Genomic DNA, 230,686 nt, shown 5'->3' on the forward strand with positions numbered 1-230,686 from the left:
ACTGACTAAAACAATCCTTGATAACCCCTCAAACGACGCCTTAAATGAGTTAATAGCCTCATGTAGCCTCATTGATATTCAAGAAACAATTTCACAGCATGCTGGCTCGACAAATCAAATCAAGCAAAGCTTAAAAACCAATCAAGAGTGCGCTGTCTTACTAGCTGATACCTGTGAAGAGCTTGGACATGCTTCAAAAAAGATAAAAAGAAACAATAAAATTCAAGCTGACGCGTCAAATAACATGGCCGCAGCTGTCGAAGAAATGACAAATAGTATTTCAGTTGTAACCAATCAAGCACAATCAGCCGCTGAACATACAATGGAATCAAGTAAAGTCGCAGATGATAGTGCAAATGTTATTTTAAGCACCATTGAAGGAATAAGAGACATTTCAGAATCCGTAGAGAAAGCAGCAAATAACATCGCAGCGCTACGCAGTGACAGTGAAAGCATATCTGATGTAGCCAATATGATTAAAGGCATTGCCGATCAAACCAATTTACTGGCTCTTAATGCAGCCATTGAAGCGGCTCGAGCTGGTGAGCAAGGCAGAGGCTTTTCAGTTGTCGCCGATGAAGTAAGGCAACTTGCTGAACGCACTTCGCAATCTACCCAAGAAATTAACGAACTACTTGCTCGTATGTTAGATTCTGCCAAGTTAGCATCAGAAAGTATGTTAACCACTGAGCAAGCGGTGCAAAAAGGAGTCGAAAACGCTCAACAAGCCAGTGATTCAATTAAAGCCATTCGACAAGGTTCGTCTGCCGCAGTTGAAGAAGTTTCACAAATATCAGTAGCCATCAAAGAGCAAGAGTTAGCCAGCGCTGAAATCGCCAAAAATATTGATCAAATAGCGCAAATCAGTGCACAAAATAATGAAGCGGTTTCAAAATCAATTCAAGCTTCTGAAAGTTTATATGAAATAAGCCAAACTTTAACTCGTTCTGTAGAAAGCTGTTTGCTTAACACCAGCCAACAAGAATTGAGATTAAGATCAGCCGATGTTTTAGACGATGATTACCCCAGTGTAAAAGCATTGCATGATATGGCAAATCAACTCAATAAAAATAGCAATGGGAATATATCGTTAAAAATATTTACTCAAGGTGCATTTGGTACAGAAACCGACGCACTTGAACAAATGGCTAAAGGCTCTTTAGATATGGCACGGGTAAACATTGCCCAGTTAAATCATTCCTGCCCTGAATCATTGGTGCCAACCTTGCCCTTTTTGTTTAATTCGGTTCAACACCTACATCGCTGTTTAGATGGGAAACCAGGTGAAATACTAACTCAAGCCTTGTCCAAGGGTGACTTTATCTGTTTGGGCTTGCTCGATAGCGGCTCAAGAAATATGTACGCCAGTACGCCAATACGTTCAATTAAAGATATAAAAGGATTACGCCTTCGAGTTCCCCCTTCTAAATTATGGGAAGGTATTGCTCAAGCATTAGGTACAGTACCTCATGCCATTCCAATTGAAGATACGAAAACAGCATTACAAACTGGACTCATCGATATGGCTGAAAACAATATATTTGCTTATGAAAGTTTTCATCATTATGAGGCTTGTAGTTATTTTTCACGTACCGAGCACGTCATTACCCCAGACGTATTAATGTTTTCCAAAAAAGTTTGGGAAAAACTGTCGGATGATCAACAACAAATGATCTTAGCCGCGGCACAACATGCCGTATTGCAAAGCCGGTCTTATTGCAAAACATCTGAACGGCTCGTTGAAAATAAAGCACGGGAGCATGGTGCAATCTTTGTCGACAATATTGATAAAGCCTCATTCAGCCAATCTATTAAATCGGTATACGACAAATTCATCACTTCTTCAGCCCAGAAAAAATTAATTCAGGCGATAAGAGCGATACATTAATCAATATAGAGCTTGATGAAGATTTGTCAGGAACAAAATACTGTTGTCTTGCTCTTTTACTCAGAATGGTTTGCAGGCTCTGCAAGCATAAATGCTCGCCCACAAAAAATTGATCCTTCAAAGCAAATTTAATTAATCGCTACCTTTCCTTATTATTCAAATTGACTTAGCAACATTTTATTTGCCACAACATCGACCCCATTGTAATCAAATACACTTGAGCTATCCGTTATAAAACCTAATTTAGTGTAAAACGCAATAGCCTGTACGTTAGTGGCCACCACATATAATGAAATCGGTAAGGGCATTTTTGTCAGCACTTGGCGCAATAGCTTGGCACCTAATCCTTTTGAGCGAAAAGGTTTATCGACATACAATGCAATGACTGTACTGTCTTTGTAGGCACAAAACCCGTTAACACGTTCATCTTCCGCCAGTAAAATGTCAGATGAAAAAATAATTGGGGCTCTTTTGTTATCTTGCTCTAATGGCAATAGCGTCAACGGCTGTGGTTCGAAAACAAATTCATCTAGCTTGCAGCGGTTATACAAAGCAACAATGGCTTGATAATCACTATCGGTGGAGTGGCGAAATTTCATGGTAAAGCACCTTCCTTGCGTAAACTGACTAAAAAGAGATGTATCGCAGTCAATTTTTATAAAACCAAGCCAGTATAAAAAACTGTCGGCAAAAACGGTAGCATCGGAGTCTATAGTCTTGTCACTCTGGTTTTAACAATAATCAAAAACGCCGCTTAAAATGATTTTAAGCGGCGCGTTTTAAGCAGTTTTTAAGCTCTGTGCGAGATTAAATTACTCTCGCCCATACTTTTGCTCTAATCTTGCTTTACTCTTGCCCTTACTCTTGCCAATACTGCAACACCTCTTTTAGTTGATAGTAAGCGGCTTTCTTGTTGCGGTAGTGATCAACAACGCCCCACTCTCTAAACCCAGATTCAGGTGTACCCTTATAGTTACTGCGATAATCATTGTATGCCCACAACGAGAATCCCATTAAATAGGGGTAATCTTTTAACGTGCGTAAATCGGCCACTAGCTCGTCTTGTAAACGCGCATCTTTAGTGCCACCAAATTGCTTAAGGCCAATTTCAGATAAAAAGATCGGTTTGCCGGGAAAGTTCTTATGTGTTGCCTCTACTTTTTTGACCGCATTGCTGTAACTATTAATTGAAATAAAGTCGAGTTTGGCAAAGGGTTCATTGCTTAAATTGGCATACTGACTAAAAGCCGTTAACGATACATAAGTTTTTAATCGCGTTGGATCTAATTCAGCAACATAATCCAGCATCGAATTAATATAGCCAAACTGGTCAGGCGTTAAAGTTTTTTTGCCCCAAGGCGGCACAGGATCGCGTAACTCATTACCGACACTCCACCCGACAATAGAAGGATGATTAAAGTCGCGCTCAATCATTTCTTTTAACCACTGTTTAGTCAATGGGTTGTCTGGAAAGCTTTGTGGATCATCATCGCCCCAAACTGGGATCTCACCGATAATTAAATAGCCAAGACGATCACATATCTCCAGTAAATTCTTTGACAAAGGCGCATGCATTAACCGAGAAAAATGGCCACCCAAGGCTTTAATATCACGCATGTCACCCATCACTAAAAAGTCAGGCTCAGTATTACCATAGCTAGGATGATCATGAACACGGTTTATACCATTTAATCGAATCGGTTCATTATTAAAAAAGAACTGCTCACCTCGAACTTCAAACTTACGCACACCAAAATTATCAAGTTGGCTGTCGTAAACATAATTGTCATTACGAATAGCACTATTCAATGTATACAGATAAGGCTGATTAATGTGCCATAAATGATAATTTTCTAGTGGCTCGACAAATTTGACATTGGTTTTAGTGATTTGGTTAGGTGCTAAAGTAACCTGAGTATTTAATTGTTTCTTTTGCTTTTGGCCATCAAAAATAATGGTTTCAATGTTGCTTGAAATAGCTTGATTAGAATAACTTTGTAACTTGTAGTCGATTGAATAGGCGATTGTTTTAGTTGCAAAGTTTGGCTCTGCACTAATATGTTGATGCACAATCCGCACTTGGTTATCTGCCAGTAGTGTAACATCGCGACTAATACCGCCCCAAGCCCACCAAGCACCGCGTTGATAGCTGTTGTCTGCCATAACGACTAATGAATTAGCTTTATTAAAATTGACTAAATCTGTTATCGCAAATTCAAAAGGGGTATAGCCACCAACATGCTTACCCAAATATTGGCCATTAAGCCAAACTTTAGCCGTTTGATAAACGGCATCAAATTTAATACGTAAGTTTTTTCCCTGCCAAGATGAAGGTACAGCAAAGGATTTTTGATAATACGCTTTACCCGAATACTCACTGTATTTTTTAGTCGTATCCCAGTTACCAGGAACCGGCATTTTGTCCCAAGCTGCATAATGCGCCTGTATTAAGCTGTTATCAGATGCAAATTGCTCAGTGGTAAATTGCCAATCACCATTTAATGAAACCTGCTGATGGCTAGCGAAAAGGGTAAACGACAGCAAGGTGAGCATTAGCATCATCATCACCTTGGTCGTTAACATTCTTATCTGTGTAACGAGTTGAAAATTCATCATTTTTACCAATTCTTTTTGTTAATTCTGCGCGGGCGTAAATTTAATGGCATATACGCCCACTAGTAACACTCTCTATAACTTTATGTCAGGTTAACTTGAACCTGACACCTGCCTGACTCCTGTATTAGTAGCCCTTAACTACTGACCAAAACGACGTTGATATAAATTACGATTAACCTCTTGCGCCGCTTCCACTAATGGTGGATAAGGAATATCCGTGGTTGTTACAAAGCCTACGTTGTAATTTTCACCGTCATGCGCTCGCCCTGTGATTGGCGAGTCGATATACTGGAACCAGTGCGCACCAACCAAGGTAGGGTTATCAATCACCGTAGCCATGTAGTTTTTGTACATAGCCGCACGGCCTTGTTGACTGCTGGCTAAAATAATCCCTGGATGCGGGTTACCTGTATCGTCGCTACCAAAGTGAAACTCACCAATAATGGTTGGCATATCCAAGTCTTTTAGGAAGCCCCAAGTTAACTCATCTAAACCTTCACGATAGTAGTTATAGCTCATGACATCTACGTGCTTTTTAGCTGCCCAGCGTGCTTCCGGTGAAGTATTCCATGACGTAAATCGAGCGCCCATATACATATGGTTTGGCATGTAAGTTTTAATGGCATTTTTAACCACTCTAAAATACTCGTCTGCGTAGGCTTCTAGCAACCATGAAAAATCGGCCAGCATGTTTTGGTTATAATCTTGTTGCTTTTTATAATTTACGCCATCCGCGAGTGCCTGCCACGAGGTAATATCTCGTTGCCACGTATCACTTAATTGAGTAATGCTCTTATATTTATTTTTCAGTAACCGCACAAACTCAGCTTTCGTTGGGCTGTCTTGTGCATTCCGACTTAACGCGTCAATCACGATACCATAGCGGCTAATGGGTTTACCTTCGCCGCCCCAGCTCATTTCGTTATCAATAAATACCCCTACGCACCAAGGGCTGTTTTTAATTTCCTCGGCGATCACTTTAGTCGTCACTTTAGCTCGACGCACAAATTCAGGATCGAATGGATCCGGCATCGCTCCCCAGAAATCAGCGCCTGAACTGACCTTTTTAAAGTCACCAATAATCCAACCATTAGCGAAATAAGGCACTTGAGTATTGTCATAAAACATAGGATCGGTCCAGTTACCAAACGACGTAAATCCCCAGTGCTGCATACGATCCAATGTGACTTCGCGCCATTTTTCTAAATAAGATCGCGGTGACGACTCACCATAGCGACGCTCTAAATTCGCTTGATAAAAGCTATAAACTTCTCCATGTTTAATTGGCCCGCGATGAGATTTACGACGGTATCCATAATGTTCCGCTAAATCACTATCGTAGTCTGGCAGCCACTCAAACATGTTGCGCCGCGTGGCGTTGCTAACATAATGTGTTTTTTGCGCTTCTCGGTAATCACCACCTATACCTTGAGAATCTTCAGGCGTAACATCGTTAGGATCAATATAGCGCACCGAGTCATCTTTATAATCAATACCGGTAAACGTTGACGTATTTGACATACGCGCGTTAGCAATACCTGTTGAAAAATAAAGGTACCCTTCAGGGTCAACCATGGCCCATTTATCGCCGACTTTTTCAGTTCTAAAGTAGCCGGTTGCGGCTAACTTAGGACCTTGCTTCCAGCCACCAAATTGACTGCGCTCAGGCCAAGGCTGCATTTCACTTAATTCTTTCAGCTCTTTTGCGGCAATTTTACGTAACTCAGATTCTGATTTAACTTTTAACGGAAAATCAATATCAGCGCGCTGACCAAACTTATCGACAATTTTTGTTAAAAACTCGGTGTTTGGCTCACCCGTTGACGCAATGCGTAAGTTATCTACCACCACTTCATTCGCGTTAATTTGGGTTTCGGTATACAACTTAACGGAAAACACTTGTGAAAAATCGATGGTTTTTTTACCACCACGCACAATCATTTTGCGCTCATCCGATTTAAATGAAGGTGGCAAATCGCGCATACCAAAGTCGGCATCCAATCCAAAACCTGCTAAATCAAAATACGCTTTAGCTGTTTCACCCACATCCAAACCAATTGAGCGACGTTGCGTTTGACCATTGGCTCCTGTGACATCAGCTGTCAGCATTACAGGATTGTTACCCGTGTTTTTTACATCAAACTTAAACGCATAGTTAACTAAATTTTCTATTTGCCAAGGTGATTGCGGTTTAATACTAATACCCGACCGTAGCGTATTCGTTTTAAAGGAAATTTTTAATGCCGAAGTGGGAAACACGCCATTAACTAAAGCGACTTGAGCATTGAGTGCTTTAATTGAACTAGACAGCGTTTCGGTTGCAAAATTATCAATAATGACATCGTTTTTTGACGTTGCTTGACTATCACTCACTGTCACTTTTGAGTTTAGTTCACTGTTATTTTTTGACTCACCGCATCCTACAACAGCCATACAAGCCAAGCTTGCTGGAATCAATAATCGAGAAACTTTTGAATGTTCAAATGGCAAACAACCATTATTTTTATTAACTATTTTTGACATCGTAAAACACAAACCACCGTATCGGTTAACAATACACAATCTATAATAGCAACAAAATAACAAAAATCTATTAATAATCTGCAAAGAAGTGTAAGCCTAATTCGCTAATCAATTCATTGAAAAAGCAACCTTCGTCTTATTTAGCGTATTTTAATAAATAACATTGTTGATTTTAACAAGCTAAAAGCTTTAACAAGCGTCAATCTTAGACTTACAGCAAAGCTAAACGGCAGATATAAAATTAAAAGACAAAATAGAATGTATCTATATATGATACAAGATGGGTTAAATTATGAATTGAATGAAAAATAACCGTTTTAAACAATTATCAAAGTGTTCAGGTTTTAGGGGGTAGTTTCTAGTTCCAAACAAAATCTGCGCATGTGGGAAACAAGCAACCTTTGGTGAATAAACATAGTCTGGTTTAAGCAAAAGTCACAGGGTGACTGTCTGCATGGATACCGTGTATTCAGTATCTTGCTTGCTTGATAATTTAGGGTGGTAATTTTTAACTTGGCTGGCGGGTAAAGCTGGGCTGAAATACCAGCCTTGAATATAATCAACACCAAGATTTTGCACAAAGTCTAACTGTTCTTGTGTTTCTACGCCCTCAGCAACTAATTCAAAATCTAAACTTTGGCAAAGTCGACAAATTTCTTGATACAACACGGCCCCTTTTGGCACACACGCTTCATCGAGCATAGATTTATCTATTTTTATCGTTTGGGCACTGATTTTCGTCAACATAGAAAGGCAAGAAAAACCCGTTCCAAAATCATCAATTGACACCTGAATTCCAAATGTGCGTAATTCTTTTAACGCCAACTCTATTTCACTTGAAAACTCCATATAACTAGATTCAAGTAATTCTAATTCGACTTGCTCACCACAATCAGCCAATTGCTCGATTAAGTGTTTGACAAACGCTGGGTTGATTAAATTATTCGGGTCAATATTAATACTTACCTTGGGACAAAATTGCTCCGTTTGCCACTGTTTAAGTGCTTTGGCGACTTCGCTCACCACCCAGTTATCAATGGGTAAAGAAAACCCCTCCTTTTGCAACACATCTAAGAAGTAAGGACCGACAATAGAGCCATCAGGGCGTTGTAAACGAATTAGTGCTTCAAGCCCATACATACTAGCCGAGCTTATCGACACCTTAGGTTGGTAAAACATAATTAGCTCACCATTATTAACATCGTCAATAGCATTGTGTATCGCACTGACTGAACGGCGCTCAACGTGATGCTGTTTAACATGGCGTTGCTCACTCAATAAATCCATTCCATCACGCAAAGATAACTTTTTGTGTAAAGCCAACTCAGCCTCTCGCATGTGCTGCTCTTGGCTACTCGCTAATACAAAGGGTCGATAAATCATCATACCCAGTAGAATAAGGCTAAGCTGAAACAGTACGGCTAAATAACTACCGTCAGTCGCCAGAAAAACATTAATTAAGTCCGGCATAACCCAGGTGTGCTGATATTCAATAAATTCAATCCAACCTTGTGTCACAATTGCGAAACCAAGCCAGCAATTCAACAAGGGCACCAATAAAAACGGAATTAATAATCGAAAATTAAATGCAATAGGCAATGCAAAAATAATAATTTCATTGATATTAAAAATAGCAAAAGGTAAAGCAATCAACGCTATGCGACGCGCATGCTCGTCTTTTGAAAATAGCAATATAGCTAAAATTAAAGACCAAGTTGCTCCACCGCCACCAAAATTAACAAATAAGTCAGTGAATTGATGAATGGCTAAATGAGTAACGATTTCAATTTGATAATAATCAACCACACCATTTGCGGATTGCTCGAACAATAAATGAAACGTATTTGAGCCATGTAAACCAAAGCCCCACAGCAAATTGGAAATAAATACTCGTAAACTGATCAATACAATGTGATCACTCGTTGCTAAAAAACTCACTACAGGTTGGGTTAATACATTAGCTAACTGAGTAAGACTGATTAATAATATAGGCAAAACCAGAACGCAGGTTAAAGAGGGTAATAATAAATTGACGTGACGCTTTAAATGGTGGCTTACCGCATTAGATTGGATAAAAATCAGGTTAAACTTATCTTCGGCAGCCTTTAATAAATATGGTGTTATCAACATAACAGCAAGCAAGCGGGGATCATTACTAAGAGAAGCTAGATGCAAATGCTCAACCTTAGCTATACTGAATAGCTCAGCAATCAATAATGATGACAACCCTAAAGCCAACACAGCGATAGCGGGCACGTTAATATTTTTAGAAAAGTGAAACGCAATTGCGATAGCAGCCAATGGGGCAAAACAGATACCTAATGACTGAGAAATGCTAAATAGCAGACTAGACAAGTTTGGAGCAATATTAAGCAATTGCAGTACGGAAGAACACAGCGTTACAACAGAGCTAATGATCAAAAAAGGCAATAGAGAAATAAACGCTTCGCGGATTGAAATCATGAAAGTCGAACCTGCAGTTCTCTCAAGATATAACTTCACTCAACCCCCAAATGATTAGTTTTTTCTAATCTAACTTTTCTATCAAATCGCGTTACTTTACAACAATATCATACATTTTAATTCAACCATAATGGGGATCGACTACAAACTTCAAATTCTTAATTGAGCTTAGGTCCAAAAAAGTCAATACAATTAAGAGGAAATGTTAATTAAATCAAACAGATTTATAGACCTTATTCAGGAGAATATCTGTGAGGGAAAAGGTAAAATAATAATGGACGGGCTCCGCCAGTAAACAAGATTCAATTACCGGTAAACTTGAACTACTTTTTGTTCGTACTGGCCTTGCGATAAACCTCTTCAATCGAAAGATTATAAGCCCCGCGTCATTTCGTTTAAATAATAATAGATTTAAGAGTTGCCGTCGCTTTTCTTAATTCTCTATTATTCAGATGCGTGATCAATATTTGATAACGAGCAACCGACTCAGCAGTAATTGTCGATAAATCAAAATTAACGAAAGTTCGCATGGCTATTGAATGCCATACCCCAAGCAAATCATTACCACCTATCGCGACTAACTGGCGATGAAATGTAATGATTGAATCTAAAGTGCTTTCAGTGTCTTCACTAGCTAGTTTAGTTTCAATCTGTTTAACCAAGTTTGCCAGATCAGCTACTTGCCATTCATTTTTCTCATTGATTGCGTACTTAAGCGCTTTAGATTCAATATTTAACCGCAGTGAATGTAATGTCTCTTTCATTTCTTTCGGCAAGGACTCAACAACTTTAGTGCCAGCATTATCTTTACATTCAACAATACCTTCTTTATCTAGCTTTAATAATGCATACCTTACGGGTCCACGAGAAACACCAAATTGCTTAGCTAAACTATACTCATTAATTTTACTACCTGGCTTTAATCGTCCAGTCATTATTTCTGAGCGAATAATACTGGCTATTTGATGGCGAATTGAAACTATTATTGGTGTACTCATAGTCATACTCCCTACAATTATCGATAAACGGCGCGAAGAATAAATTTCTGTTTTACAAATAAAAACTAAGCTTTAGAAATTAAGGAATAAACTTCAAATCGAGCCATAACCTTTCATCATTAAATGGTGTTTTAGATGACATATTCGCGTTATTAATAAATATTTTTTTACGACTGCCCAATTTAGCCAGCTTTAATGCATTGTGGACCATAGGGTAGTTATAAAAATATTGATCAAAAGTACCGTCTTCGATCATGGCGTTCAGGCCTGTTTCGATTTCTTTGGCTAATTGTCGGTTGTCATTACTAACAAAAAAATAAACCGCAAGCGGGTAAACCAGTAACAAGTCTTTTTCAACAACAAGTGGCAACTCGGCGTAACGTTTAACTTCTTCAAACGGTTCATGCACTCCCCTAGGGTACATATCAAAACGCCCCCCATCTAACATGTAAAACAAGTTTTCATATTTTAGAGTCGTCACAACATTTAACCCTGCTGATTTTAATACCTTAGTGTCAGCCCACATAGCGCCTTGGCCCAACTTTAATTGTTGAAGATCATTTAGCGTATTAATATGGCTAAATTGACTCTGCTCCCCTTGACGTATAATAAACAGACGATGACCGATTAACCCTTTAAATAACGGCACACGAATCGGCAGCATTTTTTCTTCATAGGCTTGATTGGTTGCAACCCAAATAACATCTAACTGGTTGTTAGTAACAAAATGAACAAGCTGTGCTTCATTTAATTTGTTTTCCCGTTGCTGTAAGCGATAGCTTTTATTACTGCGCGCCAACGCCATTTTAAGCAACTCATATTGATAAACATCATTAGCTGAACTGGCATTATTAATACTCAATTCAATATCTTTTGCATTTAACTTAAGGTTTAGCAGTATCGTGATTATTAAAATAACCAGTTTAAAATCAAAGTTAAGACGAAACATAGTTAACTCGTTGCATGGGCGCTTGGCGGCAGCTAACACCTAACTGCCACCCAAGCTTTATAGTTTTGTTTGATCAATTTCCAGTACAAACGCGGTTGAGGTTTTATATTCGCCTCCCATCAGAGCCAAAAATAAGTATTTAGGTTTTCCATTCTCCATCAGCACTTGTGGACGTTCCATACGCTCTACTTTTTGCTCATCTGGTAGAAAATAGGTATTGGTTCGATAACCTAATTTAGGTTTAGACCAATTAATGCCATCGTATGAATCTAACATTAAGCCAACATGAGGATGGATAACCCCCATATCACGCATAATCATGTAAAACTTGTTACCCGAATGGTAAACATAAGCATCTTCAACCTGTTTTTTAATACTAGAAAAACTAACCAAGGGATTTTTTGGGTGTTTTGTGTAAGGGCCTTTAATGTCTTTAGCAATAGCCACACCCATTTTTCGCATGTTATCGTTGTATTTATCCCACGCTTTATAGTAAAGCCAATACTCACCATTTGGGTGTTGTAGTAGAGCTGGGTTAGTCGTTAAATAGCTATCCCACTGATTTTTATCTTGGCTGATATCTAAAATAGGGTCGTCACTCACGCGAACAAAAGGACCATATAAGCTGTCGCTTAACGCCAAACCAATACGTTGAGTCGACGCATGATGACCATCATAGTCAGCTGCGCGTTTTAAATTATTACCAATAAAAAACAAGGCATATTTATCACCAACTTTTTGAATAGTCGGATTATGAATGGTATCAGCATCCCAATGCTCTCCACCGCGCCCTGTGAGTACGGTACCAAGTACTTTATATGGGCCTTCTGGCTTATCAGCTACAGCGTGAGCGATTTCACTGTGGCTTAACCAACGACCATGGGTACCACGCCAGCGAGAAAAAAATACGTGAATTTTACCATCGTCGCCTTTAATAGGAGAAATTCCCCAAACATTCCAATTTTTTTCCTGCAGTATGCGTTTACCATTAGTCAGAGCCTGACTAAACTTCGACTCCACAATGTTATAAGCGCCAAGATCATCAGGTAAGCCATGATGGCTTTTTAAATCCGCAGAAGCTGTCGATAATATTGAAAATGACAAGCCAATAGCGAGTAAAGCTTTTATTTTAGTGATCATTTTTATTCTCCGAGAAAAATTGGGTTAATAACGGATCTTGGGTATCTAACATTTTCTGAAAAATCACATCATCAAATTGATTAATAACAACCTGTAAATCTGGATTACTGGTACGAATCAAGTTAGTTGATTCCTGTGGATCATTCTTCAAGTCATAAAATTCATCTCTGCCTTTATTGATGTAATCCTTCACTAACTTGAATTGACCGTCACTATACATACGCATACCGCTAATAGACTGATGTTTAGTCGTATACGCTGCATAATAATCAGTTGAAGAAATGGCTCTTTTACCCGTGAGTACAGGTAAAACATTGTTACCTCGAATTAATGTTTCAGGTTTAGCTTGCGCCTTTGCAGCAGCAATTAAGGTTGGAAACCAATCAAGATTTGAAACAGTCGATTGATTAACACTGTTCGCAGCAATATGATTAGGCCAGCGCACAATTGTCGGAACTTTAATTGAGTTATCATACATATTAGGTCGTTGATCATCCGGAATATTGTTAGAGTTATCTTGTACTCTATCTTTTAAGATCCAGTGCCCATTACCTTTGTGCCAAATACCATTATGGCCCATGTTGTAGCCATGATCCGATGTAAAAACAACCAAGGTATTATCAGCTAAACCTAAATTATCCAAAGCTTGCAGTATTAAGCCTAAATTGCGATCAATGCTGCGTACACTAGATAAATACTCAGCCATATAACGTTTAACACGTTTGACATCTAAATTAGGATAATCTGGATTAGGGATCACTAAATCAGCGTCTTTATAAGGTGCGGCGTCCTCAGGCGAAACAGGTAACCAAGTCGTATGTGGCGCTCGATAGTGTAAAGAAAGTGCGAATTTGCGATCTTTGTTTTCATTCAAAAACTTAAGTGCGTAATTAGTGAGTACGTCTGCTGTTAAGCCTTTCTCATCCACATTGCGTCCAGCAATTTCCAGCTTAGGGTTTTTGGTGTTTGCACCACCAGAACGAAAACCATTAAACTCACTATATCCCTGTTGTGTTGGGTGGTGAGCATCTGATATACCTAAATGCCACTTACCAACGAGCCCCGTGTAATACCCTGCTCGTTGCAACGCTTTAGGCCAAGTTTCTAATTTAGGATCTAAACCTAATTCAGGTTCCAATGGATTTAAACCAAACTTTTTATAATGGGTATTAATCCAATCATCTATTCCTAGCTCATAACCGTAGCGTGATGTCATTAAACCGGCACGAGAAGGACTACACACTGGCGTGGTAGTGTAAGCATTAGGTAAGCGCATACCTTGTGAGGCAAGCTTATCCATATTAGGTGTAATGGCTTGATTATTTCCTGATGCACCCAGTGCCCATGGCGCTTGGTCATCAGTATATATAAAGACAATATTGGGCGCTGACACAGCTTCATTTTCAGGGCTTTGTTGACACCCATTTAAAAATAGTTGGCTAATGGCAATTGCACTTAAAATAGCCCAAGAACGTATACGGGTTTGATATTGAATTGGCGTTTTTACCATATTTATTCCCCTTGTTAATAACTCGCCAAGGCAGAAATCGTTTCATCAATTTTACCCGGCATAAATATGCAAATATTGGATAAAAAAAGCCTATTACGCACTGGACATAATAGGCCTAAAAGAGGAGACCACTCGGAGAAGTGGCTTCTTTAAGAGATTTAAATACTACAGGTTTGAGCTTAATTAGCGTTATTGTAATAAAGGCGAAAAATAGGAAAATAGTGTCAGGTTTTGATATATAAAAACATTTATTTGATATTTATTCCTAAAAAGTACTTTTAATTATACTTTGTATAAAAGCCAAATAGAGTGCTGAAAAAATCAACACTAAACGTCAACACGCCCTAACAATACAAAAGTTAGATTAACAACAAACTTCCAAACAAAAAAAGGGGAAGCCCTAATTAGGACTCTCCCTTGACCGACAACACAAATGAGAAATTAATTAAGCTCTCTTATCGAGATATTATCCAAGAAAATATCAATACCACCACCATGAGCATTAAAATAAATATCAAATCTTGAATTTAGGTATGATTTATTTGGATCTTGAATATCTTTTACAGGTATATCTAAAGTCACTGTGGACCAAGTATTATTTATAGTAAATTTGGTAAAACTACGAGTTGGATTTTGGCCTTGCATGATCTGTTCTACAAAACCAATACGCGTGCCTACTTTGGTCTTAGCGTCAAATTTAACTCGATATGTTTTACCAAAATTAGATTTATCTTCCAATAGACCCAATAGTTGCGGTGCTTCGTCTGGGCTTAGCGTGATGCCTGTATTTTTGGTACCCGGAGATTGGATATGAATACCATACATTCCAGCACTTGCCGCTTCCTCTTTGACCGTCACTGTGGCACCCCCGCTTGCATTTTGCCAATAACCCACCCATGGGGCGATAGAATCAGCACTGAATTCAAAGTTACCGTTTTTGCTAAATAAAGCGTTGGAGTTAGGTACGACTTGAACTCGCACAATATCACCTAACCCTTGCTCTTCAGTGACCACTTTAACTGCAGTTGCTCCACGAGCACCAATCACACCTGTCGCTTTACCTTGTGCATCTACAGTTAGCTTCGTCTCATCATCAGAGCTCCATATCAAGTTGGTATTACTGCTATTGTCTTGAGATTTAAAATTAAGCAAGGCTTTTAAAGATAGCGTTTCACCTTCTTCAACTCTAATAACCTCAATTTCGCTATCTGCATCATCGACAATCGCCACACCTGTAGGTTTGTTCGAATCACTGACCACACTTAGGTCATTAGTTTTTACGACAAGGCCATCGGCAGAAGTTGCGGTTATTGCCACGTCACCGGTTGCTTTAGTGGTTAATATATCACCTGAAAAAGACGCAATATTATTATCGCTTGATGTCCAAGTGATTTCAGGAAACGTCGCGTCGACTGGTGATACCAATGCACGCATTTTAGTACTAATACCAACAGGTAATTCAAACGAATTGTCGGCAAGTACATCAATATCCGTGACTTTAGTTTCAGCCCCATTTACGGTCAAGTTAACCCAACGCTCTACTGTCGTATCCGACCCATTATCAAGGTCATAACGAAAACGATAACTTACCGTTTCACCATAAACTAATTGATCAGTCCATAAACTAGGGGTGATAATAATTTCTTCTAACTCTTTGGTTACCCCACCGTTGGGCAATGCTGGCTCTGTTGGTAATTTAATCCCGTCATCATCAGTTAAATACTTGTACTCAAAATTTCGGGCAAATACTCGACCACCGGTATTGACAATATCTGCCAATAAAGAAACACGCTTAATATCGTCATCTTCGCTTACTACGATATTGATCGACTCTACCTCAAGTGTTACAGGCTCTATTTGACTGCCGTCAACGTTACTAGAAAAATCTTCATTACAGCCAGCTGTTAGAGCGGCTATCAGCATGGCAAGCATGCTGGCTTTAATATTATTATTCATACGGTTACCTATTGTATTGTTGGCACTTGTTACAAGTGCCAAAACACGACTAAAAACTTAAATCCAACTATTTAGAATCTTACAGTGACGCCTAAACGTACTAAGCGACCTGTACTGTACTTTCTGACTTCACGCGAGCGCGTAACCGAACTGTCATCCATAGGGTTGCCTTCAACCAACAATACGGGAACATCGTTACCATCTTCGTCTTGTACAACTTGACCTAAATCCATACCTGTACTGGTATAAAAAGTACGAATAGGTTCTTTAGTTAAGTTAATTCCTTGCAATGAAATCGATATATTTTTATTCAGTTTGTAGTTAGCTGCGAAATCTAACTGGCCGCGGGCATCTTCCCATAGAGAACCGCCAGCTAAACCTCGTGATTGCAACTGAATCGAATTATATCGATGAGTAAAGCGCAGTGAATGGCCGTACTTTTCCCAATACAAAGCTGTATTAACAGTATGCTTAGGCGTATACAGTTCAGCCGATGGAGGTAAATAAGTTCCCGAATCTAACTGAACACCAGATGTCTTTGATTTAGAATAGGTATAGTTAATATTGGTCCCTAAACCAGACAAATCACCCGGTAAAAATGAGAAGTCATGACGATAGGTAAACTCTAAACCTTTGATACTTGAATCTTCGCGGTTACGATAAGTTGTAACAATAATAGGCTTACAACCCACTGATAATGCTTCTTTAAATTGAGTGACAGGCACACGATCAGGCATACAATTACTGTTTAACGCATCTTTTGTATTGTCTTCTGGTAGGACAATATCTTTTAAAGATAATGTAGTTAAATCATGTTGATGCCTAACATCGGTATAATAATAGTCTTCTGATACTCGCTCCGTTTTGTTTTTGATATCTTTCGAAAATAACGCCACTGACAATTGCGATGTTTTGTTAAAATACCATTCGTATGATAAATCTAAATTATCCGATGTTAAGCTATGTAAACTCGGGTTACCTGCAACTAAGGTACTTTCAGCATTCCAAATACGTTCGTTTAAGGTAAATCCAGCTAGCACTTCATTAAAACGCGGTCTAGCCATGGTACGTGATGCGGCAAATCGCACTATGGTGTCTGGAGTTAACGCGTAATTGAGGTTTAAACTAGGTAAATAAAAGTCTTCAGTATTTGTTCCTGTCGCTGTGAACACGCGTAAATCACGATCAAAGGCTCCCAGTGTCGATTGGTCTGCATGGCGAAAATGATCCCACTGGTTACGCCCATGTCGACCAACAGGGACAGCTAGGAAAGGATCTGCGACTTGTGGATCACTCCAACTACCCGCTGTGTTAATAAAGTGATGAGATAAGAAGTAGTCATAACATTTTTGGCTACCATCAATACTGTATTGAGAAGGTACCAGCGCCCCCTCTTCGAGCGTTACGCCATCACGCGTAGTAAATGTTTGACCTTCTTTTAAAACGTATGTGCCATCTAAGCGGATTTCTCGGTTATTATTTGCACCACCGCGTGTTAAATCAGTACAACGTCCACCATTAACGATATTGCCGTTACTATCAAATTCCGCTTTATTTTCTAAGCTCGCGTCAAACAATCCCGCTTGGATCAGCTCATGCGGGGTATAAACTTTGTCCTGATCATAATATTGAATACGACCTTGACCCAATGGCGTACTCGTTTCAGTATGAACATAGCGAATACCCACATTGCCGCTTAAACGCGAGTCGAAAAATTCAAAATTAACTTTACCGTATAATGAATAATTATCTTGATATGTGCCATTTTCTAACGGGATATCTTTGTTTTGCGATAAATCATCAATACTTTTGACTTGGCGTAAGGTCTTTTCTGCGCTGATTAAGCCCCAACCATTTAAAAAGTCATTGCTATATTGCGGTGAGCTAGCAACCAGATCCCCCATGAAGTCGTCAACACCTAATGGCCTGTCGTCAATAATATCTGCAATACGAATATCACTAACACTCGCTCCTTGGATCGGTTCACCATCAGGGCCAAATACCGTAATTTTTGCGCCCTCAAATATTTCAGTCTCACGCACACTGGTTTTATATCTTTCAGACCACTTCGCACCAAATTCAATATCGGTAATATTGAAATTATCAATCGTCCAATCAAAGTCTAAAAATACACTTTTATTAGTATCTAAATCTGAACGAAATATCTCATCATAAGCAGTTAAATGTGACGCATAAGGGTCAAGCGGGTTAAAACCCGCAGATTGGTTACCTTCTTTTGGCGTACCAATGGGCGTAGCAATAAATGGAGACGTTGCCACCACCATTTGACAATCACCCGTTGAGCAGTCATAACCCGTTGGCTGAATTTTATCTAGTGGCGTATTGCGGGTAGCGTCAAGCGGTGTAGTGGCCCAAGAAGCCGTGCGAATATTAGTCGAAGGCAAAGAATTCATTTCTGTGCGGCTATAGCCTAACTTTAAATCCATTTTTAAGTCATCAGTAATGTATTGTTGTAGACTTAATGTGCCAACTAAATTTTCTCTTTCGTCCCCGCCTTGGCTACGACCAAAGTTACCTGCCGCGTTACGATTTAATGCTTTGATTAACGTATTGGTATGGGTATCAAGCGTCCACCAATCATATTGAGGATCATCTAAATTATTGTCACGATCGTTAACGCCATTGCCGTCTGCATCAAAAATATCTGGGGTAACGTGTCGAATAAAATGATTGTCATTAATTAAATCTTGATCGGAATAACTTAAATCAAGCTTAATATCTGTGCTATCTGAAGGTCTAAATTGAATGGCTGAATTAACTGTAAATCGATCGCGTTTGTTTTGATGTAAAGAGTAAGCAATATTTCGGCGGATCAGCGCATTGGTTTCATCAGTAATAATATTACCTTCCGTATCTCGTGCACCTTGTGCTCTGACTTTAACCACATCATAAGGCTTAAAGTTATCGGCACTCACCTCATCGCGACGAACTGACTGGGTTTCTTTTGAAACGGTAAACAAAACACCTAACGTTTCATCAAATAATTTATGTGAAAACGTGCCTGATAATTTATAGTCATAACGATCACTATAGTCACTATAGCGACTCTGTAATGTTAGCTGTTTGCGATCTTGTTTAAGCGATAACGGTTTAGGTGTAGATAAAACAACATTGGCACCAAGCGAACCTTCATCTTGATCTGCACTTGATGTTTTATACACTTTAATTGATGAAAGAATATCAGACGAAAACGAACTTAAATCGACACCTTGGTCTGCACCTGAACTGGTTAGTGAAACGCCATTTACGGAAATATTATTAAATGCTGATGATGCCCCGCGAACCGAAATTTGCGTACCCTCACCATCTTCGCTCTGAACAGAAACACCCGTCACTCTCGATAATGCATCAGCAATATTTTGATCAGAGTTTTTACCAATATCTTCTGCATAAATAGCATCAACAATAGTACTACTATTACGTTTATCAAAAATAGACTTTAATACGCTACCTCGATAACCCGTTACTTCGATAACTTCAGCTTCATCGTCTTTTTGTTCAGTTTGTTGCTCTGCTGCCTGAGCAATATAACTAATGCTGCTAGCAGCAATAGCAAGTGATAACGCACTCAATTTAAATTGTGCTTTGGTACTAGACATAAGTTGTCTCCTAGAACATGGAAATCTACCCTAAGGCAATAACTTTTTATGTTGTTTTAGTTATAACTATTAAGCTGATAAAATCGCCATTCACCCTAATCAATGTAGTCAGTAAATAACTTTTCTTTAAACTTAATCCACGTACTAAATTTAACAATTAATCAACACTCACCTGTATGACAATAATGGCAATTATTAGGACAATAATTGCAACCTCACATTTAAAACAATAAAATCAAATGCAAATCACGTGTTATTTTAACAATTAGTCAATCGACTTGTTAAAAATCAAATATTCACAAATTATTTTAATGTCGATACAAATAAATACATTATTTTTACTTTTTCAAAGTAAAAATTAGACAGAATTGAAAGATAAAACACAGCCATTAATTGAAAATAAAAATTCAAATTTGATTTTAAAGTATAGAGTTATGAAACGAATTTTTATCAGTATGCTAATGTTTTTAGGATTTCAGTTTTGTTGTTTAGCCAATGAAAGACCAAATGTTATTGTTATTTTGGCTGACGATTTAGGTTACGCCGATGTTGGATACACTGGAGCCCAAGATATTTTCACCCCCAATATTGATCAATTGGCCCACAACGGGGTGGAGATAACAAACGGCTATGTTACTCACCCTTTTTGTGGTCCAAGCCGTGCGGGGTTAATGACAGGCCGCTATCAAGCTCGATTTGGCATGGAAATAAATATTTCCAATTCCTATTTTGATTTGTACAACGGTTTACCCTTAACTGAAACAACCTTCGCAACTCGCTTGCAGCGCGCTGGTTATCAAACAGGAGTGATAGGTAAATGGCATTTGGGTGGTTCCCATATATACCATCCGAACAACAGAGGCTTTGATTACTTTTATGGTTTTCTCGCTGGCGGTCACACCTATTTTCCTGATGAGATAAATTACACCAGACCATTACTCAATAAAAAAGGTCAACCTGCCTATGTGGCAAATGAAGGTGATTACCTCCCCTTAATGCGCAATAACAGAGATGCTGAATTCAATGAATACCTCACCACAGCATTAAGCAAAGACGCAGCTAGCTTTATAAAAAGAGCTCGCCAAGCAAATTCTCCATTTATGCTCTACCTCGCATACAACGCACCACATCAACCATTACAAGCGCCAAAAGCCACTATAGACAAATATAAACACATAGAAAATAAAGAACGCCGTATTTACGCTGCCATGATAGATGAAATGGATCAAGGCATTGGTAGAGTTATAGCTGCATTAAAAGAAACCAAACAATTTAACAATACTCTCATTTTCTTTTTATCTGATAATGGTGGTGCCGCGTCCTATCCTGGGCACAATAAGCACGCTAAAAGCGCATTTTCCAATAGTGGTCAATTTAGAGATGGTAAAGGAAGCATGCGTGAAGGTGGCTCACATGTGCCTTTTATTGCCCACTGGCCAAATAAGCTTAAACCACAAAAATATAACGGTTTAGTTTCAGCATTAGATATAGCAGCGACGGCTGTAGCCGTAGGAAATGGTGACCTATCAGGCAAAACCATGGATGGTGTCAATCTCATCCCTTACCTAACAAATCAACAATCGGGATCTCCGCACCAAGCGTTATTCTGGCGGACCAAAGAAAATAGATGGGCTGTACGAACGCAAAACGCCAAATACCTATTAGAAGATAAAGGCCAAGCAGAACTTTATAATATGATTGACGACCCTTATGAAACTCACAACATAATAGACAAAGACAGAAAATTACGCCAAGCGTTAGCTTCTCTTTGGAATCAATGGAATAAAGACAATATTAACAATCGTTATTTATCTCCAACTCAATATCAAAAACGCCGCATTGCGTTTTTCAAACAGATCTATGACGAATCGGAATTAAAAGCTCAAAAATCAAAACCGTTAATTATTAATTAACCACGCAAAATCCCCCAGTAAACATTAACTTTGCTGGGGGATAAATTGACTGTTTAGGCAACTGTCGACTTAGCCTGAATTTGATACTCCTTTGGCGACAAACCCGTTTGTTTTTTAAATACCGTTGAAAAATAAGCTGAGTTGTTAAACCCTACGTAAAAAGCCGTTTCGGTAACTGATTTGGATAGTAATAACTCCTTAGCTTTATTAATGCGTACTTCGATAATGTAGTTTTTAATGGTTTGATCGGTTACATTTTTAAAGGTTTTCATAACATGAGAACGACTTGCACCTACATCATCGACAATATCACTAATACTAATATCTTTATGGTATTGGCTTAAAATAAACGATTTAATACGATCCACTAGGGATTTATCAGCAAGCGAATCGGGAATTTCCCTTTCTGACGCGGTTAAAAATTGAGTTTCCTCAACCAAGATAGCATCAATTGCATGTATATCACTGGCGTTATCAATCTCCTGCCCTTTATTTTCAAGCCGGATAATGAGTTCTTCTCCGTTACCACACTTATAAATAACAGAGTCATAAAGCATAAATAAAACTTCTTTTGCTCTACTCCTGTATATAACTAAGTCTGCTTGAGTAAACATATTAAGCGCACTTAATAGTTTGCTTAGCCTAACATCAATCAAGCCAACACTACCGGTAATTACGGCTTCTAATAACGATTCTCGCTCTCTAAATGGATACGATTCGTTCAGTTGAGTTGGATAATACTGTGTAAAACCACTATTTGAAGGCGCTGCGTACTGCGCAATAGCCAGCGCATTTTTATATTGATAATGCAATTTAACTTTTTCGTTAGTCAACTGAATATCGCGATACACTGCCCAAGCCCAGACAAATGCCGTTAAACTGGAACCACCATAATATATAGTCCAAATTTTAAATATATTACCCAATGCAATAAAAATAAATAAAGCTAACACCCCGTATAAATGAATAACTACTTGCTTTTCTAGCTTTTTAGTCAACAACCATAAACTGGGTATAGCAAGCTGAATAGCAACTAATAGCACTTGCGAGTAAAAAATGTGATCTTGCTTAAGAGATTTGATCCGATAGATTGGAATTTCTCCCCACTGATATTGATAAACAGCAGGTGAAAACACAAATGCAATTGACCAAATAACGCCCAAACCTATTGGAATCGCTAACAGTGCCTTATTAATTTTAACCTTAGCTAACGTCAACAAAGCTAATAATAAACAGGGCATTCCTAAGCTAAACAACAATATATTTCGAGCAATATCATACCAACGACGGCTTAAGTCAACGGTCAAAACATTAATAATGGGCCCATATAAAAACAAAGTAAAACACGCAATAAATGCTGCATAATACGGAAACGCTTTACCTATACGGTGGCGTACTAAATAAAAGTAAACCAATAGCATGGCAAAAATATTGGCCGCGGCGAAAGGCACCACAGCTCTTATAAAAATTTCTAAATCTAACTCGCTAGTAACCATATTATTTTATGTCATGACCTCAAACCTAAAATTTAATAAACACACGCTTTTTAAGTGGAAAACAATAAATAACATTTAATATTCTCACAATTTAAAGAATGTTAGCTTCAATATAGTCCAAAATATCGTTTTTTAGATGTTATTTTTATTGATTGAAAAATGTTTTTATACACTAAAATACCAATTAAACCATTGATTATTAAAGATTTACTCTTTTTCAAACAACCTTTTGGATAAAATTGAAAGCTGAATGTTAATACTTTTTTAAAATTTACTCATCAATTTTTCAGATATGTAACAAGTGCTGGATAAGGGGACGCTAGCAGTCTACATCTGTCTTCTTGTCGAGGTAATATATGAACGGTATAACTTCTATTCAAAATGAATTTGTCGAAAGCGTTGGTTTTTCACAAGTACTGGATATGTATAACTTACTACCCGATGTCATGTTTTGGGTTAAAGATATTCACCATAGATTTATTTTTGCTAACAAAGTTTTTCTTGATCGCAATGGGTTAGACAATATAGAACAAATTGTTGGCCGAGTAGGTCATGACGTACTGCCCAATTCATACGAACAATTACTAAACTACGACGACGACATTGTGCTCAATAACAAACAAAATGTCGACCGTATCGAAAAAGAACCCATATCACAGTCGCAATGGCTGATGATGTCAAAACGCCCTATCTACAACCATAAGTCTGAAGTAATTGGCACTTACGGCATTGGCAGACAAGTGGATGAACCTCAGCCGAGCATGTCTGGCACGCATAGCATGAAAGAAGCGGTAGATTATATTAAAAGCAACTTTAAACAAGCCATTACGATTGAAGAATTAGCCGACTTAGTCCATTTATCAGCCAGCGCATTTCAACGCCGTTTTAAAAAAGTTGTCAAAAAAACCCCTTGGCAATTATTAACAGAAGTCCGCATGACCAATGCTAAAGCACTTATTGAATCAACCGATTTAAGTATTGCCCAAGTCGCATTTGAATGCGGTTTTTCTGACCACAGTTATTTTAGTAAACAATTTAAAGCTTATAGTGGTGAATTACCGACGCAATATCGTTTACATCACCAAAAAGCGCTGATGTAAAAGCAATCATTTGTAACGACACGTATTGCTGGTTAACACCTCAAATATAACGCCACATAAAACGGCCAACACCCATACAAATCAATTTTACGAGCCAACAGAAGAGATATTATGAATAAAAAAAATGCAGTGCTTAGCTTTTTCATTACAGGCCTGTTATCAGCATGTTCTGGAACAAGTAATGACCCAATGTCTGAGCAACAAACCGAGCAAAATGCTCCACAAACACCTAGAGATCCTGTTATTAAGACAACAGCAGCCGGAATTGAAACGCCATCTAGCACGGATAATCTATTTCCGACCATGGAACATGTTGTCAAACAAGATTGGCAATTAATCAGCTCTCTATCCGATGAGTTTAATGCAAGTTCTATCAATCACAGTAAATGGGGAACCGATATTGGCGATTGGGGACCTTGGTCATGGGAGCCAAGCAATACAAAGCAAGCTGACGGAAAATTAAAAATTACAATGCAGTACGCTCCACATACGACCAAGCGTCGGGCAAGTTCAGGCGATCGAGTAGATGTGGACTTATTTTATACCTCAGGTATTGCCAGAACAAAAGGCAAGCTAACCTATGGCTACTATGAAGCACGAATCAAAGGGATCCATACTTTTCCTGCTGCCAGTCCGGCTTTTTGGACATACAGTGTTGGTCAAGGCAACGATGGTATGGCTGAAGGCACAATTAAGTACTCAGAAGTTGATGTTATTGAAATGCAGCAAGGCGAATGGTCGAACGCAACTAAATCTTACAACGGCTCAGATGTACTCGATATGAACCTACACACTAGAGTGGTAGAAAATGGAAAAATAATTTGGAAGCGCCCCGGAAAATACCCTGAGTTAACCAAAAACGAAGTACATGTAAAATTTGATCCGAAAGATGATTTTCATATTTATGGCGCAGAAGTGACTCCTGAAACCATTACTTGGTATTTAGATGGCGAGCAAGTGGCCCAAAAACCTAATGTTTATTGGCATTTACCTATGCATGTTACTTTATCACTAGGGTTAAGAAGACCACACGTAACCTACAACAATTGCCCGCATGGTTTTGATAGATGTGCCGTTGCCAGTGAAGCCACTGCAATCGGCTTCCCCACAACAATGGAAGTCGACTGGGTTAGAGTTTACAAAAGAAAAGATTAAACCAACACCTGACCCAGTATCGCAACCATGTTCACTATGTACCCCAAGGACGGGGTCTTTTCATTTCGGCGATTACTTTGGCAACAATCGCCCAAAAATATAACGTGCGTTGGCTGGTAATTGGCTTTTTTCCTCTCGACTTCCATCTCGCCATGTCACGATGACTTGCTCGATAACAGTCTGGCGCCCCAGCCCAAAATGAGCAATATTAAGCAAACTTTGTGAATGAGTCGCACTGGTTGAGCCCACTAAATAAAAGCGTTTTTTATCACCTAGTTTAACTTCGATTGTCGCACTCATGGGATCAATTCCCGTGTGAGAATACCCCACATGTATTAGCCCATAATGATTCTTTGTCTGGGAAATATTTTTATATAAATGCCACCGACCACTATCATCGTCACCACTTAAAATATCCACTTTTCCATCTAAATTATAATCGAATACACTGCCCATATCGCCATGGGAATTTTGACCAATTTCAGTGGTTGCGCCATTATTTTCGGCTAACGAAAATGCTCCTTGGCCATCATTACGCAATATAAGATCATGGACTCTTTTAGTTAATTTACCAAATCGATAAACGATAAGATCACTAAAACCGTCATTATCAAAATCTCCAGGGGCGACTCCCCAGTTATTATGAACAGTGGCAATAGGCAATTGATGAGACATATCAACCAATTTGCCGTTATCGTTCTTCAATAATATATCAGGCAAATGTGGATTATTTGGCTGCCAATCTGTTTCAATTCGCCTAACGCCACTAACAGATGCTCGAATATCCCACGCATAGTTGCCTGTTAAATTCCATTCTAATCGCCATTTTTTACTGCCGAGGTATCCTAAATACCAACCAGTTTGCGATCTGTCTAGCGCAAAACCAGCTGCTTGTTGCGAGGTAATCAACAAAGGCTCTTGCGGTGGGGGTAACATCAATTGATTTTTGCCTATATACAAAGGCATAATTTTAAGTTTATTACCTCGTTTACGCCGCTTGAAACTTTGTAAGTGAATATCTTTGTCAGCGTAAAAGGTAATACCATCGTGACTTATGTTACCCTCATCACGAATGTCTAACCGCCCAGAGCCTTGATCAAATTCAACACTATTATTAGCTATTTGAAAATAAGTCTGGCCTCGAGCTAAATAGTAATCATAATCGCCGTCATTGTCGTAATCAAAATGTGCAACAGCCATCACCTGACTCAGATCAACTTGTTTTGATATCAATTTATCGGTGACATTCGTAAAGTTAAATTGCGGCCCACTTTGCCAAATACTTAATTCACCGGCAGGTGAAAATGTGAATAAATCTAAATAGCCATCTTGATCTACATCACTAATTAATAAGCGTTCTGCAGGAATGCTCTCAAATGCGGCAGACGGTCGATAGATAAATTGTTTACCATTTACGTTTTCAAACAAAATATTACGAGGAATATTTTCAGTCATGCGTGGCTGAGCATTCAACTGTAAGAAATCTAAATCACCATCATTATCGACATCAATCCAGCGTACTGTTCGACCTCTGGCCCCCATTTTAGACAAGCCGATAAGCTCTGTTATATCAATAAATTGCTGATTATCATTTCGATACAAGCGTTGCGGTTCAGGTTTTAAACCGCTGCCCCCACCCACTGAAATCAGCAAATCATGATCGCCATCCAAGTCATAATCCCCCAAGGCGATACCATGGACATCGCTACGAGGTTTGATTCTAGGTTGTAATTGATAGCTAAAATCCTGATTTGCCATAAACAAACGAATGGGCGTTTGATTATGGTTAGTCAAAACAAAATCATATATACCGTCATTATTAATATCGGCAACCGCTGGGCCGCCATATTTCCAGCTCGGCGCTGTCACCAAACCAACTTCTTTTGATACATCAATAAAAACAATGCTGGAGGGATTTGAATTAGACGCTAATGCCAAACATGGCATAAGCGAAAAGGCTAAAAACTGGCAGCCAAAGCCAGTATTAATGAGTTTAGTCATTTCATGTAAGGTATCATATTAAGTCAGTTGATTAAGCAACTCCTTTTGCTTAATGATAGTACACACAGCCAAAGGGCACTGCTTTTTCGCAATCTTTTTAGGCCGCTTGTGACACCTTAAACTGGTTAACATAATTATCTAGGCTGGTTTTTGAACGCCCTAAATGATCACATGCATTTGCCGAAATTTGCGCCTCTTGCGCCAACTGCTGAGTATCATCTTTAATCGTATGTATACGCTGATTGATTTCACTTGCTACCAAGGTTTGCTCTTCTGCTGCTGTGGCTATCTGAGTTGCCATATTTGAGATAGTATCTAGCTCTTGCTTTAGGCTAGAAAAATCAGCAACACTACTAACAACAACATCTACTGCACTTTTACCTTGCTCTTGCAAGCGCTCCATACTAAGACAAGCAGTTCGAGCGCCTGACTGCAATGACTCAATCTGCGTTCTAATCAACTTGGTCGATTCCTGTGTACGACTGGCCAACGTTCTCACTTCATCAGCAACAACGGCAAACCCTCTACCTTGCTCCCCTGCTCGCGCCGCCTCAATTGCGGCATTTAAAGCCAAAAGATTAGTTTGCTCAGCAATACCTTGAATGACCGTTAAGACATTGCCAATGACCGCTGATTCATCATTTAAATGATCAACCTGATTGCGAGTATTGGCCAGTTCAGCAAGCAAATTTTCCATCATATCCCGCGTGGTATGAGCTTTTTCTGCACTATTAATGGAGCTTTGGTGTACTTGTTGAACCACATCTGCTGTATTTTGCGATATTGCGGCAACCTCTTGAATGGTTGCTGTCATTTGTTCAACGGCAACTGACACACTATCCGTTTGCTCATTTTGATTATGGGTTCTTTGCAGGTTAGCTTGCATGGATGAAGCAACTGAATCAGTTAACTGGCTAATATCCAAAACTTCGCCCTTAACACTGCCCAAAGCTTGATTAAAGCTATTCAAAAGTAAATTAAAAGCATGACTAACATCCGCCAACTCGTCCTTGCCATTAACCGCTAATTTTGACCCTACATTTTTGGTTTTTGCCACCTCATCTAACTTATCAGTCAAGCTCTTAAGTGGTGACAAAATTGACGTTAAAATTAACCAAGATACGCCAATAATAAACACCAAAACAATCACTAAAAATGCGAAACTAAATGTCACCTGACTTTGCGCATCCGCCAGTAAGCTTTTCGTTTTTTGCTCAATTGTTTTATTCGTAAAATCAATCACGTTTTGTAAGCGCTGCATGTTATCACCGGTTATTTGTAACCAGTCATTAATAGAAACAATGTGGGTTTTCCCTAGGTTTTTAAGCAAGCGGGTTCTTAAATTATTAAGCTGCTGAGCTTGCTTTGATTGTAAGTATTGTTTGGTGTAATAAGTCCAAATTTCATCCGATGCGTAAGTTTGTAGCCGTGAATTAAAATCAGCTTTTTGATGCATAGCCGCTTTCGTTTCACCATGGGCAAACTCATTCCAAAACTTATTGTTTAAAGAACCGAGACCACTGGTCCTCTCTGATGACAATCGACTATTGATTTCAACTAAAGTTGCATACGCGCCAGCCAACATACTTAAAGCACGATCATTCGCTGCTAACTTAACAACCGAAGCTACAATACGTAACATTTGGCTCTCAATATCCAAGTAATGCATACGTACAGGTAACAACCTATTTTCATCATTGGCTAGGGTAAATTTAAGTTGCAGTACATCCACATTTTTTCGAATGGTTGGAATATCTGTAGTTAAACGCTGAACTATCTTGTCTAAAACGCTATTAAGCTTAACCTCATGCAAAAACGCTTTATTTTGCTCTAGGTGACTGAAATAAACCTCTCGTAATTGATTGACTTGAGCCCGACTTTTTTCTAAATCAGACTTAAATTGAGCACCTTTACTACCTGTAGGCTGACCACTCAAAAAACCTTGCGAAAAGTCTCTTTCTTGCTGAATAGCACCTAATAAATTACCCGTATGCTGTGCTAGCAGCATGGCCTGCGTTAACGACTTTAACGAATTTTGTTCAGCTCGCGCAGCCATTAACTGCTGAACACTAAAAAATCCAATCACCAGTGTGGGTAGCAAAGCTAAAATATAGATGCGGGTTTTTATAGTAAATTGATTAAGAAAGCTCATAAGTTGATCTCCGACTGAAATTGATTAACACCTCGTTAGCTTTATCCGCATTGTTTTTATGTCGTCCCTTAGTTGCACTAACTGAACGGCCTTTTTCTCTTAACGATAAAGAAATAAAACCAAATATTTTGCAAAACGTTAACCACTGAAAGCATCAATGCAATTGCAAATAAACAGACTGTATTGCATAAGCCAAATAACATTCAGCAAATAAGTTGTAACAATATTGTTAAAGATACAGTTCAAGATAATGAAAGGACTTTAAATAAAGGATTTTAATTGTTTTAAAAAAGGGTTTATCAATTAAATCAATTAATTAGAACTGAAAAGTCCCACCTTAATCATAAATTAAGGTGGGATTGTCGCTTTAAGCTTTCGCGTTTTTGAAAAATATTTTTTTAAAATAAAGCCATTCTTGGTGACTTAACGAACCTAGCTCTTGCAGCTGTTTCAAAGGTAAGTTAATACAGACTCCATAACTTTTACCTCGGCTTTCATCACACTGGCTTAATGCTTGCTCTAACTCAACACTAAGCGGAACACCGACTGAATTTGGACGATCGGCAACCTCAGTATCAATACCCTGAACAATAGCATTGCCGGCAATCAAACCTAAGTGCTGGTCAATAAGGTCATCCACGCCATCGTTATCGTCGTCGTTGTCAGCATTGTCACCAATTAAGTCTTGGTCAAAATCCGACCATTCAGCACTATTTAAAGGAAAAATATCTAGATGATCTAGTACGTTATCACCGTCATCATCTTCGTCTTGATTATTTCCTAAACCATCACCGTCAGTGTCTGTTGTTTCATCCTGGTTAAGAGGGAAAGCATCTTGTTGATCATTCACACCATCGTTATCGTCGTCTGTATCTGCGTTATTACCAACACCATCACCATCGGTATCTACAGATTCAGATGGATCGTAGGGAAATGCGTCTAGTTCATTAACAACACCATCATTGTCCCAATCATTATCAACATAATCTAAATCATGGACGACGCCCGTATCTGGTAAAATCCAAGATCCGCTAACCACTCCTGTATTACCGCGTATTTCAGTATTGGCAACGTTAGCATCAAAACAGTTTTCAGATAAACGAAACACTTTGTCACTTGGTGCGTTATCAGCATAGTCATTGTTAAAAAACGTCCAATTCGCAATACCATAAGCATAAACACCGTAACGATATATCCCATTACCGGTAAGATAGTTGTTATTAAAGTGAATATTATCTGATTGATATTGACAGTCAGTACCGCTTTGAAAACCTTGGATCCATTCGCTGCCAGAGCCGATAAATAAAATCCCTGCTTGCGAACGATCGCCTGGTTCACTCATATTAAATTCGTTACCTAATACACGAATGTGTTGAGCGCGGTTTTCAATATTAACTAATTTATAAACGCGTGATTGTGCGTATGTCACAGGTAATTGGTCATTAGTGAAAAACCGGTTGCGTTTTAATTTGTCGCTCGAATGTCCCACTAACACATTTTCGTATCTTGCAAAGGCCACACCTGAATTGATAAAAGTATTTCCTTGAATAATACCAGGGTTACTTGTTGTACCAATGGCAACACCTGGAGCTTGGCCGTCAGACACACCTTGAATTATACAATTACCGGCACGACTCCAGCCTTCAGTAGCAAGGCAATCGCTCATATCATTACCCGCGTCTAACGATATCGCGCGCATTCTATTTTTCGGTCCATTAATTGCTGCCATTTCCCATAATGCAGGCGCTTCAAAACGGTTTTTGGTGATTTGTAACGAGTTTATTTCGGTATAATGTTGATTACGGCGATTAATTTCTATTGCCTTGTGAATAAAATCGCGCACCGTATTATGGCGTATAACAATATCTGCATCTTGCAAATCCGTATTTGGCGCTGTCATGTCAATAAAACGAGCACTGCCATCAACTAAAACATTGTTAACTCTGATTGATTGATGGCGGCCATTAAACAAAAATATCTGTTTATTTTTACCAACAATATTGCCTGTAATGCTAGTGTCACGTAAAAAACGAATGGTTCTAGTGATATTATTAACATCTGAATGACCAGAAAAAATAAAATTGGCCGATAAAATATTTAAACGCGCATTTGGACCAAAAGAAATGTCGTATTGATTATTGAAGAAAGAAGTGACTTTTTTACTCCATCTCCGAATAGTTATATTTTGATCAAAGCTAAGATCATTGGTGATAACAACCTCGGCAACGTCATTGTTTTGAAGGCCATCCACAAACTGCTGAGTATTCGCTGCTCCACATTTACTTGCTCCACCTGTTGCTTGACAAGGCGCTGGAGCGGCAACTGCATTAGACATTGCCGCAAATGTCACTGCGGGTATAAAAAGCTTTTTAAGCAATGAATTTATTACCATTGTTTTACCTTTTTTACGTTATTGTTTGTTTTACGTTAAATCAGGTGATGATTGTGATTTTTGTTCGATTAAGTCGCTTTCAATATTGACTAAAAACACCTATAAAATCGTCCTAAATACAATTTCATAGGTGTCAAGAAGGAAGACAGAGCGCTTTGCAGCTAACTCAATACATGAAGTTTATAAGTCGTGAGTAACGCCACTACTTGGGAAAGCCCAGGTATTGGGTACTAAATTGGTATTGCCTAAAATAGTCACATTAACATCAGTTGAGTCGTAACATAACGAACTGCTGAGGGTTAGTGTTTTAGTGCTAACGGGTTGATTATTGAAATTGTTATTGTTTACGCTCCATTGTGCGACACCATAGGAATAAATCGCATAACGGTATAAAGCACTACCGGTTAATGTGTTGTTATTAAAAGCGATAAAGTTCGATTTATAGTTACAATCTTGACCGCTCTGAAAACCAGATATCCATTCACTACCCGCACCAATAAACATGATCCCCGCTTGTGATCTGTCACCTGGATTGGTGAAATTGAACTCATTACCTAATATATCAATATTACGCGATAAGTTTTCAACATTGACTAATTTGTATACAGGCACGTCGCTATATTCAACCGGTAATTGATTATTGGTAAAAAAAGCGGTTTCTCTTAGTCGTGTCAGTAGCATGCCCGACTAATATATTTTCGTAACGAGCAAAGGCAACCCCGACATTAATAAATGTATTACCCTGAATAAGCCCTGGGTTAACACTAGTCCCAACGTCGACACTAGGGGCAACACCATTAGATACTTTTTGCACTGTGCAATTACCTAAATGACTCCAACTTGGATTATTTAAACAGTCCGTCATATCATTTCCTGCATCGAGTGAAATCGCTCGAATTCTATTTCCAGGGCCATTAATCGCTTTCATTTCCCATAACGCAGGCGCTTCAAAGCGGTTATTAATAATTTGTAAAGAAGCGATATGCGTGTAATTTTGATAACGTCGATTAATACCAATGGCCTTTTGAATAAAATCACGCACCGTATTATGACGGATGATGATATTTGCATTTTGTAGATCGGTACTAGCACCAGTCATGTCAATAAAGCGCGCGCTGCCGTCAACTAATACATTATTAATTCGTACATAACTGTGTGCGCCATTAAAGTAAAATATTTGCTTATTTCTTCCGACAATATTGTTTGAAATTGACGTGTTACGTAAAAAACGAATGGTGCGAGTATTGTTAGTTGAGTCGCTATGACCAGAAAATGTAAATGAGCCGGAGGTAATATTCAGCCTTGCGTCGGGACCAAATAATATATCATAAGCACCATTGTTAAGTGACGTGACTTTTTTTGTTGAGCGACTAATTGGTATACTTTGGTTAAAACTTAAATTACTACCTATAACCACCTCTTCGACGCTAGTGTTTTTTAAACCATCTATAAATTGCTGGTTAGTATACGCGCCACATTTAGTAGAACCGCCAGTCGCAACGCAAGCACTTGGTGCGGCATAAACATAAGCCATATGAAAAACGGCCAAGCTAAGTACTGAAATTGATGTAATCATTTGTTTAAATTTCATAAACTCTGATCCTATGTGTATTTAGTGTTGAGTGATTTAATTTGTTGTTTTACTGTGCTAAATCCACGCCCCTCCCAGCATGTTAAAAATAATTTAATAAAGCGTTAATAAGTCACTCATTAATAATCGCAATTAGCTATCCACACCTATAAAAACGTCCAAAACTAACTTTAAAAAAGTAAATAAATAGAAAAATCAATAATTTAAAAATTAAAATGGTTTGTGATATTTAATAAAGCGTGAAGGTAACAAGGGTAAAAATAGGCTGCGGTAATTGCTACTAAGACGTCAATAAGCCCGTTTTTTTGTAACAAATAAATAATGATATAACGATTAGAGTATTAACTCGTAGCGACTCAGCATGCTTGTTAATAGATTGAAGTTTCTATCACTGGTATAAAAGTACCGCCTTTCTTGCAAAGGCAAAGCTACGGAGTCCTGCTTTCGCCCCTGCTTAAGCGAGGATGGCGAAGGTATTTTCCTAAGTCACCGTGATAACATTTCAACCCATTGACCTATAAGAGCACTTCTGAAACTTGTATTCAAGAAACAGACAGCCTGTAGGCACGACAAAAACGAGATAATTAGCAATACTAAGGCGCGAAAAAATTACGCTGAGTAAAGACATTAACGCTAAACTCATTGTGAGGATATTCAGGTCATATTTCTAAACGAAAACTAAATGCAATCCAGCTTGGAGCTCCATAAGCACAACCCAATATTATGAGGTTGGAATAATTAGCATGGCAATGAACCATAAAGCCTGAACGAAAAGACGATAACAAGACCTGAAACACACTGGGAAATTAATTAAAATATCAGTGTTTTAGCACGGTTATGAGGGTTTTATATAAATGTTCAATATCTAATGGTTTTCCTACAAAGTCCGCAAAGCCAAGCGACAAATACTTTTGCGTATCTTCCGTCATGATATTGGCTGTTAATGCGACCACAGGAATATTGGGGTTTATTTCATTTATTTTTAAATAAGCTTGCATACCGTCCATTACAGGCATTTGAATATCCATAAGTACCAAGTGGTAAGCTTTATTATTAAAAGCCTCTACCACTAATTTACCATTACCTACAATATCAATATTAGCTTGGGTTTTTTCTAGCATAGTACTGATGATAACTTGGTTAATTTCATTATCTTCAGCGACAAGTATATTAATACCTTGTAGGTCAGGAACTGATGGGGCTTTTGTGCTGCTATTCGATGAATTTAACGCCTCCTGTTGTAACGGCAAGATCACTTGAGCTTGCGTTCCCTGACCTTCTTGGCTATTTATTTGAATTTGACCTTGCATTAAATGAACTAGGTTAACCGTAATAGCCATACCTAAGCCTGTGCCGCCGTATTTTCTGGTGGTTGACGAATCAGCTTGGCTGAAGCGATCAAAAATTTGATCTAACGCTTGTTGGCTCATGCCAATCCCCGTGTCTACTACATCCAATTGAATAGCAGGTTTGCCATTGTGTTCAGCCAATCTTAAATGAATGTCTACCCCGCCCGATTCGGTAAATTTTACTGCATTTGATGCTAGATTAAGCAAAATTTGCCTAACCCTAACTGGATCACCTAGCCAGCCATCAATAAAACCGTCATGTACTTGAGCATGCAAAGATATCGATTTGTTAACCGCCACAACGTTTAAATCAGACTTAATTGACTCCAGCACTTCAAGCATAGAAAACGGCGCCAATTCTAGGGTGAGTTTATTGGCTTCAATTTTAGAAAAATCCAAAATATCATTAACTATGGTTAATAATGATTTGGCCGAATACAGTGCTTTTGAGACTAAATGCTTACCTTCTTTATCTAGCGCACCACGTTCTAATATTTGTAGCGTGCCTAAAATTCCATTCATTGGCGTGCGGATTTCATGACTCATATTAGCTAAAAACTCACTTTTAGCCTTTGAGCCCAATTCAGCTTTATCTTTGGCTTCTTCTAATTCTTGATTTTGTAGTTTGATTTTATCGCGCGAGCGCTTAATTTTTTTAGCGTATTGGCGGTTAAATACCCCAACGTTTATGCAATAAAGGTATATCGCAGAGGCAGCGATGACTTTAGTCAGTAAAGAGGATTCTTGTTGGTAATCAAAGCCAAAACCTAATCCTGCAAGCCCACCACCTATCAATAATATAACGGTACATTTTACATAAGTTTTGACACCGCCAATGATAAAACTGTTTAGCGAGTTAACTATGAGAAAAGCAAAGACTATCCATAATTGAAAGCCAACCGCAGCGCTCCAGAAACCATAGAAAAACGCATCAATATAATGATTAACATGCTCTGGACGCTTTTCAGGTAAAAGCTTGGTATGTAAACGAGCAAGATGGGGCCAAACAATACAATTTAGCGTAATACCCACAACCACCCACACAGGTATCGTTGGATAAAAGGCAACGAATAAAACGGTTGCCATCATTAAACAACCAATTACGCGCGGCGCATATGATATTTTGCCTAACGTATTATCACGGCGGACATTTTTACGACTGTTATCAACTAACGGCATGAAATCGTTAACCTAGCGCTTCACTTTATCTAAAGAAATACAATGAAATAGTCCAATAAAATTACACATTAAATTTTCTTATTGTTAGTAGCAAACCAACAACAGGAAGCAGCATTTGCGGAATATTGTTATACGTACAGTAGCAAACTTATTGAAAAATTGGCAAGAATCTGTAGTTATAGAGATGAGATAACCTGTCTATCGACGCTTATTAAATAACCACCAATTAAAAATCAGTGGTTATTTATTCTAGGCAAATTCAACTGGGAAAAATTTTACTATTTGTTCGGTACCGCGCTTTTGTAAAAATTGTCTCTCAGTTTATGATAGTCTTTGTAGCCATGCATATTCAGCGGAATATTGTTTTTATTCCACTCTAACCATTGTGAATATAGCTTATCCGCCAGCTCTGGCTGTGCTTTTACAAGGTCGTTAGATTCCGCTTTATCTCGGCTTAAATCATATAACTCAGGTTGCGTACCACGCCCTAAATACAAATGTTTATTACCCGCAGCATCAACAATACCCCAACGATCTTCCACATGGGCACCGCCTCGCCAAAAGGTGTATTGATGAGGCGCTGAACTCATTTTACCCGTAACGTAAGGTATTAAGTTTACCCCTTCTAAGCCTGTCTTATCGGCATTGGCTAGTGCCACCGAGGTTGCTGCAATATCTAACGAATTGATCGGCTTGCTATATCGCGTGTTAGGCTTAATTTTATTTGGCCAGTGAGCAATAAACGGCACATGAACGCCACCTTCATAAAAACTGCCTTTGCCGCCTTTAAATGGCTGGTTAGAAGAACCATTACCACCACGTGGATTAGCTTTATTTGGCACCGGACCACCGTTGTCACTTAAGAAAAATATTAAAGTGTTATCCAATACTTGATTGTGTTTAAGTGCTTGAACAACATCACCTATGCCTCTATCCATGACATCAACCATGGCAGCATAAACACGACGTTTAGGATCTTTGATATGAGCATAACGTTCAATATCCGCTTTGGGTGCTTGCAATGGACCATGTGGCGCATTGTAAGACAAAAATAAGAAAAACGGATTAGCTTGCTTTGACTGAGTATCAATAAATTGCACTGCATCTTGGCTTAATGCTGTGGTTAAATACCCTTCGAACCCTGCGGGTTGGCCGTTACGCATTAAACCGTCTAAATAACCTTCATATAAAGGCTTAGTCATATCGATACGGAAATAATCATGACCACCGCCTAAAAAGCCATAAAAATAATCAAAGCCACGATTATTCGGATGAAACACGTGAGAAGAACCCAAGTGCCATTTACCGATTAACCCTGTGGTATATCCGGCGTCTTTCAGGCGTTGGGGAAAGAGCTTTTCATTAACATCTATCCCCATTACAGTATTGCCACGGTCTAAAGCTGGATTAGACTCAAAACCGAATCTTGCTTGATAACGGCCAGCCATTAAACCGGCTCTACTTGGGCCACAAAATGGATGGGTCACATAACCTTGCTCAAACACCACACCATTGGCCGCTAGACTGTCCAAGTTTGGCGTTTTAATATCAGTCGCCCCTGTAAAACCCGCGTCAGCATAACCCATGTCATCAGCCATTATTAATACAATGTTAGGTTTTGCCGCTAACGCCAAACCAGACATTAAGGCACTGATGATTACTAAAAATTTAATCATAAAATACGAGTCTCTCATTAATGTATTGTGTAGGGCTTGAGCTCTTGGGCGGCTTGCTGACGACGCTTATATAAATCATCGTAAAAATCATCTCGTACTTTTTTGTATTCCCAAGACTGATCGAGAACGCTGTTGATATTGTGCTTATTCCAACGGTTCCATAACTCAGCCAGTTCAGCTTGTTTTGCCGGATATTGGTCGACAATATTGTGTTGTTCGGTTGGATCGTTTTGCATATCGAAAAAGCTACGACCCACTCCTGGTAAGGTTTGGCGCATGTACTTGGATTCCATGGTGCGCACGGCCCATAAATCACTTGCCTCTTCTAACCGCCAATATAAAGCCTGATGTGGGCTACCATTTTTCTGACCGGTAACATAAGGCAATAAATTAACCCCGTCGATTTCACTGGCAGGTGCTTTTGCTCCCGCTAAAGCCAAAGAGGTTGCGGCAATATCCAGTGCAGAGACTAAACCATCAAAGCGCTGACCTTTTTTAATTTTATTCGGCCAATGGGCAATAAATGGCACTTTAATACCGCCTTCCAACAATGCCACTTTACCGCGACGATAAGGCGAGTTATCCGCCCAATTCGCATTGGGCATCCACTCTTCAGGGTATACACCGCCATTATCAGATAAGAAAAAGATCAAGGTATTATCAAATTGCCCAGCTTGCTTTAATGACTCGACCACCAAACCAATACCTTCATCCATGGCATCGATCATGGCAGCATAAATACGACGCTTTTTATTTTTAATGTGCTTATATTTATCAATATAAGACTTTGGTGCCTGCAAAGGCGCATGCGGCGCGTTATAAGATAAATACATTAAAAAGGGCTGCGATTTAGGCTTTTGAGTTTGCTTTTGAATATAACGTGCCGCATCTTTACTCAGCGCTGTGGTTAGGTACTCATCAAATTCTGCCACCTTGGTATTGCGCATTAACGGCAATAAATATCCCTTACCGCCAACCGTAACTTCGCCCGGCATATAATTGTGGCCACCATCTAAAAATCCGTAAAAATAATCGAACCCGCGTTTATTCGGTTGAAAATGCGGCGCACCACCTAAATGCCATTTTCCAAATATGGACGTGTGGTAACCCACTTGCTGTAATCGCTTAGCAAAGGTTGTTTGATCTAAGGGTAACCCCATGTATTTGTCGTAAGGCGAATAGGAAACATTATTTTCCATACCAAAGCGCGCTTGATAGCGGCCGGTTAATAACCCCGCTCGCGAAGGGCCGCAATACGGGTGTGTTACATAACCGTTGTCAAAAATAATGCCGTCATTTGCCAATTTATCTAATACCGGTGTTTTGATTTCGCTTGAACCGGTAAAACCAAGATCTTTGTAGCCTAAATCGTCAGCTAAGATCACTACAATATTCGGGCGCTCATCTGCAAAAACACTAAAGTGAAAAAGTAGGGTAAGCACAAGTAAAACACTTTTATAAAATCTGGATAAAAACATGTAACTATTCCAATTCGTAAAAAATAAGGTGAATTAATCAAACTTAGGATTGCGGTATTTATCCATTCTGCGCATGGCTTTGCCTTCATATTCCCTTTTCAGTTGCCAAAGTGGTCGTTCAAGCGTTAGCTCCCAAGCAAACAATTTTTTGTATAATTGTTTAACGATTTCAGGCTCTTTGTTGGCTAAGTTATGTTTTTCAGAAATATCGTTAGCAATGTTATATAGCTCAGCCGGCCGATCAGGGAAACGTAATAGTTTCCAATCCATATATCGGATAGCCGCGCGGTTTTCTTTTTTCCAGAACAAGGTCTTATGTGGGCGGTGTTGTTGCTGTTTATTTAAATAAGGCAGTAAATCTACCCCATCTAAATACTCGAATTGATTCACGTTCGCCCCTGCAGCCGCCAAAAATGTCGGAAAATAATCTAAGGTACTAACTGGATGTGAGAAACGAGTATTACCCTTTACTTTATTTGGCCAGCGCAACAACATAGGTACGCGAATACCGCCTTCGAGATGATTAGCTTTTGTTCCACTCAGTGGATAATTGTTAGACAAATTAGTGTCACTTGGTCCACCATTGTCATTGACAAAAACCACTAGAGTATTGTCAGTAATATTGAGTTTATCGAGGTGTTCAAACAGTAAACCCAATTGTTGATCCATATTGTAAGTCATGGCAGCTAATATTTGCCGCTTGCCACTTAATTTGGGAAACCTTGCCAAATCTTCAGGTTTTGCTTCCATTGGCGTGTGCACTGATGTTAACGACAATACACTAAAAAACGGAATGTTAGCTTGCACACTTTGACTAATAAACTGTTTGGTTTCTTTAACTAACACATCGGTAAAATAACCTTCATGCTCTTTAAATTGACCAAAACCGCGTTCTAATCGTTTATTGGGATATTCGTTTAATTCTTTTTCTGTGTAGGCAAAATAGCTACGCGCACCGGTTCGCATACCGTAAAAGTAATCAAACCCACGGCGCATTGGGTGATACTTATCATGATCACCCAAATGCCATTTACCAAATAAAGCGGTTGTGTAACCATACTGACGAATATGATCGGCAATGGTTAACTCTGTGAATGGCAACCCCATTTCATCGCCAGTCTGCCCCGATTGACTCATGTAACCTGGAACGTTATTTTCTTCAAAGCCAAAACGCTGCTGATATTTACCGGTAAATAACCCTGCGCGAGAAGGACCACATACCGCCGCCGTGACATAAGCTTGCTCAAAAAGCACGCTTTGTTTCGCAAAATCATCTAAGCGTGGGGTTAACATGGTTTGACTACCGTGAAAACCAAAATCGTGGTAACCAGCGTCATCTGAAATAATCAGTAAAATATTGGGTTTTGACTGGGCATAGGCGCTGTTATGCCAAACACATAACAAAACAGTGGCAAGAAATATTCTTTTAAATAGAGGCGGTATCATCAACTAGCGACCTTATCGGTTAATAAGATTTTAGTCTTCTCGCTCAGGCCTTATGGTTCATTGTCTGCGCTTACTCTCGACTTTGGCTCCTGCGTCGTTCTACTACCTAAATCCATTTAGGCAGCCCCAATCACATAATAGAGCATATGCTCATGGGGTCTCGAAGCTTGACGGCTTTGCCTACATGGATGTAGGTACTTAGGTTTCGTCTGGAACTAGAAACCTGCCCCTAAAACCTGATCGCTTTGACTATATTAATGGTTAATTAAGTTGCTAGTTTTACAACAATGTTGAGATAGTGTTCTTTCAATATCCTATTTTTAAAGTTTTAAAAAAGTATTTTTATATATTTATCAATAAGTTAAAGCCCATTTAAATTGATAAAAAATCAGATAAAGTCGTTCTAAAAATACGTTACCATTAACAAATAAGTTTAGCACTACCACCTAGTAGTGTTTCAATAAAGAAATGATCAGTTGAATCACTCGTGATGTTTTTAACCATATTTAGATTAAATAAACAACTTCAGGCTGAGCTTGTCGAAGTCTTATTACTTTCTAATTTACCGACACTTCGACTGCTTCGCGCTCAGTGTGAAAGTGATCACCAATGCTTTTAACTAATCAAAATTAAATTGAAAAGGTACTTGTGTTACACGTTTCTAGGGTTTGATTTACAGACTCACAAACATAAATGTTTGTCTACAAAGATAAAAAGAGCCTAACGGCTCTTTTTAATGAGTTAGCGATTAAAAACCATGATTAACTAATTGCGAGTTACCGCCCGAGTTTGCGCAAAGTTTTGCAAGGTAACTGTACTCACACTACCGCCTGAATCAGGGAAGGTAACGCCTATACTATTATTGGTTTGCAATAATCCGTAAGGCACTGGAATTTCTAACACACCAAAGAAGCGATCACGACCTTTACCCCCGTGCTGTTGTTCATAACCACGATAGTCAGTCGGTACACTGACTGATGTACCATTGACTGTGACTGTCGGTGTTAATGATGCGCCGTGATTACGTCCAACACCAATGCGCAATATGGCTTCGCCATAATTACCTTTACTAACGCCATTAATGTTGAAGTAGTTAGTCACGTTAGCACTGATATATTGCACCGTTTTATTACCATAATGCTTGGTTTCTTGATTAACCTGATCAATCACCACATTGTTAGCATGGCTCACTTTTAAGATCATGGTGGACTCTGCACCTAAGGTAATCGAGCTTGGTACACCAGCTTGGTTATATTCCTGTAAAATTGGTTTACCCGAACCATCTGGATATAAGTGCTTAATTTTGACGTTAGTGACATTATTACCCGATGCACCTAAAAAGCTTAAATCAACATCCGTTGCGCCAAACTCTAAGCTATTCAGAATAACGTAAACATCTTTGCCGTCAGCGTAAGCGTCAACTTGAATATCTAAATCACTTGCCCAAGTGTCGATCCGCGTGCCTTTTACTTCCGACCATAATTGGTAAAACTTAACTTGCTCGGTATATACCCACTGGTCGCCGCTTTCACCTGCCCCCTCTTTGGCTTGGCGCATAAGTCGCCAATAATAAGGAATAGAATCACTGATCCGCCCCCATTCCGCTTTAACGGGTATAAATGGGATAGCTTTATCAATGCGGTTTGGGCGCTCCATAAAGTTCATGATCATCGAGTTCATGGCTTTTAAACATAGCCAGTCTCGCTCTGGTGACCAAGGTGTACCAAACGAACCTTGTAATTGTGAGCCATACTCTGAAACTAAAATAGGTTTTATAGCTCCCCATTTATAAGCCATGTAGTTCTCAAGTAAATCTAAGGTCGCTTCAATATTACTACCTTTACGGTACTGCTCGTGAATTGAACCATCGCTGTGTGGGAAATTAGGGAAGTCATATAAATGTACTGAAATAAAATCCATATTATTTCCGGCTAAATCCAAAAAGTATTTATCTCGGGTATTCCAATTTTCGAAAATATAACTGCCTTTTTCATAGTCAGGGAATGCCACAGTAAAACCGCCAATTTTCACATCCGGATTATTGGCGCGCACCACATTGGCCACCGAATTATGCATACGGAAGATATCGTGAATCGATTCAGCGTTGTAACCCGCATGCGGATAATCATGTAATTCGAACAAGGGTTCATTCATGACTTCAACATAGGTTGGCTTTTTTTGCCCGTAAGGATCATTCGGTCCTTGATTAAAGTACTTAGAAACATATTGCGAGATGTAGTCGCCAGTGGCCGTTCCTAATGGCTCAGCTGTTGTATCGGTTTGTGAGAATGACCAACTCTGACCATTAATAGTCGTACCGTCAGGATAATAAGGATGTTGCTGAGCACCAACAATCAGATCAGAGTCGCGATGAGCATGCGAGCGCATAACTTGAGCATTGGCGGTATTGGTTTCTGAATACAACCATTTTGCATTACCACCATTTGTCGTGGCATGTGATGCGCTAGCGTAACCTTGTTTGCTGGCATCTTCTGGCAATTGAGTAAGGTGATAAGCCATGCCACCCGTGTCTCGACCAAAGTAAACATCATAATCTTCAAGGAAATTGGTCATTAAATTAGGGTCGGCATTCGGCGCACCTAAACTTTGCGCATTGCCACCAAACCAGTCATTTTCAGTATGACTGGCATGCAGCGTAATAAATTTACGACGATCGAACTGATCAAACAAATCTACCGCATGTTTCATATCTAGGTTGATGTTAACCGAAACATCACCCGTACTAGGATTACCACCACCAGTGCTTTGATTAGCTTGCACAAACTTAAGACGATCTTCATTACAACCGTCCCATAACACTAACCCTGTGCCTTCGGCCGGATTAGCTGAGCCACCATTGGGATGAACACATTTTCCACCCGACACATGCTGCAAGCTGCTGTTCCATGTTGCATCAAATTTCACACGATCAGCAAAATCACATCCATCCCACAATACTAATTTTTGACCATTGTCTGGCGTTGCTGAACCCCCAGGATGAATACATTTGCCCGTCGCGATATGTTTAACACTGCCGCCGGATGTCCAACTAAAGCCTGCTGCACCACCACTACAGTTACTGCTTAGCACCACCTCTGTACCATTAGCTGGGTTAGCGCTACCATTTGCCGTATTAAAACACATACCTGATGTGTCTTGTTTAACAACCGTATTGGCCATCGCATTGCTTGCTAACAAACTCAGCGTAATAGCTTTACCTACCGCTAACGCGATTTGATTCATTCTTATTTTCATAGGGTTCTCTCGTGTTGTTGTGCTAATTAATAACAGTTGACGCTAATTATTATTAAATCGCCAAACGCTATGATTTACATTATATTGTTAACATTTAATTAAAATCAACACCCTTTATTAACAAAAATAAACATTAGTTAACCACTAATTTAAGTATTAAAAAATGAAAAAGCCGCGTTAAACGCGGCTTGTGTGTCGGTATTAGTTCAATAAAAAGTCGTTACTGCAAAAACTTAAACCTCTGGTTATTACCATTGAAGCAATTCCATTGCACAATATTTGCACCGTTATCGGTTGACTGCCCTGCTACATCAACACATTTACCACTAACTTTATTATGTATCTCAAAATAATCATCGCCTTTATCGTGTAGAGTCCAGCGCTGGTTATTATTCGCTGCATTACACACCCATTGATGAATAGTTGCACCATTGGCTGTACTGCCGTTAGCTAATTCTAAGCACAAACCGCTGCGCTCAGATTGAATGGTATATTCATTGTTGCCGCGATTAACTAGCTTAAATCCTTGGTTAACATTAGCCGTACTGCAACCCCATTGATGATACGTTGTGCCATTGGTCATTGCTCCATTAGCCACGTCAATACACTTATTGGAATGCTTAGCTTGTAGATTGTTAAAACCGCCTGGCACAGTGACTCCGCCTCCTGTCGCAACTGGCTTGTAAACACGGATCCAATCAACATACATTTTATTTTTGTTACCATTTGCTAAATCAGCATCGGACGCAACAATACCTTGGTTAGAACGCCAATCATGATCTTCCGTATCGAGAATGATGAACATTTCTTCATCCATGTTGTATTGGCTCTTGTCCAAGATTGCGCCGGTATAATCTTTATCTTTCATTACCGCTTGCGCCCAAGAACCATCAGACGTTTGCTGACCATTAATATAAAACGTCACTTCTGTTGGGCTTTTCCAGTATGCCCCAAAACGATGGAAGCCATCTCGCCAATAGGTGCCCCAAGGAGGGGTATTATGGGTTTGGTCGTTAAAATCACTAATGATGGCATTGGTTTGATTGTTACGGAAAAAAACGTGGAAGTTTGTCGACATATTTTTCGCAAACCAAGTATCTGAAGCCCCGCCATAGACTTCAAGAATATCGATTTCACGCTCATCATTTTCACTCAGTAACCAAAAGTTTGATGATAACTCTAAATTACTCACCTTGATCCGCGCTTCCATAAATATGGGGTATTTCACTTTGGTTTTTGATGTGATCACGCCAGCATTCACTTTATTGGTTCCTTGGCGTCGTGATGCGCTAATAATCAAATTACCGTCCGACACCCAAGATTCTGAACTAGACCAATGCGTTAAACCTGGGCCTGTCCAACCGTTAAAATAAGTATCTTTCCATTTATTGGTAAAACTTGATGGTTTACCCGTATAGTTAAACGAGTCTGAATAACTGTCTTGTAACTGCCAAGTTTTACCAGCACCAGCTGAAGCAGGAACTGGAATGCCATCCCAGTCTGCTGCGATACCCGATGTTGAAAAGACAGAGCTAATGGCTAATAGTGCGAGTTTTTTCATTATTTTTTCCTCAATTATATTTTGTATTGCATTTCCTTTTCACACATGAAATAACAATTTCATGCTAGTAAATAACATATAGTTTATTGTTAACTATTACCATTATCTCTTAATGCTATATTTCGCTAATTGAGATTATTATGTTCTAAAAAATAAATAAGGGGGTAACAAGCAAGTGAATAGATTAGTTAAGACAGGTTCAAACATACCGAGTGTAAACACTCGGCTGGAAAGATATTTATAATTGTCAACTCTCTACGGGAGACAGTGTAAATACGAGGGGGGAAATTCATTCCCCAACAGAAGTCACATAGACAAGAATTAAGAAACTATATTGATTAATTGGTCTATCAATTCCAGAGGATTAATAAAATACATAAATAATATAAGAATTATTATTTGTGTAATTAACGCCACCCAATATTCATTACTTTCTTTTTTTATGAATAAAGTGTCCTTTCATAAAGACCTTTCCTGTCAAGAGAGCGACGATAATTGAAATCAACAAGACACACTCAATTAATAAAACTACAACTTGAAGAATCATAATCTACTGGATTATGTCAAAACTCTTAAATAACATATAACTTTCGACAAAATTACTTATGTAACAAAAAAGCGGTGCAATACATTAGGTAGCAGATAGCCGTTAAGCCACCCAAAAATATCACTAAGCTGACGCTATGCATTAAGATCGTCATGTCAATATAGCTTCGCAACTCAATGCTCATTAGAATTGAGGCCACAACATTTGGAATAGTTGAATCAATTAAAAATTTTTTAGCTGAGGCTCCGTGTTTATCATAGTTCCCAAGGTAAACGTAAATCAAAACGGCTGGAGCCATAGCAATAAAGTTAAAGTTCCAACCGAATATAGAAAAGATAACAGTTACTACAAAAGTACCTATAATTAGGTGTCTTATCCCCATCTCACAGACTTAATTGGTAAAAATAAATAGTGAATGCAGCTTGCAACAATACCCCAAAAAATAAACTCGATTACTTGGTTTTCAAAGATAGAAAATCCAAGTAAATAAGGAACCGCAAATATTGCAGAGCAAAATAATACGTGAAAAAAGTAGTGAGTATGGTTGATCAATTCACTTTTACAATGTGGACATGCTAAATATATTTTGTTTTTTGCATTCACTTTTAAACGGTGAAAAAACGGTATTCTATTTAAACACTTCCAACATAAATTCAAAGTTATTTCCAGTAATTAGTTCTATAAAAACTGTTAAAATTTCAATTCTGTAAAGTAACATGACACGCTATTGATAACTTCTAATACGCATCAATAAATCCATGTCTTTAATAAATGCTGTATATAAAAATGAAAAAGTTACTATCACAATGTAACTTTCATGATACCTCATTAATATTGATATAGCCTGCAGAATTTTATCAATCAACGTCTAATCTCCCAAGCTTTGAAGAGCATTAATACACAAAGTAAGCAAAGTCGAAAGGAATAGCTGATAATGAATTTAAGCAACATCTAACAACTTGGGATCAAGGTACATACTTTGTGGGGTAATGGTTTGGCGATGCCAAGGAATACAGCCTAAAAACCAAAGTTTCCAAAATAATAGCGGCGTATTAGGGTTTTCAGTCAACAGTTGTTCAAAGGTTTTTAGCTGTCCAATATCAACATGCAACGCGGTTCGGTAGGCATCAAACACAAATTTAGAGCAAAACTGTTTGTCTGAATCATAGTTAAAACCTAATCCATACCATTCATTTAAATGTTGCTCGCAGTATTGCTGCATAGTGGCAATTTCACTGGCTGATAGCGTTTGCGGCAAGCGCTTAACACTGAACCAATGGTTTTTTGAACGATGAATAAAGGCTTCCAATGGCGTATAGCAACTCAACGGCACCCGACTTTCTGCCACCATCCATTGACCTTTAATGTTAAGTACTAACCCAACATGTGACGTAGGTGATTGTGTGGCTTGTTCAATAGCTTGATAAAGCACATTGGGGATCGAGGTAAATATAATATCGCCCGACTTTAGCTTGGGCGTTAATTGGCTTAAATCCATGGTAGCAAACTCATTTAATTGACGAAAACATCAATAAACTTAGCTCAAGCAGCAGCGGTAACAACGTCTTTGCTAAAAGTCATCAATAGTTAGACTGTCAGTATTAGTTGACGATACTTTTTACCTTATAGGCTTTGGCTATAGTAAGATTGAGTTAGTGAGATGGTATTTGCGCAATTGCTACCTGCGCATTAATATCGAAAAAAGTTCGGTTAAGAGAAATTTAACTTTGCAAAAACTAAAATTCATTCGCGCAGCCTGTATAGGCATTACCCTATTGTTAGCCGCCTGCACTTTGCAAAATCCAACGCAAAAACCTGAAATTAACGCGAATCAATACCGGCAATCTTTGTCGCTTCAGCCACTAAAAACCCCGAAAAAAGTAGACAATAACAAACTACGAGCAGCTTATGCTATTAAGTATGGTGAACACCCAAGGCAACAACTAGACATTTTACTCGCGCATAGTAAACAACAAAATCAACAGGCTACGCCTTTGGTGATCTATGTTCATGGTGGTGGCTTTGCCCGTGGTGACAAGTCATCGTTATACAAAAACAGAAATATTGATCGAGTTAATTATTTTCTTAGCAAAGGTATTTCTATCGCGAGTGTTAACTATCGTTTTTTAAAGCAAAGCCACAATGGCGTTTTAAGCTCAATGCAGGATGTTATGCGCGCTATTCAGTTATTACGGCATTTTGCTCAAAAGCTTAATTTACAAAAAGATAACGTCGCCTGCCAAGGTCACTCTGCTGGCGCTGGCACCTGTTTATGGCTTGCGGTAAAAGACGATATGGCAATGCCAACTAGCTCAGATCCAATCGCCCAACAATCGACACGAATTAAAGCCGCCGCCGTCAATGCCACACAAGCCAGTTATGATGTATTTAAATGGCAAAAAGAGGTGTTTTCTGACTATATAGACTACCCTATCATTCGCTCAATTCCTTTGAGTTGGTATCCGGGTGCCAGTCAACTTTTTGTATTTTATGGGATCAATAATAGCGAACAGCTATATCAACCGGATATTGTAAAATACCGACATGAAGTTGACATGTTAAGCCATATGAGCGCTGATGATCCGCCAATATGGGTACGCAACACACTTGCCGATAAGGCCCCTATCAATACCAATATGCTTTTCCACTCTCCCTTGCATGCCAAATATTTATGGCTGTATGCGAAAAAAGCCGGACAAGATTATGTAGTACAGGCACCATCAATAAAGTTAAAAAACCGCAGCCGTGATGATTTGTCGCTCGACAGAGAACAATTTACCTGTCAGCAACTATTAGGTTCGCGTAAAGCTTTTTGCCAGTAAACATTAAGATTGGAGGCATTAAAATTTGGGCTGTTACACTAAGTTTTTGTAAACCGAGTACCTTAAGAACGGTTTAAATTTATAACCTTCCAGCAATGTGTAAGGGTGATTTTACATCGACAAACCATGTGTTAGCCGAAATCAATTCGGCCCTTGTACAATGGTTTTAACGTTTTAATCTCACGCGCCAGTGCTGCAAGCATAAATGCCAATGCCATTAAGTTAACGATTTTTGGTAGGTTGGGCTGAAGAATGAAGCCCAACAAAACCGCTGCTTGTGTTGGGCTTCGCAAGCTCAGCACCAACCTACGTTGGCTTAAGTTAACGACATTGGCAGAAAGGCTCGCCCACAATTAATGACAAAACATACCTGAGATAAAATAGAAAAAGGGCAAGTATTAACTTGCCCTTATTGTGTTTACCAAACTAATTAATGAAGTGGTTTAAGGGTAAATTGATAGCTATGTTTACCCGGCTTCACTCGATATTTATCTAATGGTGCACCTAAAGCTGTCCAAGAGTCTGTGCCCCCTACACCCGATTGCAACATATCAATGTTAAGTGTATAGAAGCCCTGTTCAACCAGATCATAAGTGTGTAATGCCTCGTCTAAATTTTTCTGCGACCATGGCCACACCGACATACTTAAAGCTTGCTTGCCATCCACTTTCAAACCATAACCTTGCTGACTAGCCAATTGCCACCAATCAACATCAGTGCGGTTACCGTTTTCTTGCGGCACGATATAGTGATAAATTAAATCATTAGCTTGCGCTTGGTAAACAGCAATTTCAGCACTGGAATTTCTGTCGCTATAATTTTCAAATGGTCCTCGACCGTAGTAAGTTACGTCACTTAACGCACTGGCTACGCCCATTTGCATACCTAGGCGTTTTAGTGGCGGTAGCGATTTATCCGCTGTGAAATCAACATTGACTCGCACCTCACCGTTATCACTCACTAAATATTCGTGATTAAAGTTCACTTTATCTTGCACACTTTGCTTAATTGTTACTCGAACACCCTGTGGGGTTTTACGATAAGAAATAGCATCTAGGGTTAATTGCTCTGCCGCCGTTTTCCAAAATGCTAATTTATTATGTGACTTCCAAGCCCCTTTATCGTTATCTGTTTGAGCTCGCCAAAAGTTAGCCTTTAACGGTGCAGCCATTAAGTCTTTACCATTCACTTGATATTTAACTAAAGCGCCTTGTTGCTTATCAAACTTCACTTGAACTTGCGAGTGACTAATAGTGATATGTTGATTCGATTCGTTAACAACGAGATCACCTAGTGTTGGCGTTACAGCTTGCGTTGCTGTGTACCAAGGCATTTCGAATTTTTCTTTGGCAACTTCATGACCGGCTTTAGCCCAAATAAAATCCGTTGTCGTATTGGCAAAAATTCTTAACCAATAGCGAACACCTGCATCAATTTTTGGCGTCTTAATATTAACCTTAATTACCTTGCTCGCTTGCGGTTCGATATCAAGTTTGCCTAAAGTCCCTTGTTGGATAATGTCTCCGTCAGCAAACAACTGCCAAGCAAATTGATATTGATTCAAGTTAGTATGGAACAAACGGTTAGTGACTTTAATTTTACCTTGGTCTAAATCAACCGCGTTAAACCACGCGGGTTGAAAAACATACTTGGCATGTTCCAATTCTGGCGACGGATTACCGTACGCATCAACAATACCGTTTTGGTTAAAGGCTTTAGAGTTTGGTTTGTCGCCAAAATCACCGCCATAAGCTAAAAATTTAACGCCATCTTTAGTGGTATGCTCTAGCCCTTGATCCATCCAATCCCAAATATAACCACCAATCAAATCTTTACGTTGCCAAATTAACTGCCAAAATTCATCTAAGTTACCTAATGAGTTACCCATAGCGTGTTCATACTCACACATTAATATAGGTCGCTTAATATATTGGCTATCCGATAAGCCTTTTAAATAGTCCACACTTGGGTACATACGGCTGATAACATCAACATAAGTCGGATCAGTAGGGTTAGCCATAGGCGTTAATCGCCCTAAGGCATCCATAGTTTCTGGTACCCAATACCAACCTCTTGGTGGTTGAATAAAATCAGGATGTTCAGGATCACCTTGCGCACCTTCATAATGTACAAAGCGGCTAGGATCAAAGTCTTTTATCCAGCCAGCAGCAGCGGCGTGAGCCGGTCCCATACCAGATTCATTACCGAGTGACCAAGAAATAATAGACGGGTGGTTTTTGTCTCTTTGTACCATACGCATAATACGATCCATGATCGCTGGCACCCACATTGGATCGTTCGAGAACTGGCCACCAAATAAATGACTTTCTACGTTAGCCTCGTCCATCACGTACAGGCCGTACTCGTCACATAAATCAAGAAAATGCGGATCATTAGGGTAATGCGCAGTACGCACAGCATTAAAGTTATATTGCTTCATTAACTTAACGTCATTCTCCATATCCGCACGCGTTAAAGCTTTACCGCGAATAGCATGATGGTCGTGACGATTCGCACCAATAATTTTGATACTTTTACCATTGACTAACAGCTCGCCTGTCTCGCTGTTGATTTTTACATCTCTAAAGCCAACTCGGCTGCTTTTGGCTTCAACAACCTCGCCTTTATCATTGATCAAAGACAATACTAGCGTATACAAGTTAGGTTGCTCAGCCGACCACAATGCCGGTTTATCCACCGTTAAGTTTAATAAATCAAACTGGATATTTTCACGCTGCGGATATTGCTGCATGATCATATTTGCCTTAACTGATGCCGCTTTTGCTAGCACAGCGTTGCCATTGCGATATAACTGTGCGTCTAATCGCCAGCCCTTTAACTTGCTATTGTCACTAACCGTTAAAAATGGCCGAACCATTAAATGCCCAGTTTGATAGTTATTGCTTAATTTAGGTCGAGCAAAAAAGTCTTGTATGGCGACTTTAGGACGAGCCAGTAGTAACACTTCGCGGTGAATACCGCTGAGTTTCCACATGTCTTGCCCTTCTAAATAACTGCCATCACTCCAGCGCATCACTTGTAAAGCGAGTTTGTTGTTACCTGGCTTAACATAATCAGTTACATCAAATTCGGCTGGCAAACGACTACCTTGGCTATAACCCACTTTTTGGCCATTAACCCACACGTAATATGCCGATGAAATACCGCCAAAATGTAAAATAACCTCTTTATCTTGCCAATTTTTAGGCACATTAAACGAATGAATATATTTGCTAACTGGGTTTGCACGGGTAATTAACGGTGTCGTATTTGGTAGCGGATTAGCGCCGCCACCCGAGTAAAATGGCAACTGAGTATTAGTATAAAATGGAATATCGTAACCAAATAGTTCAACGCTTGACGGCACTGGTAGAGTTTTCCAATTGCTTGCGTCAAAGTCTTGCGCGACAAAGGACTGATCGATATTTTCATCATCATATTGAAATTGAAATAACCAATCGCCGTTTAAGTTTACATAATCACTTTTTTCACGATCTAAAGATAAAGCGGCTGAAACGCTGCTGTATGAATATGGTGCTGCGCGCGTCGGTAAACGATTGCGAGAAATAACCTCGGTCGATTCCCAATCTTTTTGTTGATAATCGGTAGTTAAATTGCGGGTTGTAGACTGATTGTTGTTAGTTAATGAGCAACCACTAATCATGGCAAAGCAAGTTAGCGCTATTATTTTAAACTTCATGAACATACCTATATAGTCTTCTCGCTCAGGTCTTATGGTTCATTGTCTGCGCTTACTCACCCCAATCACATAGTAGAGCATATGCTCATGGGGTCTCGAAGCTAGACGGCTTCCCCTAAAACCTGATCGCTTTGACTATTTGACTATAGTTATTGTTAGTTTTTTATATATCGTACGGCGAAATCACGTACAATTTATATAAAAATAACATTTATTATATTTGCTCAAGATTGTATACAAATGACAGTTAAAATCAAATAATTGTTATTAATGTAAAAGATAAGATTGGTTAACTTTTTTATTTCAATAAATAGGAAAATCATTTAGAACTGATTAGGGAAGTCACTTGGAAAGAACTAAGCGATATACTGTTTGATGACTTTCAACATATGTTCACGATTAATTGGCTTGGTCAAATAGTCATCCATTTGGGCATTTAGGCACATTTCTCTATCACCTTCCATCGCATTTGCTGTCATGGCCACTATAGGAATGCTACGTTTATCTGGGATCCCGCGGATCTGCTGCGTCGCTTGCAAACCGTCCATTACCGGCATTTGAATATCCATTAATACCAAATCATATTGGCCGAGTTTTACTTTTTCTACCGCGTCTAACCCATTGCTGGCAATATCCACTTCAGCGCCGGCCATTTGCAACATAACTTGGGCTATTTGCTGATTTATCTCGTTATCTTCTACCAACAAAATATGAGCAGAGGCCAACATACTGTCTGACGAGTCTTTATCTTTACGGCCGATTTCGCTAACCGTATCCTTGTTTTTTTGATCAATTTCGCTACTCCATTGTTGTTGCAACGCGTGCCGTTTTAATACCTGACGTAAGTTCTCGCCAATAAAAGGTTTATCTAAATTAAACGTCGCATTTAACGAAACGGGTTTAACCTGAGATTGCGGGATAATAAGATCTTGCAACAGCACAACTACACTTTGGGTTGATCTAATTTGTATATTTTCAGTTTGTAAAAGCAACCAAGATTGATCAACAAGGTATATTAATTTTTTGTCTGATGCAGTTGGTCGCTCTGTGGTTTGACTAAAATTGAGTTGGTAATACTCGCACCAATCTTCAATACTGGACGCTAACCTTATATCTTGCCCTACATAAACAACCTCAGTAAAAGGTATGGACCATTTAGCTTTGTTTTCACTTGGAGTTAGCGTACTTGGTGTTAGCGTACTTGGCGTTGGCGCTTGCAGTAAGCAATCAAAAGAAAACGTTGCACCTTTACCTAGCTCACTGTCCACACTCAATTGCCCTTGCATCAAATTAGCCAGCTTAGACGATATAGCTAACCCCAAGCCTGTTCCGCCAAACTTGCGGGTGGTAGATGTATCAGCTTGTGTAAACGCATCAAACAATTGCGCTTGCTTGTCCTTAGCAATACCAACTCCTGAATCGGTTACATAAAAGCCCAAATGGATACGATCTTGTTGTTGATTATTAATACAACGGCAACCCACCTCAATATAACCTTGGCTAGTAAATTTGATAGCGTTACCTAATAAATTTAACAAAATTTGTTTTAACCTTAATGGGTCACCCACTAAGGTGTTAGGAATACTCGGGTCAATGCGATAATTTAAACCTAGCTGCTTTTTTTCTGCCTTTAATTTGATAGTGGCTGTTATTTCGTTAAACAAACTGGTTAACGAAAATTCAGTATGTTCAAGCTCTAATTTTCCCGCTTCAATTTTAGAAAAATCTAAAATATCGTTGATAATCCCTAACAGTGAATTAGCTGACTGATGAGCCTTGGTAATGTAGTCAGTTTGCTTATCAGCATCTGTCTCTTCCAATGCCAATTCAGTCAAGCCGATAATACCATTCATTGGCGTGCGAATTTCATGGCTCATATTAGCCAAAAATTGACTTTTAGCTTGGCTAGCCGCTTGAGCTTGTTCTGCCATTGAGTTGGTTTTATTAATTTGCACGGCCAAATCCGCATTTAATTGCTGGGCGTGCTCGTTGGCGGCTTCCGCTTTTTGTTTAGCAAACTCGATATCTCGCGTTCGCTGCTGAACGATTGCCTCTAACTCTTTATGCTGTAGCTGCCACTGGCGTTGGGTCGCTTGAACGCTTTTGGTCACGTAATAGCCAAGCATTAGCGCTAACAAGCTGGCAAATAACACTAAACCAATAACAAAATTACGTTGCCATTGTAATTCAACCAGTTCTTTTTGCGCTTGCTGAGAAATTTCCGCCAGTACCCTATCGGTTAACTGAAAGGCCTGCAAAGTGAGTTTTTGCGCATGTGTCGTGATCACGGCTAAGCGGTGACTTGGTTCAACTGGGTCCACTTTTGTGCTTAATATATCGAAAAAAAGTAACTGCTCTAACGTTTTGAGCTCTTTATTTAATAGCCATTCGAAATCGCTAAAATGTTGATTAAAGTTATTTAAATTTTCCCTTGCTTGAGGATTGTTAAAAACCAGACTGTTTTGGCTTTTATTAATAAACTCCTTACGCATAGCAGAAAATTCACTAAGCTGGCGTTTAAGTCGTTTTAATCCTTCATTGGATAGTCCTTGTGGATTGGCCATCAATGCCAAAAATTCATTCACATTAATAAAATGTGACGTTAGCAAGGTTCGATAATCAGAAAATATTAAGGAAAATGCCCCTGTTTGGACATCAGCCAACACAGGATCAGTTTGATAAGCAATTTGCTGGTATACCGGTTCGACTGTTTTTTCAATCTGGATCTCAAGCTGGAAATTATTGTACGTCGTGTTACTTAACCTTGTATCCAACGTCTGATTTAATTGAGTTGTTGTTTGCTTATCAGGAGTTGGAAAGCGGTTAGTTAATTGCAACCAAACTTCACGCAAGGCTTTGTCTTGTTGTACCTGAGCGACATCTCGACTGTAGAGTAAAGATAAAAAATCATACTGCAAGCCTTCATACTGAGTTAACTTATCCAGTTTATTTAATGCGTGAAGCCGCACATTAACCGATTGCGTTACCGAACTGACTTGATAACAGGTTAACAAAAATAGAGGTATTGCCAGAATGGTGGCAATAATTGCCAGCCTGCGGCCCGTATGTGTATTCGGTATAAGATCAGTCGCCATGTAAAATTATCCTAATTTAATCGACAACTGTAACAACGTTTAGAACATCTGGATGCCAGCGTAACTGATGTTGCTTAGATTTAGCTAAATTCAGTAACACTCCTGGTACACCTTCGTCATTAAACAAAACTAATGCTAACCCTTTGTTAATCAATTCTGGTTGCTCACCAATTAAAACCACATTATGCTGACGACAATATTCGACTAGTTGAGCAAGGGCTGCATCACTCAATTTAGCGGCAAAAATCACATCAGGAGCCGTCTTCGGCATGCCATCTGCCATGGTAACAGCCCCAAGTTTTGCATTACCCACCGCATACCCGACTCGCGCTTTAGCAATATCAGCAACGTCATCACGGCCAATAACTTGAATGGTAATTTCATCTTGTTGAGATAAATTATCTTCTAACGACACCAGTTTGAGCATGATAGGTACCACTAATCCAGCAGGAAGCGGCTCGGCTTGACTATTTTCACTCGTTAATAGAACACCTAGCAATAAAATCTCGATTAATCGGCGCAGCACAATCATAGCTCCACCTCGACAAATAAAGTAGCGGTACGTGTTTTTAATTGCGGCAGCAATGAATTATGAAAACCATCATTGTCTTGAATAAAGCCATCTTGAGTAAAGTTATCACCAGCGCCAGCACCTTCAGGACCTGGCGAATAATATTCGGTTTCAAATAGGTTTTCGATTTTCAGACCTACGTCTATTCCTTCAGTGTCGTATCTTAGCGTAACATCTGTGGTGGTATAGCTGTCTAGTTTAATATCTTGCTCTCGGTTTGAATTTGAATCTTGGCGTAAAGGGTTTTGCGAGAACAATGCTTTACGACCAACCCAATTAACAATGGTATTGATATTCCAATGTGGTGATAACGGCCAGTTCAGATGCCAGCTTATTTTGTTGGCCGCGATATCTCCGGTTTCAGCTTTTTGTTCTAGCCATTGCCCTAACTGGTTGTCGTATTGCATATCTGACTGAGTGTCTGTGTAAGTATAATATATTTGCCCAGTAATGGTTGCGGCTTGAGGGATAGGATTAGCAAATCGGTAATGGCCTCTATATTCTACCCCCCAAATATCGCGCCCTTGCACATTAGACGAATCGGCTATCACATCAGTGTATTCAGATGCATATAAAGATACATCGTGTAACCAACTCTGAGTTTGATATTGAGTAATAAATTCAAAATTAGTGACTTTTTCCGGTTTTAAACCTTCATTGTTAATACGACCGTTCCAGCCGCCATATAAATTAACCGGAGCAGGCTCTTGAAACGCTTCACCGTATATCCATTTAAATGTCAGCTTAGGGCTATAATGATAAATCGCCGCTAAACGTGGACTCACCTGCTCTTTATATAAACTATTGTTATCCCATCGTGTACCTAAGCTAAAGCGCCAATCCTCTACATCCCAGATGAGTTGACCGTAAACACCCTGATCACGGGTCTTGAAAGTATTAAAATCAGGGTTGTCACTTATACGGGCATCTGGTGATAATGTTGTGTAATGATTGGAACTAATTTCATTTACATTGATCACGCCGGAACCATCTGAAGTAAAGCCACTTTCCGAATTAACACCTTGAGCAGGACATATACCTGAATTTGCCCAATAGTTACAAATCATATAGCCTTTCATCAGTTGCTTTTGTTCATACTTAATACCACCAGATACCATCAAAGTAGGAGACCAGCGATATTGATATTCTTGTTCAAAACGCCAAGCATCACTGTATGAGTTCCATTTGGAAATACTAACCCCCGTGCCATAAGACTCTATCCAGTCACCTGCAACCTGACTATTGCGATAAACAAATTGTGATTTAATATCCAGCTGTTTACTCAATTGCCACTGATGGGTGATAGCCACTTGTTCTGAACCATATACCCAGGAAGCATTTGGCTGGGCATCAGCAAAAGAATAATAAGGCCCATAGCCTTCATCTGTATGCCAATTAATATACTCAATCGCCAAGTTGTCATACGCTAGTTTAGCCAAAACCCCACGATTAAAACTCGGATCAAAATACTGACCTAATGCTTGGCCATTGAATAACTCACTTTGTTCAACCTCACCGTTGACATTAATGTCTCCTAGCGGACTAGTGCGACTCGTGACTGGATCAACACCTTGGCCTATACCTGGCCCCCATATTGTCGGGTCTTGTAGTAGCGCAGGATCCGTATACCCCCAAGGCGATAAATCATTAATGTGCGCTTCATCACTGTTAAATAAACGTAAACCCAGTGAACCATGCCACAAGCCGTATTTAAAACCCGTACTTAAATCAATACCTTGGGTATTAAAACTCCCCTTTTCAATGGCTATTTCGGCATAGACATCATCCTCGGCTAACATATTATTGGCATCTTTAGTGATGATATTGATCACACCTAAAAATGCATTTGGACCGTAAACCACGCTCGCAGGCCCATATATGACTTCAATCCGTTCTATTGCATTAAGTGGAAATTGTCGAGAAATAATTGCTGAATGAGTCCAGAGCGAGTTGTCTACTTTACCATCGATAAGCACCAACGTACGTTGCGTCCAGTTGGTGCGATAACCGCGTTGGTAAGCGATGGAATAAACTGTGCCATTGGGTATTGATGTATCAAACCCTGGTATGTCTTGCAGAATTTCGTCAATGCTGGCGTAGCCTTTTCGCTCTATGTCTTTATGGCGAATAACAATAATGGCCGCTGGGGCATCTTGAATTGATTCACTAATGCCTGAAACCGATGTAGACGACTGATGTAATTCGGTTTTTTGATTTAATAAATCTTGCAAGGACAAGGTTTGCACATCATTAGCCAAGGCCTGCTCAAGCAAGGCCAATAACACAAATACACTTTGTATTAGTTTAAAGGCTTTCAAATGAATTACGCTCATTACAAAAATCTAGTCGGAGTAATATGAAGTATAGCGGTAAATAGAAAATTGAAAGTGGAATCTTTTATTAATTAACGTTTACTTTTTAAGTACTTAGTCACAGATATTTCTCTACTGTAAGCCTTTTAACTTAATGTCGTTTTATTTTCTCGTTGCAACACACTTTATGTAACAGAATGATTAAGCGTAATGAAATTGATAAGCCATAGGCCGGTTTATACCTTCGAATAAGGTAATTAATCTAATGAGTTTAGTGAAAAATGCGGCTTTAAAGTACCAAGTTTTTGTGGGCGAGCATAAATGCCAATGCCATTAAGTTAACGATTTTTGGTAGAAACTATGAAGGACAGTATATCGACTAACCTTAAGGTGACAAAACCAAAAAAGGTGAATAAAGATGAATACTGTCCTTCAAGATAAAGATAACGCAAATTCAAATATTTTGTACCTTGCTTTTGAATTAAGTGCAAAAAGCTGGAAGCTAGGATTTAGTAATAAAGTTAAGCTCAGACAGAAAACGATTGATGCTGGTGATTGGAATAGCCTACTTGCAGAAATTGAACTGGCAAAAGAAAAACTAAAATGCACACCAGACTGTCCGGTTTTTAGCTGTTACGAAGCGGGTCGAGATGGGTTTTGGATACACAGAGCATTGGAAAAAGAAAATATCACCAATTATGTGATTGACTCAGCCGCTATTGAAGTGAATCGGCGTCAACGCCAAGTCAAAAGTGATGGTGTGGACGTAAAAGCCTTAAACAGACTACTCATTCGTTATTGTTCAGGTGATTTGACGGCAATGAGGCCTGTTAGAGTCCCGACTATTGAGCAAGAAGATAAACGACGATTACAACGCGAACGAGGGCGATTAATCGAAGAGCGAGGGGCGCATTCAACAAGGATAAAATCTTTACTTTTTCTGCATGGCATACGGCTAGCAAACATAAAAGATTTAAAAACATTACTGCCTAAACTTAAAGGCGCCGTCACGGGGTATGACATTCCAGTTGATACGAAGAACGAATTACAACGCGAATACGAGCGCTATGTCATGGTAGATAATCAAGTGAAAGAACTTGAAGCGTTACAAAAAGAGCGAGTTACCCAAGCCCAAGACGGCAGTATGGAAAAACAGATAGAGCAAATGATGCAACTCAAAGCCGTAGGATGGCAAACCAGTTGGTACTTAGTTGCAGAATTTTTTAGCTGGCGAGATTTCAAAAACGCTAAGCAAGTGGGGAGTTGTGCGGGATTAACTCCAACACCTTATGACAGCGGAGACAGCCAACGCGAACAGGGAATAAGTAAAGCAGGCAATAAGCGGGTGCGCAAGGTCATGATAGAGTTTGCTTGGCTGTGGTTACGTTACCAAAAAGGCAGCAAATTAAGTCAATGGTTTAAGGAGCGCTTTGACAAAGGCAGCAAGCGGATGCGAAGAGTGGGAATAGTCGCGCTCGCGAGAAAATTATTAGTGGCTCTGTGGCGTTACCTTGAGCATGGTGTTATTCCCGAGGGTGCACAATTAACGGAAGGTTAATTGCACAGAGGCAGTCACAAATGACAACAAACACATAAGGAATTAACGTTAACGATTGTGAGAAGGTGCTCGTGCCCAACCTTGGTAAGCCAAGCTTGACCGTTTTTGTAGAAGGGGCACCTTCAACCAGATTTCACTGCACATACGAATGCAGTTTGAGGTAGCCAGCTTAGGGCTGGAACGGATAGAAGGTGGTTGCGCTCACACTTGATGTTGAGTAGCACGAATAAATTAATCTGGGCAATTGATTAACTTCAAAAATGGGAAAAAGCTTATGGTTTGAAGAAAGAGCATAAGAGATTTTTATAAATTAAAGGTTGGGTATTGACTTCCTGTCCTTCATAGAAGGTTGGGCTGAAGAATGAAGCCCAACAAAACCGCGGCTTGTGTTGGGCTTCGCAAGCTCTAGGGATTTTTGTTCCAGACAAATCCCAGCTACTTATATCCATATAAGCAAGCACCAACCTACGTTGGCTTAAGTTAACGACATTGGCATAAATGCTTGCAGAGCCTGCAAACCTTTCTACCCAAAAGAGCAAGACTACAGAATTTTGCTCCTGACAAATTCTAAGTACCTGCATCCATACATGCACTAAAAGCAGGAGGAAGGAGCCTAGGCTTACAACTTAAAATGCTGATTAGTTACATGTAACAACTGTTTGGCATCGAGATATTTATACTTGTAGTGCCTGCAACACCACTAACACTTAATTAGCAATCCGCGCGACAAGTAAATCGATAAAACAACGTATTTTAGGCGATAAATGTTTACGGCTCGGGTAAACCACATAAACATCTATGTTGGGTTTAGGTAACTCATCAAACAATGTCACCAATAGCCCTGAATTCAATTCTTCTTGCATATTGAACGCTGGCATGCGACATATACCATGACCATCAATAACCATGGCTAACTCCATAGCAGCGCTATTGGAAAGCATGGCGGGTTTAACATCAACGGATATTTTGTCGCCATTAGTATCGTAATAAAACCAGCGTGTGGTATTTTTTAGATTGCTGTAGCAAATGGTTTGATGATCCGCTAATTCCTGCGGCGATTGAGGTTTACCAAATTTGTCAATATACGCCTGCGAGGTCACTGTCAATGCTTGGCTCGACATGATTTTTCGACAAATTAGACTCGACTCGTCAAGTTGATTTGTCGCGCGTATTGCTAAATCATAACCGTCCTGTACTACATCAACCTTTCTATCATTGACATCAAGTTCCAACGTCACATCTGGATATTGCTGGCGGTACTCAGACAATATAGGTTGTAATACATTAATGCCTAAGCTGGTTGGGCAGCTAATTTTTAAATTTCCTTTCGGCTTTACATTATGTGAATTCAACCTAGCAACAGCATGCTCGGCATCTTGCACTATTTGTACACATTGTTGATAAAAGTCTTTTCCTTCAGGCGTTAACCCCACAGAACGCGTAGTGCGGTTAAGCAAACGAACGCCCAGCCTTTCTTCTAGCTTATTGATCTCTTTACTGATGTAGGACGTAGAGTGTCCAAGCGTATCGGCAGCGGCAGAAAAGCCACCGGATTCAATAACCTGACGGAAAATAACAAACCCATCAAACAACGCATTATTAATAGCCATATGGAAATAGTGTATCAATTATAAACCTATTAATAGTTTAATGGTAATAAACTAAACTAGCCATATCAACTTAGAAACAAACCAGTTTAAAACGTGTTAGCTAACGGAGAATGTTATGAAATTACTTACCTTTGCCGCATCAAACAGCGCCACATCCATTAACAAACAACTAGCCGTTTACGCAGCCAACTTACTATCTAAGCAAACAGCAAATATTGAAATTGAAGTTTTAGATATTAATGACTACGAAATGCCGATTTATAGCCCTGAGCGTGAACAGCAATTAGGTCAGCACAAACTAGCGCAAAACTTTCGAGCTAAAATAGCGCACGCAGACGCAATTATTATCGCGTTTGCTGAGCACAATGGTTCCTACACAGCTGCCTACAAAAATCTATTTGATTGGACATCGCGCATTGATATGAAGGTCTATCAAAATAAACCTATGGTTTTATTAGCGACATCACCTGGCCCAGGAGGCGCCAAAAATGTATTAAATACCGCCGTAAACTCAATGCCTTATTTTGCTGGCGACGTAAAAGGCTCTTTATCTATTCCTAGTTTTTTTGACAACTTCGACGTTGAGCAACAAAAGCTACGTAATGAAGACCTAGCAAGCGAATTAGCAAAAATTGTTTCAACATTATTGTAATTCAACGCGATTAAAGTGTGACTTAGCGCACAAAATTAATCGTTTTGGCGAAATGTAACTAATGCGTATCGGGTCTGTTAATCAGTTGCAACTTATTCCAACTGACCATGGACCTGACATGAACTTAACAAAAATAAAATTAACTCAATTCTTAGGCATAATCCTATTGGCATTAACCTTAGCCGCCTGTGGCGGAGGCGGTGGTGGTGATTCAACACCAACCAATAATGATGGCGGCACAGGAACCGGTGACGGTGGTAATGGCAATGACGGCGGCTCTGGTGGCGATCAAACAACCCATACAGCAGCCAAAGGTAAACTGGTATACGAAAACAAACACCCCAAAGGCAACACATTCGCTTGTATGCACTGTCATGCCATCACAGAAAACGACATGATGCTAGCGCCCGATGGATTTAAACGCCCAGGTAATCCACTGTTTAATGCAATCAATCGAACCAGTTATAAAAATGGAGCATTAACCGAAATAATGGACGCAGCCAATTCTTGTTTAGAAGATTGGATGACCTTAAGTTCAGCAGATTTATGGACAGAGTCCAGCGACGACTGGTTAAACTTTAAAAAATATCTGGAAGAACAATCGAATAACTCTACTGAAGCAAATGTAACCTATTCGATTGTTAGTGCTCCGGGTGATATGTCTGGGGGAAATGCGACAACTGGACAAACTGAATTCAAAGAAACATGTGCAGTTTGCCATGGGGAAACTGGCTTAGGAACTGACGTATATAGAGCCCCTATAACCGGTAGAAACCTCAGTAAAACCTATATTGCCAGCAAAATACGTCGCTCTGGGCCTGATAGTAGTAATGTTTATTCAGGTTTAGATGGCGGTCAAATGCCGTTTTATTCAAAAGAAAGAATGACAGATCAAACGGTGAAAAATATTGCGGCATATGTTGCTGGTGAAGCGATATCTTCTTTTTCTTGTGGAGATAATGATCACCCTAAAGTTGGCCAAACAATGACATTTTCAATGAAAGCACATGATGTTTCTGGTAATGCTGAAATTATTGATAACTGTACTATTCGAGTCAGTAATTTTAATTATGATGGTGGCGGCCCACAGGTATTATTTTATGGCGGCGTAGACGGTGATTATAAAGACAGCACAGTCGGTTTTGCCATAGGTAGTCAACTAAACAGGTCATCAGCTTATGTTAACGAAACATTAACCCTTTCACTAAATTCGCCAAGTACTTTAGATATGATGAATGGCTTAAGTGTTTGGTGTGCAGCTGTAAACACCAGCTTTGGCGATGGTATTTTTAATTAATCACTTTTCATCAAATGCACATAAAAACGGCGCTTACGAAGCGCCGTTTTTAGAGTAAAAGTAAAAATCAACTTTAAATTTGTATTAGCCGCGTATAATTTAAGATTTAAAAATCTTCTCAGAGTTTTTAGCTTCACCGCACCAATCAACAGAATATATCCCTTTCTCTACTGCAAGATGAGAACTCGAATAAGGCCAATCTTTTACTTTTGCAACTAAGCCGTGTTTCATTGGGTTGTAGTGAACGTAATTAACGTGACACCAATAGTCAAGCTCATCACGTATATAGTCTTCTCGCTCAGGTTTTATGGTTCATTGTCTGCGCTTGCTCGCCCCAATCACATAATAGAGCATATGCTCATGGGGTCTCGAAGCTTGCCTGCATGGATGCAGGTAAGGGGCGTGAGCAGGACGCGGTAGCTTTGACGGCTTCCCCTAAAGCCAGATCGCTTTGACTATAGTATGCTCCCAAAAACGGCGTTGCCAAATTCCTCGTTCATTGTTTTTACTACGGCATGCGGAAATAAATTCCGTTTGAGGTAAGGCTTTAGAAAAACGCTTTTTGATTTCACGCCAGCGGTTTGAATAATTGCTATCACCTTTTGGCAAGGTTAATACGGCATGGATATGGTCAGGTAATACCACCCAAGCATCAATATGAAATGGAAATCGCTGTTTCACCCACCTTACCGATTCACGTAATTCATTAATGTGATCAACCAACAGTGTTTTATCACGCTCCAAAAAATTCACAGTAAAAAATAAGTTCCGCCAGCAACATAATTACGACGATATCTCATTCGCAAAACTCCATTTATTAAAATCCATATTGTTAGATACCGTAGGTCGGTTAAGTGACGAAGTCACGCCACCCGACATTAACTCACACCTCAATTAACCAGAATTGGTCGTTAGCCTACATACAAAAACAGCGCCATCAGGCGCTGTTTTTTCATTACTTTATAAAATTAAAACGGCATTTTAAAGCCAAGTGAAACGAGTATTATGATATGTTATGAAATCTTCTTAGGCCTTATTTTTACTGGCTTCTTGATTTTACCCATAACTGATAAACACTCATAATAACTCTCGATTTGTCCAATATTTGTCTAACCCTTTTGTGGTTAGATAACACCTGCTACATCCTTTAAAAGAAAGGGCTGTAACTCATTCATGTTAGACTAAATTATAAGCTTTATGTTGAAGCAAAGTACAAAGAAAGTCTAGTCAGGAGTGTCACCTTTTACATTTTGAACTCTGTTGGGACGTTCTGGCCTGATAATTCATCTTGTACATTTTTAAACAGCTTCACCAACGTATTTTTCAAGTAAATTTGGAATTTCTCTAGCGCCAACGTTCTATCAAACACATCTGTTGGCAAGAAGCGCTTCATTTCCTCAATAAACGCTTCGCTTGTCACAAGCTCTGGTAGCTTCTCTAGCAAGTTCGCTAATAATTCTTCGTACTGCTCAAGCTTATAGTCTGCCACCTTATTATTCACCAACTCCATATTCAATTTAGCACCTTGCTGCTGAAGCCATGCTAAGTCCCAAATATCTCTATGACGGACATACTTTGTCGTGGCTGGTAAAGAAATGATTTTGTCGGCCATAACTTCATCTAACGTTTCGGTTAGAATCAGCGTATCGCTATAACCATCAGGTAAAAAATCATAGTTAGCTTTTAGAGATAGAGGCTCTTTTGTATAAGCGGGAATATTTGCAACCTCTACTTTGATCTTTTGTTTTGGCAGATCCTTTCTTTCAGGAGACGTGACAACGGCAATTTGCCATTTATCTATGCTCAGTTCTGCATATTTTGGATCTTCTTTCAGCTCCTTTGGCTCTTTTACGTTGACTTCCAGCCCATACCTTTCGCCAATGTATTTCTCAATGCAAGACTTCATATCCGCCAACATTGCTGAGCTAAAGTCGATTCCTCCAGCAAAGTCTAGGTCTTCACTGAAACGATTACCACCATAGCATAATCGTAGTGACGTACCACCTCGAAAAGTTAGCTTGTCTAAGAGGCCTCCTTTTTCTAAGGCAAATAGAATGTCGTAATGCAAGAGTTCTTTTTCGATTACCGCTCGCATATGAGTCACACTTTCATCTTGCATGGCCTTATTAACCAGTTCTGCAAAATTATCCTGATCAATTTTCATATAATGCTCCCTCGCTAACTAAATGCGTGTTTCGCCCAACTCGTTTCAAATCTCTATATGCAGCTTGTTTACTTGCTAACCTTAGTGGGCGCCCAACTTGGCTTGTATTTGCAAGAATATCCATTGGTGCTCGTTTCGTATGGGTAAACTCAATGGTACCAAATGGTGTTTTGTATTCGGCTGATCGCCCCGTCGTCATGACTGTTAATCGATCAATAGGAATTTGAGAAATAGCACCAAAATCAGATAATGCAGATTCCAAGCTAACGTAATTATATTCTCCACGACGAATCGTTTTAGCAATTTGTTCCAGAGTATCGCTCCCCTTCGACTGCGCTAAGCTATATAAATACACACCATTGATAATACGAGTGAGAAGTCCGTCATCGATTAGGCGCTTAATACCAGCACGTAATGTTCGCTCGTTATCTTGATAGAAAATTTTGGCCAAATCTGAGTTGGTATAAACATAGCGGCCGCGCTTGTCATAATCTAAAAGCTTTTTGATTGCTTCAGCTTTTTTCATCACACCCTCTAGTTATCAAGAATTACACTTAAACATGTCATAATTGTAGACTTAACACCCAAAACAAGCAAGTACACAAAAACAACACCTTTATGTGTCATAATTGTGTACTTGATAATAAAGATTACGAACTACTAGATAACATTGTCTTTTCGCCAAACGAGAGAGGAATAACCAATCAAAGAAGTGCGCTCTTCGGCTTAATTGACAATGCTTAAGGAGGTATAGAGCAATAAATCGAATTAAACCGCGCGAGGTACTTTCTCTTTGTTCCAAGCAATAGCCTGTTGCCTGCAGTTTTCTGAGACATGTTTAAGTGTATCACCATACTTTTTCTGCAGGCGGATGATCCGCTTTGCCCTAGCTTGTTTGGCTTTATCAGTCATATTTCCTACTCAAAGTTCAATCAGTTTGTAATATCGTACCAGCTAAGTGAATGACGTCAAAAATAGCAGAGTAAGCTTCCCTCACAATCCAAGTTTATTCAGAGTCTTAAAAACTGGTGATTATTCTATGAATCACCAGTCGAATAACAATCGAGTACACTTGTACTCCGTAACCGATCAACTCTCTAGCGGTAAACTTCTTATCTGGATTATCTCGAAGCGTATCGATGATCATTTTGGGACGGCTTGCCATAAAGTAATCCTTTAAAATTATAATTTATTCTAATATCACATCTTGAAAAATAGGCGCAGTGCGCCTACTATAACCGCATCTCATCCACCATCCTCAGGTGTAAGTGTGGAAGGAGTTACGGTTCCGCCCTCGTTAGGGGGCGAGACTAGCTACTTAAATCTCAATCCCTTTGTTTCTTTCATAACGTTTATCATATTTTCTTCTTTGATGACTTCGTTCTATATAAAACGCAGTCCAAGGTAAGATAAAGTCGCGTCTATCGTCCAGCACCACCAAATAACCTTCTTGTTCAAACCAAATATGAATACGCTTATTGCTTCCTCGTTTTTCCGCCCAAACTTTGATAGCGGGATCAGCGTCATGCTCAATTATCGGCTTAGGCCACCTAATCCGCTCGCAACGTCTCATATCTGGAGTGCGCTCATCTTCAACAGAACCTTCACTTATCATGTGCCAAAACGTAGCTGACTTGCCGTCGTATTCAGGATGACGTTTTAATCCCAGTCGCTTTCCTCGAAATACAGGTTTATCATTCACAAAATCTTGTTCAAAGTATTGGTAAACAGTTTCAAAAAAGTCTTGCCAGTTTCCGCCAAAATCTTCGAGGGTTACTAGCTCAGGTAGCCAATCTGGTTGCTGATCATCTGACATTAATACGGCCGCCATACCAAAAGGTTAAATTTGTTTTCGCGTTGCAATGTATTGCAAGTAAGCTTATAGCCACTTCGTTCTTTAATACGATTAATAACCGCTTGTTTCGCTTCGCTGGTAGTTAAGCCTCTATGTAAATAGGCTAAAGCGCCAATCAATAAATCAGCAACTTGTAGATGTTCGCTTTCATCCGAGTGAATTTGTTGAACTCGCTCTACTATTTTTCGAGAGTAATCGTAAGCGTTGTTACACAGCACATCGTGCAGTGTTTTAATTTTGTCTGCACCTAGTGTGTCTTTGATATCAATGTAAACTCGGTAATGGGCATGAGGATCAAATATCACTTTCAGCATAGTGAAGTACATTTTGTAGTACCACTGATCGTGAATTTGCATGAATTTTTCGTGATCAAGTGTATTTTTATCTGGCGCGACTAAGCCACGAAAGTGAAAATCATCATCATCGAAGAAGTAATCTACGACATCTAAGTAGAATGCTAATTTGCTTTTACTTACCTTTGTCCATTTGATCTCAAAGTCTGGTCTGAAACCATGTTTTTGTTTTATCTCTCTAATGCGTTTAGCAATCTCTAAACGTTTATCAACAGAACACCAAACTGCACCAAGTACCATTGCCTTTTGACCATCATTCTCTAAATGACAAGATTCATCGCAATAAACGTTATAGGTTTCACTCATAGTGACACCTCGACTTTTGATTGATTAATTTCATTTTCTACATTTAAAGTGTCATTGCTTAGCAACTCGCCGCGAAAGGCTTTTGCCAGTATTGATTGAGTGAGTTTGTCTAATCGAGCTTTGGCTGCGTTGTATTGTTTTTCGACAGTGCCAGCTTGCTCAAACAACTGCTCAACTTTTTGCACGATAATTTTTTGTTCATCTAAAGGAGGAAGGTTTATATCTATGCTCTGCACAGTTGCTTTGTTAAGAGCTTTCTGATTATTACCAGCGCCTATCTTTCTCGTCTCTTCGTACCTTTCCCACAACAAATAGTAAAGATATTCAGGTAGTAAATGATATTCAGGAATGCGTAATGCCGCAGTATTTTGGTTGTGACAGGCTTCAGTTCTCAAGATCGCTGGTTGTCCACGAGTTTTACCCTGCCCAATCATTGCTAACATTACAGTTCCCGACGGATGTAATTTAGTAGACGAATTCTCTAATCCTTTAATGGTTATTGTTTCTTTGGTATCAAAAATTTCACAGAATGCTACCTCAGAACTACTTACCCACTTAACATCTCCATTCCAATAAGAAGGCTCTGTTCTTTTTGGAGTAGAGCCAACATGAACATCACAAATAGAACCAAGTTTTGAGGGAAGCCATCCGATGTCGTTCGTATCTTCAGTGTGGCTGGTATATGATTTAAATTTTCGATTTTGTTTTAGAAACTGCTCTTTCCAATAACTATCTATGTCATCAAGTCTAGGGAATTCAAAGTCATTCTCCTCACGCCAGTCTTTGGTGAGTTCACCTGAGGTGGCGGCGGCGAGGACGGATTGGCGGAAGCGTTTTAGGATGGTTGGAATTTTGTCTAGGCGTGCTTGTGCCGCTTCGACTTTAGCTAATATCGAATCCAGTTTATCTGCTATGCGTTTTTGGTCATTCTCTGGCGCCACTGGAACCATGTAATTTAGAAGATAATCTTTCGGCACACGTTTGTGACCAACAGAGCCAGACATATGCACCTTACAACTGTCTACAAACTCTTTTGTTTTCACAAAAGCATGTAAGTAACGAGAGTCGATCCCGTTTGGTCTCATTACAAAGTATTCTGTGCTGCCAGCACCGATACCATTAGGTAAATCAGTTACTAAAACACTTTTTCCATTTTCAAAGCAAGGAGTTATCTTTGCTAAGAGCACATCCCCGTTTTGAAAATGAGTAAACCCTTTCTTACAGTCTCCCCACTTTCTTGATTCATACGTTAGTTTTTCATTAAGCTTTGTTGGTACATTGGCCATTGGAACAAAGCCGCAATCCAAGTCATCTTCTAGGTCTTTAAATTTTTTATTTAGTATAATTAGTTCTTTAAGCTGAATAAATTCCCAACCCCGAGGCAACTGGCTCATACACCAACCTCTTCAGCTTCTTCTGCTACATCTAACTCTACCAAAATAGACTGTAAATCTGTGATGGCACCTGCTAGCTCTTCTATCGCTTCATTAATTAATACATCAGGCTCTGGCAAGTTGGCAGCATCTTCAATGCTGTCATCACGTATCCAAGCTAGGTCAAGTGAATCGTCTTTAGCAGTGATTTCTCCACGAGTGAAACAACGTAAACGACAAGTATCCACATCACCAACTTCGCTTGCTTTTTGGTTGTCGCCTTTATGTTGATCAATAAACGCTTGGCGTTTGGCTTCGTCAACTTGAGTTAGGTCGCTGCCAACCGCTTGATAGAATTCTTCAAAGTGCGCTTTAGTTAAAACAGTGCGCTTACCAAATTGCGGCATATTAGATCGTAGATCATATACCCATACTTTCTTCGTATTCCCCTTATCGAAAGAGCCTTTATCTTTATTGACATCGGTAGGCTTTTCAAAAAACAGCACATTGGTTTTTACACCTGCGGCGTAAAAGATACCCGTTGGTAGCCTTAAAATAGTGTGCAGGTTGCACTTTTCCATCAGGTCGTTACGGATTTTACGACCTGTTGAACCTTCAAATAATACGTTGTCTGGCAATACAACAGCGGCGCGGCCACCAGGCTTTAACATGCAGTGGTACATGGTGTGTAAAAACGCTAATTGCTTGTTAGAGGTGTAATGAACAAGGTCATCCCTTGTTGGTACACCGCCACCTTGTTTGGTGCCAAAAGGCGGGTTAGCTAATATTAAGCTAGCTTTTGGTAGGGCTTTACCTTCGTTTGATAGTGTGTCACCAAACAATACGCCTGCATTGGTATCGTCTACCGCTAAGTCGTGCAGCATTAAATTCATCATGGCTAGGCGGCGCGTATCAGGCACTAGCTCCATACCGAAGAATGTACCATGTTGATATTTGTCGTAAGCGGCTTCGTCTAGCAATTTGATGTCGTTATTCTTTTCGATTTCATGGTGTGCTGCAATTAAGAAGCCACCGGTGCCCGCAGTTGGGTCAACAATGACATCCTCAAGGGTTGGCTTCATTAGCTCGACCATGATTTCAATCAGAACACGCGGGGTAAAGTATTGACCTGCACCGGATTTTTTCTCGCTGGCGTTTATTTCCAACAAGCCTTCGTACATATCACCTAAACCTTCGTGCTTGGCTGAGTACCAATCAAGGTTATCAATCTCTGTTACGAGCTTGTTCAACGTGGCAGGTTTACGGATACAGGTCGAAGCATCGGCAAAAATGGCTTTGGTGATCAAAGAGCCATGAGTGCCTAAGTGAATCAGTAACTTTTTATATTCTTCTAAACGCGTCGCGGCATTAAAGTTTTCGATATCTGTCCAGCGGTAACCTTGTGGGATAAGTTCATCTTGGCCTGTTTCTTCGACCATCTTTAAGAAGATAAGATAGGTCAGCTCGTTGAGGTATTCATGGTAGGTAACACCGTCATCACGTAATAGGTTACATAGGTTCCAGAGTTTATTGATTAAATCTTGGGTGCTCATGTTTATTAGTTCTTTCTATATTGTTGCTGTTAATTAACTTGGCTTTAGTCTGTTTGCTAGCTAGCAAACAAATTAAATAATTCAGTATTCAGGTAATAGTTATCTTTGCCGAGTTTATGTTTGGTCAACACACCAATTTCCACCAGTTGGTTCAAATATTTACTGGCAGTATTACGGTGCACTCCTAGTTCGCTTACTAAGAACTCAACTTTAGTGTACGGGTGAATAAACAGGTTGTTGATTAGCTCATGACTATATAATTTCGGCAATTGCGTTTTTATGATTTGTTTGTGTTTTTGCATTAACGCCATAATGGCTTTTATCGTTTTTAGCGTATCTTGGCTGGTCACTTGCAACGCTCTTAACATGTAAAGTAACCATGGCTGCCAATTATTGGTATCTCTGACTTGTTGCAATAGTTGATAATATTCAGCTTTGTTGCGGTTGAGATAACGGGACAAATACAAAATTGGCGTACCTAACAAATTCTGTTTGCTTAAGAACAATATGTTCACAATACGGCCTGTTCTGCCATTGCCATCGTAAAAAGGATGAATGCTTTCAAATTGATGATGGATCAGCGCCATTTTAACTAAATCGTCGTAATCACTTAGCTCGTCGTTGTTGATGAAGGCCTCTAACTCGCTCATCAATTCAACAATTTCGTCCGCTGTTTGCGGTGGGGTGTACACCACTTCTTGCGTTTGCTGGTTACGCAGCTTTGTCCCACCTTGTTTTCTAAACCCTGCATCATTGTTTTCAATAATGCGTTGAATTTCGATTATGGTGTTATTGGTTAATAAGCCTGTTTTTTTTACCGTTTCGTATCCCATTTCTAAAGCTTTCGCGTAGCTATGCACTTCTTTGGCGCTGTGCGATGTAAATTGTTGAGACGGGTAATGACTGCGGTAGAGATCGTCTTGGGTGGTAATGATGTTTTCTATTTCTGAGCTTTCTTTTGCTTCTTGAAGCGATAGGGTCGCTAACAGTAAATATTGATTTGGTAAGGTTACAGCTAAGCCTTTTAATTCACCAAGCGCTTGATGTGCTTTGGCCGTTGCTTTTAAAACTTGCTTAGTTTCAATATCGCCAAGCTGCTCCAGTGGGGTAATTTGGTAGTGGGTCGTCATTATTAGAAGTCTTCAGCGATTGTCACTGGCTTAAGCTTTGTTGTTTTTTGTGCATGTTTTAATTACATGCACAAAAATTAAGATTATTTATGCGTATACTAGCATATATGCACAAGAAACTAGAGTTTTTTGTGTGTATGATTAAATGATGCACAAGATTATTATAATCTTGTGCATCAGCTGGCCCAGAGCGCTTGATTAAAATCATTCAAGATTTCAGCTAACGGTATATCAAATAGCTTGTTTGCTCTTTTCAAGCCACCCAATCTCTGTTTAAAGATACCTTGGTCTAGGCTAGGCTCATCGACAATAATATTCGCCTTCATTTGCGCGGCAATGGTGACTAACCACTCGCGTTGTGGTGTTTTCCATGGTTGGCTGGAGAGTATTTTATCAAGCGCCCTATCCACTCGTTGATCATAAGGCTCTAACGCTTCACCAATAGCGGCTTGGCGAATAAAGCCGATAATTCGAGCAGCGATATCTTCGTTTTTAACTTCTTTCCAAGCGACTTTTAAGTCTTGCTCACGAAATTCATTTTTCTCTAGTTCTAGCGCTAGCTCTTTAAGGCTATCGCGGGTTAATTCCCATGGCCTTTGAATAACAGTTTGGATTGCTACCATGCGGTTGCTATTAGCGCTGATAAAGTTATTAAACGCTGACAAATAATCTTCTGGCTTTTGGCCATTGCCGTAACCTGTTGAAGTGCCCGTAACAATGTCACCATGTTTTGAAATAACAATTTTATTATTACCACCTGTACCTGTTACTTTCATATCAAGTAACTCACCTAAACCAGGGTGTTTGATAAACCAATCTGCAACCTCGGTTAACTTCATGCTTTTTAGCTCTTTGGCAAACTCTTTAGGTGGTTTGCCAACAATGCGTTCAAAGTCTGAGTTTTGATTTGATGACAGATAGTTCTTCTTACTTTGTAGCTTGGCGAGAAATTGGTCTTTGGCTAACTGTTGTAATTTAGGATCTGAACTGGTAGTTATTTCGGTTTCTAATTCAGTAAACGTGATATCTACTTTGGTAACAACTGGCTTCATGCTGTTGACCTTTTCCAGCTGTTTGTAAATATCTACGGCGTCGAAGATACGGAAGCGCTCTTTGGCAATGTCATCACAGCGGCGGGTAGCACGCCCTAGCATTTGTTCAAACAAAATACGACTGTTTACCCGTCGCAAAAATACAAGGTTACAAATAGATGGAACATCAACGCCTGTTGTAAGCAAGTCGACGGTTACCGCTATGTTCGGCAGTCGGTCGTTTTTGAATAAGCGGATCTTCTCAAGCGGTTTATCCGAAGCACCAGTGATTTTTTGAATCATGTCGTCATCGACCTCACCATGATAGACCTCACAAGCATCTTTTAATGCTTCAACGACTTCATCTGCGTGTTTATCTGTGACGCAAAATATCAATGATTTTTCAGGAGAATACGGATCAAGTGAGTCGCTTTCAATTAGCCATTTGCATATTTCTTTGGTGAATTCTGGTGCGATGACTTTACGATTAAACTGTGCGACTTCAAAGTTTAGTTCGTCTGGGGTGTTAATTAAGTCTAACTGTTGCGTTTGAGGGTCGTATACCTGCACCTCCTCATTAACCGCGTACTTGATTCCATCAGTGTTCAACTTGGTATGAATACGAATTGGCGGTAAGTGATCGACCAAATAGCCATCAATAACCGCCTCCGTATAGCTGTAGCTAAACACGGGATCACCGAAAATATCTTTTGTATGCAGTGCTGGAGTGGCAGTTAAACCGACTTTAAATGCATCGAAATATTCGATCACTGCGCGATACTTGGACATGTAGTCTTTTTGATCGCGAAACTTAACTTCTGTTTCACTTAATTCACGATCTAACAAATAACCACGGTGGCATTCATCAACAACAATACAGTCATATTGACCAACGCCTGGTTTAGCGCCATCATCTGATGGGTACATAATACGTTTGACCAAACCTTGTACGGTGGCAACATGTACCTTGGTATCGTCATCAGGGTTAGGTTTTGGCGATTTTTCTGGCTCTATGCCTAGCACTTCAAACGTGTCAGCAAAGGTATTGAGGTTTTCCATACGCACCTCACCAAAATCAGTTGTTGCCTGTACACCTAAAGCACTGCGGTCGACCAAGAATAAAATACGACGAAAACGCTCTGCTTTTAGCAAGCGATAAACCAGTGCAATACAGGTTTTGGTTTTACCTGTACCTGTAGCCATAGCCACCATAGCTTTGTCTTTACCATCTTTGATGGCTTGTTCGACACTTAAAATCGCTTTCTTCTGGTAATCACGAAGTTTAAGCTCGTAATCAAACCCCATTTCATCAAGTTCACTGTTTGCTTGCTGCGGCGTTTGGCGAAGATAATCTTTTATTTCTTGTGGTTTATACCAACCTTTTAGTGCCTTTCGACGATTAGTATTGTCTCGAACATCTAGAAACCAAATGCCACTTTCCTGCTCTAGTTGTTTTAGATATGCACGGCCATTGGTGGCGAAAACTAGCGGTACGTTAAATTCCCCCCCTTCACCATTTGAATAGCGAGCAGTTTCAACACCTTCAGGTAATTGCTCAATGCCACTGGCGTAGCGCTTGGCTTGATCAATCGCTCCGTAAACATTCTTAGCGGTCTTTTTCGCTTCAATCACTCCAACCAAAGTCATTCCCATGAAAAGCGCATAGTCGGCTGGACCTGATTTTGTAGGCCACTCGGCAATGGCTTTATTTTTATTTGGCTCTGGACGAGATCCTTTTGCGTAACGTAAGTTTTCGGTATCGGCTTCCCAGCCTGCATCAACCAACTGTTGATCGATTACCACACGAGTTTCAGCTTCATCCATTTCAAATGGAGATTTTTCAATACGCTGAAGCTCGGCTGCTTGTTCTTCTTTTGGTTTGGCTTGGAATGTTTGGAAATAAATAACGTTAGCTTCGTCCATCTTCTTACGATAGGCCGCTAGCGTTTGTTCATGTTCCTCTGCAACTTGTTCCCACACAGATTTGTCTAAAGCCATTTGTTCTGCGCGTTCGTGTTCTGCTTTAGCTTTTTCTGCTTCGATTTTACTTAATGCTTCTGCGTGTTTAATACGCTCTGTACTGCGTAAGGATTCTGTTTGTAGCTGCTTTATCTGCTCTTCTAATTGGCGTACATATTCTGACGGATCTTTGGGTTTGACAAACTTTTTAACTTTAAACCCTTTAGCGGCGCTACCGCCAAAAGTGATATGAAACCACATAGATAACGCATGACCAACCATCAATGACTTGAGTGCATCTCGATGGCTGTTGCTATCAAAAGTATGGGTGGCCGTGTTGCCAAGTTTACGGATGGTGTGGAATGCATCGCGAACATTATCATCAAGGCGAAGGTTGTAATCAAGATCACGAAGCAAGTCGACCTGTTTGATTTTACTTCCTGCTTCAACCCCTATTCTCGCTGCAATGGTTTGTGCAATAGCTTCGCCTAGCTGGCGCATTTTAATTAATGAGGTGTTGGGATCTGAAGTGAAGTTTCGTTCGGCAGATTCAGCTAGTTGAAAGAGCCAATCATGATGCTCTTTTAGAAAGTCGAAATTGCTTGAACTCTCCATGTTATTTCCTTTTTAAACCGTTTCCACACAAGCACTTGTAGGCGGCGTACGACAACGAAAGTGCTTTCAAAAATTAACATTTTTTCTATCATTTGTATAGATATTACGCAGCTATTTATAACAACCTTATGAGAGGGAAATCAGCAACCACCGGCAAAGCCGGGGGTATGATGAAAGCCCCTAGAAGGGGCTAAAAAGTTTAAATATTCTCCAAGCGCATTTGCTCTTGGCGCTTTTCTTCTGTTTCCTGATTTTGGATGTATTCCCTCACGACTTTTTCTTCAAGTCCGACTGTACTCACGCAATAACCTCTTGCCCAAAAGTGACGTCCCGTAAAATTCCGTTTTACTTGAAGATACTCCCTAAAAATCCTGATGGCAGATTTACCTTTTAAAAATCCAACCGTATTTGCAACACTGTACTGACAATTAAGTTATTAATTGAGCAAAAAGAACACTCGTACGACGTAGCTCCAAAAAATGAAGTTGTATATCTGAAACACGGAAAAACTAAAGTAGTAAAACGTCGCCGTGTTTTTTTAAGCCGAAACAACCAACCATATAAGAGACCAGAGCTATCGACCACGCCTAAGCAATGGGCAAACTGGCTCCAAAAAGCGGGTGTTGAGCACCGTCCTCCTTATCAATTACGCCACACTTATGCTAGTCGTATGTTAAAAGCAGAAGCAAACCATGTGTGGTTAGCCAAACAGTTAGGCCACACTGACTGGGGAATGATACGAACCATTTACGGAAAATGGATCGACGAAGGAAATGACGAAATTGAAAAGCTGGCAAAGAACCTCGGTCAAATTTAACTTTGACCTTAAACAAAAAAGCTCAAGTATAAAAATACTTGAGCTTTTTTTATGCCTAAAGCTTGGTATCTATTTGGTATCCATGCATTTGATACTTCAAAACACCGCTACAGGCCTTTATATATAAGGGATTGAGATTAAAATGGCATTTTAAAGCCTGGGGGCATTTGCATACCGCCGGTAACTTCGGCCATTTTATCTTTGTTAGTTTGCTCAACACGACGTACTGCGTCGTTAATTGCCGCGGCAATTAAGTCTTCTAGCATGTCTTTGTCGTCTTCCATTAGGCTATCGTCAATTTCAACACGGCGTACGTTGTGGTTACCCAGCATGGTAACTTTAACCATTCCTGCACCGGCTTCGCCTGTGACTTCCATTTTGGCAATTTCTTCTTGCATCTTAGCCATGCGCTCTTGCATTTGCTGCGCTTGCTTCATGATGTTGCCCATTCCGCCTTTAAACATATCTTTTTACCTTCTTAACTGTTTTGACCTAGAGTGCATCGTACAAAGTCGAATAACTATAGGGGCTTAATCGATTCTTCATCTACCTTGGCATCAAACATTTGTTGCAAGGCGATAACATTAGGATCATTGTGAATTAATTCTTTTGCATAGGCGAGTCGCTCACCGTCTATATGAGATTGTATATTAAAAGGGGTAACCTGTGCTTGGTTGGCTATCATCACTTTTAAATTAATAGGCTCATGTAGCGCATTGTGTAAAGCGGCTGTAAGTTTTTGCCGATTATTTTCTGTATCAAGATGAGCGTGTTCGGCTTGTAACGAAAGTACGATATCTGAACCTTGCTTTTCTAAAGTTGAATGCAAGGCAAACTGGCGTTGTAAGCCAACTAAATCTGCGCTATCGACTAACTTTGCCCACAGATCCACCTCAGCCGATTTAACCACCCCCTCTCGCACCTTTTGCTGAAGTGATAATGATTCTAGCGATTCACTAGGTGCAAGTTGTGTTTCAGGTACGGCTGAAAACGGAGTTTCATCGTTAAGAGCTTCTTGTGTAGCAACTGCATGCGGTGGTTCTATAATCGCTGACTCAACCTCGGGCTCTTGCTGCGTTTGATTAACATGAGTTGCGTCACCTGCAGAATAACCCGTTGTATGAGTTGCGGAAATCAATAGTGGGTCGACTGACCCGTTTAAATTGTGTTCAACTGTGTTATCACTAGCGGGTTCAGCAAACATGTCGCCAGACAATTCATCCACCCAAGGCGGTGCGTCTTCATCAGGTTGTTCGTCACCAAATGGTTGCACAGCCGAACTCGGGTGATTAACTGGGTTAACCTCATTTTGAGGCGTTTGTTCGCTACGACTGGCGGGCGCTTGGTTTGTCAAATTTAACGCGCTGTCAGAGTCTTTTGTTTCTTTAACCAGCGCTTCTTTTTGCGCTCTTATACCTTGTAATGCGCCAAAAACATCAAAGCTGTCACTTATACTTGATTCTGGGTTTAATTCTGCTGCTGTATGTTGTGATTCATTAGGTTGTTCTTCAACCTGTACTTCCGAACCTATGTCAGGTGCAATAGATTTATCCCCAGTTGGTTGATTTTCACCTTCGTTATATTCACGATTAACACTGGGGTCGGTTGCGAACTCTTGGTAGCCTTGACTGGCGGCTAACGCTTCAATTTGAGTTTGTTGCGCGGCTAAATCATCGAGCCTGTAAGCTCTTTCATTGGCCGTCATTGGCTGAGCGTAGGCAGCATTGTGATCAGGCTCATAAGCATCATCATTGAACTGAGAGGCCATCGCCATTCCTAAATGATCTTCAACCATTAGGCCGACATTGGGTTCGCCGTCAACAACATTAGGTTCAGTTGCCGATTCAAGACTAGACTCTGCAATAATCGAACTTTGAGAGAACGCTTGTTCTAGCTGTTGTTCTTTAGAGGCTTCCGCACTCACTTCCAAACTAGCATTTTTATTCGCGTTTAAGCTTTTCTGTTGGTTAGTGGCTTGCGGGTCATCGACATATACACTTACATCAACTACATCAAGGTTTGCGTTTGCTTCTTTGTTTGATGACGGACCTAACTCAGCTGTTTTTTTTTCTTGTGTATTTAACTGTGAGTTATCAACTAGACTCGCTGGCTGTTCATTAATTATCACAGACGGAGCAACACCATTAACTGGCGTAAAGGATAACGCTCGCAATAACGTCATCTCAAGTCCTGAACGTGGATTAGCCGCAAATGGCAAATCTTTTCGACCATCCAACAATATTTGATAATACAGCTGGACTAATTCAGGATTAAGCTGTTGAGCAAGTGAAGTTAATTCGCGCTCTAATGCCGGATTTAACCCACTGTAACTCGGTAAAACTTGAACCAAAGCTATTTGATGAAAAGCATTAATTAACTCTAATAATGCTTGCTCCGGCTCTACCGCTGCTAACGATAATTGTTCGATTGCCGCCATAACTTGGCTAAAATCACCAGATGTGACCGCCATAAGTAAAGCGGCTATGTGGTGCTCATCAAGCATACCAAGCATAGTTCTAACAACTGACTCAGCAACTTGACCATTACCCTGAGCTACGGCTTGATCTGTCAAACTTAATGCATCACGCATACTACCATTAGCGGCATTGGCTAATTGTGTAATGCCTGCAGGTTCAAAAGGTAAGTTTTCCGCCGATAGTACATGGGCTAATTGTTGCTGAATTTGTTCAGCCGTCAGCGCCTTTAAGCTAAACTGCAAACAACGCGATAATATAGTTATAGGTAGCTTTTGTGGATCGGTCGTGGCGAGTAAAAACTTAACGTGCGGAGGTGGCTCTTCCAAGGTTTTCAGCAAAGCATTAAACGAGTGACGAGACAGCATGTGCACTTCATCGATTAAATAAACTTTGTAACGACCTTGGCTCGGGCTATATTGTACGTTATCTAAAATTTCTCGTGTATCTTCAACTTTAGTACGAGACGCAGCATCAACCTCAACTAAATCAACAAAACGGCCCTGCTCTATTGCCACACAATTCTGACATTGTCCACACGGCTCTGCTGTCACTCCGTTTATACAATTCAGACTTTTAGCAAAAATACGCGCTATAGTGGTTTTACCCACACCTCGTGTGCCAGTAAATAAATAAGCATGATGTAATCTGTCGTTATTTAGCGCATTAGATAACGCAGTGACGACATGGGTTTGGCCAACTAACTGACCAAATATTTGTGGCCGCCATTTTCGAGCAAGGGCTTGATAACTCATTAATTTTACTCGCCTTCAAAGGAGATAAGGCTAAAGGGTTTGACGTTCAACGCTGTCAATTTATCTTCACCACCTAAATCAGGTAGCGCGACAACAAAAGCGGCATCTGTCACAGTTGCGCCTAGCTGACGAACTAGATTAATAGCCGCAATGATTGTGCCACCCGTTGCTATCAAATCGTCGACTACCAGAACATTGTCATTACTAGATACCGCATCTTTATGAATATGCAATGCATCTGTACCGTATTCAAGTTGATATTCTTGACTAACCGTTTCTCTAGGCAGCTTATTCGGTTTACGCGCTGGAATAAAGCCAATATTTAAACGATGGGCTAATGCCGCCCCAAAAATAAAGCCGCGTGCCTCAGCACCCAAAACTTTGGTATATCCTTGATCTTGAAACTGAGCAACAAGACAATCTATGGTTTGATTAAACGCTTGGTTATTTTGGATCAAGCTGGTTATGTCGCGAAACATGATCCCAGCTTTGGGATAATCAGGGATAGTAGTAATGCTAGCCTTAATATTGGCTAATACTGCATCGTTCATTATGCAAAAGCGGCTTATAATTTGAATGCCAGCATTAAAACAAATTGCCAAATAAATGCAAGGTACAAAGGTAATTTAAGCGACTGAATCTGACTTTAACGAGGAATCGAGTAAATCGATTTTATCCTGCAATAATTCTTTACGAACCGGTTTACTTAATAAACTGACGTTTAACTTGGATAATTTTTTTTCTAAAAAGGGTTCGATTTTGGTAGACAATACAAGCAGTTGCTTAGCGCTAACCAAGTGTTTTTGCAGGGCATTTTCACAAAATTTGATGCCATCCATAATAGGCATAATATGATCAGAAATAACCATATCAAATTTGTGCTGTTTCAGCTTAGATAAACCGGAAAGCCCATTATCAGCTTCAACCACTTGGTGTGATTGCGAAGATAAGTAATCGCGAATTTCTTGTCTTACTTTTCGATTGTCGTCTATCAATAATACCAACATGTCTTTATTCCCTACGCATGTTACTGCAATATAATTATTAGGTAAGCTTTTAGACTAAATACGGTTGATTTAGTTCAAAGTAAATTCAACCGTATTATAGCGTTTTATGCACTAAGATGATTGATCCAAGTTAAAACTGCTGGCAATAGAGGTAATGCTAACGTGGCTAACGCAGCAAAAAATTGCCATACTTTTTCAGTTTTAACGTCGTCGTGATGACCCATAATTTGATCTCCATCAATTTTTGCGCGCTATGTTAGCAGTTTGGCGCGAAAGATCCATGACAAGCTAATAAAAAAGGCGGCTAAGCTTATGCTTGCCGCCTTTTAAAATCATTATGAAAACGTATCACTTGTAGTGCAGGTTTTACACCTGCATAGCCATACTCGAAAGTATGCAATTGGCAGAAATAAATTCTGCCCTACAAATTACCAACCAGTTTTCTCAGCTAACGCTTTACCAATCTCAGCTAGTGAACGAACAGTCTTAACGCCTGCTGCTTCTAATGCCGCGAATTTGTCATCAGCAGTACCTTTACCGCCAGAGATGATAGCGCCAGCATGACCCATACGCTTACCTGGAGGAGCAGTAACACCAGCGATGTATGAAACAACTGGCTTAGTTACATTTTCTTTAATGTAAGCAGCTGCTTCTTCTTCTGCAGTACCACCGATTTCACCGATCATAACGATAGCTTCAGTCGCTGGATCGTTTTGGAACATTTCCAATACGTCGATGAAGTTAGTACCAGGAATTGGGTCACCACCAATACCAACACAAGTCGATTGACCAAAACCAGCGTCAGTCGTTTGCTTAACAGCTTCGTAAGTCAAAGTACCAGAACGTGAAACGATACCAACTTTACCCGGTAAGTGAATGTGACCAGGCATGATACCGATTTTACATTCACCAGGAGTGATAACACCTGGGCAGTTAGGACCAATTAAACGTACACCTAACTCGTCACATTTAACTTTACAGTCAAGCATGTCAAGCGTAGGAACACCTTCAGTGATACATACGATTAATTTAATACCAGCATTAGCCGCTTCTAAGATTGAATCTTTAACGAAAGCAGCTGGAACATAGATTACAGACGCGTCAGCACCTGTTTCAGCAACCGCTTCAGCAACAGTGTTGAATACTGGTAGGCCTAAGTGAACTTGACCACCTTTACCAGGCGTCACACCACCAACCATTTGCGTACCATAAGCGATAGCTTGCTCTGAATGGAAAGTACCTTGTGAACCAGTGAAACCTTGACAGATTACTTTAGTATCTTTATTGATTAAAACAGACATTATTAGGCCTCCGCTGCAGCTTTAACAACTAATTCAGCAGCTTCTTGTAAGCTTGGAGCTGCAATGATATCCACGTCTGAGTTAGCTAAAACTTCACGACCGGCTTCTGCGTTAGTACCTTCTAAACGAACAACAACTGGTACTTCAACGCCAACTTCTTTAACTGCTGCAATAATACCTTCAGCGATCATGTCACAACGAACGATACCACCGAAAATGTTAACTAATACAGCCTTAACGTTTGCGTCAGATAGGATGATCTTAAATGCTTCAGCAACACGTTCTTTAGTAGCTCCACCACCTACATCTAGGAAGTTAGCTGGGCTACCGCCGTTTAAGTTAACGATGTCCATAGTACCCATTGCAAGGCCAGCACCGTTAACCATACAACCAACGTTACCGTCTAAAGCAACGTAGTTTAATTCCCACTTAGCTGCGTCAGCTTCACGCGCGTCTTCTTGTGAAGGATCGTGCATTTCTTTAATGTCTGGGTGACGACCAACAGCATTACTGTCGATAGCAACTTTAGCGTCAAGACAGTGTAAATCACCAGCGCCTGTAGTGATTAATGGGTTAATTTCGATTAACTCAACGTCTTTTTCTTTGAATAATTTAGCTAAGCCTAAGAAAATTTTAACGAACTGAGAAACTTGCTTACCTTCTAAGCCAAGTTTGAACGCTAATTCACGACCTTGGTAAGGTTGTGCACCGGCTAATGGATCGATAGTTGCTTTTAAGATTTTCTCTGGCGTTTCTTCAGCAACCTTCTCGATTTCAACACCACCTTCTGTAGAGGCCATGAAAACGATACGACGAGTAGAACGGTCAACAACCGCACCTAAATATAATTCACGATCGATGTCAGCAACGTCTTCTACTAAGATACGGCTTACAGGCTGACCATTTGCGTCTGTTTGATAAGTAACTAAGTTATTACCTAACCACTTTTCTGCAAAAGCTTTAATTTCGTCTTTAGTTTCAACTAGTTTAACGCCACCCGCTTTACCGCGGCCACCAGCGTGTACTTGAGCTTTAACAACAAATTTGTCGTAACCTAATTGATCAGCTGCAGCGACTGCTTCTGCAGGCGTTTCAGCAGCAATACCTTTAGAAACAGGTAGTCCGTACTGTGCGAACAACTGCTTGCCTTGATACTCATGCAAATTCATGACATTTTCCGTTTATTTAGAAGTGTTTGATTATTTGGTCTTACTATCTGTGGCAAAGTGCGCCAAATTGCCTAGATAGTCTAACCCGATAAGATAGCGATTTTGTTACATTCTACAAGCCTAGAATGCAAAAGGGCGGTGATAGTAACTATCACCGCCCTGAATAGGACTTAAATATCTAAGATAAGTCTTGTTGGATCTTCCAATAACTCTTTAATTGTTACTAAGAAGCCAACTGATTCTTTACCGTCAACCAGTCTATGGTCGTAAGATAAAGCTAGGTACATCATAGGTAAGATTTCAACCTTACCATTAACTGCCATTGGGCGCTCTTGGATCTTATGCATACCTAAGATAGCTGTTTGAGGCAAGTTAATGATTGGCGTAGAAATCAATGAGCCGAACACACCACCATTAGTAATAGTGAAGTTACCGCCGGTCATATCGTCCATGGTTAATTTACCATCACGGCCTTTAAGGGCTAATTCACGAATGCCTTTTTCAATTTCACCTAAACCTAATTGGTCAGCGTCACGCAATACAGGTGTTACAAGACCACGAGGTGTAGAAACAGCCATGCTGACATCGAAATAGTTGTGATAAACAATGTCATCACCGTCGATTGAAGCATTAATCGCAGGGTAACGCTTAAGCGCTTCAGTTACCGCTTTGGTAAAGAAAGACATAAAGCCTAAACGTACACCATGCTTTTCTTCGAATAAGTCTTTGTACTTTTTACGAATATCCATGATAGGTTTCATGTTTACTTCGTTGAAAGTCGTCAACATAGCCGTAGAGTTTTTAGCTTCTAACAAGCGATTAGCAATCGTTTTACGTAAACGAGTCATTGGAACACGTTTTTGCGTGCGATCGCCTAATACCGCAGCGACTTCAGCAGGTGCTGCTGGTGCTTTTGCAGCAGGAGCAGATGCTTTAGTCTTAACGTAAGCTTCAACATCTTCTTTAGTTAATCGACCATCAACACCTGAACCTTTGATGCTTGAAGCTTCTTCTGCACTGATACCATTTTCAGCTAATGCGCGACGAACCGATGGGCTTAATGCATCACCTTTATCTTCAGACGCAGAAGGCGCTGCTTCAGCTTTTGGAGCTGCCGCTGCCGGAGCTGCACCTGCTTTTAATTGACCGATGACTTGCTCAGCTGTAACCGTTGCACCTTCATCTTCTAAAATTTCCGCTAATACACCGTCTTCTGGTGCAACAACTTCTAGTACAACTTTATCGGTTTCAATATCGACTAAGTTTTGATCGCGTGATACTGATTCACCAGCTTGAACGTGCCATGTAGCGATGGTTGCATCTGCTACTGACTCGGGTAATACAGGAACTTTAATTTCCACCGTCTCACCTTCTACTTGTTGAGTTTCTTGTTGAGTATTTTGTTGTGGAGCTGCTGCTGGTGCAGCTGCTTCCGCTTGACCTTCACCAAGCAAACCAATGACTTGCTCGGCTAAAACTGTTTCGCCTTCAGCGAATTTAATTTCGCCAATAACACCATCTTCTGGCGCTACGACTTCTAAAACGACCTTGTCAGTTTCAATGTCAACCAAGTTTTGATCACGGCTAACCTTGTCACCAACTTTAACATGCCAAGTCGCGATGGTTGCGTCTGCAACTGACTCAGGCAATACAGGAACTTTAATTTCAACAGCCATGATTAATCTTCCTTAAGACCTAATGCATCTTTTACTAATGCTTTTTGTTGAACATTGTGAACTGATAAATAACCTACTGCTGGTGATGCTGACGCTTCGCGACCGGCATAAGTTAAGTTGGCACCGGCTGGAATTGAATTCCAGAAGTGATGTTGCGAACAGTACCATGCACCTTGGTTTTGTGGCTCTTCTTGACACCAAACAAACTCTTTAACATGGTTATACTTTTCGATAATTTCATCCATCTCTTTATGAGGGAACGGATAAAGCTGCTCGATACGCACAATCGCAACGTTATTTAACTCGTTCTTACGACGGGCATCTAGCAAGTCGTAATAAACTTTACCGCTACAGAAAACAACACGATCCACTTTTTCTGTTTCCAAAACATCGATTTCATCAATCACATCATGGAAAATACCAGAAGCTAGTTCTTCCATAGTTGACGTTGCTGCTGGATGACGTAATAACGACTTAGGCGACATAACCACTAATGGACGACGTACAGGACGAATGTGTTGACGACGGATCATATTGAAAACCTGAGCCGGAGTCGTAGGCACACACACTTGCATATTGTGATCAGCACAAAGTTGTAAGAAACGTTCTAAGCGGGCAGATGAATGCTCTGGGCCTTGGCCTTCATAACCATGTGGTAACAATAATGTTAAGCCACATAAGCGCCCCCATTTTTGCTCACCTGAACACAAGAACTGGTCAATTACGACTTGAGCACCGTTGGCGAAGTCACCAAATTGCGCTTCCCAAATAACAAGTGATGTTGGTTCCGCTGTTGCATAACCATATTCAAACGCCAATACCGCTTCTTCTGACAATACTGAATCATAAACTTCAAAGCGACCTTGCTTTTTATCAACATTTTGTAGAGGTTGATAACCTGAAGCGTCTTTTTGATCGTGAATAACCGCATGACGATGGAAGAATGTTCCTCGGCCTGCATCCTGACCGGTAATACGTATATTCGTACCGTTTTCAACTAATGAAGCATAAGCTAACGTCTCGGCAAAACCCCAATCAATTAACTTATCACCTGCGGCCATAGTTTGACGGTCTTGATAAATTTTCTTAACTCGAGATTGCGGTGTTACGTCCTCTGGGTAACTAGACACTCTTTTCGCTAGATCGGTAATTTGCTCAAGTGTTAAAGAAGCGTCATACGGAGAATCCCAATCATTGCCAACATATGGAGACCAATCTACTGAATGCTCCATCATAGGACGCCATTCTTCGACAACACAAGCACCGTGGTCTAGCGCAGCTCGATATTCATCGATAGCTTTCTTTGCATCTTTTTCGTCAAATAAGCCTTCGTTTGCCAATTGCTGCGCATAGATTTCACGCGGCACAGGGTGCTTTTTGATTTTTTGATACATTAATGGCTGCGTTGCATTTGGCTCATCAGCTTCGTTATGACCGTGACGACGATAACAAACTAAGTCAATCACAACATCACGCTTAAAGGTGTTGCGGAAATCAAGGGCAATTTGCGTTGCTAAAATAACCGCTTCAGGATCATCTGAATTAACGTGGAAAATTGGCGCCTGAACCATCTTAGCAATATCAGTACAATATTGAGTAGAGCGCGTATCTTCAGGATTAGACGTTGTGAAACCAACTTGGTTGTTAACCACAATTCGTACCGTACCACCAACTTGGAAAGCACGTGTTTGCGAAAGGTTAAACGTTTCTTGCACTACACCTTGACCTGCAATAGCAGAATCACCATGAATGGTAATTGGCAAGGCTTGAGTTCCGTCAGTACAACCACGACGATCCATACGTGCGCGTACCGAGCCCATAACCACAGGGTTTACAATCTCTAGGTGAGATGGGTTAAACGCTAATGCTAAGTGAACGTCACCACCTGGCGTGGCGAAATCAGACGAGTAACCCATGTGATATTTAACATCACCTGAGCCATTGCCTTTATCAAATTTACCGGCAAACTCATCAAATAATACCGAAGGGTTTTTACCTAATACATTAACCAATACGTTTAAACGACCACGGTGCGCCATACCAATGACGACTTCTTTTGCACCTTGCGCACCTGCACGCGAAATTAATTCCTTAAGCATAGGAATCAATGCATCGCCACCTTCTAACGAGAAACGTTTAGCTCCAGGGAATTTAGAACCTAAATATTTCTCTAAACCGTCTGCCGCGACTAGCTCTTTGTAAAGCTTCTTCTTAGCATCAGCTGTTAAATTCGCCGTTGCTTTTACCGATTCTAAACGCTGCTGTAACCAACGCTTCTCATCAGTTGAAGTAATGTGCATGTATTCTGCACCAATCGAGCCACAATACGTTTTAACTAACGCGCTGTGAATATCACGTAGTGGTAGCTTTTCTGCGCCAACTTTAAGTGAGCCAACGTTATAGACTTTATCCATGTCTTCTTGTGTTAGGCCATGATGAGATAGCTCTAAATCACGTACGCGCTCTTGCTTCCATAAACCAAGTGGATCCAAGTTAGCATGTTGGTGGCCACGAAAACGGAATGCGTTAATCAGCTGTAAAACTTTTACTTGTTTTTCATCTGAGCTTTCCGCTTGAACAACAACTTGTTTACGGTGGGTATTTTTGGCAGCTTGACGAAAATCTTCTCGCACTTCAGAGTGCTTAGTTTCTACGTCAACGCCTTCAACCTTGGGCAGTTGATCGAACAAAGCACGCCAGTCGGCATCTACGCTTTGCGGATCAGTCAAATAACTTTCGTATAATTCTTCTACGTAAGTGGCATTGGCACCGGCTAACTGGGTTGATTCTAGCCAGGCTTGCATGTTGCCATAGTGCATTATTGTTTCCTTTACCGTAGTAAGTTGTACAATTTAAGGTTTTAGGTAAAAAAATAGCCATTCTCAGCTAACTAAGAACGGCTATTCAGTAGTTCAGAAAGTTAAGTTCTAACGAACTTAATTAATACTAAACAGCCTGCTTAAGCAGCATAGACTTAATATGACCAATTGCCTTGGTCGGGTTTAAGCCTTTAGGACATACATTTACACAGTTCATGATACCGTGACAACGGAATACGCTAAATGCATCATCTAAGTTAGATAAGCGTTCTTCAGTTGCCGTATCACGACTGTCAGCCAACCAACGGTAAGCAGCTAGCAAACCGGCAGGGCCAATAAATTTGTCTGGGTTCCACCAAAATGATGGACAAGATGTTGAACAACAAGCACATAAAATACACTCGTATAAACCATCAAGCTTTTCACGATCTTCAATTGACTGCAAATGCTCACGCGCAGGTGGTTGCTTGTCATCGTTGATCAAGAAAGGTTTAACTTTTTCATACTGTGTAAAGAACTGAGTCATATCAACAACTAAGTCACGAACAACAGGTAAACCTGGTAATGGACGAATAACAATCTTCTTACCCTTTAAATCAGATAAAGGCGTAATACAAGCTAAGCCGTTTTTACCATTCATGTTAACGCCATCTGAACCACATACACCTTCACGACATGAACGGCGTAGCGATAAAGTTGGGTCTTGCTCTTTGATTAACAGAAGAGCATCCAATACCATGATGTCTTGACCATCTGGCAAGTCTAACGTGTAGTCTTGCATTCTTGGTTTAGCATCAACATCAGGGTTGTAGCGATATATTGAAAAAACTTGTTTCATTTGCCAGCGCTCCCCAATTAGTATGTTCTAACTTTTGGAGGGAAAGCTTCACGATGCTTAGGCGTCATATTAACATCACGCTTAGACATGCTTTCCGTCTCAGGGTTATAAATAGTGTGACACAACCAGTTAGCATCATCACGCTCAGGGTAGTCGAAGCGGCTATGTGCACCACGGCTCTCTGTACGGAAGTTTGCGGCAACGGCTGTTGCGTATGCAGTTTCCATCAAGTTGTCTAATTCTAAACACTCGATACGTTGTGTATTAAAGTCGCTAGATTTGTCATCTAAGCGTGCTGATTTAAGACGCTCACGGATAACTTTAAGCTCTTCAAGACCAGTAGCCATTGCATCACCTTCACGGAATACCGAGAAGTTAAGCTGCATACATTGCTGTAAGTCTTTACGGATTTGGAACGGGTCTTCGCCTTTATCTGTTGATTCCCAACGATTGTAGCGAGATAAGCTTTGTTCAAGATCTGAAGCGCTTGCTGCAACACCTTCTTGTGTATCGGCTAGGTACTCACCTAAGTACTTACCAGCAGCACGACCAAATACAACTAAATCCAATAATGAGTTACCACCTAAGCGGTTAGCACCGTGTACAGATACACAGGCAATCTCACCTACTGCGAATAAACCTTCAACAACTTGGTCGTTACCATTAGCATCCACAGTGAATGCTTGACCATTAACATTGGTCGGTACACCACCCATTTGGTAGTGACAAGTTGGGATAACTGGAATTGGCTCTTCAACCGGATCAATATGTGCGAAAGTACGAGATAAATCACAAACGCCAGGTAAACGACTTTCTAATGTTTCTTTACCTAAATGGTCAAGCTTAAGCTTGATATGTGGACCCCAAGGACCATCACAACCACGGCCTTCACGGATTTCAGTCATCATTGAACGAGCAACAACGTCACGACCCGCTAAGTCTTTAGCGTTTGGCGCATAACGTTCCATGAAACGTTCGCCATCTTTATTTAGAAGGTAACCACCCTCACCACGACAACCTTCAGTTACTAGTACACCAGCACCAGCAATACCGGTTGGGTGGAATTGCCACATTTCGATATCTTGCATAGGCACGCCTGCACGCACAGCCATACCCACACCATCACCAGTGTTAATATGCGCATTAGTGGTTGAAGCAAAAATACGGCCTGCACCACCTGTAGCCAGTACTGTTGCACGGGCTTTAAAGTAAACCACTTCACCTGTTTCGATACAGATAGCAGTACAACCCACAACAGCGCCAGTTTGGTTTTTAACTAAATCTAATGCATACCATTCGCTGAATACTTTAGTTTGGTTTTTAACGTTCTGCTGATATAAGCAATGCAATAAAGCGTGACCTGTACGGTCAGCAGCTGCTGCTGTACGAGCCGCTTGCTCTCCACCAAAGTTTTTAGACTGACCACCAAATGGACGCTGGTAAACTTTACCGTTTTCGAAACGTGAGAAGGGTAAACCCATATTCTCTAATTCGATGATAGCTTCTGGACCCGTTTTACACATATATTCGATAGCGTCTTGGTCACCGATAAAATCAGAACCTTTTACGGTATCGTACATGTGGAATTCCCAGTTATCGTCGTGGGCGTTGCCTAAAGCAACAGTAATACCACCTTGCGCAGATACGGTATGTGAACGAGTTGGGAAAACTTTAGAAATCAAAGCACAAGATTGGCCTGATTCAGAAATAGATAAAGCAGCGCGCATACCTGCACCGCCGGCACCGATAACAACGGCGTCAAATTCTCTAACAGTAATACTCACTTAAACACCCCACAATACGACAAGACCAGTTACAAAGTAACTCAATGCAGCAATATTCAATACAAACTGTAAGAACATGCGTAAGCGAGCGCATTTAACATAGTCGGTTAAAACCTGCCATAAACCGATCCATGCATGAGCTAACAAGCCAAACAAGGAAATAATGGTGAAGACTTTCATACCAACACCAGAATATAACTCAGACCAATCTTGGTAAGTTAATCCTGGGTTAGAAAATAAATAAACCAACAAGAATATTGCATATGCTGCCAATACTAAGGCAGAGGCGCGGATAATAAGGAAATCATGGACTCCGCTGCGTCCTAAAGTTGCTGCGTTAGTTACCATACTAATACTCCTGCACCAATCGAAAGAACAACAGTTAAAACGATAGTGGCTTTTGCACTCGCGTTACCTGATTCAAGTTCTTCCCAGTAACCCATATCCATAATTAAATGGCGAAAGCCACCCAGCATATGATAAAGCAATGCTGTGATTGTTCCCCAAATAATAAATTTAACGATAAAGGTATCGAAAATTGATTTCACCGTATCAAAACCTTCTTGTGAAGATAATGACGTCGCGAACGCCCACATTAATAACCCCATGGCTACAAACATGATAACGCCGGATACACGGTGTAAAATAGAAGCGATGGCACTTGCCGGAAAGCTAATCGTATTTAGCTCTAGATTGACAGGTCTTTGCTTTTTCACAGTTCTTCCCACTCGTCTCAACTGAGCAATTTTATAGTTGTGTCGTATAACAATAAGCGCGCTGAGCCGAAAAAATTGGTCAGGCAAATCGCCTATCGTTAATGCTTATTTTTATTGAAGTTTCGAGCTGACTTCAACGGATGAAAAGTATATGCATTCATGCCAATAAATACAATTTAAACGCCAAAAAATGCATTCATTTGCTGAATGACGACTATTTTTACCATTAGCCGCTTTAATACACTGTTCGCCAGCTTATAAATTGATTATTGACGTTTTTTGCAGTTTAATAATTACACCTTAGGTACATGCAAGCAAATTACCCTATGTTTGATGTGTACCGATCATAATCATGATAACTCTTTCGGAAGGAGAGCAGCTATGGCTGACAAGAAAGCCATCCTTACAGTTGATGGGAAAGAAGTCGAACTCCCAATTTACTCAGGAACTCTAGGCCAAGACGTAATTGATATACGTACTTTAGGTAAGCACGGTTACTTCACTTTTGATCCAGGCTTTTTAGCAACAGGTTCATGCGAATCAGCTATTACTTACATCGATGGTGCAAATGGTGTGTTATTACACCGTGGTTATCCAATCGACCAATTAGCGACTGAAGCTGATTACTTAGAAGTATGTTACTTACTAATGAATGGCGAAGCGCCAACTAGCGAAGAGTACAAAGAATTCGTTTCTATCATCAAAAACCACACTATGGTTCATGAAGGCATAGCATCATTCTTTAACGGTTTCAGCCGTGATGCTCACCCTATGGCTATGCTTTGTGCGGTTACAGGTGCTTTATCTTCTTTCTATCACAACGATTTAGACATCTCAGATCCTGACCAACGTAAGCGTTGCATTAAGCGCTTAGTGGCTAAAATGCCAACTATCGCAGCAATGTGTTACAAGTACAGCATTGGTCAACCGTTTGTTGGTCCTAAAAACAGCTTAAGCTACTCAGAAAACTTCTTAAACATGATGTTCTCTGTTCCAGCTGAAGATTACGAAATCAACCCTGCTGTTGCTAAGGCAATGGATCGTATCTTCACATTGCATGCTGATCACGAGCAAAACGCTTCTACTTCAACTGTTCGTTTATCTGGTTCTTCTGGTGCTAACCCTTATGCATGTATTGCAGCTGGTATCGCATCTTTATGGGGTCCAGCGCACGGTGGTGCTAACGAAGCTTGTTTAACTATGTTAGAAGAGATTGGCTCAGTTGATCGCATCGACGAATATGTTGCTAAAGCGAAAGACAAGAGTGATCCTTTCCGTCTTATGGGCTTCGGTCACCGTGTATACAAAAACTTCGACCCACGCGCTAAAGTTATGCGTGAAACCTGTCACGAAGTATTGGATTCATTAGGTATTGATGATCCACTATTAGACGTAGCAATGAAGTTAGAAAAGATTGCTTTAGAAGACCCATACTTCGTAGAGAAGAAGTTATACCCTAACGTTGACTTCTATTCAGGTATTATCTTAAAAGCTATCGGTATTCCAACTAGCATGTTTACTGTTATCTTTGCATTATCTCGTACTATTGGCTGGATCTCTCACTGGGACGAGATGCTTTCTCAACCAGGTGCTAAGATTGGTCGTCCTCGTCAAATGTATACAGGTTCAGACAAGCGCGATTTTCAACCAATCGAAAAGTAAAGCGTTTTACTGACCCCCAATCAATAAAGCCACTTTAATAAGTGGCTTTTTGTTTTTTAGCACTTAACTACAAGTTAACAGCAAATCAACGACTTTCCGTGTGATTTATGCGGATTTCATCACTCATAGTAGATTGAAAAAATAGCAAAATATCGCTATCCTCACCTTATACATATCCAGTTTCTTCGCTATTAAAATTTAAAGGAAAGCCAGTATGAGGATCGCCAAAACCGCAGTTGCCCTGTCAGCCGCTGTACTTATTGTATCTTGTTCAAGTACATCTAAAAATTCTGCCAGTTCATCGGCTGCTGCTTCAAATTCAACTCAACAAAGTGCCAAACAAAAATATTTAAACGAAGCACGCGAAGTATTAGATGGTTTTAAAGTCAAATTAGCAGACGATAGTTTAAATGATTTAAGCTATTTCGCGCCAAAACCCTTGGCTTTAGCTAAAAAGAAATTTAAAGATGCAATGGAAGAGTATGACGATATCGCTAAAGGCGGCGGCTCATTACTGAATATTTTCACTAGCGAAGAAGAGGAAGCACTCGAAGCTAAAAAAGAAATCATCAAATTAGTCGCGACTGCAGAAAGTGAACTAAATAAAGCGAAGAAGATAAGAGAATCAGCTAAAACAATCCTAGGCGACGTATTTTCTCGACGCGATTATCTAAAACAACTGAACGTAACTAAAATCTATCCAAAAACATTTCAAAAATTAAATAATGAAATTGATGGAATGGTAAAAGATATAGCCGAAGGTGAAATAGAAAGAGCGACTAAAGAACAAGCAAAAATGTCTGCTGAATTACTCGCTTTAGAAGTTAAAACTGTCAAATATATAGAACTTAACGAATTAAACGAACAAATTGCCAGTTACAAAAAAGCCAAAATCGATGACGCATTACCAAGAACCTTCCAAGGCTTAGTGAATGCAAGAAATACTGCGGATGCTGTGATCAGCGCGGATCCTCGCGCCAAAGAAGCGATTAAAACAGCCGTTGATAAAGTTAAGTTTGAAATTGCTCACTTAAAACACCTGCATAAAGCTTACAAAGAGCTCGCTAGCACGAAAAAAACTAGCTACGAGTTATACTTAATTGCGGCAGAAAATAATTTACATACGATAGCATCGGCTATGCAGTTAGGTGATTTACGCAATATTGCAATGAAAGATCAGGCTGACGCTATTGCTGACAAAGCCAATCAACTGTTAACAGAAGTTGAATTAGCCAAATCCAATGCAGCGGCGAAGCTTGATTCCAGCGCCAATGCTCAAGATAAGTTGCAACAAGAAAACGCAGCTCTAAAAACTGAATTAAATGGAGTTAATGCTAAATTAACTAAAATAAACGATGAGTTAAAAGTTTTACTTACTGAAAAGGCTGGCTTACAAAGCCAAGTAAAACAGCAACAAGTTGAACTGATAAAACTAAAAAGCATGAATGAAGTTTTACTGCCTTTAGCAAAAAAACAAAGTAATGAACAACAAGAGACACCACAAAATCAAGTGGTTGTTGTGACACCAGCAGCGACACAAGCTGAAACACCCGTCGCGGCATCTCAAGTTGTAGAACAAACCCAAGATTTAAAAGCTGAAACAGAGCAAGCTAAAAAAGAAGTGAAACAATTGCAGCAAGCAGTAGAAGATGCTGAAGAAGCAGCGGCTGAAGCGATTGAAGCAGCGCAAACGGCTGCTGAGAATGCCCAACAAGCAACAGATGATGCAGAAAGTGCAACCGAGGCTGCTTTAAAAGCTGCTGAATCTGCTGCAGCTAATTAATTATCACTTTTATTCATTATACGTGGTTTACCACTCATAAAAAAACCGCTTAGATGAATTCTCATCGAAGCGGTTTTTTATTCAACACCAACTAATTCTTAAGCCTAGATTAGCTAGCTAAGACTTAGTCAATATTTATATAACCTTCTGCATGATGATGGCGTCTTCTTTACCTATATCCGTTTTATAATAATTTTTTCGTATGTCGACTTGGCTAAATCCTGTTTTATTATAAAGATGAATAGCTTGGTTGTTTGATTCTCTTACCTCAAGCCACAGTGTGTCTATTGCGTTACGAGATAAATAATCAAAACAATAATTGAGTAACTGTTTTGCCAATCCCTGCCCTTGCTTAGCTTTATGAACAACTATATTCATAAGCGTTGCTTCATTTAACACTAAGTGCCAAATACAGTAGCCAACAAGTTGGTTATTGCAATGAATACCGAATACACGATAATGCTCACTAAAACAACTTTGAATAAGGCTCAGCTTCCACGGGAACATGTTACCGCTTAATTCAATCTGATGCAGGCGTGGGCTATCATGAGCAGTTAATAACGATATATTACTCACAAGCTAATTGGCTCAATATTTGCCACAAAGCGGCTTTACTCTTAATCGGCTGTTGTTGATCTTTTAATGCGTCGAGAAACTGCTTGGCTTGCTCCTGCTGCAATAATCTAATAACGCCATGTTCACTAGCATGATTAATATTCAGCACTTCCAAAGCAATTAAGACATCTGCATTATTGTAGCGAGATAAAATATCTGAGGTGCTTTTAATAGAATCTGATTCAACATGAGTTTGTTGCATAGCAACAACTTGTTCTTCTTGTATTGGTTCAGCCAGATTAATAGGCAGTGTTGGAGCAGACTTTATAACTGGCTTACTTGACTCGATAGAAGCACTCCTGCTTAGCACATTACTTTGGATGCTATTAGCCGATGATAAAATCTGAAATTGCGCTTCTGGTTTAATAGTATAAAGACTAATACCGATTTGCTGCAGAGTGGCTTGTTGATATGAAGATAATTTAGGCATGGTGTTTAAGTCGCGTCTTGGCAGGGGTGGAGGGACTCGAACCCCCAACCATCGGTTTTGGAGACCGCTGTTCTACCAATTGGAACTACACCCCTAAACGCGAATCGAATTATAACCTTGGTTAGGCAAAGGTAAAGCACTTTATTCAAGTTTCTGAACCGTTTGCTGGAATATTAAACAATGTGGTTAAATTATGATAACTTTTTACTGACTTGGTCAAAAATGTATTCTAAATCAGCATCTTCAAGATCTAAAAATTCAAGTATCGGATCTTGTACAGTATCCCATTCCGCCGTATCTGCTCTGTCCATATAGACAACATGACGAGCTATTTTTAAAATAGCTAACATCCATAATCCCACTTTACTTAATTCTGTTGAAGAGAATATACCACTCGTATCATGCTGGTAATAAATCACTTCCACTAAATCTTTGGCTAGCTTCCATTTTTGTCCAAGCAAGGCACCAATCGTTGTGTGGGTTGTACCAAACTTATCACGCTCTAACTGTAATATGTGGTAGTCCCAGCCTTCTTCTTCTGCTTGATGTAACACTTCTTTGTATTCTGGATAATTCTGCACCATCACTGGTACCGCAGCGGCGTGAAATAAACCTAACATATAAGCATTATCAGCAAGCTGTGGCTTTTCTAACTGAGCAGCCACAATGGCACATGCTTGGGCTATCTTATTTGCGTCATCCCAAAACTCATCCAAAATTGGGTCTTGCTTCATAGATGACTTTAAAGCGACTGCCTTTACAATGGGTAATATCCGGCGTAGACCCAAAATCATAACCGCCTGCTCGATCGATTCTATCTCACGAACACGTCGAAAAGCCGCAGAATTAACCACTTGCAGCACTGCCGCAGAAATACTAATATCGCCGGCAATAGCATGAGCAATCACACTTACGTCAGGTTCAGGTTTTCTAGCTTCTTCACTGACTTTAAGTAAAGCTTCTGGTCGAGGTGGGATATCGACATTCTGTAAGATTTTTTTCTCAGCAACCGTTACTGTAATCGCCATAAATAAAACAAACTCTCAATCAAAAATTACGACAATATTTAAAGTATATTATCGGCTAACCGGCTAATTTACTAGCAACAAATGAAAGACAATATAATACAGGCCCTTAGCACAGTTGACACAAAATCACGTTGCTTGGCAGCACGGGCAATTTTTATTTTTAACTAGCTTAAATTGTTTAAAATCCATTTGCCAAACATCAACTAGAGTTAATCTTGCTAAGTTTTCTGTCATACCTAAAATTAATCTTAAACATTCCGTCGCTTGTAAGCTGCCCATAATTCCAAGTAATGGGCTAATCACTCCTGCATTTGAACAATTTAAACCTGTGTCCATGGCTTCTGGAAAAAGGCAGGCATAACAAGGGCTATTTTCTTTTGCAAAATCAAAGCTCACTAACTGACCTTGACCATTAATACCAGATGCTGAAACCAGTTTAACTCCCGCAGTAAAGCAGGCTTGATTAATCACACTACGCGTTTGCGCATTATCCGTACAGTCTAATACAATATCTGTCGCTTGTAATTGAGCGGCTAAATCAACGTCCAAAATTGATTTCTCTATTGCTTCAACCTGAATTTCAGGGTTTGCCGCTAACAATTGATTTCGAGCGGTTTGCACCTTACTGGCTTTTAGGTGATTAGTTTTATAAAGCACTTGGCGTTGGAGATTACTCAATTCAATATGATCGTGATCTATTAATGTGATGTGACCAACACCGGAAGCCGCTAAGTATTGAGCAGCTGAACACCCTAATCCTCCAACACCCACAATCAGGATACGCGCATTTTTAAACGCTAACTGACCGCTTTCCCCAATTTTACTTAATAGTAAATGACGGCTATAGCGAACCTGCTCTTTATTATTCAGACTCAAATTTAATGACATGCTAATACCTTTTCAAATGCCGCTACATTTGCTTCGGGGTTTTCAGCTTGAGTTAATGCGGTCACCACTGCAATACAACCTACGCCTGTGGCGGCAACCGATTGAGCGCGTTCTAACGTAATACCGCCAATCGCCACCATAGGAATGGATTGATTAAGCTGACATAGCTGAGACAGGGTTTCGACACCTTGAATTTGCCCTGTCATATCTTTAGTTTGCGTCGGGAAAATAGCCCCAACAGCTAAATAAGACGGCTTATATTGCATGATTTTTACCATTTCGTAATGACCATGCGTACTGACCCCTAATCTGAGCCCTGCTTGCTTAATCGCTTGTAAATCGGCATCTTCTAAATCTTCTTGCCCTAAATGCACACCATAAGCACCGTGCTTAATAGCCAGTTGCCAATAGTCATTAATAAATACGCGAGCTTGATAGTGCTTACCTAACGCGACAGCTTGGCTAATTTCATTTTCTAATTCTTGGCCTTGATGTATTTTATCTCTTAGCTGAATCGTTTTAACACCTGCTTTTAACAAACGTTCAATCCAAGCAACTGAATCAACCACTGGGTATAATCCCAATTTATCGGTATCAACCGATGCAAAGCCCGATTCAAATACATCACTGGGTTTACTGTCGTCTTGCCAATCTACTTGCTGTGCCGATGGCGCATCATTAGTTAGTACTTGCGGAAAATCAGTTATATTATTTGGCCATTGACCTTGCCAAATAGGGCCATAAATACCTTCATATTGGCTTGCTCCTTTAATGCCTTGATTTATGTAAGCTTTAGATAAAATAAACGCATCTCGCAACAAGTACCCTTGGCCAATCAACGCAGCCATGCTGGATGCAAACGTGCATCCACTTCCGTGGCTGTGTTCAGATTCAATTCTCTCACTACTCAACCAATAATCATTAGCACCATCAGTGCAATAATCAACACACGCATGGTCAACTATATCGATATGTCCACCTTTAATAACAACAGCACCTACCCCCATTTTAATCAGCTCTATTGCAGCCTCTTTTAAACTCGACCAACCAATTAAATAGACACCTGTCACTCGCTGAACTTCATTGGCGTTTGGCGTTAATAAATCAATTAGAGGTAAAAGCTTTTGCTTTATTGTAGGTAGAATGTCTTCTTCGGTTAACTCGCCTCCACTAGAGGCAATTGCGACTGGGTCATACACAACATAAGGGGAAACTTGCCAATTTTGTTTAGCATTAGCTAAAAAGTCACTCACTAATAATACTTGGCGTTTATTAGCCAACATGCCTATTTTTATTGCGCTCGGCCGTTTATCTTCACTCAAAGCCTTGAGCTGACTAATCAATACATCGTCTGACACAGCATTGATTTCGTGTACACCTTGAATATTTTGAGCAGTCACAGCGGTGATGACTGAACACGCTTCTGAACCAAGATTATGAATAGTTTTAATGTCAGCCTGGATCCCAGCTCCACCTGTGCAATCCGAACCTGCTATAGTCCAAACAATATTTTTAAGCATAAGTAACGTATTAGAAGGCAACTGAAAGTGATATCAGTTGCTATAAAAAGAATAAATTAGTTTTGGTGCCAAAATGGCATACCCAAAGTCGGGGTACTAGGCTCTGCAACTTGTTTCTCTGGCATTCGCCCTGCCAAATAGCCTTGTCGCCCCGCCTGTACTGCATTGGCAAAAGCTTGTGCCATCAACACTGGATCCTGCGCTTGAGCTATTGCCGAATTAAGCAATATAGCATCATATCCTAGCTCCATGGCCTGGGCGGCATGAGATGGCAAACCAATACCCGCATCAACAACTAGCGTAATATCAGGCAAACGACTACGAATGCTTTCTAGCGCATGGGGATTTAACAATCCTTTACCTGTACCTATAGGCGCACCCCAAGGCATGACGACCTGACAGCCTAGGTCGGCTAAACGACGACACACTACTAAGTCATCAGCAACGTAAGGTAATACTTTAAAACCGTCTTTTAGCAAAATATCCGTAGCTTGCACTAAATCAATGGGATCAGGTTGCAAATTATATTCATCACCAATTAACTCAAGTTTTATCCAATCGGTTTGAAATATCTCTCGCGACATTTTGGCCAAATTTACCGCTTCTTTAACAGAGTGACATCCCGCGGTATTGGGTAATAATGTCAAACCCAGATCTTGTATTTGTTGCCAAAACACTTGCCCGCCTTTTTGTTCTGGTGACTGGCGGCGTAATGATAGAGTAACAATCTGCGAGCCACTGGCCTTAATTGAATCTGTCATTACTTTTGGAGATGGGTACAAAGCCGAACCAACGAGTAATCGACTATCGAAAGTTTGACCGTAAATATTTAAAACATCAGACATGGTTTTATTCGGTATTAACCGCCATAAATGGGCGAAACAATGTCAATGCAATCGCCCGGATTTAATTCTGTACTTTCATAATCTTGTTGAGCAACAAAATCGCCGTTAACTGCGACAGCAAAAGGTGGAGTCGCGCCGAAAGCTTGTAACGTAGCCGCAAGTTGAGCGGTTGGTGTCTCAAATTCCTGACTATTAATGATTAGTTTCATGATAGTGAATTAAAGAAGTAATTTCTGGTAGTTGTTGTTGGCTAAACCCTAATGAAAGATTAGTTTTAGCACTGATAACATTTAGCAATTGAGTCAGAATATAAGGTGTCAGCAAATAACCATGACGATACAAACCGTTAACTTGAATGTGATGCTGACTCACATCAATGCTCGGTTCGTTATCGTTTAGTGTTGGACGTAAACCCGATTGCATAGCAATTATATTAGCTTCGGCAAAGCCTTTGTGAACACTATATGCCGCAGAGAGAAGTTCAAGCGCCGAACGAACGGATGTCGGCCTATCATCTTGCGACTCTATTTCAGTTGCGCCAATCACATACTCTTGATTATCTTTAGGCACTATATAGATAGGATAACGTGGATGCATAAGGCGTACTGGACGAGTCAAGTTGACCTCAGGCGCTTTCACCCTTATTACTTCACCTCTGACACCTCTAAGCACTTTAAGCTGATTAATCATATCGCCTTTAGCGCCAAGGCCACGGCAATCAATCACTAAATCAAATTTTTGCTTTGGTCGTTCATCGTTAAAACTGATTTGCGCATCGTCAATTTTAACCTCAGTTTGGCAATAAACTTGGATTGAGCTGGCTAATATTGCTGAAGCAGTTTGCTGATAAAGCTGACTATTTTCTATTTGACCTTCATTCGGTAAAAATAGAATACGGCTAAAATGATTCGCCAATTCAGGTTCAATTTGATTAAGCTGCTGAGCATCTATCTCCAATAAGTCTTCGTCTTGCTGAAGATGAACGCGCTGCATAAAACTACGTAGGTCGGCTTCATCTTGTCGGTGTGCCAAAATAACTGAGCCCTGTCGTTGAAAATCTACCGTTAACTGCAATGCTTGCAATAACTCAGGCCACAAAGCTAATGATGCATGCCCCATGGTCACGATATCACGACTTGCAACAACAGATTCAGCCGTCGGCGCTATCATTGATGCTGCAATTCGCCCTGTGGCATCAGCATAATTCAGCGCGTTTTTTTCAAACAATGAAACATCAAATTGACTTTCTTTTGCCAATAACAGCGATAATAATCGCCCGACAAGACCCGCACCAACAATCGCTACTTTCACGTTTTACCGACCAATAACTTAATCTAACAAAAAGGGAGCATTGACAGCTCCCTATCACTAAACACTAATCCGCAACGTGATAGATTTCAGAGCCACGTGATTTAAATTCGTCTGACATTTGCGCCATGCCTTCTTCGGCTTCTTTAGACACATCAATCATTTTAATTTCAATATCACCCTCTGCACTTTCTAAACCCGCTGCGTAGTCACGTACTTCTTGTGTGATCTTCATTGAACAGAATTTAGGACCACACATTGAGCAGAAGTGCGCCACCTTACCAGATTCTTGAGGTAAAGTTTCATCGTGATACTCACGAGCACGATCTGGATCAAGTCCTAGGTTAAATTGATCAATCCAACGGAATTCAAAACGTGCTTTTGACAAGGCATTATCACGAACCTGTGCACCTGGATGACCTTTCGCTAAGTCGCCAGCATGAGCAGCAATTTTATAAGTGATCAAACCTTCTTTAACGTCTTCTTTGTTAGGTAAACCTAAATGCTCTTTCGGCGTTACATAACACAGCATTGCACAGCCGTACCAACCAATGTTGGCCGCACCAATACCTGAAGTAAAGTGGTCGTAACCTGGAGCAATGTCAGTCGTTAATGGGCCTAAGGTGTAGAAAGGCGCTTCATGACAATGCTTTAATTGCTCTTCCATGTTCTCTTTAACCATGTGAAGAGGAACATGACCAGGGCCTTCAATCATCACTTGCACATCATGTTCCCAAGCAATTTTAGTTAACTCACCTAATGTGCGTAACTCACTGAATTGCGCTTCGTCATTCGCATCGGCAATAGCACCAGGGCGTAAGCCATCACCCAATGAAAATGCCACATCGTACTGCTTACAAATTTCACAGATATCTTCAAAATGGGTATATAAGAAGTTTTCTTTATGATGCGCTAAACACCATTTAGCCATAATTGAACCACCACGCGAAACAATACCTGTTACACGTTTTGCAGTCATTGGCACGTAACGCAGTAAAACACCGGCATGGATAGTAAAGTAATCAACGCCCTGCTCAGCTTGTTCAATTAATGTATCGCGAAAAACTTCCCATGTTAAATCTTCAGCAACGCCATTAACTTTTTCAAGCGCTTGGTAAATTGGAACAGTACCAATAGGCACAGGCGAGTTACGAATAATCCACTCTCGCGTTTCATGAATATAACGACCGGTTGATAAATCCATTACCGTATCGCCGCCCCATTTAATTGACCAAACTAACTTTTCAACTTCTTCTTCAATTGAAGAGGTAACAGCTGAATTACCAATGTTTGCGTTAACTTTAATTAAAAAGTTACGGCCAATGATCATGGGTTCTGATTCAGGGTGGTTGATATTTGAAGGAATAATCGCGCGACCTTCAGCAACTTCTTTACGAACAAATTCTGGGGTAATTTCTTCTGGAATATTAGCACCCCAGCTTTGACCTGGGTGTTGCTGCTTTAAGATTTCATCTTTGACTTCTTTAAGCTTCATATTTTCACGAATAGCAATATATTCCATTTCTGGCGTAATAATGCCACGACGCGCGTAATGCATTTGAGTCACGTTTTGACCCGGTTTTGCACGACGTACTTTTGGTAAGTTTTCAAAACGAATATGATCTAAACCTTCATCAGCTAAACGTTGTTGGCTGTAGCCCGACGTTGCACCTTCTAATACTTCGGTATCTTCTCTTGCTTCTATCCAAGTTGCTCTTAGCTTATCTAAACCTTTATGTACATCTATGCTGGTTTCAGGATCCGTATACGGGCCAGAAGTGTCATAAACACGAACAGGCTCATTTGGCTCAAAAACTGGGTCTTCTTTTGTGCCGCCGACTAATGAATCACTAACCGAAATTTCTCGCATACCCACTTTAATTGGATGGATATCACCTTCTAAATAAATCTTTTTCGAGTTAGGAAAGTTTTGATTAGAACAATTTTTTAAAAATTCTTCCGCTTGTTCGCGACGCTCACGACGAGATAGTTTAGCCATTTTGTAGCCTTTTTAGTGTTTATACAGGTCGATACTGCTCAAATTACGGTTCGACAGGAGTTTATTGTCATTTATGGTCAACAGACCACGTAAAGTTGCTAATGAAGGAGTGTAGAATACGGATAGGAAAATGCTAACCTTGTTCCCTACGCAGAGGTTAATCTGAATCAGGTTCTACGGATCCCGCTAGTGCGATCTCAGCCTTTCCAATAAAAATGATAGGATTGGCACTCCGACAAGTGGCAACGATTATAGATAAATCATTGTAAGATGCTAGTGCTAATTGCAACATCAAGCTTACTAAAAACAAGGTTTGTTATACCTTTATAGCAAGTCATTGATAAATATACTTAATTAATAAACAAAGCGTGTTTTAATTTTTTACACTTCCATATTAATAACAAAAAAGTATAAAACTCTAACAACAAACAAACTGAATAAAGGAATAAATGTGAAACTAAAGGTTTAAAGCTAGGAAAACAAAACTAAGTTGTTACCATTAACCTGTTATAAATGGGTTAAGGGTAAGTATGTCTATTTCCAGTAAACTGATCGCCGCATTAATTTTTGCATTGACATTGTTAGTCAGTGCCATGTATGTGCTGATCCAATGGGGATTCGACCGCGAAATGCTAGAGTACGTCAATCAAAGAGAAGCGGCTAAACTGGATAGGCTAGTTGACAATATCGTGCTCTACCATAAAACATACGGTGTAGATTCATTATCTGAACACAGAAGTCGCTGGCATAAATTATTGCAAATTGCAGGCGCTGACCAAGTGATTAGTCAAGAAGAATTAATCTCTATTGACGACAACGATTACCGTCATCTAATACCCAGTAATGGTCGACGACCGATAAAAAAGCGAAATCATTACTCACCCAAAGGTTCAGATAGACAGCAGCACCGCCCTACTTACCCAGACCGACCTCCTCACATGAAACCAGGGCAAACAGAGAAAAACAGCCCTCAACGACGACGTCAAACAGCTCCTGGGCCTGCATTGTTAGACGCGAATAAACAAGTGATTGTTGGCAGCCTAAAAGAAGGTTTCCGCCCTGTCCCGATAAAAATGAACAACCAAACTATCGCTTATTTTACAGCGCCTGTAAAACGCAAAATAACCGATGAACTGGATGTCAGATTTGTTAACAAACAAACCGAAAGTTTACTGCTAATTTGCCTATTTGTGCTAGTTATCACCTTGGTAGTTGCTATTCCTATGGCTAGATTGCTTTCAACTCCTATTAAAAAATTAGCTCGGGCAACCAGCGAAGTTAAAAAAGGCAATTACGATATTCGAATTAAACCCAAAGGGCGGGATGAATTATCACAATTAGCTCGTGACTTTGTCGATATGGCCAAAGCACTCGAACAAAATGAAGAAGGACGCAAAAAATGGCTTGCCGACGTATCACATGAACTGCGAACCCCTATTGCCATTTTCAAAGGCGAAATCGAAGCCATGTTAGATGGCATTCGGCCACTCAATCAAGACAATATAAAATCACTCCAAGAAGAAGCCACTCATCTGCAAAATTTGATCGATGATTTACATGAACTCGCCAGTTCTGATGTTGGAGCGCTAAAATACAACAAAGAAGAGTTAGATTTAGATGAACTGCTAACCCTTGCCGTTAAACGCCATAGCGCGACCGTTACCCAAAACGCATTTACCATTGAATACCAAAGCGCAGACGACTGCGTTTGGGTTTGGGGCGACGCCACTCGCTTGTCGCAGGTTATCGATAATATTATTAAAAACAGTATCAAATACACTGACCAGCCAGGCAGAACAAGCATCACCTTGTTACAAAAAGCTAAAACCGTCGAACTTGTATTTGAAGATACACCACCGGGTGTGCCGGATATGGCGCTACCACACCTTTTTGATTACTTGTATCGAGTAGAAAGTTCACGCAATCGTTCAACCGGTGGTTCGGGATTAGGACTGGCCTTATGTCAAAAAATCGTTGAAAATCATCAAGGTGACATACAAGCTTACCATGCTCAATCTGGTGGCTTAGGTATTAAAATTACCTTACCGGCTTTGTTATAAGGAATATCATGAACAGCATTTTAATTGTTGAAGACGAAATTAAGTTAGCCAATTTATTACAAGATTACTTACGACTTGAAAACCTTGATACCCACATTATTAGTGATGGTGCGCTAGTGGTAGATTGGGTAAAAGAAAATAAACCTGACGTTATTCTATTGGATATTATGTTGCCCAACAAAGACGGCTTAACATTGTGCAAAGAAATACGCCAATTCTCTATGGTTCCAATTGCCATGGTTACCGCTAGAGTAGAAGAAATTGATAGGTTATTAGGTCTGGAAATTGGTGCCGATGACTACATTTGTAAACCTTATTCACCTAAAGAGGTCGTGGCCAGAGTTAAAGCGATAATAAGAAGACAAAGCGCGCTGAATCAGCAAGAGCTAACCCCGTCTATTCTCGAAATCGATGAACAAAAATTTACTGTCGCCGTTAAAGGAAATAAGCTTGAACTAACCGCAATAGAGTTCAATCTACTAAATGCCTTAGCTAAATCGCCAGGGCGCATATTCTCTCGTAACCAATTAATCGATACCATTTACAGTGACAATCGGATTGTCAGTGACAGAACCATTGACAGTCATATCAAAAAATTACGCAAGAAACTCAATCAAGCCTCACCTGAGCAAGAGATCGTGCAATCTGTTTACGGTGTAGGCTATAAACTAGAAATTTAAATCCATACACACTTGCTGAGCGCTAACCTTATATAAAGCAGCAGTTAACAAAACGAGCTGCTCTTCGCGTAAAGGCATGCGATTAGCACTACGATATAAATGGCCAATATGCTCGATCACTTTTGCGTAGGCTTGTAAGCTTTGTTGGCGCTGCTCCATCATTTGTATTAAACCGAAAAACGCCGAAAATTCATGTTCTGGCAAAGCGTGTATTTTCTTAACCGCAGCCAAAAAAACTTCCAATGGCGATAGCAACTGATTATTCAGAGTAGAAAGTGCTACCGCCAATGTTTGGTTACTTTCAAATAACGCCAGCGAACGGATATAGTTAAAAGGAAGATTTTCTTGAGTCTGCGCGGCCACGCTAAAAATATAGTGCAACACATTATTTTGCTGCACATCAACTTGGTCTAACTCAAATTTATCTTTAAATGGCGTTAATACAAAACCAAGCCTATTCACATCTTTTACAAAGCTAATGAATTCGCTAGTTATAGGTTTAACCTGCCACAATTTAGTGACAATTTTCTGAAACCAATCAAATTGGCTTTCGCCGCCACTGACATATTTTTGATACAAAAAATCAACCTGCGACAGGTTTTCATCAGTATTCGATTGTAGATATATTTCAACTAAAGCCTTGTAAGCTTGGCTTTCAAAAGCCTGTTGAAACTGTTGAACTTGAGTCATTTTTAACACATTTCGACTTAGTAATCGGCTGATACAGCTAACGCATCCAGTAATTTTTGATGTATACCGCCAAAACCACCATTACTCATAATTAGAATCGTATCACTAGGTTTAGCTTCAGACACCACAGCACTAATCAAATCAGCTAAATTGCCATACGCTGCCGCAGGTTGCTGACAAGCATCACAAACCTCGCTAACTGACCAGTTGATATTCTCCGGCTGAAATAAAAAGACATGGTCGGCTGCTTGCAGTGAGTTGGCTAACTCTTGTTTATGAACCCCTAGCTTCATTGTTGCTGAGCGAGGCTCCAATACAGCGATAATTCTCCCTTGAGCACTGCTAACCTCAGATGCCATTTCAATAGCACTTTTAAGGCCTTTTAAGGTCGTTTGAATCGCTGTCGGATGATGAGCAAAGTCATCGATAACACGAATACCATTCACCTCACCTTTTAATTCCATACGCCGTTTTACATTTTCAAAGCGAGCTAACGAATCAATCGCATCACTTGGCCGCACACCAACATGTTTAGCGGCGGCAATTGCCATTAATGCATTATTAGCATTGTGCTCCCCCATCAAGGTCCATTTAACCGTGCCTTGATATTCACCATTATGTATCACATCAAATTGACTAAAATCGGCACTATGTTGATGTAATTGCCAGGCTACCTGATGCGAGCCTTGCTCATGACTAAAACCTGTCGTTTGGGTTTCAGTCCAGCAGCCTTGGTCAATAACATCTTGTATCGCGTTTTCCTTGTGGGGATATAGCACTAAACCATTACCTGGTACGGTACGAATTAAATGATGGAATTGCTTTTGAATGGCGGCTAAGTCCGCGAATATATCAGCATGATCAAACTCAAGGTTATTCATGATCAACGTACGTGGGCGATAGTGAACAAATTTACTGCGTTTATCAAAAAAGGCTGAATCATATTCATCAGCTTCTATGCAGAAAAAGATAGAATCACCTAAGCGAGCTGAAATACCGAAATTATTGGCGATCCCACCAATCAAAAATCCTGGTTTCATGCCATTGTCATCTAACACCCAAGACAGCATACTTGTCGTTGTCGTTTTGCCATGGGTACCTGAAACCGCCAATACCCACTTATCCTTTAATACATGCTCCAACAACCACTGAGGGCCTGAAATGTAGGGGATATTTTTATTTAATACGGTTTCAACTGCTTCATTGCCACGTGACATCGCATTACCAATGATCACTAAATCAGGCTGTGGTTGTAAATGCTCAGCTTTATAACCTTGCATCAATTCAATACCGAGCTCTTGCAATTGAGTACTCATAGGTGGGTAAACATTCGCGTCTGAGCCCGTAACCTTATAACCCAATTGCTTAGCAATGACTGCCAAGCCCCCCATGAAGGTGCCACAAATACCTAATATATGAATATGCATAACAAAAATAGCAAAGATAAATAGGCGGTTAGGCTAAGACAGGACACTCACAAGTACAAGCCTGAAACGGTTTTTTTTAACTCTGTTTTTAAGTAATTCGTGACTAACTAGCCGAATCAACTGAATGCTAATACTAAAGTACTCATTTATATCGTTAAACAATACTGGTTATTGTTGAAAATAGCTGATCTTTGCTCGAACCTTTGCACGACAATCTATTTGTATTTAGTCAAAGCGATCGGGTTTTAGGGGAAGCTGGCAAGCTTCGAGCCCCCATGAGCATATGCTCTATTATGTGATTGGGGCGAGTAAGCGCTGACAATGAACCATAAAATCTGAACGAGAAGACTATAGTTAATAACCAAAATCAACTTGTAACTAAATGACAGCGTGCTATAAAACAAACTCAAACTTCAAATTAGAAAAACTCACTTTTACTACTTGCCAAAGTAAGGGGTAAAGGTAATACTGTTTGGTATCCAATCAAACATGGACTGTTTAATGACTTATCTAAACTACGTTAAATCATGGATTTTGTTTAACTTAACCCTCACCTTGACCTCTGGGCTTTACATTTACTATTACAATACCTCAGTCGACGGTGAATTCATGTCATCATTAGTTGTGTTGGCTAATATGATCTTTTTAATGACTTTATACTTTGCCAACAAAGCTCTTGCGCAAAAAGATCCACTCGACCAAATCAACATTGATCACACTCACTTGTTTATCGACGATTTTTGCATTGCGCTGAACGATATTGCATCAATCAATATTCAAAACCAAGGCGCCACAGCTAGTTTATCCATTGATAAAAAAGGCCAATTAACGCCTGTATTTGAGCTATCTTTTGATAAGCGATTTATCGTTAAAGTACAAGGTTTTGTCATTAAACACATACCGCATGCTGACTTACGAGGTGAACCTTTAAGGCTCAGTAGTAAATTAACTCGCCTAGTCGCCAACTATTAAGTTAATTCAATTTATAGTCCAAGCGATTCCGAGTCACTTAAAGCGCTCAATTCAAATAATATTTGCAAGCATGGGATATGAGTGGTGAGGATAGAATACGTATCTAAGCTTTAAGAATTGCATTGCCTAATACTGAGAAACACCGAATATTCACTATTCAAAAATTCAAATAAAAATGCCGAGCTAAGCTCGGCATTTTTGATCAATTTTAAAAGGTGTTACTCGTTAATAATCACGACTTTTTCCATTAACGAAGTCGCTAAGTTTTTATCATAATATGCCGCTTCATTAACAAATGCCGTGTAAACCGTTTTATCACCAGCATAAGTGATCGTTTCACCATTAAACAACTGAAATAAAGGATCACCAGGATTTAACGCTTTAAAGTCTGAGTCTTGCACTGACTGGTGGATCATACCAATACGTTCACCTTTTTCGTTCAGTGGCAAAGTTAAACTTTGCAAAAAACGAAACGCTTCAGTTTCTCGCGGTAAATCAGGTAAATTATTCTCATTGTACAGGTGAGCAAAATCAAGAATGGTATTAACCATTTGCTCGGTTTGTTGAAAAACATCATGTCGCAAAACAGCTTGCGGCACAGGACCTACTTCAACAATAACACCGTATTTACCAACCGTAGCTAAAAGATGATGTTCATCATTTGACTTGTGGTCTTCATCTCTAAAAATAGTGACACTTGGCATCTGCATTTTTATATAAGCCGCCAGCTTATTATAAAACTCGCCTGATTGAGGCATTAACAGCGTCGGCCCCATATTACTTGTGGTTGTATGTAAATCGATAACTAAATCAGACTTTGGGTTACCTTTTGGGCCAATTGCTTGATTTATTACTTTAGCTCGATTTTGCTCATAACCACCTAATGTTGGATCCTCTAGGTTATGACGAGCAAATTGACGATTTAAATCTTGGTCAACATAACGACGGCTAATTTCATACGCTTTGGGATTAGCGAGTAAGGTCGATGTATTTAAGCTGGGGCGCTGGATCAATTCTGGAGAATCTTGCCATTTTTGCAAAAGATAATAACCGGTAATTTCGTTTCCGTGAGTACCGCCGACAATGGCAACCTTATTTATAGACACTATTTAACCCTTGGTGCATTCCATAATAGACCAACCTAATTTATCAGAATAACAAATCGGTTTTTAATCACTAAATTATATATATTAGATGATGGCCTATTAGTTTCAAACTAACCTAGGGCGATTAACAGTAAAAACCTTTACCATCATAAATTGTTTTGTCACAAGATTTAGCAATTTTTCTAATTTATTCAATACTTAATTAACCAGCCCTTATTGAAACCTGAAATATGACCCGTCACTCTGCCGAGCCTACATCTCGTCACTTAAATTACATCTTACTGTTTGAACCCGACGGCAACATGATTTCAGATACCGCCAACTTAATGGCCAATATTGCAACTCATAGTCCGCATTTAACAAATAATGCTTTACCGACAAATTTACAACAATTGCTAGGCACTGAAAATTTCAAGCAGTTACAAAAAATAACCAAAAACTTTACTCATAGTGTCAACGAATTGAGCGTAGATTCCCCTACATTGGGTAAAGTTTATTTACACTTTTCCCCTAGTAACATTCACGGTAAACCGGTTGCTAGCCTACATGTAACAACCAAGCTTCAAACAGAATTTGAACATGAGTTAAGCCCGTATAGAGTCGCCGCTGATGGCACGCAACTTGGGGTTTGGGATGTCCATTTGCCCACCGCACAAGGGCGATACGAATTTATTGATTTTTTACATGATTTTTTACATAGCGAAGATTTGTACTTTTCCAGTAAATTTATTGCATTGCTCGATTTACCACGTGACGAGACAATAACTTGGCAACATATCAAGCAATTAATGTTTGAAGATGATATTGCAACATTTGATTCTTTATTAATGAATCACTTGGAATTCAAAGCCCCATTAAGTATTGAATGCCGAATAAAAAATAGAGAAGGCGTATACCAATGGTACGAAATACGCGGAGAGTCACAACGTAACCAACAAGGCTTTCCTATACGTGTGACAGGCAGTATACAAAACTGTACTTTCCACAAAGACATGATCAATTCCGTATTAGAATCTGAGCAGAGCAAACGTTTAGCCTTAGATGCGGCCAATATCGGTGTATGGACCTATCATATTAAAGATAACGCTTGGACCTGGGATAATATTTTTAATCAAATATACCAGTTTACTCCTGAGCAACAGGGTAATAACGACATTTGGAAAAACTGCATTCATCCAGATGATAAGGACAAAGTGATTCAAGCATTAGCACTCACAGCTACTGAAGGACATCCATTTCAAGTTGACTATAGGATCATCACACCTGACAAGCAAGTTCGTAATATTATCGCTCGAGGCCATGTCTCTAACAATGTATTCGGTCAAGCATGCCGAGTCGAGGGAATATGTTTTGACAATTCAACTATCACACACGCTAAAAACCAAATAAACGAAATTAAGTCCGAGTTAGAAAACAGAGTCAAACAGCGCACTAAAGAATTAGAAGCCTCTCGTGACCTTGCTGAAGCTGGCAGCCATTCAAAATCTAAATTTCTAGCCATGATGAGTCATGAAATTCGTACGCCAATGAATGGGGTTATTGGCGCTCTGGATCTAGTCGATAAATCGCAATTGAATACAGGTCAACAAGAGCTTATTTCAACCGCTAAAGAGTCCGCATTAAACCTTGTTTCTATTCTCAATGACATTCTTGATTTAAGCAAAATTGAGGCCGGGAAATTCAGTCTTGATCTAGCAGATATGTCAATTAGCGAGGTCGTAAACAGCGCTGTGGCTTTACATGCCAATTTAGCGCAAAGCAAAGGTATAAAATTTAGCATTAATGAATCACTAGACTATCACGACTTTGTTAATTCAGATCCTATTCGCTTAAGGCAAATATTGAGTAATCTATTAAGCAACGCAATAAAATTTACCGAGCCAACCTCTGAAAAGGCTGGTGAAATTAGTTTAACCATTAGTAAAGATGAACAGCAGTCGTTAGGCCCTGTGCAATACATCAAGTTTCAAGTTAAAGACAACGGTATTGGCATCAAAAAAAGTGCTCTCTCTCGATTGTTTAGTCCCTTTTCTCAAGCCGAGGATTCAACCACGCGAAAGTATGGCGGCACTGGATTAGGTTTAAGTATATGTGGGCGCTTGTCTGATTTACTCGGGGGTAATCTATCTGTAAATAGTGAGTTTGGCCAAGGCTCGACATTTACTTTGGGCGTACCTTTTTGGCCAGCCAAAACACAAGATGATTTAGTGAGTTATTGGGGGGAAGAGATCTTACTCGTAGGTAATTTTAGCGACGATCTACATTGGGTTGCGGATTACATGCAAACTAACGGCGCGTTTGTTGATAAAGCCAGTATTGCCTCGCTTGTTACAGAACAAGGCAAGCAACAGCTAAACGACGCTAACCATATTGTGGTGTCAGGGTTAACACTGAGCCAAACTGAAATTGAAAAATTATTGAAGTTAATCGCCCCCCAATATTATTCAAAAATAACCCTTTGGACGTCTCAGCAAAACCTTGCTTGGTTTCACCTGAATGCCAAGGAGCTAGCCTGCATCCAGTCTACACCGATCACCAGCTACAAAGTCAAACAATTAACTAAAAATGATGACGTCGATCTAAGTCAATGCGAAGTTACAACACCAACATCAGATACCGCTAACCAGTCTGCCCAGATGCAAACCATTAACAAACGTATTAACGAAGGCATACATAATGAATCGGACATTCTTGTGGTTGAAGACAATCCGATGAACCAAAAGCTATTACTACTACAACTTGAACAATTAGGCTATCACGCCGATGTTGCTGCGAATGGTTATGAAGGATTAAACATGTACAAACAACATGGCTACACATTAGTGATCACGGATTGCCATATGCCAGAAATGGACGGATATGACTTAGCTTCATCCATTCGTCAGTTAGAACGAACCAGCCAAAAACATATTCCCATTGTCGCCTTAACTGGGGCGGCCATGACGGGCGATAAAGAAAAGTGTATATCTGCGGGTATGGATGATTACTTATCTAAGCCCATTCAAACGCGGCAATTAAAACAAGCCATTGAAAAGTGGCTCAACACTCAGCATTAGCCATTAAAAATTTTCACAAACAACAAGTAAGGAAAAATATGTTTAAATTAATAGCCATTTTAGCCACTTGCTCCCTGCTACTCGCTTGCGGAGGGCCAACTCCCGTGGCCAAATCTGACTGCGACAAAGTTATTCAGCACGTTAAATCCGTTTTGAAAGACAAAGCACCTAGCCATAGTGAACTAACCGCACAATGTAAAAGTGCAACAGACGAACAAAGAGGTTGTGTAATGGCGGCTGACAAACCAATGAAAGTATTGCAGTGTCTGTAAATGTTAATTCATTGAACCAAAAGCGATAAGGCTAAGCGTTGTCATATTTTTAACACTTAGCCTTTTTAACCAACCCGAAATACTATTTTTTGAGTACCGCAGCTTTAAGCACTAGAGCTTATTCAGGCAGTTGTAGCAGCTTAGTCACCGCATTTTTTATACGTGTAACGGCTTGTTCTAATTGACTACGGGGACAACCAAAATTGATACGCGCAAATAGCGGTTCACCAAAATCTCTGCCAGGTGAAGGGCCGACACCTGCGTCTTCCCAAAACTTTTGTACATTATCGATACCCAGCTCAGAACAATCAATCCAAGCTAAAAAGGTTGCGTCCGATTTGACCATCTTCAGGCCTTTAATCGCATTAATTTCCTTGTATAAATAATCTTGGTTGCCACGCAAATAATCAAGTAAGGCTTCATGCCAAGCATGACCTTTTTCAAAGGCGGCTTCAGTGGCAACTAAGCCTAATATTTGCGCCCAAGGCACAATTCCCATCGCGGCGTTTCTGAATGCGTTACGCAGTTTAACGTTAGGAATGACTGAAAAAGACACACCCAGGCCGGCAATATTAAAGGTTTTGCTGGCGGCCATTAAACTGAACGAATTATCTTCGGCGCCTTTAATGGTGGGCATAGGAATATGTTGAGCATCTTTATTCAGTACTAAATCACAATGGATCTCATCCGAACAAATAATCACGTTATGCTTAGCACAAATATCGGCAATCGCTTGTAACTCAGCTTGAGTTAAAACAGAACCACAAGGATTCATTGGGTTACAAAACAGGAAAAGTTTAGTCTTAGGATCAGCAGCTAAATTGTCTAATGCAGCAAGGTCTAATTCGTAGCGCCCTTCGAGCAATATGCTAGGCACCTTAACCAATTCACATTGGTTTAGTTCAGGGGCCTTTAACATAGGTGGGTAATTAGGCGTTTGAACTAAAATTTTATCGCCGGCTTGGCAAAATGCTTTAGCCGCGACGTTAAAAGCGGGAACAACACCTGGGTTCCAAACTAACCACTCTGGTTTAATTTGCCAATCATGCTGTTTAGCAATCCAATCTACCGTCACTTGATTAAGCGAATCATAAGGTAAGGTGTAACCCAAGGGGCCATGCTGAGTGCGCTCACAAATCGCATCCAACACTTCTTGTGGTGGTGAAAACTCGGTATCTGCGACCCACATAGGCAAAATATCTGTGCCTTGGTATTTATTCCATTTAAATGAATGAGTAGGTTTGCGATCTATGACTCGATCAAAATCAAATGACATGCGTTGTCCAAACTAAAAGCTAACTTGTGTGCATTGTCTAATGAGTTAAACCGTTTGGCAAATGTGTTTTACGTTAAGCCAATTATTTTTCGAAGGTGGTATAGGTTTCAGTTGCTAACTTATGCAGTTCAGCGCTAAATTCGTAAAAACTGACTTCGTAATTGGCGTTCCCCCCATTCATAACTCCCAACGTGCTATCCTATATCCATCTACATTAATCGAAGCGATTAATTTATTAGAAATGAAATTTTTCATCATAGGTTTACCCCGCACAGCGACCACTAGTGTTTGTGTAGCAGCACTGGAATTGGGCTATAAAACGGCACACACGGCTTACACACAACAAGCGCTTGAACAGGCAAGTGTTATTGCCGACACCCCAGTGTTTGGCCAATACCCTTTGCTAGATCAAGCCTTTAGCAACAGCCGCTTTATTTATTTGCAACGCAAGCTAGAGAGTTGGCTACCGTCAATTCAACAATTACTCATTCGCATGCATGATAATGTGATCAATAATCGTGGCGGCTTTAATCCGCACATAAAGCAAAACTTTAAACAGGTGTTTTCCCCCTTTACCCTAGCTAACATTCAAAATGAAGATTTTTTGGCTACTTGCTATACCAAACATCAACAAGCGGTCAAAAGCTATTTTTCAGCTCGGCCTAATGATCTATTAACTATTGATGTTACAGAAAAAGATAGCTATCAAGCTTTTTGTCAATTTATCCTAGCCAAACCAACCAAAGATCAGCTAATACAAGGATTTAAGCCGATTAACATGGCAGGAAAAGTCACTGCTTGGAATCAAATCAAACACCCATTAAAAATAGCGTCAACTGACCAAGGTAAATGCACCCTGCCCTTTCCGCTAGCAATCGATAACCGCAATATCGTATAATCGCGCTGATTATAAAATTGTTTTTGTTAAGAGTTTCCTTTCAATGTTCGAACTTAAATACCATACACCGTTTGCATGGACCGAAGCTGTTTTAGCTGATTTTGACGCATTTTTACAAGACCATGCAGCTGCCGAAAAAAAGGCATCGGGTATGGCGATGTCCATGTTGTCGCACTACCCTGATCGCAAAAAATTAGTGCGCGCCATGACAGATCTAGCCCTAGAAGAACTGATCCACTTTAAACAAGTACTCAAGCTACTTGAAGCACGTGATGTCACTCTCGGTGATGACAAAGCTGACAGTTACATCAAACAAATTCGCAAACTATTTCGCCAAGGCAGTGATGTATTTTTGTTAGATAGATTGTTAGTGGCTGGTGTCATTGAAGCGCGCGGCCATGAACGTTTTTCATTGGTCGCCGAAGCTTTGCCACAAGGAAAGGATAAAGACTTCTACGTCGCCATTGCAAAATCAGAAGAAAAGCACAAAAACTTGTTTGTTGAATTAGCCCTAGAATACTTCGAAGAAAGTATGGTTTATGAACGCTTAGACGAAATCTTAGAAGCCGAAGCTAAAATTTGTGCCGACTTACCTTATCGCGCGGCGTTACACTAAGATCATCCCTAAATTCTTGACTAAGTTCTTAATAAGCACTTACTCAGTTAAACACTAATTTTGTTTTCTAGTCAAAGCGATCAGGTTTTAGGGGAAGCCGTCAAGCTTCGAGACCCCATGAGCATATGCTCTACTATGTGATTGGGGCGAGTAAGCGCTGACAATGAACCATAAGACCTGAGCGAGAAGACTATCATTAGGGTAATCACCCGCTTATGTATCAACTGCGACCATATCAACAAGATGCAGTAGACGCCACTCTAAATCACTTTCGGCAAAGCGATGACTCAGCGGTTATCGTATTGCCGACTGGCGCAGGGAAAAGTTTAGTCATTGCCGAGCTGGCAAGCCTAGCGAAAAGAAAAATACTGGTACTCACCCATGTTAAAGAGCTAGTTGAACAAAACCATGCTAAATACCAAAGTTACGGTTTACAAGCTGGTATATTTTCGGCGGGTTTAAAACAAAAAAATCTCACGCATCAGGTGACTTTCGCCAGTATTCAATCTTTAGCGCGAAATATTGCGCAGCTCAATTATCAATTTAGTTTAGTGATTATCGATGAGTGTCATCGTATTGGTTTAAAGCAAGATAAAGACAAAGGCGTCAATCAGTACCAACAAGTTATTAAGCATATTCAATCTCTGAACCCAAAACTAAAAATTCTGGGTTTAACCGCCACGCCCTATCGATTAGATACAGGCTGGATCTATCAACACCACTATTACGGCTTTGTTAGACGAGAAGAACAAGCGCAATTCGTAAAATGTATTTTTGAATTGCCGTTAAGGTATATGATCAAACACCAATACCTAACCCCACCTAAACTGATTAATCTCGCAACTAACAATTACGATTTCTCATCACTTGTGCCACAAGCCAATGGTGAATATCAAACTCAAGCTGTCAATGAATTACTTGCTAAATACCCAAGAGTCACCAAAGCCATTTGCGAACACATTGTTGAATTAAGTCAGGCAAGGCAAGGCGTTATGATATTTGCCGCGAGTGTTGCTCATGCCCAAGAAATAAAAGGCTATATCGACTCATTTTCACAACAAATCAGTCAGTTAGTGACCGGCGATACCGATAACAGCCAACGCGAAAAAATCATACAGGCATTTAAAGCCAAACAAATTAAATACCTGATCAATGTATCTGTGTTAACGACGGGCTTTGATGCGCCGCATGTCGATGTCATTGCCATACTACGCCCAACTCAATCTATTAGTTTATACCAACAAATAGTGGGGCGCGGGCTGCGCCTCGCAGACGGTAAACAAGATTGTCTGGTCCTTGACTATGCGGGTAATGAGTTTGATTTATTTCAACCCGAAGTCGGTAGCCCTAAACCAAACTCTGCTAGCGTGCCGGTTATGGTACCTTGTCCGGTATGCAACTTTGCTAACACCTTTTGGGGCAAAGTAGATAGCGATGGTGACTTAGTCGAGCACTATGGTCGACGTTGCCAAGGACTGGTTGATATTGCAGCCAATAAATCAGATAACCCACCCAAACTAAAGCCCGACAACAAACAACAATGTCAATTTCGTTTTGTATTTAAACAATGTCCCGATTGCATGGCCGAAAACGACATTGCGGCGCGCACTTGCCACCACTGTCAAAAAGTATTGGTTGACCCAGATGAACTCATCAAAAAAGCGCTCAAACTTAAAGATTTAACTGTGATCCGCTGTAGCGGTATGACACTAGAAGCCGAACAGTCAAAACTTAAAATTCGCTACTTTGATGAAGACGGTTTAGAAATAAACGAAACTTTTAATTTTGATTACCCAAAAGCCAAGCAAGAGTTTAACCGTTTATTTGGCCGGCGCTTTAAACAAACTACCCAGCCAACACTTTTTGACAAGGTGCAAGAAATCGTTAAACAAGCCGCTCATTTTACACACCCAGATTTTGTTATTGCTAAGCGCGAAAAACACTATTGGCAAATCAAACAACGTGTGTTTGACTATCAAGGAAATTTTCGGAAAGCAAATCAAATGTAAAACGGTCTATTTGATCGGGTTTAAAAACATCAACGTAAACCCTACAACCACATTAGCCTTTTGAGTAAACAAATGAAATTAATATCCAAAGCAATCACCATATTGAGCCTAACGCTGGCGATAAGCCCATTTAGTTTTGCAACTGAACAATGCAATAACATTTTAGATTTCGAAGCTAAAAAATTACGTTCTAGCCAAACAGTTAACTTTTGTGAGCAATATAAAAATAAAGTTTTACTTGTAGTTAACACGGCGAGTGAATGTGGTTTTACCCCGCAATTTAAAGAACTCGAAGCCATGTACAAAAAATACAAAGACCAAGGCCTTGAGATCGTAGGGTTTCCATCAGATAGCTTTTTCCAAGAACATGATGACGAAAAAGAAACCGCAGACGTTTGCTACATTAATTACGGGGTGACTTTTACCATGCTTAGCCCATCAAAAGTTCGCGGTAGCGACGCCAACGCCTTTTATAAACAACTCGAAGCGCAAGCCGATCGCTCAGTAAAATGGAACTTTTTCAAATACCTTATCGATAAAAACGGAAAAGTAGTCGATTCATGGAACTCACGTGAAAAACCACTTGGCGGCGAATTGGAAAAAGCCGTTGTCGCACAGTTGGCCAAATAGCTTTCACCCATTCACCGACTAGTCAACAAACCCATGCCCCTTAATAGCAAACGAATAAGTGAAAGGGGCTGGTTCTAAAGCATTGACTCTGCTAATTACCAAGCCAAGACAGTTCAAATATTAAGGGCCTATGATCAGGCCCTGTCATATCAAAAACACTGGGATGAAAACAGGTTGAGTTTTGTTCATCAACCACTCGCTCTAAATCAATAAAATTAACCACTGTGTCATAACCAGCAATAACCCAATCTAAGATATTGCCACTTTTTTGAGTTGCATCTGTCCAAAATGATAAAGTTTGGCTGTGAGCAGGAAGCGTTAAAGCTCCCGCATTACCATAATGCCAATTTAAATCGCCAGATATAGTCCATTTACCATTACTAACCGTGTTCAACCAAGATGCAGCTTCTTCTAGTTGGCTTTCTGTTAACTTAGTTTGCCCCGACTTAAAATGAGATAACAAACAGTAGCAACCATCAGAACAAAATATGGCCATGTCTCTGTTCAACCCTTTTAACGTATAATGCAAAACTTCTACATTTAATGCCTTGCGCCATAAAAACACAAAAGCATTACTATGGCCGCCAGCAATATAATCCACTTGGTACGAGTCACCATAAACCGACTTCAGAAAATCAACATAGTCATCAATTCTGGCTGAATGTACTTCACATAAGAACACGATATCGATATTCAAACTCGTACAACAAATATCAACAAAATGACTCACCTTACTTTGTTTATCAATTGAAGACGACTGGCCATTTTTCTCAATATTCCAAGAAGCCACCGTCATGCTTCTATTGGGCTTCTGTTGGTATAAATTTAAAGGGTTACTTGGCATAGCATCTATTCCTGAAATAAGCAGAACAGATAGCCTATAAATACTGACCAATTAAAACTCTGGATTTACTCTAAATTAATCGGGACTTTTCAGGAAATACGCACCTCAATTAACCATGAAGTGCGTTGAAATGTATAAAGAGGGTTTATAAAAAAATATAGCATTACCTTCACGGCGTTGTCTTACATTAATAACTAAGCTCTACACCATAAAATACTCCTTAAAACTTTAAGGTAAAATTTGCCCTCTAATTTCACCACCAGCGTGTGTAGCCGTGTGCACATTCACGTAATGCCCCTCTGCTAGTAAAGTATCAAGAATGGCTTGTTCAAGTTGAGTGTTTTCTGGCGCCATAAAATTATTCATATCACCACTATCTTGCTCTAATGCAATAACAACATCACCATTTACACCCAATAGGCCTTGATGAATATGCGCCGCTGTAATATCAGTTAACCCAGAAGTGACGACTTTCAACTCGAGCATATTGTTATTTTGATTAATGAGTCCATAACCACTACCCATAGCCGATGTAGTGACTGCCGGCACTTGTTGACTTCCTTCTAGTGGAAAAGTCAGTAATTTGAAATTAGAAGTTAAAATTTGACCTCTAATTTCACCACTAGCGTTAGCTGGCGTATGAACATTAATGTAATGGCCGCCTGAAACCAATTCAGTAAAAATTTCAGCAGTTAACATTGTACCTGTCGGAGCCATCCAAACATTCGCGTCATTGGTATCTTGCTCTAACCCGGCGAGCACCCCGCCATTATTACCCACACGGCCGGTATGAATATGCGCAGCGGTTGCATCAGCAACACCACTGGTCACTACTTTTAATTCAAGGGCATAATCATCTGTGTTAACTAGTGCATAACCATCCCCTTTTGCCGAAGTTGTGACAGCTGGCACTTCTTGTTCACCATCTAACTTAAATGTGACTAACGCCATATTATCAGTGATGATTTGGCCTCTTAACTCACCAGATGGCACACTGGTACTGTGCAAATTGACGTAGTGCCCACCCGACATTAACTCCGTTGCAGTGCTTACATCCAGCACAGCGTTGTCTGGTGTCATCCATTCTGTCACATTTTCCCCTTGAACCAATGCAATGACCACGTCACCGTTAGCCCCAATACGGCCAGCGTGGATATGTGCTGCACTGGCATCATCAACCCCCATCGCTTTTACTTTTAAATCAAGTTCTCTTGAGGTCATATTATACGTTGCATAACCATAACCCATGCCATCTGTATCTACTGCTGGTACTTCTTGTGTACCCGTTAAATTAAACGTCATTAACTTAACATCATCTGTTAGTACCTGCCCTCTTACTTCACCATTCGGATACTCTGTCGTGTGAACATTAATGTACCAACCACCATCTAGCATTTCGCTAATGGCTGTTTGCTCAAGATTAGTTGCCTCAATTTGATAAATGCCTGCGGTATCACTAGCTTCAAACATAAAAGCAACCGCCCCGTTTTCACCTACATACCCCTGATGTATATGAGCAGCACTGAAATCATCAATTTCACTTACATCAAGTTTTGCTCTGAATTGCATAAGGTTTTCATCATATTCGATGGTAGCACTAGCTTTGCTCATCGAATCTACAGCCGGCACTTGTTGAGATGAAGCTAAATCAACCGATAGAGTTAAGCTAGGCATAAATGTTATCGGGTCTGAATTGTCATCATCACTAGAATCAGATGAACAGGCAGATAAAGCGACAACCAGCAATGGTGTATATAAAAGTTTCATAATTTCTTCCTTTGAGTTAATACTTACAACCCAATATTGAGTTAATAAGTTAAGTATTGTGCGCCTGAAAACTCATCAAACACGGCAAGTAGTACGCCCTCTAAAAAACTAAGATCAAAATAAAATCTCATTTCGAATTGTGTTGGAAGAAACTGAGAGTTAGCTCACAAAGATACTTTTTAAATTGCAATTGGCGAGATGAATCGAGCAAGGTGGAAAATATTTAGAAGAACAAAGGTCGTGGGACACAGAAAAGTCTAAAGACGTACTTAGGGCAACACTTTTCGCTTTAACTCACAGGTCACGGTTTGTAATTTGCAATTTGCAAAAATTCGCTTTTCAAAATACAAACACGACTCGGTTCACTCTGCAACAAAAAAGCATAAGCAATTGATTAATATACAATTTAATTAATGGCATAGTTATTGAACTCTCAAGTGTAAATCCATCTTTATTTACAACTGGGTGTTACACTATGCAAAGAAACTTTACTCAATCTGCTACCGCCCTGCTTGCTTTGTCATTTAGCTATACGACAACGCTGCAAGCTACACCATTTGAAGACTGTCCAACTCAAGCTTTTTTAGTACAAAAACCATCGACTATTCCCAAAACGTTTGGCGTGGATCTCGCTACCGGATCGACCTCTGAGCTCAACAGCAATATGGGAACGCGCGCCTCATATAATGGCGTAGGGTTTAGCGATCACGACGATTACATCTATGGTTGGGATCATGCAAGCAGTACCATTGCCCAAGTTGGCAAGGACTATCAAATCAAAGCCATTCAGGTTAGCAAAGACAGTCTATCGGCTAAAGCCGGCAATTTTGTCGCTGGCGATGTGGCTCTTAGCGCTAACATTTGGTTTGGCTACAAACGCGGCAAAGGTTTGTTTAAAGTCTATCTCGACGGCGAACAAGCTTATCAAATGCAATATGTGGTTGGCAGTGCCGAACACGCAGCGGTTAATTTAACTGATTTGGCATTTCACCCCACAGACGGATTTATCTATGCCGTGACTAACGGTGAGAGCAGTGAATTAGTACGAATTGACCCAGCAACTGGCGAACAAAACCTTTTAGGGCAAGTTTACCAAGGTAGCAAAGCCACTTTTGGCGCCCAATTTTTCGACGTTAATGGCATGCTTTATGTCAGTAATAATGCCAACGGCTATGTTTATAAAATTAATGTCGACGAGCCACAGCCAGTTGAAGACGTATTTGCTTATGGTCCAATCTCATCGTCGAATGACGGCGCTCGTTGTGCCAATGCGCCAATTCCTGTTGGCGACAATATCGACTTTGGAGATGCTCCCGCCAGCTACGGTTCTCGCTTTGGCGACAACGGTGCGCGTCATGACATCAGCAGCGACTTAAAACTGGGCAGCTCAGCTGACAGCGAAAGCGATGCTAACAGTGGAACAGACAAGGATGACGGCGTGCAGTTTCCAACGGGTTTCGAGTCAGGCCTAGACACTGTGGTATCGGTAGACGTCAGCGGTTTAAACACTCAACCCGCTTACTTAAATGCTTGGGTTGACTGGGACAGAGACGGTACTTTTGAAACTGATGAGCAAGCAATAGTCGATCATCAAGTGACAGAGCAAAACCAAATCAATATACAAGTGCCTACATGGGCAGAAGAAGGCGAAACTTGGTCGCGCTTCCGATTAAGTAGCCAATCCGGCATTGGTCCAACGGGCGGTGTGAGTGACGGTGAAGTGGAAGATTATGCAGTAACCGTTACACAAACCGGTGTCACCATTAATTACTACCCTAGCTCGTCTACCTATACCACCCTAGCCTACGAAGATTTATATCCAACACTGGGCGATTACGACATGAATGACGTGGTTATGCAGTTGCGTATAGCTGAGTATGTCAAACAAGGCCAAGTTATTCGAATTAAGCTTGATGCCAAGCTAGCCGCTTTAGGTGCAAGCTACCACAATGGTTTTGCAGTCAATTTACCTGGGATCCGTAGTCAAGATATTCAACAAAGTGCTATCAGCATGCTTCTTGATGGTGTTCAGCAAACAACTCCAGTTTTAGAGGCCAATATGACCGAGGCTGTGATTTTAATCTCGAATGATTTAAAACAAACAGTCACAACACCAACCCCCTGTCATTACTATCGAACACAAAACAACTGTGTATATCAAGCGATGCCACAGTGGCAAATCGATATCCCTTTTGTTAACCCTATAGCAGAATCGCAAATGCCAGCGTTTCCTTATGATCCGTTCATTTTTGCAACCCCAGGGACTTATCATGGCGATGACGCGGTTGCCTTACTCGGTTCAGCACCAGGCCGCCGATTAGAGATCCACCTTAAAAATTCACCACCAACCTCAGCCTTTGACAGCGGGTTCTTTGGATTTGCCGATGATAAAACGTCACAAGCAGAGCAAAGCTATTTTGTTTCAGATAATGGCATGAGTTGGGCGTTAGAAATTCCAATTGATTGGCAACACCCAAAAGCTGGTGTGCGCCTAGACCAAGCCTATCCGCAATTTATTAATTTCGCAAAAGACAAAAGTGGTGTAACCAATCCAACTTGGTACATGCATAAAACAGCCAACCAGACATTCAGTGAACAGGAGTAATCGCCATGTATAAATCAAACCTGAAATCTATCTATTTGTTATCACTTGCCGGCCTGTTCAACTTAGCTGCCTGCGGTGGTGGCGGGGGCGATACTGCTAGTAATGACGCGAGTGACAGTAGTAAACAGCTCCAAAGCTCGCAAGCCGCTAGTACGAACACTACCTCGCCTGAAACAACACAAACGAGTACAACGCAAACGAGCACAACCCAAACGCAGCTTGCGACGCCTAGCAAAATTGACCAAGTGCCTGAAAAAAAATTAGAGACAATCGAAGATATTAATATTGAAGCAAAGCATAGCTTATCTTCAACGTTTAACTTAGATATTGAGATTAAATTAAAAGAGGTGCAAAGAGCCTACTTTTCGCTGTGCGACGACTATCGCACAAAAGGTGACAGCTATGTGGTCAACTATGATTCTTGCTTATATCGAGCACCGATTCAAAATGGCCAATTGCAAAAACGTTTAATGGTTGCCAACCATAACACCCAGCTAATTGGTGCCATCTGGTTTTATGATGGTAGCCAGCCCAAGTATCAAGTTTGGCAAAAGCAAAACAACCCTAGCGCCAACTTTACATTTTATTGATTCGCTAACCCACTTATCACCTACAGCCATTGCTCTGAGTTTGGAAGAAAGTGTAAAACAAATTCTTTTACCCTTTTACCCCTTTACCAAAGAGCAATGGCATAGTTCCTTCGTACTAGGCCTCCTGCCTAAAAACTCGCCGCTATCGCATCCATGCTAACGTTAAATACCAGCACCCTTTTCTCTTGATCATAAGTTTCAGAAGCGCTTTTTTAGGTCAATAGGTTGAAATTTTAACACCGTAGGTTATAAAAATACCCTCCGTCAGAGCGCATGCGGGGATCTAGCGACATTTTTGGATAAACATAGTCTAATTTAAGCAAAAATCACTGGGTTCCTTCGCAGGAAAAACGGTACTTTTATAACCACTAAATACTACTTAATAACCCGCATTTCTCTTCGACTTTTGGTGAGCTTAATTTAATTAATATTTGTGTAAAAGAGACAGGCCTATATCCTATAGGCATAGCAAAAACGAAGTAATTTGCAATAAGAAGACGCTTAAAACAAATTACGCTGAGTAGATACCCACAAAATTACCTTTATACATTTTCGAGACAATAGCTATGCAAGATAACGAAGAACTCAATGAACTGATTGCTGGATCTGAATTTTTGATGGAAGGGCTGGATAAAGGCTTTTGGCGTTTAATTAAGTTAATCGAGCCAGAAATCTGGACCAATATACCTGGTAGTACCTCAGAGTATGCTTGGGTAGTTGCAATTATGGGCAATTACTGTATCAGTTATGATGATGTTACTAATCATTTTTTTATTGCCAGCTATAGCTTACATGGTGAGCTCAGCACAAAATTACAATACCAACATGAATTGCATTATTTAATACCGCAAATTCTGAATTCACGATATGTGATCAACTAAAAACCTAACTAAAATATTAAACTGTTGAATTGAAAAGCATTCGCCAATTTATAGGGGCAATTTTACAGTGACAAGTCATGTGCTGGCCGAAATAAATTCGGCCTTTAAATTATTCTGAGGTTCTGTTTTTTAATCTTGGACGCTTTTCTATATAGATTATTAATAACCAAAAGATAAACAGTCGGCATCCTTGCATAGTGTTATTTTTAATATTCAATACGCTCTAATGCACAAACACATTAAAAAAGTAATCCCAGTCTTTTTGATATTGTTTTAATTTTCCAATAGTCACTAAATTAAGTTCGGTATCTTTGGTTAATAGCACAGCGCCTTGCTGACTTTTTAAATCGCGCGATAAGGTCATGCCTTCTTCCAGTAACTCAACGGTTAAACAGGTATCGGTATGGTATTCATCAAAGTCCAATAACAAGTCCAGTAATTCTATGTAAGTCGCCAAGGCGGTAGGATCATAATTTTTCGCTTGTGCTTGAATAGCCGCTATGGCTTGGTGTCTAGGAACAGGTGTACCTAAACTGCGGCCAATAATAAACTTGTCAAAGTCATTAACGACGGCCAAAATTCTTGCTGCCATTGGGATTTGCTCTCCCACCAAATGCTCAGGAAATCCACTACCGTCATAATGTTCATATTGATGCTTAACAGCCAAGGAGATCGGCCGTAAGTGCGGCACTTTTTTTAAAATCTCAGCTCCTTTCAATGCATGCATGCGGCTTTTTGTCCGTTGAGCTTTATCCATTTGATCTTCGGTTTGCTTGATCAACTCATCATCCAAAGTCACTTTGCCAATTTCATGCATTAGTCCAGCTAAGTAACAATGGGTAACGGTATGTCTATCCAACCCTAGCTTTTCTGCAAGTAAACGACAATGCGAAGCGACGCGTTTAATGTGACCGGCGTGCTCTTCAGTTACCTCTTCCACGATAAGATTGATCATCTCAATAATATCTTGAAACAACAGGCGTTGTTGGCGCTGCGCCTTTTTTAAGCTTTGCGCATATTTTTGAAGTTTAGCCGTACGATCAGCGACTTTTTTTTCTAGTAATCGGTTTTGCGCTTCAAGCTCGTTGTTTTTTAATTTCACTTCTTCTTGCAATTGGCCCACTGACCGTTTTAATTGGTATTGTTCAACCGCTTGTTCCACCAAATTTTTCAGCTCAACATTTAGCCAAGGTTTAGACACATAATTGGTAATTTTCCCTTGGTTAATCGCTCGAGTCGTATCGTCAACGTCAGAAAAACCGGTTAATAACAAACGGGGAATATCAGGTTTCATCGAATAAGCACTGGCGAGAAATTCGGCTCCTGACATGATGGGCATTTTCATATCAGAAATAATGGCAGCAAATTCATCTTTGGCCAGAGCTTCAAGCGCTTGGCGCGCATCTAAAAAGCAACTAACGTCATACTGACGACGAAACAAGCGCTTTAATGCATCCAAAATGGGTTGTTCATCGTCCACAATCATAATTTTGTTTTTGGCTATCACCTGGGGTTTTAACGCAACATTCATCTAATTACCTCGCTGTATTTGCAAATTGCAAAGCGGTTATTGCAATTTGATCAATATGCTTTAAACATCGCAAATATTGCGCCAGTTTGTGGTTTTCAGCTCAAATACAAGGGTAAAAAATTAGCGAAAGATCCAATCTGTCAACACTGCATATCCGCGCTTTTCTTAAAAATAAAAAGGCGATAAAAATCAAAACCTTGCTATAGTTATAAACAGTAAAACGCAATCGTTATAGATAGAGGGTAAGCCATGAAAGGTTTGGTATTTAATATGTTACAAGAGTATGTTGAGCAGAATGTTGGCTACGAAGCATGGGATAAAGCCATCAATAGTTGTGATTTACCCTCGCAAGGCATTTATATCTCTTCAGAAAGCTATAACGACAGTGAAATATTCAGCTTAGTCGGACACTTATCCGAAGCATTGGCTACCCCTGCAGCTGATTTAGTGCGTAGCTTTGGCCAATTTTTATTTTTTCATTTATTGCCATTAGCCCCGCAAGCAGCAAAAGAGGCTAAAGACTTAAAATCGTTTTTAGTTATGGTAGAAAATATTATTCACGTTGAAGTACTTAAATTGTATCAAGATGCCAATTTACCCTCGTTCGATTATTCATCAAAAAATAGCCAACACATGACCATGGTTTATCGTTCGCCACGTAAGCTTTGCCATCTATCCGAGGGGCTTATTCTTTCGGCCGCAGAACACTTTAAACAAAAAATTAATCTTCACCAAAGCCAGTGTATGCATAGTGGTGCGGAAGCTTGCCATATAGAAATAGAATTTTTATAGTCTTCTCGCTCAGGCCTTATGGTTTATTGTCTGCGCTTACTCACCCCAATCACATAATAGAGCATATGCTCATGGGGTTTCGAAGCTTGCCTACATGGATGTAGGTAAGGAGCGTGAGCAAGGATGCGGTAGCTTTGACGGCTGCCCCTAAAACCTGATCGCTTTGACTATATAAAAAGCGAAATATCGACGTTAACGGAATGATTTATGTCTGATCAACCAAACGAAAAGATCACCGCGCTGGAAAATATTCTTAAGCGCGAACGAGCTGCCCGCAAACAAATAGAACAAAAACTAGAAGAATACTCACGCCAAGCCTATTTCACTAATCAAGAGTTGGAAAATAAAACCAGCCAGACTTTAGCTAAACAAACCCAGCTAGAGTTTTTAACCGGTATTTCTGCCGAAACGTGGAAACAAGACAGTATTGACGCCATCATTCAAAATTACTTAGAGCGCAGCGCAACCTTCCTGCAATATCCGGTCAGTGTATTTTTTCATTTGGGGGCAAATTACAAACTACAAAATATAAAAATAATCGACAAACAAGGCACAAGTAATGCAACGCTAATCAGTGAATTATTTGCTAACCTCGACTGCTTACGCTTAAGTTTAGAACTAGAGCATTCCCGCGAGAGCCAACTTTTACCATTAAACGAATACTTAGATAGCCGGCGCTATCGCTTACCATTTTCGTTTGCTTACTTTGTTCCCCTATATTACCTGAAACAAGACCAGCAAAACGTATTAGGAATAACTTGTTTCTTGTATGCCAATGACGAGCAAATAGATATAGATAAACTGCAAACCATAGAATCAAGCCGCTCAACGCTTACAATGGCACTAGAAAGAAAGCGAGCTGAACAAGCCTTGCAAAGGCAACTAAAACAGTTGCAAGACACCAATAAAACCCTAGAACAAACTCAGCAACAACTAATTGAAACCGAAAAACTGGCTTCTTTAGGATTATTGTCGGCTGGGGTCGCTCATGAAATTAACAACCCTGTTGGCTATGTAACAAGTAATTTGCAAACCATGGCGGAATACGTCGAGCTATTTCAAGATATATTTGCGCCTTTAGAAAATGAAACGACACCTGACTTTGCAAAATTATTAGCTAAATGGCAAGAAGAAGACGGCTCATTTTTATTAGAAGACAGCAAAGAAATACTCACCACCTGCCTTGGCGGCCTCGATCGTATTAAAGAAATTGTCGCTGCTCTGCGGGCATTCTCGCGTATGGACAACCACGAGCTAGAGCCAACCGATATTAATCAAGTACTGACACACGCATTAAAAATGGTACAAAATGAACTTAAGTATGATTATCAAATCATTACCGAATTTAATGCTGAAAAACTAATATTAGGCAGCGAAAGCCAACTACAACAAGTGTTTATCAACTTATTTATTAATGCTAAACACGCAATGCCGGACGGGGGCAAATTAACAATTAAAACCTACCAACAAGGCGGTCGCATTAAAGTCAGTATTAAAGATGAAGGATGCGGAATTAGTGAAGAAAACCAAAAGCACATATTCACCCCGTTCTTCACAACTAAACCTCAAGGTCAAGGCACAGGTTTAGGCTTGTCTATCTCTTACTCAATTTTGCAACAACACCACGCTAAAGTTGAGATCAATAGTGAAATTGATGTTGGGACTGAGTTCATTCTGGCATTTTTTGTGTTTGAATAACCAATACAAGCTTTTTACTAAATAATTAACTAAAACGCGAAATCCGCTTATTGCTATTTTACTCATTAGCAATTTGCTAATGGCATTGTTGCATTTATTTGCATTTCGCAAACTCTATTCCCACATTCCATTTCCCACCCTGCTAAAAAACATATAACTTACTGTTTTTATTGAATTTAAATCATTTGGCACTTTATTCGCTATATCTGCTGTGTAACCAAGAATAATCGGATTGCCGACAATTAAAGAGGTGAAAATTATGTGTGGTATTTATGCAGCAGTAAGCACAACGTCAATCGTTAATGAGCTAATTTCAGGCTTAGACAATTTATCGTACCGCGGTTATGACTCAGCCGGTATCGCCGTCTATGATGGCGAACAAATTTCCCGCCGACGTGCACAAGGTAAATTATCTGAATTAGCGAGTTTACTATGCCGCGCCCCCGTTAGCGGTGCAATTGGTATTGCTCATACTCGTTGGGCAACGCACGGCTTACCTAACGAAACCAATGCTCATCCACACATGACAGCCAAAGTCGCAGTTGTTCACAACGGTATTATTGAAAACTACCCTCAACTACGCAAACAACTACAAAATGACGGCTATGTATTTGAGAGTGAAACCGATAGCGAAACCATCCCACTTCTTATCACACAATATTTAGATAAGGGCGAAACACCAGAAACAGCCATGTTAAAAACCATTAGCCAACTTGAAGGTAGCTTTGCACTAGTGGCTATTTTTCAACAGAGTCCTGACGAACTGTTTGCTGCAAGACAAGGAAGTCCTTTAGTCATAGGGCAAGCCGAACAAGGTTTCTATATTTCGTCTGACGAAAATGCCTTACCGGCCGAGATCCAAGCCAGTTGTTTTTTAGAGGATGGAGACTTAGCTCGCATTACCCAACAACAACTCACTATTAGTAATTTTTCAGGTCAAACCCTACAGCGAGCCTTAATTGCTCGCCAAGGGCAAAGCTCAGAAAGCAGTAAAAACGGCTTCAAGCACTTCATGTTAAAAGAGATCCACGAGCAGCCTCAAGTATTCAAGCGCACGCTACAACACTACATTGGTGGTCATCATCAAGATGATTCACTACTGCAATTAGCGCCAATCAGTCATTTAACCAACAACATTAGTCGCATGACTATTGTCGCTTGTGGTACATCTTACTATGCGGGCATGGTTGCCAAATATTGGATAGAGTCAATTGCGGGGGTACCGGTAGATTTAGACGTTGCTTCTGAGTATCGCTACCGTAAAACACCGGTTACCTATCAAAGCGCCGCTTTATTTATTTCACAAAGTGGTGAAACTGCAGATACCCTAGCTGCACTGCGCCATGCTAAACAACAAGGGCAAACGTGCTTCAGCATTGTTAACGTGACCAATAGCACAATGGCCAATGAAAGCGACGTAGTATTGCCAATATTAGCCGGTCGTGAAATCGGGGTTGCATCAACCAAAGCGTTTACTGCACAACTGGCAGCATTACTTGTGGTAACCATTCAACTTGCACGGCAAAACGGTTTAATGACCTATAAAGACGAGCACCTTTTACTGTCACAACTCGACAATATTGATGCTGTTATCGAAGGTGTACTCAGCCAAAGCCATATTATTAAAGATATCGCTAAATCAATTTGCGACTCAAGCAACGCCCTGTTTATGGGCCGAGGTATTGCCTTTCCTTTAGCGTTAGAAGGCGCCTTAAAATTAAAAGAAATCAGCTATATTCACGCCGAAGCTTACCCAGCAGGTGAATTAAAGCATGGCCCTATAGCGCTTGTAGACAAAGACATGCCCATTATCGTGGTTGCACCAAGTAACGAATTATTTAGCAAAACATTATCTAACTTACGCGAAGTAGCTTCGCGTGGTGCGCGCATCATATTACTCAGTGATAAAAACGGCTTAAACCAAGCTGAACACTTTATCGAACAAGGTTACGAGCTACCGGATATGCCTGAGTTAATGCAGCCAATCGCTTACAACATTCCTATGCAATTATTAGCCTACTACGTGGCTACCTTACGCGGAACCGATGTCGACCAACCGCGTAATTTAGCCAAATCGGTCACCGTAGAATAATTGCCGCCACTCAAAGGAGCTAACACTATGACAACCTTAACTTTGCAAAAAGCAAAACGCTGGCTTAAAGCCAGCGACACCCCACTGGCACGTCATTTATTTAATGCTGCTAAAGCCTGTATCCATTTTGAGCTGCCTAATGTTCGCTGGTTTTACGGCAGCTTATTCGCGAGTCACAAGTTAGTGACTAATAGCTTGGCTGCTCTTATGCGCATAATCTATTGGACTCCTTTATTCAAAAGCCAAACGCTCACTACAGGAAAACGCTTATATCTATATGGCGGCCTACCTTTTATGAGCGGTGGCGTGCAAGTGTCATTGGGTGATGATTGTCGAGTATCAGGCCAAACCACTTTTAGTGGTCGGGTTCACGGCGAATATCCAGCACAACTGATTGTAGGCGACAACGTTGATATAGGTTGGATGACCACAATTGCTTGCGGTCGCAAAGTCGCAATTGGCAACAACGTTCGCATCGCTGGTCGAGCATTTTTAGCAGGTTACCCCGGCCACCCAATTGATGCCCAGCAGCGCGCAGCAGGATCACCAGAAACCGAAGACCAAGTGGGCGATATTATTCTTGAAGACGATGTGTGGTTAGCAACCGGCGTATCAGTTATGGCCGGCGTTACTATAGGAAAAGGCACAATTGTTGCAGCAGGTAGTGTAGTGACCAAAAGCTTGCCTGCCAATGTATTGGCCGGCGGAGTGCCAGCAAAGGTCATTAAGACATTGTAACCAGTTTCATATGTTGTCTGATTTGTTGTCTCATTCGTTGTCTCATTTATAAAAAAGGGCGTTGTCATGAAAAACAAAGATTTAATTGTATTTGGCGAAGACTGGGGTGGCTTGCCCAGTAGTACACAGCACTTAATTAACATTCTGGCGCAAGATCGCAAAGTACTATGGATTAACTCGATTGGCTTACGTCAGCCACAATTATCTTTGCATGATATTAAACGAGCAACAGGTAAATTGACTCAGTTTATTAGTAATCAGATCAACCGTTTAGCTAATCAAACTCAACCGCAAGCCACTGCAAGTGAAAGCGATAATATACGGGTAATTAATCCTGCGACTATCCCTGCACCGCGTTCAAAAAACGCGCGTTTTATCGCAAAGCACTTATTAATAAAACAAATAAAGCCTGTTGTTGAAGAAATGCAGCTCAACGAGCCTGTGTTGTGGATATCACTACCCACCGCAGTTGACGTAATAGGACATCTCAACGAATCAGCCGTCGTCTACTATTGTGGTGATGATTTTTCTGCGCTGGCGGGCGTTGATCATTCAACCATTGCAAAACGCGAAGCTGAGTTAGTCAACAAAGCCGATTTAATCCTCACCGCCAGTCAAGCGTTAGCAAAAAAATTTCCTGCACACAAAACCAGCTGTATCGAGCATGGTGTTGATTTAAATTTATTTAGCACGCCAGTTACTCGAGCTTCTGACTTGCCTAACGATGGCAAACCAATCGCTGGTTTTTATGGCAGCATAAACGAATGGTTAGATACAAGCTTACTTATCGACACCGCCAAGCTAATGCCAAACTGGCACTTTGTATTAATCGGTAAACACCACATAGACACAAGCGAACTAAACGCAATCAAAAATATAACGCTTTTACCGCCCAAAGCGCATCACGAGCTGCCCAGTTATAGCCAACACTGGACTGTGTCACTGTTACCTTTTGTCTTAAACGAGCAAATATCCGCCTGTAATCCGTTAAAACTCACCGAGTATTTAGCGGCTGGTAAACCCGTAATTGCCACGGCATTTAATGCCAGTTTGGCTTATACAGGCTTTGTACAAATTATCAAAAATCCTTATGAGCTAGCCAAAGCCTTAATGGTCAGTTACGACGAACAACAACAACCTGAGTTTGCCAATTGCTTGTATCAACGTATTGCTCATAAAAGTTGGCAGCATCAAGCAAGCAAAGTCAATCAACTATTGGGGGCGATATGAAACCACTATCATATCAACTGTATTACATATTAGCGGGTGCATGGCGCCAGCGTTATATTATTGTGATCCCCATGCTGTTTTTACCCATCATGGGTGCTTTTGTCAGTATGACAAGTGCTAAACAATATAAAGCCCATACCAGCATGTTGATCCAAGAAACCGCTAAAATGAACCCGTTCTTGGAAGACTTAGCAGTTTCGACCATGTTAAAAGATCGCATGGCAGCCCTAACCACCCTGTTACACAGTCGGCATATCCTGCAATCTGTAGCGCTAGAGCGAGGTTTAATCGATCAGCATACAAGTGAAAGTGAACGCGATGCCATTGTAGGCTATTTATCTAGCCGTTTGACCATGATAATGGCCGGTAAAGACCTCATAAAAATAGAATTAAAAGCCAACTCACCAGCCGGTATGAAAGAAACGCTAACCTCAGTTAGTCGGCATTTTGTTGAGCAATTATTAGCACCTGAGCGTTCATCGATTCGTGATTCGGCTTATTTTTTAGAAAAGCACCTAGAGCAGCGCCGCGTTGAGTTAGATACAGCCGAAAATGCCTTAGCTGAATTTCGTAATGAACATGCCTACGCTTTACCCGAAATGCACACTAATAATGTCAGCCGCCTCAATAGCTTGCGCCAAGACTTATCAGAGCGCGAGGCTGAATTAGCCGGCAAAAAGCGTAGTTTAGGCGGTATTAGCCAGCAACTCAGTAAAACAAATCCGGTCATTGGCCGTATCGAGCAACAGATTATTCGCATTCGAGGTGAACTCGCGTTACTCAACACTCGCTATACTGCAAAACACAGTAAAGTGGTTGCGGCTAACCGTAAATTGCGCCGATTAGAAGCTGAACGCCAAGCCATTCTAGCGGCTACGGATGAAAGCCAAGCCAGTATTAATACCGATCAATTATGGGATATCGCCAGTAATGTTCAAATACCGGCCGGTTCGAATCAGCAGCCATTATTGATAAGTCAATTAGAAAGCCTGCAAGCAACCCGCAGTAAAGTCGCCGGTTTAGAAGAAGAAACCAAATGGCTTAAACAAATGATATCTCAACTCGAGCCACAGGTATCCGCCTATGGTCAACATGAGCATCAACTCAAAAAGCTAGAGCGTGATTTAAATGTTAAACGTGACCTTTATGAGGAACTATTACAACGTTACGAAATGGCACAAGTAACAGGTTCACTCAGTAAATTTGAAGAAAATAAGCGGATCAAAGTAATCGATCGGCCTTTTACGCCATCAGCACCTTCCAACTTACCGCTATTAATATTTGTCTTAGGCGGGTTATTTGGCGGATTGTTCTTTGGTTGTGGTTTAGCTTTAGTATTTGAACTAAGTGATACGGCTATTCGCCGAGCTGACAAACTAGAAGCGTTAACCGGCGTACCGGTATTGACCAGGCTACCTTTTACTAGCCAGCCTAGTACTAACCAGCCCTGTACTAGCCAGCCTTTTACCAGCACGCCGTAAAATAATTTAACAAGATTAAAATCTATCGTTAAACCTCAAAAAGCCAGCACTACACACTGGCTTTCCCTCTATTTTTTTCATCTGTGCTTTTTCACCTATCTCTTATCGGTTATTTGATTTCACTTGCTTGGTGTTTGGGCTTGTCATTCCTTACTTTTGGTATTCATATATAGTCAAAGCGATCAGGTTTTAGGGGCAGCTTCCGCATCCTGCTCACGCTAAGTACTTACATCCATGTAAGCAAAGCCGTCAAAGCTACCGCGTCCTGCTCTCGCCCCTTACCAGCATCCATGCTGGCAAGCTTCGAGACCCCATGAGCATATGCTCTATTATGTGATTGGGGCTGCCTAAAAGGATTTAGGTATTAGGACGACGCAGGAGCCAAAGTCGAGAGTAAGCGCTGACAATGAACCATAAGGCCTGAGCGAGAAGACTATAACTCAACAAAACCATCCTTGGCATTAAAGGCGAATAAGTTGGCAAGTTTTTCGCAATATCCCGTATAGCTTTTGTTTTTAGCAATTACGGAGTTGCAATATGCAAATCACAGTTCAAGTTGTACAGCGATTAAGCCCAGGTGGAATAGAGACAATGGCGCTCGATTTAGCCAATTCACAAGCCGCTGACCAGCAGCAGGCTAACTATATTATTAGTTTAGAAGGCAACTTATCTGAACTCATTAAAGATTGGCCTAAATTAAAACCGTATCGTCAGCAAATTATTTGCTTAAACAAACCGCAAGGCTGGTCCTACACCACAGTTAAACAGTTACATCAATTGCTGTTATTGCTAAAAGCCAATTGTGTTCACACCCATCACATAGGCCCGCTCATTTATGGTGGCCTTGCTGCACGCTTAGCCGGTATTCGTCACTTAATTCATACCGAACACGATGCATGGCATTTGCAGAATACTAAACGTCGTTGGTTACAAAACTGCATTTTGCAAATCACGCGACCGACTTTTGTCGCCGACTCAAACCTGGTTGCACAACAAGCTAAGCAATTACTTAATTATCAAAACATTAAAGTCATCTATAACGGTATCGACACCTCGCGTTTCACGTTTGGCGCTAAGCAAGCGGCACGTGAGCAATTTAACTTACCATCAAATGTCAGTTTAATCGGTTGTGCGGGACGCCTTGAAGCGGTTAAAGGCCAAGCAGTATTAATTGATGCCTTAAGCCAATTGCCTGAACACATTCATTTAGCCATTGCTGGGCAAGGTTCGTGTTTAGAAAAATTACAGCAACAAACTCAACGCCTCGGTCTGAGTCAGCGTGTTCATTTTGTCGGTTTAATCGACGATATGCCGCGTTTTTATCAGTCTCTCGATGTGTTTTGTTTACCTTCATTTAACGAAGGTTTTCCATTGGCTGCACTTGAAGCCCAAGCCTGCGGTATTCCTGTTGTCATGACGAAAACCGGTGCCACTAGCGAAGCGATTTGTCCAGAGTTTAGTCAATTAGTCCCCCCTGGTGACAGTTTAGACATGGCCAAAGCATTAAACGAGCTGATCACAAGGCTAAACGACTTCAATCCAGATAGTGTCGATGCCAATACTCGGGCGCAAATAAAAACCATTGCCGAAACGCACCGCCAGTTTGTCATGAAGTTTGCGTCTCTTAAACAAATGCTTAGCGCCTATCAAGCGTTAAAAGCCTAAACCACAGAGACTATATTTGTTGAGGTTAATTATGTTGCTATCTACTATCAATACATTTATTACTATCATGACAAATTTGGCCATAGCCTTGGTGCTTTATCATCACATTGGCTACCCATTATGGCTAAAGCGCCAAGGGCAAAAGTTAAAAAGTAATATTAAACGTACCGACAAACCAAGCCGAGCCTATCTAACATCTCAACAAGATAAGGATTTACCCAGTATTACGTTAATTATGCCGGCGTACAATGAACAAGCTTGTATAGCCGACAAACTGCGCAACCTTGCCTGTTTAGACTATCCAGCCAATAAACTTAATATTGTCATTGGCTGTGACGGTTGCACCGATAATACAGTTGAAGTGATTCGCGCTGTGATGCAAGAAACCAGCGTGGCCGATCTCAATGTGCAATTAATTGAATTTAGCGAAAACCGAGGGAAAGTCGCGGTTTTAAATGAGTTAATACCAAATGCCACTGGCGAGTTAGTCGCCCTATCTGACATTTCAGCCTTGCTATCTATTGATGCACTACTAACCGCAGCGCAACAGTTTAAGCAACAAGAGATTGGCGTTTTAACCGGACATTACCAATTTTTAAACCCAGGATCTGAGGGAGAAAAACAATACTGGCAATATCAATCCAATGTCAAAGCACTTGAAGCACAACAAGGCGCGACAATAGGTGTACATGGCGCGTTTTATCTATTTCGTCGCTCTTTATTCCAACCTTTAGCACCAGACACCATTAACGACGACTTTATCTTACCCATGCAAATTGTCGAACAAGGTTTTAAAGCACAATACAGCCAACAGATAAACGCAATCGAGTTAGAAAGTGCCAAATTAGCCACAGATCATAAACGCCGTCGCCGTATTGCTGCGGGCAATATGCAACAGCTTTGGCGTTTACGCGGATTACTGCACCCTAAGCACAAAGGCGTAGCATTTAATTTTGCATCAGGTAAAGCGCTGCGCAGCATCATGCCTTTTTTATTATTAATCAGCTTATGCGGAAGCTTATGGCTTAGCTCGGCAAGTATTGGGTTTTTATTAGCTTTTGTCGGTCAAGCGAGTGTTTATGCTGTTGCGCTAATCACGCTATTACTCAAACCTAACCAACGCCCAAAAGTATTAGCCACTATCGCCTACATCGTCAGCGGTTATACCGGCAGTTTAATCGGCGCTTGTCGCTATTTAATCGGCCTTGAAAAGGGTCGTTGGCACAAAATTAGCTAAGGTCTTTGTTACCTAGTGGCTTTATAGGCCCGCGCTTTAAACAAGATATTATATTTGCAAAACGGCTATGCAATTTGCAAAACGAATTTAAAATTACCCGAGGCTAACTTATGAACAGCAAAATTTATTTCAAAACTAATACAAGAGCCAATTCAAGTACCAATACCGTAACTAATACCCGCAAGTCGAGTACTCAGGCTAGCCTAAACCAGAGTACCAACGTGCAATCGAACTACGATTTTAGTGCCATCGACCCACTGACAAAAAACTGTAAAAGAAGCTTTGATATTGCCGTGGCCCTATTGGCATTAATCATTACTTTACCCTTATTTCCTCTAATTGCACTGGCAATCGCGTTAGAATCCAAAGGCGATATTTTCTTTAAACAAATGCGCATTGGTTTAGCAACGCCTCAGTTTACTCATATTTTTTATATGATTAAATTTCGCACTATGCGCCAAGATGCAGAAAAAGCTTCGGGAGCCGTTTGGGCAGGAAAAAATGACCCTAGGATCACTCGGGTTGGTAAGTTTTTACGTAAAACACGGTTAGACGAACTACCGCAACTGTTTAATGTTTTACGAGGCGATATGTCGCTTATTGGCCCTCGTCCCGAGCGCCCTGGTTTTTATCAAAAATTAGAAAGTAATATTCCTTATTTCGCCGAGCGTACTTTTAACGTGATGCCTGGCATAACCGGCCTCGCGCAAGTCAACCAAGGCTACGACACTTGTTTAGACGATGTACGCCGCAAAGTTGGTTTTGACCACAGCTATGCAATGGCGTTAACTCGACCATTAGACTGGTTACGCATGGATTGCTGGATAGCACTGAGTACCGTTAAAGTTATGATTTTAGGCCGTGGTCAATAGGCGTTTATTTACACCTAACTGATCTATGTTTTGCATATTATGGATGTTTTAGAGTTTGCAGCTGGCCGTTGAGTGCGGCTAAGCTTTGCAGGCTCACAAGCATGAATGCTCATCTACAAAGTTACTTAACACTGTTTCTTAAACCATCTTTCCTATACCTAACCTATTACGTGAGCGTTGCAATATAAAAAGCATCGTTTAGCGGTTGTTTGCAAATTGCGAAAAAGCAAATAAAAAAACCTATCACCCTCTTCAGCAAAACACATAACCCATTGTAATACATAGTAATTTTAAAATTGGAATACTCTTCGCACTATACCAAGCATGATTCATCATTTTAATTTTTCGAATGCCAATAAGCACATTAGCATTCGCCTATTGCAAAGAGGTTTGTAATGAAAATTTCAACTCAAGCGTTACCCCAAAACGAATTACTCATTTCAATTGAAGGTGAGTTTGATGCTCTAGGGTGTCAATCAACTAAAAACGAGTGGGATGCCATCAGTACTCAAGACAATCAGTTAGACATTGTGCTTGATCTGTCTGCTACCACTTTTTTGGATTCTTCTGGCGTGGGTGCCATCGTATTTCTATTTAAACGTATTCGTGCCAAACGCGGCAGCATGAAAATTTGTGGAGCCAATGGTCAACCGTTAGAGCTACTTGACTTATTACGTGTTCATCGGGCCATTCCTATTACCTCGAGTTTACATCATTAATCATTAGCTAGCAGAAATTGCCATCACATCGTTTTAGCAAAGGAAAAGTCATGAAAACTCTAGCAGCCATTTCAGTGTTACTAACAACCTTAACGACAGGTTGTGTTTCTTGGCCCGAGGCGGGTAATGGCGGTCTCGCCGAGCTTAGACCCGATAACTTTCGTACTGTCGAAGCTGACGGCCCAATTGGACCTGAACATGGTTTACGTTTTGATTTAGAGCTAACCGCTCGCCATCTTGACATGCTGGTGCTAGAAGGCGCTGAACTGTGTTTTCCTGCAACCGTTGTGCAAGCTAAACAACGCGAGGCGCGTATTCGTCGAGAACTAGCCGGAAAACTCGATTATGCCGCAGCAAACGATTTACTCATTCAACGCAAGGTTTTACAGCGTTTAGAGCAACAATTAGATTATGTGCAGCAACACAATATTTGCCAAATTCCGCAACACGTTCGTCAAGAAAAACGCCCTGGTGATTTAGCAAAGCAAATTGCTGAATTGCTTAATGCTGATAACCAATTTGCCCATGATTCATTTGAACTTAACCCTAAGTATGTTGGCCGCTTAGCAAAAGCCTCTCAACTGTTGCAACAAGCGCCGCTCATTCAGCTTAAAGTCATTGGCTATGCTGATGACACAGGCCAAGACAATTACAACCAGTCTTTATCGTTAAAACGTGCACAAAAAGTTGCGCGCTACCTACAAGTAATGGGCGTCGACGCAAACCGCATGCAAATTTCCGCACTTGGCGAGCAACACCCATTATTTCAAGGAAAAACTCCGGAAATACGTTTGGTCAACCGCAGCGTGAGCATTGAAGTTATTAGTCAACCGACTGCGAATGATTCAATCACTCCAGCGGCAAAAGTGATTAACCAAATTAAGTAACGAGGAACCCATCATGTTTAACCTAACTACATCCAATATTGCGCCCTTGTCACCGTTACTGAGAGTGTTAATTGCACTTTGCTGGTTGAGCCTATTTTGTACGCTTTCCTTAACCAGCCACGCCAGCGAATATCAAGTACAAGTTGGCGATTTAGTGCGCGTATCTTTACCGGGCGAAGAATCGTTAGACAAAAATTTTCCGGTCGATCGCCAAGGTCGAATTCATTTACCCGAAGTCGGTACCATTTCAGTGGCAAACTTAAGTGAAGATGCCATGCAAGCTCGCGTTAAGCGTCATTTAAGTACCGTATTTCAAGATTTACTTAATTTAAAAGTGTATGTCTATAAGCGCCAATTGCTGATCAATGTGTTGGGTTATGTCGAAACCCCTGGCGAAGTCATACTACCCGCAGGTACCAATATTCAAAATGCCTTAGGCCAAGCCGGTGGTATGCGCAAAGGCGCGCAACTGGATAAAATTCAATTACGCCGACGTTTAACCAACGCAGAAGGTGCCAGCCAAACTGAGTCGATTGTCTTTAACTACAAACAATATTTAGACACGGGGGATACCAGTTTACTGCCACAACTGCGCTCATTGGATGTGATCTTTGTACCTGCCTCGCCGATGACTGGCAATGTCGAAGTAGAATTCGACCCTTCAAAAATTGCTGACTCTGGTGATGCAGCCTCTAACCGTGATGCAATTAAAGTCTTTGGTGAGGTTAATAGCCCAGGCAGTTTTACCTACAAACAAAACTTAACCTTGCTCGATTTACTGATGCGTTCTGGCGGCGTCACACGTTACGCTGGGGTTGAAAAAATCCGTGTTATTAGCAACAACCAGCCTAAATTATTTGATCTAAAAGGCTATTTAGACAGTGGCGATGAGAGCCTACTACCGACCATTCAAGCGGGTTCGACTATCTTTGTGCCCAAACAAGAAGAAGAGATAAAAACCGGAGCCAAAATGGTTTACATCATGGGAGAAGTGGCGAAACCCGGTGCCTATGAAGGCAACGACAACGTGACCTTTATGGATATCTTAGCAAACGCTGGCGGCCCAACGCGTTATGCTGAGTCTCGCCAGATCCGCGTGCTAAAAAATAACGGCCAAGTTGTGCCCTTTGATTTGTCAGCTTATACCGAAGGTATTGGTAACGTTGTTCCACCTGTAATAACCGCTGGTGACGCGATTTTTGTTCCAGAAAAAACAGACATGAACGAAAAGTCTTGGCTAAAAGTCGCACCTAATCGAGCAGTACGTGTCATCGGCGAAGTTATCCGCCCAGGGCGCATAGAATGGTCAGATGAAATGTCGTTCTTAGATTTACTGGCGCATGTTGGGGGGCCATCGGCACGCGCCGATACGTCTAATATTGAAATTATGACGCCTAACGAAAAAGGCACTAACAATGTGTTTGTATTCAATTTTGATCAATATATGCAACAAGGGTTAACCGACCAAGCGTTACCCGTGATTAAAGCGGGCGCGACTATTCGTGTGCATGATTTACCGCAAGATCCGAGCGATAACAAAGCACAATGGGTGCGTCAAAGCTCGGAAAAATCAATTTATATTCTCGGCCAAGTGGTAGCGCCTGGACGCTATATGTTTACCGAAGAAATGCATTTTTTAGATATTTTAGCCGCTGCCGATGGCCCAAGTGCCGATGCCGATATTCACAATATTCGTATCAGCCATCGCGACAAAAAATACGCGCGCGTAACCAAACTCAATTTGGCGCTGTATTTTGAAACAGGCGATGAAAACTTGTTACCTAAAGTAACAATGGGAGACACTATTTATATTCCTGAGAAAAACCGCACGTGGTTAGATAAATCTAAAGAATCAACCATTCGCGTATTAGGTGCCATTAACAAACCGGGGCGCTACAAATTTAATGACACCATGACATTGCTCGATTTACTAGCAGAAGCTGGCGGCACGTCACCCGGCGCTTACTTAGAAAAAATTACCGTGGTTAACCTGACATGTTGTGAAAACCAAGCCAAAACATTTGATTTAACTGAGTTCAGTAAAACGGCTGACTTTACTATGCTGCCTGTCCTACGCGCCGGTGACACGGTTTATATTCCGCGTGAGCAAGACAGCACTCTCGCTCAGGCAAGAACCTTGTTAAAAGACATTGTTGAAGTTGCGTCAGTCGCCATTTTATTTGGAGGTTTATAATGCTTTCTCCACTACATAGTGAAATAGAAGCCGTTTATAGCCAAAGTTTTGCATTGGGTGTTAAAACCCTAGCGGTATGCAGCAATACCAGTGGCGAAGGTGCTACCAGTGTTGCCACTTTATTAGCACAACGTTGCTTAATGACAGGACGTAAAACATTGCTGGTTGACCTTAATTTTTTCCGGCCCAGTTTAAAGCCCATGTTAGATTTAGACTCAACTGACGCATCCCCTGTTCACGTAATAAACCAGGAGACAAATCAAGACATAAATCATGAAACAAGCCAAGAAGTAAAGCATCTTCAAACGACTAACGCGGCAGTCAGCAAACCCAGCAGCTCATCCAAGTACGATGATGGTTTAGCCTGTTTAACCACGCCACAATTAATCAATATAGATGAACATGCTTTGCTCGGTGTACTCGCTCCAACGCGGCGTGATGCGGTGTTAAAGCTACGTAGTAATCAAGCGTTGCCTAATTTTATTAAGCAATGGCAAGCCGAATTTGACTGCGTCATTATTGATACGACTCCATTGGATAGACGTAATCATAATAATGTCAGTGGTCAAGCCGTTGCCAAATTATGTGATGCGGCAGTACTTTTGGTTAAAGCTGGGGTGAGCAATGAAGAAATGGTCACGCAAAGTATGGCATTACTTAACCAACAACAAATTAACCTAATTGGTTGCATTATCAACGATCAACACAACCCAAGTTTAAAACAAGAATTACAGCGTAAGCTGCGCCAAGCGTATTACTTACCCGCTTTTGTGAAGCGTTGGTTATTTAATGTCACGAATAAGGCTAAGTTACTGAATTTAGGGTTATAATTAAAACCATATTAGCGGGTTAACAACCAATGACTATCATGCGCCAACTATTGTCTATAGAAAAAATCAATCTACTGCTCGTCGACGATGAAGTTGAAGTACTTAAAGCGTTAAGGCGTGTATTTCGCAATAAAAAGTATCAAGTATTCACTGCAGAAAGTGGCGCCGACGGGCTCGACATACTTGAACAGTACCCAATTGATGTGGTGATTTCAGATGTGCGTATGCCAAAAATGAGTGGAGCTGATTTTCTCACACAAGTTTATCAACGTTGGCCACAAACCAAACGACTGGTTCTAACCGGACATGCTGATATTGAAGATACATTACGCTTGGTTAATGATTGTGATTTATTCCGCTATTTTCATAAACCTTGGCACAAAGATGATATAAAGAATGCAGTGGAACAAGCCGCAGAGCAAAAGCGCTTAACTGAGGAAAATCAACAACTACAAGCCATTACACAAGAACAAAACCAAAAATTAATCACTCTAAACGAACAACTAGACCAGCACCTGCAAACCCGTACCGAGCAACTTAACGTGACCACGGAACGGCTTAACGATGAGTTAAAAGTCGAACAAGAATTGCGCCAAGCGCGGATCGCCGCCGACAAAGCAAACGAGGCTAAAAGTCGCTTTTTAGCCACCATGAGCCATGAAATTCGCTCGCCTTTAAATTCCATCATAGTGATGAATAATCTGCTTATGGAATCAGGCTTGGATGAAGAACAGCAACAACATGCCAAACTCGCCCATCAAGCTGGGCAACTGCTTTTATCCTTAGTGAATGACATTCTTGATTTTAGCAAAATAGAATCTGGCGAATTAAGCTTGGATCCTCAATGGTTCAACATGGCTGCGCTGGCTAAAAGCACCGCCGATATATTGTCAACTCAAGCAGAATTAAAAAACATTCGGCTTAACTGTAACATCGACTCCAATGTTCAAGGATTGTTCAAAGGTGACCAAGTCCGTATTAAACAAATTTTAATAAATGTACTAAGTAACGCAGTTAAATTTACCGAACATGGCTATGTCGCGTTAAATGTTTTTCGAGAAGAACCAACCGATAACCTAGTATTACAAATTGAAGATAGCGGCATTGGCATTGATGCTGACCAGCAAGACAGAATTTTTAATGAGTTTGTGCAAGTCGAAGATAATGCGAATAGGCGCTTCGGCGGCACGGGTTTAGGGCTATCCATAGTCAAACGATTGGTGATGAAAATGGGCGGCGCAATCAAGCTGCTCAGTACGCCTAATTTGGGCTCAACTTTTATCATTACTTTACCATTGGACTACAAAGCGATCACTCACTCCCCCAAAGTTGCCCAGCCAATCGACCCAACAATCAAACAAGATACAGCGCGCTGGCGGGGTGTAGACTTATTATTAGTTGAAGACAGTCCAGCGAATGTGGCGGTTATTCAAGCTTTACTAAAAAAATATGCATTTAAAATAGATGTTGCGCATGATGGCGAACAAGCCATTAATAAAGCACAAAGCAAACAATACCAAGCGATATTGATGGATTTATCCATGCCGAAAATGGATGGCATAGCCGCTACAGAATGGTTGCGCGCCAATGATAACATCAATCAACATACCCCTATCATTGCCATGACAGCCAACGCCTTTGTCGAAGATAAAATTCGCTGTTTTCAAGCGGGAATGAATGACTACCTCAGCAAACCAATTAATATTGATGCCTTTTTAGCCAGTTTAACTAAATGGTTAGCCGATGCTGTTGCTAACGATGAGCAGTCACAAATAACACCAAACGCAGCTCGTTCGGTCAAAAAATCAGATAACACTCACTCTCAATCTCACTCTAACACTGAAAGTAATAACGCAGATGCAACGAGCGTTAGTAAAAATAATTCAACTCAATCCAGTAAGCAGACACCGCCAGTAAAACTCATTGACCAACAAGTAATTGATGGACTGATCCGTGACATTGGCTTGGATACAGTTCCCACCATACTCAATATTTATCAAACCGAAACCACCGATAGATTACAAAAAATGCTCGAGGCGCTAGCCAATAATGATTGGTCAACACTGAGCGCCGAAGCCCATGCATTAAAAAGCAGCTCAGGTAGCTTTGGATTATGTCAGTTGCAGCAAAATGCACGTTATATTGAACTGGCTAAAACGGATGAAGAAAGACGCCACGCCAGCCATTTAGTGCGTGAATTAGCGCCTTTATACCAAACTTCAGTCAGCGCATTGCAAAGCTATTTACAGCAATGCCAATAGCCCGAACTTGAACATAGCTTAAACATGGCTTAACTGGCTGCTGACTAAAAAAACAAACGAACGAAAACTGACATGACTGACATGAAAACAACCAAGGCTACTACATATATAGCTTGCCCTCTAGCAACAAGCAGCGAGCGTAAATTGCTGGCATTGCAATGCCCAGCCAGTTTGGAACAAGTCAGCTATGTGCGCAAATTACTCAAACAGGTTTGCGAGTTATTGAATTTAGACAAAAGTTTAATCAATAAAATTAGCTTAGCTTTTTCAGAAGCTGCCAACAATATAGTAGAACATAGCCAAGCGAATTGTTTTTATAGCCAGTTTTCACACAATGAACATAGCTGGTGCTTAACGCTACTAGACAACGGCGCGTTATTTAACCCTCTCTCCTACACTGCGAGCATTTCGAACACGACAAGCAACAAAGCAGCAGTCTCCGATACATTCCCTGACACATTCCCTGACACATTCCAAAACAACCCAATCGCCAATGAACAGCCGTTCTCGCTCGACACTGAGTTTGACCAAGCCAACGGCTTTAATCTGGCAGAAGGTGGGCGCGGCATAGACCTGATAAAACAAACCGTCGACACAATAGAATATGAGCAAGTAACGCATGTAAACCAGCAACATAATCAACTAATCATGCGCTGGTCACGTAATACAGAGCAAAAACCTAAATTACTACTCGTTGAAGATGAAGGTTTTTTAAGAACCTTATATCGCACCTATTTAGAAAAAGACTATGTAGTGGTCGAAGCGGACAATGGCGAAAATGCCTTACAAAAGCTAACTCAACAAAGTATTGACTTAGTGATCGCCGATATTCAAATGCCGATCATGGACGGTATTAGCTTGTTACAACACATTAATCAAAGTGACGAAATTGCCGCCCTGCCATTTATTTTTTTGACTGGCCAAGACGATGCCAACACCCATAGCCAAGCCAGTTATTTAGGGATAGACAGTTATTTATCTAAACCCATTAATAAAGCCAATTTATTAAATAGCATTAGACAAGTATTGGCTCGACACCAGCAACTATGCCGAAAAATTACCCTTAATTTAGATCACAGCCTAAGTCAGCTATTAAAACCGGTTATTCCCGAGGCTATTCATCAGTTTCAATTGGCATTTCAAGTATTCTCAGCCCCACAAGGCGGAGGCGACTTTTTAATTTCTCATGCCCTCGACAATGGCGACGTGATTATTGCCTTGGGCGATGTCATGGGCCACAACAGCCAAGCCAAATTTTTTGCCCACACTTTTGTTAGTTATCTACGAGGTTTATTTGCCAGTCAAGCCGCTAACTTAACAGCAAATTCCATCGACATGGGGCAGTTAATGAGCCAATTGTCACACTTTATCCATACAGACGGTTTGGCTAGTCAAACTCTATTAACCTGTCAACTCATACGAGTAAATGCCACGGGTATAGAACTAGCCTCTGCCGGTCACCCCAACCCACTCATCATCAACCAAGCAGGTGATATTCAAACGGTTGATGTCGACGGCATGATCTTAGGTTTATTAGCAGAGCAAGAGTATCAGTGCCAAACATTGGATATAACACATAAAAATCTGTTGTTTTATACCGATGGTTTATTTGAAGCGACGCAAGATAAGTCGCAACTTGAGCAACACAGACAAGCCCTATTACGAAAATTAAAAGATTGCCGACAACAAGGTGCCCACGTCACACTAAGTGAACTTAGCCAAACCTTTAGTCAACTAGCGGGCTTGCCTGTTGCCGATGACACGTTATTATTAGTAATAAGTGGAAAAGAATGATGTATAGTCTTCTCGCTTTGACTATAGCTTTTTCGCTTTGACTCACTTACCTGTGCCGCATGGATTTAAGGGCGATGTAAACCATCAATAGAATATAAAGCATAATAAAGGATTTACACATGACCAAACCACACGTACTCCTGGTAGAAGACACCAGTACCTTGGCGGCGATTTATCAGGAATACTTGAAAAAAGAACCTATCGATTTAAAGGTCGCTTCAAGCGGTAAAGAGGCCTTAGCCGCTATTTGCGAGCGCCCACCGCAAGTTATACTGCTCGATTTAAAATTACCCGATATGCAAGGCCAGCAAATATTAAGCTGGTTAAAGCAACAAGATTATCCTTGTATTGTTATTGTGATCACCGCGCACAGCACGCTAGATGTCGCAATAGACGTAATGAAAGCTGGAGCCGAAGACTTTCTTGAAAAACCGTTTGATGCCAGTCGCCTTATCACTACGGTGCGCAACGCATTAAAACGCTATCAGCTAGAAAATATAGTTGAAGAATTACAAACCAGTTTAGGCCGAGAGCGCTATCATGGCTTTATTGGTAATAGCCTACCCATGCAAGCTGTGTATCGTATTATTGACGCGGCAGCGGCAAGTAAAGCCTCGATATTTATTACTGGTGAAAGTGGGACAGGTAAAGAAGTGTGTGCCGAAGCCATTCACAAACAAGGGCCAAGAAGAACCAAAGAGTTTATCCCTCTTAACTGTGCAGCTATTCCCAAAGATTTAATGGAAAGTGAAATTTTTGGCCATTTACGAGGTGCTTTTACCGGCGCGGCGAATGAGCGCAAAGGTGCAGCCGAATTAGCCGATGGCGGTACGCTGTTTTTAGATGAAATAGGCGAAATGGATATGGAGTTGCAATCTAAACTGTTGCGCTTTATTCAAACCGGAACATTTCAAAAGGTCGGCTCAAGTAAGCTCCAAAAGGTCGATGTCAGATTTGTTTGCGCAACTAACCGTGATCCATTAGAAGAAGTCAAAGCTGGCCGCTTTCGCGAAGACTTATACTATCGCTTACATGTTATTCCCGTTCATCTGCCCCCTTTACGTGAACGCGGCAGTGATATCAGTAAAATAGCCAAAAGCTTTTTAAACACCTACGCCAAAGAAGAAAACAAACCCTTTAAAGAATTCAGCCGCGAAGTAGAAACCCGTTTAAATCAATATGAGTGGCCGGGCAATATTCGTCAGCTACAAAATGTTATCCGCAATATTGTGGTTTTACACAGCGATACACAAGTCAAGTTAGAACACTTACCTCACCCGCTGAATGCTGAACCTGTAGCGAATTCACCCGTTCACGTTGACCAGCCAACATCAACTATTGCCCACAACGAAACACCAGAGATTAGTGCTGACAAGCCAATTAATGCCACTAATTTTGAAGCAACAGCGACTGACGCGACAGCACCAGTCAATTTAGTACCACCAGCTACAAGCCATTCAAATACGCCACAGGTGATAACGGAATCTGTGTATTCACCCCTTCCACAGTCAATTGATGATATTCAACCATTGGCATACATGGAAAAAGCATTTATCGAACAAGCCATTGAGCTATGCCAAGGCAATATACCAAAAGCGGCCAAGATACTAGAAGTGAGCCCATCAACCATTTATCGCAAAAAACAAGCATGGGAAGATCAAGGTTTATAAATCGATGTTAATTGCCGGGAGTGCTCCCGGCAATTAGTCTAAATATCAAATTGAGATTTATTGATAACAACGAACTTCAAATAACTTAACGTGCTCACAGCCATACGTTTCGGTGGCGTTAATTCTAAAGCCATCAATCGCCTGTGTGGCAAAGTTAACTTTAATTAAACGTCTTTGGTTGTCGTCAATTGATGCCAATTCAAGCCATTTTCCGCCTACTTTCAATTCAACATTGAGTGCCTTCAATAACTCAACTGGGATCTTAGTGGTGTAAGCTTCAGTCTCACGGGTATTTTTCAACATCATGATGTTTTTCTTCACATTGGAATCACATTTAATTTCAATGCTAGATAAGGTAATAGGCTTATCCCACTCAAATGTCACTGACGCATCAAGACCATTGGATTGCCAATGATGCACCTCGCCTCTTTCATCGCGCGACATACCATCAACCAATAATTTAACATCACCACTGGCGGTCGAAGACGCGGTAATGCTATCTGCCGTGGCCGCTAAGTTTGCAGTATCGTCAGCGTAGCGCTGTGGAATGTATGCATCGTCACGCAATAGCTGCTCTTGTAATTGCTTAATGTGGGTTTGAGCCACTTCACGCGGACTGGCGTCTTTTTCTACACATAATGCAGCGGCTGTACCGACAGCTTGTCCCATCACAGCACAGGTACCCATCACACGAGATGACGATAAGGCCACGTGAGTTTGGCTGACATTGCGCCCAGCAAACATCAAGTTTTCGATGTTTTTAGAGTAAAGCGAACGGAATGGAATTTGATAAACTTCATCAAAGTGCTCATGCCAAAAGCTTGGTGGCTCACTCAAGTTCTCAATACCACCCGGGTTATGCTCATCTAATGGCCACCCCCCAAACGCAACAGCATCATCAAATTGTTTTAACCCTAACTGATCCGGTTCAGATAAGATGTAATCACCGATAAAACGACGTGATTCACGACGGCCCGGTAATGAACCCACCCAATCTAATGCAAAATTATCAGCTTCAGGATATTTACCTGAGTTTTTCACATAATCCCAAACACCATAAGCAAAGCCCATTAAGCGGTGCATATCGGTTTCGGCCGTACCAATAATGTCGTCTTTGCTGCCAACTTCAACCCACCAGAAACCTTCAACAAAAGGAATGATACGACGGTCTGGATGCGTTTTGTCAGCATCGTATTTCAGCGTAAAAGGTGGTGCCTTATAGGGCATTGGCTTACCCATATCGCGTGACGACAGCAAAATAGTCGCGCCCATTTGCCAGCCATCAGCTTCTTCAGGGGCATATTTTTCATTAAATTCACTCGATGCTTCACGACCCGTGCGGTACATCGCACCTGATGTCGCGGCCATTAGGCCATCGCCCGAACAATCAATAAATACCTTAGCGTTAATGGTAATCAAGCTTTCGGTGCTCATTTGCCAACATAGCACCGATGTGATCTTATTGCCTTGCGTTTCAGACCTTACCGCTTGGGTATTTAGCATTAAGGTTAGGTTCTCTTCGCGGGTGACAAAGTCATATAACACATGATCCCAAACCGTAAAAGAATGTTGCTCATTGCTGAAGCGGTTTAACAATAAAATCTCTTCAAGAATGCCGGTTTCACGCTCAGGCAAACCGCTTTTTAACTTAGTCACACCATGCACGATAACGCGAATTTCACTCGATGCATTACCACCTAATACCGCCCGATCTTGCACCAGTAGAACTTTGGCACCGTTACGCGCCGCAGCAACCGCGGCACAAATGCCAGCCATTCCACCGCCAATCACCGCGACTTCAAAATCAACTGTTTTTTCACGCACTGGGAACTTACGTTCCTCGCTACCCATTTGGATCCAATGATCGTTTGAACGATCCGCTAAATTGACAAACTTACTCATGCTCACCACTCAATCTTAAACAATAGATTCAAAACTCTCTTAAGGCATAAACTACCATTAAATATCTATTATAGCAATTTAAAGCTAGAGAGAATCGTTAGTAAAAAGTTAAGTGATTGACAAATCAATACTATTTTTTGGACGACCGTTTATTCAAATTACGTGTTCGTATTGCATTAACAGCAATTTGAGTGAGTGTCGTGGTATAATCCGTGCCCAGAGCAGTCGTAATTAGTTAGTCAAACAATGAAATCAAAAGCCGGTGCGCAAATTAATCATAGTATTTTGGATGGGATCGCCGTATTACAAGCTATAGCGGGGGCTCCGGCTCCAATTGGGGGTAAAGAAATTGCCGAACGACTTGGGTTAGAAAACACCCGAGTCAATCGCTTGCTTAAAACCTTGGCATCTGTCGGTATTGCCCAGCAAACCACCAATCGTAAATATACCCCTGGTCCTGGCATTCACGTTCTTGCTACGCAAAGCCTTTACGCTTCGGGGTTATTAAGAAGTGCCATTCCCTCACTTGAAAAGCTCACTCAGTTAAATTTGACTGTCGCCATGGGTGTCCTGTGGTTTGATACCGTATCTTACGTATTTCACGCCAAACCCGGCATGAGCGCAGCCGAAGGCATAGGCCGTGTTGGTTTACGCCCCGCCACCATGAGCGGCATAGGCATGGCGTTGCTTGCTAATAGTCCCATCGAGTCTGTAATTGAGGTATACAAAGATAAAACCATTCCTAATTTTCCGGATGGTGTTGATAGTTTATTAGCTGAGCTAGAGAAAATACGTCAGCAAGGTTGGACACGGTTTCAGTTTCAACCTGACGGCGAAGTAACACCCAACAAAGCCTACACGGTATCGCTTACAGTGGGCCAGCCCGCCAATTCAGCAATAGCGCTACAAGGTGACATCAGCGAAGATGACACCCAAACCGTGTTAACCGCTCTACGTGAAGCGAAACAAGCCATTGAAATAGAGCTAGCGAAAATAAAGTCATTAACTTAGATTGGTAAAATTGTGCCCGTTTAAATGCTAATAACTCTAATAGAATAAATATTATGTCTTCAAAAGAAGTTGCTAGAATAATCCGTGTTGACCATGCCGGTGAGTATGGCGCCATCAGTATTTATAGTGCTCAATTATTCATTGCTAAGTTTTTCTACCGAGATATAGTGAATCAATTACAAGAAATGCTGCAACATGAAAAGCAGCATTTTTCCACATTTGATGACTGGCTTAAATGCAATAACACTCGTCCCTGCTACGCACTTTGGTTATGGCCATTGGGTGGATACATTTTAGGTTTAGTTACTGGGCTATTGGGTCGAAAATCAATTTGGGTATGCACAGGAGCCGTAGAGTCGACTGTACTTCATCATTTAGATGGGCAACTAAATTACTTATCTAGACATAGTAAAAGCGCGTATCAAACGGTGTTAAGCATTAAAAAAGATGAAGAGGAACATTTAAATTTAGGTTTACAAAAAGGTTCTGATTCAATTGTTTACTTACCAATTCAAATTATTGTCAAATACTCAACTAAATTCGCAATTTGGTTATCAATGAAGCTTTAAGATATCAAACAACTAGTGCTCGGCCACAAAAATTGCGACATATTGAACTCGCAATACCCATAAACTTGATGCATCGTAGATGCCGAATTTATTTCGGCTAACGCATGATTTGTCGATGTAAAATGGACCCTACGATTTTGCAATAATTATAGATGTAACGACCCAAAAATTTTGAGTGATAAATTTAGATTGGAAAAACAATAATGAAAGGCGCCTGTTTATGCGGTGACGTTCAATTTGAACTCAGCCTAACCAGTATTAATATGTACCAATGCCACTGTGAGCAATGCAGAAAGCAAACCGGCACGGCATCGAGTTGCGGCACGGTAGTCACTGAGGATAGTTTTCATTGGCTTTGTGGCGAACAAAAGATAAGTCAATGGCATAAGAGTACAGGGTTTACCTCGCATTTTTGTCAAACCTGCGGCTCTTCTGTGCCAAACAAATTTCGAGGCCATCCCTTTTATTGGGTGCCTGTCGGATCACTTGATCATCCCAACGTGACCACGGTAGCCAATCTATTTTTATGTGAAAAGGTAGAGTGGAGCAATGTCAATTCGGCAGACAATGCTTATGACACAAAGCCTTCAATCGAAAGTTTGATGGATATACTGATAGCTGACAATACATAGCTCTGGCTTAAACTAAGTGCTAGCGCACCGCAAAAAACAGGTCTAAAATAAGACTATAATTTAGCACTTAATTTACCAACATTATGAGACAAGTTCTAGCCGATTGTTCAGCAAGTATTTCTGAGCTAAAAAAAAATCCAACAGCTTTACTTAATGAAGCTGATGGTGCCGCAATAGCAATATTAAATCACAATAAACCCGCTGCCTATTTAGTTCCTGCCGAGACTTATGAATGGTTAATGGAAATTGTAGAAGATTATGAGCTAGCTAAAATAGTAGACGAACGTCGTCGTGATCTATCGAGCGCAGTTGAAGTTAGTTTAGATGACTTATAGATTAAAGTTTTTGCCTATTGCAAAAAAAGAGTGGGATAAGTTAGCAGAGCCTTTAAAAGTCCAATTTAAAAAGAAACTCGCAGAGCGACTCGTGAATCCACACGTACCCTCTGCCAAGCTGCGAGGGTTCGATTCGGTATATAAAATTAAATTGCGCACAGCAGGCTACCGATTGGCATACGAGGTCATTGATGACGAAATTGTCATCTACGTATTGGCCATAGGAAAGCGTGATAAAGATGCGATATATAAAAAGTTAGCATCTCGCTTGGGGTAAATTTTTGATCTATTAATAGAAAGAATAGATAAATCTAAAACTCATTACAGCAGGGCTTCTAGTCACCGTGATCATTGATAAAAAAACAAGGCTATTAGGCCGTATATTCAGCATTGCTTTTGGTGTAGCTCTGGTTCAGGCGTTATATGAAGGGGGCTTTCATTATTACGCAATGGGTAGCGAAAAAGGCTTTACGGCAGGTTCAAGCCCGATTAAGTATTGGTTATCAATAGCTTGGTACTTGGCAATATTTTGTGTTGCAACCTATTTTGGATTTATCGCTAAAGATAAAGCCGATTAGATATGTCTGGTATCAGGAAAATATTACAGTCATTGACGGTACGTCCCCACTCTTTCCTTAAGCGCTTGTTCACTGAGCGCTTGCTAGTGAACATGGCACCCAGAGTAAAGAACAGGGCTGTATAGCTAATCTAGTACCTTAACCCAAAAAGTTTTGAACGGTTTAATTGATAACCCATAGCTAAATTGTAGGGTCGATTTTACATCGACAAACCTTGAGTTAGCCGAAATAAATTCGGCCCTACAAATTCAGCCCAACATGTCATCACTTTTGTGTCGGAGTACTATTTTTCAAAAAAGCGCACATAGTCGACTTGGAACTGCTCAGGTAAGCGTGAGTCATCAATCGCTTGCGTTTTACCTAAGTAAGTGCCAATTACGGTTAACCAAATACTCACGTCGTTATGCTTGTAGCGGTCAGCCGCAAAGCTGGTTTCTTTCATCAACTTGCCATCAAAAAAGTAGCGTAATGTGGTTTCGGTAAACTCCATGCCTATCACATGGAAATCCGTTAATAGCGTGTCATCCTTAAAGTAAACTTGCTTAGTACCCACCTTGTTTTGTGTACGGCCTGGGTCTTCTGTACCCGGCTCTGGTTTCCATTGGTGCGCATCAATTTGAAAATGTTTGGGGTCGATTGAATCATTCTCAAACGGGTCTAATTCAATTTGACTGGTGACATCTTTGCGGGTTAATGGGTTTTGCGCAAGCGAGCTGGCATCTTGGCCTTTGGTTAAGTTGCGCATCATCCAGAATGAACTGTGCCACCCAGCACCGACTGGTGTTTTAAGGCGAGCTTCGTAGTAACCGTAACGAAATTCATCGTTAGAAATAATGCCACCTGCGGTATATTGCACAACGCCAGCCGGTTTATCACCTTTGCTTTGGCCTGGCTGTAACCAACGATTATTCGGACAACTAACGGTTTCTTTTTTCAAAATAGTGCGATACAAACCGCCATAAACCTTGTTATTTTCCGGTTTTTGTTGGCTCCAATGTTTACAGTCCACTCGATAATGCCAACGGTTTTCATCGACTTCTGTACCATTAAATTCGTCTGACCAAGTTAACTTGTAGCCACTTACCGCGGTGCCTTGATAAGGCTGTACATTGGGATCACTGGCAGGATCAACACCAGCAACACGATCTGTTGTATTTGATGTCATGTTGCAGCCAGATACACTCAACAAACCAGCTAAACTTAAGCTAATTGCACTCACTTTTTTGATAGAACAACGAGATAAAAACATAATTATATTCACTCTATTTTGATACTAACTCAATTCAGGTTTGGCTAAACAAGAAACACAACATTAGTGCTTAGGTTGAACCGGTTTTTCTTGCTTTAAAATAGTCGGCAAGTGATGACGGAAGATATCCAATAGCGGATCCTTGGTGCGCACCATTTCTTGCTCCAGTAAGCCCGACAACTTAACTAATTGTTGATGATAGTCGTGCTCAAAAATTAAGTTGTTTAGCTCTACCGGATCGTTTTTCAGATCATACAATTCATCTCGGTTGTCACCTGGATACCAGACAAACTTAGCCTCAGGTGTACGCAACGCACGCACGCCAAACCATGAGCCGTTGTACCATTCATAAGCATAAAGTGCGGTGTCTTCACGCCCTTCATCAGCGGCATCACCTTGTTCCATTAACGGTACGAGCGAACGGCCATCAACATCGCCATCGTTCTCTAACCCCATTAACTCTGCTAATGTCGGTGCAATATCGATCATCGATACTTGGCGATTAACAATTTTTGGCTCGGTATTAGGGTTACGGATAAATAATGGAATGCGCATTAATTCATCGTAAGCGTAGGGGCCTTTATCAAATAAGTTGTGCTCACCTATCATGCTACCTTGGTCGCCCAATAGCACAATGTGTAAATCATCGTACAAGCCCACTTCTTTCGCAGTCGCGATGAGCTCGCCAATGATGTCATCAACCATGGCAATCGCGCCGTAGTAAAAAGTGCGTGATTTACGGTAATCCATGTCTGTCATGTGTGATACGTCGTGCCAAGGCCATAATATTCTATCTTGCGCCATCGGCTTAAGTTCACGCTTAGCCATGTGGTTAGCTGGCACTTCGACTGTCTTCGGGTCGTACATGCTGGCATATGGCTCTGGTACACGATACGGTGGATGCGGCTGGTTAAAGCTAACGACACCAAAAAAGGGCTTGTCTTGCTTGGCAGCTTCAACCAACATTTGCTTGCCATAGCGCACCTTGTCATAGGCTGCGGTATCTTCAAATTTACCGTCTAGGGTTTTGAAATAAACGTGTTTCTCGCCATTAGCATCTAATTTGCCTTGTTTGTAGCCTTCAATGCTAGCGACATCATCGTAAGGTACATAATGACGAGGTTTACGCACACGGGTATCGGCATGCTCTTTAACAAAGTCAGCTCCACGTAAACGCGCGCCTTGTGGGCCAATATGCCACTTACCAACATAGCCTACATAGTAGTCTTGATCGGATGCGCGTTTTAGTAACCCGCCTTGGCTTAAATCCAGCTCATACTTGCGTGAATGAAATAGCTCAACGTTGTCGTCTAAGCCATTTTTATGCCCCCAGCGCCCGGTAAATAACGCTGCTCGTGACGGCGAACATAAGCCCGTGGTTGACATGGCATAATCAAAACGCGTGCTTTGCGCGGCCAATGCGTCAATGTGTGGGGTATTAACAGGACCACCACGATAAGAAAAACTATCAAAACGCATATCATCAAAAAACAAAATAAGTACGTTGGGTTTCTTACTTGTTTTTGTTGTACCGTCATCGGTAATGGTTTTGGTATTCGCGACAAGATCAGCACTTTGTGCTGATTCGCTGCTGTCAATTTGGCTGTCTTGGCCACACGCGGTCAAGCAAGCAGTTATAGCCGCTGCCGCTAGCCAAGTGAATTTATTTACTCTCAGTTTCATTTTATGCCCTTTCACCTTAATACTATATTACGCGACCGAAACGGGTTCTTTTTCTGATTGTCTCGCCCAAGGAAAAACCACAGCTGAACAAAGTAAAATCACCAGTCCGACAATGACAATTGTCATACCGCCTTTATCCGTCAGTAAGCCTAATGCCGCAATGAGCACACCAATAGCGAATACACCGCAGGCAATAACCTTGCGACCAAACACGTTAGCCGAGCTGTTTTGTTCAGGTTCGGCGCTTTGAGCCGCTAAACATTTTTGTTGATAATGTTGTTGGTACGCCGCGTATTGATTAAGCGATGCCTTGCTCATTCGTGCCCACGCTTCAAATACAAGCAAACACAAAACGGGCACCAGTACGCCAACCAGCATTTCTGCCGAGCGCCCTAATGAAAAATCAAACCAGCTTGGGCTGACAAACTTAAAGAAACCATTCACTGCCAAGCTAAATAGGGTGGTCAACACGACAGATTTTCCTGTCTGATATTTTGAAAACATGGACCAAATAGGCGGTAAAAATAACGCGACACCGGTAATAGCAGCCAAACTAAACGCGACTTCAACAATGCCGCCCATACTGGTTACCGACAGCGCAACACCGACTGACAATAAACCAAAAATAACCGTGGTGATGCGCGCAACTAACATTAATTCTTTGTCGTTTGGCGCTTGCCTAAACTGCTTGTATACATCGTTGGTAAATACGCCAGCCGCAATATTAAGCGTGGTATTAACTGAACTCGCCGTTGCAAACACCATGGCACCTAAAATAAGCCCCATCAATCCGTCAGGCACCACTTGCTGACTTATCATTAAATAAGCACCTTCGGCATCAACGGCACTGGTGTCTGGGTTCATCACCCGATAGATCATAGGTGGTAACATCCAAATCAAAGGGGCGATTAAATATAGACCACCAAATAGTAACCCGACTTTTTTCGCTTCTTTAGGGCTAGATACACTGGTATAACGTTGTACGTAAGCCCAACTACCACCAATGAACACCATATTATAAAAGCCAAATGCGGCCATAAATAACCAGTCGTATTCACTATTGGTTAAAGCGAAAAAATCAGTCGGCGCTTGATCAATAAATTGGCTTACACCGCCAACCTCACCCAGTGCCAACGGCACAACAATAAGAACTGCCGCCGTTAATACGACAAACTGCAATACATCAGTGACCAGAACAGCCCACAAACCGCCAGCTGTGGTGTAAATAATAATAAGTAAACCCAGAAGCATAATTGACATAGAAAGTGGAATGCCCACCGTCACCTCAATCATTTTGCCAACAGGGTATAAAAATGCACCGCCACTAAATAGCGAGATAAACAAAAAGACCAATGTATAAAACTTTTGGGTTTTGATACCTAATCGCTCAGCAATATATTCTGCTGCGGTTAGTGCTTTGGTGCGATTCCAGCGTGGTGCTATATAAAATCCAACAATAAAACCAGCAATAGACATAGTGGCTTGGATAACGACCGCAACCATGCCTGATTCATAAGCAATGGATCCCCAAACCACAAAGGTACCCACAGAAAAGAAGCTCATAAATAATGATAAGCCAGAGATCCACCAAGGCACGGCACCGCCAGCCGCAAAAAAGGATTTGACGCTACTGCCGCCACGTGAAAAAGATAAACCCAGTGCAAAAACGAGCAAAGAGAATGCGATAGCGATTGAAAAATCAAAGTGACTCAAACCAGACTCCTGACTAACTTATTTAATTTACTTCCCGTCCAATTCTGGTTTATTCAATAAAACGCTAAGTATTGGCACTAAAAAGTACATTAAAACATAATGAATAAATCCTACAATTAAATTGCTTTTATAGCAATTCCAATTTCCATTAACATAGATTAAATTCAAACATATTACTTTTATCGTAGTATTACTTACAATGCCAAAATATTGCTTTAAGAAATAAAAAGGTATTTAAAGGAGGCTTCTGCCAAATGAAATCTGAGCATGCGGGGATGACGAGGGTATTTTCCTAAGCCACGAAAGTAAAATGTCAACTCATTGATGTAAAAGCGCGTTTCTGAAACTTGTGTATAAAAACGTAAAAGCAGGAAACTAAGAGTTGTCTGGAATATAAAACCAGTGCCTATATAGCTGCAGGCGTTTTGCGTTAACGGGACAACGTAAGTGTCAACGTCAAAAGTAAGCACTAACAAAGAAAAATAAAATTTACGCGAAAAGGCTAAGTACAGGTATTCCGCCCTTAGATACCGCTAGAACGGAATACATTAACTATGGCCAAAATAGTTTAATCCGGCAAATTAAACGCTTGCTTCAGCTCACTGATTTCTTCATCTCCCATGGCATTAACATGACCTAATTGGAAAGAATCTAGCACCGCCTTGGCAGTAAATTCAGAGACTTCTAGCCTATCGTAAGCTTGCAACATATTATTCCCAGTAACAATGATGCCATTATTTTGCAACATGCAAATAGGGCTAGCCTCGCCCAATACATGCGCTATGGTTTGCATCTCACGCATTGAAGTCACAAACGAGACTTTTTTAATATCACGCATCAAAATGTAAGCTTCAGGAATAATTTTCGAATCAAGCTCAGTATCTGTGACATTAAACGCCATCAAATTAGGTGGATGGGCAATAATACAAGAATGAATATTGGGGTTTTCAGCAAACACAGCTTGGATCATAGCTAGTGCAAAACTGGGGACTTTACCCGTTTCACATTGACCATTTTTAACTAGAACCAAGTTATCTGGTGACATGTATTTTCTATCTTCGCCATGAGGGGTGATAAGAAATTCATGCTCTGATAAACGCTGAGCAAACGTGCCTTCCGTACTAGTAATCAACTTTTGTTGATAACTGCGCTGGATAAAACGACTCATCTCAAAGCGCAATTCTTTTTCAACACTATTGATATGACTCGGTGAAAAGGATTCAACATCATTTAAGTGGACCGGCTGAATTGCTAGTTCTTCTTGACTCAGTGGAGTAATTTTACCCAAAGCGGTTGCTTTAATTTGAATACGCGCCGTGTAGTCTAGCGTTTCAAACTGTTTAAATGCATCAAATAAATTGCACGATCCGGTCACAGTTCCATGATTTTCAAGTAATACTGTATCAAAACCCTTGTTAAATGATTCAGCGATATTTGCCCCTAACTGCTCACTACCTGGCAAGGCATACGGCACAAAATCGATTTCGCCACAAATATCTTTTACTCCGGCCATTAAACTAGTGTTAGGCACCATACCCGAAGCTGAAAAAGAAACTAATGCAGGCGGATGAGCATGTAAAACTGCCTTAATATCATCTCTGGCTTGATAGATGGCAAGATGAAATGGATATTCAGAAGACGGTTTATGCCGCCCCTCAATAGTGCCATCCGCTTTAACACAAACAATATCTTCTCGAGTTAACCCACCTTTATCTACGCCACTTGGCGTCACCCAGATATCACCATTTTCGTCCTTTATTGAAATGTTACCACCCGAGGTCGTCGTCATTTCGTAACTGTATACCCGCTCCATAATCAAAATTATTTGGTCTTTAGGATGTAAGTACTTAAAACCATCTTTAATAATAAATTCGTTCACAAGTCACCCCATTAATCACATTAGGTCAAAATAAATCATACATGATTAATTAGGCATTTTTTAGACAATTTTGAATTTTTATTAAAGCAGTCAAGCAAACCTTGATATAGATCAGGGCCGGTTGTTTATTGAAGTCGTTGTAGCGCTCAAACTTTTTATTCAGAGGTGAACTCGCTACACAAACGGATAATCAATTACATTTCGCAATTAAATTGTTGATTATTTGTTAAATATGATTAATTATGACTAAATATAGTTGATATTTACAGCTACCTACTACTGCAAATAGTACTGCAAAGACACTTACCTTGCCGTATAGAAGTAGAAAATGATTGCTCATCATCAAGAGTAACCAATGAAAATAGCAATAGAGCCAACAAGATGTTTAAAGCGCAAATAAACACAGCTATGCCTAAACCAGTTGGTAGCTTAATTTTATACAGTATTGGTTGTTTATTATTGCTCACTTGTGCTGGCTACTATTTCTATCAGCAAATGACTATCGCAGCGCAAGATCTCAGTATTAAGCAAGCAACAATCGTTAATAACCAAGCGACTAAAGCAAATAACTTATCCATTACCAATCTCTCAAACAAACCTACAAGCGTTTCACAGTCCTCGGTTCCTAGCACCCAAAAAGCACTGCCTATCTCGACTTCGACTCAATCAACCTCCTCTGCAATTTCCCCTGCAATGTCGCCAGAAGAAAATTGGCTAGTGGCATTAAAGCAAAGTTTAACAATCGAACAAGAAAATAGCTTACATGCAATGTCAGTCGAACAGCCTGCCGAATTACTCTCGCAAAACCAGCAACTACAATACAAGTTATTGAATAAACTACTTGAGCTTAACATTTCAGAGCAACGAGCATTTTTGATGCGAGTTGTGGCTGCCGCTTCACCCGAAACACGACGTATGTTTACCCAAGATTTACTTGCTTCTTCAAGGGCTATAGACCGTAACGCGGGCGTAACCTTACTTATGCAGGAGCCCGTCTTATCGGAGAAAAAATTTTCAACACAAATTTTGCTACAAAACGAGTCCGATCCCAGTGTACTTACACAGGTTTTATTATTTTTAAACCAAGCGCAACAACAACCATTAACAGAGTTACTTGTCGATGAATTGGCCTCACATGTGCAATTTAATGACTCGGCTAAAATCAGAGGACTGGCGTTACAAACCTTGATGAAAATCAACCCGAGTGATCCACAAGTCACCCTACAAGCCATTAACTTAATCTCTTCATCTCACTTTGAAGATCATAAAGTTGGGTTAAACGTATTAACTCAACAGCTCAATGATTATGGTATTGAACTTAAAACAGAACAGCGACAATCCGTACACGAGCAACTGACGTATATCATTAACGATACTTCGCAAACGGCCAACAACAAAAATCAAGCGCAGATGGCTATCGATTTGTTAAATAAACACAACTAATCGGATTGCTTTTCCACCTAATTACAAAAATTACACGCAAACAAAATATAAGAACAGTAACCATTAGTTAAAGAGCTCACATGACTCCTTAGGACTTAAAATGAACAATAACGACCAGTAAAGATTTTATATGATATAATATATACTCAATGTGCAGCGCTTTTAAATAAAATATCTGCTTTTAGGGGGTAGTAAATGTGAAGTTAGCTAGCTTTTCTTTTACAGCAACCCGTTTTATTGCGTAATTCAACAATACGAAGTAAGTGAAAATGATTAAGAGAAAAATCTACCCTGCCGCCTTAATTTCCAGTTTATTAGTCTTAGCTGGCTGTTCAAAACAGCCTGAAGTAGAAGAAGCCAAACCAATGGCAAAAACAGTGACAAAACCAGTCACTGCTCCTGCAACACAATCATTCAGCTTTTCTGTCACTATGGCACAAGACAACCTCACCTTTGCCAAAGATCAGTATTTAAAAATGATCAGTCACGTAGAAAACAAGCAGAACTTATATTACCGCCCTGAATGTAAGCAAGACCCAAGCATGCTTTGCATTCCCCGTTCGCAAGAGCACGGTGCCATTTTTGTCGATAAATATGGCAAATGGACCAATGGCTTCTTTCCAGGTGTGATGTGGAAGTTATTAAGTAACAAAGACAATATTCAATGGTCTAGCGGACAAGAGCAAAAACTATACGACAGTGCCAAGTATTTCCAACAAGCCCTAGAAAGTGACGTAGGCAGAACCTCTACTCATGACTTAGGCTTTTTATTATATGACTCATATGGTGAAGCCTTGCACTATGACGAGCTAGATAGCAAAACACGTCAACAATATAGTCAGTACTTGGATGTAGGTCGAGCGGCTTTAGCGACCCGATTTAGTGATGAAAAAGGTCTAATCCGTTCATGGGATTGGGCGCCACATATGAAGCTAACCACGATTGAAAATGGTGAGCAAAAAGTTGACCTTTATTCATTATCAAACCCTTGGCAGTTCCCTGTGATCATCGACAATATGATGAACCTAGAGTTTCTGTTCGACAGTGACGTAGAGCGCTATCACGAAATCGCTTTTAGCCATGCTAAATATACGCTGGAGAACCACTATTTTTACGATGAGGCGGACAAGGCGCAACAATACCCATTGTCGTATCACGTATTTGATTACGGCGAGAATAAGCCGGGTAACTGGCAAGGTTTAGGTAATGTTTCTGCTTGGGCGCGCGGTCAAGGTTGGTCTTTGTATGGCTATTTAACGGTTGTAGAAGCCATGGCTAAAACCAAGGTCGATTTAAGCAAATACCCTGATTTTGACAACCATCTCAATCGTTTGTTGGGCAGTATTGAGCATTTACTCGGTGATGAGTACGTACCTTACTGGGACTTTTGGGCAGCACGTGACAACGCCTATGAATACGCTGAAAACGTATCGCCAGATACTGCAATCTACTCGGGGATTTTAGAGCTTTGTGCAAAACGATTAGAAGACCACATCACACCTTATAAAGGTTACAAACCGCAAAGACTCGACGCATCTTTATTATCTGATGAATCGCTTAAGCGTCTGCAAGGCAAGAAAAACTGGTACGGAGAAGACGTAATACAAGGTGATAAAATTGTGCCTTGTGGCTCTAAACCATACCCAGCAAACCATCAAAAAATACCACGTGATACCTCGGCTTCTGCTCTGTTTGCATCGGCACTTTATCAATTCGCCATCATCACCAAAGATGATGCCAAGAGCCAAAAGTACGCAGATCTGGCAGATAAGATTATGCTTGAGTTAACAAATAATTACCGAACTGACCGTAACCAAACCCGCAAAGATAGCTTAGGTTTAGGTTTTGTCTTAGCAGAAGCAACGGGCAATATGGGCAGTGCCGGTGAAATTGATACACCTATTGTGTATGGCGACTTCTACTTTATTGAAGCCAATGCCAGAAAAATTGCTTACGAACAACGTAAGTAGAAGTAATAAAATTGAAGGCTGGTTTTATACCTGCCTTACAAGATAAACATTGGGCGTTCCAACTACAGGTTACAGAATGATTAATAGGCGACATTTTCTTTTAGGCGGCGCAAGTTTATTGACTGCGGCTTGTTCTACTCAATTTGATTGGTTAACCGATCTTAAAAAGCAATATCCAAATGTATTAATGCTGGCGGTTGATGATTTAAATAATTGGGTAGGCGCGTTAGGTGGACACCCCAATGCCAAAACACCCAATATTGACCGATTAGCTGCAAAAGGCACAACCTTTACCAATGCTCATGCCCCCGCTCCTTTGTGTGGCCCATCACGAGCTAGCATAATGACAGGGTTAGCGCCTTCAACTACTGGTATATATGGTCATGTGCACGACAATGATATTAAATCCGCCAATGATAAAGCAGCGCAATCCATCTTCTTAAGTGAATATTTTAAACAACACGGCTATTACACGGCTGCGGTTGGTAAAATATTCCATCAAGATGTGGCTGAAGGCAGCTTTGATGAGTTTGGCGGTCGCGTAAAAATGTTCGGCCCTTATGCACCTAAAGCCTTAAATTGGGATAAAAAAGGCACAAGTACCGACTGGGGAGCCTACCCTGAACGCGACGATCAAATGCCAGATTATGACTCAGCCAATTGGTTGATCGAGCAATTAGAACGGGAGCATGACAAGCCCTTTTTCCTTGCGGGTGGTTTTTTACGTCCACACGTACCTTGGACTGTGCCGCAAAAATGGCTCGATATGCATCCGATTGAGGACATCGAATTACCACCGTATTTGAAAGATGATATGGACGATGTTCCAGAAATAGCCAAACGGATCACCGAATTTAAAATGATGCCAACCACTGAATGGGCAAAAGAATCTGGACAATGGAAATATATAGTACAAGCTTACCTAGCCAGCGTTTCATTTGTTGATTCTTGTATTGGTAAAGTATTAGATGCGCTAGATAATAGCCAATATGCCGACAATACGGCTGTCGTGTTATGGGGCGATCATGGTTATGACATTGGCGAAAAAAACCGCTTTGCTAAAATGGCTCTGTGGGAAACATCAACAAAGACACCACTGATAATCAAGCCACCAAAATCATCGGGCAAACAAGTGAGTTCACGTCCTGTTAGCTTGCTGGATTTGTACCCAACTTTAGTCAAAATGTGTGGATTGCCAGAAAACACATACAACCAAGGTAATGATCTAACCCCGTTACTTTTCAAGCCTGATGCGCAATGGCAACACGCTGCAGTGACCACATTTGGTCCGAATAACCATGCGGTGAAAACCGATAGATATCGCTATATTCGTTACGAAGATGGTAGTGAGGAGTTATATGACCACAAAACTGATCCCAATGAATGGCACAACATAGCCAACAACAAAGATTACCAAGGAATAAAAGACCAACTCAGTCAGCACTTACCACGAGAAAACGCCGCTTGGTCGCCGGTTTCGCAATTTAGAAGTAATGATTACTTTAAAGCGATTACGGATGCGGTGCAAAGTAACAAGATGTAAAACATCGACTGAATTTAATGGCCGTAGGGCACAATGCATTTCAGCTAATGCTATGTATTAAACAGCATTAGCAGGTGTAAAACCTGCCCTAGCAAATACTTATAATGCTTATGGAACTGGCTTACGCCCGATCCTAATTAAGTGAGCTAGAAATTATGAAAAAATTAAGCGTCTTCCTATTTGTATTTTTTATCAATATTTTCCCTTCTTCAGCTGAAATTATTTGGTCTGCAGATCCAAATAAAAGTAATAAGGTTACTGACTTTTTTAAACGATTGGACGATGGCAATTACCCGCAAGATTATTGCAAGGTTAAAGGCGATGAAAAAGGCGTTGCCGCATCAACTGCCAGTATTGTGACTGATCCGCGCTATGGTAAGGTTTGGCATATTAATAAGCCGATTAACCGTAAACGCGGTGAGTTTGCGCGCTTTGAAGGTAAAATTAATCATTTATCGCCTAAAGAAGGCGACGATCTATATATTGCATGGAATTGGAAAATAGATACGGCAGACGGCACGAAAATTGATAAAGAGATCACGGTTTTTCAATGGAAATCGGCCAGCCCCCACAATCAAAATTACCCCATTAATATGGAATACGACGGTGATCTTACATTAAACGTGTTTGGCGCTGATTACAGCAAAAAAGTCGGGCAATTTAAGCGCCGTGCGATACTTTGGCGTAAAGCTATACCCCAAGGTGAGTGGGTGTCGTTAATCGTTCGCGTCAAAGTAAACAAGGATGATTTTGGTGGTGTTGTGCAATTCTGGTTTAACGGCGAGCTACAGCAATTAGACAACCTAAAAACCAAGTTGTACCAAGCCAAAATTTCAGACGACAAGAAAAGCGTATTTCATCGCACCAACGACGGCCGTTTTGTGTACCCTAAATGGGGTGCCTATAACAAAAAATCTTGCCAATACAACGTCAATATTTATTATCACGATATGAAAGTAGGAACAACGTTAGAGTCGGTCATGCCTATTCAAAACCATTAACCAGTAAAAATTATAAAAACCATGAATAAAATCATAGCACTAGCTTGTTTTACAATTATGCTTGTGGGTTGTTTATCAACCCCAAGCAAGGTATACCAGCAAAGTGAAGTTAATCAAATCAGTAAACCTATTGTTAGAGTCACCCCTAGGTTTCCTAAAAATACCTCAAATAAATCGCTTTCGGGTTATATAAAAGCTAAATATGTTGTCAAAGAAGATGGCAGGATCGGCGATGTTGTGATCCTTGAATCACAACCCAAAGGTTTTTTTGATGCTGAAGGGATTAAAGCAATCAAAAAATGGCGCTATCGCCCGGCGATATTAAATGGGAAACCGGTCGATTCTTGGCAGACTACGCAACTTAATTGGGGAAAATAGACAAGCATTCTTGCTTGTCTACCTACTAAGACTAGCTTCTAACTATAGTCAAAGCGATCGAGTTTTAGGGGAAGCCGTCAAGCTTCGAAGCCCCATGAGCATATGCTCTATTATGTGATTGGGGTGAGCAAGCGCAGACAATGAACCATAAAACTTGAGCGAGAAGAATATACTAGCTAAAAAATGCTCGTTTCAAACCTAACTCTAAACCGCGGATTTCAGCTAAACCTTTTAATCGGCCAATCGCCGAGTAACCAGGATTAGACGTTTTATTTAAATCATCCAAAATTTGATGACCGTGATCGGGACGCATCGGGATCAGTAATTCCTGACCAGCACTTCTGCGGCGGTTTTCTTCTTGAAGCAAGGCATAAACCACGTTGTACATATCCACATCACCATCAAGATGAGCGGCTTCATAAAAACTATCGCTGTTTTCTTCTCGTTGCGTAGCGCGTAAATGCGCAAAATAAATCCGCTCACCAAAACGTTTGATCATTTCAACTAAATCATTATCCGCGCGCACACCATACGAGCCGGTGCACATAGTAATGCCGTTTTCGATTGCATCAGAAACTGTGGTTAACCACTCTATGTCTTCAATAGTCGACATGATACGTGGAAGCCCCAAAATTGGACGCGGAGGATCATCTGGGTGGATCGCCATTTGCACACCAAACTCTTGGCAAACTGGCAATATTTCGCGTAAAAAATAGGCCAGATGTTGGCGAAATTGCTCTTTATCTATTCCTTTATAGGCGTCTAATTGAGCTTGAAACTCTTCCAAGGTATAGCCCTCTTCTGCCCCTGGTAAACCCGCAATAATATTGTTGATTAGTGTTTGCTTTTCAACGCTCGACATAGTGTCAAAATACGCTTTGGCACGAGCTTGCTCTTCGTCACTATATGTGAGTTCTGCGCCTGGGCGCTTTAACTGAAATAACTCAAAGGCCGCTAGTGCGTCTGCATTAAAACGTAAAGCGCGTGAACCATCTGCCAGCTCATACGATAAATCGGTACGAGTCCAATCAAGAACAGGCATAAAGTTATAACAAATAGTCTTAATGCCCTGCTGCGCTAAATTCACTATGGTTTGCTTATAGTTGTCAATGTACAACTGAAAACCAGGTGTTTGACGCTTAATGGCTTCGTGAACAGGAACACTTTCAACAACAGACCAAGTTAAAGATTTTTCTTCAATTATTTGCTTACGTTGCGCAATTTCTTCTGAGCTCCACACCTCTCCGTTGGGGATATGATGTAATGCAGTGACGATACCTGTCGCCCCTGCTTGTCGAATATCGTCTAAGGTAACGACATCATTTGGGCCGTACCAACGCCATGTTTGTTGCATGAAAATTCCTACCGAGCTTGTAAAGAATATGAATCAAAAAGATAACCATCAAATGCTGGATCATCGACATCTGACAGTTCTAATAAAGTTTGTTTAACGCTTTCTAAGTGCTGCCACATCGCACGTCTCGCTTGCTCTGGTTGCTTACGCTTTAAAGCGGTAAAAATGGCGTGATGTTCACCCAGCCATTTTTGCCTATAATTCAAATCGGCTAAGCGTTTGTGTAACACTTGCCAAGGCTGACTAGATTGGCGCTGCAACCACAAGCGATTAGCAATATCGACTAACGCACTGTTTTGGGTTGCCTCAGCAATCGCCATATGAAACGCTTTGTCACCTGTTTCATTATCTGCGTTATTAGCGATAGCATCCTGCTCTAATTGCAAAGCTTCTTGTAAGCGAACCACGTCGTTTTTAGTCACTTGACTAGCAGCAAACTCAGCAATGTGGCTTTCAATAACCTGACGGGCTTGCAGCATTTCAAATACGCCCATGTTATCGGCAATCGTAAATACGTTTTCATTGGCCGCACTAGGCGCTGGCTTTTGGCTTGGGACTTCAATGACATAAATTCCTGAGCCCTTGCGCACTTCAACTAGCTCTTCCAATTCAAGCATGATCATAGCGTCACGCACTGTCGCTCTACTGACATTTAACCGTTCAGCAATATCACGCTCTGGCGGTAAACGGTCACCAACTTTGTAGTTACCTTTAAGCAACTCTTCCCTAAGTTGTTCACCAATTATTTGATAAGGTCTTTTATTCACGACACTGCTCTATATATGTGTTAAGCGCAACACTCAACCAAGTCTATTTTTATTCTATTGTGCGCACCATTAGCAAAGTTGTCAACCAATTAAACTTTGGTTGACCAATATGGTTAAGTGTGCATAATGGGAACTGATTGAATATAAGGTTTATTGCCTGTTTATCTTGTATATCTAATAAAATCCGTGACTTAGCGTAATAAAAGCGATTTTATTTAATGAGTTTTACACTCAACACAAGGTCAAATGACGCGTAAATATGATTAAAAATAATTGGTTTACCAATAATTTAATCCATTAATAAACCATCAACGACAAACTGATACTCAAAATTTTATAAATAATAAAGTGCTGTATTAGCACACACTGAGGTACAACAATGTTTTCTATCGTTAGAAATAAGGGCAGTCAATTAATCACTGCACTTGCTATCAGCTTAAGCTTGAGTGCTTGCGTTTCAACTCAATCCAGTCAACGTTTAGACAACAATTTAGATGCTTGGCAAAATGTTTATAAATATGGTGAGGCAAGAATTGTTGACGACGAAATTCACCTAATTTCTACCGGTAATTGGTTTTTATTAAGCAAACAAAAATACAAAGACTTCATTTTAGAAGCCGAAATCAAAATGCCTGACGTTAAGGAATACTCAAACTCAGGTATTATTTTTCGCGCTGACGTGGCCTACAACGAAAAGAAAAAAAGCAACTATGCATTTGGCTACCAAGCTGAGGTTGACCCAAGTGACCGTAAGTGGAGTGGCGGCCTATATGAACAAGGCACAAAACGCCAATGGTTACACCCACTGCACGACAAACGCTCGGCACCAGATGCGGACTTCAAACAAAACATCACCAAGCAATGGGATGAAACCAAAGCCAATGCCTATAAACATTTAGAGTGGAACAAATACAAAATCCAAGCCAAGGGCAGTGAAATTAAAATTTGGGTAAATAATGTATTAACGACTCATGTTATTGATGAAAAAACCGCTGAAGGTTTCATTGGTATTCAACATCACGGTAGTTGGGCATTCAAAAAGAACGGTGATCGCACCAATACAGTTAAATTCCGCAATATTCAGATCACTGAAATATAACAGCGAGACAAACCGTGACTCAACAAAACATCAACCAAGACGAACAACGAATTCTCGCGGCTAAGCAAGCTGGAACAGGCGCAACCATAAAAACCTATTTGGGTATGTCTGGACCCGGTTGGTTGCAAAGCGGTATCACGCTTGGCGGCGGTTCACTGGCTAGCGCGCTGTTTATCGGTGTTGTTGGCGGCGTCGAATTTTTATGGGTACAAGTACTCGCCATGTTAATGGGTGTCGTCATGCTATCTGCCATTGCGTACGTTACCCTAAGTTCTGGCCAATCGCCCTACAAACTCATCCGTGACCAAATCAACCCCGTACTGGCTTGGGGTTGGTTATTTGCCTCGTTACTCGCCAATTTAATTTGGGTAATGCCGCAGTATGCCCTGTCTTATTCGGCAATCACTGACAATTTGGGTTTAAGCTTTGGCAGTGAATTAACCAATAAAGTGGTTATTTCTTTAGCCATTTTTGCTATTTGTACCGCGGTAGTTATGCAGTTTGGTCAAGGCGGAAAAGGCCAAAAAGTATTTGATACTGTGTTAAAGGTGATTGTTAGCGGTATTGTGGTGACCTTTATGGCCGTCAGTATCAAAATTTTATTTATCGACCACACTATTAGCCTGAGTGAAGTTTTTGCAGGCTTCATTCCTAGCTTAAGCCACTTTACCGATCCCGTTGGGGCTTTGGGCGACCAATTACACAAATTACCAGAAAATGTGCAAGCCTACTGGCGTGATGAAATTGTTAGTATTCAACAAACCGTATTGATCTCAGGCGCGGCATTTGCCGTAGGGGTAAACATGACGTTTATGATGCCCTATTCCATTATTTCTCGCGGTTGGAATAAAAACTTCCGTGGCTTAGCCGTGTTCGATTTATCAACGGGAATGTTAATTCCATTTGTTTTGGCGACCTCTTGTGTGGTCATCGCCGCCGCGGCGACTTTCCATGGTAATCCACAAGATGCCTTAATCGAACAAAATGGCGTGTATCAAGTTAATCAGCAAGCCTCAGCCAAAGTGCAATCTGGCTTGCAATCAATACTCGATAAACGCCAAGCTGCAGTGGATGCTCCTTTGGATAATCAAGAAATGATGATGGCCGCTTACCTCATTAAGCGTGACACAGGCTCATTTACTAAGGCACTCGAAGGTGTAGTTGGGGTTGACATGGCTAACTTGATCTTCGGCTTAGGTATATTGGCCATGGGGATCTCAACCATCACCATTCTCATGTTGATATGTGGGTTCTGTGTGTGTGAATTTTTTGGTTATGAACACGGCGGACGTCAGCATAAATTAGCCACCCTAATGGGCGCTACTGGATTGCTTTGGTTCGTGGTGTGGTCTGGTGGATCAGCCTCTTACCTGGCAACCATTACTGGCACAATTGGCTTTATTTTTCTACCAACCGCTTATATCGCCTTTTTACTACTATTTAATTCAAAACGTGCAATGGGCGACAACCGACCTAGCGGTAAACAACGTGTTGTGTGGAATGTATTAATGGGCGTGTCGACTGTCGCGATTAGTTTAGCGGCTTTTGGCCCTTACGGCGCTTGGAACAAATCAGTCGATGGTATTCCACTCGGTCGTTATTTTGTAATTAGTTTTATTGTCGCCGCCATTGCTGGGCAAATTTACATGATGATCAAACGCCAAGCGACCCCAGATCCTGTCGCCTGTAAGGAATAAATAAATGTCAAACAAGATACATAAAATCGGCATCATAGGTGCGGGCATGATCGCGCAATTTCATGCTGAAGCAATAAAAGCCATGCCAAACGCTGAGCTAGTCGCCGTTTATAACCGTAACCTAGAAAAAGCAACGGCGTTTGCTGAACAGCATCAATGCCAAGCGTACAATGATCTTGATACTTTTTTAGCCAATGACGACATGCAAGTAGTGACGATTTGCACACCAAGTGGCGCGCACTTAGATCCTGGTTTAGCTGCAGCCAAAGCCGGTAAACACATTATTGTTGAAAAGCCGATTGAAGTCACCACAGATAAAACAGATGCATTGATCCAAGCCTGTAACGATCAAGGTGTGCAACTGATAGGGATTTTACCCCGCCGTTTTAATCAATCAACCCAAATTTTAAAAGACGCGGTTGATAATGGCCGCTTTGGGCAGATCACCTTAGCCGAAGCATCAATTAAATGGTTCCGCACTCAAGAATATTACGATAGCGGTGCTTGGCGAGGTACTTGGGCACTAGACGGTGGCGGCGCGTTAATGAATCAGTCTATCCACACGGTTGATTTGTTATTACACGTCATGGGCAATGTCACACGGGTGTGTGCTTTTGCTGGGCTTGAAGGCCACAAAGATATAGAAGTCGAAGATGTCCTAGTCGCCATATTGCAATTTGAAAATGGTGCGCGTGGCGTGATCCAAGCCTCTACAACTTGTTACTCTGAAACCGGTCATCCGGCTCAGGTACAAATTTGTGGTATGCAAGGCTCGGCCTTTATGGTCGACGACAAATTCTCAGTTTGGGACTTCCAAGACAAACAAGACAACGATGGCGAAATATTAAAAACCTATGGGGTTAACGCCTCAGCCAAAGGTGCCGGTGCAGCAGATCCTAAAGCGATTGACTTCTCGTGGCATCAACGCAACTTTGAAGAAGCATTAGCCGCCATCGATGAAAACCGCCCTTCAATTGTTGATGGCCAAGAAGGCCGCAAGGCAATCGAGTTAATTGGTGCGATTTATCAATCCGCAGCGAATGGTGGACAACCGGTAAGCTTACCTTTGCAAAGCTGGCCGCAAGCCGAACAACTAACCCAAGCCTTTACTGGCAAGTCTTAACGTTTACAGGAACTCGCAATGTATTTAACCGGATTTGCTGACGAAGCCTCGCAAGATCTCGATTTACAAATCAAAGCCACCAAAGCATTAGGCTGGAACGCTATCGAATCGCGTAATATTAATGGCAAGAACATTCATGATTTAACAGAAGAAGACTTCGAAATTGCCGTAGGCAAATTAGAATCTGCTGGGGTACATATCAACTGTTTTGGTTCGGCGATTGCCAATTGGGCAAAGAGTGTTAACGATCCATTTGATATCACGCTGGCCGAAGTCGAACGTGCAATACCGCGCATGAAGCGTTTAGGCACCAAACTGATCCGCATAATGAGTTATCAACGCTGTGAAGGGCAAGAACAATTTGCCCAAGAACGTTTTGCGCGCTTACGCGAAATTGTTAGCCTGTTTCACGCGCATGACCTAACACCTGTGCATGAAAACTGTATGAATTATGGTGGCATGAGCTGGCAACACAGTTTGGAACTTATCGACAATGTGCCTGGCTTAAAGCTTATTTATGACACTGGCAATAGCCCTTTCATGAAAGATTACGCCAAAGGCGGTGATGTATGGCAAGACGGCTGGGAGTTTTATAACCAAGTTAAACCACACGTCGCTTATATTCATATTAAAGACACGTTAAACCCTAAACCAGGTGAAAAAGAAACTTACACCATGCCGGGTGAAGGCCAAGGTTATGTCAAAGAAATTCTGGCAGACCTACAAGCCAGTGGTTATGACGGAGGGATCTCCATTGAGCCACATTTAGCGGCTATTTTTCATGATCCAGCAGCACTCAATACGCCAAACGATAAAAGCTATGACTTATATGTCGAGTATGGCCAAAAACTCATGAAAATATTAGCCGATATGGGTTATCAGCATAGTCTTTACCGTAGATGAGACTTTAGTCTTACTTTTTTGGGTGGGTAAATTTACATACTTTGTAAGCATAAATGCTCACCTACAAGGGTGGGTAAATTTACATGCTTTATAAGCATAAATGCTCACCTACAAGGGTGAAGTGATTTATAGGCTTCAGAAGTATAAATACTCGCCAATTTAGATAAATTATTTTGCAAGCTCAGCAAGCATAAATGCTCGCCCACAAAAGCGAAAAAAAAGAAACACAATATGATGAAAGCAATGAATTTAGGATTAACACTGGCAATTGCCACCACTGTGACTATCACAGGTTGTCAATTATTCCCGCAGAGTCAATCTTCAGCCGATCAAGTTACCGTAGTCGTAACCGCTCCGCCTCGTGCTGCGACACCCGTTGTGCCCACGCCTAAAATTGACGAAACCACGCACAAAAATAAAGGGGATCGCAAGGGTCATAATATGACAGATAAGATCCCAAAAAGTGAAGTTCCCCCCTCGCCTATTCTTAACGTTGAGCAAGCATTAAATTCCATTCAAGTACAAGACGGGTTTGCTGTCGAAAATGTGGTTGCCGAACCTTACATCTTTAATCCTGTTTCATTAACCTTCGATGCTAATGGCCGCATGTGGGTTTGTGAAATGACACGCTACATGCCAGATACATTTGGTACAGGCGAAAACATCCCTGAAGGCAACATAGCCATACTAGAAGATAGAGATGGCGACGGTAAAGTTGATAAACGCACGGTTTTCTTAAATGACGTTATCTTGCCACGAACTATTACCCTAGTGAAAGGCGGCATTTTGTATGCCGATCACACTCAATTATTCTTCACCGAAGTGCTAGAAAAAGACGGCAACTTAGTACCAGGAAAACGCGAGGTCGTCGACCCAACCTATGCTAAAGGCGGCAGTTTAGAGCATAAAACCAACACCATGTTTTATGGTATGGACAATTGGTACTACAACGCCAAAAGCAATAAAAAATATCAAACCATCGCACTCGATGCTGAAGTGCCAAGAGGCGCTAAAGAAATATACCGAAACCAATATTGGAAACTTGTGCGCGGCATTTCGGATTACCGTGGTCAATGGGGCGTTACCATGGATGACTATGGACGTTTATACCACAATGGCAACAGTTCACCTGCGCAAGGCGAATATTTGTTGCCGGGTTCATTGCTACAAAACCCTGAATTCTGGGCCAAAATGGGCGCTAACTTTATAGGTAATGGCGATATTTATTCAATCCGTATGAATACCGGGATCAACCGTGGTTACATCGAAGATATGCTGCATCAAACAGGCCCTAATCGCGGTAAGTTAAAACGTTTTACCGCCGCCAGTGGCAGTGTAATTTACCGAGGCGACAACTTCCCAGATAAATTCTACGGCATGGCCATTACACCAGCACCTGCTGCCAACCTAATTAGCGCCCGTCATGTTATTGAAAAAGAGGGTGAACTAACAGGTGAAAACGTTTATCCAAACGCAGAAATTCTTGCCTCGACCGATGAGCGATTCCGTCCGGTAAACCTTTATACAGCGCCCGATGGTTCATTGTACATAGTTGATATGTACCACGGAATTTTGCAGCATAAAGAATTTTTAACTACCTACTTAAGTGAGCAAATTAAAGCGCGTAACCTCGACCAAGGCAATAACACCATGGGTCGAATTTATCGCTTACGCTGGGCAGAAAAAGCGCTGGGGGCACAACCTCAGTTAGCTAATTTAAGCCCTAGTGAGTTAGTGCCATTTTTGAGCCATGCTAATGGTTGGTGGCGCGACACGGCCCGCCGATTAATTATAGAGCACGCAATACACAACGAAGTCACCACTGCGGCAGCTAAAATTCAAGCATTAATAGTAAACAGCGATGACGAAAAAACGATAATTAATGCGCTTTGGACTTTACACGGTATTGATGTGGTAAACTTAGCCACGCTGCAACCCTTACTAATCAGTGGTAGTCAACAAGTCAAAGTGGCTGCGATTGCCGTCAGTAATAAACTTGATGTATCTGAACACCAAGCATTTGCTAAACATCTATTCGCCTTAGCCGATTCTGACTACCGCGTAGGGTTACAAGTCGCTTTAAATGCGGGCAGTATTCAATCTCCATTAGCCTTACAAGCATCGAAAAAAGTGCTAGATACCTATATAGGCAAACCTTTTGTTAGAGAAGCTGTCATGAGTGGTGCCGGCTTGCGTAGTAAGGAACTAGTCGCCTTGTTAGGTCAATACCCAGACAACGACATGATGTATATCGTCAATAACCTAGGTAAAAAACCAGCTGATAGAACCAATCGTGCGCAACTATCATCCCAAGGCAAAGCCTTATACGATTTAGGTAAACAACACTTCAACGGCGCCGGTGCGTGTTTTGGTTGCCATGGGGCCGATGGCGATGGCATTAAAGGCATGGGACCAACGTTTTGGGATAGCGAATGGGTTGTTAAAGATAAAGAAATACTCGCTAAAGTCATGCTACATGGTTTATCTGGCCCGATTAAAATGAAATGGCAAACTTGGAATACCTCCATGGTGATGCCTGGAATGGCAAATAACCCAAGTATGACAGATAAAGATTTAGCCGCGATTGCCACGTATATCCGCAATAGCTGGGGTAATGCGGCTGATACCGGTAGTGAAGTTAAGCCAGAGTTTTTTAGCCAAGTTAGGAAAAAAACCGCTGGCCAATCCGTACCTTATACACAAAAAGATTTTAAATTTTAAATTTTAAATCAATCATTCAAGGTCGGGCCTAACGTCCGACCAAGACCCATAACAACAATAATAACCACAACACACAACAACCCATAGAGAGCTTCAACATGAAACCGTTTTTAGCCGATAACTTTTTACTTAACTCTCCTGTTGCCGAGCAATTGTATTCTGACTACGCCGCCAAGCAGCCTATCTACGATTATCACAGTCACTTAAACCCAGCTGAAATTGCTCTGGATATGCGCTTTGATAATATTGCGCAAATTTGGTTACAAGGTGATCACTATAAATGGCGAGCGATGCGTGCAGCTGGCGTCGACGAAAATAAAATTACCGGCACCGCCAGTGATAAGGAAAAGTACCTAGCTTGGGCTAAAACCGTGCCTTTGTGTATCGGCAACCCAAGTTACCACTGGACACACATGGAACTAAAACGACCTTTTGGTATTGAAGGTGCATTATTTGGCCCAGAAACAGCAGAACAAATTTGGCAGCAAACCAGTGACATGTTAAGTCAGCCTGAATTTAGTGCGCGCGGTATTCTTAAACAAATGAATGTAAAATATATCGGCACGACAGATGATCCTTTATCGTCATTAAGCCATCATCAAACGATGCTGGACGATGCCAATTTTGATATATCGATCACCCCGAGCTGGCGTCCAGATAAAGCGTTTAAAATCGAATTACCTGATTTTGCCGATTATATGCAACAGTTAGGCGAAAAAACCGATATCGAAATCCACCGTTTTAGTGATTTACTAGCCGCATTAACTCAGCGCATCGAACATTTTGAAGCCCATCAATGTCGTACAGCCGATCATGGTATTGAAAATATGCGCTTTGCTGAAGTGCCAAGCGAAGCGATACTCGACAGCATTTTACAAAAACGCCTTGCTGGTGAAACCTTATCTGAGCTTGAAACCGACCAATTTTTTACCGCCGTCAACGTTTGGCTAGCCGAGCAATATTGTCGCTTGGGTTGGGTATTGCAAATGCACATAGGCCCGCAACGCAATAATAGCTCGCGAGTATTTGCCAAATTTGGTGCGGATGCGGGTTGTGACTCAATGAGTGATAAACCGTTTTCTGCACCACTTGGCCGATTACTCGACACCATGGATATCAACAACACCTTGCCAAAAACCATACTATACGCAATTAATCCTGCCGCTAACGAAATGCTCGCCACTATGGTGGGTAACTTTAACGACGGTAGTGTCGCGGGTAAAGTGCAATTTGGTTCAGCTTGGTGGTTTAACGACCAAAAGGACGGCATGCAGCGACAACTAGAGCAAGTGGCGCAACTTGGCTTGCTTAGCCAATTTGTCGGTATGTTAACTGACTCTCGTAGCCTGTTGTCTTTTACTCGCCACGAGTATTTCCGCCGCATTTTGTGTAACAAATTAGGTGATTGGGTTATGGATGGCGAAGCCCCCCATGACATTGAATTGTTGGGCAATATGGTAAACAACATTTGCTATAACAATTCAAAACAATTTTTCGCTAAACCCCACGAATAACCTAATTAAACCAATAAGACGCTTGAGCTTACGCCAAGCTTAAGCGTTGTTTAAATCAACAAAAGCCAATACCTTGAACAAGATCAACCTTGGTAAACTACGATGAATTCACTACACACGCCGCACCAAGACAACACAGACTCAATAACACCCATCACAACGATGCGCGATTTTAACGCTAATCGCTTAACGCCAATATCAGAATTTGATGCTCAGCAAGTGCGTACATTACGAGAAGGGTTAGGCTTGTCACAAGCTGTATTTGCCGAGTATTTAAATGTCAGTACTAAGCTCATACAAAAGTGGGAACAAGGGTTAAGTAGCCCGCGCGGTGCAGCGGTGAAATTGTTATCCATGGCAAAAAAGAAAGGCTTGAAAGCCATAAAATAGCAAGATAAAAAATTTAATAGGGTCAATTCTACATCTGCAAGCCTTGCGGTTGGAACTGTCTGGAAAACTTCCCCAGTACCCAAAGCTAAAGAACGTATATTGAGAATTATTAAACTCTACCGCAGGGATTTAATACTTGAAGCTTATGATGAGATCATGGAGCTACAAGCAAAGAAAAACGCTTAGACTGATCATCTAAGCGCTCCTCAAGTCGAATAGGTAGCCAAATAGTTTTGGCGACCGGATTGGCTACCTCATTCAAAGTAACTTCATAACCATATAGCTTCCACAAAACAAATATAGACCGTTTTAATATCTTCTTAAAACCATCAATTATGGTACAAATTTGTACCATACCACTTAAAAACAGAATAAAAACCCAACTACTGACTTGAAAAATAGAAATTATCTTTTTATTTTCATATAGTTAAGATAAATTCAAGAAAAAACAAAAAAAATAAAATAAAGCCTTCAATTTAAAACAGTAATCCGTAAAAAACTTATTAAATTGAGCATCTAAACTTACATACCTTCCTTAACGGTCATTTTTCAACTTTACATGATTAAAGGTATGTTCTAGCATAGATTTAACGCTATAAATTGAATGTTTATTAAGCAGTTTTAGCGGAGGGGCTACAAAGTCGAGAGCCTGAGAAACTTAACGACTTTGCAGCATGTACATAGAATATACGCTCTGAGTTTAACTCAGGGCTAGGAGTATTTTCAATGAATAAGATTGAATTGTTCAATGAAGTGGCTCGACTTTTACTTAAGGCCAACTGGCTAAGTGATGAAGAACGCTACAGCATCCTTTCCACCATTATGGATGGCGAAAGTTAACGTTCCAACTTAGGCCGCTTTACCACAACTGCGGCCTTACACATCACTTTCATTGATTGATGCCAAATAGTTGGCTTTAGCCTCGCTTTGTAGATTTTGCATCATTCGTTTATCATATGGCATTATTTCGGATATAGTTGACTCAGCTCATTCAACGTTCAAAAGCGATGAGTCGTATATCAAATTGTTACAGTTTGGCACACGAAATAAAAGGTAGAACGATGAAAGTAATAAAGGTGGTTTCAATATATCTATTCGGTTCTTTGGTGAAGCTTAACAAAATTCCCAGTGACATAGATATTGCTGTTATCAGTAAAAATATATTTAAACTAGCCACACATCTAAAAACTATTTTTGAGAAACTAAAAATACCATTTAGTATAAAGTTAGATGCCTACAACGCCCCTCTACTGTACTCAAATATAAAATCTAGTTGCACTACACCTTGGCTTGATATGCAGCCATAGATAAAGTAACAGTAGATTAAATAATATCTACCAAGTCAATTCTTTGGTCACAAGTATATGTAAATTTGCTCAGTCGAGCTGAAACATGAAAGAGTTCTGATTTAAAGTAACAAGGCACCCCTTAGATGCAAAACCCAGCCTTATTGTATTTTAGACTTCATGACTTACTGATAAAAATAGGGAACAACTATCGTGAAATTTTATTTTAAATTATTAGCTATAATTTTTGCTTTTAGCATATTTAATGTGTTCGCAAGCGAGCAAAGTGAGTTGTATAAGTTACTAGAAAGTAAAATAACTGCAGACTACAAAGAACAAAGGCGTTTTATCGAACTGGGCTTTAGAGATGTAAGAGAGCTAAAGTATGAATATCAAACTTTCAAAGCAATCCATTCCATTTCAGACTTCAGTGCCGATCTATCTAAACTTTCTTCCCCTACTAGTGATGCTCTTGGAAAATCTTATGTTTCCGTTGTTAAACAATTAGCGGAAGAAATGGGCTCTGAATTGGACGCGAAACCCAAGGGATTGTTTACTAGTTTACTAGACGTCCTAATCCCTCCCCAAAATAATTCACCAGACTCGGCCTCTACTCCTCCAATGTTAGATGGATTAGATAGTTTACTCGGTGCAAGTCCTTACGCTTCACTTATAAATGGAGTAGGAACAATGGCACTTCAGTTCTTGGACGTAAGAGGAGGCGGAGGATTAAGTGCGCCAGATAAACACCGAATCGGAACTAAAAAAGTAGAAAAATTTTTCAACGAAACTAAACCATACTTAGTATTTTACGAAACTCTAGCTCAAGGCAATAAGCATTTTAAAATGGAACTAGAATCAATAATCCCGAGAAGCAAGCAATTTGAACAGCGAATTAGCCTTTTACGAAACAGTATTAAACAAGAATTTGATATTGACGTGACTAAAGAGAATTGGGATGAATTGTTTGACAAAAAATTTATAGCTGTAAACGAAAACTCCTCTAATTCAATCAAAGAAGTATTAAAAGAATCTAACAAAAAATCTTTCAAGACAGCATTGCAATATGCAGAATCTGCAAAAACGCTTAGAAATGACATAGCTAATGAGCAAGATTTATTAATCTCAAACCTGATAGCCAACATCGACGTTATAATTACAGGCCTTAATTCAGCTAAAAAACAAGCTATAGAATGTAGCACTAATACTGGAAACACTTGTAAATTTAAGGAATCTACAATTAAGAACCAAATTACAAAGTTTCAAACGCATAGAGCGAACATCCAAAACATCAACCTCAAAGGTTTAACAGAAAATATAAACCAAGGTGAAAGCTTTGGTCGCCGAAATCTGCGCTGGTAAGCTCACAAGGAGCTATTAACTGAAACAGCAATACTTAAGTACTCAAAATTGCGTAGACCTCCTTTTAATCCAAAGGTGGTCTTTCTAAAAAGTTAGCAAACTCCTGTGGTTAATAACGAACACTCTCAACCAAGGCGAGGTCATTGTATTAGATGTACGACGAATAGAACTTTGTATTGAAGGTTGAAGAATTGGTTCAGGGATAGTGACTTCTTGCTTATTGCGCTGGACAAAAGAATCTAAAGATTCTTTAGCTAGCTTAACAATCCGATTTATATCTATAGAACGAATTGAGCTAGCAACAAATAGCTTAATTTCAGCTGCAAGTGCTTCAGCATAGAGTTTTGCAGTCTTTAAGCAGGAAGTACCAAGACTAAAACGAATGAGTTGTTTATTGATTCGTAACCTAAAATAGAAAGTCCGTTTCCTAAGGTAGAAATACTTAGAAAGTATCACACTCAAGTAGCACACCTCTCGATTCAATTAATAAAATCAAGAATATTTCCTTTACATTCAGCTACTTAAACGTATTTAATTAGGAGGGAAAGTTCGCCGATAAGCCGGGTTCTGTGTCTCTAAAAGAGTTGCAATCATTCGTCTAGGCCTTAAATCGCTCTAAGGCTCAAGCAACCTACCCGGTTCCAACGCGGGCCACGCCGAATGGAACCCTATTTGGTCTTGCTCCAAGTGGAGTTTACCTCGCCACAAACTGTTACCAGTTGCGCGGTGCGCTCTTACCGCACCCTTTCACCCTTACCATCACAAGTGATGGCGGTCTTCTCTCTGCTGCACTTGTCGTCGGCTCACGCCGCCCAGATGTTATCTGGCACTCTGCCCAATGGAGCCCGGACTTTCCTCCCCTTTACCCGTCTACCGCAAGCGGTACAACGATAAAGCAGCGATTGCATAGCGAACTTTCCGGCGGCCATTGTAGGCGTCTAATAAAAAGAGTCAACCTTCTTTTTATTGCATTGCTCCATAGTCGATTAACTCAAAAGTTTTGAAGGGTTGAATTGATAACCAGTAGCTAAATTGTGGTGTCGATTTTACATCAACAAATCTTGTGTTAGCCGAAATAAATTAGGCTCTACAATTCAACCGACAATAGAACTGGACTTTAAGCTTGCTCGCACCTCTCTTGCTCTCTTGTTAACCAACCGAATAAATCCACAATTCAGCGAAATTGACTGAACTGACAAATGCAAGGTGATAAATTTTTCCATCAAGAGCTGCATTGATTGTTGTTTCTTCTTCCCTCCCCCGTAAACGCATAGATGACTTTGACTAGGCAATTATTATTGAATATTGACCTTTGTCATGATCTAGCGATAAAGCCGTTCTATACTGGATAACAGCAGAAAATATTAGTGCTATTTGTCCGTAACCCGTATTGGTATTGAAAATAATATGTACAAACAACTTACTTTATTACTCGCTTGTTTTGTTATTAGTTGCAGCAAACAAACGCAACCGCCAACAGAGCATATTCGACCAATAGACTGGATGCGGGTACAAGCCACTGATGTTAAACAGGTTCGTCGTCTCTCAGGGCAACTAACCGCAGTTGAAGCCACTCACTTGAGCTTTGAAGTTAGCGGTAAAGTCGCAACTGTATTTGCCAAATTAGGCGATAAAGTCAAAAAGGGTGAACAATTGGCGCAGCTTGAACAAAAAAGCTTTAACTTGAGCCTGCAATCTGCCCAAGCACGCTATGAGCAAGCACAAGCATCACAAGCCGAAGCCCGCAATACTTATAAACGCTATGCTGATCTGGTTGATAAAGGCATGGTATCTCAATCAGGATTTGACAACGCAAAGGCTGCTTTTGAAGCATCTAACAGCGCCGTTGAAGTAGCAAAAGCTCAACTGAATATTGCCAAGAAAAACCTAGACGACAGCTTACTTAGTGCCCCCTACAACGGCGTGATCACCAAACGGTTAATTGAACCATCTCAGCATGTTAATGCTGGTATTCATGCATTTGAAATAGAAGGCAATCATGGATTAGAAGCCCAAGTCATGGTCCCCGAAAATCTCATTCAAAAGCTAGAAAATGGTTCTAGTATGCCGATTAATATTCCGGCATTTCCGCAACTAAAGTTATCCGGTGTTGTTACTGAAATAGGCACTCGCGCCGAACTAGCTAACGCCTTCCCTGTAACCTTAATGCTACAACAAAGTGATGAGCACCTAAGGGCGGGTATGACAGCTGAAGTTGATATCACCTATCGTGAGGTCTACAGTGCCACGCAGGAAAAATTATTTAAAGTACCAGTTTCCGCTATCGGTGCAGATATTGGCCAAAGTCAGTTTGTTTATGTCTATGATCCAGAAAAACACACAATTAACAAACGTACCGTTAAACCGATCACTATTTTAAATAATGAAGCCTACTTAGCAGAAGGCTTAAAAGATGGCGATATCATTGCCATTGCTGGCGTCGCGTTTTTACGTAATGGGCAAACTGTTTCGTTACTCGAAAAACAAATTCAATTATTTAATTAAGGCGGCGCCATGAACTTAACCGAGCTAGCCTTTCGCTATCGAAAGGTAGTATTAACCATTTTATGTATTCTGCTGATTAATGGCGTTTTTGCTTACTTCACCATGCCGGCACAGGAAGATCCGACAATCACCATTCGGGAGGCCATTGTCAGTACCTCATACCCTGGTATGTCACCGCAACGGGTTGAGAATTTAATAACTCGCAAGTTAGAAGAACAAATTCGCCAAATTCCTGAAGTTAAAACCATTACCTCTTCCTCTGCGACTGGCTTGTCGACAATCCACGTTAAAATTGAGGATAAATACTTTAACTTAGATAGCATCTGGCAAGATCTCCGAAATAAGGTGGAACAAGCGCAATCCTCGTTACCACAAGGCACCCGTCCGTCTTTTGTGAATGATGAATTTGGTGACGTTTCTGTCGTGACAGTCGCCATGACTGCTGACGGCTTTGCAATGGCTGATATGTATGAAATGGCAAAACATGTGCGCGACAATATTTACTTAGTCAATGGCACAAAAAAAGTCGATATCTTAGGTAATCAGCAACAAAGAATATTTTTGGAGGTAGAAAATGCCAAACTCGCGCAGCTTGGTATATCACCGGCGGCCCTCATCAACGAATTGCAATCACAAAATATTATTAGTTCCGGCGGTGAAATCGACACGGGACGTAAAAGCTTTATTGTTGAGCCCACTGGCAATTTTAATAGCCTAGAAGAAATATCAGCAACCCATATTAGTATTGCCCATACGCAAGAGTATATTGCCTTAACCGACATAGTAAAGATCAGTAAAGGCTATATCGATCCGCCTTATCAGCCTGCCTATTTTAACGGTCAACCCGCTTTATTTATCGCGATTGCCATGCTGCCTGAATTTAATATTCTTGACTATGCGCCACGTATAAAAGCCAAACTAGCCCAATTAGAACACAGTATGCCAATTGGCTACCAACTAAATATTGCGACCTTTCAAGCTGACCAAGTAGAAAAAACCGTCAGTGGCGTTTCAATTAATGTACTGCAAACCTTAGCGATCGTACTTGTTATTGTCATTCTATTTCTCGGCATACGCACAGGATTAATTGTTGGTTCTATTGTACCCTTTGTCATGTTGGTAACACTATCCATTATGCAAATGAGTGGCATTAAATTAGAACGAATGAGCCTAGCCACCCTAATTATTTCACTCGGGCTACTGGTTGATAACGGTATTGTGATTGCAGAAGATTTTAAACGACGGCTCGAAGAAGGCACAGAGCGTTACCAAGCCATGATCCAAGGTGGTAAGGAACTCGCTTTACCTTTGCTAAGTTCATCGGTTACCACTATTTTGTTTTTCTTACCCTTAATGCTAGCTGAGCATGTTGCAGGCGAATATACCCGTTCGATCTCCTTGGTGATCCTCATCACCTTACTATCAAGCTGGCTATTGTCTTTGTGTGTCACCCCCACTCTCAGCTATTTTTTTATAAAAGCGGACAATACCCCTGATCAAGCAAATAAAGTTGCGGTATTTGATCGAGTTAACACTTTCTACGAATCCATGCTGCATACTTTATTAAGCCATAGAGCCATGTTTTTAGTCGCTATGTTTATGTTGTTAATATTCGCCAGTTACTTAATGCGATTTGTGCCTAATCAATTTTTTCCTGATTCGGATAGACCACAAATCATGATCAATATTGACTTACCCAATGGCACCTCGTCAAAAGAAACGAATCGACAAATGCAGGCCATATTTACTTGGTTAGACAATAAGCCTGAACTGGATTTTATAGAAAACTACTCTGGATACGTAGGCTTTAGCGGGCCTCGCTTTGTATTGTCACTGAATCCAGAAGATCCCGCTGTCAATAAAGGATTTATCGTACTAAACGTCCAGCCTGGGTTGGATTTAAAGCAAATCACATTGGATTTAGACGCTGAGCTCGAGTCACAATTTCCTAATATATCCGCGCGGGTTAATAAAATGTTCCTCGGCCCTTCTGATTCAAACACGATTAAAATCCAAGTTAAAGGCCCAGATAAAGATGTGATCTACAGCAAATCCCAGCAAATTATGGATTTACTGCACCAAATCCCCAATACCTTAGACATACGTAATAATTGGGAAAATCGGATAGTCAAAGTAGAAGTGCAAGTAGACCAACTACGCGCTCGACGAGCTGGTGTCACGTCATCCGATATTGCTTTGGCCATGCGCAGTTATTTCTCCGGTACTGAAATAACTCAGTTCCGTGAAGATGACACGATCATCCCTGTTATTATGCGGGCCGGAGATGGCGAAAGGCACAATTTAGATAGGTTAAGAACACTCAATATTTATTCACAAAAAACCGGTAATACTGTACCTCTGTTGCAGGTAGCTGACTTTAAAGGGATTAATCAATATTCCATCATTCAACGAGAAGATATGTATCGCACTGTGAGTGTTGAAGCGCGCAATACCCAAATGGCAGCGGAAGATTTAAAACGTTTAATTGATGATCAAATCAATAGTTTAAAAAACGATTTACCGGAAAATCACAGTATAGAATACGACGGTGTAGTTAAAGAGTCTGTCGAAGCACAAAAGGCACTCAGTGCCAGTATGCCTGCCGTCATTGCGGTCATTTTAGTGCTTTTTATTGCGCAGTTTAATTCTTTTCGCAAAGCTTGGATTATTGTATTAACCATACCGCTTTCACTGATTGGCGCTGTGATCGGCTTGTTAACCATGAACGCCCCCTTTGGTTTTATGGTATCGCTTGGGTTATACAGTTTAGCGGGAATTATTATTAACAACGCAATCGTGCTAATAGATAGGATAGATATCGAACGCAACAATGGAATAGCCGCTTATCAAGCTATAATCAATGCCAGCTTAACGCGCTTGCGCCCTATCACTATGACAACAGTCACCACTATGTTAGGGCTAGCACCATTAATTATCAGCCAAGATCCATTATTTTATGGTATGGCGTGTGTAATCGCTTTTGGCTTGTTTGTCGGCACACTGCTGACCCTAGGCGTCGTACCTGTGCTGTATAGCTTGTTTTATCGAGTTAACCGAGTGGTGTAATGCAATTCGGTTAACTTGGCATGCCAGTCAATTTAACGTTAGGCAAAACATTAGATTTGTAGACGAGCATTCATGCTTGTGAACGTGCAAACCAAACCTTTTGAAAACGAGCATTTATGCTTGTAGAGCCTGCAAACTAAATCATTGTAGATGAGCATTTATGCTTGTAGAGCCTGCAAATCTAACCTTTTGTAGACGAGTATTTATGCTTGTAGAGCCTGCAAATCTAACCCAAAAGAGCAAGACTAAAGTCTCGCCTACAAGCTGCAAACTTCCTACACCTTCCGACTAGCTTGTTTTAAAACCGAAAACATGCGTAACCATTGGCCTAAAGGCCAACCTACAACAAAACACAAAAAAAGCCGCATAACTGCGGCTTTTTTCTAAACGAGTAAAGGTAGATTAACTAACTTGTCGCTTTGCGTTGTTCCTCGTCATCCGTAATGAGGCTTGCTGACTTCTTTGGCTCACCGTCCTTATGTTTACCTGCCATCATATGCTCAATCTCTTCAATTGTACGACCTTTGGTTTCAGGTAAGTAACGGTAAAGTAAAATAAAGCCAATACCACCGGCGATAACAAACGACATAAATACATCCGCACCACCCATTTGATTTAGCATCCATGGGAAGAACTTTTGCATAAAGTAACTAATGGTACTCGAAATTAGAGCAAATAACGGAATGGCTACACCACGAATTTGCGTCGGCACAATCTCAGAAAATACGACCCACATAATTGGGCCAATTGAGATATGGAAAGCGGCAATAAAACCAACAATGCCCACTAAAACTAAGGTTGCATTAATAGACACCGCAGCTTGAATAAATTGATTTTCAACCGCTTTAAATTCTTGCGCCCCAATAATACCCGCTAATGCAGTTTTAAATTGCGTATCGTCAGAGTAAGTAACACCAATCACTGTCTGCAAGCTATCAGCACTTAACGAACTATTAGCAGCCACTAAGGTTGCAATATCTTGCGCATCAAGCGTATAAGTTGCTTGTTGGAAGGCAATTACACACATTAACAAACAGGCAACCGAAGCGGCTAAACCAAAGTTAACTAGCGGACGTCGACCAATTTTATCAACAAACACAATAGCTAAAACGGTAAAGATAAAGCTAACCACACCAATAATTAAAGTTTGAGCATATGCGGCATTAGCACCAATACCGGTTTGTTCAAACACCATAGGCGCATAGAACAAAATAGGGTTAACACCCGTTAGTGGCTGTACAGCGGCAAATATAACGCCAACCATAATGGCAAGACGGAATTTAGGTTCACCTAGTATTTTAAGTTGGTCAATAATACTCAGTGATTCACCGCCATCCGCTTTTAAGTTATTGCGTACTTCTTCAACTTCAGCGTCAATTTTTTCAGGAGCCATTAAACGCGACAACGCTTGTTTAGCTTCTTCGATACGCCCTTTAGAGATCAACCAACGCGGGCTTTCTGGTACTGTTAATAATAAGATACCCCACAACACAGCTGGGATAACCTCAACACCTAACATCCAACGCCACTCGTTGCCTAATAAGCCAATTTCTTTGGCAAATTCAGGATCATTTGTCGTTAAACCAACCAAGAAGTAATTAGCGAAATACGCCGTAGTTAGGCCTACTACTATCATTATTTGATTAGTCGAAACCAGTTTACCGCGCTGTTTAGCTGGTGCTATTTCGCCTATATACATTGAAGCCATAGATAACGACGCAAATGCCAAACCACCTAAAAAGCGAGCAGCAACTAGCGCTTCATAACTGGGCGCAATAACAGACGTTACTGCCGAGACAATATATAACGCAGCAATTAATATTAGCGTTTTTTTACGACCAATCGATTCACAAATTGCACCTGTCACCACTAGGGCTAATAACACCCCAAGTGCTGGTGCACTCACTACATTACCTAATTGCAGATCATCCAAGCCAAATTCTGACGTTAAATAACCTGTTGTACCTGATATCAATGCCGCATCTAAGCCAAACACAAAGCCGCCGAAAGCAACAATTGCAGAAAACATGATCGCGGCTTTTGTAAATTTATCCATGCGAATTACAACCCAAACATTTTTGTTAACAACATACATTAAATTTACAACATGGATTAACAAAAGCCAACCTATAAATTCTAAAGAAAGTGGTATAAATGTTAATATTTTGCATTAATTTACAAATCACTCGCACTTGCCATACCTAAATACCTAAAAACTAGATAATCTATTAAGTCTAAATATAAGCTAAAATAATGTGATCCCGACTGGCCTATCCCCCGTACACTTCACCATGACTAACAATTGCGGATCTGATTAACGGAGAGTCTGGTGCAAATAATGTCAACACCGACGGGGCAAACTTCAAGAAAATCGACTATGACGATAGAAGAAAGCCTAGATTTACGAGATTGCCTAGTCGCCATTGGTGAACAAAGGTGCAAGAAATCTTTTGCCATTTTATTTAAACGCTTTGCGCCGAAAATAAAAGGTATTGCGATGCGCAAATACAACAGCGAAGCGTTTGCGATGGAAGTGGTTCAAGACACTATGACTAATGTGTGGCGTAAAGCTCATTTGTATACACCAGACAAAGGAGCCGCAACCACATGGATTTATACTGTCATGCGGAATGTAACCTTTGATCTATTGCGAAAAAGTAAAGCGCAATACGAAACCAGTCTTGGCGATGATTTATGGCCATTAGATGAATATGCAGCTCAGGAAGAAGATGTATTTAATGACCATCTACTCGATAAAACCCTGTTAAGTCATATAGACAAACTGCCTGAAAAACAAAAACAGGTTGTACAAGGTGTCTATTTTTCTGAGCTTTCACAAGAGCAGTTAGCTGAACAACTTGGGATCCCGCTTGGTACTGTTAAATCACGCTTAAGGCTCGCTCTTGAAAAGCTTAAGCAACAATTAGGAGAGCAACATGATTAATCATCATCCTAAAGCCGAATTACTCAATGCATTTGTTGCTGGTGATTTACCATTAGCCATTTCAGTGGCCGTTGCCTGCCACGTTGAAATGTGTGAACAATGTAAACACAAGGTGCAACGGATGAATCACAACCAAGCACAAGAAATATTCGCTGATCATTCATACCAAAATACTGCGACATTGTTTTCGATAGACGACAGCGAAGCGGATCTTGACGATATGATGCAAAGCATCATGCAGGACGACACTATCGATATAATCGGTGACTTCCCACAACCAAAGGCGTCACTTAAAGGCCATTCGTTTTTATTACCCATGGCGTTGCGGCAAATAGAGCAAAGCAATTGGTTTAAAGTCGGTAAGCTAGCGCGTGCTAATTTAAGCAGCTCCGAAGGTTCAATACACAGCCATTTATTGCGTATTGAAGCCGGTGGCGAAGTCCCTAAGCATACCCATAAAGGTTTTGAGCTAACATTGCTGCTTGACGGTAGTTTTGAAGATTGCTTAGGTAAGTACAGTAAAGGCGATTTTATTTGGCTAGATAAATCACATGAGCATCAACCCTACACTAAAGACGGTTGTTTATGCCTGACTGTCGCCGATGATGCCCTGCACTTCACCCAAGGTTTAGGAAAATTATTAAACCCTATTGGAAATTTAATTTATTAATTTGATCCATTTTTAAAATTGCTCCGTATAAGTCAGTAAGTACGGTAATCACATTGACTCATACGGGGTGAAACATGTTTAAATCAGAACAAATTCAGTTAGGTATTAGTGCGTGTTTAATGGGTGAGAAAGTGCGCTTTGACAGTGGTCATAAACGCTCCCATTTTTGTGTAGAGGAACTAGGCAAACATGTTAAGTACCAAGCCTTTTGCCCAGAAGTCGCTGTTGGTATGCCAGTACCCCGCCCCACCATCCGACAAATACGCAAACAAGACATGATCCACGTTGCACGCCCCGACGGCTCTGGCGACGTGACCGAAGCCATGCAAGCTTACGGCAAAAAAGTCGCAGCCAAAATGCAGCATTTAAGCGGTTATGTATTTTGTGCGAAAAGCCCTAGCTGTGGCATGGAACGAGTCAAGGTTTATCATGAAAATGGCTCAGGCAGCGAATCAGTTGGCGTTGGCGTATTTGCCGCCGAAGTGATGCGCGCTAATCCATTAATGCCTTGTGAAGAAAGTGGCCGGCTCAACGACGCTATCATACGTGAGAATTTTGTGATGCGGGTATTTACCTACCATAAATGGCAATGCCTCGTCGAAACCGGTTTAACCAAAGGCAAAATCATTCAATTTCATAGCCAACATAAATACTTGCTGATGGCTCATAGCTTAAAAGCTTATAAGGAACTCGGGCAATTATTAGCCCAAGCCGATTTTGATGTGCAAACTACAGCCAGCTTATACATAGCAGGTTTGATGGCTGGGCTTAAAAACAAAGCGACTCGCCGTTCACACACCAATACATTGCAACATTTGCAAGGCTACTTTAAAAAAGAGCTAAATAAATGGCAAAAAGCAGAGCTAAGCGAACAAATTAGGGATTATCGCAATGGCCTTGTCCCCTTGCTTGCACCCTTGACCCTACTTAAGCATTATTTATTGGCTCACCCGAAAGCCTATTTGCAAAGCCAAGTATACTTAGATCCGTATCCAGCAGATTTAAAGCTACGCTACGCATATTAATGTAGCGAAGTTGATTAAAGCACTCATGTAGGGTTGTGCCGAATTAATTTCGGCCAGCACAAGAATTGTGGGTGCAAAATAAGCCCAACAAATAAAAAGGACATCCATTTTTCAATGTTACTTTGGTTTCGTAATGACTTAAGGCTGGACGACAATCCAGCTTTTCAAGCTGCCTTAAACAATAACTGCACTCAGGCAGTTTTTCTTGCCACTAGTGAGCAATGGCAACAGCATGATTGGGCTGGTATAAAGGTAGACTTTATTTTGCGCCATCTCGCTTTGCTACATCAGCAACTGGCTGAGCATGGTATCAGGCTTGATGTTATTGAAGTTGGCAACTTCAAAGGGCAAATTGATTGGCTAAACCAAACCGCACAACAACAGCCAGATCTGCAAATTGTGGCCAACAGTGAACCGGAATTAAATGAGGTTCAGCGCGACAAAGCAATCATCAATAGTCAGCTCAATTTAACGTTATTTGAAAGCGACGTTATCGTAAAAAAAGGCCAAATTCTTAACCAACAAGGCGAAATGTTTAAAGTATTTACCCCCTTTAAACGCCAATGGTTAAAATATGTATTGCAGAACGGATTTGAATGGCAAGCGTCTAATATGTCTAGCAAATCGAGTGAATCTAGTACGGATAATATAAGCTCCAACCACGCCCCTTTTAACAACGACGGCAGCCAGCTTGAATCACTTTATCAACAATATCGTCAAACCGTGAAATTCCCCCTTGCTAATTCCAGTAAATGGCCGCTAGCCGACATTTACACGCGCGATATACTGCCAGCGTTTTTACAAGGGAAAATGGCACAATATGCAGATAACCGCGACATTCCAAGCGTTAAGGGTACTTCTGGGCTGTCACCTTATTTAGCCATTGGTGCTATAAGCTGTCGCACCGTACTGCAACAAATTTTGCAATATTATCCGCACATATTAGAGCAAGACAAACAAGCACATTTTAGCTGGCTAAACGAATTAATTTGGCGAGAATTTTATCGCCACCTTATCTATCATTACCCTAAGCTTTGTCGTTATCAAAATTTTAATGACAAATACGATAATTTAGCTTGGTCAAACAGCCCTGAATTATATTCAGCATGGCAACAAGGTAAAACTGGCTATCCTATTATCGATGCTGCCATGCGCCAATTATCGCAAACAGGTTGGATGCACAACCGGCTGCGTATGATAGTCGCAAGCTTTCTAACCAAACATTGTTTAGTCGACTGGCGGCATGGCGAACGCCATTTTATGCGACACTTAATTGATGGCGATTTAGCCGCCAATAATGGTGGCTGGCAATGGAGCGCCAGTACAGGATGCGATGCCCAGCCTTACTTCCGCATTTTTAATCCTGTTAGCCAAAGTAAAAAGTTTGATCCAAACGGTGATTTTATTCGTAAATATATACCAGAACTGGCTGATGTACCGAGTAAGGAAATTCACTTTCCGCACAAGTACTTAGCCGAAAAAAACCAGCAAGATCGTTATTGGTCTGCTATTGTCGATTTAAAACATGCACGCGAACAGGCTTTAGACTTTTATAAAGTATAGGTTTAGCTACTGACGTACCGTGTGCGATAATCTAAGGCGTTAAATGTCACAGCTAACCCAAACATATTGGTTAACGCAATTCATCGAGTGCTACGAAGCACTCGGTGTTGAAGACTTTTCGTCGTTAACTCAGGTTTACCATGCTAATGTCCACTTTCAGGATCCGATCCATCAAATTAACGGCATCAATGATCTCACCCAGTATTTTCAGCAACTTTACACGCAAGTCACAGCATGCCAATTTAAAGTCATCGAAGTATTGGAAAGTAAAAATAACCAACAAGCCGCTATTTACTGGCAGATGACTTATCAGCATAAACAACTCAATGCCCATAAGCCGATCACGGTTGAAGGCCATTCTTTGCTCAAAACCGAAAACGATAAAGTCATCTACCACAGAGATTACTTAGATGTAGGTGCTATGCTGTATGAGCATATTCCATTATTAGGTTCTTTAGTCAAAACCATTAAAAAAAGAGCCAGTCGCCATGAGTAAAGATAAAACCGTGCTGATCACTGGCGCTAGCTCGGGTATTGGCGAGGCGGTTGCCAAACAATACGCAAATGCTAATTATCAGGTTTACGCTTGCGGGCGAAATAAACAAAGACTGCAATCACTGGCCGAATACCATAAAAATATCAAACCACTGGCTTTTGATTTATCCGAGCATGAGCAATTGCCAGTTATTGCCAGCCGATTGCCAACAATTGATATCGCAATTTTCAATGCCGGACATTGCGAATATATCGACAATGTGGTTAATTTTGATGCGGATCTGTTCAAACGCGTGATCAATGTCAATTTAATTAATCTCGCTTATTGCATTAAGTTTTTTTTACCTAAACTGACCAAACAAGGGCGACTAGCTATTGTCAGCTCTAGTGTCACCTTATTGCCATTCACGCGCGCTCAGGCCTATGGTGCTTCCAAAGCTGGCGTCGATTACCTAGCGCAAAGCCTAGCTGTAGACATAGCTGCCAGTCCGGCTTTACAAGGTATTTCCGTTACCTTGGTCCAACCTGGGTTTGTTAAAACACCACTAACCGACAAAAATACTTTTGCTATGCCCTGTTTAATGCCGGTTGAACAAGCTGCACAGCGAATGATCAAAGGTATTGCAAAACGACAAGCCGTTGTGCGCTTTCCTAAACGCTTTATTTGGCTAATGCAATGTTTATCTTGGCTGCCAAGCACTTGGTGGCAGGCTTTAGCAAGCAAAATGGCAAAAGCTCATCAAACGCAGATTAACAATAACAAAGCAAATAAGCAGGCAGCGCAACCCGCGCTTAAGGATGATGAATGTTAGATAACACCCAAGCCCAGCAAGAAAAACCACTCGACATTGCAATCATTGGCAGTGGCATTTCTGGTTTAACCACAGCTTATTTACTCAACCAAAAACATAACGTCACCGTATTTGAAAAGAATGACTATATAGGCGGGCATACGGCAACTGTCGATGTAGAGGTCGATAACAAACCTTACGCCATAGATACTGGCTTTATCGTATTTAACAACAAAACCTATCCCAACTTTTTAAAGTTACTGGCGCAAATTGGTGTGCCCCGTCAAGAAACTGAGATGAGTTTTAGTGTTCAAAACCTAGATTCGGGCTTGGAATACAACGGTCATAACTTAGATACCCTGTTTGCCCAACGCAGTAATCTGTTTAATCCTAAGTTTTATGGGTTAATCAATGATATTTTACGCTTCAATAAAAAGTGTAAACAGCTATATGCCGCAGGCAATATTGATAGCAATTTGACACTGGATGACTTTTTAAAGCAAAACCATTTTAGTGATTATTTTGCCCAGCATTATATTTTGCCCATGGGTGCAGCAATTTGGTCGAGTAGCCTTGATGAAATGGCACAATTTCAACTTAAGTTTTTCATTCAGTTTTTTCATCATCATGGATTACTCAATGTGAATGATCGCCCTCAATGGTATGTCATTCCTGGCGGTTCTCGTAGCTATATTGCCCCCTTAACCAAGCGATTTGCCGACAACATAAAATTGAATAGCCACATCAGCCGTATTGAACGCCAAAGCCCAACAGACCCTAATACTAATATTAAAGGAAAACCCGTCACCTTATTTTTTGCCGATGGTAGCCAACAAGCATTTGATAAAGTGGTATTTGCATGTCATTCAAACCAAGCGCTAGCATTACTAGGTGAAAACGCCAGTCAAGCGGAACAAAGTGTGTTGGCTGATTTACCGTATAGTAAAAACCAAGTCGTGTTACATACCGACATTAATTTATTACCCAAAAGACAAAAAGCGTGGGCTAGTTGGAACTATCAATTAAATGGGGATAGGCAGCGTCCAGCCAGTGTCACCTACAACATGAATATTTTGCAAGGCTTAGCGCAACAACCACAAGATCCTGTGTTTTGCGTAACGTTAAACCAAACCCAAGCCATAGCGCCGAGTAAAATATTACGCCAATTTGAATATTGGCACCCAGTATTTAACTGTACCAGCTTAGCAGCGCAGGCACGGCGACATGAAATTAATGGCTTAAACCACAGCTATTTTGTTGGCGCCTATTGGTACAACGGTTTTCACGAAGATGGCGTAAAAAGCGCAGTCGATGTCGGTGATATGTTAGGTTGTCCACTAGAATGAATAAGCCGTCAACAAACATTTCATCAACGAATGAGCCATTAGCAACAAACAACTCTGGCATTTACGTTGGCCAAGTTCGCCACCGCCGATTTTCGCCGACTTTTCATGGTTTTAACTACAAGCTTTACATGATGGGGCTGGACATTGACGAGCTTGAAAATACCTTGGCGCAAAGTGGCTTGTTAGGCACAAGTTGGTACAACCCAATACGCTTTAAACAAAATGATTACGTAAAAGGTGATCTAGCCGACTTAAAAGCGCGTATAGCCAATAAAGTTAATGAATTAGGCGGCGATTACGCTAATTGGCAGCATAAGAAAATATTTATGCTGGCGCAGCTGCGCTGTCTTGGTTTGTTTTTCAGCCCTGTTAATTTTTACTTTTGTTTTAATGATGACACCAATAGCAATTGCCTTTACATGCTGGCTGAAGTGAGCAATACGCCATGGAATGAAAAACACTATTACTTGGTTGATTTGCACAATATAAGCGATACACAAAAAGCGTTTCATGTTTCACCGTTTATGCCAATGGACATGCGCTATCGCTGGAAAATAAAACCACCTCGCAACAAAGCGCTGGTGCATATTGAGAATCATCAAGGTCAGCAACACACTAACAAAGTATTTGATGCAACCATGGCATTAAGTAAAAAACCGATTAATGCCAATAACTTATTTAAAACATGGCTAAGCTTACCAGCCATGACATTAAAAATTTGCTTAGCCATTTATTGGCAAGCGCTGAAGCTATTTATCAAACGTATTCCGTTTGTAGCGCATCCTAGCCGTTAAATTAAAAATATTTTTAAGCATAACCGATAGTCAAAAATAGGAGTTAACCATGGAGCAAGTACAAGCCAATCAAGTCGTTAGCTTGAAAAGCCAATACCAGAACTGGATCCAACAACGTTGCCGGCAAATGGTGTTCAACATACTTGGCTCATTAGATTTTGCTCATCTTAAGATCATTGAGTTAGGCAAAGAGTTTAACTTTGGTCAACAAGACAGCGAGCTAAAAGCGGTTATCGAAATTAACGACCCTAATGTTTATGCTATTTTTGTTAAGAAAGGCAGCATTGGCGCCGCCGAGGCCTACATAGACCAACAATGGTCGTCACCCAACTTAACCCAAGTCATTCGCGTATTTGCTCGCGGCCAATCGCAACTCGACGCGCTCGAAAAAAAAATGGCTTGGCTCACTCAGTTTAAAAACGCGTTATTTCACAAACGCAAACGCAACAGCCAACAAGGTTCCAAAAAGAATATTCTGGCCCATTACGATTTAGGTAACGACCTTTACACACGTTTTCTTGACCAAGAAATGATGTATTCCGCCGCCATCTATCCGCAACATGACGCTAATTTAGAACAAGCACAACTGCATAAGCTCGACACCATATGCCAAAGGTTAGAGCTAAAAGCAGGTGAACACCTAATAGAAATTGGCACCGGTTGGGGAGGCATGGCGATTTACGCAGCTAAACATTATGGGGTTCACGTTACCACTACTACCATATCTGACGCTCAGTACGAATATGCCAAAGCGCGCATTGAAAAACTGGGCCTGACTAAACAAATTACGTTACTGAAAAAAGACTACCGCGAGCTAAACGGCCAATTTGATAAGTTAGTGTCTATCGAAATGATTGAAGCCGTGGGTTACCAATACTTACCTACGTTTTTCAAACAATGTAATGCCTTGTTAAAGCCGCAAGGTAAAATGCTGATCCAAGCTATTACTATTGCTGATCAACGATTTGATCATTACTTAGCTAACGTCGATTTTATTCAACGTTATATCTTCCCCGGTGGTTTTCTGCCTTCGGTTACGGTTATGACTCAACAACTAACTCAACATACCAACATGGTTAGCGAGTCATTACATGATATTGGCCTAGATTACGCCAAAACGCTGCAACATTGGTTTCAACGCTTTAACGCCAACTGGCTAGAGCTAAAGCAATTTGGCTATGGCGAAGACTTTAAGCGCTTATGGAATTACTACCTGTGTTACTGTGAAGGCGCATTTCTTGAGCGCGCGATTAGTACCGTACATTGGGTGGCGAGAAAACCATCATAATATCTTATTAATTAACTCAATAAGCTGTGGTTCATCAGGGTTAAAGGTTCGAGTTGTTCCCATCAACTCGCCTTTGCGGTTTATAAAGAAAGTGGCGGGCGTGCCCTTCACTCCGTACAACTTAGCTACCTTGTCACCAGCCAATAGGGTCGTAAATTGAATACCTCTTGCTTGCAATAATGCCTGCGGTTTATCTCCTTTATCTTCATTAAAGCTAATCCCTAATACTTGCACACCTTGTGGCTGATAAGTTTTAGCCAGTTGATCCAGCCTTGGATGCAATTGTTTACAAAAACGACACCAAGTTGACCAAAACGTAAGTACCAATGGCTTACCACGAAAATCATGCAAACTCACCAACTCGCCATTGGCATTATATAAACTAAAGTTTGGCGCTTGGCTAACCGGCGTACAGGCACTTAACATCAACCAACATATCAAAGTGACCAGCGTGTTCTTAATCAGCAACCCCATGTTTTTCTCCTTAACAACAAACCCTAATATTAGATCTAGGGTTTGTTCATCGTTACATAATTGATAAGACCGCTATGATTAAAATCACACTTCAAAAAAATGCCCTAATATTTAAGAAGCGTTAAATTAATTGCTAAAAGTTATTTTGTATCTATAATCGATACAATTATATTTTCAGTAAATACCTAACTTTATGGCAACTCTCGACTACATTGTTTTATTTTTGTACCTACTCGGCATATTAGCCGTCGGTATTGTTTTCGCGAATAAAAACAAAAATGCGAACGACATGTTTGCTGCGGGAGGTGAATCTCCGTGGTGGGTATCCGGTTTAAGCGCTTTCATGACCATGTTTTCGGCTGGTACTTTTGTGGTGTGGGGGAGCATTGCGTTTAATAGTGGTTTTGTCGCGGTGGCAATTAACCTCTGTTACGGTATATCAGCAGTGCTGGTTGGTTACTTTATCGCTGGTCATTGGAAAAAGCTTGGGGTTAGTACACCGGCTGAATTTATTACATTACGTTACGGCCAAGCAGCGCTAAAGTTTTATACCTTTGCAATGATGGTTTTTCGTATTGTCGGCACCGCTGTTGCTTTATATTCGTTAGCTGTTGTTGTCGTTGCGTTGATGCCACTACCAGACGGCCACTGGTTACAAGATCCAACAACAGGTAATGTCGCCATATTTTGGGCCATCTTATTATTTGGCTGTATTGTGGTTGCTTATACCGTGCTAGGCGGCCTATGGGCGGTACTGATGACAGATGTACTGCAATTTATTGTGCTTAACCTCGCCGTTATTTTTATGGTGCCGTTAATGCTGATGAAAGTCGGCGGCTGGGGCGAGTTTGTTAATTTAGCACCAGAAAGCTTTTTTGATGCCACCTCAGTACAATACTCATGGTATTTTCTTATGGGTTGGGTGGCTATTCACTTCTTTATGATTGGTGGTGAATGGGCGTTTGCCCAGCGTTTTATCAGTGTACCATCTGAAAAAGAAGCTAAAAAAGCTACATACCTATTCGGTGCTTTATACCTATTTAGCCCTTTCCTTTGGTTGTTGCCACCCTTGGTCTATCGAGTGATCAACCCAGATGCCAATGCTGAGCAAGCTTATGTATTAGCTACCCAAGCTGTATTGCCTGTTGGTATGGTCGGGCTGATGATAGCAGCCATGTTCTCGGCTACTGCCAGTATGGTTAGCTCGCAATTAAATGTGTTTGCAGGTGTACTTACGGAAGACATTTATAAAAAAATCACTACCAAAGCTAACCCTGATCTTGTTTTAGTCGGCCGCTGGTTTACCGTGTTACTGGGTGCAATATTAGTTGTGGTAGCACTAGCCATCCCTTATTTAGGCGGTGCAGAAAAAGTCGTGGTGAGTATTACTAGCTTATTGGTTGGGCCATTATTGGCCCCCACCATATGGGGACTATTTAGCCGCAAGGTTGATATTTCAGCCATTTGGTGGACTGTCGGTTTATCGTTTTTTGCAGGTGTAGTACTTAAATTTGGCCTAAATGAACAAGGCTTCTTAGCTGATATTAACGCATTCAGCGCGGTTGCACAGTGGGTGCAAACTCAAGCGAATTTGGTTAACTTAACCATAGGTGTGATTATTCCTGTCAGTGTGCTAACGGTTATTCACTTAGGTAAATCACAAGATGCACCCGGCGCCATTGCTATTGACAAAGTTGAACAGGTACAAGCAAGCAAACCACAAACTCAAGCCAGTAATCTACCTGGGCTTATTGTCGCCGTTGCTTTAGGGCTTTGTGGATTACTCATGTTTGGTTTAGCTATTGCCAACTCAGCAGATGCCATTATTTTAGGCTTATTTGGTTTGGTTTTAGCTGTCTTAGCTTTTATCGTTTACCTGTTGAATTCACCCAGAATCCATTTAAAGCTGAGTAAGACAACTTCATAACACGAATATCATGCAAAAAAATCGGTTAGCTTATAATTACTGTAGGGTTGATTTTATAATCGACAGCTTATGGGTTAGCCGAAAAAATCGACCCGACAATAGCTCAACCATAAGGGTTAAATGCAAGAACTGAATGAAGGTATTCAACTAATTGAATACCTATTTTGTTATTCGGTATTTGGTAGCATTATAACTTAGCTAGCGCCTTAATATGCGCTACAACACTTCTGCCTAAAGCCGACAAGTTATAACCGCCTTCCAACATAGACACAATCCCAAGACAAGAACCTGTCCTGTCTTTGATTGCTCGTAGCTCACTAGACAGCCAAGCATAGTCAGACTCAGTTAACTGAAAATTGGATATATCATCTTCTAGGTGCGCATCAAAACCCGCTGAGATAAAAATCATCTCTGGCTGAAAAGCCGCTAATTTGTCGAGACAGCCCTTTTCTAGCGCCTCTCGCCACTGTTGACTAGTGCAAGGCGCTGCCAAAGGTAAGTTAACGATGTTTTCGCCGTAGGAGTGATACGTCGTCGCAGGAAAAAGCTTATCTTGATAAACCGAGCTGAACCACACTCTGGGGTCATCTTCAAAAATATCTTGCGTACCATTGCCATGATGAACATCAAAATCAACAATCGCAATGCGTTGTAAGCCATACGCATCCATCGCATATGCAGCGGCTACGGCAATATTGTTATAAAAACAAAACCCTAACGCTTGCTGACGTTCAGCGTGATGCCCAGGCGGGCGCACATTGCAAAATACGCCTTTAGCTTTCCCCAACATCAGTAAATCGACCGCTTGCACTCCCGAACCCGCCGCATATTGCGCCGCTAATAATGTTTTGGGGCTTAACGGCAAATCGTCACTGAGCATATTAATGCCTTGCGTTGGAACCTGTTCAGCAAGAGACGTTAAATACGCTTTATCATGCACACGTTCCAATTGCTGCGGTGTAACTTTTTTCGCATCAAGGTGTTGCACCCCAAACTCTAAGCCACTGGCAATAATTTGATTATTTATGGCATCTATTCGCTCAGGGCACTCAACAAACCAATCTGGCACCTTATGTTGACGACATTGGTGATGGCTAATAATGGTAAATGACATGGTTAAAACTTTCCTTAAAGCAAAAAAAATCGGGCGATATTGGCCCGATTTTTATAAAGATAACTTAACTATTTATCTTCATACTCGTCGTATTCGTCATTTTCATATTCGCCGTCATCATCAGGGTCGATAAATTCTGTACCCCAACCATCGTATTCAACGCCAAACTCTTTGGCTAATTCCGCCATTTGCTTAGTTTGCGCATTGATTGCTTCGACATTCAAAGGTGCCTCAGCTATTACATCAAACGACAAAATTTCAATATCATCGTCAGTAATAAACTCTTCGGCATCAGTTGCTTCAAAACCTTTTTTATAGGCAGCAACGGCGGCTTTCTCAAGTAAATCAAAATCTTCTGAAGAAAAATGATGCTCAATAACATAAGTCGCGTCTGGGTCGCTACCATCCTTAAGTAAGGATTCAACAACAAATTTGTTAAACGCCAGTGGATTATCATGAAATTCCATACTCTGTATCCTTAAGCCGTAATGCCTTGGTTAATTTGATCAACTTCTGCGTCAAGTTGCTCTAGCTTGTCTTTAAGTAAAGCATGATATTCATCAGCCGCCACTCGTGAATTTTTCTTTTGCTCTGCAGTCAGTTCGCGCGGCGCCATAATATCAATAATCACGGTACCATTATTCCAGCGGTTCAGTTTAATTTTACCTGTTGTGGTACTCATACAAATAGGCATCACCGGCACATTGGCTACGTTAGCCAATTCAAATGCGCCACGCTTAAACTTTAATAAACCTTTGCCATAAGAGCGCGTTCCCTCAGGAAACATCCAAACCGATACATTTTGCTGCGTGATAATATCTGCCGTTTGCTGTAAGGTTTTTTGCGCCGCCCGTCTATCGTTACGATTGATTAATATATTGCCACTTAACCAATATAACCAACCAAAAAATGGGATCCATTTCAGGCTCTTTTTACCTATAGTGACGCCACGAGGTGGTAACGCACCGCTAATTGTAAAAATATCATAACTGTTTTGGTGATTCGCAATAATCAAACAAGGTGACGAAGTCTCCGCCCCTGGCGCGCGCCGGATCAACAAATTAACGCCCAGCACTTTGGCCATTTTAGAAAAAGTTTGCGCAAAAAAATGTACGTTTTTAGGATTAAACGGACGAAACAAACAAAAAATAGTGCCAAAAACACCAAAGATAACCACAAATAAAGCGATTAGAATCAATCGAAATAATGCGAGCAAGGGATCCCTCAACAATCTAGCCATTACCCAACCATCATTATATTTAGAGAAATATGGGCAATCGCGTTTAAAATTTGCCGCGGATTATATACAAAAAATGAAGTTAACGGCAGGTACTAATCAAATTTTGTTATTCACGCTCTTTATCAAAATGTCCATTGTTTGGCCATTTTGCTTCATCACGTGCTGTTGCGGTTTCTTGACATTCGCCCCAAAAGTAAAAACTGTTAGCGGTTTCAACCTTGTCCAACTTAATAAATCCTTCGCGACAATAGGCTGCACTATTTAAATACAACTCCAACATTTGATCAAACCGACCGCTTGATACTTGATAACGTTGTCGCTGCTGGCGGCCGTTCATTGGTTGCTCACCGCCCTGTCTATCGCCTTTCCTATTACGTGATTGACGCTGATCACCTTTAATATCACGGGCAATTTGTTTATTAATTTGTGAGTTTAAATTTTTGACAGGTTTAACCTTATATAAAAACCACTTACTACCATCATCAGTAATTTTAGTTAAAAATTGCTGTCGATAATCGTTTGGATTAGGTTGGCTACTACAGCCAACAACAAGCAAGGTAATTAGGATTAAGCAAGGTGCAATGATATTGCTAACGCGCGGCTGATAGGGGAAAAAATTAAGCATGCTCGATTTCATATTATTATTGTGCAAAAGTAATATAGCGACAATAACAGCTAGCTATTCAAAAATTCAAATAAAAATCGCTGCACAGCGCTCGAAAGTCACAACTATATTGACCATTTTCGGCATGGATAACCAATTCAGTTTGCTCACAAGCATACGGTTGATTCGCTTCATTTAATCGAAACCGCAACAACACCCGCTTAGCCGACTTTTGTGCTTTGGTTTTAATACAACAATAAGCCACTAAGCTTAGATTAAATTGCTGCGCGAGCGCTAACATCTTTGTCTTACCGTCTGCTGGTATTACACATTCAAAATAGCCGTCTTGACTTAATAAACTCGCGACATTAGCCAATAAAGTAAACCAGCTAAGTTGGCCTGTATGTCTAGCTTGTTGGCGAGTCGCTTCAAACTCTTGCCCTGCAACAAAATATGGCGGGTTAGACAAGATAAGATCATATTTTTGTTGACTGCCCTGAGCCTCAACAAACGCCTGAATACTCTGCTGATAAACGTGAATACAATCTGACCACGGACATTGCTCAACGTTGCTTGTCGCCTGCGATGCAGCATCGGCATCTAGCTCTACCGCGTGAATACAAAATGGCTGCTGTTGCAAACTGAGCTTTTGCGCCAGCATAATGGCAAGTAAGCCACTACCAGTACCAATATCCAATACCTGTTGTTGAGAATGCGCACAACTCCAACTCCCTAATAAAATGGAATCGGTTCCCACTTTCATCGCACATTGCGTATCATCAATATAAAACTGCTTAAAGGTAAATGGCATAAAATGTTTAGCTCCACTTAGTTGCCGACAAGTCTTAAGTCCTTCCCCGTTAGAAAATGCTTACCCAAAACAGCTTGGTTCTGCTTGGCGTTTTTTGCCGTTTCTCTGGTTTAATGATTATCACAAAGCCACATTAGGCCACTATCAATTAATTTTATACTTGATTGATTAATATACAGAAAATATGACAATTTGCGTAAATTTAACGATTAAAGCGCATTATGCTAAATCGTACGTTTACAAAGTAAAAATTTTGAGTATGTTTAAACAGGTATTGTGAACTAGGTGATAAGGTAAATCATGATAGATATTGATGATAAGGTGATTAAGGATATTTCTAAAGGTTTTCAGATACCAGCTAAACCAGAAATATTAACTGAACTGAACGACATAATTAAATCGCCTGAACCCGACCTTAACGCCATTGGCGAACTGATTGCACAAGACGTAGCCACTTCGGCTGCAATATTAAAAACCATTAACTCACCTTTTTACGGCCTAGCGCGTTCAATATCTGATATTCGCCAAGCGGTGATGTTTTTAGGACTTGACGGTGTGCAAGCACTCGTTACAGCCATTCAATTACGCCAAGCCTTTGACCAAAGTAAATGCTGTATCTCGTTAGAACGCTTTTGGGATAGTGCATCGGAAGTGGCGCAAATAGCGACTTTTATCGCGCAAAAATTTAAAAGCCAAGTGGCGCTTGAAACTGTTTATACCTTAGGCTTATTTCAAGACTGTGGTATTCCTGCATTAGCAACTAATTACAGTGACTATAAGCGCATATTGGTTGAATCAAACAAAAATTATGAACTGAGCCCAACTGAACTCGAAGAACAAGCTTATAAAACCAATCACGCGGTTATTGGTTATTATTTAGCAACCAGTTGGCACTTACCTAAAGATATATGTCAATTAGTACTGCGTTCACACGACAGACAATATTTAGAATCAGAACAAGATGAGCGCTTACAAATTTGCTATTCCGCCGTAAAAATGGCTGAAAATATCATTTCGACTAATAAACGTTTTATCGCTTCACCTGACTGGCCGCATATCAAACACCATGTATTAGAAGTGGTCGACATTGAGGAAGATGAATACCAAGATATTAAAGACGACGTTGAAGAGTTACTAGAGGATTGGGATTAACTTGTCAAAGCTTGTCGCCCCTGAGCCCTGCCCTTTATGTCAAACGCAATGTGATGAGGAATTTAGTCGCGATAAAAAAAGGCCATACTTACAGTGCCCACACTGCAAGTTAGTGTTTGTACCTCGCCATTTCCACCTTAGCGCACAACAAGAAAAAGCAGAATACGACAAACATCAGAACCAAGCTGATGATATGGGTTATCGACGCTTCCTTGCTCGCACGGTAACGCCATTAATCAAACAGTTACCTAAAAATGCACAAGGGTTGGACTTTGGTTGCGGTCCTGGCCCAACCTTATCACTCATGATGCAAGAAGCCGACTTAGCCTGCGATAATTATGATCTCTATTATTTCAACCATCCCGAGCTTTTACAGCGCCAGTACGATTTCATTACCATGACGGAAGTCATTGAACATTTAGCCACACCAATCAACCAACTACAACAGCTTGACCAACTACTCAAACCTAGCGCCACATTAGCAGTCATGACAAAGCGAGTTCTAAGCGCTGATAAGTTTAAAAATTGGCACTATAAAAACGATCCAACCCATATTTGTTTCTATTCTATTGAGACATTCGAGTACATATCTGACCAATTTAATTGGAAATTAGACATCATAGACCAAGATGTGGTCTTTTTTGAAAAATAAACTTCACATCAATATAGTCAAAGCGATCAGGTTTTAGGGGAAGCCGTCAAGCTTCGAGTCCCCATGAGCATATGCTCTACTATGTGATTGGGGTGAGTAAGCGCTGACAATGAACCATAAGACCTGAGCGAGAAGACTAACTAACCAAAACGACTCTCCCCTTCTCAGCTACTAAGCAAACACTGCGCAACCCGACTAACAATAACTCTCGTAATATCAAACACTTATAAAAACAACCAAACAACATCAATAGTTAATACCAATTTCAAAATAAAAATAACCATTGGCTTTACATTAATATTTGACAAACAAATAAAAAGAATCCATCATTACATACCAATAGGTCTTACAAATCTGAGGTATCATATGAATGAAGTTTATGAAAGCCAAAGCTATGCCCAATCGCTGACGAATAAAGCTAGGCTTAACCTCAGGGTATCTGATGCTTTAACTGAACGGTTTCCCTCGGTCCAAGCATTACATGTAATGGCTAACGAAGTTGCGGAATTATCTAATGGTGAAATTCAACTCACCGTTATTGCCAATGGCGAACAAGGCGAAGAGCATGAAACACTCAAAAAGCTAGCCACAGGTGAATTAGCAATGACGCGAGTCAACTTGGCGCAACTTAACGACCCATGTCCAAAAACCTTGGTGATGAATCTACCTTTCATTTTCGATTCAAAAGCGCATTTGCACGCCTGTTTAGACAGTCAAGTCGGCCAAACATTACTACAGGCAATTAATGAAACCGGATTTGTTGGGCTCGGATTTTATGAAAGTGGAGAACGTCACTTTTATACTGACCGCCAATTTAATCACCCCGATGACCTAAAGGATGTTCAGCTACGCGTACCCAATTCCGCTATCTGGCATGCCATTGCCAACGCGTTAGAAGCAAAAATGATCTTAGCTGACATCCAAAATGTCGGGATCGCCTTACGACGTGGTGGGATAGATGCAGCTGAAAATAACTTGTTTACTTACTTAGGTTTAGAGCATTACCAATCTAGCCCTTATTGCTTATTGACCCAGCATGTAATGGCGCCTGACGTGTTACTTTTTTCAGGTGCTCTTTGGCAGCAGTTAAATAACCAAGATAAAAACATAATTCAACAAGCGGCACAAAAATCAGTAATGGCTAGCCGTGAATTTGCCGAGCAGTTTACCGCCAGTGCCAAAAAACAACTGATCCAACAAGGTGTTCACTTTATCGAAAATACTGAACAATCAGCTTGGATAGAAGCCTTACAGCCCGTTTATCAAGCATTTATCGGCGAAGAACAGCAACCGCTGTACCAACAAATTTTAGCGCTTAAAAACGCTGCGGTTTAATCGTCAAGCAAATTAAACCGCAATATTAGTTAGTGTGTGTGATACACAAGGACGTGTACTTTTTCGACTTAGGTCGACTTTAACGGAAATATCAACTTAGTGTGTGTACTTGATATCAGGATGTATCATTAAGGCGAGTCGTTGTATACGAATTCGACTACACATGGATGTGTAATTTTTTTCCCGTCAGGTTAGTTGTTGCTGTTAGCTTATTAACAAGTTTGCGCGATTAAACCTTTAACTTATACCACTGCCTTAGAGCAAGGTTTTAAACGATTAAATCTATAGTCATCCGTCAATCAATAAAGACAGGTTTACACCGGCATACCTTGTGCTAGCCGAAATAAATTTGGCCCTTGGATCTAATATCTAGGTTGCGAACCTAAGGCAACACCGCTACGGGAAGAAAATACGTAGCAACTCCGCTGCTATTGTCGAAATAAATTTCGACCTACATAAATGTAGGAAATGCCATTCAACAGTTAGAACGGCGACTAACAAAAGTTTATTTCCTTCATTAACAAAAAAGCCAGCGGCAATGGCTGGCTTTTATGAGTTGATCAGATAACGCTATAGTCAAAGCGATCAGGTTTTAGGGGAAGCCGTCAAGCTTCGAGACCCCATGAGCATATGCTCTATTATGTGATTGGGGCGAGTAAGCGCAGACAATGAACCATAAGACCTGAGCGAGAAGACTATATTTATAGCGTTTTAATCATAGTAGCTAATACAGGTTTCAACTTCGTTGGCTGAGCCCATTTGTACGGGTACGCGTTGATGTAACTCATCTGGCATAATATCCAGTATGCGTTGTTTATTGGCGTAAGCTTTACCGCCCGCATTTTCAATTAGCATCGCCATCGGGTTTGCTTCGTATAGTAAGCGTAGCTTAGCGGGTTTTTTCGGATCACGATTATCATTCGGGTACATAAATATGCCACCACGAGTCAATACTCGATGAATATCGCCAACCATAGCTGCATTCCAACGCATATTGTATCGCTTACCTAATGGCCCTTCTTCACCTTGAATCAAGTCGTTAACGTACTGAGTTGTTTCATCCGCCCAAAAACGGCTATTAGCCATGTTTATTGCAAACTCTTTGGTATCAGTGGGTACGCTAAGTTCTTCTTGAGTTAATAAGAAACCACCATGAGTTAAATCAAGTGTATAACAACGCGTTGGGCCGCCAGTGGTCATGACTAACATAGTCGCTGGACCATATAGTACATAACCTGCACAAAGCTGATTTTTACCCGGTTGCTGAAATTGCAATGGACTATCAGCCGGCACGTCATCACGCGCTGGATATATAGTAAAAATGGTGCCAATTTGACCATTAATATCGATATTAGACGAACCATCTAAGGGATCAAATGCAACAATGTAAGGTGCGCCTTGTGTACCGACTACCACGTTATCTTCTTCTTCAGAAGCAATAGCACGAACCTGATCATCAGCTAATAGCATGTCTTTAATTAACTGATTAGATAACACATCTAACTTCTTCTGGGTTTCACCTTGAATGTTTTCATCCAACGTTGAACCTAAAATACCTGACAATTCACCTTGGCTAACTCGGAACGCGATCTCTTTTGTCGCGGCTAGCACAGTTCGGATCAACATAATAAATTCTATGCTGACGCCATCGCCTTTAAGAGTTGGTATTAATCGTTTCATTTGCGCTCCCTTTTTTTAATTCTTGCTTTAAAAATTCTTACTTTTAAAATGTAAAAAGGGCTGGAAACCAGCCCATTTAAACGGTTTGCTGTTACCTGTAACGGTCTAAACAGTTAAGGTCTGCAAAAGACTGCTCTAAGCGGGCTACCATTGACTCTTCTGCTTTGCGTAACCAAACGCGTGGGTCATAATATTTTTTATTCGGTTTATCATCACCTTCAGGGTTACCAATTTGTCCCTGCAAGAAATCTGACTTTTCAGCATAATATTGCTTAATACCATCCCAAGATGCCCATTGCGTATCGGTGTCAATATTCATTTTGATAGCACCGTAACTAATGGCTTCGGCAATATCTTTAGGATCAGAGCCTGACCCCCCATGGAACACAAAATCAAGCGAATTATGGGGTAAGCCAAACTTTTCAGATACATAGGCTTGAGAGTTTTTCAAAATTTCTGGCGTTAATTTTACGTTACCCGGTTTGTATACACCATGCACATTACCAAACGACGCAGCAATAGTGAACTTATCGCTAACCGCACTTAATACTTCATACGCATAAGCAACATCTTCAGGTTGAGTATACAAAGCTGAGCTATCGATACCTGTGTTATCAACGCCATCTTCTTCACCACCTGTGCAGCCAAGTTCTATTTCTAACGTCATACCCATTTTGGCCATACGCGCTAAGTACTTTGCACATATTTCAATATTTTCTTGCAGTGGCTCTTCTGATAAATCAATCATGTGTGAGCTAAACAAAGGTTTACCGGTTTTTTCATAATGCGCTTCACCCGCATCTAGCAAACCGTCAATCCAAGGTAATAATTTTTTAGCCGCGTGATCCGTATGCAAAATAACCGGTACGCCATAAGCTTCAGCAACGGTATGAATATAATTAGCCGCGGCAACAGCGCCTAGTACAGCTGAACCTTGGCCTTCTAATTTAAGGCCTTTACCTAAAAAGAAGCCAGCTCCGCCATTAGATAATTGCACAATAACCGGTGAATTAACTTTAGCTGCGGCTTCTAGTACCGCATTAGCTGAATTTGTGCCTACAACATTAACCGCTGGGTAAGCAAAATTACCTTCGCGTGCTGCATTAAACAAAGTTTGAACGTCGTCGCCGGTGACGATGCCTGGTTTAATTGTGTCTTTCAATGTTGGTGTTGTCATGGTGGTTTCCCTGCTGTTGTTATAATGATTGGAGTTGTTCTGCATGCGAATTAGCATGTAAACAAATTTGCATAAAATGCTCAGGATCTAAGCTGGCGCCGCCAACTAATAGACCATCAATATCCGTTTGACTTAATAACTCATAAGCATTGTTTTTATTAACGCTACCGCCATACAGAATGTGAATAGATTCGGCTCGCTCTTTACCAAATAACACAGTTAACTCACTGCGAATATACTCGTGCACCAATTGCGCTTCTTCTGGTGTCGCGGCTTTACCTGTGCCAATTGCCCAAACAGGTTCGTAAGCAACCGCGATGCGTTTATCGCCTAAATCAAGGCCATCTAACGCGTCATGTAATTGACGAAATAAAACATCATTGGTAATTCCTGCTTCACGTTGCTGTAGATTTTCCCCTACACACAAAACGGGCATTAGGCCACTATTAAGCACACGCGTAACTTTAATTTTGCAGCTAGGATCATTCTCATGAAACATCTGACGGCGTTCACTGTGACCAATCAAACAAAGACTGCCACCAGCTTCTTTAATCATTTGAGCCGACGTTTCACCTGTGTATGCGCCAGATTCATACTTACTGACATTTTGTGTTCCGATCATGATCTCTGAATGTTGTAAAAAATTCAGCATGTCACGTAAATAAAGATAGGGAGGGCAAATCGCAATTTTTGCCGAAAAGTGCTTGCCAATAAAGGCTGCAACTGAAGTACATAATAAATCGATCCCGCCATTTAACTTCCAGTTGGCGATCACGATAGGGACACGTTTATTCATGGCTAATTTCCTGTTGGAACACTAATGTGGTTGCAGATACTAAGCTCGATACGACAGGATCCATTTTCCTAAATCGCACGCGAGCGCCTTCATCATCGTTGATGAAACCGTATACCCTAGCGTTTAAACACGGGTATTTATAACTTTAGTTCAACACGAACAAGCTAGCTTTAAATCTGTCCTTTATTGCTTGTGAGCCGTGTAAAGCTAAAGTCAAAAAATCTTTACTCTTAGTGTGTGAAATATAGCCTGTGCAAGGTTGTGTGAGTTGCCCTTGCTCAAGGTTAAATAACCTAAATTGTTTTGCTTTTTTGTATTAAAAATGATGTGTTGTGTGCAAATCATTTATAACCATAATTAACCTTATTCAGCCATTTGTCCACTAAAAAGTTATTAAAATTTAATTATATTTTTAGCTGTTTTCGCTCTTAAAAGTACAAAAAACAAACAGAAAAGTAGGCGAATGATAAAACGGCTTTAACGATTAAACTCGCTAAAAGCCGCTTGAATAAGGCAAAGCGGTTAGCCAATGTTATATTGACCAACCTTAAATGTTATACGAGTTACACGTTACTTGTATTTAACTCTTCGTCGTCGCTACCCTTCTGCTGAGGGTTGTTAGCTTGCGACTTTTTTGGCTTTAATGCCTCCACCTTAGGAATTAATAGCCAAATTGCAGCCATGGCTGTAATGGCTAAACTGGCACCAATAACAAATGCTGGCGTATAGTTACCGTCTGCCGTTAACCAAGGTACTAATGCTGTTAAGCCAACTGCGCCTAATTTAGCAGCCATACCAGCTAATCCTGCTAATGTACCTACAGTTTTACCACCATATAAATCTGCTGGTAATGTTTGTACGTTACCAATTGCCGTTTGAAAACCAAACAAGATAACCGCCATAATTAAAACCGCTGTTGTAGGACCACCAGGGTTAGCCATGGCTAATAATGAAGGCAACATGATCAAACAGCCTAGTGTAATCGTTAGTTTACGGGTTTTATCAACATTCCATCCTGCTTTTAAGCGGTTTTGCGCCAGTAAACCACCAAACCATGCACCAAACATGGCACCAACATAAGGAACCCAACCATAGATACCAATGGTTTTAACATCCATTTGATACACTTCGTTAAGATAAATAGGGATCCAGAAAACGAACAACCACCATATAGGGTCTATCGCCGCTGACGCTATTATTACACCCCAGCTTTGTTTACGACTTAGTAACTCACCCGTGCTTGGGTTGTACTCTTCTTCTTCGTTACCTGTTTCAGTTGAAGTAGGACGGCGTTGGCCGGTTAAAATATATTCACGCTCTTGCTCTGTGATCCAAGGGTGTTTACCCGGAGGCGCTTTAACTAAAACCATCCAAGGAATAAGCCACAATAAACCAGCAGCACCAACAATAATGAATACCATTTTCCAGCTAAAATAGACGGTTAAAAACGCAATTAACGGGATGGCAATAATACCGCCAATGGCCGCGCCAGAGTTGAAAATGCCTTGCGCTAAGGCGCGCTCTTTAGTCGGAAACCATTCCGCATTACCCTTGGTTGCACCTGGCCAGTTACCGGCTTCTGCTACACCCAGCACAGCTCGGAAAATACCAATACTTAACATACCTTGAGCAAAGGCGTGAGCAACAGTGGCTAATGACCAAACACCAATCGATAAAACAAAACCAATACGCGTGCCAACCCAATCGAAAATCTTACCAAAAATAGCTTGGCCGAATGCATAAGCAAAAACGAACACAATTGAGATATTAGCGTAAATCTGTTTACGCTCTAATGCTGATTCGTCAGGAAACAAATCTTCGACAATATCAGGCCACAGCACACTAAGCGCTTGACGGTCGATATAGTTAATTACAGTAGCTAGCGCAATCAGCCCTACCACCATCCACCTAAGGTTTTTTATTTTCATGCTGCTTTACTCCTAAATACTAAATTCTTTCAAAAAGCTGGAAGCGACTATTAAATTGATAGGTTTTATCGCGATACGAAAACTGTGCAGGCTCAGTTAATGCAATATCATGATTAATCGCCAATATAATTTGGCTATTATCAACTAAGGTTACGACAACAAACTCGATATTGCCCTGCTGACTGTGCTCAATATTTTGCACTGCACTGTAACTGTCTAAGGTATATTCTTTACTTGGGTTATATTCACCGTGTGGCTCTAACACACTAACAAAATTATGTTGTTTTTTGCCTTTAACACGAAAGATAAAACCATTTTCATTGCGCAAGTTAAACAGCGGATCATTAGCACCTATTTGGGTTAACATGACGCTTTCGCCATTGTTAACTGAACTATGAGTATAGAAGCGACCGTTGTCATTCAACCAAGTCAGTTGTGTCATGCTGCCTTTAGGTTGAGCGTGCGACTTTTTCCAAAGGTGCTGATAACCATTAGCTTTACCTAAAGCCGACAAGCCATTAGTAGTCGTTCCTAAATCAAAATTGCTATTAATAACATGTCCTTGGTAATGCACAGGTAAATCATACTGATGCGCTGAATCAGATTTAACATTCAGCAAATCAAAAACCAAAGACTGACTATTATTGTTGAAATTAACCAAAGCTAAAGTACGTTTAAATACAACATCGTCATAGGCTGTAGCGATTTGGGCCGATGCCAACTTAACCTGAGGCGTATTTTCAAAAAACAATAGTTCGGGATGGTTAGCATTCGCCACATCCAAATTCATATTAAAGTGACTGGTTTCGTCGACCACTAAGGTATTGTGCGCAACAGTTTGTTTAGCATAGGTTTCGTTTTCAGGTAGATAACGACCACCATACTTAGACTCAACATTTAAAAAGCGTGCTGCGCCATAATCGGTAACGACTTCTGCCCCTTTATCGTAAAACTGCCAAGTCAATTTATCAAAATGACCATGACCTAAACCTTGAGCGGTGGCTTTTAAAATGGCGGCCTGCTCACCTGCGACATTTTGGCGCATAATAACAAATGCCCCTTCATCGGCATTTTTACCGTCGCCATAGGCAATAGATTTAAATTGATAGGCTTGGGCTTTACCCGCTTCTAATGCTTGTGCCACTTTAAAACCATCGCCGGTTAGCAATATTTGATTCTGTTGCTGAGCTATGTCTAACAATCCAGCTTCAGCCGTTAGCCCATAAGCAATAGCCACGCCATTAACTAATTCTATGGTGTCGATACCTTTAGATTTAATCGCGTCATTGATTGGATAAAATAAACCGTTGTAGCTCAATTCAACGGTCGCTTTTATCGCTTTAAGCAACACGCCGTTACGGTATTCAAATATTTTTCTATTGGGTTCATTAACGTCAATAGCTTTAGCAAAAATGACAAATGGCATTAATGCATAGCGTTGATAATATGGGCCTTCGTTGTAATACCCCTCAGGCGAAAACAGTTCGTCCATTTGGCGTAAAAAGCCGCCCTTGCCTGATTTATCTAAATCCAATAAAGCCTTTTCAACCCAATCTTGTTCACCCAAAACATAGCCTGTTAACCCCACAGCGGCGGTGGCCCATGTTCCGTGATTATGTACTTTGTTAAACGTATGAGGTGATTGCTCAGATAAAAACAACGCGACGGGGCGCAAAGCATTCGTTTCTATATGCTTTTGATCTTGTTCATTAAGGGCTAACTTAACAAAGTCATAAGCTTGCGCTGTGTGCACTAACCAAACGGCTTCATTTAAACCTTGCCAAAACAAGCGCCCTTCATTGGCACTTTTACGCTTAGGGTGTAAAGGCAAGCTAGGGTATAAATCGGCATACTGTAACAACATATCACGCACAAAATCGGCGTACTTTTGCTGCTGAGTTAACTGATAAATAATCCCAGCTTGATACATTTGTGCATAATTTTTCTTGTGTCGTTCATGAGTATAGCCACCGCCTGCATCTTTAGGCATTGGCACATCAATTGGCTGACTTATCACCTTATCAATTTCAGCTTTTTGCTGTAAAAAGGCCGTTCTAAATAAACCTTGTGTTGCAATACCTTCACGCATAGCCAATACGTCTTGTGCAGTCACCACTAGTTTAGGGTGAGCAACTTCCACTTGTTTGACTAGGCTACTAACACCAGAGCTAGAGCTATCAGTAACAGGCTTTATATCATTGCCTGTGGTATTAGCTGCGGTGTTAGTTGTGGTGTTTGTTGACGATTGCTCGCTGTTACAACCCACAACTAAAGCTGTGCTGATTGCCAACCATAAAGATGTTATTAATTGATTACGCTTTAACATGCATCAGCCCTTACAACACTTTATTATTTTTTAACTGAGCAGTATGTGCACCACCCGTATGTAACTCAACAACACTCGGTGCTGGCGTAGCTTTAAACGAATTGTCTTGCACAACAGAAATAGGCTCACCAACGGTATGTTCAATCACCACACCGGCCGAGTTTTCAACTGTATTGTTAGCAATATTCGTAACCTGAACACCGTGTAAGTAAACGGCTGATTTCGACTTATTACGTTTACCTTTACCTACATTACTTAATACATTACCTTGCATATCAAGATGAGGGCCAAAGGTACTTTCATCACGGCCACCACGATAAATTTTAGCCAACGCACCTTGCACATCAGAAAACTGGTTATTGCTTAAAGTGACATATTCGGCGTTGTAAATACCTAAATCATCGGCCTCTTTATTTAAACGTAAAATGTCGCCGGTAATATTGTTAAACACACTGTTTTTAATGGTAATTTGGCTAGCAAAAGCACGAGCGCCTGAGTCAAATACCGAGAACGAATGATTTACATCTAAGTCACTGATTTGCGTGTCTTCAATGCTTAAACGATAGTTTTTATACATGCCCCACTTAGCAGTACGAATTAAAGCATTGCCAGAATAGTCTGGTGCTTCTTTACCATTAATTGTTAAGCCAACTAGGCGTAAACTGCCATTGTTGGCAATGACAAATAAACTGGTTCCTAAAAACTCAATCGTCACTTGCCCTTTAGTGGCAGCAACAATGCTAATCACCTTATCAAGCTGAATTTTTTTCGATTCAACATAGTGTCCAGCCGCCAAGCTTAATGTGTCGCCACTTTTTGCTTTGCTAAGCGCACTAAAAATTTGTTCGTAACCTGGCGTGACTTGTAATGTTTTACCTGAATCAAATGCGACTTCTGGCTCTGTTTTTTCATACCAACTCACACCTGTAGCTTGTTTAGCAATTGGCTTAAGCGATTTATCCGCACCAACACCGGTTAAATTAGTTGGATAAAGTAAGCCATTAGCCGCACGTTTAACTTTAATAACTTGATTGCTAAAACCCTGACTAATTTTAGGAGAAGATACTTGGTTATAAGCATTACCTTTAAAACTAATACCACTGATGTCGTCAAATAAACTGAATGGGTCTTGATTGTTTTGGTTAAAAACTAAGTTATTGCTAAATTGGCTATTAATCGGTGGGGCTGAACGCTCGGCATCGGCACCGGCAGCAAAATGAATATGATCTAAATTAATAAAGCTATTTTGCGTAATAGTGACATTATTCACTTGATGATAGCGGTTGATCGGTGAGTTAGGTACGCCATTCATTACCGTAAAACCACTACCAAAGCGATAGCCAGTTAAACCTTCCATATAATTATTGCGGATCATGTGTTCTGCGTTAATAACGCGAATACCACCGGTATGATCAACACCATTGCCAAAAAACACATTATTTTCAATGATATTGCCATTACCATGTCGCATGGTTAACGTGCCGCGAGACTCAAAAAACACATTATTGCGGACTTGGTTTTTACCCGACTTAATCGAGATAATTTCAACTTCACCGTTACAGCGATCAAAGTAGTTATTTTCAACCACGGTAAACGAATTAGATAGCGAGAAATGGCTAGTGCCAATACGCAAGGTTTCGCCACCATTTGAACCAAAGATAGGGCGAGGACCGAAATAGTTGTGGTCAATTTGGTGATAATTTTCACGGCTTTCTTCAGTATTTAACCGCACGGCCATTGTCACGCCTTTATTACGCTTGCCCACTAAATGGCTATGATCAAAACGATTATGTTTACCAAACATAGCCACCCAATAGTCCGCTTCAAAGCGATCAGGGTTAGAATAGTTATCAATGACCACTTGAGTCACTCGACTGTGATGAGCTAACAACTGTTTGTTAACACGATAGGCGATAACCTCACCGGTAGGCGTAAAGCCATTTTTAAAAACTAGGCCTTCAACGTGCAAATACTCACCACCTAAGCGCAGATTAGATTGGCCAGTTAATGTTACTTTACCTTTGGTTTGTGCAACCAAACTAATTGGCTTACCTTTTTTACCTTTTCCGGTAAACACAATTTCAAAATTACGCCACTCACCATTGGCTAACACAACCGTATCACCCGCTTTTAACGACTGGCTAACCTGTTGATATTCAGCTTGGCTTTTAACGAGGTATTCTTTAGCGCTGATTTCGACAGCAAACAAAGCGACAAATAGAAACGACCAAAGATAAGTAAACTGCATACGAACTGAGTTTTTAAACATGGATCTATCCAAATACAAAACAAGATAAGAAAAGAGGAGTACCCAAAAACACTGAGTACTCCTTAATGTCACTAACTAAAACAGGGTTTAGAACTTAGCTTTAACGCCGACGAACCATTTAGTGCCTGAACGTGAGTAATCAGAAATTATGGAATCTCCAGCTCTCGTTTGAACTTGAGGTTCATCTAATAAATTCAATGCTTTTAAGTTAATTGATACGTTCTTACTAACTTTATACTTAGCAGAAAAATCTAAATAATCTTGCTCTTGTACATATCGATGTGAACGATATGGGAAAGGCAGGTTATTTGGTTGGAAGTACTTAGAGCGATACTTATATAGTAATCTTAAAGTTACAGCATCACCTTCCCAATATACTGATGCATTAGCTACATTTTTTGAGAATCCAAACAAGTTCGCATCTGGTGCTAGTCCTAAATTAGCTTCTTCAGGCGTAACAAATGACGAATCAGCCCAGTTGTAAGCACCTTTAACGCCTAGCCCATCAAATGGAGCTGGTAACTCTGTAAAGTGCTTTTGTGCTGTTAACTCAAAACCTTTAATCGTAGATTTCTCATCTGAAACTTCAACTGTTCTGAATGGTTTCAATCCAACACTCGTTTCAACTCCATCAACAAAAACAAATGCTTCTCGCTCTTGTGTTAAGTTTTCCCAGCCACCTGTAAAATCTTTTTTGTATAACGCTAATGTTACGGCTGCATCTTCACTTGGGTAATATTCCAATGAAATATCGTAGTTAACAGCTGTGAAAGGTTGCATTTGGTTACCGTGTGCAGTACCACTGCCAACTACTTGATTTAAGTCATTTGTATAACAACCTGATAATGGTTCATCTTCTGCTTCAACCTGCACTTCACAGATAGAATAACTATTCCCTGCTGCCATGGATTGTAAAGAGAAACGAGATAATGATTTATATACAGACGTTCTTAACATAAACTCATCAGTTAAATTAAATGTTAAGTTTAGACTTGGTAATACCTCTGTATAATCTCCAGAGCGCGCAATAGCTGTAACGGCTGCTGCTCCATCTTCGACGCTTTCTGCTATTTCTGCTTTATATTCAAAGCGAGGATCATCAGAGTCTGTAACTTCAACAATTTCAGCCCACCCTTGTGATGAAGTTTCAGTTTTCACAACTCTAACACCAACATTACCAGTCACTGGGATATCTCCAATCTCAGTGTTTATATTGGCCATAAAATAAGCTGATGTCACATCTTCTTGTACGTCAACATCCCCTCCTGAACGACGATCGGCTCTTTCACCAATATCATAGAATGTCGGATTTCCAGTACCATTTGCTAATCCATTAAAAGCACCAATCATACAAAGTGCATCATAAGTCGCAAATGAGCTTGCATCACCAGCATCTTCTTGATCAAACAATCGATTATTTTGATGATCGTTCAAGCAATTAGTCTTTACATAAGCAGTCAATATAGAGCTTTCTAAAGCCCAGTTGTCATCAAAGTCATCATATTTATTGGGGTGTTGGTAATCATCTTCAATGTCGGTTTTATCATAATGTTGACCTGAACCATCTAGATGTAATGAAACCGCTGTATCGTCATCATCAAGCATAGTTTCAGTAGATAAACGAATTCCTGCTTTAACAGAACTAAATATATCGTTGTCTAATTGATATTCAGCATCAAATCTAAATGATAAGTTTTCATTTTCTCGGTGATCATGCTCACGTTTATATTCCATATAAGCTTGATTGAAAACTTCTTGTTCAGCAGGATCAGCAGCTAACCACTTACCGTCATCTAAGATAATTGGCGCACCATTTTCATCGTACTGATAAACGTAACCTTTTTGCGTACTTATAAATGAATCAATATTCGTAGGGTCGAATACAGTCGTTTGAACATCATCCATTGCACTGGCACCATGGATATATGCATCATGGTCATCAAAGTCATAAGTGGCTGCGTCGATAAACGTTAATTTAGGAACGTTAGTTCCTCTGTAATCCAACTCATAAAAATAACGATTTTTTGAGCCTAACTGACTACGCTGCTGCAAACGATAACGCTCACTGTATGAATAACCTAAATCAAATGACAGCTTTAAATCATCATTAGGTAAATACTCAACATTTAACCCAAAGCCCAAATAATCGTCTTTTTGATTACGCCAATCAGAAGCTAGGCGAGGTCTAGCAGCACCTTTAACATAAGCTAAAGCATGATCATCAGTAATCAAATGATCTTTCAGCATTAACCGTTGGTTATCTAGCTTCAACTCCATTCTTTTTTCTGTGTACTCAAGTTTTGAATATTGTGCGTCTAAATTAATATTCCACTGGTCGTTGGGTACCCATTGAACTGTAGCAACAGCGTTTGTACGTGTGTCTTCGTCTTCACCGGTACGCCAAGTTGAATTACTAGGTGTAAAGAAAATAGAGCTTTGATCAAATTGAGCTAGGTGATCTGGGTTTGATAAATCTATACCTTCACTAGAGTTTTGGTTAATGTCACCCATACTAACTAGCTGTCCTTGGTCATCACATTCATCAGCTTTATTGTTACGAATACTCGAAATAAGCTGACCATCCGCACTTCTTAATGCGCAAGCATATAACTGAGAACTATTGGTGTAATTTTCTTCAGGGTTAGATGTATCTTGATGATTTACACCTAAAGTAAATCCAAAATCGCCTAAACTATCAGTTTCAAACTGTTGAACAGTCGAAATTACAGCTTTACCGCCCCAAGGGGTAACATCACCTTCAACATCTTTGTAGTATTCATTGTAAATACCAGATAATTCGACCGTTGTTCTACTTTTTCCATAATCAACGGGACGTAAAGATGAAACCTCTATAGTTCCAGAAGTACCACCTTCAACTAGATCAGCTTGTTGTGACTTATATACAACAACTTTATCTACTAATTCAGATGGGAATTTTTTAAAGTTAACCGCGCGACCATCACCGGCGTTGGTAATAGTACGGCCATTAAACGTTGCGTACCCCCAGTATGAGCCCAAACCACGAATAGAGATTTCATTCTGGCTACCTTTTAAGCGGTGACCAGATGCACCCGACACATTTTCGATAATATCTGAAATAGACAAACCAGGTAGTTCACCGAAGTCTGACGCGGCGATAGCGTCAACAATTGCGACTGTATTTTTCTTCTCGTTTAATGAACGAGTCATGGTGCCGCGCATGCCTGATACTTGGATTACTTCAACTTCTTCATCTTCAGCGGCTTCTTCAGCGGCACTGGCGTTCATAGCGGTTGCTGATAAAGCAGTTAACAGTGCTGTGGTGTAGATTGTGCTTTTGCTCAATAACTTAGTTTCATGAGTCAACAATGCGTTGCTAATCTTATTTAGTTTCACCTTTCGGATCCCCACTCTGTTGTCTTGTTCTTATATTAGTTAATTTTTTGTTAATTTCGAGGTTACTCTTATTAACAGCTTGTATTAAAGTTAACCAAACGATATGACCATTGTCAAATAATTATTTGACCAATTTAAAAACCAAAACTATAAAAATGAATGACCAAACATTTTTAGCCAATGCTTTTTAGTTTTAGATATAAAACCAACACTGGTCTGACAAAAAATGTTCTTTGCTAAAGCTGTCAAACATAAGGTAAACTGGTCTTAAGGAGATTGGTCAATTAACATATCCAATCTCGCGTAAATTTTGAGGAAAGGTAAAAATATGAAAAATCGTCGTTTGTTTTGGCGCATCGTAGAAGAAATTGAAAACATGATTAATCGTGGTGATTACCCGCCAGGTAGTCGATTACCACCCGAGCGCGAACTAGCTGAGCGCTTTGAAGTTAGCCGTCCAACCGTGCGTGAAGCCATTATTGCGTTAGAAGTACGCGATATGGTTGAAGTTAAAACCGGTTCAGGTGTTTATGTATTAGAGACATCAGAGAAAGTACCTGAAGTGAAAAAAATTAGCGCCTTTGAACTGACTCAGTCTCGTGCATTAATTGAAGGCGAAGTCGCTGCATTAGCTGCAACGAGTATTACTGAAGAAGAGCTAGACGCTATCCACCAGACATTAGTTGATATGGAAAATGGTCATATGGAAGAAGCTGACAAAGCCTTTCATAAAATTATTGCCCATGCCACTCGTAACACAGCCATGATCATTACCGTTGAAAATTTATGGGAATTAAGATCCAGTCAGGCTGAAATTATTTCTGATTACGCCAGTGTGTGTAAAAAAGAGAATGCCGCGCAAACACTAGCTGAGCACACAGCTATATATAACGCACTTAAAACCCGTGATTCATCTGCAGCCCGTAAAGCCATGCATGAACATTTTAATCGCTTAATCAATGCATTATTTGATGCCATTGAAGCCAGAGCATTAGAAGAAGTACGCCGCAAAAACAGTGAAAAACGCGGCTTATATTCATTAGATAACCTAGTGAAAGCTCGCGCGTAATAAACCAAGGTCATAAAACTTAGCTGCTTACCAACCAACACAAACCAAGCGTCCCCTTTCCGCGTTTGGTTTGTGCTTGTCTTTAATTTTTTTCCACTCTCGTCATATCGTTTGCAATAAATAACAATCGCGACTTTGTTGTTTGTAGGCGAGACTTGGCTTCCAAGCCCCTACTTTTGGTAGTCTTGCTCTTTTGGGTTGGGTTTGCAGGTTCTACAAGCATAAATGCTCGTCTACACGGATTATGCTTACTGTTGTAGGCGAGACTTGGCTTGCAAGCCCCTACTTTTGGTAGTCTTGCTCTTTTGAGTTCTGCTTGCAAGCTCTGCAAGCATAAATGCTCGCCACAGAGAGAATGGTTTGCTGGCTCACAAGCATAAATGCTCGTACAAGAGAATGGTTTGCTGGCTCACAAGCATAAATGCTCGTCTACAAAGGGGGGGATTTACGGCCACATAAAAAAACAATTGGTTATACCAATAAATAAAAAAGCGACAATACAAACGCATTGCCGCCTTTTGTCTAACCGTTTTATCTTTTTAACTCAGTTTACATATATTTTCGCTCACGCTTAGTCGTAACAGCGTCTATGTATGCATGCCAACTTGCAAAACCGAGTAATGGCATAATCACTAAGAAGGCGAAAAAGTAAGTCACAAATCCAATGGCAACGCAGGCCAAAATAATAAAGGCCCATAGCATCATGACTCCTTTATTTGACCATACTGCATTAATGCTAGTTAACACGGCTGTCATTAAATCCACTTTGCGTTCTACCAATGTAGGTTGCGTAAAGGCACTAATGGTAAATACAAAGGTTGCTAAAATTGCACCTACGGCTGTGCCTACCGCCAAAAAGGGGATCAATTCTGTTAGGTCATCGCCCACATAAGGCGGATATAAGGCATGTATTATTGAGGCAACTCGTAACCAAAATATCATGGTCACTAATAATAATATGGCAAATGCCCATTCGTGCACACTATTACGATGCATAGCTTTAATCGAATGCCATAACGAAGGGGTATGACCTTTTTCAAATTCCCAAGCTGTATCGTATAAACCTGCGGCTAAAAAAGGCCCTAGCATCATAAACGCCACCAGTGCAGGTGCAATAACCAAGTGATTCTCAGTTAATGAAACTAGGTAGGTTATAAGCAATGGAATTATGGTAAAAACCAGTCCATAAAATAACGAAATTAGTGGCGCTTTAACCATATCATTTAGGCCAAGGCGTAACCATTTTATTGGATCACCCCAGTCTAATTCGTTACATGGGATCACACGGCCGAGATCATTGTCATGTAGCGCATTTTCTTCCTTTCTCATCGCGTGGGACATAAGCGTTTCCTCAATTTTTCTATCAATTTAGCGGATGTTAACGGGTTTTATATTGCTTCTTTTGTTGCCAACATTTCACTCTTGGGTGTTTATTTGACATCATTTTGAGCACTTTGGGTTCATCCTTGGTTCGCCAATAAATCATTAAAAGCGAGTTTCCTTTTATTAAGTATTGATGAAAATCAGGAATTTTGTAGTTTTAGTAGCCAAATTTAATCAATCTTCCAAACAAATACATAACCCTACAAATAAAAAGGTAATTAAAACAAAGCCATACCGCCAATGTGCCTTACAAAATAATGTAAAAAAAATGTTACACCTGACAGAAAATCAATTTATTGACGCGTTTCGAACCCCAAAGACCACAATAAACGCCTATATGCTTGGTAAATACAAACAGCAAATTTTGCGTTAGGCAAAAATAAATTTGGTTCAATAAACAGTATTAATTTATCTCAATAAAATGGGGGTTTAGGGGGTTAGGATTAGCCGCTAAACCAATAAATTGTATTACCTACCCCATGTTTCAGTAAATTAAGCGTAATAATGTTAATTTTCGCTTCACATGTGCAGGCCATTGCGTTAGTTTTGCGGCTTGATCAAAAAGAAATATTTCCAGCCAAAATCAGGTATTAGAGTGAACGATATAAAGCAATCCGATAAGTTAAGACATGTGTGCTATGAAATCCGTGGGCCAGTAGCCAACGAAGCAAAGCGCTTAGAAGAAGAAGGTTATAAAATTCTTAAACTTAACATCGGTAACCCGGCCCCGTTTGGCTTTGATGCTCCTGATGATATTTTAAAAGATGTGATCCGCAATTTACCGCAATCACAGGGCTATTGTGATTCGAAAGGGATTTACTCAGCCCGCGTTGCTGTTATGCAGTATTATCAGCAAAAAGGTATTCGCAATATCGATATTGAGAATATCTATATTGGCAATGGCGTATCAGAGCTGATTGTCATGGCAATGCAAGCTTTGCTAAATGCCAATGATGAGGTTCTCATACCCGCTCCGGATTATCCACTGTGGACTGCCGCTGTTGCACTTTCTGGTGGTAAACCTGTGCACTACATGTGTGATGAATATGCCGATTGGTATCCGGATATTGAAGACATCAAATCGCGTATTACCGACAAAACGAAAGCACTGGTTTTAATTAACCCAAATAACCCAACTGGTGCTGTGTACGATAAAGCTATTGTCAAAGAATTATTAGAAGTTGCCCGACAACACAACCTGATTGTATTTAGCGACGAAATTTACGATAAGGTACTTTATGGTGATATTCAACACCATCCAACCGCCAGTCTTGCTGACGATTTGTTTTTAGTCACCTTTGGTGGTTTATCAAAAAATTACCGTATTGCTGGTTTTCGCGCGGGTTGGATGATGCTAAGTGGCGCCACTCATAAAGCTAAAGACTACATTGAAGGTTTAAACATGCTGGCCTCGATGCGTTTATGCGCCAACGTGCCGTGTCAACATGCCATTCAAACAGCGTTAGGTGGCTATCAAAGTATTAACGAACTCATTGTGCCTGGTGGCCGTTTATACGAGCAAAGCTTATACGCATGGGAACGTGTCAACCAAATTGAAGGGTTAAGCTGCGTAAAACCTAAAGGTGCGATGTACATCTTCCCTAAACTGGATCAAAAGAAATTCAACATCAAAGATGATCAAAAAATGATTATCGACTTCTTACGTCAAGAAAAAATATTAATGGTACACGGTACTGGTTTTAATTGGCCTAGCCCTGATCACTTCCGCTTGGTCACATTGCCACACGTCGAAGTACTAGAAGAAGCCTTTAACAAGCTAGAGCGTTTTTTACATAGCTATAGTCAGTAAATAGTTACAGCCTGTAAAGCTGTTATAGCGAAAGGATTAACCCAATGGCAGTCAGTCACTTTTTTGCTCACATGGCGCGATTGAAATTGATCAATCGCTGGCCATTAATGCGTAATATTCAGATTGAAAACGTGCAAGAGCACAGTTTACAAGTTGCGATGATTGCCCACGCCTTGGCTATTATTAAAAATGAATATTTTGACGGCAATGTTAATCCTGAAGCTATTGCCACATTAGCGCTTTATCATGATGCTTCTGAAGTGTTAACCGGTGACCTACCTAGCCCAGTTAAGTATTTTAACGACACCATTGCTCGTGAATATAAAAACATAGAGCTTATCGCCGAGCGTAAATTAATTGATATGCTACCCGAGCGCTTGCGCCCTTATTACGAGCCATTGGTTTGCTCTGATAAGCATAGCAAGGCAGATTATCAATTAGTCAAAGCGGCCGATATTATAAGTGCTTATTTAAAAACCATTGAAGAATTAACCGCAGGTAATACTGAGTTTAAAAAAGCGCACAAGAAATTAGAAAGCCAGTTAGATAAATTGGACTTACCAGAAGTGGATTTATTTAGAAAAACCTTTATCGCTAGTTTTAAATTGAGTTTAGATGAGATCACTGATTCTGAATTATGATCTCATTATTTAGCAAGAAACAGGGAAAATTAAAAACAAATAGCTACAAACGCTTCGCGACAATTACCATTTTGCCTAAAGTAGGTTCAAATATTTCCGAACCAATAGCGTTATAGCCACGTTTTTGATAAAACAATAACGAATTGGCAGTTACGCTACTCCAGATCACATCATACTTCTGTGCTGTTAGCTTTTTCTCTATGTCCTCTAATAGATGGCTACCAACTCCCTTATTACGCAAACCAGGATCCGTAGCAAAGCCGCGTAAGCGAGCATGTGTTCCCCCCTCTATCAAATCACTTTGTTGGGCGTAAACCGAACCAATTGCCAAAACTTCATCATGATGCATTGCCGCATAATGTTGAGTATCTGGCTTATCATCCCCTTCAAAAGAAAAAGTGTTAACTTCTAGGTTGGGATTTAATACTAAGCTGCGCAGCGGATAGGTTTGATCCACCGAAATTAATTTAACGTCTATCATGAGGTATCTGTGTGTGTTGCCTGATTTAAGTTTTAAAAACATAGTGTTAACTATCTGAAAGCCGTTGATTTATTGTTATATATTGGGTGTAACCCAAAGTGAAATCGGCAATTTCATCTCAAACAACTTAGACCACAATTGAGAATTTCGCCAATATTCAATCACATTTTCAATTTTTGATTATTCATTAAAATTAATTAGCAACAGTACAATTGCCAAACTTTCATTTTATAAATTATTGTTTTTGAGTATAGGCTTCACGGAAGTCTGAAGGAAGTTCACCAAAAAACAATCGGAACTGTTTACTAAAATAACTATGATCGGCAAACCCCGTTTCGTAGCCTACTTGCGATATTGGCATTTGAGTTTCAACCAACAATCGTCTGGCGTTTTCTAAGCGTACCTCATTAATAAATTGCTTAGGCGTTTTGGCTAAATATTTTTTAAAACGTCTCTCCAACGCGCTAACCGACAAATGGGAGATTTCAGCAAGTTGCTCAACCGATATGACTTGACGATAGTTTTTACGCACGTATTCCACCGGCAATTTAACCGCCTCTATGCCCGAAAGCGCCTTGGACATTTTTTGCAGATGCCGTGTAATACCATACGAACCAATAAACTCGTTATCTTCACTAAATAAAGGCCGCTTAGACGTTGAATACCAAGCAAGCTCGCCTGAGCTAGTCATGTTCATTTCCAAGCGTTCGTTTATTTCTTGCCCCTGTTGTACTTTTTCATCGTCAATTACATATTGTTTTGCCAAATAATCAGGAGCAAAGTCATAATCATTTTTACCGACGATCTGCGATAAATTACGTTGTCCAAAATGCTCAATAAAGGCTTGATTGGCATACACAAATCGTCCTTGTTGATCTTTTATCCAAAAAATAATATCCGGCATCAAGTCAAACATGCTAATTACTTTTGTTAAACCAATTTGTTGTAAAAACTCAACAGGCTTATTCACTTGGCTCATTAACCTTTACGCTCTCATATCTACCTTTTATATAAAATAGCATAAACGCCGAATTTGTTGCATACAAAACCGAATTATTAATAACGTTTATTGCTGACCTAGGTATAAATTAATTAACAATGTGTTAACTCCAAGTAGGGGAACTTTTCATGGGCAAAATTCGCATGGGTATGGTCGGCGGCGGCCAAGGTGCATTTATCGGCGCAGTACACAGAATAGCCGCAGCAATCGATGGACAAATTGAACTTGTATGTGGGGCATTTAGCTCAAATGCCGAGCGCAGTGTAGCATCTGGTGCTGCACTTTTCTTACCTGAATCAAGATGTTATCAAAGTTATGAAGAAATGTTTCAGCGTGAGTCACAATTACCAGAAGACCAACGCATGGAGTTTGTCGCTATCGTTACGCCGAATCACTTACACTTTCCGGTAGCCAAGATGGCCTTTGAATACGGCTTTCATGTCATGTCAGACAAACCAGCAACATTTGATTTAAATGAAGCACTTGAACTTGAAAAGTTGGTGACAAAACATGGCCGCCTGTATGGCTTAACGCATACCTACAACGGTTACCCATTGGTTAAGCAAGCCAAACATATGGTGGAATCAGGTGAGTTAGGCAATGTCGTTAAAGTGATTGCTGAGTACACGCAAGGTTGGTTAGCAAGCAAAGATGACGAAGGCGGCAAGCAAGCGGCTTGGCGTTTAGACCCCAAACAAGCGGGTATCAGCTGTTGTATGGGCGATATTGGTGTTCACGCGGCTAACTTAGCGGAATACGTGACAGGCTTAGAAATTGCTAACATCTGTTCTGATTTAACCGCCACGGTTGCTGGCCGCACCCTAGATGACGATGGTACTGTTTTATTAAAATTTAATAATGGTGCCAAAGGCGTATTGCTGTCGAGCCAAATTCAAATTGGTGACGAAAACAATCTACGCATTCGTGTGATTGGCGACAAAAAAGCCATTGAATGGCAACAAATTGAACCTAACACCCTTTGGGTAAAAGAAAACGGTAAACCAACCCAACAAGTTCGTACCGGTGTAGGTGAGTTTTGTGAAGCGGCACAAAAAGCCATGCGCACTCCTCCTGGCCACCCTGAAGGTTATTTAGAAGCCTTTGCCAACATTTATGTCAACTTTGCAGATCAAATTAGCGCTTTTAAAGCCGGTGAAACCTGCGACAACCAAACATTTGATGTACCCGGTATACGTGAAGCGATCCGTGGCATGGCATTTATCGAAAATGTGGTCGCAGCTGATAAGTCTGATAGCAAGTGGCAAGAATTCACTATTTTGCCAAGCGCATAATCGGCAAATAGATTCAAATTTAGGAGATTAAAAATGAGCCAAATTAAAGGTCCCGGTATCTTCCTCGCGCAATTTTGCGGCGACGAAGCACCGTTTAATTCATTACCAAGTATATGTAAATGGGTTGCAGATTTAGGCTACAAAGCAGTGCAAATTCCAAGTTGGGACAAGCGTGTATTCGATTTAGATTTAGCTGCAGAAAGTGAAGCTTACCTTGATGAAGTACAAGGTATAGTCAAAGACGCTGGACTAGAAATAAGTGAGTTATCGACTCATCTTCAAGGTCAACTTGTCGCATCACATCCTTGTTATGATGTTCAGTTTGATGCTTTTGCACCGCCAGCTGTACACAATAATCCATCAGCACGAGCCGAATGGGCAACAGATCAAATGTTAAAAGCAGCCAAAGTTAGCGGCAAGTTAGGATTAAAATCTCATGCTAGCTTTTCTGGTGCTTTATTATGGCAAACCGTTTATCCATGGCCACAGCGCCCTGCAGGTTTAGTTGAAGAAGGGTTCGCCGAACTCGCTCGACGTTGGGTTCCTATCCTAAATGCGTTCGACGAAGCTGGCACAGATGTTTGTTACGAGTTACACCCTGGTGAAGATTTACATGATGGCGTGACGTTTGAGCGCTTCCTTGCAGCCACTAACAATCACACTCGTGCAAATATTTTATACGACCCAAGCCACTTTGTTCTGCAACAGTTAGATTACCTTGAGTTTATCGACATTTACCATGAACGCATTAAAGCTTTCCATGTTAAAGATGCTGAGTTTCGTCCCAATGGCCGCAGTGGTGTTTACGGAGGTTATCAAGATTGGCAGCAGCGTCCTGGCCGCTTCCGCTCACTAGGCGATGGTCAGGTTGATTTCTCACAAATTTTCAGTCGCATGACTAAATATGGTTACTCAGGCTGGGCTGTGTTGGAATGGGAATGTTGCTTTAAACACCCTGCAGACGGTGCAGCAGAGGGTGCTCCTTTCATTACTAAGCACTTAATCCGCACACCGGATCACGCTTTCGATGATTTTGCATCAAGCGGTAAAGACGACGCACTAAACCGCCGTATTTTAGGTTTATAAGCTAACTCTTATAAAAAGATTCTTAATTTTATCGTTTTTATAGATAAATTGAGTCTTGGATTGTGAGCTTTTAACAATGTTATAAAGCTCACAATTAAAAATCATAATTTAAATATAATTAACTAAATTAGCCAACAAGCTAATACTGGAGCGTAACAATGAGCACTAATACAACTCCGGACAAGGATCGCCTCTATCTATTCATCGCTAGTTGCATATCGTTATGTGTAACCTCGATGATATTCATCATTCGTGGTGATGTAGAAGGTTCTTTGACCACTGAATACCATTTAACTAAAGAGCAAATGGGTGAAATTTGGGGCCCCGCATTTTTAGGTTTCACTATTGCCATTTTCTTTTGTGGCGCACTTATCGATAAACTTGGAATGAAACGCATGCATGTATTGTCTGCTGTTGGTTTTATTGCAGGTACATTAATGATTTTATTCGCTCCACAACCAGACATGGCGGATGGCACGACTGTTAGCGGTATTTTCTCAACTACTGGTACGACTATGCTTTATGGCGGCTTCCTATTAATGGGCTTGGCGCAAGGTACAGTAGAAGGTGTTATCAACCCATTAATCGCCACCATGTATAAAGATCGTAAAGCCCACATGCTTAACGTTCTTCATGCATTCTGGCCACTTGGTTTAATCATTGGTGGTATCTTAGCGTTAATTATGGGCGCACTCGATTTAGCGTGGCAAATCAAGATCGGTATCATTATTGTTCCTTCACTTGTCTACCTATTCATGGCACTGCAAAAGGAATACCCACAAACCGAGCGTGTTGCAGCTAACATCTCAACTGGCAGCATGTTTAAAGCTTGTTTAAACCCGTTATTTATCCTTCTTTGGTTCTGTATGTGGTTAACTGCGGCAACTGAGTTAGCTCCAGATCAATGGTTCCCATCTATCATGAAAGAGTTAACGGGTCTTCAAGGTACTATGTTCCTTGTTTATACCGCTGGCTTAATGTTTGTTTTACGCTTCTTCTTCGGTGGCGTAGTTCATAAACATTCACCGTTCTTAGTGTTGACTATTTGTGCTGTACTCGTA

General features: G+C 40.7%; 169 protein-coding genes, 1 tRNA gene, 1 other RNA gene, 2 pseudogenes and 1 riboswitch (2 of these 174 only partly in view). Of the genes and pseudogenes, 80 read left to right on the plus strand and 93 right to left on the minus strand.

From position 1 onward, the window contains the following. Positions 1–1,888, plus strand: partial view of a TRAP transporter substrate-binding protein DctP gene (gene dctP / locus C2869_RS01950; RefSeq protein WP_108601360.1) — the 3' portion only. Its footprint begins 167 nt before the window's first position; the window shows 1,888 of its 2,055 coding nt (coding positions 168–2,055); its start codon lies beyond the left edge, outside the window; its stop codon occupies positions 1,886–1,888. Positions 1,889–2,040: 152 nt separating this feature from the next. Here the strand turns inward: dctP (C2869_RS01950) and C2869_RS01955 are convergent, their stop codons facing one another. The 10 genes from C2869_RS01955 to C2869_RS02000 all read right to left on the minus strand — a co-directional run bounded on the left by C2869_RS01955 (position 2,041) and on the right by C2869_RS02000 (position 19,663). Further along, a complete protein-coding gene (locus tag C2869_RS01955) occupies positions 2,041–2,487 on the minus strand; it encodes a GNAT family N-acetyltransferase (protein WP_108601361.1) in 447 nt (148 codons plus the stop codon). Positions 2,488–2,746: 259 nt separating this feature from the next. Then, complete coding sequence (locus C2869_RS01960) at positions 2,747–4,504, minus strand: glycoside hydrolase family 2 protein (protein WP_228710737.1); 1,758 nt, start codon at positions 4,502–4,504, stop codon at positions 2,747–2,749. A 138-nt stretch (positions 4,505–4,642) separates the two neighbouring features. Then, positions 4,643–7,027 (minus strand): beta-galactosidase, encoded by a 2,385-nt coding sequence (locus tag C2869_RS01965; RefSeq protein WP_228710738.1) that lies wholly within the window; start codon positions 7,025–7,027, stop codon positions 4,643–4,645. Positions 7,028–7,462: 435 nt separating this feature from the next. Beyond that, positions 7,463–9,490, minus strand: a complete 2,028-nt coding sequence (locus tag C2869_RS01970; RefSeq protein WP_108601363.1) for an EAL domain-containing protein — start codon at positions 9,488–9,490, stop codon at positions 7,463–7,465. A 395-nt stretch (positions 9,491–9,885) separates the two neighbouring features. Beyond that, a complete protein-coding gene (locus C2869_RS01975; RefSeq protein ID WP_159083992.1) occupies positions 9,886–10,488 on the minus strand; it encodes a GntR family transcriptional regulator in 603 nt (200 codons plus the stop codon). A 79-nt stretch (positions 10,489–10,567) separates the two neighbouring features. Beyond that, positions 10,568–11,437: a type 2 periplasmic-binding domain-containing protein gene (locus C2869_RS01980; protein ID WP_108604921.1), complete on the minus strand. Its 870-nt coding sequence runs from the start codon at positions 11,435–11,437 to the stop codon at positions 10,568–10,570. 57 nt (positions 11,438–11,494) lie between these two features. Next, entirely contained in the window at positions 11,495–12,577 is a 1,083-nt protein-coding gene (locus C2869_RS01985) for a glycoside hydrolase family protein (protein ID WP_108601365.1), read from the minus strand. Then, a complete protein-coding gene (locus C2869_RS01990) occupies positions 12,567–14,087 on the minus strand; it encodes a sulfatase-like hydrolase/transferase (RefSeq protein ID WP_108601366.1) in 1,521 nt (506 codons plus the stop codon). Before C2869_RS01990 ends, C2869_RS01985 begins: the two co-directional genes overlap by 11 nt. A 441-nt stretch (positions 14,088–14,528) precedes the next feature. After that, a complete protein-coding gene (locus tag C2869_RS01995; RefSeq protein ID WP_108601367.1) occupies positions 14,529–16,043 on the minus strand; it encodes an Ig-like domain-containing protein in 1,515 nt (504 codons plus the stop codon). A 71-nt stretch (positions 16,044–16,114) separates the two neighbouring features. After that, positions 16,115–19,663 (minus strand): TonB-dependent receptor domain-containing protein, encoded by a 3,549-nt coding sequence (locus tag C2869_RS02000; protein ID WP_108601368.1) that lies wholly within the window; start codon positions 19,661–19,663, stop codon positions 16,115–16,117. Positions 19,664–20,097: 434 nt separating this feature from the next. On the opposite strand from C2869_RS02000, the gene C2869_RS02005 reads away from it, so the two are divergent. Next, a complete protein-coding gene (locus tag C2869_RS02005) occupies positions 20,098–21,576 on the plus strand; it encodes a sulfatase family protein (protein WP_108604922.1) in 1,479 nt (492 codons plus the stop codon). Positions 21,577–21,629: 53 nt separating this feature from the next. Here C2869_RS02005 and C2869_RS02010 read toward each other — a convergent pair whose 3' ends face one another. Further along, the gene (locus C2869_RS02010; protein ID WP_108601369.1) at positions 21,630–23,072 is read right to left on the minus strand and encodes a helix-turn-helix transcriptional regulator; all 1,443 of its coding nucleotides are present in this window, start codon (positions 23,070–23,072) and stop codon (positions 21,630–21,632) included. Between the two features lie 356 nt (positions 23,073–23,428). Here C2869_RS02010 and C2869_RS02015 point away from each other — a divergent pair, with 356 nt between their 5' ends. Together C2869_RS02015 and C2869_RS02020 are read left to right on the plus strand one after the other, a co-directional pair. Continuing rightward, positions 23,429–24,172, plus strand: coding sequence for a helix-turn-helix domain-containing protein (locus C2869_RS02015; RefSeq protein WP_108601370.1), 744 nt, complete (start codon positions 23,429–23,431; stop codon positions 24,170–24,172). A gap of 111 nt (positions 24,173–24,283) precedes the next feature. Then, positions 24,284–25,327, plus strand: a complete 1,044-nt coding sequence (locus C2869_RS02020) for a kappa-carrageenase (protein ID WP_108601371.1) — start codon at positions 24,284–24,286, stop codon at positions 25,325–25,327. Between the two features lie 72 nt (positions 25,328–25,399). Here the strand turns inward: C2869_RS02020 and C2869_RS02025 are convergent, their stop codons facing one another. The 12 genes from C2869_RS02025 to C2869_RS02085 all read right to left on the minus strand — a co-directional run bounded on the left by C2869_RS02025 (position 25,400) and on the right by C2869_RS02085 (position 47,452). Further along, entirely contained in the window at positions 25,400–27,328 is a 1,929-nt protein-coding gene (locus tag C2869_RS02025) for a CRTAC1 family protein (protein WP_108601372.1), read from the minus strand. A gap of 97 nt (positions 27,329–27,425) precedes the next feature. Continuing rightward, positions 27,426–29,480: a methyl-accepting chemotaxis protein gene (locus C2869_RS02030; RefSeq protein ID WP_108601373.1), complete on the minus strand. Its 2,055-nt coding sequence runs from the start codon at positions 29,478–29,480 to the stop codon at positions 27,426–27,428. Positions 29,481–29,847: 367 nt separating this feature from the next. Further along, entirely contained in the window at positions 29,848–31,872 is a 2,025-nt protein-coding gene (locus C2869_RS02035; protein WP_108601374.1) for a thrombospondin type 3 repeat-containing protein, read from the minus strand. 180 nt (positions 31,873–32,052) lie between these two features. After that, positions 32,053–32,553 carry a hypothetical protein gene (locus C2869_RS02040; RefSeq protein WP_108601375.1) on the minus strand — a complete coding sequence of 167 codons (501 nt, stop codon included), beginning with the start codon at positions 32,551–32,553 and terminating at the stop codon, positions 32,053–32,055. Then, positions 32,510–33,463: a hypothetical protein gene (locus C2869_RS02045; RefSeq protein WP_108601376.1), complete on the minus strand. Its 954-nt coding sequence runs from the start codon at positions 33,461–33,463 to the stop codon at positions 32,510–32,512. Before C2869_RS02045 ends, C2869_RS02040 begins: the two co-directional genes overlap by 44 nt. 818 nt (positions 33,464–34,281) lie before the next feature. Next, entirely contained in the window at positions 34,282–35,991 is a 1,710-nt protein-coding gene (locus tag C2869_RS02050) for an ATP-binding protein (RefSeq protein WP_108601377.1), read from the minus strand. 278 nt (positions 35,992–36,269) lie between these two features. Continuing rightward, complete coding sequence (locus C2869_RS02055; protein ID WP_108604923.1) at positions 36,270–37,667, minus strand: sulfatase family protein; 1,398 nt, start codon at positions 37,665–37,667, stop codon at positions 36,270–36,272. 17 nt (positions 37,668–37,684) lie between these two features. Next, positions 37,685–39,145, minus strand: coding sequence for a sulfatase family protein (locus C2869_RS02060; protein ID WP_108601378.1), 1,461 nt, complete (start codon positions 39,143–39,145; stop codon positions 37,685–37,687). Positions 39,146–39,178: 33 nt separating this feature from the next. Continuing rightward, positions 39,179–40,591, minus strand: a complete 1,413-nt coding sequence (locus C2869_RS02065; protein ID WP_108601379.1) for a sulfatase-like hydrolase/transferase — start codon at positions 40,589–40,591, stop codon at positions 39,179–39,181. 765 nt (positions 40,592–41,356) lie between these two features. Beyond that, positions 41,357–43,846, minus strand: coding sequence for an agarase (locus C2869_RS02070; protein ID WP_228710739.1), 2,490 nt, complete (start codon positions 43,844–43,846; stop codon positions 41,357–41,359). 220 nt (positions 43,847–44,066) lie between these two features. Continuing rightward, positions 44,067–45,407: an RICIN domain-containing protein gene (locus C2869_RS02075; protein ID WP_108601380.1), complete on the minus strand. Its 1,341-nt coding sequence runs from the start codon at positions 45,405–45,407 to the stop codon at positions 44,067–44,069. 1,487 nt (positions 45,408–46,894) lie between these two features. Then, entirely contained in the window at positions 46,895–47,452 is a 558-nt protein-coding gene (locus C2869_RS02085) for a YiiX/YebB-like N1pC/P60 family cysteine hydrolase (protein ID WP_108601382.1), read from the minus strand. Positions 47,453–47,681: 229 nt separating this feature from the next. On the opposite strand from C2869_RS02085, the gene C2869_RS02090 reads away from it, so the two are divergent. After that, positions 47,682–48,776 carry an alpha/beta hydrolase gene (locus C2869_RS02090; protein WP_159083993.1) on the plus strand — a complete coding sequence of 365 codons (1,095 nt, stop codon included), beginning with the start codon at positions 47,682–47,684 and terminating at the stop codon, positions 48,774–48,776. Positions 48,777–49,206: 430 nt separating this feature from the next. Here C2869_RS02090 and C2869_RS02100 read toward each other — a convergent pair whose 3' ends face one another. The 4 genes from C2869_RS02100 to C2869_RS02115 form a co-directional block, all read right to left on the minus strand. Then, the gene (locus C2869_RS02100; RefSeq protein ID WP_108601385.1) at positions 49,207–52,476 is read right to left on the minus strand and encodes a glycoside hydrolase family 2 TIM barrel-domain containing protein; all 3,270 of its coding nucleotides are present in this window, start codon (positions 52,474–52,476) and stop codon (positions 49,207–49,209) included. Positions 52,477–52,832: 356 nt separating this feature from the next. Continuing rightward, the gene (locus tag C2869_RS02105; protein WP_108601386.1) at positions 52,833–55,571 is read right to left on the minus strand and encodes a response regulator; all 2,739 of its coding nucleotides are present in this window, start codon (positions 55,569–55,571) and stop codon (positions 52,833–52,835) included. A 16-nt stretch (positions 55,572–55,587) separates the two neighbouring features. Beyond that, complete coding sequence (locus C2869_RS02110) at positions 55,588–56,103, minus strand: YfiR family protein (RefSeq protein WP_108601387.1); 516 nt, start codon at positions 56,101–56,103, stop codon at positions 55,588–55,590. Then, positions 56,100–58,475, minus strand: coding sequence for a TonB-dependent receptor plug domain-containing protein (locus tag C2869_RS02115; RefSeq protein ID WP_108601388.1), 2,376 nt, complete (start codon positions 58,473–58,475; stop codon positions 56,100–56,102). The genes C2869_RS02110 and C2869_RS02115 overlap by 4 nt, the downstream gene beginning before the upstream one ends. A 397-nt stretch (positions 58,476–58,872) precedes the next feature. Between C2869_RS02115 and C2869_RS02120 the strand changes: the two genes are divergently transcribed. Next, a complete protein-coding gene (locus tag C2869_RS02120) occupies positions 58,873–60,012 on the plus strand; it encodes an IS110 family RNA-guided transposase (protein WP_108601389.1) in 1,140 nt (379 codons plus the stop codon). 707 nt (positions 60,013–60,719) lie between these two features. Here C2869_RS02120 and C2869_RS02130 read toward each other — a convergent pair. Further along, entirely contained in the window at positions 60,720–61,622 is a 903-nt protein-coding gene (locus C2869_RS02130; protein ID WP_199915618.1) for a LysR family transcriptional regulator, read from the minus strand. A 115-nt stretch (positions 61,623–61,737) separates the two neighbouring features. Here C2869_RS02130 and C2869_RS02135 point away from each other — a divergent pair, with 115 nt between their 5' ends. Together C2869_RS02135 and C2869_RS02140 are read left to right on the plus strand one after the other, a co-directional pair. Continuing rightward, on the plus strand, positions 61,738–62,274 hold the full coding sequence (locus C2869_RS02135) for an NADPH-dependent FMN reductase (RefSeq protein WP_108601391.1): 537 nt from the start codon (positions 61,738–61,740) through the stop codon (positions 62,272–62,274). A 118-nt stretch (positions 62,275–62,392) separates the two neighbouring features. Beyond that, positions 62,393–63,571, plus strand: coding sequence for a DM13 domain-containing protein (locus C2869_RS02140; protein ID WP_159083994.1), 1,179 nt, complete (start codon positions 62,393–62,395; stop codon positions 63,569–63,571). A gap of 435 nt (positions 63,572–64,006) precedes the next feature. Here C2869_RS02140 and C2869_RS02150 read toward each other — a convergent pair whose 3' ends face one another. The 11 genes and pseudogenes from C2869_RS02150 to C2869_RS22430 all read right to left on the minus strand — a co-directional run. Then, positions 64,007–64,324: an REP-associated tyrosine transposase gene (locus C2869_RS02150; protein ID WP_228710740.1), complete on the minus strand. Its 318-nt coding sequence runs from the start codon at positions 64,322–64,324 to the stop codon at positions 64,007–64,009. Between the two features lie 490 nt (positions 64,325–64,814). Next, a complete protein-coding gene (locus C2869_RS02155) occupies positions 64,815–65,735 on the minus strand; it encodes a nucleotidyl transferase AbiEii/AbiGii toxin family protein (protein WP_108601393.1) in 921 nt (306 codons plus the stop codon). Next, a complete protein-coding gene (abiEi, locus tag C2869_RS02160; RefSeq protein WP_108601394.1) occupies positions 65,725–66,261 on the minus strand; it encodes a type IV toxin-antitoxin system AbiEi family antitoxin in 537 nt (178 codons plus the stop codon). The genes C2869_RS02155 and abiEi overlap by 11 nt, the downstream gene beginning before the upstream one ends. A gap of 242 nt (positions 66,262–66,503) precedes the next feature. After that, positions 66,504–66,647, minus strand: coding sequence for a hypothetical protein (locus C2869_RS22425; protein ID WP_159083995.1), 144 nt, complete (start codon positions 66,645–66,647; stop codon positions 66,504–66,506). A gap of 406 nt (positions 66,648–67,053) precedes the next feature. Then, complete coding sequence (locus tag C2869_RS02165) at positions 67,054–67,551, minus strand: hypothetical protein (protein WP_108604926.1); 498 nt, start codon at positions 67,549–67,551, stop codon at positions 67,054–67,056. Further along, positions 67,551–68,249, minus strand: a complete 699-nt coding sequence (locus C2869_RS02170) for a DUF3800 domain-containing protein (RefSeq protein ID WP_108601395.1) — start codon at positions 68,247–68,249, stop codon at positions 67,551–67,553. Before C2869_RS02170 ends, C2869_RS02165 begins: the two co-directional genes overlap by 1 nt. Continuing rightward, positions 68,246–69,643, minus strand: a complete 1,398-nt coding sequence (locus tag C2869_RS02175; protein WP_108601396.1) for a restriction endonuclease subunit S — start codon at positions 69,641–69,643, stop codon at positions 68,246–68,248. The genes C2869_RS02170 and C2869_RS02175 overlap by 4 nt, the downstream gene beginning before the upstream one ends. Beyond that, a complete protein-coding gene (locus C2869_RS02180) occupies positions 69,640–71,175 on the minus strand; it encodes a class I SAM-dependent DNA methyltransferase (protein WP_108601397.1) in 1,536 nt (511 codons plus the stop codon). The genes C2869_RS02175 and C2869_RS02180 overlap by 4 nt, the downstream gene beginning before the upstream one ends. Before the next feature lie 56 nt (positions 71,176–71,231). After that, positions 71,232–72,305, minus strand: a complete 1,074-nt coding sequence (locus C2869_RS02185) for a Fic family protein (protein ID WP_108601398.1) — start codon at positions 72,303–72,305, stop codon at positions 71,232–71,234. Between the two features lie 176 nt (positions 72,306–72,481). Further along, positions 72,482–75,910, minus strand: coding sequence for a type I restriction-modification system endonuclease (gene hsdR / locus C2869_RS02190; protein ID WP_108601399.1), 3,429 nt, complete (start codon positions 75,908–75,910; stop codon positions 72,482–72,484). A 199-nt stretch (positions 75,911–76,109) separates the two neighbouring features. Next, a pseudogene (locus C2869_RS22430) lies at positions 76,110–76,334 on the minus strand (transposase); the annotation flags it as partial. Between the two features lie 69 nt (positions 76,335–76,403). On the opposite strand from C2869_RS22430, the gene C2869_RS02200 reads away from it, so the two are divergent. Continuing rightward, the gene (locus C2869_RS02200; RefSeq protein WP_228710812.1) at positions 76,404–76,727 is read left to right on the plus strand and encodes a tyrosine-type recombinase/integrase; all 324 of its coding nucleotides are present in this window, start codon (positions 76,404–76,406) and stop codon (positions 76,725–76,727) included. 137 nt (positions 76,728–76,864) lie between these two features. On the opposite strand, the gene C2869_RS02205 is transcribed toward C2869_RS02200, so the two are convergent. The 12 genes from C2869_RS02205 to sdhC all read right to left on the minus strand — a co-directional run bounded on the left by C2869_RS02205 (position 76,865) and on the right by sdhC (position 91,266). Then, a complete protein-coding gene (locus C2869_RS02205) occupies positions 76,865–77,191 on the minus strand; it encodes a YbaB/EbfC family nucleoid-associated protein (protein WP_108601402.1) in 327 nt (108 codons plus the stop codon). 56 nt (positions 77,192–77,247) lie between these two features. Then, positions 77,248–79,956: a DNA polymerase III subunit gamma/tau gene (gene dnaX / locus C2869_RS02210; RefSeq protein ID WP_108601403.1), complete on the minus strand. Its 2,709-nt coding sequence runs from the start codon at positions 79,954–79,956 to the stop codon at positions 77,248–77,250. Between the two features lie 5 nt (positions 79,957–79,961). Continuing rightward, a complete protein-coding gene (gene apt, locus C2869_RS02215) occupies positions 79,962–80,507 on the minus strand; it encodes an adenine phosphoribosyltransferase (protein ID WP_108601404.1) in 546 nt (181 codons plus the stop codon). Positions 80,508–80,582: 75 nt separating this feature from the next. Beyond that, complete coding sequence (locus tag C2869_RS02220) at positions 80,583–80,963, minus strand: response regulator (protein WP_108601405.1); 381 nt, start codon at positions 80,961–80,963, stop codon at positions 80,583–80,585. Positions 80,964–81,391: 428 nt separating this feature from the next. Further along, a complete protein-coding gene (sucD, locus tag C2869_RS02225) occupies positions 81,392–82,264 on the minus strand; it encodes a succinate--CoA ligase subunit alpha (RefSeq protein ID WP_108601406.1) in 873 nt (290 codons plus the stop codon). 2 nt (positions 82,265–82,266) lie between these two features. Further along, a complete protein-coding gene (gene sucC / locus C2869_RS02230; RefSeq protein WP_108601407.1) occupies positions 82,267–83,433 on the minus strand; it encodes an ADP-forming succinate--CoA ligase subunit beta in 1,167 nt (388 codons plus the stop codon). A gap of 170 nt (positions 83,434–83,603) precedes the next feature. Then, positions 83,604–85,109 (minus strand): 2-oxoglutarate dehydrogenase complex dihydrolipoyllysine-residue succinyltransferase, encoded by a 1,506-nt coding sequence (gene odhB / locus C2869_RS02235; RefSeq protein ID WP_108601408.1) that lies wholly within the window; start codon positions 85,107–85,109, stop codon positions 83,604–83,606. 2 nt (positions 85,110–85,111) lie between these two features. Beyond that, positions 85,112–87,928 carry a 2-oxoglutarate dehydrogenase E1 component gene (gene sucA / locus C2869_RS02240; protein WP_108601409.1) on the minus strand — a complete coding sequence of 939 codons (2,817 nt, stop codon included), beginning with the start codon at positions 87,926–87,928 and terminating at the stop codon, positions 85,112–85,114. A gap of 127 nt (positions 87,929–88,055) precedes the next feature. Beyond that, positions 88,056–88,766, minus strand: coding sequence for a succinate dehydrogenase iron-sulfur subunit (locus tag C2869_RS02245; RefSeq protein ID WP_108601410.1), 711 nt, complete (start codon positions 88,764–88,766; stop codon positions 88,056–88,058). A 17-nt stretch (positions 88,767–88,783) separates the two neighbouring features. Beyond that, positions 88,784–90,550, minus strand: coding sequence for a succinate dehydrogenase flavoprotein subunit (gene sdhA / locus C2869_RS02250; protein WP_108601411.1), 1,767 nt, complete (start codon positions 90,548–90,550; stop codon positions 88,784–88,786). After that, the gene (gene sdhD / locus C2869_RS02255; RefSeq protein ID WP_108601412.1) at positions 90,551–90,898 is read right to left on the minus strand and encodes a succinate dehydrogenase, hydrophobic membrane anchor protein; all 348 of its coding nucleotides are present in this window, start codon (positions 90,896–90,898) and stop codon (positions 90,551–90,553) included. Beyond that, positions 90,892–91,266: a succinate dehydrogenase cytochrome b556 subunit gene (gene sdhC / locus C2869_RS02260; RefSeq protein ID WP_408011883.1), complete on the minus strand. Its 375-nt coding sequence runs from the start codon at positions 91,264–91,266 to the stop codon at positions 90,892–90,894. The genes sdhD and sdhC overlap by 7 nt, the downstream gene beginning before the upstream one ends. Before the next feature lie 381 nt (positions 91,267–91,647). Between sdhC and gltA the strand changes: the two genes are divergently transcribed. Together gltA and C2869_RS02270 are read left to right on the plus strand one after the other, a co-directional pair. Then, entirely contained in the window at positions 91,648–92,928 is a 1,281-nt protein-coding gene (gltA, locus tag C2869_RS02265) for a citrate synthase (protein ID WP_108601413.1), read from the plus strand. 214 nt (positions 92,929–93,142) lie between these two features. Beyond that, positions 93,143–94,711 carry a hypothetical protein gene (locus C2869_RS02270; RefSeq protein WP_108601414.1) on the plus strand — a complete coding sequence of 523 codons (1,569 nt, stop codon included), beginning with the start codon at positions 93,143–93,145 and terminating at the stop codon, positions 94,709–94,711. A gap of 135 nt (positions 94,712–94,846) precedes the next feature. Here the strand turns inward: C2869_RS02270 and rimI are convergent, their stop codons facing one another. From rimI to thiC, 10 genes are all read right to left on the minus strand, one after another. Further along, the gene (rimI, locus tag C2869_RS02275; RefSeq protein WP_108601415.1) at positions 94,847–95,287 is read right to left on the minus strand and encodes a ribosomal protein S18-alanine N-acetyltransferase; all 441 of its coding nucleotides are present in this window, start codon (positions 95,285–95,287) and stop codon (positions 94,847–94,849) included. Next, a complete protein-coding gene (locus tag C2869_RS02280) occupies positions 95,280–95,756 on the minus strand; it encodes a hypothetical protein (RefSeq protein ID WP_108601416.1) in 477 nt (158 codons plus the stop codon). Before C2869_RS02280 ends, rimI begins: the two co-directional genes overlap by 8 nt. Positions 95,757–95,774: 18 nt before the next feature. Further along, a tRNA-Trp gene (locus C2869_RS02285) sits at positions 95,775–95,851 on the minus strand. Positions 95,852–95,947: 96 nt separating this feature from the next. Beyond that, the gene (locus C2869_RS02290) at positions 95,948–96,784 is read right to left on the minus strand and encodes an HDOD domain-containing protein (protein WP_108601417.1); all 837 of its coding nucleotides are present in this window, start codon (positions 96,782–96,784) and stop codon (positions 95,948–95,950) included. Between the two features lie 126 nt (positions 96,785–96,910). Further along, the gene (locus C2869_RS02295; RefSeq protein ID WP_108601418.1) at positions 96,911–97,672 is read right to left on the minus strand and encodes a HesA/MoeB/ThiF family protein; all 762 of its coding nucleotides are present in this window, start codon (positions 97,670–97,672) and stop codon (positions 96,911–96,913) included. Further along, positions 97,663–99,192: a thiamine phosphate synthase gene (gene thiE, locus C2869_RS02300; RefSeq protein WP_108601419.1), complete on the minus strand. Its 1,530-nt coding sequence runs from the start codon at positions 99,190–99,192 to the stop codon at positions 97,663–97,665. The genes C2869_RS02295 and thiE overlap by 10 nt, the downstream gene beginning before the upstream one ends. Before the next feature lie 56 nt (positions 99,193–99,248). Further along, the gene (locus C2869_RS02305; protein WP_108601420.1) at positions 99,249–100,037 is read right to left on the minus strand and encodes a thiazole synthase; all 789 of its coding nucleotides are present in this window, start codon (positions 100,035–100,037) and stop codon (positions 99,249–99,251) included. A 14-nt stretch (positions 100,038–100,051) separates the two neighbouring features. Further along, positions 100,052–100,246 (minus strand): sulfur carrier protein ThiS, encoded by a 195-nt coding sequence (thiS, locus tag C2869_RS02310; protein ID WP_108601421.1) that lies wholly within the window; start codon positions 100,244–100,246, stop codon positions 100,052–100,054. Continuing rightward, entirely contained in the window at positions 100,230–101,348 is a 1,119-nt protein-coding gene (locus C2869_RS02315; protein ID WP_108601422.1) for an FAD-dependent oxidoreductase, read from the minus strand. The genes thiS and C2869_RS02315 overlap by 17 nt, the downstream gene beginning before the upstream one ends. A gap of 64 nt (positions 101,349–101,412) precedes the next feature. Beyond that, the gene (gene thiC, locus C2869_RS02320) at positions 101,413–103,344 is read right to left on the minus strand and encodes a phosphomethylpyrimidine synthase ThiC (RefSeq protein ID WP_108601423.1); all 1,932 of its coding nucleotides are present in this window, start codon (positions 103,342–103,344) and stop codon (positions 101,413–101,415) included. Between the two features lie 126 nt (positions 103,345–103,470). After that, positions 103,471–103,589: riboswitch (TPP riboswitch) on the minus strand. 285 nt (positions 103,590–103,874) lie between these two features. On the opposite strand from thiC, the gene C2869_RS02325 reads away from it, so the two are divergent. Beyond that, positions 103,875–105,404 (plus strand): ATP-binding protein, encoded by a 1,530-nt coding sequence (locus C2869_RS02325; RefSeq protein WP_108601424.1) that lies wholly within the window; start codon positions 103,875–103,877, stop codon positions 105,402–105,404. Between the two features lie 8 nt (positions 105,405–105,412). Beyond that, complete coding sequence (locus tag C2869_RS02330) at positions 105,413–106,084, plus strand: response regulator (protein WP_108601425.1); 672 nt, start codon at positions 105,413–105,415, stop codon at positions 106,082–106,084. On the opposite strand, the gene C2869_RS02335 is transcribed toward C2869_RS02330, so the two are convergent. Next, complete coding sequence (locus C2869_RS02335; RefSeq protein ID WP_108601426.1) at positions 106,073–106,774, minus strand: hypothetical protein; 702 nt, start codon at positions 106,772–106,774, stop codon at positions 106,073–106,075. The genes C2869_RS02330 and C2869_RS02335 overlap by 12 nt on opposite strands. Before the next feature lie 17 nt (positions 106,775–106,791). Further along, positions 106,792–108,201, minus strand: a complete 1,410-nt coding sequence (gene mpl / locus C2869_RS02340; RefSeq protein WP_108601427.1) for a UDP-N-acetylmuramate:L-alanyl-gamma-D-glutamyl-meso-diaminopimelate ligase — start codon at positions 108,199–108,201, stop codon at positions 106,792–106,794. Positions 108,202–108,810: 609 nt separating this feature from the next. On the opposite strand from mpl, the gene C2869_RS02345 reads away from it, so the two are divergent. After that, entirely contained in the window at positions 108,811–109,173 is a 363-nt protein-coding gene (locus C2869_RS02345) for a hypothetical protein (RefSeq protein WP_159083996.1), read from the plus strand. 218 nt (positions 109,174–109,391) lie between these two features. Here C2869_RS02345 and C2869_RS02350 read toward each other — a convergent pair whose 3' ends face one another. Beyond that, complete coding sequence (locus C2869_RS02350) at positions 109,392–110,279, minus strand: aspartoacylase (RefSeq protein ID WP_329604287.1); 888 nt, start codon at positions 110,277–110,279, stop codon at positions 109,392–109,394. A gap of 230 nt (positions 110,280–110,509) precedes the next feature. On the opposite strand from C2869_RS02350, the gene C2869_RS02355 reads away from it, so the two are divergent. Next, positions 110,510–113,335, plus strand: coding sequence for a hybrid sensor histidine kinase/response regulator (locus tag C2869_RS02355; RefSeq protein WP_108601430.1), 2,826 nt, complete (start codon positions 110,510–110,512; stop codon positions 113,333–113,335). A 38-nt stretch (positions 113,336–113,373) separates the two neighbouring features. Next, the gene (locus tag C2869_RS02360; RefSeq protein WP_108604928.1) at positions 113,374–113,607 is read left to right on the plus strand and encodes a hypothetical protein; all 234 of its coding nucleotides are present in this window, start codon (positions 113,374–113,376) and stop codon (positions 113,605–113,607) included. A gap of 118 nt (positions 113,608–113,725) precedes the next feature. On the opposite strand, the gene C2869_RS02365 is transcribed toward C2869_RS02360, so the two are convergent. After that, on the minus strand, positions 113,726–114,883 hold the full coding sequence (locus tag C2869_RS02365) for a MalY/PatB family protein (RefSeq protein WP_108601431.1): 1,158 nt from the start codon (positions 114,881–114,883) through the stop codon (positions 113,726–113,728). 241 nt (positions 114,884–115,124) lie between these two features. On the opposite strand from C2869_RS02365, the gene C2869_RS02370 reads away from it, so the two are divergent. The 4 genes from C2869_RS02370 (at position 115,125) to C2869_RS02385 (ending at position 119,036) form a co-directional block, all read left to right on the plus strand. After that, positions 115,125–115,781 (plus strand): sulfotransferase, encoded by a 657-nt coding sequence (locus C2869_RS02370; protein WP_108604929.1) that lies wholly within the window; start codon positions 115,125–115,127, stop codon positions 115,779–115,781. Positions 115,782–115,824: 43 nt separating this feature from the next. Next, on the plus strand, positions 115,825–116,397 hold the full coding sequence (gene miaE, locus C2869_RS02375; protein WP_108601432.1) for a tRNA-(ms[2]io[6]A)-hydroxylase: 573 nt from the start codon (positions 115,825–115,827) through the stop codon (positions 116,395–116,397). A gap of 215 nt (positions 116,398–116,612) precedes the next feature. Continuing rightward, entirely contained in the window at positions 116,613–118,406 is a 1,794-nt protein-coding gene (locus C2869_RS02380) for a DEAD/DEAH box helicase (RefSeq protein ID WP_108601433.1), read from the plus strand. A gap of 72 nt (positions 118,407–118,478) precedes the next feature. Further along, positions 118,479–119,036 carry a glutathione peroxidase gene (locus C2869_RS02385; RefSeq protein ID WP_108601434.1) on the plus strand — a complete coding sequence of 186 codons (558 nt, stop codon included), beginning with the start codon at positions 118,479–118,481 and terminating at the stop codon, positions 119,034–119,036. Between the two features lie 91 nt (positions 119,037–119,127). Here C2869_RS02385 and C2869_RS02390 read toward each other — a convergent pair whose 3' ends face one another. Together C2869_RS02390 and C2869_RS02395 are read right to left on the minus strand one after the other, a co-directional pair. After that, positions 119,128–119,880 carry an exonuclease/endonuclease/phosphatase family protein gene (locus C2869_RS02390; RefSeq protein ID WP_108601435.1) on the minus strand — a complete coding sequence of 251 codons (753 nt, stop codon included), beginning with the start codon at positions 119,878–119,880 and terminating at the stop codon, positions 119,128–119,130. 228 nt (positions 119,881–120,108) lie between these two features. Beyond that, positions 120,109–121,647, minus strand: coding sequence for a CHRD domain-containing protein (locus C2869_RS02395; RefSeq protein ID WP_228710741.1), 1,539 nt, complete (start codon positions 121,645–121,647; stop codon positions 120,109–120,111). Positions 121,648–122,122: 475 nt separating this feature from the next. Here C2869_RS02395 and C2869_RS02400 point away from each other — a divergent pair, with 475 nt between their 5' ends. From C2869_RS02400 to C2869_RS02410, 3 genes are all read left to right on the plus strand, one after another. After that, a complete protein-coding gene (locus C2869_RS02400) occupies positions 122,123–124,252 on the plus strand; it encodes an LruC domain-containing protein (RefSeq protein ID WP_108601436.1) in 2,130 nt (709 codons plus the stop codon). Positions 124,253–124,257: 5 nt separating this feature from the next. Further along, on the plus strand, positions 124,258–124,842 hold the full coding sequence (locus tag C2869_RS02405; RefSeq protein WP_108601437.1) for a hypothetical protein: 585 nt from the start codon (positions 124,258–124,260) through the stop codon (positions 124,840–124,842). A gap of 566 nt (positions 124,843–125,408) precedes the next feature. After that, positions 125,409–125,723: a hypothetical protein gene (locus C2869_RS02410; RefSeq protein WP_108601438.1), complete on the plus strand. Its 315-nt coding sequence runs from the start codon at positions 125,409–125,411 to the stop codon at positions 125,721–125,723. Positions 125,724–125,946: 223 nt separating this feature from the next. Here the strand turns inward: C2869_RS02410 and C2869_RS02415 are convergent, their stop codons facing one another. Next, positions 125,947–127,254 (minus strand): HD domain-containing phosphohydrolase, encoded by a 1,308-nt coding sequence (locus tag C2869_RS02415; protein ID WP_108601439.1) that lies wholly within the window; start codon positions 127,252–127,254, stop codon positions 125,947–125,949. A 249-nt stretch (positions 127,255–127,503) separates the two neighbouring features. On the opposite strand from C2869_RS02415, the gene C2869_RS02420 reads away from it, so the two are divergent. From C2869_RS02420 to C2869_RS02495, 16 genes are all read left to right on the plus strand, one after another. After that, on the plus strand, positions 127,504–128,046 hold the full coding sequence (locus C2869_RS02420) for a heme NO-binding domain-containing protein (RefSeq protein ID WP_108601440.1): 543 nt from the start codon (positions 127,504–127,506) through the stop codon (positions 128,044–128,046). A 207-nt stretch (positions 128,047–128,253) separates the two neighbouring features. Further along, positions 128,254–129,744 (plus strand): sensor histidine kinase, encoded by a 1,491-nt coding sequence (locus C2869_RS02425; RefSeq protein WP_108601441.1) that lies wholly within the window; start codon positions 128,254–128,256, stop codon positions 129,742–129,744. A gap of 259 nt (positions 129,745–130,003) precedes the next feature. Continuing rightward, complete coding sequence (glmS, locus tag C2869_RS02430; RefSeq protein ID WP_108601442.1) at positions 130,004–131,836, plus strand: glutamine--fructose-6-phosphate transaminase (isomerizing); 1,833 nt, start codon at positions 130,004–130,006, stop codon at positions 131,834–131,836. 27 nt (positions 131,837–131,863) lie between these two features. Further along, positions 131,864–132,574: an acyltransferase gene (locus C2869_RS02435; RefSeq protein ID WP_108601443.1), complete on the plus strand. Its 711-nt coding sequence runs from the start codon at positions 131,864–131,866 to the stop codon at positions 132,572–132,574. Between the two features lie 66 nt (positions 132,575–132,640). Continuing rightward, a complete protein-coding gene (locus C2869_RS02440) occupies positions 132,641–133,804 on the plus strand; it encodes a glycosyltransferase (RefSeq protein WP_108601444.1) in 1,164 nt (387 codons plus the stop codon). After that, entirely contained in the window at positions 133,801–135,285 is a 1,485-nt protein-coding gene (locus tag C2869_RS02445) for a GumC family protein (protein WP_108601445.1), read from the plus strand. The genes C2869_RS02440 and C2869_RS02445 overlap by 4 nt, the downstream gene beginning before the upstream one ends. A gap of 537 nt (positions 135,286–135,822) precedes the next feature. Next, positions 135,823–136,950, plus strand: coding sequence for a glycosyltransferase (locus tag C2869_RS02450; RefSeq protein WP_108601446.1), 1,128 nt, complete (start codon positions 135,823–135,825; stop codon positions 136,948–136,950). A 31-nt stretch (positions 136,951–136,981) separates the two neighbouring features. Next, the gene (locus C2869_RS02455; RefSeq protein ID WP_228710742.1) at positions 136,982–138,187 is read left to right on the plus strand and encodes a glycosyltransferase family 2 protein; all 1,206 of its coding nucleotides are present in this window, start codon (positions 136,982–136,984) and stop codon (positions 138,185–138,187) included. A 110-nt stretch (positions 138,188–138,297) separates the two neighbouring features. Then, positions 138,298–139,059, plus strand: coding sequence for a sugar transferase (locus C2869_RS02460; protein WP_108601447.1), 762 nt, complete (start codon positions 138,298–138,300; stop codon positions 139,057–139,059). Between the two features lie 395 nt (positions 139,060–139,454). Next, positions 139,455–139,778 carry an STAS domain-containing protein gene (locus C2869_RS02465; RefSeq protein ID WP_108601448.1) on the plus strand — a complete coding sequence of 108 codons (324 nt, stop codon included), beginning with the start codon at positions 139,455–139,457 and terminating at the stop codon, positions 139,776–139,778. Positions 139,779–139,828: 50 nt separating this feature from the next. Continuing rightward, positions 139,829–140,665: an OmpA family protein gene (locus C2869_RS02470; protein WP_108601449.1), complete on the plus strand. Its 837-nt coding sequence runs from the start codon at positions 139,829–139,831 to the stop codon at positions 140,663–140,665. A 13-nt stretch (positions 140,666–140,678) separates the two neighbouring features. Then, positions 140,679–142,859, plus strand: coding sequence for an SLBB domain-containing protein (locus C2869_RS02475; protein WP_108601450.1), 2,181 nt, complete (start codon positions 140,679–140,681; stop codon positions 142,857–142,859). Continuing rightward, on the plus strand, positions 142,859–143,689 hold the full coding sequence (locus C2869_RS02480) for a P-loop NTPase family protein (RefSeq protein ID WP_108601451.1): 831 nt from the start codon (positions 142,859–142,861) through the stop codon (positions 143,687–143,689). The genes C2869_RS02475 and C2869_RS02480 overlap by 1 nt, the downstream gene beginning before the upstream one ends. Positions 143,690–143,718: 29 nt before the next feature. After that, positions 143,719–145,950, plus strand: a complete 2,232-nt coding sequence (locus C2869_RS02485; RefSeq protein ID WP_108601452.1) for a response regulator — start codon at positions 143,719–143,721, stop codon at positions 145,948–145,950. 72 nt (positions 145,951–146,022) lie between these two features. Beyond that, on the plus strand, positions 146,023–147,744 hold the full coding sequence (locus C2869_RS02490) for a SpoIIE family protein phosphatase (RefSeq protein WP_108601453.1): 1,722 nt from the start codon (positions 146,023–146,025) through the stop codon (positions 147,742–147,744). A gap of 119 nt (positions 147,745–147,863) precedes the next feature. Next, on the plus strand, positions 147,864–149,414 hold the full coding sequence (locus C2869_RS02495) for a sigma-54-dependent transcriptional regulator (RefSeq protein WP_108601454.1): 1,551 nt from the start codon (positions 147,864–147,866) through the stop codon (positions 149,412–149,414). Positions 149,415–149,471: 57 nt separating this feature from the next. Here the strand turns inward: C2869_RS02495 and C2869_RS02500 are convergent, their stop codons facing one another. Continuing rightward, positions 149,472–151,316, minus strand: coding sequence for an FAD-dependent oxidoreductase (locus C2869_RS02500; protein WP_108601455.1), 1,845 nt, complete (start codon positions 151,314–151,316; stop codon positions 149,472–149,474). Positions 151,317–151,562: 246 nt separating this feature from the next. Here C2869_RS02500 and C2869_RS02505 point away from each other — a divergent pair, with 246 nt between their 5' ends. The 6 genes from C2869_RS02505 to C2869_RS02530 all read left to right on the plus strand — a co-directional run bounded on the left by C2869_RS02505 (position 151,563) and on the right by C2869_RS02530 (position 154,441). Then, entirely contained in the window at positions 151,563–152,327 is a 765-nt protein-coding gene (locus C2869_RS02505; RefSeq protein ID WP_108601456.1) for an IclR family transcriptional regulator, read from the plus strand. Positions 152,328–152,380: 53 nt separating this feature from the next. After that, positions 152,381–152,896 (plus strand): demethoxyubiquinone hydroxylase family protein, encoded by a 516-nt coding sequence (locus C2869_RS02510; RefSeq protein WP_108601457.1) that lies wholly within the window; start codon positions 152,381–152,383, stop codon positions 152,894–152,896. A 203-nt stretch (positions 152,897–153,099) separates the two neighbouring features. Next, positions 153,100–153,528, plus strand: coding sequence for a GFA family protein (locus tag C2869_RS02515; protein ID WP_108601458.1), 429 nt, complete (start codon positions 153,100–153,102; stop codon positions 153,526–153,528). Positions 153,529–153,611: 83 nt separating this feature from the next. Next, entirely contained in the window at positions 153,612–153,863 is a 252-nt protein-coding gene (locus C2869_RS02520) for a type II toxin-antitoxin system Phd/YefM family antitoxin (protein ID WP_108601459.1), read from the plus strand. Continuing rightward, positions 153,853–154,140, plus strand: coding sequence for a type II toxin-antitoxin system RelE family toxin (locus tag C2869_RS02525; RefSeq protein WP_108601460.1), 288 nt, complete (start codon positions 153,853–153,855; stop codon positions 154,138–154,140). Before C2869_RS02520 ends, C2869_RS02525 begins: the two co-directional genes overlap by 11 nt. Positions 154,141–154,207: 67 nt before the next feature. After that, entirely contained in the window at positions 154,208–154,441 is a 234-nt protein-coding gene (locus C2869_RS02530) for a hypothetical protein (protein ID WP_108601461.1), read from the plus strand. A gap of 283 nt (positions 154,442–154,724) precedes the next feature. Here the strand turns inward: C2869_RS02530 and C2869_RS02535 are convergent, their stop codons facing one another. The 4 genes from C2869_RS02535 to C2869_RS02550 form a co-directional block, all read right to left on the minus strand. Continuing rightward, positions 154,725–155,690 (minus strand): glycoside hydrolase family 16 protein, encoded by a 966-nt coding sequence (locus tag C2869_RS02535; protein WP_159083997.1) that lies wholly within the window; start codon positions 155,688–155,690, stop codon positions 154,725–154,727. A gap of 63 nt (positions 155,691–155,753) precedes the next feature. Further along, on the minus strand, positions 155,754–157,373 hold the full coding sequence (locus C2869_RS02540; protein ID WP_108601463.1) for a sulfatase-like hydrolase/transferase: 1,620 nt from the start codon (positions 157,371–157,373) through the stop codon (positions 155,754–155,756). Between the two features lie 27 nt (positions 157,374–157,400). Continuing rightward, positions 157,401–159,086, minus strand: coding sequence for a sodium:solute symporter family protein (locus C2869_RS02545; protein ID WP_108601464.1), 1,686 nt, complete (start codon positions 159,084–159,086; stop codon positions 157,401–157,403). 568 nt (positions 159,087–159,654) lie between these two features. Continuing rightward, positions 159,655–160,965 (minus strand): class II aldolase/adducin family protein, encoded by a 1,311-nt coding sequence (locus C2869_RS02550; RefSeq protein ID WP_199915619.1) that lies wholly within the window; start codon positions 160,963–160,965, stop codon positions 159,655–159,657. 381 nt (positions 160,966–161,346) lie between these two features. On the opposite strand from C2869_RS02550, the gene C2869_RS02555 reads away from it, so the two are divergent. The 5 genes from C2869_RS02555 to C2869_RS02575 all read left to right on the plus strand — a co-directional run bounded on the left by C2869_RS02555 (position 161,347) and on the right by C2869_RS02575 (position 167,300). Further along, positions 161,347–162,408, plus strand: coding sequence for a hypothetical protein (locus tag C2869_RS02555; RefSeq protein ID WP_108601465.1), 1,062 nt, complete (start codon positions 161,347–161,349; stop codon positions 162,406–162,408). A 269-nt stretch (positions 162,409–162,677) separates the two neighbouring features. Then, the gene (locus C2869_RS02560) at positions 162,678–164,378 is read left to right on the plus strand and encodes a hypothetical protein (protein WP_108601466.1); all 1,701 of its coding nucleotides are present in this window, start codon (positions 162,678–162,680) and stop codon (positions 164,376–164,378) included. A gap of 76 nt (positions 164,379–164,454) precedes the next feature. Beyond that, positions 164,455–165,921 carry a sulfatase gene (locus C2869_RS02565; protein WP_199915620.1) on the plus strand — a complete coding sequence of 489 codons (1,467 nt, stop codon included), beginning with the start codon at positions 164,455–164,457 and terminating at the stop codon, positions 165,919–165,921. A gap of 155 nt (positions 165,922–166,076) precedes the next feature. Next, a complete protein-coding gene (locus C2869_RS02570) occupies positions 166,077–166,922 on the plus strand; it encodes a heparin lyase I family protein (RefSeq protein ID WP_108601467.1) in 846 nt (281 codons plus the stop codon). A gap of 21 nt (positions 166,923–166,943) precedes the next feature. Next, complete coding sequence (locus tag C2869_RS02575) at positions 166,944–167,300, plus strand: energy transducer TonB (RefSeq protein ID WP_108601468.1); 357 nt, start codon at positions 166,944–166,946, stop codon at positions 167,298–167,300. A gap of 172 nt (positions 167,301–167,472) precedes the next feature. Here C2869_RS02575 and uxuA read toward each other — a convergent pair whose 3' ends face one another. Next, positions 167,473–168,654: a mannonate dehydratase gene (uxuA, locus tag C2869_RS02580; RefSeq protein WP_108601469.1), complete on the minus strand. Its 1,182-nt coding sequence runs from the start codon at positions 168,652–168,654 to the stop codon at positions 167,473–167,475. A gap of 8 nt (positions 168,655–168,662) precedes the next feature. Continuing rightward, the gene (locus C2869_RS02585) at positions 168,663–169,421 is read right to left on the minus strand and encodes an FCD domain-containing protein (RefSeq protein ID WP_108601470.1); all 759 of its coding nucleotides are present in this window, start codon (positions 169,419–169,421) and stop codon (positions 168,663–168,665) included. 379 nt (positions 169,422–169,800) lie between these two features. Here C2869_RS02585 and C2869_RS02590 point away from each other — a divergent pair, with 379 nt between their 5' ends. The 9 genes from C2869_RS02590 to C2869_RS02635 all read left to right on the plus strand — a co-directional run bounded on the left by C2869_RS02590 (position 169,801) and on the right by C2869_RS02635 (position 181,516). Further along, positions 169,801–170,520, plus strand: a complete 720-nt coding sequence (locus tag C2869_RS02590; protein WP_108601471.1) for a 3-keto-disaccharide hydrolase — start codon at positions 169,801–169,803, stop codon at positions 170,518–170,520. A gap of 14 nt (positions 170,521–170,534) precedes the next feature. Beyond that, positions 170,535–172,217, plus strand: coding sequence for a divalent metal cation transporter (locus C2869_RS02595; RefSeq protein WP_199915621.1), 1,683 nt, complete (start codon positions 170,535–170,537; stop codon positions 172,215–172,217). Between the two features lie 4 nt (positions 172,218–172,221). Then, a complete protein-coding gene (locus tag C2869_RS02600) occupies positions 172,222–173,340 on the plus strand; it encodes a Gfo/Idh/MocA family protein (RefSeq protein WP_108601472.1) in 1,119 nt (372 codons plus the stop codon). Between the two features lie 18 nt (positions 173,341–173,358). Beyond that, the gene (locus tag C2869_RS02605; protein WP_108601473.1) at positions 173,359–174,243 is read left to right on the plus strand and encodes a sugar phosphate isomerase/epimerase family protein; all 885 of its coding nucleotides are present in this window, start codon (positions 173,359–173,361) and stop codon (positions 174,241–174,243) included. A gap of 231 nt (positions 174,244–174,474) precedes the next feature. Continuing rightward, entirely contained in the window at positions 174,475–176,964 is a 2,490-nt protein-coding gene (locus tag C2869_RS02610) for a PVC-type heme-binding CxxCH protein (RefSeq protein ID WP_228710743.1), read from the plus strand. 98 nt (positions 176,965–177,062) lie between these two features. Further along, complete coding sequence (gene uxaC, locus C2869_RS02615) at positions 177,063–178,478, plus strand: glucuronate isomerase (RefSeq protein ID WP_108601474.1); 1,416 nt, start codon at positions 177,063–177,065, stop codon at positions 178,476–178,478. A 102-nt stretch (positions 178,479–178,580) separates the two neighbouring features. Beyond that, a complete protein-coding gene (locus tag C2869_RS02620) occupies positions 178,581–178,868 on the plus strand; it encodes a helix-turn-helix domain-containing protein (protein ID WP_108601475.1) in 288 nt (95 codons plus the stop codon). Positions 178,869–179,875: 1,007 nt separating this feature from the next. Continuing rightward, a complete protein-coding gene (locus C2869_RS23095) occupies positions 179,876–180,175 on the plus strand; it encodes a hypothetical protein (RefSeq protein ID WP_408011895.1) in 300 nt (99 codons plus the stop codon). A 192-nt stretch (positions 180,176–180,367) separates the two neighbouring features. Continuing rightward, positions 180,368–181,516 carry a hypothetical protein gene (locus C2869_RS02635; protein ID WP_108601478.1) on the plus strand — a complete coding sequence of 383 codons (1,149 nt, stop codon included), beginning with the start codon at positions 180,368–180,370 and terminating at the stop codon, positions 181,514–181,516. A 540-nt stretch (positions 181,517–182,056) separates the two neighbouring features. Here the strand turns inward: C2869_RS02635 and rnpB are convergent. Further along, positions 182,057–182,434: RNase P RNA component class A (gene rnpB, locus C2869_RS02640), an RNA gene on the minus strand. A 489-nt stretch (positions 182,435–182,923) separates the two neighbouring features. Here rnpB and C2869_RS02645 point away from each other — a divergent pair. Further along, on the plus strand, positions 182,924–184,021 hold the full coding sequence (locus C2869_RS02645; protein WP_108604936.1) for an efflux RND transporter periplasmic adaptor subunit: 1,098 nt from the start codon (positions 182,924–182,926) through the stop codon (positions 184,019–184,021). 9 nt (positions 184,022–184,030) lie between these two features. Further along, positions 184,031–187,087, plus strand: a complete 3,057-nt coding sequence (locus tag C2869_RS02650; RefSeq protein ID WP_108601479.1) for an efflux RND transporter permease subunit — start codon at positions 184,031–184,033, stop codon at positions 187,085–187,087. A 406-nt stretch (positions 187,088–187,493) separates the two neighbouring features. Here C2869_RS02650 and C2869_RS02655 read toward each other — a convergent pair whose 3' ends face one another. After that, on the minus strand, positions 187,494–189,143 hold the full coding sequence (locus C2869_RS02655; protein ID WP_108604937.1) for an MFS transporter: 1,650 nt from the start codon (positions 189,141–189,143) through the stop codon (positions 187,494–187,496). Positions 189,144–189,425: 282 nt separating this feature from the next. Here C2869_RS02655 and C2869_RS02660 point away from each other — a divergent pair, with 282 nt between their 5' ends. The 9 genes from C2869_RS02660 (at position 189,426) to C2869_RS02700 (ending at position 198,003) form a co-directional block, all read left to right on the plus strand. Beyond that, positions 189,426–190,031 (plus strand): sigma-70 family RNA polymerase sigma factor, encoded by a 606-nt coding sequence (locus C2869_RS02660; protein ID WP_108601480.1) that lies wholly within the window; start codon positions 189,426–189,428, stop codon positions 190,029–190,031. Next, positions 190,024–190,701, plus strand: a complete 678-nt coding sequence (locus tag C2869_RS02665) for a ChrR family anti-sigma-E factor (protein WP_108601481.1) — start codon at positions 190,024–190,026, stop codon at positions 190,699–190,701. The genes C2869_RS02660 and C2869_RS02665 overlap by 8 nt, the downstream gene beginning before the upstream one ends. Before the next feature lie 74 nt (positions 190,702–190,775). After that, complete coding sequence (locus C2869_RS02670) at positions 190,776–191,726, plus strand: YbgA family protein (protein WP_108601482.1); 951 nt, start codon at positions 190,776–190,778, stop codon at positions 191,724–191,726. 114 nt (positions 191,727–191,840) lie between these two features. Next, a complete protein-coding gene (locus tag C2869_RS02675) occupies positions 191,841–193,289 on the plus strand; it encodes a cryptochrome/photolyase family protein (protein ID WP_108601483.1) in 1,449 nt (482 codons plus the stop codon). Between the two features lie 43 nt (positions 193,290–193,332). Continuing rightward, entirely contained in the window at positions 193,333–193,785 is a 453-nt protein-coding gene (locus C2869_RS02680; RefSeq protein ID WP_108601484.1) for a nuclear transport factor 2 family protein, read from the plus strand. Continuing rightward, entirely contained in the window at positions 193,778–194,596 is an 819-nt protein-coding gene (locus C2869_RS02685) for an SDR family NAD(P)-dependent oxidoreductase (protein WP_108601485.1), read from the plus strand. Before C2869_RS02680 ends, C2869_RS02685 begins: the two co-directional genes overlap by 8 nt. Continuing rightward, positions 194,590–195,921, plus strand: coding sequence for an NAD(P)/FAD-dependent oxidoreductase (locus tag C2869_RS02690; protein WP_108601486.1), 1,332 nt, complete (start codon positions 194,590–194,592; stop codon positions 195,919–195,921). The genes C2869_RS02685 and C2869_RS02690 overlap by 7 nt, the downstream gene beginning before the upstream one ends. Continuing rightward, a complete protein-coding gene (locus tag C2869_RS02695; protein WP_108601487.1) occupies positions 195,918–196,715 on the plus strand; it encodes a DUF1365 domain-containing protein in 798 nt (265 codons plus the stop codon). The genes C2869_RS02690 and C2869_RS02695 overlap by 4 nt, the downstream gene beginning before the upstream one ends. A 49-nt stretch (positions 196,716–196,764) precedes the next feature. Further along, positions 196,765–198,003 carry an SAM-dependent methyltransferase gene (locus C2869_RS02700; RefSeq protein WP_108601488.1) on the plus strand — a complete coding sequence of 413 codons (1,239 nt, stop codon included), beginning with the start codon at positions 196,765–196,767 and terminating at the stop codon, positions 198,001–198,003. Here C2869_RS02700 and C2869_RS02705 read toward each other — a convergent pair. Beyond that, positions 197,998–198,477, minus strand: coding sequence for a peroxiredoxin family protein (locus C2869_RS02705; protein ID WP_228710744.1), 480 nt, complete (start codon positions 198,475–198,477; stop codon positions 197,998–198,000). The genes C2869_RS02700 and C2869_RS02705 overlap by 6 nt on opposite strands. A 193-nt stretch (positions 198,478–198,670) precedes the next feature. Between C2869_RS02705 and C2869_RS02710 the strand changes: the two genes are divergently transcribed. Beyond that, positions 198,671–200,404 (plus strand): sodium:solute symporter family protein, encoded by a 1,734-nt coding sequence (locus C2869_RS02710; protein WP_108601489.1) that lies wholly within the window; start codon positions 198,671–198,673, stop codon positions 200,402–200,404. A gap of 187 nt (positions 200,405–200,591) precedes the next feature. Here the strand turns inward: C2869_RS02710 and C2869_RS02715 are convergent, their stop codons facing one another. From C2869_RS02715 to C2869_RS02735, 5 genes are all read right to left on the minus strand, one after another. Continuing rightward, positions 200,592–201,518, minus strand: coding sequence for a histone deacetylase family protein (locus tag C2869_RS02715; protein ID WP_108601490.1), 927 nt, complete (start codon positions 201,516–201,518; stop codon positions 200,592–200,594). Between the two features lie 68 nt (positions 201,519–201,586). After that, entirely contained in the window at positions 201,587–201,985 is a 399-nt protein-coding gene (gene rraB / locus C2869_RS02720; RefSeq protein WP_108601491.1) for a ribonuclease E inhibitor RraB, read from the minus strand. An 11-nt stretch (positions 201,986–201,996) separates the two neighbouring features. Then, positions 201,997–202,758, minus strand: a complete 762-nt coding sequence (locus tag C2869_RS02725) for a 1-acylglycerol-3-phosphate O-acyltransferase (protein ID WP_228710745.1) — start codon at positions 202,756–202,758, stop codon at positions 201,997–201,999. A gap of 106 nt (positions 202,759–202,864) precedes the next feature. Beyond that, positions 202,865–203,383 carry a hypothetical protein gene (locus C2869_RS02730; protein ID WP_159083998.1) on the minus strand — a complete coding sequence of 173 codons (519 nt, stop codon included), beginning with the start codon at positions 203,381–203,383 and terminating at the stop codon, positions 202,865–202,867. 58 nt (positions 203,384–203,441) lie between these two features. Next, the gene (locus tag C2869_RS02735; RefSeq protein ID WP_108601494.1) at positions 203,442–204,173 is read right to left on the minus strand and encodes a tRNA1(Val) (adenine(37)-N6)-methyltransferase; all 732 of its coding nucleotides are present in this window, start codon (positions 204,171–204,173) and stop codon (positions 203,442–203,444) included. Positions 204,174–204,473: 300 nt separating this feature from the next. Between C2869_RS02735 and C2869_RS02740 the strand changes: the two genes are divergently transcribed. The 3 genes from C2869_RS02740 (at position 204,474) to dctP (C2869_RS02750) (ending at position 207,312) form a co-directional block, all read left to right on the plus strand. Further along, positions 204,474–205,325, plus strand: coding sequence for an HDOD domain-containing protein (locus tag C2869_RS02740; RefSeq protein WP_108601495.1), 852 nt, complete (start codon positions 204,474–204,476; stop codon positions 205,323–205,325). 1 nt (position 205,326) lies between these two features. After that, positions 205,327–205,977, plus strand: a complete 651-nt coding sequence (locus C2869_RS02745) for a class I SAM-dependent methyltransferase (RefSeq protein WP_108601496.1) — start codon at positions 205,327–205,329, stop codon at positions 205,975–205,977. Positions 205,978–206,343: 366 nt separating this feature from the next. After that, positions 206,344–207,312 carry a TRAP transporter substrate-binding protein DctP gene (gene dctP / locus C2869_RS02750; RefSeq protein ID WP_108601497.1) on the plus strand — a complete coding sequence of 323 codons (969 nt, stop codon included), beginning with the start codon at positions 206,344–206,346 and terminating at the stop codon, positions 207,310–207,312. A gap of 711 nt (positions 207,313–208,023) precedes the next feature. On the opposite strand, the gene C2869_RS02755 is transcribed toward dctP (C2869_RS02750), so the two are convergent. The 7 genes and pseudogenes from C2869_RS02755 to C2869_RS02785 all read right to left on the minus strand — a co-directional run bounded on the left by C2869_RS02755 (position 208,024) and on the right by C2869_RS02785 (position 220,863). Beyond that, complete coding sequence (locus C2869_RS02755; RefSeq protein ID WP_108601498.1) at positions 208,024–208,992, minus strand: class 1 fructose-bisphosphatase; 969 nt, start codon at positions 208,990–208,992, stop codon at positions 208,024–208,026. A 91-nt stretch (positions 208,993–209,083) separates the two neighbouring features. Further along, positions 209,084–210,169, minus strand: coding sequence for a class II fructose-bisphosphate aldolase (gene fbaA, locus C2869_RS02760; protein WP_108601499.1), 1,086 nt, complete (start codon positions 210,167–210,169; stop codon positions 209,084–209,086). A 19-nt stretch (positions 210,170–210,188) separates the two neighbouring features. Then, positions 210,189–210,965, minus strand: a complete 777-nt coding sequence (gene tpiA / locus C2869_RS02765; protein ID WP_108601500.1) for a triose-phosphate isomerase — start codon at positions 210,963–210,965, stop codon at positions 210,189–210,191. 638 nt (positions 210,966–211,603) lie between these two features. Next, positions 211,604–212,893: pseudogene (locus C2869_RS02770) on the minus strand (MFS transporter); the annotation flags it as partial. Between the two features lie 19 nt (positions 212,894–212,912). After that, positions 212,913–215,219 carry a heparinase II/III domain-containing protein gene (locus tag C2869_RS02775; RefSeq protein ID WP_108601502.1) on the minus strand — a complete coding sequence of 769 codons (2,307 nt, stop codon included), beginning with the start codon at positions 215,217–215,219 and terminating at the stop codon, positions 212,913–212,915. Between the two features lie 10 nt (positions 215,220–215,229). After that, positions 215,230–217,488, minus strand: coding sequence for a chondroitinase-B domain-containing protein (locus tag C2869_RS02780; protein ID WP_408011885.1), 2,259 nt, complete (start codon positions 217,486–217,488; stop codon positions 215,230–215,232). Between the two features lie 87 nt (positions 217,489–217,575). Further along, a complete protein-coding gene (locus C2869_RS02785; protein WP_108601503.1) occupies positions 217,576–220,863 on the minus strand; it encodes a TonB-dependent receptor in 3,288 nt (1,095 codons plus the stop codon). Between the two features lie 328 nt (positions 220,864–221,191). On the opposite strand from C2869_RS02785, the gene C2869_RS02790 reads away from it, so the two are divergent. Continuing rightward, entirely contained in the window at positions 221,192–221,932 is a 741-nt protein-coding gene (locus C2869_RS02790) for a FadR/GntR family transcriptional regulator (protein ID WP_108601504.1), read from the plus strand. A 549-nt stretch (positions 221,933–222,481) separates the two neighbouring features. On the opposite strand, the gene C2869_RS02795 is transcribed toward C2869_RS02790, so the two are convergent. Continuing rightward, positions 222,482–223,273, minus strand: a complete 792-nt coding sequence (locus C2869_RS02795) for a DUF2189 domain-containing protein (protein WP_108601505.1) — start codon at positions 223,271–223,273, stop codon at positions 222,482–222,484. Between the two features lie 637 nt (positions 223,274–223,910). Here C2869_RS02795 and C2869_RS02805 point away from each other — a divergent pair. Both C2869_RS02805 and yfbR read left to right on the plus strand, forming a co-directional pair. Beyond that, entirely contained in the window at positions 223,911–225,125 is a 1,215-nt protein-coding gene (locus tag C2869_RS02805) for a pyridoxal phosphate-dependent aminotransferase (RefSeq protein WP_108601507.1), read from the plus strand. Positions 225,126–225,169: 44 nt separating this feature from the next. Continuing rightward, the gene (yfbR, locus tag C2869_RS02810) at positions 225,170–225,766 is read left to right on the plus strand and encodes a 5'-deoxynucleotidase (protein WP_108601508.1); all 597 of its coding nucleotides are present in this window, start codon (positions 225,170–225,172) and stop codon (positions 225,764–225,766) included. Between the two features lie 43 nt (positions 225,767–225,809). On the opposite strand, the gene C2869_RS02815 is transcribed toward yfbR, so the two are convergent. Then, a complete protein-coding gene (locus tag C2869_RS02815) occupies positions 225,810–226,247 on the minus strand; it encodes a GNAT family N-acetyltransferase (protein WP_159083999.1) in 438 nt (145 codons plus the stop codon). 235 nt (positions 226,248–226,482) lie between these two features. Further along, on the minus strand, positions 226,483–227,226 hold the full coding sequence (locus tag C2869_RS02820) for an AraC family transcriptional regulator (protein ID WP_108601510.1): 744 nt from the start codon (positions 227,224–227,226) through the stop codon (positions 226,483–226,485). Positions 227,227–227,375: 149 nt separating this feature from the next. On the opposite strand from C2869_RS02820, the gene C2869_RS02825 reads away from it, so the two are divergent. The 3 genes from C2869_RS02825 to C2869_RS02835 form a co-directional block, all read left to right on the plus strand. After that, positions 227,376–228,539 (plus strand): Gfo/Idh/MocA family protein, encoded by a 1,164-nt coding sequence (locus C2869_RS02825; protein ID WP_228710746.1) that lies wholly within the window; start codon positions 227,376–227,378, stop codon positions 228,537–228,539. A gap of 33 nt (positions 228,540–228,572) precedes the next feature. Next, positions 228,573–229,625: a sugar phosphate isomerase/epimerase family protein gene (locus C2869_RS02830; RefSeq protein WP_108601511.1), complete on the plus strand. Its 1,053-nt coding sequence runs from the start codon at positions 228,573–228,575 to the stop codon at positions 229,623–229,625. A gap of 158 nt (positions 229,626–229,783) precedes the next feature. Continuing rightward, positions 229,784–230,686: the 5' portion of an MFS transporter gene (locus tag C2869_RS02835; RefSeq protein WP_108601512.1), read on the plus strand. It continues 375 nt past the right edge of the window; only the first 903 of its 1,278 coding nucleotides appear in the window; its start codon is at positions 229,784–229,786; the stop codon falls past the right edge of the window.

This window comes from Saccharobesus litoralis, from assembly GCF_003063625.1.
GTDB classification, from domain to species: domain Bacteria; phylum Pseudomonadota; class Gammaproteobacteria; order Enterobacterales; family Alteromonadaceae; genus Saccharobesus; species Saccharobesus litoralis.

Coding starts and splice junctions, on each gene's coding strand:
- C2869_RS01955 (WP_108601361.1), bottom strand. CDS start 2,487: ATGAAATTTCGCCACTCCACCGATAGTGATTATCAAGCCATTGTTGCT.
- C2869_RS01960 (WP_228710737.1), bottom strand. CDS start 4,504: ATGATGAATTTTCAACTCGTTACACAGATAAGAATGTTAACGACCAAG.
- C2869_RS01965 (WP_228710738.1), bottom strand. CDS start 7,027: ATGTCAAAAATAGTTAATAAAAATAATGGTTGTTTGCCATTTGAACAT.
- C2869_RS01970 (WP_108601363.1), bottom strand. CDS start 9,490: ATGATTTCAATCCGCGAAGCGTTTATTTCTCTATTGCCTTTTTTGATC.
- C2869_RS01975 (WP_159083992.1), bottom strand. CDS start 10,488: ATGAGTACACCAATAATAGTTTCAATTCGCCATCAAATAGCCAGTATT.
- C2869_RS01980 (WP_108604921.1), bottom strand. CDS start 11,437: ATGTTTCGTCTTAACTTTGATTTTAAACTGGTTATTTTAATAATCACG.
- C2869_RS01985 (WP_108601365.1), bottom strand. CDS start 12,577: ATGATCACTAAAATAAAAGCTTTACTCGCTATTGGCTTGTCATTTTCA.
- C2869_RS01990 (WP_108601366.1), bottom strand. CDS start 14,087: ATGGTAAAAACGCCAATTCAATATCAAACCCGTATACGTTCTTGGGCT.
- C2869_RS01995 (WP_108601367.1), bottom strand. CDS start 16,043: ATGAATAATAATATTAAAGCCAGCATGCTTGCCATGCTGATAGCCGCT.
- C2869_RS02000 (WP_108601368.1), bottom strand. CDS start 19,663: ATGTCTAGTACCAAAGCACAATTTAAATTGAGTGCGTTATCACTTGCT.
- C2869_RS02005 (WP_108604922.1), top strand. CDS start 20,098: ATGAAACGAATTTTTATCAGTATGCTAATGTTTTTAGGATTTCAGTTT.
- C2869_RS02010 (WP_108601369.1), bottom strand. CDS start 23,072: ATGGTTACTAGCGAGTTAGATTTAGAAATTTTTATAAGAGCTGTGGTG.
- C2869_RS02015 (WP_108601370.1), top strand. CDS start 23,429: ATGAACGGTATAACTTCTATTCAAAATGAATTTGTCGAAAGCGTTGGT.
- C2869_RS02020 (WP_108601371.1), top strand. CDS start 24,284: ATGAATAAAAAAAATGCAGTGCTTAGCTTTTTCATTACAGGCCTGTTA.
- C2869_RS02025 (WP_108601372.1), bottom strand. CDS start 27,328: ATGACTAAACTCATTAATACTGGCTTTGGCTGCCAGTTTTTAGCCTTT.
- C2869_RS02030 (WP_108601373.1), bottom strand. CDS start 29,480: ATGAGCTTTCTTAATCAATTTACTATAAAAACCCGCATCTATATTTTA.
- C2869_RS02035 (WP_108601374.1), bottom strand. CDS start 31,872: ATGGTAATAAATTCATTGCTTAAAAAGCTTTTTATACCCGCAGTGACA.
- C2869_RS02040 (WP_108601375.1), bottom strand. CDS start 32,553: ATGCTACTGACACGACTAAGAGAAACCGCTTTTTTTACCAATAATCAA.
- C2869_RS02045 (WP_108601376.1), bottom strand. CDS start 33,463: ATGAAATTTAAACAAATGATTACATCAATTTCAGTACTTAGCTTGGCC.
- C2869_RS02050 (WP_108601377.1), bottom strand. CDS start 35,991: ATGCCGTTAGTTGATAACAGTCGTAAAAATGTCCGCCGTGATAATACG.
- C2869_RS02055 (WP_108604923.1), bottom strand. CDS start 37,667: ATGATTAAATTTTTAGTAATCATCAGTGCCTTAATGTCTGGTTTGGCG.
- C2869_RS02060 (WP_108601378.1), bottom strand. CDS start 39,145: ATGTTTTTATCCAGATTTTATAAAAGTGTTTTACTTGTGCTTACCCTA.
- C2869_RS02065 (WP_108601379.1), bottom strand. CDS start 40,591: ATGATACCGCCTCTATTTAAAAGAATATTTCTTGCCACTGTTTTGTTA.
- C2869_RS02070 (WP_228710739.1), bottom strand. CDS start 43,846: ATGAAAATAAGAATGAATCAAATCGCGTTAGCGGTAGGTAAAGCTATT.
- C2869_RS02075 (WP_108601380.1), bottom strand. CDS start 45,407: ATGAAAAAACTCGCACTATTAGCCATTAGCTCTGTCTTTTCAACATCG.
- C2869_RS02085 (WP_108601382.1), bottom strand. CDS start 47,452: ATGGATTTAAGCCAATTAACGCCCAAGCTAAAGTCGGGCGATATTATA.
- C2869_RS02100 (WP_108601385.1), bottom strand. CDS start 52,476: ATGAAGTTTAAAATAATAGCGCTAACTTGCTTTGCCATGATTAGTGGT.
- C2869_RS02105 (WP_108601386.1), bottom strand. CDS start 55,571: ATGGCGACTGATCTTATACCGAATACACATACGGGCCGCAGGCTGGCA.
- C2869_RS02110 (WP_108601387.1), bottom strand. CDS start 56,103: ATGATTGTGCTGCGCCGATTAATCGAGATTTTATTGCTAGGTGTTCTA.
- C2869_RS02115 (WP_108601388.1), bottom strand. CDS start 58,475: ATGAGCGTAATTCATTTGAAAGCCTTTAAACTAATACAAAGTGTATTT.
- C2869_RS02120 (WP_108601389.1), top strand. CDS start 58,873: ATGAATACTGTCCTTCAAGATAAAGATAACGCAAATTCAAATATTTTG.
- C2869_RS02130 (WP_199915618.1), bottom strand. CDS start 61,622: ATGGCTATTAATAATGCGTTGTTTGATGGGTTTGTTATTTTCCGTCAG.
- C2869_RS02135 (WP_108601391.1), top strand. CDS start 61,738: ATGAAATTACTTACCTTTGCCGCATCAAACAGCGCCACATCCATTAAC.
- C2869_RS02140 (WP_159083994.1), top strand. CDS start 62,393: ATGAACTTAACAAAAATAAAATTAACTCAATTCTTAGGCATAATCCTA.
- C2869_RS02155 (WP_108601393.1), bottom strand. CDS start 65,735: ATGAAAATTGATCAGGATAATTTTGCAGAACTGGTTAATAAGGCCATG.
- abiEi (WP_108601394.1), bottom strand. CDS start 66,261: ATGAAAAAAGCTGAAGCAATCAAAAAGCTTTTAGATTATGACAAGCGC.
- C2869_RS22425 (WP_159083995.1), bottom strand. CDS start 66,647: ATGACTGATAAAGCCAAACAAGCTAGGGCAAAGCGGATCATCCGCCTG.
- C2869_RS02165 (WP_108604926.1), bottom strand. CDS start 67,551: ATGTCAGATGATCAGCAACCAGATTGGCTACCTGAGCTAGTAACCCTC.
- C2869_RS02170 (WP_108601395.1), bottom strand. CDS start 68,249: ATGAGTGAAACCTATAACGTTTATTGCGATGAATCTTGTCATTTAGAG.
- C2869_RS02175 (WP_108601396.1), bottom strand. CDS start 69,643: ATGAGCCAGTTGCCTCGGGGTTGGGAATTTATTCAGCTTAAAGAACTA.
- C2869_RS02180 (WP_108601397.1), bottom strand. CDS start 71,175: ATGAGCACCCAAGATTTAATCAATAAACTCTGGAACCTATGTAACCTA.
- C2869_RS02185 (WP_108601398.1), bottom strand. CDS start 72,305: ATGACGACCCACTACCAAATTACCCCACTGGAGCAGCTTGGCGATATT.
- hsdR (WP_108601399.1), bottom strand. CDS start 75,910: ATGGAGAGTTCAAGCAATTTCGACTTTCTAAAAGAGCATCATGATTGG.
- C2869_RS02205 (WP_108601402.1), bottom strand. CDS start 77,191: ATGTTTAAAGGCGGAATGGGCAACATCATGAAGCAAGCGCAGCAAATG.
- dnaX (WP_108601403.1), bottom strand. CDS start 79,956: ATGAGTTATCAAGCCCTTGCTCGAAAATGGCGGCCACAAATATTTGGT.
- apt (WP_108601404.1), bottom strand. CDS start 80,507: ATGAACGATGCAGTATTAGCCAATATTAAGGCTAGCATTACTACTATC.
- C2869_RS02220 (WP_108601405.1), bottom strand. CDS start 80,963: ATGTTGGTATTATTGATAGACGACAATCGAAAAGTAAGACAAGAAATT.
- sucD (WP_108601406.1), bottom strand. CDS start 82,264: ATGTCTGTTTTAATCAATAAAGATACTAAAGTAATCTGTCAAGGTTTC.
- sucC (WP_108601407.1), bottom strand. CDS start 83,433: ATGAATTTGCATGAGTATCAAGGCAAGCAGTTGTTCGCACAGTACGGA.
- odhB (WP_108601408.1), bottom strand. CDS start 85,109: ATGGCTGTTGAAATTAAAGTTCCTGTATTGCCTGAGTCAGTTGCAGAC.
- sucA (WP_108601409.1), bottom strand. CDS start 87,928: ATGCACTATGGCAACATGCAAGCCTGGCTAGAATCAACCCAGTTAGCC.
- C2869_RS02245 (WP_108601410.1), bottom strand. CDS start 88,766: ATGAAACAAGTTTTTTCAATATATCGCTACAACCCTGATGTTGATGCT.
- sdhD (WP_108601412.1), bottom strand. CDS start 90,898: ATGGTAACTAACGCAGCAACTTTAGGACGCAGCGGAGTCCATGATTTC.
- gltA (WP_108601413.1), top strand. CDS start 91,648: ATGGCTGACAAGAAAGCCATCCTTACAGTTGATGGGAAAGAAGTCGAA.
- C2869_RS02270 (WP_108601414.1), top strand. CDS start 93,143: ATGAGGATCGCCAAAACCGCAGTTGCCCTGTCAGCCGCTGTACTTATT.
- C2869_RS02280 (WP_108601416.1), bottom strand. CDS start 95,756: ATGCCTAAATTATCTTCATATCAACAAGCCACTCTGCAGCAAATCGGT.
- C2869_RS02290 (WP_108601417.1), bottom strand. CDS start 96,784: ATGGCGATTACAGTAACGGTTGCTGAGAAAAAAATCTTACAGAATGTC.
- C2869_RS02295 (WP_108601418.1), bottom strand. CDS start 97,672: ATGTCATTAAATTTGAGTCTGAATAATAAAGAGCAGGTTCGCTATAGC.
- thiE (WP_108601419.1), bottom strand. CDS start 99,192: ATGCTTAAAAATATTGTTTGGACTATAGCAGGTTCGGATTGCACAGGT.
- C2869_RS02305 (WP_108601420.1), bottom strand. CDS start 100,037: ATGTCTGATGTTTTAAATATTTACGGTCAAACTTTCGATAGTCGATTA.
- thiS (WP_108601421.1), bottom strand. CDS start 100,246: ATGAAACTAATCATTAATAGTCAGGAATTTGAGACACCAACCGCTCAA.
- thiC (WP_108601423.1), bottom strand. CDS start 103,344: ATGGCTAAACTATCTCGTCGTGAGCGTCGCGAACAAGCGGAAGAATTT.
- C2869_RS02325 (WP_108601424.1), top strand. CDS start 103,875: ATGTCTATTTCCAGTAAACTGATCGCCGCATTAATTTTTGCATTGACA.
- C2869_RS02330 (WP_108601425.1), top strand. CDS start 105,413: ATGAACAGCATTTTAATTGTTGAAGACGAAATTAAGTTAGCCAATTTA.
- C2869_RS02335 (WP_108601426.1), bottom strand. CDS start 106,774: ATGACTCAAGTTCAACAGTTTCAACAGGCTTTTGAAAGCCAAGCTTAC.
- mpl (WP_108601427.1), bottom strand. CDS start 108,201: ATGCATATTCATATATTAGGTATTTGTGGCACCTTCATGGGGGGCTTG.
- C2869_RS02345 (WP_159083996.1), top strand. CDS start 108,811: ATGTCATCATTAGTTGTGTTGGCTAATATGATCTTTTTAATGACTTTA.
- C2869_RS02355 (WP_108601430.1), top strand. CDS start 110,510: ATGACCCGTCACTCTGCCGAGCCTACATCTCGTCACTTAAATTACATC.
- C2869_RS02360 (WP_108604928.1), top strand. CDS start 113,374: ATGTTTAAATTAATAGCCATTTTAGCCACTTGCTCCCTGCTACTCGCT.
- C2869_RS02365 (WP_108601431.1), bottom strand. CDS start 114,883: ATGTCATTTGATTTTGATCGAGTCATAGATCGCAAACCTACTCATTCA.
- C2869_RS02370 (WP_108604929.1), top strand. CDS start 115,125: ATGAAATTTTTCATCATAGGTTTACCCCGCACAGCGACCACTAGTGTT.
- miaE (WP_108601432.1), top strand. CDS start 115,825: ATGTTCGAACTTAAATACCATACACCGTTTGCATGGACCGAAGCTGTT.
- C2869_RS02380 (WP_108601433.1), top strand. CDS start 116,613: ATGTATCAACTGCGACCATATCAACAAGATGCAGTAGACGCCACTCTA.
- C2869_RS02385 (WP_108601434.1), top strand. CDS start 118,479: ATGAAATTAATATCCAAAGCAATCACCATATTGAGCCTAACGCTGGCG.
- C2869_RS02390 (WP_108601435.1), bottom strand. CDS start 119,880: ATGCCAAGTAACCCTTTAAATTTATACCAACAGAAGCCCAATAGAAGC.
- C2869_RS02395 (WP_228710741.1), bottom strand. CDS start 121,647: ATGAAACTTTTATATACACCATTGCTGGTTGTCGCTTTATCTGCCTGT.
- C2869_RS02400 (WP_108601436.1), top strand. CDS start 122,123: ATGCAAAGAAACTTTACTCAATCTGCTACCGCCCTGCTTGCTTTGTCA.
- C2869_RS02405 (WP_108601437.1), top strand. CDS start 124,258: ATGTATAAATCAAACCTGAAATCTATCTATTTGTTATCACTTGCCGGC.
- C2869_RS02410 (WP_108601438.1), top strand. CDS start 125,409: ATGCAAGATAACGAAGAACTCAATGAACTGATTGCTGGATCTGAATTT.
- C2869_RS02415 (WP_108601439.1), bottom strand. CDS start 127,254: ATGAATGTTGCGTTAAAACCCCAGGTGATAGCCAAAAACAAAATTATG.
- C2869_RS02420 (WP_108601440.1), top strand. CDS start 127,504: ATGAAAGGTTTGGTATTTAATATGTTACAAGAGTATGTTGAGCAGAAT.
- C2869_RS02425 (WP_108601441.1), top strand. CDS start 128,254: ATGTCTGATCAACCAAACGAAAAGATCACCGCGCTGGAAAATATTCTT.
- glmS (WP_108601442.1), top strand. CDS start 130,004: ATGTGTGGTATTTATGCAGCAGTAAGCACAACGTCAATCGTTAATGAG.
- C2869_RS02435 (WP_108601443.1), top strand. CDS start 131,864: ATGACAACCTTAACTTTGCAAAAAGCAAAACGCTGGCTTAAAGCCAGC.
- C2869_RS02440 (WP_108601444.1), top strand. CDS start 132,641: ATGAAAAACAAAGATTTAATTGTATTTGGCGAAGACTGGGGTGGCTTG.
- C2869_RS02445 (WP_108601445.1), top strand. CDS start 133,801: ATGAAACCACTATCATATCAACTGTATTACATATTAGCGGGTGCATGG.
- C2869_RS02450 (WP_108601446.1), top strand. CDS start 135,823: ATGCAAATCACAGTTCAAGTTGTACAGCGATTAAGCCCAGGTGGAATA.
- C2869_RS02455 (WP_228710742.1), top strand. CDS start 136,982: ATGTTGCTATCTACTATCAATACATTTATTACTATCATGACAAATTTG.
- C2869_RS02460 (WP_108601447.1), top strand. CDS start 138,298: ATGAACAGCAAAATTTATTTCAAAACTAATACAAGAGCCAATTCAAGT.
- C2869_RS02465 (WP_108601448.1), top strand. CDS start 139,455: ATGAAAATTTCAACTCAAGCGTTACCCCAAAACGAATTACTCATTTCA.
- C2869_RS02470 (WP_108601449.1), top strand. CDS start 139,829: ATGAAAACTCTAGCAGCCATTTCAGTGTTACTAACAACCTTAACGACA.
- C2869_RS02475 (WP_108601450.1), top strand. CDS start 140,679: ATGTTTAACCTAACTACATCCAATATTGCGCCCTTGTCACCGTTACTG.
- C2869_RS02480 (WP_108601451.1), top strand. CDS start 142,859: ATGCTTTCTCCACTACATAGTGAAATAGAAGCCGTTTATAGCCAAAGT.
- C2869_RS02485 (WP_108601452.1), top strand. CDS start 143,719: ATGACTATCATGCGCCAACTATTGTCTATAGAAAAAATCAATCTACTG.
- C2869_RS02490 (WP_108601453.1), top strand. CDS start 146,023: ATGACTGACATGAAAACAACCAAGGCTACTACATATATAGCTTGCCCT.
- C2869_RS02495 (WP_108601454.1), top strand. CDS start 147,864: ATGACCAAACCACACGTACTCCTGGTAGAAGACACCAGTACCTTGGCG.
- C2869_RS02500 (WP_108601455.1), bottom strand. CDS start 151,316: ATGAGTAAGTTTGTCAATTTAGCGGATCGTTCAAACGATCATTGGATC.
- C2869_RS02505 (WP_108601456.1), top strand. CDS start 151,563: ATGAAATCAAAAGCCGGTGCGCAAATTAATCATAGTATTTTGGATGGG.
- C2869_RS02510 (WP_108601457.1), top strand. CDS start 152,381: ATGTCTTCAAAAGAAGTTGCTAGAATAATCCGTGTTGACCATGCCGGT.
- C2869_RS02515 (WP_108601458.1), top strand. CDS start 153,100: ATGAAAGGCGCCTGTTTATGCGGTGACGTTCAATTTGAACTCAGCCTA.
- C2869_RS02520 (WP_108601459.1), top strand. CDS start 153,612: ATGAGACAAGTTCTAGCCGATTGTTCAGCAAGTATTTCTGAGCTAAAA.
- C2869_RS02525 (WP_108601460.1), top strand. CDS start 153,853: ATGACTTATAGATTAAAGTTTTTGCCTATTGCAAAAAAAGAGTGGGAT.
- C2869_RS02535 (WP_159083997.1), bottom strand. CDS start 155,690: ATGTTTTTATCTCGTTGTTCTATCAAAAAAGTGAGTGCAATTAGCTTA.
- C2869_RS02540 (WP_108601463.1), bottom strand. CDS start 157,373: ATGAAACTGAGAGTAAATAAATTCACTTGGCTAGCGGCAGCGGCTATA.
- C2869_RS02555 (WP_108601465.1), top strand. CDS start 161,347: ATGTTTAAAGCGCAAATAAACACAGCTATGCCTAAACCAGTTGGTAGC.
- C2869_RS02560 (WP_108601466.1), top strand. CDS start 162,678: ATGATTAAGAGAAAAATCTACCCTGCCGCCTTAATTTCCAGTTTATTA.
- C2869_RS02565 (WP_199915620.1), top strand. CDS start 164,455: ATGATTAATAGGCGACATTTTCTTTTAGGCGGCGCAAGTTTATTGACT.
- C2869_RS02570 (WP_108601467.1), top strand. CDS start 166,077: ATGAAAAAATTAAGCGTCTTCCTATTTGTATTTTTTATCAATATTTTC.
- C2869_RS02575 (WP_108601468.1), top strand. CDS start 166,944: ATGAATAAAATCATAGCACTAGCTTGTTTTACAATTATGCTTGTGGGT.
- uxuA (WP_108601469.1), bottom strand. CDS start 168,654: ATGCAACAAACATGGCGTTGGTACGGCCCAAATGATGTCGTTACCTTA.
- C2869_RS02590 (WP_108601471.1), top strand. CDS start 169,801: ATGTTTTCTATCGTTAGAAATAAGGGCAGTCAATTAATCACTGCACTT.
- C2869_RS02600 (WP_108601472.1), top strand. CDS start 172,222: ATGTCAAACAAGATACATAAAATCGGCATCATAGGTGCGGGCATGATC.
- C2869_RS02605 (WP_108601473.1), top strand. CDS start 173,359: ATGTATTTAACCGGATTTGCTGACGAAGCCTCGCAAGATCTCGATTTA.
- C2869_RS02610 (WP_228710743.1), top strand. CDS start 174,475: ATGATGAAAGCAATGAATTTAGGATTAACACTGGCAATTGCCACCACT.
- uxaC (WP_108601474.1), top strand. CDS start 177,063: ATGAAACCGTTTTTAGCCGATAACTTTTTACTTAACTCTCCTGTTGCC.
- C2869_RS02620 (WP_108601475.1), top strand. CDS start 178,581: ATGAATTCACTACACACGCCGCACCAAGACAACACAGACTCAATAACA.
- C2869_RS23095 (WP_408011895.1), top strand. CDS start 179,876: ATGAGTCGTATATCAAATTGTTACAGTTTGGCACACGAAATAAAAGGT.
- C2869_RS02645 (WP_108604936.1), top strand. CDS start 182,924: ATGTACAAACAACTTACTTTATTACTCGCTTGTTTTGTTATTAGTTGC.
- C2869_RS02650 (WP_108601479.1), top strand. CDS start 184,031: ATGAACTTAACCGAGCTAGCCTTTCGCTATCGAAAGGTAGTATTAACC.
- C2869_RS02655 (WP_108604937.1), bottom strand. CDS start 189,143: ATGGATAAATTTACAAAAGCCGCGATCATGTTTTCTGCAATTGTTGCT.
- C2869_RS02660 (WP_108601480.1), top strand. CDS start 189,426: ATGTCAACACCGACGGGGCAAACTTCAAGAAAATCGACTATGACGATA.
- C2869_RS02665 (WP_108601481.1), top strand. CDS start 190,024: ATGATTAATCATCATCCTAAAGCCGAATTACTCAATGCATTTGTTGCT.
- C2869_RS02670 (WP_108601482.1), top strand. CDS start 190,776: ATGTTTAAATCAGAACAAATTCAGTTAGGTATTAGTGCGTGTTTAATG.
- C2869_RS02675 (WP_108601483.1), top strand. CDS start 191,841: ATGTTACTTTGGTTTCGTAATGACTTAAGGCTGGACGACAATCCAGCT.
- C2869_RS02680 (WP_108601484.1), top strand. CDS start 193,333: ATGTCACAGCTAACCCAAACATATTGGTTAACGCAATTCATCGAGTGC.
- C2869_RS02685 (WP_108601485.1), top strand. CDS start 193,778: ATGAGTAAAGATAAAACCGTGCTGATCACTGGCGCTAGCTCGGGTATT.
- C2869_RS02690 (WP_108601486.1), top strand. CDS start 194,590: ATGTTAGATAACACCCAAGCCCAGCAAGAAAAACCACTCGACATTGCA.
- C2869_RS02695 (WP_108601487.1), top strand. CDS start 195,918: ATGAATAAGCCGTCAACAAACATTTCATCAACGAATGAGCCATTAGCA.
- C2869_RS02700 (WP_108601488.1), top strand. CDS start 196,765: ATGGAGCAAGTACAAGCCAATCAAGTCGTTAGCTTGAAAAGCCAATAC.
- C2869_RS02705 (WP_228710744.1), bottom strand. CDS start 198,477: ATGGGGTTGCTGATTAAGAACACGCTGGTCACTTTGATATGTTGGTTG.
- C2869_RS02710 (WP_108601489.1), top strand. CDS start 198,671: ATGGCAACTCTCGACTACATTGTTTTATTTTTGTACCTACTCGGCATA.
- C2869_RS02715 (WP_108601490.1), bottom strand. CDS start 201,518: ATGTCATTTACCATTATTAGCCATCACCAATGTCGTCAACATAAGGTG.
- rraB (WP_108601491.1), bottom strand. CDS start 201,985: ATGGAATTTCATGATAATCCACTGGCGTTTAACAAATTTGTTGTTGAA.
- C2869_RS02725 (WP_228710745.1), bottom strand. CDS start 202,758: ATGGCTAGATTGTTGAGGGATCCCTTGCTCGCATTATTTCGATTGATT.
- C2869_RS02730 (WP_159083998.1), bottom strand. CDS start 203,383: ATGCTTAATTTTTTCCCCTATCAGCCGCGCGTTAGCAATATCATTGCA.
- C2869_RS02735 (WP_108601494.1), bottom strand. CDS start 204,173: ATGCCATTTACCTTTAAGCAGTTTTATATTGATGATACGCAATGTGCG.
- C2869_RS02740 (WP_108601495.1), top strand. CDS start 204,474: ATGATAGATATTGATGATAAGGTGATTAAGGATATTTCTAAAGGTTTT.
- dctP (WP_108601497.1), top strand. CDS start 206,344: ATGAATGAAGTTTATGAAAGCCAAAGCTATGCCCAATCGCTGACGAAT.
- C2869_RS02755 (WP_108601498.1), bottom strand. CDS start 208,992: ATGAAACGATTAATACCAACTCTTAAAGGCGATGGCGTCAGCATAGAA.
- fbaA (WP_108601499.1), bottom strand. CDS start 210,169: ATGACAACACCAACATTGAAAGACACAATTAAACCAGGCATCGTCACC.
- tpiA (WP_108601500.1), bottom strand. CDS start 210,965: ATGAATAAACGTGTCCCTATCGTGATCGCCAACTGGAAGTTAAATGGC.
- C2869_RS02775 (WP_108601502.1), bottom strand. CDS start 215,219: ATGTTAAAGCGTAATCAATTAATAACATCTTTATGGTTGGCAATCAGC.
- C2869_RS02780 (WP_408011885.1), bottom strand. CDS start 217,488: ATGTTTAAAAACTCAGTTCGTATGCAGTTTACTTATCTTTGGTCGTTT.
- C2869_RS02790 (WP_108601504.1), top strand. CDS start 221,192: ATGAAAAATCGTCGTTTGTTTTGGCGCATCGTAGAAGAAATTGAAAAC.
- C2869_RS02795 (WP_108601505.1), bottom strand. CDS start 223,273: ATGTCCCACGCGATGAGAAAGGAAGAAAATGCGCTACATGACAATGAT.
- yfbR (WP_108601508.1), top strand. CDS start 225,170: ATGGCAGTCAGTCACTTTTTTGCTCACATGGCGCGATTGAAATTGATC.
- C2869_RS02815 (WP_159083999.1), bottom strand. CDS start 226,247: ATGATAGACGTTAAATTAATTTCGGTGGATCAAACCTATCCGCTGCGC.
- C2869_RS02820 (WP_108601510.1), bottom strand. CDS start 227,226: ATGAGCCAAGTGAATAAGCCTGTTGAGTTTTTACAACAAATTGGTTTA.
- C2869_RS02825 (WP_228710746.1), top strand. CDS start 227,376: ATGGGCAAAATTCGCATGGGTATGGTCGGCGGCGGCCAAGGTGCATTT.
- C2869_RS02830 (WP_108601511.1), top strand. CDS start 228,573: ATGAGCCAAATTAAAGGTCCCGGTATCTTCCTCGCGCAATTTTGCGGC.